Genomic DNA, 185,756 nt, shown 5'->3' on the forward strand with positions numbered 1-185,756 from the left:
CCGGTCACGCTTCGGGCGATGACTGTCGGCACGCAGCCAACCTGTCAGCTGTGCGGCCCAGTCGTCGATGACGCTCGTGCTGACGCGCTTCGGATACTTCGGCTCGACAGCATCAGTCTGCCGCAGCCAGCGGCGCACCGTGTTTCGGGACAGGCCCGTACGCCGCGCAATCTCGCGCAACGGGACCTTCTCGCGGAAATACATCCGCCTGATCTTGGCCAATATGCCCACCGTGATCACCTTTGTATCCCCTGCTCAAAGATTGAGCAGGGCATTCAATCACGTGGGTCAAAATTCGATGAAAATTTTCAGCTCTAGTGGGTCAGTTCTGTGCGGACATCAACAGAACATATCCGCAGGCGCTCTTCGTAGGCGGGGAAACGCCCAGTATCACGATGCTCAGCGACGGCCGACTCGTGGCAGTGGGAGGCAGCTACGCAAGCGGCGTGTCGCCTTGGTGTTACGTCTACACCCCGACGAGCGCAACAGCAGGATACTGGACGCGTCTGTGGGACCTGCCCGTGTCGTCAAGCCTAGGTGCTCTGGTTACGCTGTCGGCCACCAGGGTTATGTACATCGGAGGCTACCAAAGCCAGAACAGCTCTGTGAGCCTCTCCACCTGCTATATCCTCGACCTTGATACAGGCTGGACCCAAGCGGCGTCGCTTCCAACAGGTTTGCGTAACCCGTGTGCCGTTCCGCTATCCGGCGGCGCGCAGGTATGGGTCGCAGGCGGCTACAGCTCGCAGAGCGGCACCAACGTAAGCCAGTATCAAATCTATGACGTGGCGAGCAACACGTGGTCCGCAACAAAAGCGTTCCCGACCACTCCTGCACAGATTTGCGGTCCAACGAATACGGGCGCTTGGTCGGTGACGAATTCGCGCTCCATTACGCTGTACGACACTGCGAGCGATTCGGTAATTACGACGACCCACCAGTTTCCGTTCACAACTTCGCTCGCGAACAGCCTCATCTGCAACTCCAGATTGAGCGACGGCTCGTATTGCATCCCTAGAACGACCAACAACCTGTTCGGCGTGCGCTACGCGCCGAGCCCTGAGTCGCAAATCGTCTACGTCTACGCTACCAAAGACTGAAAATGGCCTACACATCAAAAACAATCACGGTCGCGAATGGCTATGGCTACGAGCTCTACGACGACAGCGGAAACCTGTACATCCACCAAGATGCAGACTACTCGGTGAATGGGCAGGCAAAGCCGTTTGCAACTGCTGATGCAGCATCTGCCGCCGCGAGCGCAGCAATTTCCGCTGCGCCGACGCCTACGACCACTACTTCCGCATCCTCGTAGCTACACAACTAAACCCGGCCGTCTCGACGCCGCCGGGCGATAACAATAAACGATAGCTGTAAAGAACGGCAAGATGACTACAAATAATAACAATAACGACGTAGCTCGTCTTGCTGTCGTCGAGAACCGCCTCGAGCGGATGGAAAAGACTCTCGAATCAATTGCAGAGAGTCTCCAACTGCTCACGCGCGTAGACATGCGCGTAGACCAGCTTGAAAAGAGCCAGTCTTTTCTAGACACCCGCGTCCGTGTGCTGGAACAAGCAGAGCCCAAACATCAGCTAGCTACCGACGGATTCCTAGGTATCGCCAAGCACCTACTGACTGGCCTTGTCAGCGCCGGCGTCGCCCTGCTCATCGCAAAACTAAAACCATAAAGAGCTATGAATGGCACTCACTATCTCCCAGCAGGGAATCTCCTTCATCAAGACTGAAGAGGGGTTCGTCGGTCACGTCTACCTCGACTCCTGCGGTATTCCCACAATCGGCTACGGCCATGCGCTGTTTCACATGACGCTCGCGCAAGCCCAAGAGCAGTACCCGAATGGCATCAGCGAACCTGCCGCCTGCACTTTGCTTGCGCAAGAACTGGTGCAATTCGAAAACAACGTGAACGGCGTCGTTCAAGTGCCCCTGACGCAAAACCAGTTCGATGCCTGCGTTTCGTTTTGCTACAACGCTGGCAATGGCGCGTTCAACGGTTCGACGCTTCTACGACTGCTCAACGCCGGCAACTATCAGGGCGCGGCTGACCAGTTCTTGGTTTGGGACAAGGGGCACGTCGACGGCCAGCTGGTGGTCATTCAGGGGCTCCTGAACCGGCGGACAGCGGAGCGCAACATCTTCCTGAACGATAACTACGGTAGCTAAACGATAGCTATAGAAAAGAAAAGGAGATTCAAATGTTCGACAATGTTAAACAAGCCCTATCCGCAGATGTGGCTAAGCTCAAAGCTGATGCGACCGCAGACGCCCAAAAAGTAGAGGGCTTCTTCCACCGCGCATATCACAGCGTGAAGCGCGCTATCGCCCTGCACCTGCAAGCAGCCGTAGGCATCGGCGCGAGCGTGGCGGCCGTGTTGGAGCCGCATTTCTCCGACATTCAGGCACAGCTCACCGGCACCCATGTGCTCTATTTCATTATCGGTTCGTCCATCATCGGCTGGTTGGCGACCGCGAGCCATGTGAAAGAAGCGCAGGACAAGCTGGCAAAAGTTGCTGCGGAAAACGCAGCTGCTGCGACGACAATCGTGAACGCTCAGCCTGTACTCGACGCACTGAGCCAGGCTCACGCGAACCTGGTGGCCCAGGCTACGGCAGCGATTGCCAACGTAGCCCCGGCAGTAGCTGCATCCGCGATTGCTTCGACAGCTGCACAAGCAACGGCCTCGGCAGCTACCGCTGACACGACCACGGTGACGCAATGAGCCTCACGGACCTGATTCCTGGTATTGCCCAGGCCAAGCTCGTAGGGCTGGGGCTGGTCGCGGCCTTGTGGATTGGGTCCGTGGCCTACCCGTACTATGAGTGGAAGCACACGGTCTCCGTGGACGCTGCGCAGCATGCCAAGGACGCGGCTGCTCTCGATGCCGCCCAACAGCAGATTGCCAGCGATAAAGCTGCTTTCACTCAAGCTGAAGCGCTTGGCGCTGCGCAGGCTGCGAGCATTCAAGCTGGCGTGGCTCAAGCCCAGACTATCCGTGTTGTGACCACCCAGAAAGCTGCGGCGGTCATGGCTGCGTCAACGCCCGACGTTGAAACGGCTCGCCAACTGGCAGTCTCTACGGCGCAGCAATTTTCGGGATGGGACAAGCAATGAAGCTCACCGAACCCATCCGCAACATTGGCTGGTTCAACGCAGGCCTCGCCGTAGCGCTCCTGCTGCTCGTAGCATTGTCTGGCTGCGCTTCCACGACGCCTCCCGCGCCAGTCGTCCAGTACGTTCCCGTAAAAGCTCACCCGATTCCGTTGCCCGGGCGTCCTCACTTGGCTGTTCAGGACCTGTCTTCTACAGAAGATGCGCCCACCGTCATGAAGGCCTACACCGCATCCCTCGTGCAGTGCACCGGCTATGCGAGCGAGCTGGAAACGCTGATTGTCAAAGCGAACGCTCAATAATATTTGTGTTTTTTAGCAATCGCTTGACGTTAACGGGGCGTGGGACGTAGTGTTCCGCCTATGCCTCCCATCAGAGAACTGTTCCTTGGCAGTAAGCGGCTTCAGATTGAACCGCCGATTGTCACCAATGCGCCACTAGCCGCCGAGCAACGGCGTAGTCATTTTGCTGAGCGCCTGCGCGACTACATCGACCGCAGCGGCCTCACGCAAGAACAGTTTGCTGAAGCGTTGACCACCACGCTTTCCGCGCCAATCTCACGCTCACGCCTCACTTCATGGCTGAACAGCAACGCGTCGCCGCGTCTGGAAGAACAGTCCATTTTAGAAGCCTGCGAGGCTATCGTTGGCCAGCAGGACGGAACACCGCAGACCATCCCCGGCTCGGAAGCGTCAATCGCAATCAAGAAGTACCTTGAGCTTGGGCTTACCAGAAAGGGGCTGACAGTGGCTGGCCAGGTACCCCAATCCACGTTGAGCCAGTGGGAAGCAGGGCAGGGAAACGTCAAAGCGCGCCAGTGGTTGCGCTTCGTAGCTCTAGTCGATGCATACATTGAAGCACTGAAAAAAGCGGGAACACTATGACCACCTCCGCACTGATGCAAGACGGTCGCAAGACGCGACACACTCGAGAAGTTTCGTCGCCGGAACGTCGCCAAGCGTGGGCGATGATGACCGAAGAAGAAATGCAACGCCCAGGGGCCGTGCTCATGGGCTGGCTGCTGCGCGCCGCGAACGACCGCGACATGAACCTGCAAGAGCTGGCGACTGCTCTCGGCGTCTCATACGCATACATCGGCCAGCTGCGCACGGGGATTCGTCAAGTCAAAAGCGCTGGCGGACAGTTTCTGACAGCGTGCTCGCGTTTCCTGGGCGTTCCACGCATCGCAGTGATGATTGCGGCGGACGTGGTGACGGTCGAGGACTTTTACGATAGTCCGCAGCAGCTGGTCGTCGAACTGTACGCAGCGCTGGACTATATCCGGAAGGACGAGACCTTCGGCGCGTTCATGCCCGTCGACATGCACGACATGAGCGTGAAGCACAAGGCGTTCGTTGTGTTGTTGTACCAACAAGCTACCGGCAAGAAGCTGCTGAACGCCGAGGTTGACCTTGCCTCGATTTTTACAACTGTTGAAGAGCACCGGAGTCTGGCGGCCGGCTAAAAGCCGGTTTCTAGATTCGGTGGAATCAACACCCTGCAGTTGCTAAACAAATCTTGGAGAGTGTCATGTTTCGATTTATAGCGGATTGTATGCTCGGGGCCGTGTCGGACAGTGCGGTGCGCGAATGCTGGGCGAGTAGTGTGACGGTCGACCATTCGCGCGACAGCTTGAGCCCGCCGATGTATGCCCAGCCGTGGGAAGCGATGGGCTCGACTCACTACGGAACTAGCCCTGCGTGGTTTGACCCGAGTCAGGGGATGCTGAATAACACTGGTGCTTTTGAGTCGTCTCGCTGGGAACCGTCGCAGCCGACCTACGACTGGCACAACCACCACAACAACGGCTGTTAAGTAAAAAGCCCGCTGCGTGCGGGCTTAGTCGTTATTGGCTGAACTTGTCGGCGGCCGGGTCGGGGAGCTCTTTGCTCTCGTCGTACTCGAAAACAATTTGGGCGAACGTATGTTGCTGTTTGTGCCAGTTCGCCACGCTCTCCCATCCTTCGCTGAGTACCAGAACGAGCGGCTCGTACATGCGAGGGCTCTGCTTCTTGATGAACGAAACACCGTTTTGCGGGATGTGCGCGTATCCGACGCGGACGGTGTCCAGCGCATCAGTCAATTCTGCGATGTACTTTTGCCCAGCTCGATACTCGGCCCACGTCTGCGGCATCGGGAATCCCACGCGCGTGAACCACTCGTGCACTTCCGCTCGGGTCTCGTTGATGATGACCGGGTCCGTTTTACGAGCCACTTCATCATCGTCTGTAACACGAATCACGCCCTCATCCCACACATCGGGGGTTACGAGCATCGCGTTGTTTTCGCTCTTGAGACGAGCCGCGACGTTCTTCCAGAACGCGTAGCCTTCCAGGTCGATGACGGTTGCTGTTGTGTCTGCCACGAGAAGCGTTGAAGAGTCGGGGAGTCTCCATGTTAACGGCGCGGTGCGCGAAACATGAAGCCAAAAAAAGAGCCCCCTGGAAACCAATAACCAGGGGGCGGGGGGCTAGGTGGGCCCGGCACAACATTAGGAACAGCAACCAACGGACTGGAGAAGAGCGTTGTACTACGTATAGCAACTGCCAGCGCCAGATTTAGCCTCCGGACAGAAAAAAACCGCTCCTCGGCAGAGGAACGGTCTCGAAATTAGTCACCGCGTGCGATGCGAAGCATCTCGTGTGTAGTTTCCTCAGCACTGCCCCGAACGTTCGAGGGAACATCCTCATCGTCAACAGGGAACATCCAAACCAACCGCGAGTCCGGGTAGAGCAGCTGGGCTGCCTGTTGAGCGACATGAAACGCGGGAGCGACGAGAAAAACAGATTCGCTGACAACGTCGTCGTGAGCGAGAAGAGCCTTGAAGTACATGTTGTTGTGTCCTGGGTTGCTATTGGCCAATGAGCAATTGCTCAATACGTATAGCAACCGTCGGGACACGCGTGGCACAAAAAGCCACAAATACTGATATTACTTTTTCGTAGTCGGTTTCCCTGTGCTCGAGGCGACAGTGGTCGTCGAGGAAGGTAGGCCGTTCTGCTTGATTTGCTTGTCGACGGCCTTGATTTGCTCCCTTGCCTGCCGGAGCGCATCAGGTCGGAGATGGCGGATACCTTCAGCACTGTCACCTACGCCAGCCCAAGTTGTCGAGTGTTTGCCAGGCTTTTTGGTATCCGTCATTTCACTTCCCCTTTGAATTCGAGTTGTTTGCTTGAGCGGTCGGCGCTTGTGTTGATGACGCCACGGGTTGTGTCTGCGACGCGTTAGAGGTTACACCACCTACGTTCGGTCGCAGGGAGTTGATACCAACAAGCGACTTTTGCAGAGAAACAGGATGAAGCTTGCCGATTCCATCGAGGCTTTCTTGAACCAGAGTCAGGCCCGATACGTTTGGCGTGTTAGCGTTGTTGTCGTTGTTGGACATGTCACTTACCTTTACCAGATGGATTGGATGTTGCGTTACTGGCCGGGGCGGCTGGCGCTGGCGAAGCCGGTCTTGAAGAGGTTGCCACGGGTGCGGCCGACTGAGCGCTTTTCGAAGCCGACGCAGCTGCACTGGCGGCCGCCGCTTTACTCGCTCGTGAGGCGGAGGCCTGAAGCGCATCCGGCCGCATCTGCTTGATACCGTTGACGCTGTCACTCCGGACAATCGGAGTAGCGGGAGGGTTGGGTTTGTTGTCAACCACTTCCGTCACCTTTTTGAACGAGTCTACAGCTGTGCAGACGCCGACGAACACTGTGAAAGCGACGCCGACGAGGAAGAAGCACACAACTGCAAAATCAATGCGCCTCAGTTTCTTGCTGCTCAGTTCTTCTTGCTGCAAAACCACATGAAGGATGTGGTCTTTGTTCAAGCGGAAAATCCAAAGCAACAAAAGCAAATCGACCGAAAAAGCAGCGATGCCGCCGAGGTAGCCGAAAAGCTCTGGAACCGTCTTAAGAGTAGACGTTGTCAGCAATGTCACGAGTAAGCCGAGGCCCCCAGCCGCCAACGTGAAGACACCCTTATCGTACTCAAACGACGTTGTGTAATATCCGTCGAGCGCGGCTGCGTAAAACTCAATGTCGCGCGCTTGCTCATGTTCGACCGCGCTCTGCTCGGCTTCCTCTTGCGCCCGGCTGAGCTCTTCCGCTCGCCGCTGCTTTTCCAGCTGCCGTCGCTTGTTCGGTGTCGGTGTCGCTGTCCGCAAACTTGCCTCGAGTGACTGGACGCAAAAAAGCCGCGCATCTCAAGATACGCGGCTCATCGCTAAAACAGTGGTGCCCGGGGCCGGAATCGAACCGGCACGCCTTGCGGCGGGGGATTTTCGTACCACTTCGGCTTTCGCCGCCAGCCGAAGCTGTTCGTGGTCTGGAGCACGCCTTCACCATGGCAGTTTTTATTCTGCTGTAGGTGCCCGCCGTCTGCTCTCTACACCTTCCTTGGCGCTTTCGCCTCCAAGGCTTGGCTCGGTATTAGCTCAGGATATAATCCTAGGGCCTTCGCCGAGTTTGACGGGCTTCACCTCAAGAATTTCTTCAAGAGGGCTCAAATTTGGTCTGAGTCCCCTGCGTCTACCAATTTCACCACCCGGGCGACGCAAACTTTCAAAATCGCTTCAACTTTACTTCAACTGCCCGACAAAGCCTCAAAATTTACTCCCCTGCGTTAAAGCGGGTGGTATAAAAAATGAGGCAAAATCGAGGCAAAAATTTCTAAGCCCCACTACAACACTTCCAGCAAACCCTTACCCAATAAGGCTCTCCGGGAGGGTGGTTTCTTTAACGCAAGGACTTTTGAGTCCCCTGCGTCTACCAATTTCACCACCTGGGCTTGATCCTGGCCGCGCATGCGATTGTGCGCGGCGAAACGCGGATTATGTCCGAAATCCCGACGCCGGGCAAGCTGCCCGGTTGCCGGTCGTGCACGTCACTGGCTCAGGTAGACGAACCGGCCCTGTTTGACGATCCCCATCACGCTCGCGCGCTGGTCGAGCCCCACATGATCCTTGTCGCTCGTGTTGACGACGCCGTTCGGCACGACGAGCTCGTGCGCGCGTTCCAGCTCGCGCCGCAGCGCCGCGCGGAACGCGGGTGTGCCAGGCTGGGCCGCCTTCAATGCGCGGCCGACCGCGTCGGCGAGGCGCGGGTAGACGCCCGCCGCGTCGCCCGCGAACTGCGTGACCGTGCCGGCGCCGTACTTCGCCTCGTACGCGTCGACGAACGCGAGCGCGGCCTTGCGGGCCGGATGATCGGCCGGCAGCGTGCGCGCGACGACCACCGGCTGGGTCGGGAACAGCGTCCCGTCGACGTCCTTGCCGCCGAGCTTGATGAATTCCGGCGTCGCGATCCCGTGCGTCTGGTAGATCGGGCCCTTGTAGCCGCGCTCGATCAGCGTGCGCTGCGGCAGCACGGCCGGCGTGCCCGAGCCTGCGATCAGGATTGCGTCGGGCTTCGCGGCGATCAGCTTCAGTGCCTGGCCCGTGACGCTCGCGTCGGTGCGGTTGAAGCGCTCGGTCGCGATGACGCGGATCTTGCGCAGGTCCGCGAAGCGCGTGAACTCGTTCAGCCAGCTGTCGCCATAGCTGTCCGCGAAGCCGATGAAGCCGACCGTCTTCACGCCGTGGTTGGCCATGTAGCGCGTCATCACGTCGGCCATCGCGCTGTCGCTTTGCGCCATCTTGAACGCCCAGGTCCGCGCGCCTTCCTGCGGCTCGACGATCGCGCCGGAACCGACCAGCGTGATCATCGGTGTCTGCCCGGTGGCCACCGCATCGAGCGCCGCGAGCGCGGCCGGCGTGATGTTCGGCCCGACCACGACGTCGACGTGATCTTCGTCCACCAGCTTGCGGATGTTGCGCACCGCGGTGCCGGGGTCGGACGCGTCGTCGAGCACCGTCACCTGCACGGGCTGCCCGGCGATCGTCTTCGGCCACATCAGGATCGCGTTCTTGCTCGTGATGCCGATCGCGGCGGCCGGGCCGGTCGACGACAGGTCGACACCCACTTTGAGGTCGGCATGTGCGACAGCGCAGGCCAGTACGAGGGTGCCGGCAGCGGCGTGGCGCAACAGGGCGGGAAGCGTCATGCGGAATTCTCCGTCGGACAGCAAAAAGGGGCGCGATGTGCGCCCCCGTGTTTATACACGCCGCTCAGAGTTCGTACGATTCGGATTCGCCCTTGAGCGCCTGTTCGATCAGCTTGCGGTTCAGCGTCGGCGACAGCAGTTCGACGAGCGTATACACATAGCTGCGCAGGTAGGCACCCTGCTTGAGCGCGACGCGCGTGACGTTGCTGCCGAACAGGTGGCCGACCGGGATCAGCCGCAGGTTGCGGTCGCGCTCGGGATTGAACGCGATGTCGGCCATGATGCCGACGCCCAGGCCGAGTTCGACATAGGTCTTGATCACGTCGGCGTCGATCGCCTCGAGCACGATGTCCGGCGACAGCCCGCGCAGCGCGAACGCATGGTTGATCTTCTTGCGGCCCGCGAACGCGCCTTCGTACGTGATCAGCGGGTACTGCGCGAGATCGTCGAGCGTGACCGGCTTGCGTTCGAGCAGCGGATGGTCGGCCGGCACGACGGCCGCGTGGTGCCACTGGAAGCAGGGCAGCGACACGAGCTCCTTGTAGTCGGAAATCGCCTCGGTCGCGATCGCGAGATCGGCCTGGTCGTGGATCACCATCTCGGCGACCTGCGTCGGGCTGCCCTGCAGGATCGACAGGTGCACCTTCGGGAAGCGCTTCTTGAATTCGGCGATCGCGGCCGGCAGCGAGTAGCGGGCCTGCGTGTGGGTCGCGGCGATGGTCAGGTTGCCCTGATCCTGTGCCGCATAATCTTTCCCGACCCTTTTGAGGCTCTCAACTTCCTGGAGAATCCGCTCGACCGACGCGAGGATGATCCTGCCCGGCTCGGTGAGCGAGCGCACGCGCTTGCCGTGCCGCGTGAAGATCTCCACGCCCAGCTCGTCCTCGAGCTCGATGATCGCCTTCGATACCCCCGGTTGCGACGTGTAGAGCGCCTTGGCGGCCTCGGTGAGATTGAAATTCTGCCGGACGGCTTCGCGCACGAAGCGAAATTGGTGCAGGTTCATTTATAACCCTTCCGCATATCAACAGAATTTTTTAGTCGTTTGAAATATAAGGCGAGTTTATTACGATTCACCGGAGTTTTTCAAATATGGATATCTGTTTTCGTCATTAGCAATCCACCCGGCAGCGGATGGCGGTGGTGACGGCGGAACGGAGATTCGGGCGCGACGTGGCTAGGACGTCGCGCGGTCACCACGAAAACCCTGGGGTCCCCGAATGTATCAGTACGACCAATACGACCAGACGATCGTCGACGAACGTGTCGCGCAGTACCGCGATCAGGTGCGCCGCCGGCTGTCGGGCGAGTTGAGCGAAGACGAGTTCCGTCCGCTGCGCCTGCAGAACGGCCTGTACATGCAGCGCCACGCGTACATGCACCGCATCGCGATTCCGTACGGCAACCTGCGCAGCGACCAGCTCCGGATGCTGGCGCGCATCGCCCGCGAACACGACCGCGGCTACGGCCACTTCTCGACCCGCTCGAACATCCAGTTCAACTGGGTCGAGCTGGAAGACACGCCCGAAATCCTCGCGAAGCTCGCATCGGTGCAGATGCACGCGATCCAGACGTCGGGCAACTGCATCCGCAACATCACGGCCGACCAGTTCGCCGGTGTCGCGCAGGACGAAGAGATCGATCCGCGTCCGTGGTCGGAAATCCTGCGTCAATGGTCGACGTTCCATCCCGAATTCGCGTGGCTGCCGCGCAAGTTCAAGATCGCGGTGTCGGGCTCGAAGGACGACCGCGCGGCCGTGCAGATCCACGACCTCGGCGTGTACCTGAAGAAGAACGCGCAGGGCGAAGTGGTCGCGAGCATCCTCGCGGGCGGCGGCCTCGGCCGGACGCCGATCATCGGCGCGGTGATCAAGGAAGACCTGCCGTGGCAGCACCTGCTCACCTACTGCGAAGCCGTGCTGCGCGTATACAACCGCTACGGCCGCCGCGACAACCTGTACAAGGCGCGTATCAAGATCCTCGTGAAGGCGCTGTCGCCCGCGAAGTTCGCGCAGCAGGTCGAGGAAGAGTGGCAGCACCTGAAGGACGGCCCGTCGACGCTCACGCAGGCGGAAGTCGATCGCGTGTCGCAGTACTTCCTGCCGCCGGTCTACGAGAAGCTGGCCGACACCGACGCATCGTTCGAACAGCACCTGCTCGAGAACAAGGCGTTCGCGCGCTGGGTCGAGCGTAACGTCGCGCCGCACAAGGTGGCCGGCTATGCAGCCGTCACGCTGTCGCTGAAGGATCACCGTGTTGCGCCGGGCGATGCGACCGACCAGCAGATGGATCTGGTGGCCGACTGGGCCGACGCGTACTCGTTCGGCGAGCTGCGCGTGTCGCACGAGCAGAACCTGATTCTCGCGAACGTGAAGAAGCGCGACCTGTTCGCGGTGTGGGAAAAGGCGAAGGCGGCCGGTTTCGCGACGCCGAACATCGGCCTGCTGACCGACATCATCGCGTGCCCGGGCGGCGATTTCTGCTCGCTCGCGAACGCGAAGTCGATCCCGATCGCGCTGGCGATCCAGCAGCGTTTCGACGATCTCGACTATGTGTACGACCTCGGCGACCTGTCGCTGAACATTTCCGGTTGCATGAACTCGTGCGGTCACCACCACGTCGGCAACATCGGCATCCTCGGCGTCGACAAGGACGGCGCCGAGTGGTACCAGGTGTCGCTCGGCGGCGAGCAGGGCACGGGCCAGAACGGCGCGCGCCTCGGCCGCGTGATCGGGCCGTCGTTCTCGGCGGAAGAAGTGCCCGACGTGATCGCGAAGCTGATCGACACGTTCGTCGAATCGCGCGTCGACGGCGAGCGCTTCGTCGAAACGTACGACCGCATCGGCATCGCGCCGTTCAAGGAGCGCGTGTATGCGGCGCGCCAGGCAGTGAACGCGTAACCAACCGGGTAGAAGGAATTAGCAGATGGCTTCGATTATCAAGAACCGCGCAGTGATCGACGATGCATGGCAGGTCGTGCGCGCGGCGGAAGACGGTGCACTGCCCGCGGTCGACGCGTTGCCGGCGGGCAAGGTGCTGGTGCCGTTCGCGTTGTGGCAGGCCGAGCGCGCGGCGCTCGTCGCCGCGAAGACGAAGGACGAGCTCGGCGTGTGGCTCGCACCGGACAGCGAACCGGCCGATCTCGTGGCCGATTTCGGCACGATTTCGCTGATCGCCGTCGAGTTCCCGCGCTTCGCGGACGGCCGCGGCTACAGCATCGGGCGCCTGCTGCGCGAGCGCCACGGCTGGACGGGCGAACTGCGCGCGATCGGCGACGTGCTACGCGACCAGTTGCTGTACATGTCGCGTTGCGGCTTCGACGCATACGCGGTGCGCGCCGACAAGGACATCCACGACGCGCTGAATGCGTTCACGGAATTCACGCAGCGTTACCAGGGCGCGTTCGACCAGCCCGAACCGCTGTTCCGTCGCCGCGCCGCGTCGGCTGAAGCAAAGGTGGGCGCATGAGCACCGCGACCGCCACCGCGCTGACACCGGAACTCGCCGCGAAGGTCGAGCGCCTCGACGCGCTGCTCGCGCAGATCGGTGCCCGCCACGAGAAGGTGAAGTTCGCGAGCAGCCTCGCGGCGGAAGACATGCTGCTGACGCACGCGATCCTGTCGAAGGGCGTGTCGATCGGCATCTTCTCGCTGAACACCGGCCGCCTGCACGCGGAAACGCTCGGCATGATCGACCGCGTGCGCGAGCGCTACGGCTACGAGATCGAGCAGTTCCATCCGCAGCAGGACGCGGTCGACCAGTACGTTGCCGAGCACGGCCTGAACGCGTTCTACGAGAGCGTCGAGCTGCGCAAGTCGTGCTGCCACATCCGCAAGGTCGAGCCGCTGAATCGCGCGCTGTCGGACGTCGGCGCGTGGGTCACGGGCCAGCGCCGCGAGCAGTCGGTCACGCGTGCCGAGCTGCACGAGGAAGAACAGGACGATGCGCGCGGGATCGCGAAGTACAACCCGCTCGCCGACTGGACGGAAGCCGACGTGTGGGCGTACCTCAAGGCGTTTGACGTACCGGTGAACCCGTTGCATGCGCGCGGCTACCCGAGTATCGGCTGCGAGCCCTGTACGCGGGCGATCCGCCCCGGCGAGGACAGCCGTGCGGGCCGCTGGTGGTGGGAGTCGCGCGATACGAAGGAATGCGGCTTGCACATCACGACGATCACGCCGATTCCCGCGGAAGCCGTTGCCGGCACCACGCACTGAAAGCCTGACAAGAAACTGAATATTGCGCCGCCTGCGACAGCGGGCGGCACGAACCCAGAAGAGAAGGACTGAAATCATGAGCACGACGCTCGAGCAATCCGCCTTTGCCCCGCCCACCGGTGCCGACAACCGCATGGGCCACCTCGACTGGCTCGAAGCCGAGTCGATCCACATCCTGCGCGAACTGGTCGCCGAATGCAGCAAGCCGGCGCTGTTGTTCTCGGGCGGCAAGGACTCGGTCGTCGTGCTGCATCTGGCGCTGAAAGCATTCGGCCTCGGCGCGAACCGCAAGACGACGCTGCCGTTCCCGCTCGTGCACATCGACACGGGCCACAACTACGAAGAAGTGATCGACTTCCGCGATCGCCGCGCGAAAGAACTCGGCGCCGAGCTGATCGTCGGCCATGTCGAGGATTCGATCAAGCGCGGCACGGTCGTGCTGCGCCGCGAAACCGATTCGCGCAATGCCGCACAAGCCGTCACGCTGCTCGAGACGATCGAGCAGTACGGTTACACGGCGCTGATCGGCGGTGCGCGCCGCGACGAAGAGAAGGCGCGTGCGAAGGAACGGATCTTCTCGTTCCGCGACGAATTCGGCCAGTGGGACCCGAAGGCGCAGCGCCCGGAACTGTGGAGCCTGTATAACGCCCGCCTGCACAAGGGCGAGCATCTGCGCGTGTTCCCGATCTCGAACTGGACCGAACTCGACGTGTGGCAGTACATCGCGCGCGAGAATCTCGAACTGCCGTCGATCTATTACGCACATGAGCGCGAGATCGTGCGCCGCAACGGGCTGCTCGTGCCCGTCACGCCGCTCACGCCGATGCGTGACGGCGAGACGAGCGAGCTCGCGCAGGTGCGCTTCCGCACGGTCGGCGACATTTCCTGCACGTGCCCGGTCGAAAGCGATGCGGACGACGTCGAGAAGATCATCGCCGAGACGGCGGTGACCGAGATCACCGAGCGCGGCGCGACCCGGATGGACGACCAGGCCTCCGAAGCCGCGATGGAACAGCGCAAGAAGCAAGGTTATTTCTGAAGCACACGAGGACATTCACATCATGAGCATCATCGAGAACAACGAAGACCTCGGCGTGCTGCGCTTCATCACCGCGGGCAGCGTCGACGATGGCAAGAGCACACTGATTGGCCGCCTGCTGTACGACAGCAAGGCCGTGCTGTCCGACCAGCTGTCCGCGCTGTCGCGTGCGAAGAACAAGCGCACGGTCGGCGACGAGCTTGACCTCGCGCTGCTGACCGACGGCCTCGAAGCCGAGCGTGAGCAGGGCATCACGATCGACGTCGCGTACCGCTACTTCGCGACCGCGAAGCGCAAGTTCATCATCGCCGATACGCCGGGCCACGAGCAGTACACGCGCAACATGGTGACGGGCGCATCGACCGCGCACGCAGCGATCATCCTGATCGACGCGACGCGCGTGACGATCGAGAACGGTGTAGCCGACCTGCTGCCGCAGACCAAGCGCCACAGCGCGATCGTCAAGCTGCTCGCGCTGCAGCACGTGATCGTCGCGATCAACAAGATGGACCTCGTCGACTACAGCGAAGCGCGCTTCAACGAGATCCGCGATGCGTACGTCACGCTCGCGAAGCAGCTCGGCCTGAGCGACGTGCGCTTCGTGCCGGTGTCGGCGCTGAAGGGCGACAACATCGTCGGCGCGAGCGAGCGCATGCCGTGGTACGCGGGCGAGCCGCTGCTCGACGTGCTCGAATCGCTGCCGGTCGAGACGCAGGCGCATGACGCGCTGCGCTTCCCGGTGCAGTGGGTGGCGCGCCAGGACGGCAGCTCGGCCGACGATTTCCGCGGCTACATGGGTCGTATCGAGTCGGGTGAAGTGAAGGTCGGCGACGAGATCGTCGTGCTGCCGTCGAACCGCGCGGCAACGGTCGCCGAGATCGTCGCGCCGGTGCCGGGCGGCACCGCGTCCGTCCCGCACGCGTTCGCGGGCCAGACCGTGACGATCCGCCTCGCGGAAGACGTCGACGTGTCGCGCGGCGACATGTTCGTCACGTCCGGCGAGCCGGTCGAGCCGGCGAAGAAGCTCGAAGCCGATCTGTGCTGGTTCGACGAGACGCCGCTGTCGCCGCAGCGCAAGTACCTGCTGAAGCAGACCACCAGCACGGTGTTCGCGAAGGTCGGCGGCGTCAAGCAGGTGCTCGACGTGCACACGCTGTCGCACGCGACCGACCGTCACGAGCTGAAGATGAACGACATCGGCCGCGTCGCGCTGACGCTGCAGAAGCCGATCGTCTGCGACACGTACGACGCGCATCCGGGTACCGGTGCGTTCGTGCTGATCGACGAGGCGACCCACCACACGGTCGCCGCAGGGATGATCCGGGCGTTCTCGGCGTAACCGGGAAACCGCGCCGCTTCGCGGCGGCGCGGGCCGGAGCCGACGCCCGCTGGAAGGCGAAGCGACAAACATGGGCAAGGTGTATCTGATCGGAGCAGGGCCGGGCGCGGCCGACCTCATCACGGTGCGCGGCGCGCGCTTGCTCGAGCAGGCGGACGTCGTGCTGCACGACGCGCTCGTCGAGCCCGCGATGCTCGACTACGCGCCGAATGCGCGCCGGATCGCGGTCGGCAAGCGCTGCGGGCAGCGCTCGACCGCGCAGCATTTCATCAACAAGCAGATCGTCGATGCGGCGCGCGAGCATGCGTGCGTCGTGCGGCTGAAGGGCGGCGACCCGATGCTGTTCGGTCGCGCCGAAGAGGAGATGCGCGCGCTGGAAGCGGCCGGCATCGACTACGAGGTCGTGCCGGGCATCACCGCGGCGCTGGCCGGTGCGGCGACGCTGAAGCGTTCGCTGACGTTGCGCGGCGTGTCGCGCAGTGTCGCGTTCGCGACGCACAGCCGCGCGCCGGGTAGCGACGAGATCCGCGAAGCCGCGCGCGCCGATTCGATGGTGTACTACATGGGCCGCGACAGCGCGCCCGGTATCGCGCAGGAACTGATCGACGCGGGCCGTGCGCCGGCGACGCCGGTGGCGATCGTCGAGGCATGCAGTACCGCGCGCGAGCGCACGCTGACGCTGACGCTCGCGCAGATGGCGGCGGGCGACGCGCAGGCGTGGCTCGATCCCGCAGAACCGAGCCTGCTGATGATCGGCGATGCGTTCGCCGAGCGCGCCGGGCAGGCAAAGGCGGGCGATTCGCTGCGCAATGCGGCCTGAGCGGATTCCGGCTGGAGTCCGAAACGAAAAAAGCGCCGGCGGAAGCCGGCGCTTTTTCTTTGTGGGCCGCGACTGCGTGACTTACGCGTCGTCGCCGATCTGGTCGATGCAGTAGCGCGCGATCGCGTCGAGCACGCCATCGTCTTCGCCGACGGCGGTCGCGCAGCGGATCTCGACACCGGGATGCGCTGCGCGGCATGCGTCGACGAGCTGCGGCAGGTCGCGGCGGACATGGCCGCCCTGGCCGAAGAACACCGGCACCACGGTGATGTGCGAGCAGCCGGCTGCGACCTGCGCGGCGACTGCGTCACCGAGCGACGGCGTCATCAGTTCGAGGAACGCGAGCGACACGTGCGCGGCGGGGGAGGCGCCGCCGCGCAGCCGTGCGGCGAGCCGCTCGAACGGCTCGGCCCAGCGTGGGTCGCGGGCGCCGTGGCCGAACAGGACGATGCCGTGCGAACTCATGTCGAAGCCTCCGTCGTGACGCGGCACTCAGTGCCGGTCGACCCACTTGAGTGCAAACAGGCCGAGCGCGAGATAGATCAGGCCCGGGGTCGCCGCGGTGAGCGGCGCGGGCCACGTGTTCAGCGTGCCGATGTGCGAGAACAGCGTATTGAGGAGCTGGAAGCTCATGCCGAGCATGATGCCGCCGAACACCTTCACGCCGACCACACCCGCACGCGTGTGCAGGTACGCGAACGGCAGCGACAGCACGAGCATCACGAACACCGCGAACGGATACAGCAGCTTGCGCCACAGCGCGATGTCGTAGCGCTGCGTGTCCTGCTGGTTCTCGCGCAAGTGCTGGATGTAGCGGAACAGGTTGATGATCGACATGCGCTCCGGCGACACGAGCAGCACCGACAGGATCTGCGGCGTCAGGTCCGAGCGCAGCCGGTATTCGGGCAGCGATACCTGCTGCGAGCGGTACACGGGGTTCAGCGCGTCGGCCGGCTGGCCGCTGATCGGCTTGATCGGCGTCAGCTCCGTTTCGGTGACACCCTTCAACAGCCAGTGGCCGGGCGGCTCGTAGCGGCCCGTCTGCGCGATCCGCACGTTGCGCAGCTGGAATTTCGAATCGAATTCGTAGATGCGCACGTTGCTGATCGTCGAGTCGGGCGACAGGCTGCCGACGTTGACGAAGCGCGTGACCTGCTCGCCGTTTTCACGGGCCGCAAGCGTGTCCTTTACCCACACGCCGGACTGGAAGTTCGACGACACCGACGCGCCGAGCGCCTGCAGCCGCACGCGCTCGGACAGCTGGTCGGCGTACGGGCCGACGAATTCGCCGATCAGGTAGGTGACGATCACGAGCGGCACGCCGATCTTCAGGAGCGAGCGCAGCGCCTGGTTGGTCGCGAGGCCCGACACGCGGAAGATCGTGAATTCCGAGTTCGCGGCCATCTGCGCGAACACGTAGATCGCGCTGATCAGCGCGGCGACCGGGATGATCTCGTAAAAGCGCGACGGGGTCTGCAGCGCGACGCGCAGCACCGCGTAGCCAAACTTGTAGTTGCCGTGCCCGACCGAGTTCAGTTCGCTGATCAGGTCGAAGAAGAAGAACAGGCCCGAGAACGCGAACAGGATGAAGACGAACGTGACGTAGATCTGCCGCGCGAAGTACTTTTCATAGAGCCGCATCGATCATGCTCCCGAGCGGCCGAACAGCGCGCGTGTAAACAGCGGACGATTGCGCACGCGCAACCAGAAGATCACGGCGACGATTACCGCGACGAGCGCGTGCAGGCCGACCAAGCCGACGCCGAACGACATCTTGCCCTGCTCGATCTGCGACTGCACCACGTTCAGCAGGTTCGAGTACGTGAGGTAGATCAGCACGGCCATCACGAGGTTGATCGTGCGGCTGCGGCGCGGGTTCTGGTACGACAGCGGAATGCCGAGCACGATCAGGTTGATCGCGATCAGCGGCAGCCCCGCGCGCCACGCGAATTCCGCGAGGTTGTCGCGCGTCGGGTTGCGCAGCAGGTCCAGGGTGGGTGTGCTGTTGGTGGTCGGCACGTTGGTGACCGGCGTGCTCGTGATCTTCACGCCGTAGCGCTCGAACTCCATGATCTTGAAGTTCGGCTGGCCGGGCGTGCCGTCGTAGCGGCGGCCGTCCTCCAGGACGACGAAGCGGCTGCCGTCGTGCGTTTCCGTATGGCCCGTCTGCGACACGACCACGTTGACCTTGCCGTTCTCCGTCGAGGTCACGAACACGTTCTGCACCTTGCTCTGGTCGGGCGTCATCTTCTCGATGAAGAACACGCGGTGGTTCGCGACCGACTCGCGGAACTGGCCCGGCGCGAGCAGCGAAATCTCGTCGCGCTGTTGAAAGCGCGCCTTGATCATCTTGCTCTGCTGGTTCGACCACGGCCAGCCGACGAACGCGAAGAAGGCGATCAGCAGCACGATCGGCGTGGCGAACACGCCAATCGGCTTGATGAGGCGCGTGAGGCTCACGCCGGACGCGAGCCACACGACCATTTCGGAGTCCCGATACCACCGGGTCAGCACGAACAGGATCGACACGAACAGCGTGACGACGAGCATCACGGCGAGGTAGCCGATCACGGTGAGGCCGATCAGCACGAGAACGTCCCGCGGATCGATTTCACCGGACGCGGCGTAGCCGACGATGCGGATCATCATCGTCGTGAGCATGATCGTGAGCAGCACCATGAACACGGCGCCAGCCGTATACGCAAGCTCGCGCTGGAGGGAGCGTTCGAAGATCATTCTTGATGAGAAGAGGGCGGGAGGCTGCGCACGCGTGGTGGAGCGCTCGCGCCGCCACGGGAAAAATAGCGGATAATTGCGGCTTTCATCCTTAGCCCAGATTTTATCCGAGGACAAGCGCGATGGACTTTAGCATAAAAGGCTGTGATTGGAGTAAAGGCGAGGCGAAGGGGTTCCTGACCGGGAAGTCCGACTGCATCGTGCTCGGCATCTTCGAGGCGCAGACCCTTTCGGGCGCGGCGCTCGACATCGACACGGCCACCAACGGGCTGATTTCGCGCGTGATCAAGGCCGGCGACATGGACGGCAAGCGCGGCAAGACGCTGTTCCTGCACGAAGTATCGGGCATCGGCGCGTCGCGCGTGCTGCTCGTCGGCCTCGGCAAGCAGGATGCTTTCAATCAGAAAGCCTATAACGATGCGGTGACGGCCGCATGGCGCGCGCTGCTGGCGACCAAGGTCGTCCAGGTCACGTTCACGCTCGCGCAACTGCCGGTCGACGAGCGCAGCTCCGACTGGGGCGTGCGCGCGGCGATTCTCGCGCTGCGCAACGAGACCTACCGCTTCACGCAGATGAAGAGCAAGCCGGAACCGGTGTCGCACACGCTCAAGCGCGTCGTGTTCAGCGTCGATCCGTCCGACGAAAAGGCCGCGAAGGTCGCGGTCAAGCAGGCCGTCGCGCTCGCGAACGGGATGGATCTCACCCGCGACCTCGGCAACCTACCCGGCAACGTCTGCACGCCGACTTACCTCGGCAACACCGCAAAGAAGATCGCGAAGGATTGGGGCCTGAAGGCCGAAGTGCTCGGCCTCAAGCAGATCCAGGCGCTGAAGATGGGCTCGTTCCTGTCGGTCGCGCGCGCATCGGTCGAGCCGCCGCAGTTCATCGTGCTGCATTACCAGGGCGCCGCTGCGAAGGTCGCGCCGGTCGTGCTGGTCGGCAAGGGCATCACGTTCGACACGGGCGGCATCTCGCTGAAGCCGGGTGAGGGCATGGACGAGATGAAGTACGACATGTGCGGCGCCGGTTCGGTGCTGGGCACGATGCGTGCGGTCGCCGAGATGGGCCTGAAGATCAACGTCGTCGCGATCGTGCCGACCTGCGAGAACATGCCGGGCGGCAACGCGACGAAGCCGGGCGACATCGTCACCAGCATGAAGGGCCTGACGATCGAGGTGCTGAACACCGACGCCGAAGGCCGTCTGATCCTGTGCGACGCGCTCACGTACGCCGAGCGCTTCAAGCCGGCTGCGGTGATCGACGTCGCAACGCTGACGGGCGCGTGCGTGATCGCGCTGGGCGGCCACAACAGCGGCCTGTTCTCGACCGACGACGCACTCGCCGGCGAACTGCTCGACGCGTCGCGCGAGGCGAACGACCCGGCATGGCGCATGCCGCTCGACGACGAATACCAGGATCAGCTGAAGTCGAACTTCGCGGATCTCGCGAACATCGGCGGACGCCCGGCCGGCGCCGTGACGGCCGCGTGTTTCCTGTCGCGCTTCACCGACAGCTACCCGTGGGCCCACCTCGACATCGCGGGCACCGCATGGAAGGGTGGTGCGGCGAAGGGCGCGACGGGCCGTCCGGTGCCGTTGCTCGCGCAGTTCCTGATCGACCGCGCCGGCCAGTGATGGCGGTGTTGACGACGCTGCGGGTACGCGGGCAATGACGCGAATCGATTTCCACTCGAACGTCGGCGATTCGCTCGCGTACGCGTGCCGGCTGCTGCGCAAGGCCTACCTGGCCGGGCAGCCGGTCGTCGTGCTCGCCGAGCCCGCGCGCTTGCGCGCGCTCGACGAGCGGCTCTGGACGTTCTCGCCGCTCGATTTCATCCCGCATTGCGGTGTCGACAGCGAGCACGCAGCCGGCACGCCGATCGTGCTGGCCGCGGATCTCGACCGCGCACCGCATCATCACGTGCTGCTGAACCTCGGTGCGGCCGTGCCCGCGCAGTTCGCCCGCTTCGAGCGCCTGCTCGAAGTGGTCGGCAATGCGCCGGACGAGCTGGCCGCGGGCCGCGACCGCTACCGGTTCTACCGCGACCGAGGCTACGCGCTGAACAACTACAAGCAGGGCAGCTAGCCGCAACCGTCAACGGAGTGTTCCCGTGACAGAAGCCGATTCATCCTCGATCCCGACGCTGACCGACGTGCTGGTGCCGGGCAAGCCGGTGCCGGCGCGCACGCCCGCGCCCGACGCACCGCAGCCGCCCGCCGGTGCGGCGATTCCGGTGCTCACCGACGTGGTCGCACCGCACACCGCAGATGTGGCACCGGCCGATCCCGTGTCAAGCGAACTTGACCCCGATTCTGTCGTAGTCGAACCCGTACCGACGCCGCACGTCCCGGCGGTCGAACTGCCGGGCGACGTGGCGACGGCTGCCGGGGCGGCGATGGGCGAGACCGATGCGCCGGCCGAGCCCGGCGCCGCGGAGCATGTGTTCGCCGAAGATTCGGCGGCAATGAGTGCGCCGCTGCAATCGTCGCTGGCCGACGACGCTGTGCCGCAACACGCGTTCGCCGCGGTGGCACATGAGGCGGTCGGGCACGCGCGTGAAGCGCACATGCCGGAGGCCGTCGTACCGGTCGCTGCGCCGCAGCCGGAGACCCGGGCAGCAGCCGGGCTGACGCCGGAAGATGCGCAGCATATCGCCGAGCGTCTGCGCAATCGCCTGACGAACTACCTGACCGGGGACGGGCGCGACGCGATCGAGGCCCGCTGTCGCGACGCGCTGCATGAGCATTCGGCCTGGCTGGTCGGCCAGATCACGCGCGAAGTGGCGCTGGCGCTGGAAACCGAGGTCATGGATTGGGTTCGCGATGCGGTCGACGAAGAGATCGCACGCCGCCGCGCCGGTCACGCCGGTTGAGCGCGCGGACGTTCCGATGAGAAACGGGGTGCGATTACGCTAGAAGCCGGTGAAGCTGCCGGCGAAGTGCGGGTCAGTCGGGGCATCCGCCGGTCGGCGGAATCCGGCAGGATGGCTATTCCCGCCCGGGTGTCCGGTTCAGTGCACCGACAGTACCCATTGCGCGAGCGTATGGGCTTCGGCGGTCGTCAGTTGGGTATTGGCGGGCATCGGCACGCTGCCCCATACGCCGACGCTGCCTTTCACGATCGACTGGGCAAGGTAATCGACGGCGTCGCCGCGCGCCGCATACTTGCCGGCGATGTCGCGGAACGACGGGCCCATCAGCGGCTTGCCGATCGCGTGGCAGGCCATGCAGTTCTTGCGCTGGGCAAGCGCGAGCCCGTCGGCCTGGTCGGCGCGCGCCGCCGCCGCGCTGCCGATCAGCAGCGTGGCGAGCAGGACGCGCAATATCGAGTGTTTCATGCGGTTCTCCGCCGGCGGGGACAGCCGGCTACATGGTCCGCGCATTATAAAAGCAAAGGGAAAGCGCGTTTTGCGCGTTCCCCCGGCGGCCATGTTTATCGGGGTCGCATGTTTTGACGCGCCCGCATCACCCCGTGACGGCGCCTTTGTTCGCCGGGCGGGCGAGTGCCGCGAATTTCGCGAGCACGCCGCGCGTGTAGCGTGGCGCCGGCTGTTGCCATGCGGCGCGGCGGCGCGCGAGTTCCGCGTCGTCGACATTCAGCTGCAGCAGCAGCTGGAGCGCGTCGATCGTGATCGAGTCGCCTTCCTGCACGAGCGCGATCGTGCCGCCGACGAACGCCTCGGGCGCGACGTGGCCGACCACCATCCCCCAGGTCCCGCCCGAGAAGCGGCCATCCGTGATGAAGCCGACCGATTCGCCGAGCCCCTTGCCGATGATCGCGGACGTCGGCGCGAGCATTTCCGGCATGCCGGGGCCCCCCTTCGGGCCGAGGTAGCGCAGCACGAGGATGTCGCCTGCGCGGATCCGGTCGCCGAGGATCGCATCCATCGCGCTCTGTTCGTCGTCGAACACACGTGCCGGGCCCGTGATCACCGGGTTCTTCAGGCCGGTGATCTTCGCGACCGCACCGTCTTCGGCGAGATTGCCCTTCAGGATGGCAAGGTGGCCTTCCTTGTACAGCGCACGACTGATCGGGAAGATCACGTCCTGGTCCGCGCGCGGCACGCTCGGCACATCCTTCAGTTCGTCGGCGATCGTGCGGCCGGTGATCGTCATGCAGTCGCCGTGCAGCAGGCCCGCGTCGAGCAGGATCTTCAGCACCTGCGGAATCCCGCCGGCCCGATGCAGATCGGTTGCGACGTACTTCCCCGACGGCTTCAGGTCGCAGATCACGGGCACGCGTTTGCGGATGCGCTCGAAGTCCTCGATCGTCCAGTCGACCTCGGCCGCGTGCGCGATCGCGAGATAGTGCAGCACCGCGTTGGTCGAGCCGCCCGTCGCCATGATCACCGCCACGGCGTTCTCGATCGATTCCTTCGTGATGATGTCGCGCGGCTTCAGGTCGCGCTTCACCGCTTCGACGAGCACGCGCGCCGATTCGGCGGCCGAATCGACCTTCTCCTGGTCGGGGTTCGCCATCGTCGACGAGTACAGCAGCGACATCCCGAGCGCCTCGAACGACGAACTCATCGTGTTCGCGGTGTACATCCCGCCGCACGAACCCGACGTCGGGCATGCGTTCCGCTCGACGCCTTCGAAATCTTCCTGCGACATCCGGCCCGCGGTGAATTCGCCGACGGCCTCGAACGACGAGACGATCGTCAGGTCCCGGCCTTTCCAGTTGCCGGGGCGGATCGTGCCGCCGTACACGTAGATGCCCGGCACGTTCAGGCGCGCGAGCGCGATCATCCCGCCCGGCATGTTCTTGTCGCAGCCGCCGACGACGACCACGCCGTCCATCCATTGCCCCTGCACGCAGGTCTCGATGCAGTCGGCGATCACTTCGCGCGACACGAGCGAGTACTTCATGCCTTCGGTACCCATCGACATGCCGTCCGAAATCGTCGGCGTGCCGAAGATCTGCGGGTTCGCGTCGGCGGCCTTCACGGCCGCGACGGCCGCGTCCGACAGGCGCTGCAGGCCGGAATTGCAAGGCGTGATCGTCGAATGGCCGTTCGCGATGCCGACCATCGGCTTGTCGAAATCGTCCTTCTGGTAGCCGAGTGCGTAATACATCGAGCGGTTCGGCGATCGTGCCACGCCTTGCGTGATGTGCTTCGAGCGACGGTTGTAAGCCATGGGGGACTCCATCGTTGTCTGGGCAGCGCCGGTGAGCGGCGCGCCGGTTCGGATCAATCAAGAATGGAGTTTCCGGATTGGGATGTCCAATATATTATTTGTCGCTTATTAAGTCGCTTTGCGAATGAGAGAAACATGGCCGATCCGACTCCCGACCTGCGCCAGTGGCGCTATTTCGCGACCGTCGCCGACGAGCGCCATTTCGGCCGCGCGGCCGAACGCCTGTCGATGACGCAGCCGCCGCTGTCGCAGGCGATCCGCGCGCTCGAGGATGCGCTCGGCGTCGCGCTGTTCGTGCGCACCAAGCGCTCGGTGGCGCTGACGGCGGTCGGGGCGGCGCTGCTGCCCGACGTGCGCCGGCTGCTTGCGTCAGCCGATGCGTTGCCGCCGCTCGCGCGACGGCTCGCGCGCGGGGAGGCCGGCTCGCTGTCGCTCGCATTCGTGTCGACCGCCGATTACGGGCTGCTGCCGGCGCTGCTGCGGGCATTCGGCGCGCGCTATCCGCAGGTGCGGCTGCAACTCGCGGAGGCGACGAGCGACGTACAGATCGACGAACTCGTCGCCGGCCGCATCGATGCGGGGCTCGTCATTCCGCCCGTGCCGCCGCGCCACGCGGCCGGGCTGTCGTACCTGCCCGTCGTGCGCGAGCCGCTGGTGGTGGCGATGCCGGCGGCAGCGAGCGACGCGCCTGAAGACGAGCCCGTCCATCTTGCGGAAGTCGCCGCAATACCGCTCGTGATCTTTCCGCGTCGTTTGGCGCCCGGCTTTTATGACATCATTACGGGCTGCTACGGCGCGGCGGGGGAAACTCCGCGCATCGGCCAGGAGGCGATCCAGATGCAGACGATCGTCAGCCTCGTGTCGGCCGGCATGGGCGTCGCACTGGTGCCGCAATCGCTGCGTAACCTGCGGCGCACCGGCGTGGTCTACCGGCCGCTCGCCGGTCACGCGCCGGTCGTCGAGACGGGCCTCGTGTGGCGCACCGGCGACGTGAGCCCCGTGCTGGCCGGCTTCATCGACGTCGTGCGCGCGCAGGGTCTCGCCACGTGACGTGAACGATGGCGCGCCGGTGCCGTCCAAAGCGCGGTGCTGCGCGTGTGCGACGGCCGCACCGCATTCGAAAACTTCTTCGCTAACCCATGATCATTCACCCGAATTTCGACCCCGTTGCGATCCATCTCGGGCCGCTGGCCGTGCGCTGGTACGGGCTCATGTATCTCGTCGGCTTCATCGCGGCGATCGTCGTCGGCCGGATCCGCCTGAAGCTGCCGCACGTCGCGGCGCAGGGCTGGACCGCGAAGGACATCGACGACATGATGTTCTACGGCGTGCTCGGCACCGTGCTCGGTGGCCGGCTCGGCTATGTGCTGTTCTACAAGGCCGATTTCTACTTCTCGCATCCGCTCGACGTATTCAAGGTGTGGGAAGGCGGCATGTCGTTTCACGGCGGCTTCCTCGGCGTGACGCTCGCGATGATGCTGTTCGCGTGGCAGCGCAAGCGTCACTGGCTGCAGGTCACCGATTTCGTCGCGCCGATGGTGCCGACGGGGCTCGCGGCCGGGCGGCTCGGCAACTTCATCAACGGCGAACTGTGGGGCCGCGTGACCGATCCTTCGGCACCGTGGGCGATGCTGTTCCCGGGCGCGATGCGCGACGATGCGGCATGGCTGCCGAAGCATCCGGAGCTCGTCGAGAAGTGGCATCTCGCCGACGTGTTCATGCAATACCAGATGCTGCCGCGCCATCCGTCGCAACTCTATGAAATCGCGCTCGAGGGCATCGTACTGTTCTTCGCGCTGTTCTTGTTCGCGCGCAAGTCGCGGCCGATGGGCGCCGTGTCCGCGCTGTTCCTGATCGGCTACGGCCTTGCGCGCTTCACGGTCGAATTCGCGCGTGAGCCCGACGACTTCCTCGGCCTGCTCGCACTCGGCCTGTCGATGGGGCAGTGGCTGTCGCTGCCGATGATCCTCGTGGGCATCGCGCTGATGGTCTGGGCCTATCGCCGTCGCGCGGCGAATGTCGCTGCGTGATGCGACGTCGATGCACGCGCGATCGGCGCGTGCATCGGCAACATGCAGGTAAACGAAAAACGCCGGCCTTCGGGCCGGCGTTTTTCATTTCGGACTGCCGTGCGCTGCGCGTTACTTCATCTGCACGGAGCCGTTGACCGTGACCGACACCGTAGCCTTGCCGCCTTCGACCGCGATCGGTGCGCTCATCTTTGCGCTGTCCATCGGCGCCGCGGCCATCGCCATCATGCGCGGGTACGGCTGCACGTTGCGGCCGCCGCCGACGTTCACGTCGCGGATCGTGTAGCTGCTGTAACCGAATGCCTTCGCGGCTTCGTCCGCGCGGGCGCGGAACGACTTGATCGCCTCGGTCGTCAGCTTCTGCTCGGCCGCGCGCTGTGCTTCGGGCGACAGCGAGAACTCGACGTTCGCGACCTGCATCAGGTTCGACAACTGGCCTGCAAGCTTCGACGCTGCAGCGAAATCGCGCGATTCGAGCGCGACCTCGGTGCGGCCACGCCATGCGGAGATCTTGCCGTCGCGATCGGTGCTCGGGTACACGGAGAACGCACCCGTGTGTGCGGTGACGCCCGATACGCCCTTCGCCTGCGACAGGGCTGCGTCGGCGCGCTGGTTCAATTGCGCGGTGAGGCTGCCCGGATCCTTGGCCTGCTGCTCGTAGAACAGCGTGATGTGGATGATGTCCTGCGGCACGTCGGCGCTGGCCTGCGACGACAGCGACAGCACGCCCGCCGGCTCCGGAAAGTGCGGGTTCGCGGTTTGCGCGTGCGCGGTGGTCGACGCGAGCGTCAGCGCGACGGGAACGGCGGCGGCAAGGGCAAGCGACAGCGCGAGTGCGGATTTCTTGGTCATTGTTGGACTCCTTGTGCGAGGGCGTGCACGCGGATTGCGCGCGCACGACGCGGGCGGGCCGCGCGACGAAAAAAACGACAGCCGGCCCGATCGGCCGGCAGCGGTTGCTTAGGCTGCGCGAAAGTACCTCGAGTTCCGTGGCAGCGGCGCGTACTGACCAGATTTGACCTTTGGCGTGCGCCTACTTCATCAGCTTTTCGGTGATGAAGCGCCATTCGGTGCGCGTGACCGGCGTGATCGACAGCCGGTTGCCGCGCGCGAGCACGCGCATGTCGGCGAGTTCGTCGTGCTCGCGCAGCGCGGCGAGCGGCACGAGCGGCGATTTTTTCACGTAGCGCACGTCGACGAGCAGCCAGCGCGGCGCTTCCTGGGTCGACTTCGGGTCGTAATAGGGGCTTTTCGGATCGAACTGCGTGGGGTCGGGGTAGGGCGTCGACGACACTTCGGCGAGGCCCGCGATGCCCGGCTCGGGGCAGCTCGAGTGATAGAACAGCACGCCGTCGCCGATCTTCATCGTGTCGCGCATGAAATTGCGCGCCTGATAGTTGCGCACGCCGGTCCACGGCAGCGAGCGCTGCGGTGCGTTGGCGAGATCGTCGATGCTTGCTTCGTCCGGTTCGGACTTCATCAGCCAGTATTGCATGGATCGTGATCGACGCAGAAAGAGGCTGCTACAAAAGAAAACGGCACCGGGCTTCGCCCGATGCCGTTGGATAGGCCCCCGCCTTGGCCGCTAGGCCGGCATCCTGAACCTGGGGTTCAGAATTGGTCGCAGTTAGCAGCACTTCGGGTACATCAGACAGAGTGACGCGCGCGCCCGTGCTACAAATTTCCGCAACCGTGCACATGGCATTGGTTCAAGGAATATATGACCTTGGCGAACCAGGCAGGGAAGCTGACTGAACTGTGTTTCGTTGCGCCAATTTGACCACCGTTGATCGCCGAGATCAAGGGGAATCGACGCATCGATCAAACGTTACTGCGTCTCGTGCTGTGCGAGCACCGCGCCGAGCTGTTCGTTCATCTGGTGCATTGTACGACGGATTTCCTCCGCCGGAAATGCTTCACCGTGCCGCACGCTCGTTTGCAGCCGCAGCAATTCGGACGCGAGCGACAGCGCCGCCATCACGGCGATGCGATCGGTGCCGCGTACCGAGCTGTTCGAGCGGATTTTCGACATTTCGGCGTCGACACGCGCGACCGCTTCGAGCAGCGCCGCTTCGGTCTCGGCCGAGCAGGCGAGCCGATAGGCCTGACCGAGAATCGAGACTTCGATCTGCTTGGTGCTCATGCATGTTCTCCGTGGCTGGCCGCGTCATCGCCATCCGCACGCGCCTGCGCATCCAGCAGGTCGAGCTGGTTGTCGGCTTGCTCCGCACTTTTCGAGCGCGGCAGCTTTTCGAGAATCGCGTTCAGTTTCACCTGGGCGTCGTCGATCTTTGCCGACAGCGTGTCACGCTCGGCCGCAAGTGCATTGCGTTCGTCGCGCAGTTGCGCGAGTTCCGCGCGGACAGCGTCCGCATCCGCGCGCAATTGCGCGACCTGCTCCTCGAGCGCGAGCCGTTCCGAGTGATAGCGCTTGTTAAGCGAAATCAGACGGCCAATATTTTGAGATAGGGTTTCGAGTTCGTTGAGCATTTGCTGCGTCCTCTAAAGACCCAGCATTTTAGCGCGGAATAACGCGCAATCCGACATCTGTAACGTTTCCAGTCGTAACACCCCTGCTTCTTGTCGTGAATCAGCGCGTCCCGTGCGGGTCCGGACGCTTCCTTGACGCTCGCGCGACCCGCTCCTAAACTGGCGCCGCCTCGGTGCTCGCGCGTGGAACGCGCGGTTAAACGGGAAGCAGGGTGCGGTCGCCAGAAGCCCGCCAACCTGCGCTGCCCCCGCAACGGTAAGCGGCCGCGTCCGATGACGCAGGCCGGCTCGGGCGCGTTTCGCGTGCAAGTCCTGCATGCGGACGCGGGCCACTGCGCGTCACGCGCGGGAAGGCGAGCCGGACCGCCGCCAGCCCGGATACCGGCCGAGACGGGGAGCCCGCACGGGCTTCGTGACGCGCGGCCTGCGGGGAGGCGGGGCGCGTAATGCTTCACGGAATCTTCTTCGATGCTGACCCCAATCGTCCGCGCGGTGCCCATGTCACGACCCGTTGGCAACTGCAAGCGGGTGCGCCGCACATCGTGTGCGGCGCCGTGCGCGGCATGAGCGCCGCGCGCGCCACCGCGATCTGGGCTGCGCTGGCCGCCGTGGTTGCGCTGCTGTTCGTCGCGTCACTGTCGATCGGCAGCGTGTCGATGTCGCCATGGCAGGCACTCGCGTCGCTCGTGCCGCATGGCGGCGACGCGCTGTTCGCCGACATCGTCCGCACGCTGCGCCTGCCGCGCGCGCTGGCGGGCTTCGCGTGCGGCGCGCTGCTCGCACTGGCCGGTGCGCTGCTGCAGGTGCTGTTGCGCAATCCGCTCGCGGAGCCGTACGTGCTCGGCGTGTCCGGTGGCGCGGCCGGCTTCGCGCTCGTCGCGATGATCGCGGGTGGCGCGTGGTGGCTCGTCGATGCATCGGCGTTCGCCGGCTCGCTCGTGTCGGTCGCGCTCGTGCTCGGTCTCGCGCGCCGCGAGCTGTGGCGCGGCGAGTCGCGCGACGCGTCGCCGCGACTGCTGCTCACGGGCGTCGTGATTGCCGCGGGGTGGGGGGCGCTCGTCACGCTGCTGCTGTCGCTCGCGCCCGACGCACGGCTGCGCGGGATCATCTTCTGGCTGACCGGCGACCTGAACGGCGTGAGCGCGCCGTGGTTCGCGTGGGGCGCGCTGTTGCTGGCCGCCTGCGTTGCGCTGCCGGCCGCGCCGCAACTGAACGTGCTGCTGCGCGGCGATGCGACCGCGCTCGCGCTCGGCGTGCCCGTTGCGCGGCTGCGCGTGCGGATCTATCTCGTTGCGTCGCTGGCCGCCGCGGCCGCGGTGACGACGGCCGGCACGATCGGCTTCGTCGGCCTCGTCGTGCCGCACGCGCTGCGGCTCGCCTTCGGCAACGACCAGCGGATGCTGCTGCCGGCCGCGATGCTCGCGGGCGGTGGCGGCGTGATGGCGGCCGACCTGCTGGCGCGCACGGCGATCGCACCCGCGCAACTGCCGGTCGGCGTGATGACCGCGTTGATCGGCGTGCCGGTGTTCCTGTGGATGTTGTTGAGGAGGCCGATGCGATGACCGGGGCCGCGCTGCACGCCACTGCCGGCGACATGAACTACGTGGCCGTTGACCTGACGCTGAAGGCCGGCGCACGCACGCTGCTCGACGGCTTCACCCGGGCGTTCCGTCCCGGCGAGATCTGGTGCGTCGCCGGGCCGAACGGTGCGGGCAAGACGACGCTGCTTGCGACCCTCGCGGGGCTGCAGCCGCCGGCTGGCGGACACGTCGAGATCGACGGCCGGCCGCTTGCCGCGTGGCCGCCCGAGCAACTCGCGCAGCGCCGCGCGCTGATGCCGCAGCAACTGCACGACGCATTCAGCGCGACCGTGTTCGACACGGTGCTGCTCAACCGCTTTCCTTATCTCGGCGGCTGGGGCTGGGAGCGCGATGGCGACCGCGCGGCCGCGCACGACGCGCTGGCGACGTTCGACCTCACTGCGCTGGCGTCGCGCGACGTGCTGTCGCTGTCGGGCGGCGAGCGGCAGCGCGTCGCGCTGGCCGCGACGCTGTGCCAGGACGCGCCGCTGATGCTGCTCGACGAGCCGCTCGCGCATCTCGACCTGCATCACCAGATCGATTGCCTGACGGCGCTGGCCGCATGGCTCGACGCGGGCCCGCGCACGGTGCTGTTCTCGTGCCATGATCTGAATCTCGCGCGGCGTTTCGCGACCCATGCGCTGTTGCTCGACGGCCGCGGCCACGCGTGGGCCGGCCCCGTGGGCGACGTGCTGACGCCCGAGCGCGCGAGCGACGCGTTCGGTTATCCGCTCGTGCTGATCCGCGAGAACGGCCGCGATGCGTTGCTGCCGGCGTGGCCCGAGCGACCATGATCTTTCCTTTTCCGATGCGCGGCGCAACCCGCGCCAACGACACGGCTTTTCGATGACGACCCCGACCCACTTCCCGCCGGCAATCGCGCCGCTCGACGACGCGCTGCGCAAGCGCCTGCAGCACGTGATCGACCACAAGACCAAGCCGCCCGGCAGCCTCGGCCAGCTCGAGGCGATCGCGCTGCAGATCGGCCTGATCCAGCACACCGAGCGGCCGGTCGTGCGGCGTCCCGTGATGATCGTGTTTGCCGGCGATCACGGGATTGCCGCCGAGGGCGTGAGTCCTTATCCGCAAGCGGTGACCGCACAGATGGTCGCGAATTTCCTCGCGGGCGGCGCGGCGATCAACGCATTCTCGGGCGTGGCGCAAAGCACGCTCGAAATCGTCGATGCGGGCGTCGCGTCACCGCTGCCGCTGTCCGACCGGCTGGTGTCGCTGCCGGTCGCGCGCGGCACGCGTAATTTCGCGGCGGAGCCCGCGATGACGCGCGACGAGGCGATGACGGCGCTCGCCGCCGGCGCGGCGCGCGTGCGCCTGCATGCATCGCTCGGCACGAACGTGATCGGTTTCGGCGAGATGGGGATCGCGAACACGTCGTCGGCCGCGTGCCTGATGAGCCGCCTGCTCAGCGTGCCGATCGACGCGTGCGTCGGGCGCGGCACGGGCCTCGACGACCAGGGCCTCGCGCACAAGCGCGCGGTGCTTGGCCGCGCGCTCGTCAAGCACTCGCATGCGATTGCGCCGCTCGACGTGCTCGCGACGTTCGGCGGCTTCGAGATCGCAATGATGACGGGCGCGTATCTCGCGGCCGCGAGCGAGCGGATGACGATTCTCGTCGATGGCTTCATTGCGACGGCCGCGCTGCTGGTTGCCGAGCGCATCGTGCCCGGCGTGCGCGACTACTGCGTGTTCTCGCATACGTCGCACGAGGCCGGGCACCGGCGCATGCTCGAGCATTTCGGCGCGAAGCCGCTGCTCGCGCTCGACCTGCGGCTCGGCGAAGGCACGGGCGCGGCGCTCGCGCTGCCGCTCGTGCGTGCGGCGGCTGCGTTCCTCACGGAAATGGCGAGCTTCGAATCCGCCGGCGTCGACAATCGTGACGCCTGATCGCGCGCGCGGCGTGCGTGCCGAACTGCGCTATTTCTTCGTCGCACTCGGCTACTTCACGCGCGTACCCGTACCGCGCTCGATCGGCTACGCGGCCGGCGATCTCGACCAGGCCGCGCGCTATTTTCCGCTCGTCGGCGCTTGCGTGGGCGCGTGGGGTGCGCTGGTCTACCTCGTCGCGCTGCGCGCGCTGCCCCCGTCGATCGCGGTCGGGTTGTCGATGGCCGCGACGCTGCTCGCAACAGGCGCCTTTCACGAGGATGGCCTGGCCGACAGTTGCGATGCGTTCGGCGGTGGCTATACGCGCGACGACGTGCTGCGCATCATGCACGACTCGCGGATCGGTACGTTCGGCGCGGTCGCACTCGTGATCTCGCTCGGCGTGAAATGGCAGGCGCTTGCGTCCATGCTGCCGTTGCGTGCCGCGTGGACGATGGTCGCCGCGCACGCGGCGAGCCGCGCGGCGGCCGTGAGCTTGCTGATGACGCTCGACTACGTGCGGCCCGAAGGCAAGGCGAAACCGGTCGCGCAACGGATGGGCGCACGCGCGGCGTGCGTCACGGCGCTATTCGGATTGCCCTGGCTGTTCTGGCCCGACTGGCGCATGGGCGTCGCCGCATGCGTTGCGCTCGTGCTCGTGCGCGCGTGGGCTGCCCGCTATTTCGTGAAGCGGATCGGCGGTTATACGGGCGACTGTCTCGGCTTCGCGCAGCAACTGTGCGAACTGGCGATCTATCTCGTGGTGCTCGGATGGACGTCGTCCTGATCCGTCATCCGGCCGTCGGCGTCGAGCCGGGCATCTGCTACGGACGCAGCGACGTGCCGCTCGCCGCGCCGGCCGACGCCGGCGCGCAGGCCGTGCGCGCGCATCTGTCGGCACTCTGCGCGCCGCTTCCCGAACAGGTCTGGACGAGCCCGCTGACGCGCTGCGCGTCGGTTGCCGAACGGCTCGCGCAGGCATGCGACGCGCCGCTGCGGTGCGATGCGGACTGGCAGGAAATGGATTTCGGTGCGTGGGAAATGCAACGCTGGGACGATATCGATCGCGCGGCGCTCGATGCGTGGGCGGCCGACCTGATGCATGCGTGCGCGCATGGCGGCGAAAGCGTGGCGCAGTTCGCCGCGCGCGTGGCGCGGCGGGCCGACGCGGTTGCGCAGTTCGATGGCCCGCAATGGGCGGTGACGCATGCGGGTGTGATCCGCGCCTTCGCATCGCATGTGCTGGGCGTGCCGCTCGATACGCTGTTGTCGCGACCGGTGCCGACAGGGGGTGTCGTCTGGCTGCGGGCGGATGCTTCCACGCGAACGTGGGACGTGGTGCACTGGGACGAATAGGCGCGCGGGCGTCTGCGGGTGTACGACGCAGCGCGCGGTCAATCCGTCTCCTCAGATAGCGGCCACTAGCGGCCACATCGTGCGCAGGTGCGCGATGAGCGGGCAAGTCGCCGGCAATCAGCGTGCCGACCGCCGCGCACGCGCGGTATCGAGAGCCTCGCACAGCGCCGCCGCACCCTGTGCGATTCGCGGTGACGGCCGTGTCAGCAGATCGCCGTCGATCGCAAACAGGTTGTTGCGCGCCACGGCCGTCAGTGCGGGCCACGAGCGCCAGCGCGCCAGGCTCGGCAACGGTTCGTCGGAGCGCGTCGTACCCGCGCTGGTCGTCACGATCGCCTCCGGATTCGCCGCGAGCACGGCCTCGTCGGTGACGGTCGGCACGAGCGGCTTGAGCGATGCGAACACGTTGCGGCCGCCGCACAGCTCGATCACGTCGTTGATCAGGTGCGCACCGTTGAGCGTCATCAGCGGCCGGTCCCAGACCTGGAAGAACATCGTGACGGGCGCTCGCGCGGCGTAACGCGTGCGCAGCGCCGCGATGTCGCGCGTGTAGGCGGCTGCGGCCGCATCGGCAGCCGGTTGCGTGCCGAGCAGCGTGCCGAGCCGGTGCAGCGACGACGATACGTCGTCGAGATGCTTCGGCTCACTGAAGAACAGCGGGATGTGCAGCGCGCGCAGCGCATCGGTCTGCCGCTCGGCGTTGCCGTGCCGCCAGACGACAATCAGGTCGGGTTTCAGCGCGGCGATCCGCTCGAGGTCGAGCGCCTTGTTGTCGCCGACGCGCGGTATCGCTTGCGCGGCGGGCGGATAGTCGCTGTACGTGACGGTGCCGACGAGCTTCGCGCCGCCGCCGGCCGCGTAGACGAGTTCGGTCGCGTGCGGAGCGAGACTGATCACGCGCTGCGCGGGCGCGGGCAGTGTGACGGTGTTGCCTGCGTCGTCGCGCGTCGAGACATCCGCGTGGACGACCGGCGCGTAAGCGAGCGCGGCCAGCAACGCGACCGGCGCGAGCCGGCGAAACATGAGCGGATTCATGCGGATTCCTGTTGCAGCATCGGCACGCAGTGCGCGAGCGCGTCGCCGAGGCGCTGCCATTCCGCTTCGCTCCCCGGCAAGCCGACGCGTACGCTCGACGGTGTCGGGAAGTGCCGCGTCCAGATCCCGCGTGCCGCGAGTGCCGCATGCAGTGCCGCGGCGCGTGGATCGTCGGTCCAGCTGAAGAGGGGCGTCGCGCGCACTGCGAAGCCGTGCGCGCGCAGCAGGGCGGCAAGCCGCTCGCCGTCGGCCGCGAGCCGTTCGCGCGCGGCGGCCTGCCATGCGCGATCGGCGAACGCCGCGGCGACCGCGTGGCGCGCGGGGCCGCCGACCGTCCATGCACCGAGCATGTCGCGCAGCGCGACGATCTGGTCGGGGCACGCGAGCACGAAGCCTGCGCGGATACCGGCGAGCCCGAAGAACTTGCCGACCGAGCGCAGCACGACAAGCCCGGGGCGACCGACCTGCGGCGCGAGCGACTGCGTTGCGCCCGTATCGGCGAATGCCTCGTCGACGACCAGCGTGCCGCCGCGCGCCGCCAGTTGCGCGTGCCAGCCGAGCAGGCGCTCGGGCGGCACGCACTCGGCGGTCGGATTGTTCGGATTCCCGACGATGACGTGGCGCAGCGTCGCGGGCAGCGCATCCGTGCCGACGTCGAGCGCGACGACACGATGGCCGTGGCGCACGAAGGCAGGCGCGTATTCGCCGTACGCAAGCGATGCGACGCCGGCGTCGCCGGTCGGCAGCAGCGCGGGCAACGCGCGGATCGCGGTCTGGCTGCCGGCAACCGGCAGCACGTGTGCGGGATCGGGTGCGTGGTAGTACTGCGCGGCGCAGGCCGCGAGGCCGTCGCCGTCATCGGGCAGCCGGCGCCACGCGTCGGCCGGGACGGGCGGCACCGGATAGCCGACCGGATTGATGCCGGTCGACAGGTCGAGCCACGCGTCGTACGGAATGCCATGGCGGCGTGCGGCTTCATGCAGGTTGCCGCCGTGCACGATACGGGTGTCAGACATGATGGGTGGCCATGGCGAGTGCGCCGCTCGCGACCAGCAGCGCGAGCCACAGGGCCAGCGTGCGTGTGACGAGCGACAGCGCGGCGACGATGTGGATGGCGGTCGCCGTTGCGCCGGTGCCGAGCGCGGGGCGATCCTCGATCTCGCCGTGATAGACGGCCGGGCCGCCGAGCTGCACGTTCAGGCTGCCGGCGCCGGCGGCCATCACCGGGCCTGCGTTCGGACTGTCCCACAGGCGCGCCTGCGTGCGCCAGCAGCGCCATGCGGCGGCCGTGTCGCCAAGCAGCGCGTAGCTGGCGGCCGTGAGGCGCGCGGGAATCCAGTTCAGCGCGTCGTCGAGGCGCGCGGCGGCCCAGCCGAAGGTCAGGAAGCGCGGCGTGCGGTAGCCCCACATCGCGTCGAGCGTGTTCGCGAGCCGGAACAGCAGCGCGCCGGGGCCGCCCGCGACGACGAACCAGAACAGCGCGCCGAAGATCGCGTCGTTGCCATTCTCGAGCGCCGATTCGACGGCCGCGCGCGACAGCGCGCCTTCGTCCGCGTCGCTCGTGTCGCGCGACACGATGCGCGCGGTCAGCGTGCGGGCGGCGCCGAGGTCATGCCTCAGCAGCGCCGCAGCGATCGGCGCGACGTGGTCGGTGAGGCTTTTCGCGCCGAGCGCGAACCACAACAGCGCGATGTGCAGCGCGGCTGCGAGCGGCCACGGCAGCACGGTCGTGAGCCAAGCTGAGACGGCGACCGGCGGCACGACCGCCGCGATCCATGCGGCGACGCCGACCACACGGCCGCGCCGGCCGGTGTTCAGCGCGCCTTCGATGCGCGCGGCGAGGCGGCCGAACGCGACGAGCGGGTGCCAGCCGGCCGGTTCGCCGATCGCGCGGTCGATGATCGCGGCTGCGACCGCGAACATCGCGACGACGGGCAGCGACAGCATCAGCATGACGGCGCTCCGGTCTTGAGGTCGAGCGGCAGCCCGGCGACGAGCAGCGTCACGCGCGTCGCGAGCGCGGCGACGCGCTGGTTCAGGCGCCCGAGTTCGTCGACGTAGCGGCGCGTGACCGACCCGAGCGGCACGACGCCGAGCCCGATTTCGTTACTGACGACAATCACCTTCGCGCGCGCGCCGCGCAACGCATGCTCGAGCCGATCGACCTGCGCCGCGTACTGCGCATCGTCGAGCGGTTCGCCGTCGGCCGGACACAGCAGGTTCGTGAGCCACAGCGTCAGGCAATCGACGAGCAGGCATGCGTGCGGATCGTCGAGCCGCGCGAGCGTGCCGGCGAGGTCGACCGGCGCGTCGGCGAAACCCCAGTCGGCCGGCCGGCGCGCGCGATGGTGCGCGATGCGCTGCGCGAATTCGGCATCGGCGGCAGTCGCGGTCGCGATGTAGGTGACGGGGCGACCGCTGTCGGCGGCGAGCCGCTCGGCATGCGCGCTCTTGCCCGAGCGTGCGCCGCCGAGGACGAAGGTGAGGTCGTGCGGAATCATCGCGTGATTGTAACGGCGCGGGCATGGCGGCGCGGGGGATAATGCGGCCTTTGCTTCGCGACGACCTTTACACGATGAATGCACCCGAGCCGCGGCCGCGCGGCACGCTGATGATCCAGGGCACGACGTCCGACGCGGGCAAGAGCACGCTGGTCGCGGGCCTGTGCCGGCTCGCCCGCCGCGTCGGCGCGCGCGTTGCGCCGTTCAAGCCGCAGAACATGGCGCTCAACAGCGCGGTGACGGCCGACGGCGGCGAGATCGGCCGCGCGCAGGCGCTGCAGGCACTGGCCGCGGGCGTCGCGCCGCATACGGATTTCAACCCCGTGCTGCTGAAGCCGACGAGCGACCGCGGCGCGCAGGTGATCATTCACGGCAAGGCGCGCATGAACCTCAACGCGCGCGCTTACCACGACTACAAGCCGGTGGCGTTCGACGCGGTGCTCGAGTCGTACGCGCGCCTGCGCGCCGGCTACGACACGGTGATCGTCGAAGGCGCCGGCAGTCCGGCCGAGATCAACCTCCGCGACGGCGACATCGCGAACATGGGTTTTGCCGAACGCGTCGACTGTCCGGTCGTGCTCGTCGCCGACATCGACCGCGGCGGCGTGTTCGCGCACCTGGTCGGCACGCTCGCGTGCCTGTCGGACAGCGAGCGCGCGCGCGTGCGCGGCTTCGTGATCAACCGCTTCCGCGGCGATCTCAAATTGCTCGAACCGGGGCTCGACTGGCTGCGCGCGCAGACGGGCAAGCCGGTGTTCGGCGTGTTGCCGTACCTGCACGGGCTGCTGCTCGACGCCGAGGACATGCTGCCCGCACAGGCACGCAGCGCTGCTGCACGGGGCGACGCCGGCGTGCTGCGCGTGGTCGTGCCGGCGCTGCCGCGCATCAGCAACCACACCGATTTCGATCCGCTGCGCGCGCATCCGCAGGTGGAATTCACGTACTGGAAGAGCGGCCCCGTGCCGGACGCCGACCTGCTGATCCTGCCCGGCTCGAAGAGCGTGCAGCGCGACCTCGCCTGGCTGCGCGACGCGGGCTGGGACACGCTGATCCGTCGCCATCTGCGCTACGGCGGCAAGGTGATCGGCATCTGCGGCGGGATGCAGATGCTCGGCCGCACGCTCGACGATCCGCTCGGCCTCGAAGGCGCGCCCGGCAGCGTGCCGGGGCTCGGGCTGCTCGATTTCGACACGACGCTGCAGCCGGACAAGACGCTGAAGAACGTGACGGGGCACCTCGCGCTGCCGGGCGGGGCGGCCGTGCACGGCTACGAGATCCACATGGGTGATACGCACGGACCCGCGCTCGCGTCGCCCGCGTTGGCGCTGGCAGCCGATGCCGCGCAGGACGGTGCACGCCCGGACGGCGCGGTGTCCGACGACGGCCGGATCCTCGCGACCTACGTGCACGGGCTGTTCGACTCGCCCGACGCCTGCACGGCGCTACTCGCGTGGGCCGGGCTCGACGGCGCGGAACGGATCGACTATCCGGCATTGCGCGAGGCATCGCTCGAGCGGCTCGCCGACACGTTCGCCGACCATCTCGACCTCGACGCGCTGTACGCCGAATTTCGTTGATGCGCCGGCTCTCGGCCCTCGCTTTTTCCGCCTGATCGCGTACAACAGAGGAGGGCGGATGTCCGCCCGGAGGAGTGCGGCGATGAAGGCTCGATGGTGGTTGAGCGTGCTGCTCGCGGCGCTGCTGGGCGCGTCGGCGGTTGCGCACGCGTGCGATTCGTACGGATCGAGCGGCAGCCAGCCCGGTTCCGGCGACGCCACACAAGGGAAGAGCGGTTACGGTTACTGATGCATGGTGAGGGGCGCGATCGGTCGTGCCCCTTTTTACATCTCAATTAACTCCATACAGGAATCAGTTAAAGCGAATTGGCGCGTTTATCGGTTGAATCGATTCGAATAGAGTGCAGTCCATTCACATCACTCACGAAGGAATTCGCCATGAATCCCAATCGCCTCAACGATTTCGCCGCGACGCTGCTGCGCGTCGCGCTCGGCGTGCTGTACCTCGCGCACGTCGCACAGAAGGTGTTCGTCTTCACGCTGCCCGGCACCGCGCAGTTCTTTGCATCGATCGGCCTGCCGGGCTGGCTCGCATACCTGACGACGTTCGTCGAACTGGCCGGCGGTCTTGCGCTGCTCGTGGGCTTCCGTGTGCGCGTGGCCGCGCTCGTGCTGCTGCCGTTCATGCTCGGCGCGACCGCCGCGCATCTGCCGAACGGCTGGAGCTTCGCGTCGCCGAACGGCGGCTGGGAATATCCGGCGTTCTGGGCCGTCACGCTTGCCGTGCAGGCGCTACTGGGCGGCGGCGCGTTCGCGCTCGGCGCGCGGGACGCCGCGATTGAGCGTGCGTAAGGGGTAAGTAAGCGTTCCCGGGGCGGCGCAACCCGTTCCGGTGATACCCCGTTTGCCGATATCATCGCTCCCTGTATCCGCAATCGAGCGGCGCCTGCCATGCGGCGGGCGCCGCGCGGCTTTTTCGGGGGAATTCATGACGGTGATCGTGGTGGCGAATCCGAAGGGCGGCGTGGGGAAGAGCACGCTGTCCACCAATCTTGCCGGCTTTTTCGCGGCGCAGGGCGCGTGGGTCGCGCTCGCCGACCTGGACCGGCAGCAGTCCGCGCATGCGTGGCTCGACCTGCGGCCGGCCGGATTGCCGCCGATCGAGGCATGGGAGCTCGATCCGGACGCGCCGACGAAGCCGCCGCGCGGCCTCGAATATGCGGTGATCGATACGCCGGCCGGCCTGCACGGCAACCGGCTCAACGTCGCGCTGCAGCTGGCCGACAAGGTGATCGTGCCGCTGCAGCCGTCGATGTTCGATATTCTGGCCACGCAGCAGTTTCTGGAGCGCCTCGCCGGCGAGAAGGCCGTGCGCAAGGGCAACGTCGAGGTCGGGATCGTCGGGATGCGGGTCGATGCGCGCACGCGCTCGTCCGACCAGCTTCACCGGTTCGTCGAAGGGCTCGGCCTGCCGGTGCTCGGCTACGTGCGCGACACGCAGAATTACGTGCAGATCGCCGCGCACGGGCTCACGCTGTGGGACGTTGCGAAGAGCCGGGTCGAGAAGGATCTCGAACAGTGGCGGCCGATCGTCGAATGGGCCGAACGCCGGGCGCCGAAGGCGGAAAAAACGGAGAAGGCCGCCAAGGCGTCCTGATCGCGCGGCCGCCGGGGCGGCGCACGATGAAATGAGAAAGGGCCGGATGCCGTCGAGTACGGAATCCGGCCCTTCGACCGCAAGCGGCTACGCCCGCGCGCCACGGCACGCGGGGCGCCGTTCAGGTCAGGTCCAGTTTTGCGTCGGCACGTGATCGCGGTGGCCCTTGATCTTGTTGCCGTCGTCGATGAACACGAGCTTCGGTTTCCAGCCGGCCTGCAGTTCGGCTTCGTCGACCATCGCGAAGGCCGCGATGATCACGAGGTCGCCGAGCTGCGCGCGACGCGCGGCCGAGCCGTTCAGCGAGATCATCCCGCTGCCGCGCTCGCCCTTGATCGCGTACGTCGAGAAGCGCTCGCCGTTGTTGATGTTCCAGATGTCGATCCGTTCGTTCTCGATGATGCCCGATGCTTCGAGCAGGTCTTCGTCGATCGCGCACGAGCCTTCGTAGTGCAGCTCGCAGTGCGTGACGGCCGCGCGGTGGATCTTCGATTTGAGCATGTGGCGCTGCATGGTGTCTCCGTGATGCGTGAGAGGCGCGGGCGGGGCGGCCCGTCAGATTTCCAGGTTATCGATGAGGCGCGTCGCACCGAGCTTCGCGGCCGCGACGACGACGAGCGGTTCGCCGGCTTCGAGCTCGGCTGCATTCGGCGCGATCAGGTTCGCGCGGCGGCGGATCGAGATGTAGTCGGGCGCCCAGCCGCGGCCGGCCAGGTGCGTGCGGGCCATTTCCTCGAGCTTGCCGAGGTCGCGCTCGCCGCCGAGCACGCCTTCGCGCATGCGCTGCAGCGTCTTCGCGAGTTCGGGCGCTTCCTTCCGCTGGTCGGCCGACAGGTAGCGATTGCGCGACGACAACGCGAGGCCGTCCTCGTCGCGCACGGTTTCGGCGGCGACGATGTCGACCGGCAGCGCGAGCTGCTGGCACATGCGGCGCACGATCATCAGCTGCTGGTAGTCCTTCTTGCCGAACACGGCGACGCGCGGCTGCACGCAGGCCATCAGCTTCGCCACGACCGTGCACACGCCGGTGAAGAAGCCGGGCCGGAATTCACCTTCGAGGATCCCGCCGAGATCGTCCGGCGGCAGCACGCGGTATTCCTGCGGTTCCGGGTACATGTCGCGCTCGGTCGGCGCGAACAGCACGTAGACGTTTTCCTTCTGCAGCTTCTCGATATCGTCCTGGAGCGTGCGCGGATACTTGTCGAAATCCTCGTTCGGGCCGAATTGCAGCCGGTTGACGAAGATGCTCGCCACGACCGGGTCGCCGTGCTGGCGCGCGAGGCGCATCAGCGACAGGTGCCCTTCGTGCAGGTTGCCCATCGTCGGCACGAACGCCGTGCGGTTCTGTCCGCGCAGCTGGTCGCGCAGTTCATGGATCGAGCTGATGACTTTCATGATCGGGTAGCGGGTTCCTCGCGCTGGCGCGCGTTGGCGCCGCAGCAGCGGCGTCGGGGTCGAAGCGGAGAACGCCGGCGCGCGGGCGGCGCATCGGGCGTCGGCGGATTGTAGAGGATTTGGCTGCCAAACGCATCGAAAAAAGTACGATCGTTCACTTTTTAACCGGGCGTGCCGGCAACGGCTCGCCCGGCCGCGCGGGGGCGCGGTGAAGCGGCGAGTGTGCCGGGATGAATCGGGAGAACGGAAAGGGCGGGCGCTGGGGTTACGCGGGCAGGTACGCGAGGCGCACGTAGATCGGCGCGAACGGCTCGGCCTGTGTGATCTCGAGGAGCGATTCGCGCGCGAGTTCGAGCATCGCGATGAAATTCACGACGACGACCGGCACGCCGCGCGACGTGTCGAACAGCTCGGCGAATTCCATGAAGCGCGCGTTCTGCAGCCGGCGCAGGATCAGGCTCATGTGTTCGCGCACCGACAACTCCTCGCGGGAGATCTTGTGGTGTTGCACGAGCTTCGCACGCTTGAGCACGTCGGCCCATGCGGCGCGCAGGTCGTCCGAATTCACGTCAGGGAAGCGCGGCGTGACGCTCTGCTCGATGTAGACCTCGGCGCGCAGGAAGTCGCGGCCGAGCTGCGGCAACTGGTCGAGCCGTTGCGCGGCGAGTTTCATCTGCTCGTACTCGAGCAGGCGGCGTACGAGTTCGGCGCGCGGATCCTCGGCTTCCTCGCCGGTGTCGGCCTTCTTGACCGGCAGCAGCATCCGCGACTTGATCTCGATCAGCATCGCGGCCATCAGCAGGTACTCGGCCGCGAGCTCGAGGTTCGACGTGCGGATCTGGTCGACGTAGCCCAGATATTGCGCGGTGACCTGCGCCATCGGGATATCGAGCACGTTGAAGTTCTGCTTGCGGATCAGGTAGAGCAGCAGGTCGAGCGGGCCTTCGAAGGTCTCGAGGAAGATCTCGAGCGCATCGGGCGGGATGTAGAGATCCTGCGGCAGCTTGAAGAGCGGCTCGCCGTACAGGCGAGCGAATGCCGCGACACCGTCGACCGTGTCGGGCGTCGAATCGGCGCCCGCGGGCGCGGCGATCGCGTCGTCCTGCCGGGCGGCGCTGGCCTCGTCAGCGGCGCTCACGTCGTCAGAAGTTCTGGTAGTAGACGTACGACGTTTGCTTCACGCGCGATTCCTGTTGGTCGGCGCGCTCTTCGAGGTCGATCGGCTGCTTGTCCCACAGCAGGGAACGGCCCTTGCGCTGCTCTTCCTCGAGCGTCGGCTTCTGCTGCTTGAGCTGGTTCAGGAACTGCGTGACATCGGACTGGTACGGCATGGCTGGATTTTCCGTTTCGGGCGGCGCACGATGCGCCGGATTCACGATGGCGGGATTTTACCGCATCGCGGGAACGGCCGGCGGCAATCGCGCGTCGAATCCGCGGGCTGGCGTGCAGCCGGCACCCGGGAGCGCGCCGTCAGGCATGACGTTGCGGCCACGCTCGCTCGCGCCGCGGTTTACAAACATTAAGATTTGACGCCGGCGCCCTGTGGTCAAATACAGGGTTTTCCACAAAACCGTGACAACCGAGGGCGAGGTCATATTTGGCGGGGCAGTCGAACCAGCAAGCACACACGGCACATGACGCGGGCCCGCGCGTGGAACGCAATCGCGCCGGCGCCGCGGCCCGCGCCGCGCGGGTGACGCTCGCGGGCTGCCTGGCCGCGTGCTTCGCGTTGCCGGCCCACGCGAAGTACGACGTCGACATCGACGCGCCGCGCTCGGTTCGCAAGCTGCTCAAGTCGCATCTCGATATCGCGCGCTTCGCGAAGCGCGACGACATCAGCGACGACCAGTTCGACTTCCTCGTCACCGCCACGCCGCAGCAGGTGCGCGACTTGACCGCGACGGCCGGCTATTTCTCGCCGGTCGTGCGCACCGACGTGCGCACGCGCGACGGCAAGCGCGACGTGCGCATCGCGGTCGATCCGGGGAAGCAGACGATCGTGTCGAGCGTCGATCTGACGTTTAAGGGGCCCATCGACACCGAGGATCCGAAGCAGGAAGCCGCGACCCGTTTCGCGTTTTCGCTGAAGCCGGGTGACCCGTTCACGCAGTCCGACTGGGACGGCGCGAAGGGCGCGGCGCTCAAGCAGCTGCAGGCGCGCCGCTATCTCGGCGGGAAGATCGCGTCGTCGGAAGCGCGCATCGACCCGCGCACGCAGCGCGCGATGCTCGCGGTCACGTTCGATAGCGGCCCGACGTTCACGATCGGCAAGGTCGATGTCGACGGCGTGCGGCGCTATCCGGAAAAGATCGTCACGAACGTCAATCCGCTGTCGGAAGGCGAGATCTACGACGTGCAGCGGATCACCGAATTGCAGCGGCAGTTGCAGAACACGCCGTACTACGCGAGCGTCGCGATCGACGTCGGCGACGATACGGCGAAGCCCGAGCGCACGCCCGTGCACGTGAAGGTCAGCGAGTTCCCGTACAACAACATCCGTGGCGGCGTCGGCTTTGCCACCGATACCGGGCCGCACGTGCAGGGCTCCTATACGTATCTCGACACGTTCGGCGCCGCGTGGCCGCTGACCGTGTCGGGCCGGCTCGACCAGATCCAGCAATACGGACAGGTCCAGCTGTCGATGCCGCCGGGCGAGAAGGGCTGGACCAACAGCGTGCTCGCGTCGTATACAAACACCAACGTGTCGGACACGCGCATCTACAGCGCGCGGATCGGCGCGCAGCGCACACGCACCGGCCAGTTCATCGACTATTCGTATTCGCTGATGTTCTACCAGGACCGGCTCGACCAGAACGGCGCCGGACCGACCACGAGCCGCGCGCTCGTGCCGCAATGGGCATGGACGCGCCGCAACGTCGACGATCCGCTGTTCCCGCGCTCGGGCAACCTGATCCACGCGGAGGCCGGCTTCGCGGTCAAGGGCGTGCTGACCGACCAATCGTTCGTCCGCGGCTACGCGCGCGGCCAGCAGTACCTGCCGATCGGCAAGCGCGACCTGTTCGTGTTTCGCGCGGAGCTCGGCGGCGTGTTCACGAGCGGCAGCTCGACCGGCGTGCCGGCGTCGCTGCTGTTCCGCGCGGGCGGCTCGAACTCGGTGCGTGGCTACGGCTACCAGAGCATCGGTAACAGCGTCGACGGCTCCGTGCTGCCGACCAAGTACCTGATGACGGGCACCGCCGAATACCAGCACTGGTTCAACCGCGACTGGGGTGCCGCGACGTTCTTCGACATCGGCACCGCCACCGATGCGTGGGGCGAGCGCGTGTTCTACCCGGGTGTCGGCATCGGCGCGCGCTGGCGCAGCCCCGTCGGCCCGATCAACGTCGACGTCGCGTACGGGTTGCGCAACCATAGCGTGCGCCCGTACCTGACGCTCGGCATCGCTTTCTGACCGTACCGCTTCATCGACAAACCGCATGACGAAGGACCCGAACGACACGCCGCCGCCTCACGATCCGGACTCGCCCGACGGCGCGCCCGACGCGCCGCCGCGCGCGCCGCGCCGCGGGCCCGTCGCGCGCATCGGGCGGTTCGTCGCGTGGACGCTCGCGACGGTCGTGCTGCTCGTCGTGCTGGCGGTCGGGCTCGTGCTGGCCGCGGTGACGACCGAGCACGGCACGCGGCTTGCGTGGCAGGTGGCCGAGCGCGTGCTCGGCGCGCGGCTCGCAGGCACGCTCGACGGCGGCTCGCTCGCGACCGGCGTGCGGTTGCGCGGGTTCGCGTGGACGAGCCCCGACGGCACCGGCACCGAAATCCGTATCGACCGGCTCGACGGCCGCTGGGCGCTGACCCGCGCGCCGTGGCGGCTGTCCATCGCGTATCTTCGCGCCGGCACGATCGACGTGCGGATCCCGCCGGGGCCGTCGACGCCGAGTACGACGCCGCAGGACCTGAGCCTGCCGCTGCAGTTGCGGATCGACGACCTGCGCGTGGATCGCCTCGCGATCCACGACGGCGGCTCGACGACCCAGCTCGACCATCTCGCGCTGAACGGCCGCAGCGACGGCCGCCACCATGAACTCGTGCTCGACGGCGTCGATACACCGTACGGCGCGCTGACCGCACGCGCGAAGCTCGACGGCGTGAAGCCGTTCGCGCTGACGGGTGAAGCCACTTATGCGGGCAAGCTGTCCGACGAGCCGGTCGACGCGCGTGCTCGCGTGTCGGGCTCGCTCGAGGCGCTCGTCGCGGAAGTCGACGCAAGCGGGATGAAGCTGAACGGGCGCGCGCACGTCGAGGCCGCACCGTTCGGCGCGGTGCCGCTCACGCGCGCGTCGCTCGCGTTCGATCACGTGAACCCGCAGGCGCTCGCGCCCGGCGCGCCGGCCGCCGATCTCGCGGTGCGCGCGGAACTCGCGCCCGTGACCGCGCCGGCCGGGGTCGAGCCCGCGAAGGGGTTCGCGGTGACGGGCCCGGTGTCGATCGTCAACGCGAAGCCCGGCACGCTCGGCGACCACCTGCTGCCGGTGATCGACGCGCACGCGAATGTGCATCTCGACGCGCACGCGCAGCGGATCGACGATCTTGCGCTGAAGCTGATCCGCGACGGCAGCGTGACGGGCAACGGCACGCTGGCGGGCGGCAAGGGCCGTTTCGACCTGAAGGTCGCGAACCTCGACCTGAACGCGTTCGTCGCCGAGCTGCGGCCGATGCGCCTCGGTGGCCCGCTCGGCGTGACGCTCGCGGGTGACGTCACGACCGTCGATTTCAACCTGAACGATCCGAAGCTCGCGCTTGGCGCACGCGCGAAGGTTGCGCTGACGTCGCAGCAGACCGTGCTGACCGACACGCGCGTGACGGCGGGCAAGGGCCGCATCGACCTGACCGGCGTGTTCCGCCACGATGCGCATTCGAGCTACGACGCGAAGGCGACGCTGACCGCATTCGATCCGTTGCTGCTCGCCGCGATGAGCGCGCCGAAGGCGGGAGGCGGCAAGGCGCCCGCCAAGGCCGTGAAAGCGTCGGCCCCGCGCGGCGAGACGCGCGTGTCGGGCACGCTGACGGCGTCGGGCGCGTTTGCGCCGCAGGTGTCGACGAAGGCGACCTTCAAGCTCGGCGACAGTTTGTACGACGGCGTGCCGCTGACCGGCGCCGGCGTCGTGCAGCTCGCCGGCTCGCGCATTTTGCCGAGCAACGCGACCCTGTCGATCGCGGGCAATCATGTCGACCTGCGCGGCAGCTTCGGCGCGCCGGGCGACCGGCTGCGCTTCGTCGTCGACGCGCCGCAGCTCGACCGGCTCGGTTTCGGCGTGGAAGGGCTCGTGCAGGCACAGGGCGACCTGACCGGCAGCTTCGCGCACCCGAACGTGACGGCCACCTACAAGGCCGAGCACGTCGTCGTCGGCTCGAACCGGATCGGTACTGCACAGGGCCGCGCGGACATCCGCGACGGCGCGCACGGCGCGCTCGTGTTCACGGCCGACGCGTCCGACATCGCGCTCGGCTCGCTGAAACTGAAATCGCTGCGCGCGAACCTCGACGGCACGCGCGCGAAGCACACGCTCGACGCATCGGCGCTCGGGATGGCCGGCGGCCGCGTGATCGACGTGACGCTCGCGGCGAACGGCGGCGTGGTCGAGAACCGCGACGGGATGCGCTGGGACGGCACCGTCACGCGTCTCGCGAACCGCGGCACCCCGGCCATCGCGCTGCAGTCGCCGTTGACCGTGTCGGCCGGTGCCGGCCGCGTGACGCTCGGCGCGACGCGGCTCACGCTCGAAGGCGCGGCGATCGACCTGAAATCGTTCGTGTTCGATCACGGCCAGATGCGCTCGGCGGGCTCCGTGAGCGGTGCGTCGGTCGCGCGTTTCCTGGAGGTTCGCCAGGAGCTGACGGGCCAGAGGCCGCCGGTACGGACCGACGTCGTGCTCGATGCCGACTGGGATTTCTCGCTCGGCGCGAACGCGACAGGCTACGTGCAGGTGAAGCGCCGCGGCGGCGACGTGACGATCGAAAGCGGGCGCGGCATCGCCTCGCTGGGGCTGACCGACCTGTCCGCGCGCGCGAACTTCACGCCCGGCAACCGGCTCAACGTGACGGCAGTCGCGAAGGCGAACCGGATCGGCACGCTCGATGCGAACGTCATCGTGCCGTTCGCGCTGCGCGACGGCATGTTCGGCGTGGTCGACGATGGCCCGCTGTCGGGCCGCATCGACGCCGACATCCCGGCGCTGAAGACGACCGGCAACCTGTTCGGGCCGAGCTACCTGCTCGGCGGGCGGGCGGCGCTGAAGCTGACGGTCGCGGGCACGCCGGTGAAGCCGAAGCTGTCGGGGATGCTGACGGGCGATGACCTGTCCGCGACGCTCATCGACCAGGGCGTGCAGCTGAAGGACGGCATCGTGCGCATCAAGCTGTCGGAAAACCTCGTCGAATTCCAGCAGGTCGAGTTCCACGGCGGCGACGGTACGCTGCGCATGCTCGGCCGCGTGCGTCTCGATGGCGAGGCGCCCGACCTGACCGCGAGCATTGTCGCGGACAAGCTCGAACTGTTCGCGGCGCCGGATCGCAAGCTGTCGCTGTCGGGCAAGGCGACGGTCGCGAACGACGGGCCGCGCGGCGCGCTGTCCATCGACGGCAAGTTCGTCGTCGACCGCGCCTTGTTCGACCTGCCCGAGGAATCGGCACCGCACCTGTCGGACGATGTGGTGATCGTGGAGCCGGGCGGCACGGTGCGCGGCGAGACGCCGACCGGCACCGCGGTCGCGAAGCCGAAGCCGGCCGAGGACAAGCCGGCGCCGTCGCTCGCGCCGCGCGCGAACATCGACATCGGCCTCGGCAACAACTTCCGCTTCAAGGGCCACGGCGCGGATCTCGGGCTGCGCGGCACGATCACCGTGATGAGCGCGCCGGGCGTGCCGCTGCGCGCGGTCGGCAACGTGCGCGTGACCGAAGGATCGACGTACACGTCGTTCGGCCGCAAGCTCGCGATCGAGAACGGCTTCTTCACGTTCAACGGCCCCGTGTCGAACCCGGGCGTCAACATCCTCGCGATGCGGCGCAACCAGGAGGTCGAGGCCGGCGTGCAGGTGACGGGCACGATCCAGTCGCTGACGGTCAAGCTCGTGTCGGAGCCGAACGTCACGGACAACGAAAAGCTGTCGTGGCTGCTGTTCGGGCACGGCACCGACCAGGGCAACAACGTCGGCCAGCAGGGGGCGATGACGGCAGCGCTCGGGCTGCTCGGCAGCGTAACCGGCAAGCGCGTCGCGCAGACCTTCGGTCTCGACGAGGTCTCGGTCGGCCGCAGCGAAGTCGGCCTGACCGATCCGCAGGTCGTGCTCGTGTCGAAGGCGATCAACGAGCGGTTCGTGCTCGGCTTCGAGCAGGGGCTGCAGTCGGCGAGCAACGCGTTCAAGGCGACGATCAACCTGACGCGCTTCTGGTCGGTGTCCGCGTACGGCGGCACGTTCCAGGGCGTCGACCTGAACTACACGCGGCGCTTCGACCGGTGGTTCAGCAGTGACGGCGGGCGGGCGCGGCGCGCCGAGCAGCCATGAAAAAAGCCCCGCACGAATCGAGCGGGGCTTTTTTTCGCAAGCGGCGGGGCGCCTGGCTTACTTCACGCGCATGCCGGGCTTCGCGCCGCTGTGCGGCTCAAGGATGTAGAGGCCCGGTTCGGCCTTCTCGTCGGTGGCCGATGCGGCGAGCACCATCCCTTCGGACAGGCCGAACTTCATCTTGCGCGGCGCGAGGTTCGCGACCATCACGGTCAGCTTGCCGACGAGCTGCTCGGGCTGATACGCGGACTTGATGCCCGAGAACACGTTGCGGGTCTTCTCCTCGCCGACGTCGAGCGTGAGCTGCAGCAGCTTGTCCGAACCCTCGACGGCCTGGCACGCGACGATCTTCGCGATGCGCAGGTCGATCTTCGCGAAATCGTCGATCGAGATCGGTGCGTCGTCCGCGCCGTTCACGACCGCCTGCTTCGCGTTCGCCTTCGCGTTGTTCTTCGCATCCTTCGCGGCGTTCGCGCTCGCGACAGCCGCGCCGGTGGCTTCGGCCTGCAGCGAATCGCGGTTCGCGGCGAGCAGCGCTTCGATCTGCTTCGGGTCGACACGCGTCATCAGGTGCTGGTACGCCTTGATCGGCTGTTCCGACGACAGCGGCTTCGCGGCATCGGCCCAGGCGAGCGGCGCGATCCCGAAGAACGACTCGACGGCTTCGGCGACACGCGGCATCACCGGCTTCAGCGCGAGCGACAGCAGGCGGAACGATTCGAGGCTCACGCTGCAGGTTTCGTGCAGCGCGACCGCGTTGGCCGGATCCTTCGCGAGATCCCACGGCTTCGCGCCGTCGACGTACGCGTTCACTTCGTCCGCGAGCTCCATCGTGTGGCGCAGCGCACGGCTGTATTCGCGCGCTTCGTAGTTCGCGGCGATCTGCGGAATCGCGTCACGCAGCTTCGCGACGAGCGGATGGTTCATCGCGCTGTCCTGCACGCGGCCGTCGAAGCGCTTGATCAGGAAGCCCGCGGCGCGGCTCGCGATGTTCACGTACTTGCCGACGAGGTCGCTGTTCACGCGCGCCTGGAAGTCGTCGAGGTTCAGGTCGATGTCTTCCATCGTCGCGTTCAGCTTCGCGGCGAAGTAGTAGCGCAGCCATTCGGGGTTCAGGCCCGTGTCGATGTAGCTCTGCGCGGTGATGAACGTGCCGCGCGACTTCGACATCTTCGCGCCGTCGACCGTCAGGAACCCGTGCGCGAACACGTTGGTCGGCGTGCGGTGGCCCGAGAACTCGAGCATCGCGGGCCAGAACAGCGTGTGGAAGTACAGGATGTCCTTGCCGATGAAGTGATACTGCTCGGTGGTCGAGCCCGGGCGGACCCACGCATCGAAGTCGATGCCGTTGCGCTCGCACAGGTTCTTGAAGCTCGCGTAGTAGCCGACCGGCGCGTCGAGCCACACGTAGAAATACTTGCCGGGCGCGCCCGGAATCTCGAAGCCGAAATACGGCGCGTCACGCGAGATGTCCCAGTCGGCGAGCTTGGCCTCGCCGGCGTCGCCGAGCCATTCGCGCATCTTGTTGGTCGCTTCGGGCTGCGCGAGGCCGCTCACCCATTCGCGCAGGAACGTTTCGCAGCGCGGGTCGGACAGGCGGAAGAAGTAGTGCTTCGACGTCTTGCGCACCGGCGTCGCGCCCGACACGACCGAGTACGGGTTCAGCAGTTCGGTCGGCAGGTAGGTCGAGCCGCACACTTCGCAGTTGTCGCCGTACTGGTCCTTCGCGTGGCACTTCGGGCATTCGCCCTTGATGAAGCGGTCCGGCAGGAACATTTCCTTGACGGGATCGTACGCCTGCTCGATCTCGCGCTCGGCGATGAAGCCGGCGTCCTGCAGCGCGACGTAGATCTTCTCGCTCAGTACGCGGTTCTCGTCCGAATCGGTCGAATAGAAGTTGTCGAACGACACGCCGAAGCTGTCGAAGTCGCGCTTGTGCTCGATCCACACGCGATCGATCAGCTGCTTCGGGGTCAGGCCTTCCTTCTCCGCGCGCAGCATGATCGGCGTGCCGTGCGTATCGTCGGCACCGATGTAGTAGACCTCATGGCCATGCATTCGCAGCGTCCGCACCCAGATGTCGGTCTGGATGTACTCGACCAGGTGGCCGATGTGGATCTGCCCGTTGGCATAGGGCAGTGCGGACGTAACGAGGATCTGGCGGCCACCTTGCGGCGCCGCAGCCTGCACGGAAGTGAGGTCGGATGCGGACATAGGGTCTGTAGAGGACGGCGGAAAAACGACGGGAAACTGCGATTCTAGCAGGGGCGCGCGCCAGCGACGCGGGCAGGCGCCGTCGACCGGGCGCCGAAACGGGCGGAGCCGCGCAAGCGGCGTGCCCGACGGTGATGTGCTGCGACGCAGCACGAATTCTGCGGGCAAAAAAAACCGGGGCGGATACGGCCCCGGAGCAACAACGACAAGAGGAGAATGGTGACGCGCCGGCAACACCAGCCGCGTACCGTAAATACTGACCACGGCCTGCGACAGAAGTTCGAAAATATTTTCGATTTGTTACCGGCTCCGCCGGCAACCTTGCCCGGCGGGGCTGCGCGGGCAGCGTGCCCGCGCCTTCCCCTCGTCGTGCGCTTACTGCGCCTGCGCTGCGCGCAGGTAGATTTCGACGCGGCGGTTCTGTGCGCGGCCGGCTTCGGTCGCGTTGTCCGCGATCGGGTTCGATGCGCCCATACCTTGCGCCGACAGGCGGCCGGCGTTCACGCCGCGCTGCGCGAGTGCGTTCACGACGCTCTGCGCGCGGTTCTGCGACAGCGTCTGGTTCAGCTGCGCCGAGCCCGTGCTGTCCGTGTAGCCGACGATCGATGCCGTCACTTGCGGGTTCTGGCTCAGCGTCGAGGCCAGGTCGTTCAGCAGCGGCGTGAAGGCCGGCGTGATCGCGTACTGGTTCGTCGCGAAGGTCACTGCGCTCGGCACGTTCAGCTTCAGCGAGCCGTCCGGCTGCTCGGTCACTTGCGTACCCGTCTGCGCTGCCGACGGCGCGAGCTTGTTCTTGATCGCCTGCCAGTTGTAACCCGTCACGCCGCCGACCAGTGCGCCGACGCCCGCGCCGATCGCCGCGCCCTTGCCGCCGCCTGCCAGCGCGCCGATGCCCGCGCCCAGCGCCGCACCCGTGCCGGTACCGACGGCCGTGTTGTTGCCTTGCTGCGTGGCGCAGCCTGCCAGCAGTGCGCCGGCCAATGCGAAGACGGACAAGCGGGTCGCGATTTTCATGTTCATCTTGGATTCCTCTCTTGGTTGAACGAGTCGACAACGACGACAACAACAGTTACGGCTCCCTGCGCGGGCCGCCCGAACAAGAGGGGCAGGCCTGCGCTCGCGGCAGCCGCCGAGGTGGCCGCATGCCCTGTCCGTCAGCGTGGCTGTTGGGACAGTGCGACGCGTCAGCCTCTACAATATAGGCGGTAAGTGGCCGATTTGGCCCCATAGCATGCCGCACGCGAAGAGTGCGCCGGGTCGCGCGTTCGCGCAATGGCGTGCAACAGATTCTTTCACTTTTCCCGATTTTCGCAGCGTAATTTGATATTTTTTGACGTTTGCGCGCGAGAAAAACGTTTTCACGGAGTTTCGATGAGCATTGACCGGGCACAAGTCGACGCCGCTTTGGCGGCTGTCGTCGACCCCAATACCGGCCGTCCGTATGCGGCGAACAAGGGCGTGCGCAACGTCGCGATCGACGGCGACGTCGTGGCGCTCGACGTGGTGCTCGGTTATCCCGCGCGCAGCCAGCACGACGACGTGCGCGCGCGCATCACCGCAGCGCTGCAGGCGGTGGCCGGCGTGCGCGACGCGCGCGTCGCCGTGTCGCAGGACATCGTCGCGCACACGGTGCAGCGTGGCGTGAAACTGCTGCCGAACGTGAAGAACATCGTGGCGGTCGCGTCGGGCAAGGGCGGTGTCGGCAAGAGCACGACGGCCGTCAACCTCGCGCTCGCACTGGCCGCGGAAGGCGCGTCGGTCGGGATCCTCGACGCCGACATCTACGGTCCGTCGCTGCCGACGATGCTCGGCATCCACGGCCAGCGTCCCGAGTCGCCCGACAACCAGTCGATGAACCCGCTCGTCGGCCACGGACTGCAGGCGAACTCGATCGGCTTCCTGATCGAGGAAGACAACCCGATGGTGTGGCGCGGCCCGATGGCGACCTCCGCGCTCGAGCAGTTGCTGCGCCAGACCAACTGGCGCGAGCTCGACTACCTGATCGTCGACATGCCGCCCGGCACCGGCGACATCCAGCTGACGCTCGCGCAGCGCGTGCCCGTCACGGGTGCGGTGATCGTCACGACGCCGCAGGACATCGCGCTGCTCGACGCGAAGAAGGGCCTGAAGATGTTCGAGAAGGTCGGGATCCCGATCCTCGGCATCGTCGAGAACATGAGCATCCATATCTGCTCGAACTGCGGCCACGAAGAGCACATCTTCGGCGCCGGCGGGGCCGAGCGGATGGCGAAGGACTACGGCGTGAACGTGCTCGGCAGCCTGCCGCTCGACATCGCGATCCGCGAGCGGGCCGACAGCGGCACGCCGACGGTCGCGGCGGATCCGGACGGCGCGCTGGCGCGTCGCTACCGCGAGATCGCGCGCGGCGTGGCGCTGGCAATTGCCGAGCGATCGCGCGACATGACGTCGAAGTTCCCGTCGATCGTTGTTCAAAATACGTAAAACCCTTGCGGGGCGGGGCCTCACGCTGTTTACGGCGCCGCGAGGCGCGGTATCATGGCGACTTTTCCCGGGTCCCTTTACCCGCCCGGCGCGGCCGTCGTGTCAAACGGCCGCCAGCCGGCATGAGGATCGAATGAAACAACGACATCACGGCGTGCGCGCCGGCCGCGTGCGGTGCGCGCTGCTGGCCGCCGCCGCGCTGGGCCTGCTGGCCGGCTGCACCTCCTTTTCCTCGTCGCACGAAAAACGGGCCGATGCACAACTGCAGCCGACGGTCGGCTCGCAGGCGCGCGGCGCGGTGACGTTCGTCGAGCGTCCGGACGGCGTGCAGGTCACCTACAACCTGGCCGGCCTGCCGCCGAACAGCGATCACGCCTTGCAGGTACACGAACGCGGCGACTGCAACGCGGGCGACGGCTCGAGCGCCGGCCAGGTGTTCGCGCCGGCGGCCGACCGGTTGCGCGCGGGCGCCCGCGTCGCCGGCGATCTCGGCAACATCCATGCGGATGCGAACGGCGTCGCGGCCGGCTTCATCGTCGCGCCCGATCTGGCCCTCGACGGTGTGCGCTCGGCGATGAACCGCGCGGTGCTGGTGCACCGCGAACCGAGCGATCCCGCGTTTCCGCAGCATGGCGCGGGCCCCGCGCTCGCCTGCGGCGTGATCCGTTGACGGCCGTCGCGTGCGTAGGCCGATGATCGCGTAAAATGTCGGCCTTTCCCCGGCCGCCGTCCTGAATGGCGGCCTTCGTTTCCCGTCACGCAGCGTTTCCTGGCGCCCCGATATGAGTATCAAGTCCGACAAATGGATTCGGCGCATGGCCGAAGAGCACAAGATGATCGAGCCGTTCGTGCCCGATCAGGTTCGCGCGTCCGAGGACGGCCGCCGGATCGTCAGCTACGGCACGTCGAGCTACGGCTACGACATCCGCTGCGCGGACGAATTCAAGATCTTCACGAACATCAACTCGACGATCGTCGATCCGAAGAACTTCGACGAGGGTTCGTTTGTCGATTTCAAGGGCGACGTGTGCATCATCCCGCCGAACTCGTTCGCGCTGGCCCGCACCGTCGAATATTTCCGCATCCCGCGCACCGTGCTGACCGTCTGCCTCGGCAAGTCGACCTATGCGCGCTGCGGGATCATCGTCAACGTGACGCCGTTCGAACCCGAGTGGGAAGGCTACGTCACGCTGGAATTCTCGAACACCACGCCGCTGCCCGCGAAGATCTACGCGAACGAAGGCGTCGCGCAGGTGCTCTTCTTCGAGAGCGACGAAGTGTGCGACGTGTCGTATGCCGATCGCGGCGGCAAGTATCAGGGGCAGCGTGGTGTCACGCTGCCGAAAACCTGATCTGGTTGCATAACGTCTCACCAGTTTCCGGGTGACCGCTGCGCGTGACGCGCCGCGGTCGTTCTTTTTGGAGAATCGCCCATGAAGTTTCGTTTCCCCGTCGTCATCATCGACGAAGATTTCCGCTCCGAGAACATTTCGGGCTCCGGCATCCGGGCGTTGGCCGAAGCGATCGAGAAGGAGGGCGTCGAAGTCCTCGGCCTCACGAGCTACGGTGATCTGACGTCGTTCGCGCAGCAGTCGAGCCGCGCGTCGTGCTTCATCCTGTCGATCGACGACGACGAACTCATGCTCGGCGAAACCGGCCAGGACGGCGAACTGCCCGAGCTGGCGACCGCGATCATCGAGTTGCGCGCGTTCGTCACCGAAGTGCGCCGCCGCAACGCGGACATCCCGATCTTCCTGTACGGCGAGACGCGCACGTCGCGCCACCTGCCGAACGACATCCTGCGCGAGCTGCACGGCTTCATCCACATGTTCGAGGACACACCGGAGTTCGTCGCGCGCCACATCATCCGCGAGGCGAAGGTCTATCTCGACTCGCTCGCGCCGCCGTTCTTCAAGGAACTCGTCAAGTACGCGGACGAAGGCTCGTACTCGTGGCACTGCCCGGGCCACTCGGGCGGCGTCGCGTTCCTGAAGAACCCGCTCGGCCAGATGTTCCACCAGTTCTTCGGCGAGAACATGCTGCGCGCGGACGTCTGCAACGCAGTGGACGAACTCGGCCAGCTGCTCGACCACACGGGCCCGGTCGCGGCGTCCGAGCGCAACGCGGCGCGCATCTTCAGCGCGGACCACCTGTTCTTCGTGACCAACGGCACGTCGACGTCGAACAAGATCGTCTGGCATGCGACGGTCGCGCCGGGCGACATCGTGCTGGTCGACCGCAACTGCCACAAGTCGATCCTGCACGCGATCACGATGACGGGCGCGATTCCCGTGTTCCTGACGCCGACGCGCAACCATTTCGGCATCATCGGGCCGATCCCGCGCGACGAATTCAAGCCGGAGAACATCCGCAAGAAGATCGAGGCGAACCCGTTCGCGCGCGAAGCGATGCGCGAGAACCCGGACCTGAAGCCGCGGATCCTGACGATCACGCAGAGCACGTACGACGGCGTCGTCTACAACGTCGAGATGATCAAGGACCTGCTCGGCGACCTGCTCGACACGCTGCATTTCGACGAAGCGTGGCTGCCGCACGCGACGTTCCACGACTTCTACCGCGACATGCACGCAATCGGCGACGGCCGTCCGCGCACGGGCGCGCTGGTGTTCGCGACGCACTCGACGCACAAGCTGCTCGCAGGCATCTCGCAGGCATCGCAGATCGTCGTGCAGGATTCGGAGAACCGCACGTTCGACAAGCACCGCTTCAACGAGGCGTACCTGATGCACACGTCGACGAGCCCGCAGTACGCGATCATCGCGTCGTGCGACGTCGCGGCGGCAATGATGGAGCCGCCGGGCGGCACCGCGCTCGTCGAGGAATCGATCGCCGAGGCGATCGACTTCCGCCGCGCGATGCGCAAGGTCGACGCCGAATACGGCGACGACTGGTTCTTCAGCGTGTGGGGCCCGGACAACCTGTCCGAAGAAGGCATCGGTTCGCGCGAAGACTGGATGCTGAAGCCGAACGACCACTGGCACGGCTTCGGCCCGCTGGCGGAAGGCTTCAACATGCTCGACCCGATCAAGGCGACGATCATCACGCCGGGGCTCGACGTCGACGGCGAGTTCGGCGAGACCGGCATTCCGGCCGCGATCGTCACGAAGTACCTGGCCGAGCACGGGATCATCGTCGAGAAGACCGGCCTGTACTCGTTCTTCATCATGTTCACGATCGGCATCACGAAGGGCCGCTGGAACTCGATGGTCACCGAGCTGCAGCAGTTCAAGGACGACTACGACAACAACCAGCCGCTGTGGCGCGTGCTGCCGGAATTCGTCGCGCAGCATCCGCGCTACGAGCGTGTCGGCCTGCGCGACCTGTGCACGCAGATCCACGACGTGTACCGCGCGAACGACATCGCCCGCCTGACGACGGAGATGTACCTGTCGGACATGGAACCGGCGATGAAGCCGTCGGACGCGTTCGCGAAGCTCGCGCACCGCAAGATCGACCGCGTGCCGCTCGACGAGCTCGAAGGCCGCGTGACGAGCATCCTGCTCACGCCGTACCCGCCGGGCATTCCGCTGCTGATCCCGGGCGAGCGTTTCAACAAGACGATCGTGAACTACCTGCGGTTCGCGCGCGACTTCAACGAACGCTTCCCGGGCTTCCACACCGACATCCACGGCCTCGTCGCGGAAGAGGTGAACGGCCGCGTCGAGTACTTCGTCGACTGCGTGCGCGACTGATGGCGACGCACGGACGAATCCAGGCGATGCGCGCGGCGGTGGCCGCGCTCGTCGTCTGGGCGGCAGGGTCGGCAGGGCTGGCGGGAGTCGGGGTCGCGCACGCGGAAGTCGCGGCGGCCGACCCGATCGACGTCGCGATGCGGCAATGCCTCGCGCGGCGCGACCGGTCCTCGCCGGCCGGCCAGATCCAGTGCATGGGCGAAGCGCAGCAGCAGTGGCAGGCCGTGATGGACGGCGCGTACCAGCGCCTGTTGAAGGATGCGCCCGCCGACGCGAAGCGCGGCTGGCAGGACAGCCAGCGCCATTGGCTCACGTGGCGCAAGGACGAAGTGCATCTGCTGAAGGCCGTGTACGACACCACGCGCGGCACGTCGTACGCGATGTCGAGTGCCGACCTGCAGCTGCAGCCCGTGCGCGATCGCGCGCTGGCGTTGCGCAGCGCGGCCGATCGCTATGCGCCGCCGCCCGCCGCGGTGCCGGTCGCGGCCACGAGCGGCGCGCAGGGTGGCCCGAGTGATGCCCCGAGCGCGGCCCAGGGGGCGGCCAAACCGAACGGCAAGCCGGCGAACGCGCCGCGCGATCCGGCCGTGCGCCGCGTGCGGCCGTGCGAACAGGACGCCGCGTGCGAACACGCGCTGTTCGACCTGAACCGCTATTACCAGAAGCTGCGCCGCAAGATGCCCGCGCATTCGGCCGCGACGCTCGTCCGCGCCCAGCGCGCGTGGGTCGGGTTCCGCGATGCGACGGCGCCGCTCGTCGGCGAAGACGGCCGTGTCGACCTGATCGGCGCGCGCATCGCGACGATGAAGCGGCTGTCGGAAACGGCCGGCAACAAGTAAGCGCAATTGCGATGCCGATGGTTCGGCGACACGGCAAAAAGCAAAACGGGCACCCGAAGGTGCCCGTTTTTCATTTGGCGGCAGCGATTCATGCGGGCCGTTGCGTATCGTGCCCGCCGAACCAGGACGGCACGAGCGCGACCGCATCGTCGAGCGAGGCGAGCACGTGCAGGCTCAGCGCGACGATTTCGGGCGTCGGCGCCTTCAGGTCGGGCACGGTGACGACCGATGCGCCCGCGCCGGCGGCCGATTGCGCCCCGAAGTCGCTGTCCTCGAACGCGACGCATGCGTGGGCCGGCACGCCGAGGCGCTCGGCCGCGAGCCGGTACACGGCCGGGTCGGGCTTGCCGCGTGCGACTTCGTCGCCGCCCGCGATCGCGCGGAAGAACGGCAGCACGCCGACCGCGTCGAGGCGCGCGCGGATCACGTCGCACGCGGACGACGATGCGACCGCGCACGGAATGCCGGCCTGCGCGAGCGCATCGAGCAGCGCGAACGCGCCGGGCTTCAGCGGAAACTTCGGATGCGGTTCGGGCGCCGCGAGCTGCTCGCGCACGCGGGTGCGCACCGCGTCGAACGTATCGGGGTTGCCGATCAGACGTGTGAGGATGACCTGGCCTTCGGCGAACGAGCGGCCGACGATCTGCAGGTAGTCGGTGGGCGTCAGCGTGACGCCGTGCGCATTCGACACGTCGATCCACGTGTTCATGATGGTCCGCTCGGAATCGACGAGCAGGCCGTCCATGTCGAAGAGTGCGGCGGAAAAGGTCATCGGCGGCATTCGGGAAGCAGGGGAGGCGATGGGCGGCGCGACGGCCGCCCGAATAAAAAACGGACGCCGAAGGCGTCCGTCCGGAACAGCGGGCTTACTGGCCGAGCGCGGCGCGCGCAGCCTTGACCGCCGCACGCACCTGGTCGGGCGCGGTACCGCCCGGGTGGTTGCGGCTCGCGACCGAGCCTTCGAGCGTCAGGTAGCCGAACACGTCGTCGCCGATCAGGTGCGCGACGTTCGGCAGTTCCTGCTTCATCTCGTCGAGCGTCAGGTCGGCCAGGTCGATGCCGCGGTCGTCGCAGATCTTCACGGCGTGCGCGACCGCTTCGTGCGCATCGCGGAACGGCAGGCCGCGCTTCACCAGGTAGTCGGCGAGGTCGGTGGCGGTCGAGAAGCCCTGCAGCGCGGCCGCGCGCATCGCGTCCGGCTTTACGGTGATGCCGGCCACCATTTCGGCGAAGATCCGCAGCGTGTCGGCGACGGTGTCGACCGTGTCGAACAGCGGTTCCTTGTCTTCCTGGTTGTCCTTGTTGTACGCGAGCGGCTGGCCCTTCATCAGCGTCAGCAGCGCCATCAGGTGGCCGTTTACGCGGCCCGTCTTGCCGCGCGCGAGCTCGGGCACGTCCGGATTCTTCTTCTGCGGCATGATCGAGCTGCCGGTGCAGAAGCGGTCGGCGATGTCGATGAAGCCGACGCGCGGGCTCATCCACAGCACGAGTTCTTCGGAGAAGCGCGATACGTGCGTCATCACGAGTGCCGAAGCCGCCGTGAATTCGATCGCGAAGTCGCGATCCGACACCGCGTCGAGCGAATTCGCGCAGATGCCTTCGAAGCCGAGCGTCTTCGCGACGGCGTGACGGTCGATCGGGTAGCTCGTGCCCGCGAGCGCGGCTGCGCCGAGCGGCAGGCGGTTCACGCGGGTGCGGCAGTCGCGCATGCGCTCCGCGTCACGCGAGAACATCTCGACGTACGCGAGCAGGTGGTGGCCGAACGTGACGGGCTGCGCGACCTGCAGGTGCGTGAAACCCGGCATGATCGTGTCGGCGTTCTGTTCCGCGAGGTCGAGCAGCGCGCCGCGCAGGTCGTTCAGCAGGCCGCCGATGCGGTCGATCTCGCCGCGCAGCCACAGGCGGATGTCGGTCGCGACCTGGTCGTTGCGCGAGCGGCCCGTGTGCAGGCGCTTGCCGGCATCGCCGATCAGCGCGGTCAGGCGCGCCTCGATGTTCAGGTGGACGTCTTCCAGGTCGAGCTGCCATTCGAATTCGCCGCGCTCGATTTCACCCTTGATCTGCGTCATCCCGCGTTCGATCGCGGCCAGGTCGTCGGCGCTGATGATCTTCTGCGCGGCGAGCATGTTCGCGTGCGCGAGCGAGCCGGCGATGTCGACGAGCGCGAGGCGCTTGTCGAAAAATACCGACGACGTGTAGCGCTTGACCAGCTCGGACATCGGTTCCGAGAAGCGGGCCGACCAGGCCTCGCCCTTTTTGTGCAGTTGGGACGTCATGGCGAATCTTCGAAGGATGTTGGGCGGCGTGCGCCGCGAGGGAATCGGGCGATTTTAGCACTCGCCGGCCCGCCGCCCGGCGCACGGCGCTCATTTCAGGTCGCAGGTCAGCGGCCCGATGGTCGGCAGCGTGCCGTCGGCCGGGTGGACATACGGGAACGCGACGCCGCAGCGCCGGCCGCCGCCGTCGATCTCCAGATGATTGAGCGGGCCGAGGTCGGTGACGAACGTGAGGCCGTCATAGCCGACGATCGTCGTGCCGCCGGTCTCGACCTGACGCACCCGCAGGCCGGCCGGCAGCGGTGCGCCTGCCGCGTCGCGCAGCAGTACCGATGCGGCGGCCTCGCGGGTGATCGAGAAGTGCGCGAGCACGCCCGAGCGGGCCTGCGGGACGACGTTCTGTACGGTATCGGAGAGGCGCGTGTCGATCGGCAGCGTCATGCTGTCGATGCCGATCCGGTTGTTCTGGTACGCATTGAGATCCGGAATCAGGAAATGGCCGCTGCGATCGGTGGCGCCGATCGGGCGGTTTTCGTGCAGCACCGGCACGCCGGGCGTGGCGTCGGTCGACACGAGTGCGAAGCCGTCGTCGATGCGACGCGACAGCAGCGCGCGACCGTCCATCAGCACGAGCGCGCCGGTGACGTCGAGCGACGCGGCGCGCTGCCCGCCGATCGTCTGCGCGAGCGCGGTGACCTGGCCCGCGCGGCCGAGGTACTGCGCCTGCGCCTGCGCGTAGCGCAGGTCGCCCGCGTGCCCCGCCTGGACGGCCCATCCGGCGCCGCCGTCGTAGTCGGGCGGGCGGTTTGCGTTGACGCTGTAGATCGTCTCGCCGTTCTGCCGGCCGACGTTCGCATTCAGCGATACGTTGTGGCCGAGCCCGACGTTAAGGCTCACGAACGCACCGCGCGTACCGTGCCGGCGGAAATCCTGGAACGCGTTGACGGTGAGCGACGCGAGGCCGCCCAGGCTCAGCGAGTAGGCGATCGAGCCGATCTGTGACGGCGGCGCGCCAGGATAGCGCAGGCCGATGTAGTTGAGCGCGAGCGACTGCGCGCGGATGAACGGCAGCGTCAGCGTCACGCGGTCGCTGACCGTCGGAACGGGCGTGCCGTCGCGCGCGGCGAGGTCGCCGTAGCGGCCGGCCGTGCGCAGCGTTTGCGCGTCGATCGAGAAGCGCGGCGAAATCAGCTGATAGCCGAGCCCGACCTGGGTGCCCGCGAGCCGTCCGGCGCTGCCCGCGAGCGACGCGCTCACGACGCCCGCCATGCCGAGCCGCGCGAACGCGCCGGCGCCTGCGTTGTAAAGGCCGCCTGTCGCCTCTGCGTGTGCCTCGACGGTCAGCGCGTCGCTGACACCGTAGCGCGCGGTCGCGCTCGCGGCGGCGCGCGGATCGTAGTCGAACGAGCTCAGCCCGTACGCGCGCCGCAGGAAGCCGGCCTCGACCGAATAGGCGGCGAGCCCTGGCGCGAGCAGCCGGGTGTCGATATAGAGCGGCAGCGACGTCGCGATCGTTCGGCCGAGCGCGTCGCGCGTGACGACGGTCGCGCTGCCGGCGCCGGTGATGCCCGGAACGCTGTTGATCACGAACGGCCCGCTCGGCACGTCGCCGCTGAACTGGCGCACGCTGTTCACGTACACGTCGACCGATGTCGGCACGACGGCGGAACCGGGCAGCGCGGGCACCGGGAACGTCACGAGATCGGGGCGCAGCGCGAAGTTGCTGCGCCATTGCACGCCGCCGATCCGTAGCGAACGGGTCCACGCGAGCGACGTCGAGATCGTGTCGCCGAGCTGGGTCGTCGTGAGCGTATTCGGGTCAGACCGGCTCCACGACGTGTCGTAGCGCAGGTAGCGATGCTGGTCGCGGTAGAACGACGCGACGCCCGTGGTGCTGAACACGCCCGTGGGGTCGAAGTAGCGTACCTCACTCCACAGCGAGATGGGGGTGTGTTCGGTCGACTGCGCATAGAGGTCGTAGTTCAGCACGAAGCCGCGCCCGGCGGTCGCGGGCGGGGTCGGCGGGAGGGCGCGGGTGTCGAGCCGGTGCGGCGTGAGCAGCGCATCCGGCACACGCAGGTCGACCGTCTGGCGCGTGACGTCGTACCGGTATGTGACGCCCGGCAGCGTGTCCAGTGCGACGCGTGCAGGATTGGCCGTGGGGGCGTTCGATGCCGCGATGCCGAGATCGCGGAGATCCGCCGGACTCGCGAGCAGCCTGCCGTCGCGTTCGATGAAATGCGCGATCAGGTGCAGCGGCGCGCCATTCAGTGTGACGTCGAGGTACAGGTCGGCCGCCGCGCCGGGGGCCCGCGCAGCCGTGAGGACGCGCGCAGGCGCATCCTGCGCGTGAGCGGGTGCGCCGCCCGCGAGCATGAGCAGCGCGGCCCAGGCAAGCGGCAACGCGACGACGCGTCCGGCGCGCCCGCGGCGCGTCGAGCGAGGCGCGGGACGGGGCGTCGGCACGGTCGGGCTGGGAAGCGGCGGAAGTTGGGTCAAGGCGCGGTGATGCCGGCCTCGACCCGTTGGGTATTGACGGTCGCCTGCACGCGCCGGATGCGCGGCGTCGCACCCGTCGCGTCGAGCTTGACCGGCCACTGCCGCGTACTGCCCGCGAGTGCGTAGCCGAGCAGCCCGCCGGTGACCTCGTGGCGTTTGCCCGCGTCGTCGATCAGTTGCACGGCGGCAATCTGCGCATGCCGGCCGCCGTCGTTCTCGACGCGCAGCAGCCAGCCCGCGTCGCCGCGCACGAGGCTCCAGGTCAGCCGCGGCGGCGCGGCGGCGGCGTCGGGCGTGACGAACACCGGGATCGAGTAGCGCAGCCGGATCGTGATGCCGCTCGTCACCGGCGCGTCGGGCGTCGGCAACTCGTCAATGAGGATGCGGTAGCTCAGCTCGCGCGGTGGCTTGTCGCGCGCGACGCGAACCAGCCGGACCAGCTGGTCCGCTTGCGCGGCGATCTGCAGCAACGGCGGGCTCGCGACCAGCTCCGGCGACGGCGTCAACACGTCGTCGCCGCTTTCCTGCGTCCAGCGATAGGTGCGGACCTGGCCGTAGATCGGCCGCGCGCCCGGATTGCGCAGCGTGACGCCCGCCGCCGGCGCATCGGGCGCGAGTTCGAGCGTGACGGGCGAGATCTGCAGCGTCGCCGCGCGGGCCGGGCTGCCTGTCGCAGCGGCCCATGCGAGCAGCAGTGGCGTGGCGATGCGTTCGGCGAAGCGGGCGAGCGTCACGGGCACGTCAGAAGTAGACGGTGGCAGTGACGGTCGACTGGTAGGTGTCCGGCTGCGGCGTCGCCTGGGCGGCGACCTGACCGTACACGTTGATGCTCTGCGCGGAGCCGGATCCCGTGCCGCCGACCGTATTGGTGCCCTGCGTGTTGCCCCATACCGTCGTATGTCCGGCGTCCTGATAGAGCTGGAAGCCGACGGTAGTGCCGGTATTGCCGGTCGCGGTGCCGGCCAGCAGCCGGCTCGCGACGGTCGAGCCGGACACGGTGCCTGCGTCGAGGCCGACGTTGTACGGTGTGGTGTTCGAGCAGGTGACGCTGAGCGTCGTCTGCTGGTTGAGCGCGGATGCGAGGACGCCGGTCGAGCCGAAGGCAAGCGGGTTGGCGGCGATCGTGCAGTTTGTCTGGATCGTCAGCGTGACGGTGAAGGTCGCCGTCGCCGTGCCGTTCGAATAGACGGCGGCGGTGGCGGGATGCAGCGCGGGGGCCAGCATCAGGGCCGCAGCGATGAGCGAGGTCAGGGCGAACAGTAGGTTGGGACGCAAGACGACACTCCTCGAGTTCGGGCGACAGACGTGGTGTCCGTCTGCGCCAGGACTCAGAAATAGACGGTGGCGGTGACGGTCGACTGGTAGGTGTCCGGCTTTGGCGTCGTCTGGGCGGCGACCTGACCGTACACGTTGATGCTCTGCGCGGAGCCGGTGCCGGTGCCGCCGACCGTGTTGGTGCCCTGCGTGTTGCCCCATATCGTCGTATGCCCGGCGTCCTGGTAGAGCTGGAAGCCGACGGTGGTGCCGGTATTGCCGGTCGCAGTGCCGGCCAGCAGCCGGCTCGCGACGGTCGAGCCGGACACGGTGCCGGCATCGAGACCGACGTTGTATGGCGTCGTGTTCGAGCAGGTGACGCTGAGTGTCGTCTGCTGGTTGAGCGCGGATGCGAGGACGCCGGTCGAGCCGAAGGCAAGCGGGTTGGCGGCGATCGTGCAGTTCGCCTGGATCGTCAGCGTGACGGTGAAGGTCGCGGTCGCCGTGCCGTTCGAATAGACGGCCGCGTCGACCGGATGCAGGGCCGGCATGGCGGAGAGACCGACGGCAACGGCGGCCGACCGAAGCCGGCGGAGTGACACGTTCATCGCGGAGCGCTCCTGCGGTTCTGATTGTGCGCTGGAAGTCGCCTGGCCTTGGCGACAGGATCGCGCGGCCAATTGTGCGCCGCATCGCGATCCATTTTCAAAAAAACATTCGAATCCCTTTTTTGCAAGATTAGCGCACGTATTATCGGCATGCAACGTCGCCCCGATGGTTGCGATCGACGCGGTGCAATAAAACATTATTTCGGCAATTAAGGCCGTAATCGAAAATGGCCGGTTGGCGGCGAAGGGATTGCGTGTGGAGGCTTGGCGGGGTACGGTCTCGAGGGGCGACCGTCCGGGCCGGTGCGTCGCAAAAGATCCGGATGATTGGCCGATCGAATTAGAAAATAGATGGGCTGAATGGTTATTGATTCGAATTATTGAATGGTAATTGAATTTGTTGATTGAATAATCGGGGCGAGTCGGAAAATGAAACGCTGGATAATCGCGTTGCTGACCGTCGTGTGGCTCGCGGCGCCCTGGACGGGCGCACATGCCGAGACCTGCAGCGTGACGGCGCCCGCGCCGAATTTCGGCTCGGTGAGCCCGGTCGCGCTGGCGGCGGTCACGACGACATCGACGATGACGGTCACCTGTACGTGGTCCACGGTCTCGCTGGTGCCGAACGTGACCGTGTGCCTGAATCTCGGCGGCACGAGTCCCCGGTACCTGACCAACGGCAGCAACCAGATGCAGTACGACCTGTACCAGGATTCCGGCTACACGCAGAGCTGGGGCTCGACCTATTCGGGCACGACGCCGATTTCGGTCAGCCTGTCGAAGCCGCTCACCGGCACGACCGCGAACACGACCGTGACGATCTACGGCAAGATCGCCGCGAACCAGCCGACCGTGCCGACGGTCGGCGACGCGAGCACCGTGTACGCCCAGACCTTCGGCGGCAGCCAGACGTCGCTCAACTACGGGTTCTACCTGCTTGGCGCGCCGACGTGCGCGTCACTCGCGACGAACGGTACGTTCGCTTTCAGCGCGACGGCGACCGTCGTCAACGATTGCAACATCACCGCGACGAACATCGCGTTCGCGCCGGTCGGCGTGCTCGCGAGCGCGCTTACCGCGACCGGCACCATCAATGCGCAGTGCACGAACGGCGACGCGTTCGAGATCGCGCTGAACGGCGGCGCGAGCGGCAACGTCACTGCGCGCACGATGCTGCGTTCGGGCGGCGGCGGCTCGGTCGGCTACCAGCTTTACCTGGATTCGGGGATGTCGACGATCTGGGGCGACGGCACCGGCGGCACGACGATGGCGACCGGCACCGGCAGCGGGGTCACGCAGGCGTTGACCGTCTACGGCCAGGTGCCCGCGCAGACCACGCCCGCACCCGGCAGCTACAGCGACACGATCACCGCGACGATCAGCTTCTGAGCCGGGTCAGTCGCGCACCAGCACCACCAGCTTCAGATCCTCGCGGTGCGCGGGCTTCAGCGTGATCTGCTGGTACACGAGGCGGCCGTCGGCCGGATGGTCGAATTCGCGCAGCCCGCCTTCGCGCTCGAACACGTCCTGCGATGCCCAGTACTGCGCGAACGCGTCGCTGCCGGCGGTCAGTGCGTCGATCAGTGCACGCGTGGGCGCGTCGGTCAGGTGACGGATCGAATCGGCACGGAATTCGGCCGCGAGCCGCCGTGCGCGGGTTTCCCAGTCGACGATCAGCGTGCGTGCAGCCGGCGACATGAACGTGAAGCGCAGCAGGTTGCGGTCGTGCTCGCCGTCGAGCCAGCCGGAAAAGAGCGCGGCGGCCGGTGCGTTCCAGGCGAGGGCGTTCCATTGCCGGTCGAGCACGTACGCGGGCGTCGCGATTGCCGCGACGGTCGCGGCGAGCGTTGGCGGCAGGTCGCCGCCCGCGACATCTGGCTCGGCCGGGTCGCGCTGCGCGGCCAGCTCGAACAGGTATGCGCGCTCGGCCTTCGACAGTTGCAGCGCGACGGCGATCCGCGCGAGCGCGTCGGCCGATGCCGACACCGGGCGGCCCTGTTCGATCCACGTGTACCAGGTCGGGCTGACGCCGCACAACTGCGCGACTTCCTCGCGCCGCAGCCCCGGCGTGCGGCGGCGAGGGCCGGGCGGCAGGCCGACGGCCTGCGGCGACAGCCGCTCGCGGTGGGCGCGGATGAATTCGCCGAGCGCACGGGCGGGCGTGGCGTCGAGCGGCGGGACGGGGGCGGAGGACGGGTGGTTCATGCGGAAACGGCGAAATGGAAGCGGGGACGCGGCAACGATCAGACAGGTGTATCGAATACCAGAATAACTGCTTAACTTGTACTGGTACAAACGCAGGCCTATTGTAGCGGCTCGCGCGCTGGCAGGGCAGCGGGCGTCCCACAAAACGCGTTGCATGGGGCCGGAACAGGCGCTGAAGTGCTTGTGGAGCCGGCAACGGTACAAAGGAGCGAACGATGAAACACCACGACCAGGTCGCCGACGCATTCGGCACGACGGCCGCCGCCTATCTGACGAGCACGGTCCACGCGACGGGCGCCGATCTGCAGACGCTCGCCGACGCGGTGCGCGCGACACCCGACGCCGCGGTGCTCGATCTCGGCTGCGGCGCCGGCCATGCGAGCTTCGCGGTCGCGCCGCACGTGCGCGACGTGGTCGCCTACGATCTCGCCGCGCCGATGCTCGCGACCGTCGACGCCGCCGCGCGCGAGCGCGGGCTCGCGAACATCCGTACCCAGCAGGGCCCGGCCGAGCAACTGCCGTTCGACACGGCGACGTTCGACTGGGTCGTGAGCCGGATGAGCGCGCACCACTGGCACGACATGCGCGCGGCACTCGCCGAGGTGCGTCGCGTGCTGAAACCGGGCGGACGCGTGCTGATGATCGACATCGCGGGCAACGACCATCCGCTCCTCGACACGTACCTGCAGGCCGCGGAAGTGCTGCGCGACGCGTCGCACGTGCGCGACTACCGTGCGGACGAATGGCTCGCGATGTTCCGCGAAGCCGGCTTCGACGCGCACGTGCACAGCCGCTGGCGCCTGCCGATCGATTTCGATACGTGGGTCGCGCGCATCCGCACGCCGGCCGACAGCGTCACCGGCATTCGCGCGCTGTGGGCGCATGCGCCCGACGAGGTGCGCGGCTACTACGCGGTGCAGCCCGACGGTTCGTTCGAACACGACGCACTGCTGATCGACGCGCACTGAGCGCGAGGTGTGCCGCTGCTGTTTCACCGACGCATGAAAAAAGCCGCGATACGCACCGTGAACACGGTGGCGTATCGCGGCTTTCACGATACCGGTTGGCGCGGAATCACACCGCGCCGCATGCGGATCAGCCCGTGTTGCGCAGGCCGGCCGCGATCCCGTTGATCGTCAGGTGAATCCCGCGGCGCAGCCGCGCGTTCGTGTCGCCCGCGCGGTGGCGCTTGATCAGCTCGACCTGCAGGTGGTTCAGCGGATCGAGATACGGGAAGCGGTTCTTGATCGAGCGCGCGAGCAGCGGGTTGGTCGCTAGGCGGCCTTCGTGCCCGGTGATTTCCGCCAGCGCCTGCGACGTGCGCTCCCATTCCGCGACGATCCGCTCGAACACGTGCTTGCGCAGCTTGCGGTCGGAAACGAGCTGCGCATAGCGCGACGCGACTGCGAGATCGGTCTTCGCGAGCACCATGTCCATGTTCGACAGCAGGTTCGCGAAGAACGGCCAGGTCTTGTTCATCTTCTTCAGCAGCGCGACGCGCTTCGTGCGTTCGGCTTCGTCCTGCGCGCCGTCGAGATACGCACTCACCGCGCTGCCGAAGCCGTACCAGCCCGTCAGCAGCAGCCGGCACTGGCCCCACGAGAAGCCCCACGGAATCGCGCGCAGATCTTCGATCTTGCGCTGCTTCGGATCCTGCAGTTTGCGCGAAGCGGGGCGGCTGCCAATGTTCAGCTCGGCGATCTCGGTGATCGGCGTCGACGAGAAGAAGTAGTCGGTGAAGCCCGGGGTTTCATAGACGAGTGCGCGGTACGCGGCCATCGCCGAATCGGACAGCGTCTGCATCACGGTTTCGAATGCCGGCAGCTGCGCGGGCGCATTGTTCTGCGGCAGGAGCGTCGCCTCGAGCGTCGCCGCGACGACCGTCTCCAGGTTCCGGCGGCCGATCTCGGGGTTCGCGAACTTGCTCGCGATCACCTCGCCCTGTTCGGTCAGGCGGATCTGGCCGTTCACGGTGCCCGGCGGCTGCGACAGGATGGCCTGGTAGGTCGGGCCGCCGCCGCGGCCGACCGTGCCGCCGCGGCCGTGGAACAGGCGCAGCGTGATCTTGCGGTCGCGGAACAGGTCGACGAGCGCGAGCTCCGCGCGATACAGCTCCCAGTTCGACGTGAGGAAGCCGCCGTCCTTGTTGCTGTCCGAATAGCCCAGCATCACTTCCTGCTCGGCGCCCTGGTGCGCGATCAGCGCGTCGATGCCCGGCAGTGCGAAGTATTCGCGCATGATGCGCGCGGCGTCGCGCAGGTCGGGAATCGTCTCGAACAGCGGGATCACCATCAGGCTGTTCTTCGCATCGCCGCCCGGTACGCCGAGCGCGCCTTCGAGCAGGCCCGTCTCCTTCTGCAGCAGCAGCACCTCGACGAGGTCGCTGACGGTTTCCGTATGCGAAATGATGTAGTTGCGCACCGCGCGTGCGCCGAATTGCGCGCGGACTTCGCGCGCCTTCTCGAACACGCCGAGCTCGCTCTGCGCGAGCGCCGAGTATTCGATGTACGGCGAGCGCAGCGGACGCGGGTCGGCGAGCGCGGCGAGCAGCACGCGCAGCTTGTCTTCCTCGGCAAGCGCCGCGTAGTCGGCCTCGACGCCCGCGCGCGCGAACAGTTCGGCGACCACGGCTTCGTGGATGTCGGAGCTCTGGCGCAGGTCGATGCTCGCGAGGTGGAAGCCGAACACTTCGGCCGCGCGTACGAGCGGCGCGAGGCGCGGCGCGGCGAGCGACGTGCCGTGGTGCTCGTCGAGCGACGCGGTCAGCACCTTCAGGTCGGCGACGAACGCTTCGGAATCCGCATATGGGACCGCACGCACGGGCGCCGCGCCGCGGCCCGCGCTGCGCACCGGCACCGTGCCTTCGCCGAGACGCACGCGCGCGCTGGCGGCGAGCCGCGTGTAGATGCCGATCAGCGCACGACGATACGGTTCGTCGACGCGGTGCGGCGACTGGTCGGGGGAGGCTGCCGCGAGCGCCTTCACGGCGTCGTTCGCGCCGACGAGCAGGTTCGACACCGACAGTTCGGCGCCGAGCTTGTGCACCTGTTCCAGATAGTGCTCGAGGATCACCGCGGCCTGGCGGTTGATCGCTTCGTCGAGCGTCGGCGCGGTGACGTTCGGGTTGCCGTCGCGGTCGCCGCCGATCCAGCTGCCCATCTGGAAGAACGCGGGTACGCGCGCGGACAGGCCGTGCTCGGCGAGCGCGGCCTCGATGTCGCCGTACAGCGCGGGCAGTTCGTCGAGGAACGTCGCGCGGTAGTACGACAGCGCGTTCTCGATTTCGTCGCCGACCGTCAGGCGCGCATCGCGCAGCATGCGGGTCTGCCACAGCGTGGTGACGCGTGCGCGCAGCATCGATTCGTTGTACTGGCGCTCGCGGCCGGTCAGCTCCTGGTCGCGCTCGGCGAGCAGGCGTGCGATGTCGTGCTGTGCGTCGAGGATGCTCTTGCGCTGCACTTCGGTCGGGTGCGCGGTCAGTACCGGCACGATCAGCGCATCGTCGAAGAAGCGTTGCAGCAGGCGCTTCGACGCGTTGCCGGTCGTCTTCAACTGTTCGAGCGCGTACGCGACCGTGCCGGGCTGCGACGCGGAGCCGGCCAGCGCGTGGATGCGGCGGCGGCGATTGTGGTGGCGGTCTTCCGCGATGTTCGCGAGATGCGAGAAATAGCTGAATGCGCGCACGACGCTCACCGTCTGCTCCGGCGTCAGCTTGCGCAGCTTCTTCTCGAGCGTCTGCGCGGCTTCGCTGTCGTCCTCGCGGCGGAACTTGACCGCGGTCTGGCGGATCGTCTCGACGACGTCGAACACGGTGTCGCCTTCCTGTTCGCGCACGACGTCGCCGAGCAGGCGGCCGAGGAAGCGGATGTCTTCGAACAGCGGGCCGTCCTTGTCCTCGCGCGTGCGCGTGCCGGACTTCGGCGCACCGGCCTTGCGGGCCGCGGTGCGGGCAGCCGGGCCGGCGGCTTTCGTCGTGCGTTTTGTCTGACGTATCGGGTCTTTCGGTTTCGTTGCCGTTTTCGCACGGCCGTTCGCGGCGGTGGCGACGGTGTCCGTCGAGGCGTCGGAGGAGGACAGGGCAGCATTGCGGCGCGCCGTACGCGCCGATCCGGAAGACTTCACGATGGGTTTCCTTGGGAAAGCTCGAGTCAAAAGGAACTGCGGAAACTGCGAAACTGCGGTCAAGCAACCAGCTACGTGCGGCACATCCGCGCATCGGCGCCGCGACCCGCTCGGCGGCAGGCCGGGCGCAGGCTCCGGGCCCGGGCGGGCAGGGGCGTGCGTGCTACCATTGTTCGATCTTCAATCCCGTCCTTCGATGTTCCAGCAATGAATTCCGAGACCCCTGCGGCCGGGCCGCAACAGGCACAGTCGCCCGCGACGTTGACGATTGCTTCGCGCGAAAGCCGCCTGGCGATGTGGCAAGCCGAACATGTGCGTGATGCGCTGCGCAAATTATATCCAGCTTGTGACGTGAAAATCCTCGGGATGACGACGCGCGGCGACCAGATTCTCGATCGCACGCTGTCGAAGGTCGGCGGCAAGGGCCTGTTCGTGAAGGAACTGGAGGCCGCGCTGGCCGACGGCCGCGCCGATCTCGCCGTGCATTCGCTGAAGGACGTGCCGATGGCGCTGCCCGACGGCTTCTCGCTCGCCGCGATCATGGAGCGTGAGGACCCGCGCGATGCCTTCGTGTCGAACGACTACGCGTCGCTCGACGCGCTGCCGGCCGGCGCCGTGGTCGGCACGTCGAGCCTGCGCCGCGAGGCGATGCTGCGCTCGCGCTACCCGCACCTGGACGTGCTGCCGCTGCGCGGCAACCTCGACACGCGCCTGTCGAAGCTCGACCGCGGCGATTACGCGGCGATCATCCTCGCGGCCGCCGGCCTGAAGCGCCTCGGCCTCGAAGCGCGGATCCGCGCGCTGCTCGACGTCGAGGCGAGCCCGCCCGCTGCGGGCCAGGGCGCGCTCGGCATCGAGATCGCATCGCACCGCAACGACGTCGCCGCGTGGCTCGCACCGCTGCACGACCCGCAGACCGCGCTCGCGGTCGAGGCCGAGCGGATGGTGTCGCGTGCGCTCGGTGGCAGCTGCGAAGTGCCGCTCGCCGCGTACGCGGTGTGGCGCGCGGGCGAACTGTACCTGACGGGCCGCGTGTCGACGACCGACGGCAAGCGCGTGCTGACGGCCGAGGAGTGCGGGGCCGTCGTGACCGTCGCCGATGCGCTCGCGCTCGGCCGCGCCGTGTCCGACGAGCTCGAGGCGCAAGGCGCGCTCGACATCGTCCAGGCGCTGCTCGCAGGCTCGCAGGCCACCGGCAAGGGCGACGCCTGATGGCGGGCGGCGCGCGCGCGTTCACCGCTGTCCTGACGCGCCCGGACGGCCAGTCCGGTGCGCTCGCGTCGCAACTGGCCGAGGCCGGCTGCGACGTGCTCGAATTCCCGTTGATCGACATTGCGCCGGTCGACGATCCGGCGCCGCTCGACGCGGCGTTCGCGGCGCTCGCCGACTACGCGCTGGTGATTTTCGTGTCGCCGAACGCGATCGACCGCGCGCTCGCGCGGTACGGCGCGATCTGGCCGAATGCGTTGCCGGTCGGAGTGGTCGGGCCCGGCAGCGTCGCGGCGCTCGAGCGTCACGGCATCGCGGCGCCCGCGTATCGCGTGATCGCGCCGCAGGCGCCGGCCGACGGCGGCGTACCTCATTACGATTCGGAAAGCCTGTTCGCCTGCATCGAGGCCGCATTCGGCGGCGCGCAGGCGCTCGCAGGCAAGCGCGTGCTGATCGTGCGCGGCGACGGCGGCCGCGAATGGCTCGCCGACCGGCTGCGTGAGGTTGGCGCGGACGTCACGCTCGTCGCCGCGTACCGGCGCGTCGTGCCCGAGCCGCGCGTCGGCGCGTGGGAGCGCGTGCATGCGCTGCTCGACGGCGAACCGCATGCGTGGCTCGTCACGAGCTCGGAAGGCGTGCGCAACCTGCACGAACTCGCGCGGGCGCACCTGAACGATGCCGAGATCGACGCATTGAAGCACGCGCCGCTCGTGACGCCGCATCCGCGGATCGAGCAGACCGCGCGTGCATTGGGTTTTGATAGGATTACGCTGACCGGCGCGGGCGATGAGCGCATCGTCCGCGCGTTTCGAACGATGGCCGACGAGGCCGTCCAACCGGCGACAGCCGCACCGGTGACTAAACGCATGACAGATACCAACGATTCCAAAAGCGTCGCTTCCCAGCCGGCCGCTGCATCCGCACCGCCGTCCCGTCCCGCCTATATGGGCGCCGAACCGCCCGCGCGCCGCGGCGGCAGCGCGGTGCTGTGGTTCGTGGTCGTCGTGCTCGGTTGCGCGGCGGGCGTCGGTGGCTACGCACTGAACCGCAAGATCGACCGGCTCGACGGCACGTTCGTCACGCGCCAGAAGGCGCTCGATGCGCAGACGGCCGAGACGCGCATGAAGACCGAGCAGGCGCTCGCGAGCACGCACCAGGTCGACACGCAGCTTGCGCAGCTCGACGGCAAGCTCGCCGACGCGCAGAGCGCGCAGCAGGCGCTGCAGCAGCAATACCAGGACCTGTCGCGCAACCGCGATGCGTGGATGCTCGAGGAAGTCGACCAGATGCTGTCGAGCGCGAGCCAGCAGCTTCAGCTGACCGGCAATACGCAGCTTGCACTGATCGCGCTGCAGAACGCCGACGCGCGCCTCGCAACGTCGCAGAGCGCGCAGGCCGTCACGGTGCGCAAGGCGCTCGCGCTGGACATCGAGAAGCTGAAGGCCGCACCGGCGGCCGATCTCACGGGCCTCGCGATCAAGCTCGACGACGCGATCGCGAAGATCGACGCGCTGCCGCTGTCCGGCGAGGCGATCGTCCCGCACGAGGCGCCGAAGGCCGCACCGGCCGACGCCGCATCGTCGGCCGTGGCCGGCGAGCCGCGCTGGAAGGTGTGGTGGCACGACTTCTCGGCCGGCCTCGGCCAGCAGCTGAAGGGGCTCGTGCAGGTGCGCCGCATCGACAACGCGGACGCGATGCTCGCGTCGCCCGACCAGGGCTACTTCGTGCGCGAGAACCTGAAGCTGCGCCTGCTGACCGCGCGCCTGTCGCTGCTCGCGCGCAACGACAGCGCGATGAAGGCCGACTTGCACGCCGCACAGGCGTCGCTCGGGAAGTATTTCGACCAGGCATCGAAGGACACGCAGACCGTCGAGGATCTGCTCAAGCAGGTTGACGGCGCATCGCTGACGGTCGCGGTGCCGAACCTGAACACGAGCCTGAACGCCGTTCAGCAGTTCAAGAGCCGGGGGTAACGATGACGCTTCGAGGAATCGTCTGGCTCGCGGTCCTGTTCGCGATCGCCGCTGCGCTCGCCACCGTCGGCCGTTTCGACGCGGGTCAGGTGCTGCTCGTCTATCCGCCGTACCGGATCGACGTGTCGCTGAACCTGTTCGTGATCGCCATCGTCGTGCTGTTCATCGTCGTGTATGCGCTGCTGCGTATCGTGCGCAACATCTGGCGCATGCCGCATCGGGTCGCCGCGTATCGGGCGCGCTCGCGCAACGAGAAGGCGCAGGCATCGCTGCGCGATGCGATCGCGAACCTGTACGCGGGCCGCTTCTCGCGCGCCGAGAAGGCCGCGCGTGAAGCGCTGTCGGTCGACGCGAACCAGGGCGCGGCGAGTCTCGTCGCGGCCACCGCCGCGCACCGGATGCACGAGTACACGCGTCGCGACGACTGGCTGTCGAAGGTCGACGCGCCCGAATGGCAGGATGCACGGCTGCTCGCCGCGGCCGACATGCGCGCGGATGCACGCGATGCCGACGGCGCGCTCGCGGCGCTGGCCGACCTGCAGGCGGGCGGCAAGCGCATCCATGCGCAGCAGGTCGCCCTGCGCGCGCAGCAGCAGCTGAAGAACTGGGCCGAAGTGCTGAAGCTCGCGAAGGCGCTCGAGAAGCGCGAGGCGCTGCATCCGGCCGCGGCCGTGCGGCTGCGCCAGCAGGCTGCGGAGAACCTGCTGCGCGAACGCCGGCATGACCCGGACGCGCTGCTCGAGGTGTGGCAGTCGCTGTCGCCGGTCGAGCGCCAGTCGCCGCGGCTTGCCGATCTCGCGGCCGATCTGCTCGTGCCGCTCGAGCGCCGCAACGAAGCGCGCCGCATCGTCGAGGACGCGCTCGCCCACAACTGGGACGCCCGCCTGCTGCGCCGTTACCCGGATACGGCCGGCGCCGATGCGCTGCCGCTGATCCAGAAGGCGGAAGGGTGGAAGAAGGATCACCCGGAGGATGCCGACCTGCTGTTCGCGCTCGGCCGCCTGTGCCAGCAACAGCAACTGTGGGGCAAGGCGCAGTCGTTCCTCGAATCGGCATTGAAGCTGGCCGACAACGAGGCGCTGAAGGTGCGTGCGCATCGCGCGCTCGCGCGCCTGTTCGAGCATCTCGGCGAAACCGACAAGGCCGCGAAGCATTACCGCGAAAGCGCGCTCGCGATCACGGTGGTCTGACGCGAGTCGATGCCGCCCGCTGCATGCGGGTGGCCTGAGGCGCCGCGCAATCTGCCCCGAACGCCAATTGGCCTTCGGGGCATTTTTTTGTTCGTTGCGGGCCGCGCTACGCGCCGAGCTTGCGCAGCAGGCCCTCCTCGTTCCCGACGAACCACACCGATGTGCCGCGATTGGACTCGCGAACGAACGCGCGAAGCGCTTCGCTGCGAGCGAGCCAGCGGTCGATATCACCGACTACGCCGAGCCGGACGCCATAGTTGACGAGCTTCTGCAGCACGGCGCCCGCGAGGCCGCTTTCGAGCCGGTAGAAGTCGTCGTGCAGCGCGTCGGCGGGGACCGCGATCCAGTCGGCCTCATGTTCGTGTGCGAGCGCGACGAGGTCGAGCGCATCGCTTTCACGCTGGACGAGGCCGGCGGCGGGATCGCGGACCAGCACGCGGTGGGCGGCTGCCTGGACGATTCGGTGATGCATGCGGGTTGCCTCCGTCGACATGAGAAATGCGAGCACGGTGTCGCGCTGCCCGCGGATGAAGTGGTATTGATCCGGAAGGAACCGGACCTGCGCGTGCGGCACGAGACGGGTCAGGCGATCGCACGTATCACGCGAATCGAGCATGACGTCGCGACCGCCGACGATCGCCAGCGTGGGCGTCGACAGCGTGCGCAGCGCGCCGTCGCCGAACACCGGGATCGTTTCGACGCGCGGCCGCAAGCCGCGATCCACGGCGCGCATGAGCGTGAAGGTGTCGCGCTCGGCGGGTGTCGATGCGGGCGGAAAACGGCCGAGCACGCGCCGCCGCACGCATGTGCGCCCCACATCGCCGAGCAGCAGCAGCGGCAGCGCCCACCACAGAAACGGTTTCTGCCTGCCGATGCCGGACGGGCAGAGCAGCGCGAGCCGCGTGACGCGCGCCGGCCGGCGCAACGCGAAATCGAGTGAGGTTCGTGCACCCAGCGAGATGCCGACGAACGCGGCGCGCGCCACCCCCAGGCCGTCGAGCACGTCGTCGAGCCACTGCGCGTACGCGTCGCTTGCGAGCGGTGGCCGCGACGGGGCGCTGGGTCCCGCTTCGCCGATCACGTCGATTGCGTAGAGCCGGCAATGCTTCGACCATTCGGTCGCGTAGTGTTGCCAGCTCGCCGCCGTCGTCTGCGCGCCGTGGATCAGTACGACCGGCGGCGCGTGTTCCGGGCCGCAGGCGATCACATGGGTGGTGCCATGGCGCGTCTGCACCGTGATGCGCCGATGTCCGGCCGGCCAGTGCGACAGCGCAGCGTCGTAAGCCGCGCGAATCGCGCGGGCGTGGCGGGGCGACCTGAAGATCGCGCTCATGTCCCGCTTTGCTGCAGCAGCGCCTCGAGCGACGCCATCAGCGCGGCCGTGTCGGCCGGTGTCGCGGCGACGATGATCTTGACCTGGCTCGCGGCGGGATCGAACGTGACGTCGATTCGCACCGGGTCGACATACGACGTGCGGCCGGACGCCATCGCATGCAGCGACCGCGACAGGTACTGGTGCAGCGACTGCGACGCGTCCGGAATGTCGACGATGCTGGTGACGCGCACCGCACGCGGCACGGGGGCGGCCGGCTTGGTTTGCGCGAACGCGGCGAGATCGACGTCGAGGATGCGGTATGCCCGGCCGACCCGCGTTGCGGGCAGCTTGCCCTCGCGGATGAAGCGCAGGACGGTTTTCGGGTGGAGGCGCAGACGTGTGGCGGATTCTTCGACGGTATGGAACATGATCGGCCAGTGGCTCTAAAATGTTCCTTATTGTTCCATGATAAATGGATCAATAGGGAATATTCTGGGAGTCCATGCACCAGCGTTGGTACGCTACCGAACCCGCACCGTCCGGGCTGTGCGTGTGCAAAAGCAGAAACGCCCCGCCGACCGGGGCGGTTCCGGCCAGCGGGGCGTTTCGAGTGTCGGTCGGCTATCGGCCGGCGGGCGCCCGTGCGCCCCGCGTCACTTGTCGACCAGCCGCTTCGGCACCGACAGCGCCAGCAATCCGCCGAGCACGAGGAACCCGGCGAGCATGTACATGCCCGAATCGTTGGCGCCCGTCGCCTGCTTGAGCCAGCCCATCATGTACGGGCTCAGGAAGCCGGCGAGGTTGCCGATCGAGTTGATCATCGCAATGCCGGCCGCGGCCGCCGTGCCGCCGAGGAACGCGGTCGGCAGGCTCCAGAACAGCGGCAGCGTCGTCAGGATGCCGATCGTCGCGAGCGTGAGGCCGAGCATCGCGAGCGCGGTCTGGTGCGCCCAGATCACCGACAGCACGAGCCCGAGCGCGCCGATCGCGGCCGGAATCGCAACGTGCCAGCGGCGTTCGCGGTGCCGGTCCGCGCTGCGTGCGATCAGGATCATCGCGACCACCGCGGCCGCATACGGAATCGCCGACAGCAGGCCGATCATGAACGTGTCGGTCACGCCTGTCGCCTTGATGATCGTCGGCAGCCAGAAGCCGACGCCGTAGAGCCCCATCACGAACGAGAAGTAGATCAGCGCCATCAGCCACACGCGCGGGCTCGACATCACGGCGCCGAGCGGCAGGTCTTCCTTGGTCGCCTCTTCAGCATCGACGTTGCGCGTGAGCAGCGCCTTTTCGTCGTCGGTCAGCCAGTTCGCCTTCGCGATACGCTCGTCCAGCTTGAGGAACACGACCACGCCGACCAGCACCGACGGGATACCCTCGAGCAGGAACAGCCATTGCCAGCCGTGCCAGCCGCTCATACCGTCGAACGCCTTCAGGATGAAGCCCGAGAGCGGCCCGCCGATCACGCCGGACAGTGCGACGGCCGTCATGAAGAACGTCGTCATCCGGCCGCGCCGGTGCGCGGGATACCAGTAGGTGAGGTAGAGGATCACGCCGGGGAAGAAGCCCGCTTCGGCGACGCCGAGCAGGAAGCGCATCACGTAGAACATCGTGGGCGTCGTGACGAACATCGTCAGGATCGAGATCACGCCCCACGTCGCCATGATCCGCGCGATCCATACGCGCGCGCCGACCTTGTGCAGGATGATGTTGCTCGGTACTTCGAAGAGGAAATAGCCGAAGAAGAAGATCCCGGCGCCAAGCCCGTAGACGGTGTCGCTGAGGTTCAGGTCGCTCGCCATCTGCAGCTTCGCGAACCCGACGTTCACGCGGTCGAGATACGCAACCACGTAGCACAGCAGCAGGAGCGGCACGAGCCGCCACGACACCTTGCGGTAGGTTGCTTCCTCAAATGCGCCGGACGAGCCCGGCAGCGACTGCGTCGATGTTGCCATGTTGTCTCCTGTCCTTATAGTTGGCCGGGGCCGGCGTATCGGTGGCAGGCCCGGTTTCGTACGAAGCAGTGCGTGGATGCCGTGCTGGCCGAAGAATCCCGGCTCGGCGCGCGAACAACACGATGCGGCTAGATGCAGCGCCCGCCGTCGACTTCGAGACAGACGCCCGTGATGAATTCAGCTTCGTCGGATGCGAGGTAAAGCGCCGCGTTCGCGATGTCCTGCGGCGTCGAGAAGCGGCCGAGCGGGATCGTCGCGAGGAACCGGCTGCGGTTCTCGGGGGTATCCTCGCAGCCCATGAACTCCGTCATCAGCGCCGTTTCGCCGAGCACGGGGTTGATGCAGTTCACGCGGATGCGGTCGGCGCCGAGCTCGGCTGCGAGCGACTTGCTCGCGGTGATCATCGCGCCCTTCGTGCTGTTGTACCAGACGAGACCAGGGCGCGGCCGCACGCCGGCGGTCGACGCGACATTCACGAACACGCCGCCGCCCTGTTCGCGGAAGTACGGCACGAAGGTCTGCACGCACCAGAACAGGCTCTTCATGTTGACCGCGTACACGCGGTCGAATTCGGCTTCCGTCACGTCGAGCACCGGCTTGTTGCGGTGCGTGGTGCCCGCGTTGTTCACGACGATCTGCACCGCGTGGAAATCGTCGAGCGCGGCCTGCAGCAACGCGTGCCAGTCGTCCTGCTTCGACACGTCGCCGGCCACTGCGATGGCTTTGCCGCCCGCGAGCGCGATCTCGCTCGCAACGCGCTCGGCTGCCGCGCCGTTCAGGTCGTTGACGACGACGTTCGCGCCTTCGCGCGCGTAGGTCTTCGCGATGCCTTCGCCGAACCCCGAGCCGCCGCCCGTGACGATTGCCGTCTTGCCGCTCAACCGCATGGTGTGTCTCCTGTGCTGGATATGAGTGTCGTCGTGCTTCGATATGCGGCCGGGCGCTGCCGGCCGCGTGCCGTTTGCCGATTTCCGCGCGTTCAGCCGTGCCGGATCGCGATCGTCTTCAGCGCGGTGAAGCCATACAGTGCCTCGAAGCCTTTCTCGCGGCCATGCCCCGAGTGGCCGACGCCGCCGAACGGCAGCTCGACGCCGCCGCCCGCGCCATAGTTGTTGATGAACACCTGGCCTGCCCGCAGGCGCCGGGCGAGACGCATCTGGCGTGCGCCGTCGCGCGTCCAGATGCCCGCGACGAGGCCGTACGGCGTGCCGTTCGCCAGCGCGACGGCTTCGTCTTCGTCGACGAAACGCATCGCGGCGAGCACGGGGCCGAACACTTCTTCCTGCGCGAGCCGGTGCGACGGCGGCACGTCGCGCAGCAGCGCGGGCGCCTGGTAGAAGCCGCTTTCGGGCGCGTCGGCGACGACCTGCCCGTGCGCGGCCATCGGAATGCCGTCGTGCTGCGCGTCGGACAGGAAATCCCACACGCGCTGCTGCTGCTTCGCGTTGATCAGCGGGCCGCAGTCGAGGTCGGCGCGGCTCGGGCCGACGCGCAGCCCGTTGAACGCGGTGGCGAGCCGCTCGACGAGCGGCTCGTACACCGCGCGCTCGATCAGCACGCGGCTGCCGGCCGAGCAGGTCTGCCCGCCGTTTTGCACGATTGCGGACACGAGCACGGGCAGCGCCGCTTCGAGATCGGCGTCGGCGAATACGATCTGCGGCGACTTGCCGCCGAGTTCGAGCGTGACGGGTACGTGGTTCTCGGCCGCCATCTGCGTGACCAGCTTGCCGGTGGCCGGCGAACCCGTGAACGAGATGTGGTCGATGCCGGGATGACGTGCGAGCGCGGCACCGGCTTCATGGCCGTAGCCGGTGACGATGTTGAGCGCGCCGGCCGGCAGCCCGGCCTCGGCGGCCAGCTCGGCGACGCGCAGCAACGACAGGCACGCATCCTCGGCCGGCTTGACGACGCAGGCGTTGCCGGCCGCGAGCGCTGCGCCGACGCTGCGCCCGAAGATCTGCATCGGGTAGTTCCACGGCACGATGTGGCCCGTGACGCCGTGCGGCTCGCGCACCGTCAGCACCGTGTAGCCTGCTTGATAGGGGAGGGTTTCGCCGTGCAGCTTGTCGGCGGCGCCTGCGTAGAACTCGAAGTAGCGCGCGAGCGCGGCTGCGTCGGCGCGTGCCTGCTTCAGCGGCTTGCCGGTGTCGCGCGCCTCGATCGCGGCGAGCTCCTCGAGGGAGTCGGCCACGCGCGCCGATAGCCGCATCAGCACACGGCCGCGCTCGGCGGCGCTGGCGGCGCCCCATGGGCCCGCGAATGCGTCGCGGGCCGCGGCGACTGCGCGCTCGATGTCGGGCGCCGTACCGCGGGCGATCGACGCGAACGGCTGGCCGTCGGATGGATCGACGACCGCGATGGTTTCCAGTTGCGCGGGCAACGTCCATTCGCCCGCGATGAAGTGCTTCGCCTCTTCCATGCCAGCTCCTGTCGACCCGAGTTGGCGCTTTAGCGCTTACTCGGGTCCCATGCTTTGCGGTCGACCCGAGTTAGCGCTTTAGCGCTTGCTCGGGTCCCATGCTTTGCGGTCGACCCGGGTTGGCGCTTCAGCGCTTACTCGAGTCCCATGCTTCGCGGTCGACCCGAGTTGGCGCTTTAGCGCTTGCTCGGGTCCCATGCTTTGCGGTCGACCCGGGTTAGCGCCATAGCGCTAACTCGGGCCCCATGCTTCGCAGTCGACCCGGGTTAGCACCTTAACGCTTACCCGATTCCATGTAACACGGCCGGTGGTTGACCGGCCAGGCATCCGGAACGATTATCGGCCGATCGTCATCCGGACGCCACCGGTCGATTGGCTATAATGGCGCATTCCCTTGCGGGACGCCTGCGGCGATGCATCGGCCGCGGCGCCCTGTCCCGAATTCCCATCGACCTACAGAGAGTGCTCATGAGCTTCAATCATGTTCCGGCCGGCAAGGACCTGCCGCAAGATTTCAACGTGATCATCGAGATTCCCGCGCAAAGCGATCCGGTGAAGTACGAGGCGGACAAGGAACTGGGCCTTCTCGTCGTCGACCGTTTCATCGGCACGGGCATGCGCTATCCGGTGAACTACGGTTACATCCCGCAGACGCTGTCGGGCGACGGCGATCCGGTCGACGTGCTGGTGATCACGCCGTTCCCGCTGCTGGCCGGCTCGATCGTGCGTTCGCGCGTGCTCGGCATGCTGCAGATGACCGACGAGTCGGGCGTCGATGCAAAGCTGGTCGCGGTGCCGCACGACAAGGTCTGCCCGATGACGGCAAACCTGAAGTCGATCGACGACGTGCCCGAGTACCTGAAGGATCAGATCAAGCACTTCTTCGAGCAATACAAGGCGCTCGAGAAGGGCAAGTGGGTGAAGGTCGAGGGCTGGGCCGGCATCGAAGCCGCGCACAAGGAAATCACCGACGGCGCAGCGAACTACAAGAAGTAAGCGGCGTACCGGCCCACGGCCGGTTCGTGCGAAACGCAAACCGCGCGTGTCTCCTCAGGAGGCCGCGCGGTTTTGTTTTGTGCGCGGGGTTTGCTTGCGTGCGGAGGCGGACACCGGCGGTGCGATGGCGGACGGTGTGTCCTTCGGGCGCTTCGCACGACGAGGGGCAACGAAGGCCTCGGGGGCCTGGGTTGCAGCCGCGCGTCGGCGGACCGGTGCGGGAGCGGTGTCTTTGCGTCCGTTCGTGACGAGTTTGCCGCCGGCTGCAGGCGTTTTTCCTTTCGACGAAGCGGGTGCGGCCGGCTTGTCCTTTTTTACCGGTGTGTCGCGCGATGAAGTCTTTCTTGCGACCGCATCGCTGTCGGGCTTCTTGCGCTTCGCGACCGGTGCGGCTTTTGTCGCCTTGGGAGACCTGGAGGCTTTTGCAGGCTTGCCGACCTTTTCAGCTTTCCCGGTCTTTCCGGCCTTCTTCGTGCTCTTACCGGTCTCAGTCGTCTTCGCCGCGCTATCGACGTTCTCCACCTTCGACTTCTTTCGCCCGCGTGCACCGGTCTTCACCCCGGCCGTATCATCACTCGCGTCGACAGCCACCACGACAGGCATCACCGATTCCAGCGTCCGCAACCCGGCCGCCAGCTCACGCTTTTGCGCAGCCGTAAGCCGCTTCACCCAGTACTCGGCGCGCGACGCGCTCGACCGGTCGGGCAGCGGAAACGACGCGAGCACCGCACGCGGCTTGCGCGAGCGCGTATAGCGTGCGCCCTTGCCGGATGCGTGCTCGTCGAAGCGCGCGGCAACGTCGGTCGTGATGCCCGTATAGATGCTGTCGTCGGCGCATTCGATCAGATACAGAAACCAGGACATGGCAGGGCGGCGGGATACGAAGCCGCCAGTGTCTCAGAAAAAGCGCGCGTCAACGCCATCGATCGCCGTGTCCGTCGCGAAAGCGGCTCGGCGCCGCGCCGAGTTCGCGCGTGAAGAAGCGCGTGAACGCGCTCGTCGAACGGAAACCGACCCGCACGCCGATCTCGCCGATCGGCAACTGCGTGTTCAGCAGCAGGTCGCGCGCTTCGCCGAGCCGCGCCTGCGCGACGAGTGCATGAAACCCGACCGCTTCGCGATGCAGCCGCCGGCGCAGCGTCCAGCGCGACATCGCAAAGCGCGTGCAGACGTGCTCCATCAGCGTGTCGGATGGCACGTCGGCGTCGTCGGACGTGCGCAGCCAGTCGCGCACGCATTGCTCGACCGACGAGCCGAACGTCGAGCGGGCGCGCACGCGCTCGCGCGCGGCGTCGGCCGCGTGACGCTGGATGTCTGCGAGCGGTGCGTTGTAGCGCTCGAACGGCGTGTCGAAGTGCGCGGAGCGCAGCACGACGCGGTTGTGCGCGGCATCGAACGACACCGCCGCGCCGAGGAGGTCGCGCAGCGCGCCCGTCGGCGCGAATGCGCGACCGGCGAACGCGGCTTCGTCGACCTGCGCGTGCGGATCGTACAGGCGCGCGAGCGCGGCAAGGATCGCGAAATTCGCGAACGCGCTGCTGGCGGGCCGGCCGTCGCCCTCGTTCACGTACTCGAGCGCGATCGCGCCGCCGGATTCGTGTGCGAACATCCAGTCGACGTTGCCGATCAGTTCGCGGTAGCGCAGGTAGCCGTGCAGCGCGTCGCGCAGCGTCGCGGCGTTGCAGGTGATGCCCGCGAGCTCCGGAAACGGCGCGAGCCACGGCACGACCTGCGGCGGCGGCCGATGCCAGGACAACGGCCATTCGCTCATCAGCCGCATCGCGGCGACGTGCCGGTCGCCGGGGATGCGCCGCGCGTCGTCGGCGAGATCGGCCGCGCCGATACCGAGCGTCGCATACAGCGGCGCGACGTCGAAGCCGTTGCGGCGCATGTCGTCGAGCACCAGTCGGTAGACCCGGATGGATACCGATTTCTGTCGTAACTCCATGTCTCTCTCCATGACCTTCGGGTTTGCCCCCGCTGCGAGAGGTCAAGTGCTGCTCCTGCCGGTCAAGCATGGTGACCGGTCGATTTTTTTAGGCTCGGACGCTGGAGTGCGATGACAAGTACAACAGATCGATTCAGGCGGATCAACGAAAACTTCGCTGTTCCGGGGGGCGACGATTGCGTCCGCGCGGGCGATCGCGGTACTGCCCGCGTCGCTCGGCGAGCCGCCGAAGCGGCTCGTCGGCTGGACCGAGGTCGCACTGCAGCCGGGTGACGCGCGTACTGTCAGCGTCGCAGTGCCGGCGCAGCGCTTCGCGTCCCGGGATGCGGGCACGCACGCATGGCGGATCGCCGCGGGCAGCGACGGGCTATCGGCGGCAGCTTCGTCGCGTGACCGGCAGGCGCTGTAGACGACGGTGACGCTCGCCGCGCACTGAGCCGGGCGGCCATGCGGCAAGCGGCGAGGCCGGTCGGGGTCTCGCCGCATTTCGGCGTGCAGTCGTTACTCGGGGCTGCGCCGGAACGGATCGTGTTCGCGCAATTCGTCGACGTACGCGTGGATATGCTCGGTCTCGCGTTCGAGAAAGCGCGCGACCGCGTCCGAGAACGCCGGGTGCGCGAGCCAGTGCGCGGAGTGCGTGACGGTCGGCAGGAAGCCGCGCGCGAGCTTGTGTTCGCCCTGCGCGCCGCCTTCGAACGTGTCGAGCCCGGCCTCGATGCAGAATTCGAGCAACTGGTAGTAGGCCGTTTCGAAATGCAGGCACGGCACGTGTTCGAGTGCGCCCCAGTAGCGGCCGTACAGCGTGCCGCCGCCGTTTTCACCGCGCCGGTAGACGGCGAGCGCACTCGCGATCGGCTGGCCGCCGGCCTCCGCGATCACGAGCAGCAGGTTCTCGGGCATCGTCGCGCCGATCGTGCGGAAGAAGTCGAGGTTCAGGTACGGGCTCGAATAGTGTTCGCGATAGGTCTGCCGGTAGCAGCGCGAGAAGAAGCGCCAGTCCGCGTCGGTGATCCGGTCGCCGGTGAGCCGCCGGAACGTCACGCCCGCGTCGTGCACCTTGCGCCGCTCCGCGCGAATGTTCTTGCGCTTCTTCTGCTCGAGCGTGGCGAGGAAATCGTCGAAGTGACGGTAGCCGTCGTTGATCCAGTGGAACTGCACGCCTTCGCGCAGCATCATCCCCATCGATTCGAGGAGCGCCGCTTCGTCGCCCGTCGGGAACAGCACGTGCAGCGACGACACGTCGCTCTGCTCGGCGAACGCGAGTAGCGTGGCCGCTAGCCGGCGGCGCGCGTCGTCGTCGGCCGCGAGCAGGCGCGTGCCCTGCACGGGCGTGAACGGCACCGCGCACAGCAGCTTCGGGTAGTAGGGCAGGTTGTTGCGCTGGTATGCGTCGGCCCACGCCCAGTCGAACACGTATTCGCCGTACGAATGCTGCTTCGCGTAGACGGGCGCGGCGGCCGCGAGGCGGCCGGTGCGCTCGTCGGTCAGCGTGACGAAGTGCGGCGACCAGCCGGTATCGTCGACCGCGCAGCGCGCGACGTGCAGCGCGTCGAGGAATTCGTGGCGCAGGAAGGGCGTCGGCTGCGCGTCGCGGGCAAGCAGCGCGTTCCATTCGTCGGCCGGCACCTCCGCGGGGGACGACAGGATGCCCGTGCGATAATCGATGCGTTCGTGTTTCAAGCGTGAATCCGTACCGTTCTGTGTCGCCGGATGCGAAGGCCTGCGCGGCCCGCACCGGGACGATTTCGTCAGCCGTTCAGGGCGCGCCGCCGGGCTGCGCCGATCCCGCCATGAAGACCCGACTCGCACTCGCCCAGATCAACGTTACCGTCGGCGACTTCGCCGGCAACGTCGCGCGGATCGTCGCGGCCGCACGCGCCGCGCACAACGATGGTGCGCAGCTGATGGTCGCGCCGGAACTCGCGCTGTCCGGCTATCCGCCGGAAGACCTGCTGCTGCGGCCCGCGTTCTACGCGGCGGCGGCCTCGGCACTCGACGCGCTCGCCGACGCGTTGAAGGCATTCGACGGGCTCGCGGTGCTGGTCGGCCATCCGCTGCGCGGCGCGGGCGACGGCGTGCACGCGCCAGCCGTCGATGGTAATGCAAACCGCCCGATCGAGCGCGGCGTGCCGCCCGTCGATACCTACAACGCGGTATCGCTGATCGTCGGCGGCGAGATCGCCGGCACCTACCGCAAGCAGGATCTGCCGAACGCGGAAGTGTTCGACGAGAAGCGCTACTTCGCGACGGACGCCGAGCCGCTCGTGTTCGAGCTGAACGGCGTGAAATACGGCGTGATCATCTGCGAGGATGCGTGGCACGCCTCGGCCGCGCAGATCGCGAAGGCGGCCGGCGCGCAGGTGTTGCTGATCCCGAACGGCTCGCCGTACCACATGAACAAGGAAGCGGTGCGCTTCGACATCCTGCGCGCGCGGATCCGCGAAACCGGGTTGCCGATGGTGTACGTGAACCTCGTCGGCGGCCAGGACGAGCTCGTGTTCGACGGCGGTTCATTTGTGCTCGACGCGCAGGGCGCGCTCGTCGCGAAGATGCCGCAGTTCGACGAAGGGCATGCGATCGTCGAATTCGACGGTGCGCGGCCGCTGCCGGGCGCGATCGCGCCCGAGCTGTCGACGGACGCGCAGGTGTACCGCGCGCTCGTGACCGGCGTGCGCGACTACATCGGCAAGAACGGGTTTCCGGGCGCACTGATCGGGCTGTCGGGCGGCGTCGATTCGGCGCTGGTGCTGGCCGTCGCATGCGATGCGCTCGGGCCCGAGCGCGTGCGCGCGGTGATGATGCCGTCGCGCTTCACGGCCGACATCTCGACCACCGACGCGGCGGAAATGGCGCGGCGCGTCGGCGTGCGCTACGACGAGATCGCGATCGCGCCGATGTTCGATGCGTTCCGCGCATCGCTCGCGGGCGAGTTCGCGGGCCGTGCGGAAGACGCGACGGAGGAGAACATCCAGGCGCGCATCCGCGGCACGCTGCTGATGGCGCTGTCGAACAAGTTCGGCTCGATCGTGCTGACGACCGGCAACAAGAGCGAGATGGCGGTCGGCTACTGCACGCTGTACGGCGACATGGCCGGCGGGTTCGCGGTGATCAAGGACATCGCGAAGACGCTCGTGTACCGGCTCTGCCGCTATCGCAACGATACGGCCGACTATCCGCTGCGCGACGTGATCCCCGAGCGGATCCTGACGCGCGCACCGTCGGCCGAGCTGCGCGAGAACCAGACCGACCAGGACAGCCTGCCGCCGTACGACGTGCTCGACGCGATCATGCGGATGTACATGGAAGAGGACCGGCCGCTCGCCGAGATCGTCGCGGCCGGTTACGCGCAGGCCGACGTCGAACGCGTGACGCGGCTCATCAAGATCAACGAATACAAGCGCCGCCAGGCGCCGATCGGCATTCGCGTCACGCATCGCGCCTTCGGGCGCGACTGGCGCTACCCGATCACGTCACGTTTTACCGAACGTCTCGATTGAACCGTGCTGGGCCGCATGCGGCCCGCAGGCTTACAATCGGGGTCGCGATTTTTCATCCAAACGAGCATTGGGGGACAACCACCATGAAACGCATCACTGCCATCATCAAGCCGTTCAAGCTGGACGAAGTCCGCGAAGCGCTCGCCGAAGTGGGTCTCACGGGCCTGACCGTGACGGAAGTGAAGGGCTTTGGCCGCCAGAAGGGCCATACCGAGCTGTATCGCGGCGCCGAATACGTCGTCGACTTCCTGCCGAAGATGAAGATCGAAGTGGTCGTCGCGGAAGCGCAGGTCGACCAGGTGATCGATGCGGTGATCGGCGCGGCGCGCACCGGCAAGATCGGCGACGGCAAGATCTTCGTGTCGGACGTCGAGCGCGTGATCCGCATCCGCACCGGCGAAGAGAACGAAGCGGCCGTCTGAGCGCCGCATTTGTTGGTGGGCCGCACAAAACCGTCCCGCCAATAAAAAACGGTGCGATACCCGGTTGGGTACCGCACCGATACGCGCCTCTCGCAGCAGCGTGGAAAGCGTTGTCGAATCGATTCTTTGAGAACGGCGCCTGATCAGAACAGGTGCTGGATACCGGCGTAGACGCCGGTCTGGCTGCCGCCCGGATTCGGGTTGCCCGTCGACACGGCCGTACCGGCGCCGTTCGCGTTCAGGCCGAAGTTGGCGTTCTTGCTGTTGCGCACCGTCGCGACCTGCAGGTCGAACAGCGTGCGCTTCGAGATGTTGTACGAGCCGCCGACCGTGTAGATGTTCGCGTTGCCGCCGCCGTGGTTCGCGTTCACGTGATACGCGGCTGCGATCAGCGCTGCCGCCGGCGTTGCTTGCCACGTCACGCCACCCCAGACTTGCTGGGTGCCGGTGATGCCGGCGTTGACTGCCGGGCCGCCGCTGCCGTCCGCGCGCGAAGCCTGGTAGGCCGCTTGCACCTTGAACTGGCCGAGGAACACGTTCACGCCCGCGAAGTATTCACGCGAGTAGTTGAACACGTCCGAGAAGCGGCCGCTGCTGTCGCGCGTTTCGTCGTAGATGCCGCGCAACTGGAACAGCGAGTTCGTATAGGTGACCTGACCGCCCATTGCACGGCCCGGTTGGCCGGCCGTCGTGTTGCCGTTGAAGCTGGTCGAGTTCGAGAACGAGAACTGGCCGTAGAAGTCGAGGCCGTAGAACTGCGGCGACTGGTACGACACGTTGTTGCTGGTCTTGTTCCAGTTGCGGCCGCGCACCAGCGATGCCGTCGACCAGGCCGACTGGCCGAACGGGTCGAAGTCCCACACGCCGTTGGCGATCGCGAGCTCGCGACCCATCAGCAGCGTACCGTAGCGGTCGTTCGAAATACCGACGGTCGCAAAACGATCCCAGATCGAGCCGCTGAAGCCGCCCGTCATCGTGTTGAACGCGCCTTCGAGGTGGAACAGGATCTTGTTGCCGCCGCCGATGTCCTCGGTGCCCTTCAAGCCCCAGAGGCTCGTGCCCCAGTCGCCGCTTTCCGCGCGCACTTGGTGGCCGTTTTGCAGGCCGTTCATGTACTCGAGGCCGGCATCCAGGCGGCCATACAGCGTAACGCTGCTCTGCGCGTGCGCCGTCACCACCCCAGCAGCCATCAGCGCGGCCGCGACCAAAGCTTTCTTCATCGTCTCCTCCATACCCTGTCAAAAAGTCAACCCAGAACTGCACGAGATGCCCGGAGCGACGAGCGCCGGGCAAAAGCGGGATAACCAGGGAGACCTCGTGCAGGGCCGGTAAGCGTGGCACGCGGGCAAGCAGACGGAAAGACCGTTGAGCGGTCCCGCGCAGCCGGGTCGGCCTGCGGGTCTCCTTGTAGTGTCGTGAAGCTAAACTACATTTCACGAACTTCGTTTTGCTACTTTGGTTACTAATTTAGCAAAAATACAATTTTGTGGCGATGGAAATCGTTGTTTGACTAACACCTGTCGTCAAATTGCCATGCAACACGGTGGGCAACAGGTGCGCCAAGGGTTTGCAATTAACGGAAAACCCTTGTCCCGCAAGGGAGACACGAATTTCGCAAACAGGGATCAAGGATTGCCACTATTGACGCTGTGAGGGCGCGAGCGTAGGCGTCAAATGCGAAAAATTGGTAAGTATTTCGTAATGAATGGGCGGCTGCCGGATCTGGCCGGCCGCTGCCTGAAACGCTTGTCCGGCAACGCGCAGCGCGGTGTACCAACGTGCGTCGGTCAGGTCGCGGCCGGCCTCGCGTCGAGCAACTGTGCGCGAATCCAGCGATGCGCATCGGTGCGCGCATGCTTCGCGTGCGAGTAGACCTTCACGGTGTAGCGCGGGATGTCGAACGGCGCAGGAAAGATGCGGATCGGCGCCGCGTGCCGCAGCGCCTGCGCGGCGCGGTTCGGCACGGTCATCAGCAGCGCGGATTCCGCGATCACGAACGGCGCGGCCAGCACCGTCGGCAACTGCACGGCGACCTGCCGCGCGAGGCCGAGCCGGTCGAGCACATGGTCGACGACACCGCGCGACTCGTTCCACGGCGTGACGACCACGTGGCGTGCCGCCAGGTACTGGTCGAGCGTCAACCGCCGGCGGATGTCCGGATGCGTGGCGCTCGCGATCACGACGTAGTCGTCGGAGAACCAGTCGAAGTCCTCGATGCCCGGAGCGTCGGCCGCCGATTCCTCGTGGTAGCCCAGCGCGAAATCGATGCGGCCGGCCGCCAGTTCGTCGACGGAGATCTTCCGGTCGGAATGCACGACGCGGATCCGCAACCGCGGCGCGACATGCTGGATGCGCGCGAGAAACGCCGGCAGTACGGCGAAGGCCGTGTAGTCGGTCGCCGCGAACACGAACGTGCGGTCGCTTTGCGCGGGATCGAAGCGGCGCGCGCGGGCGAGCCCCTTCGACATCGCGTCGAGCGCGTCGCCGGCCCAGGTGGCGATGTCGTCGGCGCGCACGGTCGGCTGCATCTCGTTGCCGAGGCGCACGAACAGCGCGTCGCCGATCGCGTCGCGCAGCCGCGCGAGCGCGTGGCTCAGCGCGGACGGGCTCAACGCGAGTTCGTGCGCGGCCGCGGCGACGGAGCGGTGGCGGTACAGCGCATCGAACACGAGCAGCAGGTTCAGGTCGAGGCGACGTAGATCGGGATGCATCATGTTCAGGTCCGGATGAAGAAACTGCACTTCCTGCAGGAGCAGCATGAACGTAGCATGACGGTCTGATTGGCGCCAGCGCGGCTGCGCGACGCCGTTTCCCGTTTCAAGCCAGGGCCGGAGGAGGGCTCAACCCGTGCAAATCGACATCCGTTCCGCCACCGTCGCCGACGTGCCGCAGATCCTGCGTTTCATTACCGAGCTGGCCATCTACGAGAAGGCGGAACACGAAGTGGTCGCGACGCCCGTGTCGCTCGAGCGCAGCCTGTTCGGCGAGGGCTCGCCGGCGCGCGCGCTGATCTGCGAGGTCGACGGCGAGCCGGCCGGCTTCGCCGTGTATTTCTTCTCGTATTCGACGTGGCTCGCCCGGCAGGGGCTGTATCTGGAGGATCTGTACGTGTCGCCGCGCTTTCGCGGCGCGGGCGCCGGGCTGCGGCTCTTGAAGGGGCTCGCGCGGATCGCGGTCGAGTCGGGCTGCGGGCGTTTCGAGTGGAGCGTGCTCGACTGGAACGAGCCGGCGATCCGCTTCTACGAGAGCGTCGGCGCCGCACCGCAGAGCGAATGGGTGCGTTACCGCCTCGCGGGCGACGAACTGCGCGCGTTTGCCGACAGCGCGCCGGTGAGCGCCGCGTAAACGCAAAACGGGCGCCGCGCGGCGAACCGCGGGCGCCCGTTCGGGCGGCGTGCGTTACTTGAGGCTGCCCGACAGGAACCCGCGCAGGCGTTCGCTCTTCGGATTGGCAAACACCTCGGACGGTACGCCTTCTTCCTCGACGCGGCCCTGGTGCAGGAACATCACGTGGTTCGACACGTTGCGCGCAAAGCCCATCTCGTGCGTGACGACGATCATCGTGCGGCCTTCTTCGGCGAGCTTCTGCATCACCTTCAGCACTTCGCCCACCAGCTCGGGGTCGAGTGCCGACGTCGGTTCGTCGAACAGCATCACGTCCGGATGCATCGCGAGCGCGCGGGCAATGGCGACGCGCTGCTGCTGGCCGCCCGACAGGTGCGACGGATATTGCTTCTCGACACGCGGCGCGAGGCCGACTTTCTCGAGATACGCGCGCGCACGCTCCTCGGCTTCCTTCTTCGGGAGGCCGAGCACGTTCACCGGCGCTTCCATCACGTTCTCGATCACGTTCATGTGCGACCAGAGATTGAAGTGCTGGAACACCATCGACAGCTTGGTGCGCACGCGCTGCAGCTGCTTCGTATCGGCCGCGCGCAGCGCGCCCGACTTGTCGGGCGTCGTGCGCACTTCCTCACCGTCGACGACGATGCGGCCCGCATTCGGCTGCTCGAGGAAGTTGATGCAGCGGAGCATCGTGCTCTTGCCGGAGCCGGACGAGCCGATCACGCTGATCACGTCGCCCGAGTTCGCCTTCAGCGACACGCCCTTGAGCACCTCGTTGTCGCCGTACCGCTTGTGCAGATCGTCGACGAAAAGCTTCTGAGTCTGGGAATTCATCAATAGTCCTGCGAAAACTTACTTGCCTTGCGGGCGCAGATACGCGAGCCAGCGGCGCTCGGCCTGACGGAACAGCCAGACGAGCGTGAACGAGATCACGAGATAGAGCAGGGCGGCGATGCCGAACGCATGGAACGACATGTAGGTCGCCGAGTTCACGTCGCGGGCGATCTTCAGGATGTCCGGCACGGTCGCGGTGAAGGCGACGGTGGTTGCGTGCAGCATCAGGATCACTTCGTTGCTGTACAGCGGCAGCGCGCGGCGCAGCGCCGACGGCAGGATCACGCGGCGGTACATCGTGAACGGGGACATCCCGTACGCACGCGCGGCTTCGATCTCGCCGTAGGAGGTCGCCTTGATCGCGCCCGCGAAGATCTCGGTGGTGTACGCGCAGGTGTTCAGCGTGAACGCGAGCAGCGTGCAGTGCATCCCGTCGCGGAAGAACGCGTCGAGCATCGGCGTGCCGCGCACGGCCTGCAGGCTGTAGAGGCCCGTGTAGCAGAGCAGCAGCTGCACGTAGAGCGGCGTGCCGCGGAACACGTACGTGTAGAGCCACACGGCGCCCGCCAGCCACTTCTTCTTCGACACGCGCGCGACCGCGAGCGGTATCGACAGGCAGAAGCCGAGGCCGATCGACACGACCAGCAGCCACAGCGTGATCGCGACACCGGTGATGCGATAGCCGTCGGTGTAGAGATAGTTGCGCCAGTATTCTTGGATGAGTTCGATCATAGGTCAGCCTTGCGGACGCCGGTCGAGTAGCGCTTTTCGAGCCACATCAGCACGAAGTTCGAGATCGTCGTGATCGCGAGGTAGACGGCACCCGCGATCAGCGTGAAGAAGAAGAACCGCAGCGTGCCCTTGCCGGCGTCCTGCGACGCCTTCACGACGTCGGCGAGGCCGATGATCGACACGAGCGCGGTCGACTTCACGAGCACCTGCCAGTTGTTGCCGATGCCGGGCAGCGCGAAGCGCATCATCTGCGGGAACATGATCCGCGTGAACACCTGCCAGTTCGTCATCCCGTACGCGCTGCCGGCCTCGAGCTGGCCACGCGGCACCGACAGGAACGCGCCGCGGAACGTCTCGGTGAAGTACGCGCCGTAGATGAAGCCGAGCACGAGCACGCCGGCGAGGAACGGGTCGATGTCGATCTGGTCCCAGCCGAGCGCGTCGGTCGCCATGTTCAGCCAGATCTGCAGGCTGTAGAACAGCAGCAGCATCAGCACGAGGTCGGGCACGCCGCGGATCAGCGTCGTGTAGACGGTGCCGACGCCGTTCGTGAAGCGGTTGCGCGACAGCTTCGCGCCCGCGCCGAGCAGGCCCAGCAGGAACGACAGCGCAAGCGAAAGCACCGCCAGTTTGACGGTTTGCCAGGTGCCAGCGAGGATCAGCGGGCCGTAACCTTGTAGAAACATATGTGGTCCCTGGTGTGGTCCCTTAGGGCGCACGCGGTGCGCCGCGAAAGACGCGCCCGCCAAGCTGCGCGGAACGCCCCGTGCGTATCATGACCGTCCGCCCCGGCATCGGTGCCGGGCCAGCCCGTCGCGCGAACGGCGGGCAAGGGGGCGGGCGGCGCGTGGTTGACTGCCTGTACTGCCCGGATACGGGGCCGCCCCCGCATCCGTTGTTTCTTCTTTCAGGCGCTCAGCGAGCGGAGGCCGAATAGACGCTGAACGCGAAATACTTGTGCGACAGCCGGTCGTACGTGCCGTCCTTGTGCATGTCGGCCAGCGCCTTGTTGATCTTGAGCTTCAGGTCCGTATCTTCCTTGCGCAGGCCGATCGCGGTGCCGTCGCCGATCGTCTTCGGATCCTTCACTTCCGGCCCGGCGAACGCGAAGCCCTTGCCGCGCGGCGTGCGCAGGAAGCCGTAGTCGGCCTGCAGCTCGTCCTGCAGCGTCGCGTCGAGACGGCCCGATCCGAGATCGGCATAGACCTGGTCCTGGTTCTGGTAAGGAATGATCGTCACGCCCTGCGGCTCCCAGTACGCCTTCGCGTAGGTTTCCTGCGTCGAGCCCTGCTCGACGCCCACGCGCTTGCCCTTCAGCGACGCGATCGTCGGCAGCAGCGGCGAGCCGGTCTTCGCGATCATCCGCGCCGGCGCGTCGTAAACCTTGTCGGAGAAGTCGATCTGTTCGCGGCGCTTGTCCGTGACGGTCAGCGACGACACGATGACGTCGTACTTCTTCGCCTTCAGCGCCGGGATGATCCCGTCGAGATCCTGCGCGACCCACACGCATTTCACGTTGATCCGCTTGCAGATTTCCTTGGTGAGATCGACGTCGAAACCGACGATCTCGCCGCTCGGCGCGGTCGACTCGAACGGCGGGTAGCTGGCGTCGACGCCGATCCGCACGGTCTTCCACTCCTTCGCGAAGGCGCTGCCCGCCATGAGGGCGAGGGCGGCGCACAGGGCGGCCTTCTTCATTTCGATCCTTCTGTTGCTGACTTTCCGGGAGCGCTCGCGGCCGGTCGGACCGGGCGCCGCGGCGTATTCTAGACGGCCAAAAATCGCCGATCGGCGCTCTGGCGATGGCGGCCGCCGGAAGGGCGAACGCCAAAAGGGCGGTATTTTACCCGAACGCGATACCCGGAAACCGGCAATCCGGGCCGACCGATCGATTCTTCGACGCATTGATCCGGCTGTTGCGATAATCGGCGTATTCGCAATGGACATTGCATCGATTGCATCTGCGGGTGCAACGATGCAGTGCGCGGGCAGCGGATTGTGGCGCGATTGGCACACTCATACAGTGACGGCATGCCAGAACAACACATCCCACGGAGTGTCCGTCCCATGTTCCAGATCCGCCGCGCGGCCGATCGCGACCAGCGCAGCCATGGCTGGCATGAATTCCTTCACAGCTTTCCTTGTGCGTCCGGCCGGAGCGGGCCGCCGGCGTTTGGCGCGTTGCGTGAACTGAACGAGGAATGCATCGCGCCGACCCGCGGCTACGGGATGCGGCCGTACCGTGATGCGGAAATCGTCACCTACGTGCTCGGCGGGGCGCTCGCGCATCGCGACAGCCTTGGCAACGGGGCGATCGTGCGCGCGGGCGGCGTGCAGCGCATGAGCGCCGGCACGGGCGTCATGCTGAGTGAAACCAACGCGTCGCGTGACGAGCCGTTGCGCCTGCTGCGGATCTGGCTCGCGCCGGCCGGGGCGGGCGGCCGGCCCGGCTACGTGCAGACACACTTTGCCGACGAAGAAAAACGCGGCCGGTTGCGGCTCGTCGCGGCGCCGGACGGTGGCGACGGTGCGCTGCCGATGGGGGCGGACGCACGCATCTTCGCGGGGCTGATCGACGGCGACGAGGCGGCGGCGTTCGATGTGCCGGCCGGCCGCCGCGCGTACGTGCACGTGGTGCGCGGCGACGTCGAGGTGAACGGCTGCGCGCTGGCCGCGGGCGACGGCGCGCGGATCGGCGGCGTGGACGCGGTGGCGTTCGCGCGCGGCCGGGCGGCCGAAGTGCTGCTGTTCGACGTCGCCTGAAACGCAAAAAGGGGACGCGGGCCGGTGCCCGCGTCCCCCTCGGTGCCGCTCCGCGGAGCGGCCCGCCGGCTTACTGCGCCGGCGCCGACGCGGCCTTGGCCGCGCGATGCTGCTCCCAGCGCTCCTTCATCTTCTCGTGGCGCTGCTCCATCTTCGCGAACTGCTGCTTGAGCGCCGTGCTGACCATCGTCTTCTGCTGGTCGTTCAGCCCGTTGTAGAACGTGAGCCACGCGGCCGACGACTGCTCGCGCAGTTGTGCGTTCTGCGCCTCGGCCTGCTGGCGTGCCGAGTGCATCGCGCTCAGGTCGAGGATCGGCTGGTTCTGCTGCGCCTTGAACTGCTCGCGCATCTGCTCGTGGCTCTTGCGCATCGCGGCACGGTTCTGCTTCATCGTGTTGACGGCCGCCTGCCATTGCTGTTCCTGCGACGCGTTGAGCTTCAGCTGGTCATGCAGTTTCATGATCGCGCCGAACGGGCCGCCTTCGTGCCCGCCGTGCATCTGGTGGGCGCCGGGGCCGCCCGGCGGCGGCGCATCGGCCGATTGGGCATGCGCGGTGCCGAATGCGAGAGCGAGCACGGTGGCGGCAGCGATGGCCACGCGGGAAGTCTTCTTATACATTTCAGAAACTCCTTGTATCCAAAGGGTCCGGCGATGCGGTACGGGGAAAGCCGAGTACCGCATCCGGTAAGACGCAGGTTAGCGATGCAGGCCGCAGCCGGTGTTACGTGGGGCGGTGGCCGGGTTACCGCGCATTACAGTTCCCTTGCGCGGTAACCCGCAGTAACCCTTTCGTCCCTTTGTTTCGTTCTTTGACTCCGCCCTCGCGCGGTAAACTTCGAGCCATGACTACCCAGATCCTCATCGTCGACGACGACCAAGAACTCCGAGACCTGCTGCGCGACTACCTCGTGCGCCAGGGGATGGAAGTGTCCGTGCTGCACGACGCGGCGACGCTCGAGAAGCGCCTCGAGCGCGAGCGGCCCGACCTGATCGTGCTGGACCTGATGATGCCGGGCGTCGACGGCCTGACCGCGCTGCGCCAGCTGCGCGCGGCCGGCGACGACATCCCCGTGATCATGCTGACCGCGCGTGCGGACGACGTCGACCGCATCGTCGGGCTCGAGCTCGGCGCGGACGACTACCTCGGCAAGCCGTTCAACCCGCGCGAGCTGCTCGCGCGCGTGCAGGCCGTGCTGCGCCGCCGCCGCGCGACGCCGTCGGCCGCGGCACCCGAACAGCGCGAGCCGTTCGCGTTCGGTCGCTTCGTGCTCGACTTCCAGGCGCGCACGCTGTCGGTCGACGGCAAGCCGGCCACGCTGTCGAGCAGCGAATTCGCGCTGCTGAAGATCTTCGTGAACCATGCGCTGCGCACGCTCACGCGCGAGCGGCTGCTCGAGCTGCTGCACGGGCCCGAGTACGACGGCACCGACCGCGGCATCGACGTCCAGGTGTGGCGCCTGCGCCGCATCCTCGAAACGGATCCGTCGACGCCGCGCTTCATCCAGACGGTCCGCGGGCGCGGCTACGTGTTCGTGCCCGACGGCGAGGCCCATGCGCAAACCCATTGATTCACTGTTCGGGCGGCTGGCGCTGCTCGTCATCGGTGTCCTGCTCCTGTCGCACTTCGCGTGGTTTTTCGCGATGCGGCTCGAGCGCAGCCAGATGCAGACGCGCTACGCGGTCGAAGAGGCCGCGTTCCTGGTCGACGCCGTGCGCCAGCACGTCGAGCGCACGCCTGACCAGCCGTTGCCGTCGCGTGTGCGGCTCGTGACGCCGGACAGCGCCGACGTGCCGAATGGCGACCCGTCGAGCCTGCCGGCGGCGCTCAAGCGGTTCCGCGACGACGTGAGCGAGCGGATGCCGCCCGGCACGCGCGTCGAGATCGGCGCACCCGGCCATCCGCCGGTGCTGTGGGTGAAGGAGCCGACCGACCGCAACTGGATCGTGGTGCCGGTGCAGCCGCTGCGGCCGCCGCGCTCGCTAGACCGGATGCTGCTGTGGCTCGGCACGATCTTCTCGGCCGGCGTGATCGCCGCGCTGTTCGCCGCCTGGCAGCTGCAGCAGCCGCTGCGTTCGCTGGCACGCGCGGTTGCGCGCTTCGGCCGCGGCCAGCCGGTGCCGCCGCTGCGCGAGCGCGGCCCGCGCGAGCTGCGTCAGCTCACGCATGGCTTCAACCAGATGGTGGAACAGGTGTCGCAGGCCGAAAGCGACCGGGCGGTGATGCTGGCGGGCGTGGCGCACGACCTGCGCACGCCGCTGGCGCGGATGCGGCTGCGGGCGGAAATGATGGACGACGTCCGGTTGCGCGACGGCGTCGTGCGCGACGTCGATTCGATGTCGCACATCGTCGATCAATTCCTGGTGTTTGCACACGGCGGATCCGATCGCAGCGAACCGGTGCCGGTCGATCAGGCGTGCGAGCGGATCGCACGCAGCTATCGCGCGGTCGCGCCGAACGCGCCGACGGTCCAGACCCGGCTCGACGCCGATCCGGGCTTCCGGCTGCCGACGGCGACGCTCGACCGGATCCTGTCGAACCTGCTGGACAACGCGCATGCGTACGGTGCGCCGCCGGTACTCGTCGAGACGGCACGCACGCCGGCCGGCTACGTGCTGTCGGTCAGCGACAGCGGCGGCGGGATCGCGCCGCGCGATCTCGCGGCAGCCACGCGGCCGTTCGTGCGGCTCGACCCCGCGCGCGGCGGGAACGGGCACAGCGGGCTCGGGCTTGCGATCGTCGAGCGGCTCGTACTCAGGCTGGGCGGGGCGTGCGACATCGGCAACCGCCCCGAAGGCGGCCTGCGCGTGTCGATGACGTTCCCGTTCGAGGTCGTGCCGAAGGACGAACCCCACGCACAGGCCGCATAAGCGGCTGCGGCGCCAACCCGGCCGGGCTGGCGCCGCGCGGCATCATTCGAACAGCGTGCCGAGCGTCTCGGCCGCGTTGCTGTCGATGGTGTTGTAGGTCACGGTGGTGGCCTCGAAGATGTAGACGGTCGTATACCGGCCGAGGCGCTCCAGGATTTCCTCCTGCAGCGATTCCGGCACGACGTTCATGTTCAGGTACCACGCCGTCGACGACAGCCGCGTCTGGAACGACCCGTACTCCTGCATCAGTTCGTAGAACGCGTCGGCATCCTGATCGCGGCAGACGATCACCAAGTTTCCTGCCATTCCCTTTCCTCCCACTCGTCGATCGATCCCCAGGGCCTGCTGACAGAGGGCACGCGCATGCGTGGCCATCAAAACGGCCGCAACAGACCCCAAGGGCCAGCCCTGATCATACCCGCTTAGTCGTATCCGGCTGGTGACGCCCGACATGGTTTGCGTGCGCATGCGGCTGGCGGGTTCCCGGCCGGGCCGGATCACGGCATAATTCGGGCCTGCATGCCGGCCGAAAGACTGCGGCCGGGCTGCTCGACCCGCGTACCCGCCATCCGCCCACGCGCCAGGCACGATCCGTGCGCCGCCTGCGCCGTTCCCGGACGGTTGTACCTGAAATACAGGTTGGTGTAGTGTCGTGCCGTCGCGGGCCGACTTGCCCGGGGCGCGGCGGCGCATGCACGCACGGCGCATCGCGCTCGCGCGCGATCGTCAGTCAATCGAATTACCGCACCCGTGCGCTTTGCCATGAATCAACATCGACTGCCGGCTTCGTTCGGCCTTACCGGGGAGGGCGCCTGATGGACGTCGGATTCTTCAATCCGAACCGGACCGCTAACGCGTCCGCGTGGCGCGTCCTGCCGAACCGGTGGGACTTCATCGCGTTTCCGCTGATCATCTGCCTGATCGCGATGGCGGTCGTCGGTTTCCACGAAACGATGGCGCCGATCGGCACCCTGCAGACGCAGAAGATCTCGCTCGACCCGTCGAACCTGCCCGAATACGCGTTGCGCACCACGCTGCGGATGCTCGCCGCGATGGTTGCGTCGCTCGTGTTCACGCTCGTTTACGGCACGCTCGCCGCGAAAAGCCGGCGTGCCGGCATGGTGCTGATCCCGATCCTCGACATCCTGCAGTCGGTGCCGGTGCTCGGCTTCATCTCGTTTACGGTCACGTTCTTCCTCGCGCTGTTCCCGAGCCGCGTGCTCGGCGCCGAACTCGCGGCGATCTTCGCGATCTTCACGAGCCAGGCGTGGAACATGACGTTCAGCTTCTACCAGTCGCTGCGCACCGTGCCGCGCGACCTCGACGAAGTGTCGCGGGGCTTCCACCTGACGTCCTGGCAGCGCTTCTGGAAGCTCGAGGTGCCGTTCTCGATGCCGGGCCTGATCTGGAACATGATGATGTCGATGTCGGGCGGCTGGTTCTTCGTCGTCGCGTCGGAGGCCATCACGGTCGGCAACCAGACCATTACGTTGCCGGGCGTAGGCGCGTATCTCGCGCAGGCGATCGCGGACAAGAACCTCGGCGCGGTCGGCTGGGTGATCCTCACGATGTCGGTCGTGATCCTCGCGTACGACCAGTTCCTGTTCCGCCCGCTCGTCGCGTGGGCCGACAAGTTCCGGATGGAGAACACCAGCTCGGGCAACGCGCCGGAGTCGTGGCTACTGGACCTCGTGCGTCGCACGCGCCTGATTCATCAACTGCTGGTACCGGCGGGCTGGTTCTTCGCGAAGGCCGCGCGGATTCCGCTGCGCCTGCCGCTGTCGGGCGCGATGCGTTTTTCGCTGCCGCGTGTCGAGAAGAAGGCGTCACGCACGGTTGACATTGCGTGGGCGATTCTCGTGTTGATCGGCACGGCCTATGTCGTGTGGCGCGTGGTCAGCTTCGTGTCGACCGGCGTGACGCTGGCCGAGGTCGGCCACGTGCTCGTGCTCGGGCTCATCACGCTGCTGCGCGTGGCTGTGCTGATCGCGATCGCGTCGGTGATCTGGGTGCCGATCGGCGTGTGGATCGGGCTGCGCCCGAAGCTGGCGGAGAAGCTGCAGCCGCTTGCGCAGTTCCTCGCCGCGTTCCCGGCCAACCTGCTGTTCCCGGCGTTCGTGATCGTGATCGCGCGCTTCCACCTGAACGCCGATATCTGGCTGTCGCCGCTGATCGTGCTCGGCACGCAGTGGTATATCCTGTTCAACGTGATCGCCGGCGCAACGTCCTACCCGAACGACTATCGCGAAGCGGCGACGAACTTCCGCATCCGCGGCTGGCAGTGGTGGCGGCAGGCGATCCTGCCGGGCATCTTCCCGTACTACGTGACCGGTGCGATCACCGCATCGGGCGGTGCGTGGAACGCGAGCATCGTGTCGGAAGCGGTGCAGTGGGGCAATACCAAGATCGAGGCGCACGGCCTCGGCGCCTATATCGCGCAGACCACCGCCGCCGGCGACTTTCCGAAGATCATCCTGGGCATCGCCGTGATGTCCCTGTTCGTCACCCTGTTCAACCGCCTGCTGTGGCGCCCGCTGTATGCCTTCGCCGAAGCGAAGCTGCGGCTCGACTGAGACCGATTGAGAGCGAAACGCGATGCACAATCCGAATGCTGTAAACGCCCCCGTCCAGACGAACCAGCCGCCGCGCCTCGGTGAGGAAATCCTGCGCGTCGATCACGTCTGTCGCGGCTTCAACAAGACGCAGGGCGAATTGCTCGTGCTCGACGATGCGAACCTGTCGCTGCGCGAAGGCGAGATCGTCGGGTTGCTCGGCCGTTCCGGCTCGGGCAAGTCGACGCTGCTGCGCATCATCGCCGGGCTGATCGAACCGACCGGCGGGGAAGTGAGCTATCTCGGCAAGCCGCTGACCGGCCCGGCCGAAGGCGTCGCGATGGTGTTCCAGACCTTCGCGCTGTTCCCGTGGCTCACCGTGCTGCAGAACGTGGAAGCCGGCCTCGAGGCGCTCGGCGTCGCTGCGCGCGAGCGGCGCGAGCGTGCGCTGGCCGCGATCGACCTGATCGGTCTCGACGGCTTCGAGAACGCGTATCCGCGCGAGCTGTCGGGCGGCATGCGCCAGCGCGTGGGCTTTGCGCGCGCGCTCGTCGTCGATCCGACGATCCTGCTGATGGACGAGCCGTTCTCCGCGCTCGACGTGCTGACCGCCGAGACGCTGCGTACCGACCTGCTCGACCTGTGGACGCAGGGCCGGATGCCGATCAAGTCGGTGCTGATCGTCACGCACAACATCGAGGAAGCGGTGTTCATGTGCGACCGGATCCTGGTGCTGTCGTCGAACCCGGGCCGCGTGATCGCCGAGATCAAGGTGCCGTTCAAGCATCCGCGCAACCGGCTCGACCCGGCGTTCCGCAAGCTGGTCGACGACATCTACGCGAAGATGACGGCCCGCCAGACCGGCGAGGCGACGAAGAAGGGGCTCGAGCTGGGCAGCTGGCTGCCGCAGGTGTCGACCAACCTGATGGCCGGCCTGATCGAAACGCTCGCGATGGCGCCGTATCACGGCCGCGCCGACATGCCGGAAATCGCGCGCACGCTGCACCTCGAGGTCGACGACCTGTTCCCGATCGCCGAAGTGCTGCAGTACCTCGGGTTCGCGGACGTGCGGGAAGGCGACGTGTTCCTGACGCCGCCGGGGCGCGTGTTCGCGGAATTCGGCACGCAGGAGCGCAAGCTGATGTTCGCGGATCACCTGCTGAAGCACGTGCCGCTCGCCGCACGGATCAAGAAAGTGCTGAACGAGCGCCCGGGCCATCGGGCGCCGCGCGTGCGCTTCGAGCAGGAGCTGGAGGATTTCCTGTCGGACGGTGCCGCCGAGGAGACGCTCGACGCGGTGATCGACTGGGGCCGTTACGGCGAGATCTTCTCGTACAACGACCAGACCGAGATCTTCAGTCTCGAGGACGTCGAGTCCTGAAGTCGGCGGGGCATTCGGGCGCATATCGCCTGAATGCCGGTTTCTCGGGTTCGTTCGATCGCTTCGAATCGACGTTCACGTGGCTTTTCCCTGGCGCCCGCAACGGGTGCCGGGTTCGTTGACGTAGCAGAGCGCATTGTCTGTTGCGGCCGGGACATCTGCCGGCGATGCGCATCGCCGATGCGCTGACGGGCAAGGCGCCGGAGGCGAGTGCAACGCATTCCTGCGATTGCGACGCTGATTCGATGCCTTCAGGCCTCGTCAGCGATCCAAAGGGTGCCCATGAGCGAGAAGAAGGGGCTGTATGCCGTTGCGGCGGAACAGTACGATCTGGTGCTCGTATCGGTTATCGATTCGCCACGGCCGCATGTTTTTCGTGCGAAGGTCGAACACATCTATTCCACCGGAAAGTGCATCGCACCGGATCATCTCGGGGCGGAGATCGAGTTTTACAGTGGTCCGCCGACTTGGGGCAACGTGCCGCTGGAGGTCGGGGAGCGTGCTCTCGTGTTCGTCAGAACGCTATCCGGGTTGTTCCACGAACATGCGTGGCGCGGACACATGGTTCTGGAGGACATCGCGGGCGGAACGTATGCCAGGTTGCACATTCCGGAGATGTGGCTGAGGGATGATTTGCCGGTCGATGTCAGGGCCGCGTCGAGTCCCCATCCGACGAGGCGGAATGCGTCGATCGTCAGGTTCAGTGTGCTGGAGCGCTACCTGAGCGATCTGATCGAGAACGCCGTCCGCTGAGCCGGATCGATTTTCCGGAATCCGGACGATGCATTGTCTGCCGCGATCAAGGGCAGGGTGATGCAGCGTCCCGCTCGTATGTGACGACGATCAATCGTCGAAGTCCGGGGCGGCAGCGGCATGCATGATGCACACCGCCTCCTTACTGCAGATTCCCCCACCGGTCGACCGCCGGTTCCACCGACGCCCACTTCCAGTGCGTGCCTTGCTGGCAGGCGTTCGCGAAATACCAGTCGGCCTTGTCGCCGTCCTTCACCGAGAACGCGAATTCCTTGCACAGCGCGAGCGGTGTCGAATAAGCGCGCGCGACGCGCACCTCGCCTTCGCCGTTTTCCAGCGGCAGCGTGTTCTTCACCTTCCACGGCTTCACTTCGCCGACGGCCAGGCTGCCGACCACCTTCGCGATCGCGTCCTGCTGGTTCTGATGGAGCTGCTTCATCGTCCGGTTGACGGCTTCGTCGGTCGCGGCCTGCACGGCAATCCCGACGCCGACACCGACCGCCGGGTTCGCGGTGACGAGGCCCGTCGCCGCGCCGGCGAGTGCGCCGCTCGCCGCGCCGACCGACCCGCAGCCCGACAGCGTGGCCGCCGCTGCGCACAACGCGCCGATGGCCGCGATACGGAGCGCAACGCTCATTGCAGCGCGCCCCAGCGTTCGGTCGCCGGCTCGGCCGACGCCCATTTCCATACGGGGCCGTCGCGGCAGATCGTGGCGACGTAGAACGCCGATTGCGCGGGCTTGTCGGGCTTGGCGGCCGTGTCGACCGCGAACACGATTTCCTTGCAGTCGAGCGGGCCGACACTGATCATGCGGCTGACCGTCACGCGACCCTGCTCGTCGTCCTCGATCGGGAACGAGTGGTGCGTCGACCACGGTGCGACGCCGCCCACGTCGAGCGGGCCGGCGGCCTTCGCGATCTGGTCCTGGGTGTAACGGTGTGCAACGCGCTGCGTGTACTGGACACCCGCCCGCGCGCCGGCGACGGCGCCGAGGCCGATGCCCGTCGCGACCGCTGCGTTGTTGGTGACCTTGGAGGCGATCGCGGCGCCCGCGATACCGGCGCCGGCTGTCGCGCCCTCGCTGTACAGCGAGTTGCAGCCGGACAGCAGTGCGGCCGTGGCGATCGCGGCCAGCACGACGCGCGCCGGCATGGCCCGGCGCGGCGATTCGATACGAATGTTCATCCCTGAGTGCAAGTCCTGTCTGGGTGAGCGGCGTCGCATGCACGCCGTCATGCCGCGTCATTGTTTCGCAATTGTCATAGGAAAACTGCAAAGCTTTGACAAATCGCCGGACGGCAGGCCGCGCGCGTGCGCGCGGCGCCATTGTCGGACAGATGAATCGAGAGGGGTCGAATCGTTACAAATTGAAGGCAATTGTTACCGTGGGGTGCAAGGAAGCGACCTAGACTTTTGAGTTATGGAAGGTTTCTACGACGGCCTCGGGCCGCGCCGCACATGAGACACCCAGCCATGCGCCGTTCGAAACGGTTTTCGCCCCGGCCGCCTGATGCAGGGGCCGGCCAACCGCGTCCGCAGACCGACGCGCCACCGGCACCCCCTGCCGGCGCGCTCGGCGAGACGCCGTCCGATGGCGATCACAACCAGGGCGGCGCCCGCCCGGAAGGGCTCGACTATCAGCGGGATCTCGGCCAGGAGCAGGACGCCTGATGCCGTTGCCGTCGTACTCCACCGCTGTCTTTCACACCTGCATTGCTCACGTCTGAATCGCCGCACGGCCGCCTTCGGGGCGCCGTGTCCGCCTTGGCGCGCGTCGCGCGCCAGCCAATCGAATCGAGGAGGGGAAGCCGCATGAGCAGATTGATCGTGGTATCGAACCGTGTCGCCGCCGGCGAAGACGCGCGCCCGAGCGCGGGTGGCCTGGCGGTCGGCGTGATGGACGCGCTGAAGGAAACGGGGGGCGTCTGGTTCGGCTGGAACGGCGAGATCGTCGGCGCACCCGACACCGAGCCCGCGATCCAGCGGGACGGCAACGTCACCTACGCGACGGTCGGGCTGACCCGGCGCGACTACGACCAGTATTACCGCGGCTTCTCGAACGCGACGCTGTGGCCGGTGTTCCATTACCGCGGCGATCTCGCGCGCTTCGACCGCCAGGAGTACGCGGGCTATCTGCGCGTGAACGCGATGCTTGCGAAGCAGCTCGCCGCGTTGCTGCGCCCCGACGACCTGATCTGGGTGCACGACTATCACCTGTTGCCGTTCGCGCATTACTTGCGCGAACTCGGCGTGAAGAACCCGATCGGCTTCTTCCTGCACATTCCGTTTCCGTCGCCCGACATGCTGCGTCTCGTACCGCCGCACGAGGAGCTCGTGAAGTTCATGTGCGCGTACGACGTCGCGGGCTTCCAGACCGACGCCGACAAGCAGGCGTTCACCGACTACATCGAGCGGCGCGGAATCGGCGCGGCGAGCGACGACGGGATGCTGCACGCGCATGGCCGCGTCGTGAAGGTCGCCGCCTATCCGATCGGCGTGCATCCCGACGCGATCGCGCAGGCGGCCGTCCAGTACAGCACGCGCAAGCCGGTGAAGATGCTGCGCGAGGCACTCGACGGCCGCAAGCTGGTGATGAGCGTCGACCGCCTCGATTATTCGAAGGGGCTCGTCGAGCGCTTCCAGTCGTTCGAGCGGATGCTCGCGAACGCGCCGGGCTGGCAGGGGCGCGTGTCGCTGCTGCAGATCGCGCCACCGACGCGTTCCGACGTGAAGACCTATCAGGACATTCGAGAAACGCTCGAAGGCGAGGCCGGCCGCATCAACGGCCGCTTCTCGCAGCTCGACTGGACGCCGATCCAGTACCTGAACCGCAAGTACGAGCGCAACCTGCTGATGGCGTTCTTCCGGATGTCGCAGGTGGGCTACGTGACGCCGTTGCGCGACGGGATGAATCTCGTCGCGAAAGAGTACGTCGCGTCGCAGGATCCGGCCGATCCGGGCGTGCTCGTGCTGTCGGAGTTCGCGGGCGCGGCGGCCGAGCTGACCGGCGCGCTCCTCGTCAATCCGTACGACCTGTCGCAGATGGCCGAGGCGCTCGAGCGCGCGCTGTCGATGCCGCTCGCGGAGCGGCAGGCGCGCCACGAGGAGAACCGCGCGCGGCTGCGCGGGAACGACCTGTCGGTCTGGCGCGATACGTTCGTCGCCGACTTGCGCAGTGTCGCGGCCGCCGCGTCGGTCACGCGGCGCGCAGGCCGGCGGGTTGCGCATGCGTGAGTCTGGACCGGCGCCCGGCGTGGAAGACGACGCCACCCGCCGCTTCTTCGTCGTGACCGGTGGCCCGGGTTCGGGCAAGAGCACGTTGCTCGATGCGCTCGAGCACGCCGGTTTCGCGCGCTCGCAGGAAGCCGGGCGCGGCGTGATCCGCGACCAGATGGCGATCGACGGTCACGCGTTGCCGTGGCGCGACCCGGCTGCGTTCGCCGAGCTGATGCTGAGCTGGGAGATGCGCTCGTACGATCTCGCGCGCCACGCGCGCGGGCCCGTGTTCTTCGATCGCGGCGTGCCGGACGTGGTCGGCTATCTGCGGCTGACGGGGCTGGCGGTACCCGCGCATGCGGAAGCCGCGGCCCGCCGTTTCCGCTATCACGGGCGCGTGTTCATCGCGCCGCCGTGGCCGGACATCTATGCGCAGGACACCGAGCGCCGGCAGGATTTCGCGGAAGCCGTGCGCACCTACGATGCGATGGTCGAGTGCTACACGTCGTATGGCTACCGGCTGATCGAATTGCCGCGCGAGGGCGTGCAGGCGCGCGTGCGTTTCGTGATGGGCGCGCTCGACGCTGAATGACGCGCGAGGCGGTGCGCGCGCCGTGCGACGGTGTCAGGTCGCCGCGTCCGGTCGAGGCGACGCGATGCGCAGCATGCTGACGACCGCGGCCACCGCCGCGAATGCCGCGGCGACGTAGAGCGCAATCGTCGGCCCGCGATCGGGCACGAGCCCGAAAATCAGTGCGACGAGCGCAGCGCCGAGCGTCTGCCCGGTCAGCCGTGCGGTGCTCAGCATGCCGCCCGCGCCGCCGCTGCGTTCGCGCGGCGCCGACGACAGCATCGCGCGGTTGTTCGGCGACTGGAACAATCCGAAGCCCGCACCGCACAGCGCCATCCGCCACACGATGTCGACGGTGCCCGGGTGCGCGCCGATCGTCGCGAGCGACAGCAGCCCGGCCGCGAACAGCGCGAGCCCGATCCCGCCGAGGATGCCGGCCGAATAGCGATCCGACAGCACACCCGCGAGCGGCGCAGCGAACACGATGACGAGCGGCCACGGCGTCATGTAGAGGCCCGTTTCGACCTGCGAGAAGCCGAGCGAATTCTGCAGCCAGAACGGCAGCGCGACGAACGCGAGCATCTGCGACGTGAACGACGCCGTCGACGTGTAGACCGACAGTGCGAACATCGGGATGCGCATCAGGTCGACCGGCAGCAGCGGCGCCGGCTGCGACAGCTGGCGCTTCACGAAGAAGTAGCCGACGACGAGCGCGACGGCCAGCTCGGCCGCCACGTACGCATGGCCTTCACCATGACCGAGCCCGTCCACGGCCGTGATCAGCAGGCCGAACACGCACGCGTTCATCAGCGCGCTCGCGAAATCGTACGGCGCATCGTGCAGCGGGTTGGCCGGCAGCGCGCGCAGGCTGCCGAATACCGCGGCGATGCCGATCGGCACGTTGACCGCGAACAGCCATGGCCACGAGGCGAACGACAGGATCGCGGACGCGACCGTCGGCCCGATCGCCGACGACAGCGCCACCACCATCGCATTGATCGACAGCCCGCGCCCGAGCATCGACGACGGGTAGATCATCCGCACGAGCGCCGCGTTGACGCTCATGATGCCGGCCGCGCCGAACCCCTGGATCACGCGCATCACGGCCAGCATCGGCAGCGAGCCGGCGAGCGCGCAGCCGAGCGACGCCGCGGTGAACAGCGCGAGCCCGGCGATGTAGATGCGCCGATAGCCGATGCGCTCGCCGAGCGACGCGAGCGGCAGCAGCGTGATCGTGACCGCGAGCTGGTACGCGTTGACGATCCAGATCGATGCGGCGTCGGATGCGTGCAGGTCGCGCGCGATCGTCGGCAGCGCGACGTTCGCGATGGCGCCGTCGAGCACGGCGAGCGTGATGCCCAGGGCGACGCAGACGATCGCCCAGTAGCGTTGCGGAAGCGGCAGGCCGGTATCGGCGTTCATGGCGGGAGCAGATGCGTGGTTGTCCGCGCGCCCGGTTGCCGGTTGCGTGCGCAACCATGCGAAAGGGTGGAGGCGGCGATGAGCGGCCCGGCCGGCGCAACTGCACCGGCGCGGGGCCGGTCGAGTGTATCACCGGGCCGCATGGCGCGACGCCGGCGCTCAGCCTTCGAAGTCGAGGCCGCCGAGCCGCACGAGCGGGTCGGCCTGCGTGCGCGACAGGAGATCGATGTCGCGCGCGCCCTGCCATGCGCCCAGCTTTTTCGGCAGCGCGGCCAGGTAGTGCTCGAAGCGCTGCGGGCCGTCCGGCTCCATCAGCCGCTCGATTTCGTCGGTGTCCCAGGTCAGCTCGAGGTTCAGCGGATGGTCGAAGCCGCTCACGTGCTCGTGCGGCGCGCTGCGGATCTGCACGCGCGTCGGATGCCCGTGGCCGCCATACGGGACGACGTCGGTCAGCACATGTTCGGCGAAGAAGGCGGCGATTGCCTGCGCGATGCGCGGGGCGAATTCGGTATCGAAACGGCGGGCGGTTTCGGGCTGCATGACGGCGTCTCCTGTATGCCGAAAATCGTAGCATGGCGGCGCCGCATTTCGGTGTGCGTGATAGCGGTAATCGCGCGTTACCACTTGCTGCATCTATTACGGCCGGGTGCCGCCACAATGCATCGCATCCAGTACCACTTCGCGTGGGAGTCCATCATGAAAAAAATTGCCGCAGTGTGTGTCCTCGCCGGTTCGCTTGCCGTGGCAGGGCCGGCGTCCGCGCATGGCCGCGACGGTGGCGCCGTCATCGGCGCGTTGATCGGCGGCGCGGTGCTGGGCGCGATCGTGACGTCCGCGATGAATCCGCCCGTCGCGTATCAGGCGCCCGCGTACCAGGCACCGGCCTATCAGCCGCCGACGTACTACCAGGCCCCCGCGTACCAGCAGCCGGCCTATCCGACCTACCAGCAGGCGCAGTACCAGGACGACGGCCCGAACTATTGCTACGATCGCTATCAGCGCGCGTATGTGTGCGGCGCGCCCGTGTCGGGTGGCTACGCGCAACCGGCCGGCTGGTAAGCGGGCAGACACGCGACGCGTGAACGGCCGGCGCCGCCGCCGTTCGCTTCACCGCACCGAACGACAAAAGGCCCTCGCTTCATGCGAGGGCCTTTGTTATTTGCGCGGCCGTCCGTTCAACTGCGTGACGCGTCGGCCATCGGCGGGCCGTGCGCGGATACAAACGGTTGCAAATGCGCGTCAGTGGCGATGGCCGCCGCCTCCGCCGCCGTCGTTCCAGTCGCCACCACGGTGTCCGCCGCCGCGCCCCCAGCCGTTGCCGCGGTTGCCACGGTCGCCGTCCCAGCGGTGGTAGTCGCGCCGGCCGCGATCCCAGTCGCGTCCGCCGCCACCGCCCCAGATATTGACCGTGCCGTACACGGGCGACGGGCTGTACGCGTAGCCCGGCGCGGAATAGTAGGGCTGCCCGTAGCCGTATCCGGCGTCCGGGGCGACGACGCAGCCGGCCAGCAGGGTGGCGACGCCGGCGGCAGCAATGAGCTTCAGCATGATGTTCTCCGTTGGTTCCCCTATAAGTACCGCGCAAGGGGATTGCCAGCTGTTTGCAATTGTGTCGTCAAATTACAGCGCCGTAAGGTCGTGCGACGAAAGTGTTAGCATCCGGGGCTCATTTTGTTTTTCAGGAGTACATCGATGAAATTCACGATCCGGGCCGCGCTGGCCGCCTTCTGCGTGACGACTGCCGCCGCCTGCGTGGCCGGGCCTGCTTCTGCGCCCGCCGTGCCGGCCGAGTCGATCAAGATGTTTCCGCAGGCAGCGGCCGGCCAGCAGCGCGTCGTGATCGCGCTGCCCGCGCTCGAGAACGAAGGCGATGCGCGCGTCGAGCTGATGGTCGGCAAGACGCTGCAGACCGACTGCAACCAGCAGTGGTTCGGCGGCGAGCTGACCGCCGAGGACGTGAAGGGCTGGGGCTATACGTACTACCAGCTCACCGACGTGAAGGGGCCGGCGTCGACGCTGATGGCGTGCCCGGGCCAGGAGCCGCAGCAACGGTTCGTGCAGGTGCGCGGCGACGGCCAGCTGCTGCGCTACAACAGCCGCCTGCCGCTCGTCGTCTATGTGCCGGAAGGCTTCGAGGTGCGCTATCGCGTGTGGCATGCGTCGAAGGACGTGCAGCACGCGGCAAAGCAGTAACGTTACGGCGCGGCGGCGTCCTGCCGCTATGCGCCGCTCGCGGCACCCTTGCCGACGAGTGCTGGCCACGCGGCCAGCGCGGCTTGCGCGACGGCCTCCAGATCGCGACGGCTCGCACCGTCGCGTGCCTGGATCGACATCCCCTGCTGAACCGTCACGTAGTACCGCGCGATCGCGTCGAGGTTCGCTTGTGCTGCGATCTCGCCGGTCGCGACACCTTGCCTGAGGCGTTCGCGCAGGTTTTCGACCGTGCGCTCGCGCATCGCGATCAGCGTTTGCCGGACCGTATCGGAACGTTCGGCCGGATGCAGTGCCGACAGCACGATCAGGCAGCCTGCCGGCTTCGATCGCCGCGTGAACACGCGTGCGGTGTCCATCAGGTAGTTCCGCACGGCGTCGTGCGCGCTGGCGGCCTGCTCGACGCCACCCCAGATTTCCCGTCCTTCCGTTGCGCCGTAGTGATCGAGCGCCTGCCGGAACAACGCTTCCTTGCTGCCGAACGCCGCATACAGGCTTGGCGACGCAATGCCCATCGCGGCCGTCAGGTCGGCCATCGACGCGCCTTCGTAGCCGAGGCGCCAGAACACCTCCATCGCGCGCTCCAGCGCCGCTTCCTTGTCGAAGCTTCTCGGTCGGCCTCGCTCAGCCATTGCATCCGTTCCTTCGTCGATTTCTGTATCGATCGATAAATTAAATCAATTGACTGTGTCGCGCAACTTGCCACATTCTGTGTCGGTCGTTACATAAATGAAGAAAGGAACCGACATGAACCGACTTCAGGGCAAGCGTGCACTCATCACGGGCGGCAGCCGCGGCATCGGTGCGGCGATCGCGCAACGGCTGGCGGCCGATGGCGCGGACGTTGCGATCACCTACGAGAAATCGGCTGAACGGGCGCAGGCCGTCGTGGCCGGCATCGAGGCGCTGGGCCGTCGCGCCGTAGCGATCCAGGCCGACAGCGCCGATCCGGTGGCCGTGCGCGACGCGGTCGATCGTGCGGCGGAGGCGTTCGGCGGTCTCGACATTCTCGTCAACAACGCGGGGATTTTCCGGGCCGGTGCGCTGGGCGATCTCACGCTCGACGATATCGACGCGACGCTGAACGTCAACGTGCGCGCGGTGATCGTCGCGTCGCAGGCGGCGGCGCGGCATCTCGGGGAGGGCGGACGCATCGTGTCGACCGGCAGTTGCCTCGCCACGCGCGTGCCCGATGCGGGGATGAGCCTCTATGCGGCGAGCAAGGCCGCGCTGATCGGCTGGACGCAGGGGCTCGCGCGCGATCTCGGCCCGCGCGGCATCACGGTCAATATCGTGCATCCGGGGTCGACGGATACCGACATGAATCCGGCCGACGGCGAGCATGCCAGTGCGCAGCGTTCGCGGATGGCGATCCCGCAGTACGGCAAGGCCGACGACGTGGCGGCGCTCGTGGCGTTCGTGGTCGGGCCGGAAGGGCGGTCAATCAACGGGACCGGATTGACGATCGACGGCGGTGCGAACGCGTGAGTGCGTGAATGCCGACGCCCGGCGTGATTTTTCGACCGGGCGGTGTTGCGTTCGTTATCGGCAGCCGAGCCGGTGATGCTCGGATTCGAGATCGGCCCGCTTGTCGTAGGCGCGCAGTTCGTTGCGCGGCTTGCCGTCCGGGCCCATCCCGCGCACGACCTTCTGGCCGCGGTCGGGTGTGTGCGTGACGGCGTCGATGCCGGCGGCCAGTTCACGGCAGCGCGCGTCGGCGGAGGTGGTTTCAGGGTGCGGTGCCGCTGCGTTCGTGATATTGGCGATGCCGGGGCTGACATAGCGCTGCGTTGCGGGCGCGGTGAGGGTGTCGGCGGCGGTAGCCGTGCCGGTCATCGCTGAAAGGGCGGCGAGTGCCGCGATCGCTCGAATCATTGCGGGAGTCCGGATGCTGAAGAAGGTTCGGAATTCTACGCAATATGTGGCGCAGGGCCATGGCGATTGGGCAGGATGCGATCGTGTGTCGCAGGTAGTGCCGGCGGCTGAATGTTCGTTGATCCGTATGCGCTGCTGGCAGTCAGTGCGCACGCAGCCGTGCGTGTGGAAAGCAAGAAGCCCGCTTGCTTTCGCAGAGCGGGCTTCGGTATTGGTTGCGGGGGTAGGATTTGAACCTACGACCTTCGGGTTATGAGCCCGACGAGCTGCCAGACTGCTCCACCCCGCAGCGCGAAGTGTACTAGGGCTGATGTGGGGAGTCAATCGATCTGTGATCGCGAGTCGAATGGAGCCCGCGGTTCACCGGCAGGCTCGGCACGCTCCGTGAAGGCCTCACAGAGAGGTGAACTGTCCGCGAAAGGCCAGACTTGGCCGATCGACAACGGCTGGTAGATCGTCAACAATCACGATTCGCTCCGCACGCCGTGAAGAGCCAGTGTTTGAATGAGAAAAATAACGGAGTAAGTTCGAATGAGCTTTCACACTCAGGTTTCGGTTCATCCGTTCGATGGTGAGCCGTTGAATATTGCGAGTGTCCGTGAGGAACTCTTGAAGTATCTTGACGAATATTCGCTGAGCCACGACGTATTGACCAACCTCGCCGAAGCATGTGATTCGGCTCTACCAACTTCAACCCTCTTCTTTCTGAACAGCCCGGCGATCGTCATGCTGTTCGACAAGTTGGCTGCATGTCTGCCGAATGTGTCGTTCGCGGTAAAGGGCTCTGGCGAGGATCACCGCGATATATGGGTGCGGGAGTATGCCGACGGAGTGGCCACCTTTGAAGCCGGGCCGTTCGACGAGTAAGCTGGCGGCAGTCCGACATCGTCGCGCCCGGTCCGTCGCCGGCGGTGTGGCGGAAACGGCGAGTTGGCGGGGCCAATGTTGATGCGTTATCGAGCTGATGCGTTCTCTGCATGTCAGTGAGACGCATTGTTGGTATCTGCCGGTACCAACAAAAGTATCAACACCTTCTCCGACCGTTACTAAAGTCTCGGGCAAGGCGGGGAGCTAGAGAGTCACCAGGCGGGGCGAAGCGGGGAGTTTCTTGCGAATCTTGGGGATGGTTTGACGCTTGGCTGGTCCCCCCGACAGGAATCGAACCTGTATCTAGCGCTTAGGAGGCGCTTGTTCTATCCATTGAACTACGGGGAGAGCCATGTCCGGGGGAAACGCGCGAAAAAACGCGAACCGGACGGCGGTGTGGACAGCGCGCAGAGTATAGCAAACGCGCGGCGCATCGGCGGGGCGGAATGCACGCCGACGCGCGTGATCGCGCAATCAGCCGCGATCGGAAAACCAGGGAATCGGCGAATCAGAAATCGACGACGACGAAATCTTCCTTGCCCACGTCGCACAGCGGGCAGCGCCAGTCGGCAGGAATGTCGGCGAAACGGGTGCCGGGTGCGATGCCTTCGTCGGGCAGTCCTTCCGCTTCGTTGTAGACCCACCCGCAAATCAGGCAGACCCAGCTCTGGTATTCGGTTACTTCGCTCATGTAGCGCTCGGGAAAATGGAAATTCGGTGATGCCGTCCGCGGCCTGGCCGGCGGACGAAAGGCGCAATGGTACCGGAATTTCGCCGAACGGCTCCGCAACGTCGTTTTAAACGTACGCATCGCGAACAACGCAACTGAAACACGCCCGCCGTGCGTGCGGTGTATGCTTCCGAGGCTGTCCAATCATAAGGAGAATGCGATGCTGAACAGAAAGTGGATCGCAGGTGCGGTATGCGTGGCGGCAATGGCCGTGTCGACGATGGCGCGGGCCGAGGCGCGCGTGTATTTCGAAGCGCCGAGCGATGGCGCGACGGTGTCGAACCCGGTGCACGTGAAGTTCGGGCTCGAAGGGATGGAGCTTCGGCCCGCCGGCGACATGACGCCGAACACCGGCCATCATCACCTGCTGATCGACGGCCGACCGATTCCGAAGGGCGACGTGATTCCGGCGAGCGAGCGCTCGCTGCACTTCGGCAAGGCGCAGACCGAAACCGAAATCAAGCTGCCGCCCGGCCAGCATACGCTGACGCTGCAGTTCGGCGACGGCATCCACCGGTCGTACGGCCCCGAAATGAGCTCGACGATCTCGGTCAACGTGAAGTAATCACGCGTGCCGCGTACGGGCGCCCGAGGCGCCCGGCGCGGAATGGTCGATCGGCCGGACGCCGGCATCCGGCGGAATTGGACCTTTCGCCGATCACCTGCGGCCGCTGTCCGCTACCGGAAGCCGGCCGCACCCGGTGTGCCTTCGGATCGCGCCGATGCGCATCGATGAACACCGTCCGCCCCCCGTCAAACGCGCGTTCCAACCCGCTCCCAACCCGTTTGCCGGCCTTATCCGTCCGGCCATGCCGGTGGCGCAGCCCGCGACCGGTACAATGGGCGCTTCCGATTTCTCTCTTCGCCGTCTCCCCATGTCGCTCTATTCCATTTCCGGCGCGCAGCTCGCGTTCGGTCACGTCGCGTTGCTCGATCACGCGGATTTCTCGCTGGAAGCCGGCGAGCGCGTCGGCCTGATCGGCCGCAACGGCGCGGGCAAGTCGTCGCTGCTGAAGATCGTCGCCGGGCTCGCGAAGCCCGACGACGGGCTGGTCACGCGCCAGCAGGAACTCGTGACCGTCTATGTGCCGCAGGAGCCCGAATTCGAGCCGGGCGCGACGGTGTTCGATGCGGTCGCGTCGGGCCTCGCGCACACGCGCGAACTGCTCGAAGAATTCGATTCGATCGCGCACCGCCTCGCGGATATCCCCGAAGGCGCCGAACACGATGCGCTGCTCGCGCGGATGAACGCGCTGCAGTCGTCGCTCGATGCGCACGACGCGTGGAGCTGGCGCACGCGCGTGTCGATGACGCTCGCGCAGATCGGCCTGGCGGACGTCGATGCACCCGTCGACGCGCTGTCGGGCGGGATGCAGAAGCGTGTCGCGCTGGCGCGCGCGCTGGTGCTGCAGCCCGACGTGCTGCTGCTCGACGAACCGACCAACCACCTCGACTTCGACGGCATTCGCTGGCTGGAAGAGCTGCTCGTCGCGCAGCGCGCGGGCCTGCTGTTCATCACGCACGATCGCGCGTTCCTCGACCGCGTCGCAACACGCATCGTCGACCTCGATCGCGGCCGACTGCTGTCGTACCCGGGCAATTTCTCCGCGTACCAGACGCGCAAGGCACAGCAGCTCGAAATCGAGCGCGTGGAAAACGAGAAGTTCGACAAGCTGCTCGCGCAGGAAGAAGTGTGGATCCGCAAGGGCGTCGAAGCGCGCCGTACGCGCAGCGTCGGCCGCATCGCGCGGCTGGTGCAGATGCGCAACGAGCGCGCGGAGCGCCGCAACACGCTGGGCAACGTGAAGCTGGATGTCGCGCAGGGCGAGAAGTCCGGCAAGATCGTCGCGGAGCTGACCGACGTGACGAAGCGCTACGGCGGCCGCGCGGTCGTCGATCGCTTCTCGACGACGGTGATGCGCGGCGACAAGATCGGCTTCATCGGCCCGAACGGCGCCGGCAAGACGACGCTGCTTAAGCTGATTCTCGGCGAACTGAAGCCCGACGAAGGCACGGTGCGCATCGGCACCAACCTGCAGGTCGCGTATTTCGACCAGATGCGTGCGCAGCTCGACCAGGAAAAGAGCCTCGCGGATACCATCAGCCCCGGCAGCGAATGGGTCGAGATCGGCGGCGTGCGCAAGCACGTGATGAGCTATCTCGGCGATTTCCTGTTCGCGCCGGAACGCGCGCGTTCGCCGGTGAAGTCGCTGTCGGGCGGCGAGCGCAACCGGCTGCTGCTCGCGCGCCTGTTCGCGCGTCCGGCCAACGTGCTGGTGCTCGACGAACCGACCAACGACCTCGACATCCAGACGCTCGAACTGCTCGAGGAGCTGCTGGCCGACTATGACGGCACGGTGCTGCTCGTCAGCCACGATCGCGCGTTCCTCGACAACGTCGTGACGTCGGTGATCGCGGCCGAGGGCGACGGCAAGTGGCGAGAATATGTTGGCGGCTTCAGCGACTGGCAGATCCAGAGCGCGCGCGCCGATCAGCTCGCGCAGCAGGAAGCCGCGAAGCGCGCGGTCAAGGATGCGGCGCCCGTCAAGGACGAGCCGGCGAAAAGCGCCGCGGGCCGCAACACGCAACGCACGGTGAAGCTGTCGTTCAACGAGCAGCGCGAGCTCGATTCGCTGCCGGAGAAAATCGCCGCGCTCGAAGAGGAGCAGAAGGCGATCAATGCCCAACTCGAGGACGGCTCGATTTTCGCGAAGGATCCGCAGGAAGGCACGCGCCTGACCGAGCGGTTCGCGGCGATCGACGACGAATTGCTCGAAGCGCTCGAACGGTGGGAAACGCTCGAGGCGAAGCGCAGGCCCGCGTAATCCGCGGACGCGTCGCGCGGCCGGCGGCCGCCGCGCGCGATTCCGCGATTGGCGTGCCACGCGGAACCAGTAAAATACCGCGCGTCCCGGGCAGCGCAGCGCACGCCGCGCGCCCGCTTTCGGAGCAGTCCAAGCACACCGTTGTTTCGATTCGCTTTTTTACGGAACTCAACGTTTTGTCCACGACGTTATCCACACGAGGTGTGGACATCGTCCCGATGAATGACGAAATTCAGCGCCTATGTCAACGAAGAAACCCAGCGCGGCCTATAGCGAAGCATCGATCAAGGTGCTCAAGGGTCTCGAGCCGGTCAAGCAGCGGCCCGGCATGTACACCCGTACCGAGAATCCGCTGCACATCATCCAGGAAGTCATCGACAACGCGTCCGACGAGGCGCTCGGCGGCTACGGCAAGCAGATCACGGTCACGCTGCACGCCGACCAGTCGATCTCGGTCGAGGACGACGGCCGCGGCATCCCGTTCGGCATGCACCCGGAAGAGGGTGTGCCGGTCGTCGAGATCGTATTCACGCGCCTGCACGCGGGCGGCAAGTTCGACAAGGCCGCGGGCGGCGCCTACACGTTCTCCGGCGGCCTGCACGGTGTCGGCGTGTCAGTGACGAACGCACTGGCGACGCGCCTCGACGTGACGGTCTGGCGCGACGGCAAGATCGCGGAGCTCGGCTTCGCCGAAGGCGATGTCGTGAAGCCGCTCGCGACGCAAGGCGCGGGCCGTGGCGAGAAGAAATCCGGCACGCGCGTGCAGGTGTGGCCGAATCCGAAGTATTTCGATTCTCCGAACCTGCCGCTCGGCGAGCTGCAGCGCCTCTTGCGCTCGAAGGCCGTGCTGCTGCCGGGCGTCGAGGTCGTGCTCGTCAACGAGAAGTCGGGCGAGCGCCAGACGTGGAAGTATGAAGACGGTCTGCGCGGCTACCTGCTCGACGAAATGAACGGCAGCGAGCTGCTGATCCCGCTGTTCGAAGGCGAGCGCTTTGCCGATTCGCGTTCGGGCGACGACACCTTCGCCGAAGGCGAGGGCGCGTCGTGGGTCGTCGCATGGAGCGAGGAAGGCTCGCTCGTGCGCGAGTCGTACGTGAACCTGATCCCGACGCCGGCCGGCGGCACGCATGAATCCGGCCTGCGCGACGGTCTCTACCAGGCGGTGAAAAGCTTCGTCGAACTGCACAACCTGCAGCCGAAGGGCGTGAAGCTGCTCGCGGAAGACGTGTTCGCGCGCGTGTCGTTCGTGCTGTCCGCGAAGGTGCTCGATCCGCAGTTCCAGGGGCAGATCAAGGAACGCCTGAACAGCCGCGACGCGGTGAAGCTCGTGTCGTCGTTCTCGCGTCCCGCGCTGGAGCTGTGGCTGAACCAGCACGTCGAGCACGGCAAGAAGCTCGCCGAACTCGTGATCAAGCAGGCGCAGGCGCGTACGCGCGCGGGCCAGAAGGTCGAGAAGCGCAAGAGCTCGGGCGTCGCGGTGCTGCCCGGCAAGCTGACCGACTGCGAGACGGAAGATATCGCACGCAACGAACTGTTCCTCGTCGAGGGCGATTCGGCAGGCGGCTCCGCGAAGATGGGTCGCGACAAGGAATACCAGGCGATCCTGCCGCTGCGCGGCAAGGTGCTGAACACGTGGGAAACCGAGCGCGACCGCCTGTTCGCGAACAACGAGGTGCACGACATCTCGGTCGCGATCGGCGTCGATCCGCACAGCCCCGATGACAGCGTCGACCTGTCGAACCTGCGCTACGGCAAGATCTGCATCCTGTCGGACGCGGACGTCGACGGCTCGCACATCCAGGTGCTGCTGCTCACGCTGTTCTTCAAGCATTTCCCGCAACTGATCGAGCGCGGCCATGTGTGCGTCGCGCGCCCGCCGCTGTTCCGCGTCGACGCGCCCGCGCGCGGCAAGAAGGCCGCGCAGAAGCTCTATGCGCTCGACGACGGCGAACTCGAGGCGATCCTCGACAAGCTGCGCAAGGACGGCGTGCGCGAGTCGCAATGGAGCATCAGCCGCTTCAAGGGTCTCGGCGAAATGAGCGCCGAGCAGCTGTGGGACACCACGATGAACCCCGACACGCGCCGCCTGATGCCGGTGAAGCTCGGCGAGCTCGACTACGAGGCGACCGTCGCACGCATGACGATGCTGATGGGCAAGGGCGAGGCAGCCGCGCGGCGCGGCTGGCTCGAGGAAAAGGGCAACGACGTCGAAGCGGACATCTAAGCCGAACACCTGCGCGGCCGGGCATGACCCCCGGCCCGGCCTCACGCCACTTACGAATACGGAATTCAGATGGACGACAACACTTCCGATCTCTTCGCCGGCCCCGATGCACCGGACGCCGAAGCGCTGACGCTCGGCAACTACGCGGAGCAGGCGTATCTCAGCTACGCGGTCAGCGTCGTGAAGAGCCGCGCGCTGCCCGACGTGTGCGACGGCCAGAAGCCGGTGCAGCGCCGGATCCTGTTCGCGATGAACGAAATGGGCCTCGGCCCGGACGCGAAGCCGGTGAAATCGGCGCGCGTGGTCGGCGACGTGCTCGGTAAATACCACCCGCACGGTGACCAGTCGGCGTATGACGCACTGGTGCGTCTCGCGCAGGACTTCTCGCTGCGCTATCCGCTGATCGACGGGCAGGGCAACTTCGGCTCGCGCGACGGCGACGGCGCGGCGGCGATGCGATACACCGAAGCCCGTCTCACGCCGATCGCGAAGCTGCTGCTCGACGAGATCGACCAGGGCACGGTCGACTTCATGCCGAACTACGACGGCTCGTTCGAGGAGCCGAAGACGCTGCCGAGCCGCATGCCGTTCGTGCTGCTGAACGGCGCGTCGGGCATCGCGGTCGGTCTCGCCACCGAAATCCCGTCGCACAACCTGCGCGAAGTCGCAGCGGCGGCGGTCGCGCTGATCCGCAACCCGAAGCTCACGCACGCGGAGCTGATGAACCTGATCCCGGGTCCGGATTTCCCGGGCGGCGGCCAGATCATCTCGAGCGACACCGAAATCTCGGCGGCCTATGAAACCGGCCGCGGCAGCCTGAAGGTGCGCGCGAAATGGAAGATCGAGGATCTCGCGCGCGGCCAGTGGCAACTGGTCGTCACCGAGCTGCCGCCGAGCACGTCGGGCCAGAAGGTGCTCGAGGAAATCGAGGAGCTGACGAACCCGAAGCTCAAGCTCGGCAAGAAGACGCTGACGCCCGAGCAGCTCAACACGAAGAAGGCGATGCTCGACCTGCTCGACGCGGTGCGCGACGAGTCGGGCAAGGAAGCGGCGGTGCGGCTCGTGTTCGAGCCGAAGTCGCGCACGATCGACCAGACGGAATTCGTGAATACGCTGCTCGCGTACACGAGCCTCGAATCGAACGCGACGCTGAACCTCGTGATGATCGGCGCCGACGGCCGGCCGGGCCAGAAGGGCCTGCTGACGATCCTCGACGAATGGGTGAAGTTCCGCCAGCTGACGATGACACGCCGGTGCCGCCATCGTCTCGCGAAGGTCGACGACCGCATCCACATCCTCGAAGGGCGGATGATCGTCTTCCTGAACATCGACGAGGTGATCCGCATCATCCGCGAGTCGGACGAGCCGAAGGCCGCGCTGATGAGTGCGTTCGGGCTCAGCGAACGGCAGGCGGAAGACATTCTCGAAATCCGCCTGCGCCAGCTCGCGCGGCTCGAGAAGATCAAGATCGAGAAGGAACTCGAAGCGCTGCGCGACGAAAAGGCGAAGCTCGAGGAGCTGCTCGCGAATGAAAGCGCGATGAAGCGGCTGATGATCAAGGAGATCGAGGCCGACGCGAAGCAGTACGGCGACGAGCGCCGCACGCTGATCCAGCAGGAAAAGCGCGCGACGTTCGAGGCGAAGGTGGTCGACGAGCCGGTGACGGTCGTCGTGTCGCAGAAGGGCTGGGTGCGTGCGCTGAAGGGCCACGGGCTCGACCCGGCCAGCTTCTCGTTCAAGGCCGGCGACCATCTGTACGCAGCGTTCCAGTGCCGCACGCCTGACCGCCTGATCGCGTGGGGCAGCAGCGGCCGCGTGTACTCGGTCGACGTGTCGGTGTTGCCGGGCGGGCGCGGCGACGGCGTGCCGGTCACGTCGCTGATCGAGCTCGAATCGGGCTCGCACCTGATGCACTACTTCGCGGCGCCGGCCGACCAGCAACTGCTGCTCGCGTCGAGCAACGGCTTCGGCTTCCTCGCGAAGGTCGGCGACATGGTGAGCCGCGTGAAGGCCGGCAAGGCGTTCATGACGATCGATGCGGGCGCGGTGCCGCTCGCGCCGATGCCCGTGCTGCCGAACGCGAAGCAGGTTGCCTGCCTGTCGAGCGGCGGCCGCCTGCTGGTGTTCGGCATGGACGAGATGAAGACGCTGTCCGGCGGCGGTCGCGGCGTGATCCTGATGGCGCTCGACGACAAGGAAACGCTCGTGCAGGCGCTCGCGATCGATCCGGCCGGCGTCGTGCTGATCGGCACGGGCCGCGGCGGCAAGGCGATGGACGAGACGCTGTCGTACGCGGCGCTCGCACCACACGTCGGCAAGCGCGCACGCAAGGGCCGCGCGCCGGACACGAAGCTCAAGGTCGTCAGCGAACTGCGTCCGCTGCTCGGCTGACGCGACGCACGATCGATCGTCCGGTTCGGCCGCGATCGAAGGCCGCACCTCCGCTTCGGCGGACGTGCGGCCTTGTCTTTTTTGGAGGGGGGATTCGGGTAAGCAAGCGTGGCGCTGTCACGCGGAACTTGCAAAATAATGTGAAATCGCGCCTGGGGTCTGAACCGCGCAGCGACAATCCGGTCGAACGTCGCTTGATGCCGCGTGCGACGCGGCCGTTCGCCGCACCCAACTCCTCACAGGATTGCCGTCATGTCCCATGCTGTCTCCGTCGCGCTGTTTCTTCATCTGCTGGCCGTCGCCGTGTGGGTGGGCGGGATGGTCTTCGCCAACTTCTGCCTGCGTCCGGCGCTGTCCGACCTGTCGCCGCAGCTTCGGTTGCCGCTGATCGAAGGCGTGTTCGGCCGCTTCTTCAACTGGGTATCGGGTTCCGTGATCGTGATCCTGCTGACCGGCGGCTTCCTGCTCATGGAGTTCGGTGGCGCGCACGCGACGTGGTCGCTGCACGCGATGGCCGGGCTCGGCGTCGTGATGATGCTGATCTTCGGGCATATCCGGTTCGCGCTGTTCCCGCGGATCCGCCGCGCGGTGCAGGCGCAGAAGTGGCCGGACGGTGCGCGCGCGGTGAATACGGTACGCCTGCTCGTCCTCGTGAACCTCGTGCTCGGCGTCGTCACGATCGGCGCAGCGGTGCTTTCGCGCGGTTTCTGATTGACCGGAGCTGGCCGGCCCGCGCTGGCCGCCGATGCGGCGGCCAGCGCCGCTACGCGGCCAGCATCGCATCGAGCAGCCATGAGCCGACCGGGCCGAGCGGCCGGTTGCGCGACCAGACCGCATCGACCCGCACACGGCGCGGCCAGCCGCGTGCACGCAACTCGCACAGGCGATCGCGCGCGAAGTGGTCGACCATCCAGCGCGGCAGTTCGGCCCAGCCGAACCCCAGCACGGCCATCTCCAGCAGCATCAGGTAGCTCGGTGCCAGCCAGTGCTGCGTGCCGACGACGATCCGGTCGTCGGCGCCGCGGCCTTCCGTTTTCACATAGGTATTGAGGCGCAGTTCGCGCACGTCGCGCAGCGCGGCGTGCGGCACGTCGGCGTCGCCGTATTCGGCGAGCGCGTGCGTGCGGCCGACGAACAGCCCGATCTCCGATTCCTCCGCGATCGTCGCCGCGCCGATATCGGCCGGGTAGGCCGCCCGTGCGGCCATCAGCCCCAGTTGCGCGCGCCCCTGCTGGATCAGGTCGAGCACGTCCTCGTGCTCGGCGATCTGGCATTCGAGTTCGAGCGCCGGAAAGCGCTGTTCGAGCGCCATCAACGTTTCCTCGTAGCGCTTCGACTGGTACGTGTCGGATACGACGAGCGTCAGCCGTGCTTCCTCGCCACGTGCGAGCCGCGCGGCCGTGCGGTCGATCGCCGCGCCGGCTTCGAGCGCGCGCTGGACTTGCGGCAGCAGCGCGCGCCCGGCGTCGGTCAGGGTCGGCGCCCGCGTCGAGCGGTCGAACAACTGCACGCCGAGATCGATCTCGAGGTTCGCGATCGCCTCCGACACGGTCGACTGGCGCTTGCCCAGCTTGCGCGCGGCGGCCGTGAACGAGCCGAGCAGCGCGGCTTCGGCGAAGGCGAGCAGGGCTTCGGGGGCGTGGCGCATGCAGTGCTCCTGACGGCGTTATATCGGTAAAACCGATGATATCAAACTGGATTCATACGGTTACGCCGATCAAAATGGCGGCCATGAACGAAGTAGACGAATCGGAGGGAATCATGAAACAGATCAACAAAACGGTGACGGAACGGCTGCTGCATGCACTGACGTTCGAGCTGGTCGCGATTGCGCTGTGCGCGCCGATCGGCGCGTGGCTGCTCGACATGCCGGTGTCGCACGTCGGCGTGCTGACGGTGATGGTGTCGCTGATCGCGATGGCGTGGAACATGGCGTTCAACACGCTGTTCGACCGCTTCGAACGCCGCATGGGGCTGACGCGCACGCTCGGCATGCGGATCGCGCATGCGGTCATGTTCGAGCTCGGCCTCGTCGCGATGGTGGTGCCGGTTGCCGCGTGGTGGCTGAACGTGGGCCTCGTCGAGGCGCTGGTGCTCGACCTCGGCATCGTGCTGTTCTTCCTGCCTTACACGTTCTGCTTCAACCTCGCGTACGACGCGCTGCGCGCCCGCTGGATGGCACGCCGGGTCGCAGTGCAGGCAGGTTGAAAACGGGCTGGACGGGCGAGACGGGCGAATGCCGGTAGCACCCGGCGGGGCGGAGGCGGCCGCCCGTCAGCGCGCGGCGGCCAACAGCCACACGCCGCAAGCCACCGCGACCGTGCCGTAGACGGCATAGACGGGCACCTTGAAGCGCGCGAAGCACAGCGTTGCGAAGGCGCCCGTCAGCCAGTAAACGGGATCGGCCGGCTCGCGATACAGGATCCTCACGACGGCGACGACGAGAAAACCCGTGGTCGCCGCACGCAGCAGACGCATCCCGTGCTCGAAGCGCGAATGGCGCTTGAGCCGGGACAGGTGGTTCTGCGCAAACACGACGAGAAAGCCCGACGGAATGAACAGCGCGGCGGTCGCGAGCAGCGCACCGACCCAGCCGTCGGTCAGGTAGCCGAGAAACGGCACGACGTTCAGCAGTGGCCCCGGCGCGACCGGTGACAGCGCGAACGCCAGCGTGAAGTCGTGATCGGAGATGCCCGTTGCCGGCGTGACGAACAGCGTCTTGAGCACGGGCAGCGCGGAAAAGCCGCCGCCGAACAGCGTCATGCCGGCGCCGGCGAGACGCGGCCACAGCAGCGTCGCCTGGTAGTCGCCGGGCAGCGGCACCGCGAACAGCGTGACGAGCACGCCGAGCAACACGAGCAGGTTGCGGTCGCGGGTCGACAGCGTGAAATCGACCGCGTCGCGTTGCGGCGGTCCCGTCAGCCACCCCGCCGCGAATGCCGCGAACAGAATCCCGACGAAGGCGGCCGGATTATGTGCGAAACCGAGCAGAATCGTCGACAACGCGGCGATCAACTGCTCGCGCCGCGTTTGCGCGAGCGAGCGCAACTGCTTGATCCACGTGACGCCGATCAGCGCGGCGAGCACCATCCCGAAGTGATTGATCAGCATCGGCGCGGCGAGCGAGCGCACGAGCGGCGTGCGATAGAAGATCGCGAACAGCGTCATCAGCAGGGAGAAGGGCAGCACGCTCGCGATGCCGGCGACCCATGCGCCGACGCGGCCGTGCAGTATCTGGCCGACCTGTACCGCGACATTGCAGCCGACGGGGCCCGGCACGAGCCAGGCAAGCGCGACGAGATCGCCGAATACGTTGGGCTCGATGCGCTTCAGCCGTTCCACGTAGTGGCGCTCGAGCTGCGCCATCATCGACAGCCCGCCCCACGAGACCGCTGAAATGCTGGCGACGACCTTGAACAGGTCCCACAGGGACGCCTGCGCCTGTTCGACGTCAGCGGTCGCTTCGATTTCGACGGTTGTCATGTTGGTAGTGTGGGCGCAGGGCCCGATCTCTCGCGTGTTGCCATGCCGGCGGCCCGCCGACACGTTGGCCCACCCGATTGTCCGCCACGCAACGTGACACTGCCATGCGCGAAAACGCTAGTTCATGAACTAAACAATAAGATCGGAAAACGAAACAATGACGGTGCGCGCAACACCCACCACGGCCGCGGCCGCGGTGCGCTTACGCGCCCGTGCTGCCGGTCGCGCGGTGCGCGATCACGTGCGGCGCGTCGCCGCGCACGCCGAAGCGTGCGATCAGCGCGGGAATCGCGTCGGCCGGCACCGGTCGCGAGAACAGGAAGCCCTGCGCCTCGATCTCGCCGAGTGCGGCCAGCCACGTGATCTGCTCCTCGGTTTCCGTGCCTTCGACGACGACGGTCAGGCCGAGCGAGCGTGCGAGATGCACGATCGACGACACCATCACGCACACGCTGCGATCGTTCGGGATTGCCTGCACGAACGAGCGGTCGACCTTCAGCGTGTCGACGGAGAAGCGGTGCAGGTACGACAGCGACGAATAGCCGGTGCCGAAATCGTCGAGTGCGATCCGGATGCCGAGCTTCTTCAGCGCGACGATCTTCTCGGACACGAGTTCCGGATACTCCATCATCGCGGTTTCGGTGATCTCGATTTCGAGCCGGTTCGCGTCGATGCCGGTTTCCTGCAGCGTGCGCGAGATCGTCTCGATCAGGTCGCCGCGCCAGAACTGCACCGGCGAGATGTTGACCGCGAGCGTCAGCGTGTCGTGGCCCTCGACGCGCCAGCGCGCGATCTGCTCGCAAGCCGTGCGGATCACGAAGTCGCCGATCGGCACGATCAGGCCGGTCGATTCGGCGATCGAAATGAATTCGTTCGCGGAGATGATCCCGTGCTCGGGATGATCCCAGCGCGCGAGCGCCTCGAAGCCGGTGATGTGGCGGTGCGTGAGGTCGATCTTCGGCTGGTATGCGAGGAACAGCTGCCCTTCGGCAAGCGCGACGCGCAGTTGCTGTTCCCAGCGCATCAGGTGGTCGGCGCGGTGCGACAAGTGCGGCGCATAGAACTGGTAGCAGTTCTTGCCGGCGTCCTTCGCGCTGTACATCGCGAGATCGGCCTTCTTCAGCAGGTCGATCTCGCTTTCGTTCGCCACCGTGTGCAGCGCGATCCCGATGCTCGCATGCAGCACGAACGAGCTGCCGCGCACGTCGAACGGTTCGCCGAACATCCGGATGATCGCTTCCGCGAGCCGCACCGCGCGCCGCTCGACGTCGTCGCCCTTCATCACCACGACGAACTCGTCGCCGCCGATGCGCGCGAGCGAGCCTTCGTCGCCGACCGCATCGGACAGGCGCGACGCGGTCATCTGCAGCACGATGTCGCCGGCGTTGTGGCCGAGCGTGTCGTTGACGGTCTTGAAGTTGTCGAGGTCGATGAACAGCAGCCCGAGCCGCGACAGGCTCGCGGGCATCGACACGTCGTTGCGCAGCCCGCGCAGCGTCGCATAGCGATTCGCGAGGCCCGTGAGCAGGTCGTATTCGGCGAGCTGCGTCATTTCGCGCTCACGGCCGAGCAGCTTGCCGATCAGGCCCGTTGCGACGCCGAAGAACGCGAGCATCGCGAGCGTGATGAAGCTCGTCATCAGCAGGTAGACGTTGCGCGTGTGGGAGTAATCCGCGAATTCCTCGGTTTGCGACAGCCCGACCATCACCGCGAGCGGGTAACCGTCGAGATGGCGGTACGACACGATGCGCGTTACGCCGTCGATCGGGTCGATGATCGTGCCCGTCACGCGCTCGGCGATCGGGTAGACGCCCGACGCCGAAAACGCGCCGGGCGCGTTGCTGACCGAACCGGTGCGCCGCGCGAGCACGGCGCCCGTATCGGACACGACCGCGATCACGCCTTCCTTGCCGATTGCCGCGTTGTTGTAGAAGTCGTTCGTGAAGTAGCTCGGGTCTTCCGACACGACGACGATGCCCGCGAAGCTGCCGTCCGGGTTGTTCAGGCGCCGCGTCATCTGCAGCGTCCAGTGGCTCGACACGCGGCCGAGTACCGGCTTGCTGATGAACAGGCGGTCGTCGTTGTGCGCGAGGTGGACCTTGAAGTGCTCGCGGTCGGACAGGTTGATCGGCTGCGGATGCAGCTCGGCCGTGTTCGCGAACAGGATGCCCTTCGCGTTGACGAGCGACACCTGGATCAGCGTGTCGCTCGGCACGACGCCTTTCTCGACGGCGCTGGCGAGGTTGAAGCGCGCGGGCGACTTCTCGAATTCGAACTTGACGAAGCGGGTGATCTGGTCGACCTGGTGGATCGCCTTGACCGTATGCTGCTCGAGCGCGGAGGACAGGATCGCCGCGGAAGCCGCTGCTTCCTTGTACGCGCTGTCCTTTTCCACCGACAGACGCGCGATGATCACGGCCCACAGCAGCGCAAGCGCCAGCATCCCGAGCAGCGGGATCGCAAATAGCGCACGCCGGCGCGATTTGCGCGGCGCGCGTAGCGGCCGGGTCGGCGGCGTGTGGTTGGACCGGGCGGAGCTCATCGAAGAGGGCGGCGTCCTGCTCGCGTGCGCCATCCGTCTGGATGGCTGACTATGATGGGGGTTGTCCCGACGTCTGTTCGTTCGCGGGAAACGCAACCATGGACAGACCTCCGAAACAACGGATTAGGCCCGATATTACTGGCTGGAACGTTTTTGCGATAGTTGGGCGAATCGTAGGGGGCGCCGGACGGGCCGGCGCCATCGCACATCGCGAAATGTCAGGCGGGTGACAGGAAGGTGCCGTCGACGACCGTGACGACATGGCCGCCGATCCACGTGGTGCCGTCTTCGTCATAGCTGACGAAGATGCGGCCGTCGCGGCCGATCGCCGTACCCTGGCGGGCCGTATACGACTGGCCGGGGCGGCGTTCCTGCCGCGTCAGCAGCCCGGCGAGCGCGGCGTTTGCGCTGCCGGTGACGGGATCCTCGCCGAAACCGAAGTTACCGCCCGTCATCAGGCAGCGGATTTCGAACGTCGCGGGGCCGCCTTCGGCGTGCGGCGCGTAGACGGCGACGCCGTCCGTGCCGTAGCGGCGCGTGAGCGCCTCGAGCGCAGCCGGATCGGGTGTCAGGCCAATGCAAGCATCGGCCGACTTCAGCCGCACGACCAGCCACGGTGCGCCGTTGTCGACCGCGCACGGCTCGACATCCAGGTCGACCGCGTCACTGCGCAACGCGGCAGCCAGCGCCGCGTAGTCCGAACGGTCGAGCGGCGTGACGCGTGCCGGCGGCGCGGCGAACGCCCAGCCGTCGGCCTGCTCGCGCAGCGCGACCCGGCCGACCCCGCACTGCTGGATCAGCCGGCCCGGTGTGCGCGGCTGCGCGCCGCTTTCCAGGAACGCATGCGCGGTGCCCAGCGTCGGGTGGCCGGCGAACGGCAGTTCGCCCTCCGTCGTGAAGATCCGGACGCGGTAGTCGGCTTCCGGATCGGTCGGCGTGCAGAGGAACGTCGTTTCCGACAGGTTCGTCCAGCGGGCGATCGCGAGCATGTCGTCGTCGCCGAGCGAATCGGCGTCGAACACCACGGCGAGCGCGTTGCCCTTGAACGGCACCGACGTGAACACGTCGACCTGCTTGAAACGGACGTGATGACCGGACATCGCGGTGCGCCCGTTACGCCACTTCGGCGATCAGCTCGATCTCGACGCACGCGCCGAGCGGGATCTGCGCGACGCCGAATGCCGAGCGCGCGTGCTTGCCTGCGTCGCCGAACACTTCCGCGATCAGTTCCGACGCGCCGTTCGTCACGACGTGCTGTTCGGTGAAGTCGAGCGTCGAGTTGACGAGGCTCATCAGCTTGACGATGCGCGTGACCTTGTTCAGGTCGCCGGTGTGCGCGTGCAGCGTCGCGAGCAGGTCGATCGCGATCGAGCGGGCGGCGGCCTTGCCGTCTTCCGTCTGCAGATCCGCGCCGAGCTTGCCGGCCCAGACCTTGCCGTCCTTCTTCGCGATGTGGCCCGACAGGTAGACCGTGTTGCCGCTTTGCGCGCTCATCACGTAGGCGGCAGCCGGTGCGCCGGCGGTCGGGAGCTCGATGCCGAGCGACTTCAGTTTGTCGTAGACGTTAGCCATGGATTCGATTCCTCGTAGAGAGTCGTGACAGGAAAAAGGGGATCAGAGGCGCTCGCGCAGCAGCTTGCCGAGACGCGCGACGCCTTCCTCGATCTTCTCGGGCGGCACGGTCACGAACGACAGGCGCAGCGTGTTCTGCTGCGCGTTGTCCGCGAAGAACGGCGCGCCCGGCACGAAGGCGACGTGGTTGTCGACGGCCGTGGCGAGCAGCTTCATGCTGTCGATCTGCGCGGGCAGGTTCACCCAGATGAACATCCCGCCTTCCGGGCGGTTCCACGTGACGCCTTCCGGCATGTGGCGCTCGAGCGCACCGAGCATCGCGTCGCACTGCGCGCTGTACAGCTCGCGGATCGACGGGATGTGCTCGTCGAGGAAACCATCCTTGATCACTTCGTGCGCGATGCGCTGCGTGAGCGTCGGCGTGTGCAGGTCGGTGGCCTGCTTCGCCTGCACGAGCTTGAAGTGGAGTTCCTCGGGCGCAATGATGTAGCCGATCCGCAGGCCAGGCGCGAGCACCTTCGAGAACGTGCCGAGGTGCACGATGTGATCGGGTGCCATCGACAGCATCGTCGGCAGCGGCTCGCCGCGGTAGTTCAGCGCGCCGTACGGATCGTCTTCCAGCACCGGGAACGGGCTCGACTGCGCGAACGCGGCGAGCGCGCGGCGGCGCTCGACGGGCAGGCGGCGGCCGGTCGGGTTCTGGAAGTTCGGCTGCGCGTACAGCAGGCGCGCGCCTTGCGTGAGTTCGGGCGTGAGGCCGTCCGGCAGCAGGCCCTGCTCGTCGGTCGGCACCTGCACGTAGCGCGGCTCGTACAGCGAGAACGATTGCAGCGCGCCGAGGTAGGTCGGGGTTTCGACGAGGATCGGGCTGCCCGGATCGACGAGCGCCTTGCCGAGCAGGTCGAGCGCCTGCTGCGAGCCGGTCGTGATCAGCACCTGCGACACGCGCACGCTGTAGCGCTCGGCGATCCATTCGCGCAGCGGCAGGTAGCCTTCGGTCGCGCTGTACTGGAGCGCGGCGGCCGGCGCGTCGCGCAGCACGCGATCGGCGGCGGCGCGCATGCGCTCGGCCGGGAACGTGGCAGGGGCGGGCAGGCCGCCGGCGAACGAGATGACCTCGGGGCGTTCCGTGACCTTCAGGATTTCGCGGATTGCAGAGCTCGTCAGCTTGCGTGCGCGTTCGGAAAGCTGCCAGTGCGGCGGATGCAGGTCGCTCGGATTCATAGTCTCCTCGTTCGGATATCGTGGTCAGTCAAGAAAGGTCGTTCGGGCAAATCGCTTCGACGCTGCCGGGTGGGCAGGCACGAGCGCGATCGAGCCTTCGCGGCCGGGTGGGCAAAACCGATCAGGCAAAACGTCCATTATGGCGCAGCTGTTCAGCCGGCGCGAGCCGGTCGCGCGGCGGTGGCGACCGCCGAGCGGCGCCCGAGCATCACGGTGGCGATCACCGCGGCCGCGAACAGCCACGTCGACGGCGTCACCGTTTCGCCGAACAGCAGCGCGGAAAAGGCAATCGTGAAGAAAATCTGCAGCAGTTGCACCTGGCCGACGCGCGCGATGCCGCCCATCGCGAGCCCCGCGTACCACGCGAAAAAGCCGATGAATTGCGAAAAGAGGGTCACGTAGCCGAACGCGAGCCACGTGCGCAGTGCGAGCGGGCCCGGATGCGCGGCATGCTGCATCCACGCGAGCCAGCCGACCGGCAGCACGAGGAACGGTGCCGACACGACGAGCGCCCAGCAGATCACCTGCCAGCCGCCGATCTGGCGCGCGAGGCGCGCGCCTTCCGCATAGCCGAGCGCGCCGATGCCGACCGCGACGAGCATCAGCGCGTCGCCGGCCTGCACGGTGCCGCCGCCGTCGCGCAGCGCGAACGCGATCACGAGCGCGCTGCCGGCCACCGCGCTGGCCCAGAACGCCTTCGACGGCCGCTCGTGCGACAGCCATGCCGCGTACAGCGCGACGAACAGCGGCTGCAGGCCGTTGACCACCGCGCCGTGCGACGCCGGTACCGATTTCATCGCCCACGCGGAGAACACCGGGTACGCGATGATCACGCCGAGCGACGTGATCGCGAGGCTTTTCAGTTGCGCGCGAGTCGGCAGCGGTTCGCGGCGCCACCACAGCAGCAGCCCGGCCGGCACCGCGGCGGCGAGCGCGCGGCCGAGCCCGTTGAGCAGCGGATGGAGTTCGGAGACGACGATACGCGTCATCGGCAGCGTCAGGCTGAAGATCATCACGCCGATGAGGCCGAGCAGCATGCCCCGGGTTTCGCGCGAATTCATGTGAGGGGTGTCTCCGTGTTGCAAGTATTGGTGTAGTTCAGGGGGCGGCAGGGCGCTCAGCGCAGCGTGCGCGGGCCTTGCGGCGTGTCGAATTCGGCGACGAGCGCGGGCGGGCCGTCGGCGGCTTCGAGGTCGAGCAGGTGGGCGGCGCCGAGCCAGTCGAGCTGCTCGCGGAGCGCATCCGCGCGAGGGTGGGCGCCCTTGAGCGCCTTCAGCGCGACGCCGTCGCCCGGCAGCGATTCGGCCGGGTGGCGCGCGCTGTCCCACTGGATCAGCGACGGCAGCAGGCCGTCGCCCGCGCCTTGCCACGCGGGGAATGCGCCGTCGTCGGGCACCGTGAGGCCCCAGCTCAGGTCGCCGCGCCGCATCGCGACGACCGGCGGGATGCGCGCCGGATACTGGCTCTGCCACAGCGCGAGCTGGCGCGGGCGGTCGACCCGCGCGACCCAGTGCGCGAGAAACGGGCCTTGCGCGAGCCGTGCGTGCATGGCCGGATCGTCGAGCCCGAACAGCCGCGCACGCGGCGGCTCTGCGCCGTCGTGCGGCGCCGGCGCGTCGGGGTCGATCGCGATCACTTCGAGGTAGAGCCCGCCCCACGCGCCGAACAGCGCATTGTGGGTCCGCATCAACGGGTGGCGGCCGCCGCCGGCCGGTTCGATGCCGAGCGCGTCGGCGACGTGGCGTACGCCTTCGTCGAGCGTGCGCGCGGCGATCACGAGATGGTCGAGTGTCAGGGAGCGGGCTGGCATGAACGTCGGTCGGGAAGCGAAAGTGTCATGGTGGGCAGGCGATGCGCCGGGCGGTGGCCGGACCGGCCGGCGTACCGGCCGCGATGCGGGCCGGTGGGCGCGGCGCCAGGTGCGGCGGGGCCGGAACGGCGGCCGCACGGTCGCCATTCCGGTCAACTGTAATCGTCGCTACCGGCACAGTAACGGTACAATCGGCGCGATAGCCTTCGGTACAGTTGGAGCTGCCGCCCATGTCCACCGTTCCACTCGCCCAGATTCCCGCGCCGCACGACACGGCCACGCTCACGCTCGTCGACCAGCTTGTCCAGTGGGCGCGACGGCGCATCGACGAGCGCGTGTTCCGGCCCGGCATGCGGATGCCGTCGATCCGCAAGCTCGCGCTCGACAAGAGCGTGTCGCGCTTCACCGTCGTCGAGGCCTACGAGCGGTTGGTCGCGCAGGGCTACCTCGACTCGCGGCGCGGCTCGGGTTTCTACGTGCGCGAGCGCACGGCCGCCGGCCCACAGCCGGCCGACAGTGTCGCCCGCGTGGCCGAGGCCGCGCCGGTGCACAACACGATCGACGTCGTCTGGCTGCTGCGCAACATGCTGCACACCGTCAGCCCGGAAAAGGGGCCGGGTCTCGGCTATCTGCCGGGCCGCTGGCTCGACGGCGAACTGATCACCGGTGCGCTGCGCGCGCTCGGGCGCCAGTCCGGCGCGCAGATGCTCGGCTTCGGCACCGCGCAGGGCTTCCTGCCGCTGCGCCAGCAACTGCAGACGCGCCTCGCCGAAGTGGAGATCGGTGCGAAGCCCGAACAGATCGTGCTGGTGTCGGGGATCACGCAGGCGATCGACCTGATCTCGCGGATCTACGTGAAGCCCGGCGATGCGGTGATCGTCGGCGATCCGGCCTGGTTCCAGATGTTCGGCCGCTTCGCGGCGCAGGGCGCGCAGCTCGTCGGGATGCCGTACACGCCGGACGGCCCCGATCTCGACGCGCTCGAAACGCTCGTGCAGATGTGGCGGCCGAAGATGCTCGTGATCAATTCGGTGCTGCAGAACCCGACCGGCACGTCGCTGTCGGCTGCGCAGGCGTTCCGGATCCTGAAGCTCGCGGAGGCGTACGACTTCCTCGTCGTCGAGGACGACGTGTACGGCGACCTGTGCCCGCCGAGCTATCCGGCCACGCGCCTCGCGAGCCTCGATCAACTCAAGCGCGTGATCTACCTCGGCAGTTATTCGAAGACGCTCGCGGCGAACCTGCGGGTCGGCTACGTCGCGTGCGCGCCGGAGATCGCCAAGGCGGTCACCGACCAGAAGATGCTGGTCGGGATGACGACACCCGAGCTCAACGAGCGCGTGCTTTACAAGATTCTGACCGAAGGGCACTACCGGCGCCACGTCGAGCGGCTGCGCGCGCGGCTCGACGGCGTGCGCGACAAGACCGCGCGGATGCTCGAGCGCACGGGGCTCGGCCTCTTCACGATGCCGGCGGCCGGGATGTTCCTGTGGGCCGACACGGGCGTCGATTCGGACGCGCTCGCGGCGGTCGCGCACGAGGCCGGCTTCTTGCTGACGCCGGGCAGCCTGTTCTCGCCGCAGCAATCCCCGTCGACGTGGATGCGCTTCAATGTCGCGAACTGCGGCGATCCGGCGCTGCCGGGGCTGCTGTCGCGCTATATCGATTCGGCCGTGCGCCGCGCGTCGTGACCCGGCGCGGCATGCCCGCCCTTGAAATCGGGCGTGCCGTCCCCAGATACGCGCGCAAACCGCCAGCGCGAGGCGATCGCCTTTCACGGCCCGGCCGGCATCGCGCGCCGGGCGCCTGCGCCACACCATTCAAGTTCAAGTAAGAGGAAACAGCATCCATGGCACACGAAACGATGAGCTTTCAGGCAGAGGTCAAGCAACTCCTCCACCTGATGATCCATTCGCTCTACAGCAACAAGGAAATCTTCCTGCGCGAACTGGTGTCGAACGCGTCCGACGCGGCCGACAAGCTGCGTTTCGAAGGGCTCGCGGACAGCGCGCTGTACGAGAACGATCCGAACCTGCGCATCCGCATCGGCTACGACAAGGCCGCGCGCACGATCACGATCGACGACAACGGCATCGGCATGAGCCGCGATGAAGCGATCGCGAACCTCGGCACGATCGCACGTTCGGGCACCAAGGAATTCTTCACGAAGCTGTCCGGCGACCAGCAGAAGGACGCGGCGCTGATCGGCCAGTTCGGCGTCGGTTTCTACTCGGGCTTCATCGTCGCCGACAAGATCACGGTCGAAACGCGTCGCGCGGGCCTGCCGGCGAGCGAGGCCGTGCGCTGGGAAAGCGCGGGCGAGGGCGATTTCACGATCGACGCGATCGAGCGCGCGCAGCGCGGCACGACGATCACGCTGCACCTGCGCGAAGGCGAGGACGAACTGCTGTCGTCGCACCGCCTGCAGTCGATCATCCAGAAGTATTCCGACCACATCGCGCTGCCGATCCTGATGCAGAAGGAAGAATGGGATCAGGAAAAGGGCGAGATGGTCCTGAAGGACGAGGACGAGACCGTCAACCAGGCGAGCGCGCTGTGGACGCGTTCGAAGAGCGACGTCACCGACGAGCAGTACACGCAGTTCTACCAGCACATCGCGCACGATCACCAGGATCCGCTCACGTGGACGCATAACCGCGTCGAGGGCCGCAGCGAATACACGCAACTGCTGTTCGTGCCGTCGCACGCGCCGTTCGATATGTGGAACCGCGACTATCGCGGCGGCCTGAAGCTGTACGTGAAGCGCGTGTTCATCATGGACGACGCCGAGCAACTGCTGCCGCAATACCTGCGTTTCGTGAAGGGCGTCGTCGATTCGGCCGACCTGCCGCTGAACGTGTCGCGCGAGATCCTGCAGGAAAGCCGTGACGTGAAGGCGATCCGCGAAGGCGTGACGAAGCGCACGCTGTCGATGCTCGAAGAGCTCGCGAACGCGGAAGAGGATGCCGGCAAGGAGAAGTACAAGACGTTCTGGAGCGCGTTCGGCCAGGTGCTGAAGGAAGGCCTCGGCGAGGATCACGCGAACCGTGAGCGCATCGCGAAGCTGCTGCGCTTCGCGTCGACGCACGGCGACACCGACGCGCAGGACGTGTCGCTCGCCGACTACGTGTCGCGCATGAAGCCCGAGCAGAGCAAGATCTACTACGTGACGGCCGACGCATGGCAGGCCGCGAAGAACAGCCCGCACCTCGAAGTGTTCCGCAAGAAGGGCGTCGAGGTGCTGCTGCTGACCGATCGCGTCGACGAATGGATGCTGTCGTTCCTGCAGGAATTCGACGGCAAGCCGCTCGCGAGCGTGGCGCGCGGCGACCTCGATCTCGGCGAGCTGAACGACGAGGAGAAGAAGGCGCAGGAACAGGCGGGCGAAGCGATCAAGCCCGTCGTCGAGAAGATGAAGGAAGCGCTCGGCGACAAGGTGAAGGAAGTGCGCGTCACGTTCCGTTTGACCGATTCGCCGTCGTGCCTCGTCGCGGACGACAACGACATGAGCGGCTACCTGCAGCGGATGCTGAAGGCGGCCGGCCAGAACGCGCCGGCGATGCAGCCGATCCTCGAGATCAATCCGGATCACGCGCTCGTGAAGCAGCTGAACGCCGACAGCGCTGATTTCGGCGACTGGTGCCATCTGCTGTTCGATCAGGCGCTGCTGGCCGAAGGCGGCATGCTCGACGATCCGGCAAGCTTCGTGAAGCGGACCAACGCGCTGCTGCTGTCGCGCGCCGCGTGAACGCGCGCATGCGATTCGACGGCGGTCAGGCCGGCTGGCGCGAGACGCCGCGGCCTGGCTGCACGCTCGACCAGCGCGACTGGCTGACGCGCGGCGGATCGCTGACCGCGCACCTCGCAAGGCTTGGCCGCGTGAATGTGCGCGTGACGCGCGAGGCCGTCGACTGCCCGTGGTTCGACGAACCGGACGCGGTCGCCAGTGCCCCGCGCGCGCCGATGTGGGTGCGCGAGGTGATCCTGTCGGTCGACGGCACGCCGTACGTCGCTGCGCACAGCATCGCGCCGCTTTCCGCCAGCAAGGGCGTGTGGCAGGCGATGCGGCGGCTGCGCACGCGGCCGCTCGCGGAGCTGCTGTACAGCGATCCGCAGGTCGAGCGTTCGGCGCTCGTCAGCCGGCGCGTGATCGCCGGCCATCCGCTGTTTGCGCTGGCGAGCCACGCGCTTGACGGGGCGCGAGCCCCGCATTCGTTCGCCGCGCGGCGCTCGGTGTTCCAGCGTCACGGCAAGCCGTTGATGGTCACCGAATGCATGCTGCCGGCACTGTGGCGCCATCTCGATGCGCACGGCGACGGGCCGCGTTCGGGCGGCCCGGGCGGAGGCGCGTGATGCTGCGGGGTTTCCCGCCGGTCGTCGCGGCGAATACGCATACGATGATACTCGGCAGTTTTCCGGGCGAGGCTTCGCTCGATGCCGCGCAGTATTACGCGCATCCGCGCAACCAGTTCTGGCGGCTGCTTGGCACGGTGCTCGGCGAGCATGGGCTGCACGAGCTCGCGTACGACGCGCGGCTCGAGCGCGTGCTGTCGCACGGGATCGGTATCTGGGACGTGCTGGCCGCGTGCCATCGCGAGGGCAGCCTCGATTCGGCGATCCGGCATGCGAAGCCGAACGATTTCGATGCGTTGAGGGAACATGCGCCGTTGCTGAAGCGCGTGTGTTTCAACGGCAAGACGGCGGGGCGGTTTGCGGAGGTGATCGGTGCAGCGGGGTACGACACGCTCGTGCTGCCATCGTCGAGCCCGGCGAATGCGATGCTGTCGTTCGAGCAGAAGCTCGCGCAGTGGCACGGGATTCGTGCCTGACGATTTGTCGGATCGTCGCTTATTCGTCCTTGCCCCAGCGCCATTTCGGCTTTTCGCCTTTGAGCCAGCACACGACCGTGAGCGTGGCCACCAGCGCCACGATGCATGCCGCGAACGCCAGCGGTGATTGGGCGGGCGAGACATGCGTCGCCACCACCACGATCCCGATCACGAAGAGCAGCAGGACCACCCAGCCTTGCCACGCGACCGGCAACCCCCATCCCCAGCCGTAGCGTTTCGCCGGAAACCAGATCTTCTTGTCGGTCGACTCCATGGGACCTCCTCGACGCCAGGCGCGCACCTGATCGTATTGTGCGCCGCTATCCGATCCCGGTACGGCGCCCCAGCGGCCATGCCCACGCCCCGTCATGCGAACGGCGGCGAGTCGTCCGCCGCTGTTCGCATCGACGCACGCGCGCCGGGAATACGACGCTGCGTCAGAACGTGATCGCGGCCTTCACGGACTGGACCGCCGCGCCGTTCAGCAGGATGTAGAAGTTCTGCGGCGTCGTGCTGCCGGCGGGCGCGATCGCGAGCATCGTGCCGTCGCGGATCACGGTCCCGATGTCGATCTGCCCGTTGTTCTGATAGAAGACCCGATACTCGGTCGTCGGCGCATCGAGTGCCGCGTGGGCGACCCATGCACGGACGCCCGCGAGCGTGACGATCTGGCCGTCGCTCAGGTTGTAGGTCTTGTTGTCCGCCGTGCTCGTGTACGGGAAGAACGCTTCCAGCGTCGATGCCGTCGTGCTGCACGGCGTCGGGGTCGTGCCGGTCGTTTGCGGTGCGGCGCAGTCGCCGGTCAGCACCGTGTCGCCAACCACCTGGCGCGTGACCTTCATGTAGGCGGCGCCCGATTGCCACGTCGCCTGCTTGTTGTACAGCGACGTGCCGTTGATCGTGTTCGTGATGACGCCCAGCGCGCTGTCGTCGAACAGTTCGGCCGGCGAGCCGGCGATCGTGCCGGACAGCGGCACGATCGTGTAATTCGTGCCAAGCATCGTCATCGCAGCGGTATGGCCGTCCGCAGCGAGGTCCGTGAGCTGGACGTTCGCGCCGCTGTAGCTGACCTGTTCCTGCGTGCTCGTCACGACCGCACCGTTGACGACATAACGCGGGTCGGCCAGCGTCGGCACGGGCAGCGACGCAGAGACCGATGACAGGCCTTTCGTCAACGGCTGCGGTCCGCCGGACGGACTTTGCGCGAGGCTTTGATCTTCCGCATAGAAATAGCTGCCCTGACCGATGCTCACCGCTCCGCTGCTCGACGTGGAGATCGACAGTTGCGCGTGCAGGTAGTGCAGCCCGCCGTTCGCGGCCAGCGCGAAGCTTTCGTAGTTCTGCTGGTTGGCGCTGAGATTGCTGGCGGGCGTACTCGACGCGTTGCTGTCGCCGCCGCCACCGCCGCCGCATGCGGTGAGCAGCAGGGTGCCGCTCAATGCGGCTGCGTAGCCGGCGTGTGCCAGGCGTGTTTTCTGTGTCATGGGGTCTCTCGTTTTTTTGTTTGTAATCCGTAAGATTTAAAGCGTCGCGGCGTGTGGCCGACGCCGGAGCATAGCGTGTCGCGGGCGCAGTGACGAGCGACAGGCGGGCCGTTTGACGCGGCTGCCGGCATGCGTGGATTACCGAATATTTCCGGAGCGGTGCGAGCGTGTCCGTGCGTTGGCGCGACGAACGGGGCGTGCGACAGAATCGGCCAGGCGGCGAGGTCTTGCTTTCGCGCCATCGAGCAGCGCAATTCCGGCGAAGTGACACGACGGCAATTGCACCGAAGCGCGGGACGCGTGTCCATCCGGCGGCAGAATCCCCGCCAATGCTATCCTCTCGTCCGCTAAAACCAGCTTCACCCAGCGAGATTCACACATGACCCGACTGATCAAGCGCGCGTCCGCCGAGGCGCGCGCGTCCAAGCGCAGCAAGCCGTCCGCGTACAACGGCTCCGAAAAACTCCAGCCGCCGCGCGTGAAGCGCCGTCCGGAAATCGACGAACACGACGATGTGCCGGTGCTGGAAGCACCGCGCAAGCCGCGCTTCGCCCCCGTCACGTTCTCGGAAGAGGGCGGCGTGCGTTTCCTGCATTTCGGCACCGAATGGGTGCAGGGTGCGATGCGGATCTCGAAGCCGCTGCATATCGAGCTCGAATACGCACAGCAGATGATGGCGTGGCTGCTGTTCCTCGAAACGCCCGAGCGGATCGTCCAGCTCGGGCTCGGCACCGGTGCGCTGACCAAGTTCTCGCACCGCTTCCTGCCGCAAGCGAAGGTCGAGGCCGTCGAGCTGAACCCGGCGGTGATCGTCGCCGCGCGCACGATGTTCGCGCTGCCCGCCGACGATGCACGCCTTGCCGTGCACGAAGCCGACGCATGGGATTTCGTCAACGATCCGGCCAACCGCGGCACGACGGGCGCGATCCAGGTCGACCTGTACGACGCGACCGCGCGCGGCCCGGTGCTCGACAGCGTTGCGTTCTACCGCGCGGTGCGCGGCTGCCTCGCCGACGCGGGCATCGCGACGATCAACCTGTTCGGCGATCATCCGAGCTTCGTGCGCAACATGAAGCACCTGAACGCGGCGTTCGATCACCGCGTGATCGCACTGCCGGAAGTGCACGACGGCAACCGGATCGCGATCGCGTTCTCGGGCCCCGCGCTCGACGTGTCGTTTGCCCAACTCGACGAGCGTGCGAAGCTGATCGAGGACACGCTGAAGCTGCCCGCACGCAAGTGGGTGAAAGCCTTGAAAGAAACGACCGGCGCACGCGACACCGCGTTCGCGATCTGACGCTTCATGCACCGGCGGCATGCCGGTGCAACCACGCGACAAGGGGCGGATCACCTCGGGTTCGCCCCCGCTTGACCGCGTGCTCGCGGCTCCTATACTGGCGCGAAGCCAGGGGAGCCGCAGCCTACCCGTTTTGCGCTCCTCTCGGCGCCGTACCCGCTCAACAAGATCGATAACCGGGAAAGATGAGGAGACGTCATGGCTCACGATGCCGACGCCAACCGGGCCGCCAAGCGCTGGCTCTGGCTGCTGGTACTGCCGCTGATCGCGATGGTCTGGGTACCGTCGTACAGCAAGATCGAACCGCAGTTGTTCGGTTTTCCGTTTTTCTACTGGTACCAGCTGCTGTGGGTCTTCATTAGCGCGGTGATTACCGCGTTCGTGTACTTCAAGACCAAGAACGCGTGGAAGGCGAGCGGCCCGCAGGGAGGTGCACGATGAATCTCGGCGCAACCTTCGTCTTCGTGCTGCTGTTCATCGGCGTCACGATCATCGGTTTCCTGGCCGCGAACTGGCGGCGCGGCGATCTCGCCCATCTCGACGAATGGGGCCTCGGCGGCCGCCGCTTCGGCACGATCGTCACGTGGTTCCTGCTCGGCGGCGACCTCTACACGGCCTACACGTTCGTCGCGGTGCCCGCGCTCGTGTTCGGTGCCGGCGCGATGGGCTTCTTCGCGCTGCCTTATACGATCCTGATCTACCCGTTCGCGTTCGTCGTGTTCCCGAAGCTGTGGAGCATCGCGAAGCGGCACGGCTACGTGACGGCCGCCGACTTCGTCAACGCGCGCTACGGCAGCCGGATGCTCGCGCTCGCGATCGCGGTGACGGGCATCCTCGCGACGATGCCGTACATCGCACTGCAACTCGTCGGCATCGAAGTGGTGATCGGCGCGCTCGGCTTCGACACGACCGGCTTCGTCGGCGACCTGCCGCTGATCATCGCGTTCGCGATCCTCGCCGCCTACACGTACACGTCGGGGCTGCGCGCGCCCGCGATGATCGCGATCGTCAAGGACATCCTGATCTACATCACGATCGCCGCGGCGGTCATCGTGATCCCGGCGAAGCTCGGCGGCTTCGGGCACATCTTCGCCAGCGTGCCGCCCGCGAAGCTGCTGCTGAAGGCGCCCGACGCGATGAGCCTGAACGGCTACAGCGCGTATGCGACGCTCGCGATCGGCTCGGCGCTCGCGCTGTTCCTGTATCCGCACTCGGTGACGGCGATCCTGTCGTCGTCGTCCGGCAACTCGATCCGCCGCAACATGGCGATGCTGCCCGCGTATTCGTTCGTGCTCGGCCTGCTCGCGCTGCTCGGCTACATGGCGCTGGCCTCGGGTGTGAAGGACATGCCGCAGTACGCGCCGTACTTCAAGGCATTCGGCCCGAACTTCGCGGTGCCCGCGCTGTTCCTCGAGTACTTCCCGTCGTGGTTCGTCGGCGTCGCGTTCGCGGCGATCGGCATCGGCGCGCTGGTGCCGGCGGCGATCATGTCGATCGCGGCCGCGAACCTGTACACGCGCAACATCCACCGCGAGTTCGTGAACCGCAACATGTCGCACGAGCAGGAGACGCACGTCGCGAAGCTCGTGTCGCTGATCGTGAAGGTCGGCGCGGTGGCGTTCATCCTCGGGCTGCCGCTGACCTACGCGATCCAGCTGCAGCTGCTCGGCGGGATCTGGATCATCCAGACGCTGCCCGCGATCGTGCTCGGCCTCTATACGCGCGTGCTCGACCATCGGGGCCTGCTGGCCGGCTGGGCGGCCGGCATCGTGTGCGGCACGTGGATGGCGATTTCGCTGAAGCTCGCCAGCTCGATCTTCACGATCCACCTGTTCGGTCTCGCGATTCCCGGCTACGCGGCCGTGTGGTCGCTGGTCGTGAACCTGGTGGTGGCGGTGGTGGTGAGCGTGCTGGTGCGCGTGATGGGCATGGCGCATGCGGAGGATCGCACGCGGCCGGAGGACTATCTCGACGTCGTCGAGGGCTGATTCCCCCATCTTCTGTTGCAGTTTCGACACGACGCCCGCGACGCAAGTCGCGGGCGTTTTGCATGGTGCGCCGCGAACACCGCGTGTGGCCGTGCGCCCGTTTGCGCCGATCTCCAAGCGATTCTAGGGCGGCCGCGCCGTGGCGAAAATCGGTGCAAGACCGATTGGATGGCGTGTGGCCCGCTTGCCAATAATGCGTCCCGCCCGGCTGTACCGGGCGATTCGATCTCCACACGATCCGATTATATGAGGGATGCAATGACGAAGATTTGGGTTTGGGTAATGGCCATGTGCTGCGTGGCGCTGGCCGGCTGTGTCAACGCGTACTACAGGTGAGGCGCACGATGAGAATCCTGTTGATGTGGGCGCTCGTCGCACCGATCCTGCTCGCCGGTTGCGCGAACATGTACTACCGTTGACGGCGGGCCGCGATGAAAACGATCTTGTCGGCCGCCGTGCTGTGCGCGGCGCTCGCCGGCTGCATTTCGGTGTACGGCCCCGGGCAGCGATATGCGGCGCGCGATGCGCCGCAAGAAAAACACGATGCCGCCGACGATGCGTCCGGTGCGTCCGACGCGTCAAAGGGTGACGCCGCATCGCGCATCGTGATCGGCAATCGCAAGTATGACGAAGTGTGGGCGGCGGTTGCGCAGTTCTATGCGGACCACAAGCTCGCGGTGCGCGTCAGCGATCGCGACGCGGGGCTCGTTGCCGCCGCGTATGCCGATTACCCGAACGCGGGCAACTTTCTGGATTGTTCCGAACTGAAGCAGACGTCGAACGTGACGCACACGCTGAAGGTCGTCACGCGCGTCGACGAGGCGACGCAGGGCGTGACCGTGTCGATCGACGTTGCGGGCATGGCCGGCGTGGTCGCGGCCGGCAAGCAGAAGGGCGCGCGCGTCGCGTGCCGCTCGAACGGCACGCTCGAGCAGGCGCTGGCGGAGGTGCTGCGCAAATGACGAGCCCGCCCGGGCACCGCGGCGGCGCGGTGTCCGGGCGGCTGACGCGTGCGTTACTGGCCCGCGCGCTCCGCGAGGTTCTCGCGCTGCGACAGGTCTTCGACGTTGACCATCCAGTGCACGCCGAAGCGATCCTTCGCCATCCCGAAGCCGAGCGCCCAGAACGTCTTGCCGAACGGCATCGTCACTTCGCCGCCGTCGGCGAGCGCATTGAACAGCTTCTGGCCTTCCTCGACCGTCGCCGGGTTCAGCGACAGCGAATAGCCGGCGTGCATGCCGCCGCCGGGCTGGCTGCAGTCGCCGTCCGAGCACATGATCATCGAGTCGCCGATCGTGAAGCTCGCGTGCATCACCTTGTCGGCCATCTCCGGCGTCATCGGGTAGTCGGGATTCGGCGGCGCGTCCTTGAAGTGCATCTTGAACATCGTCTTTGCACCGAGCGCCTTTTCGTAGAACTGAAGGGCTTCGTCGGCACGACCGTAAAACGTCAGGTACGGTTGAACTTGCATCGTTGTCTCCTGTAATGGGCCGGCCTGCGCATCCGCGCGGGTTCGGCACCGTGCAAGACTGACTGGGAAGGGGTGTATCGGGAGGCGGCCGGCGCACCCGTGACGTGGATTGTAGTGCGCGTGCTTGACGATGGAATGAAAAATAAAACGGCCGCGAACATGACGTTCGCGGCCGTGTGCGGCTGCTTGCTGACGGCTGTTGTCAGTGTTGCTGACAGCCGCTGACGCGTGCTGCGACTTAGCGCAGCGAGTCGATCAGCTTCTCGAGCTTCACCGCATCGGCGGCGAATACGCGGATGCCTTCGGCGAGCTTTTCGGTCGCCATCGCGTCGTCGTTCAGCTGGAAGCGGAACGCTGCCTCGTCGATCGCGACGCGTGCGGCAGGCTTGTCCTGCAGCGCTTCCGGCGACAGCTTGCGCGTGACCGTGTCGTTGCTGTCCTGCAGCTTCTGCAGCAAATCGGGACTGATCGTCAGCAGATCGCAGCCGGCGAGTTCGGTTATCTGGCTGGTCGTGCGGAAGCTCGCGCCCATCACTTCGGTCGTGTAGCCGAACGTCTTGTAGTACGTGTAGATGCGGCGCACCGACTGCACGCCCGGATCGTTCGCACCACCGTCCTTCTCTTCATTCCACTCTGCGCCGGCCTGCTTCTTGTACCAGTCGTAGATGCGGCCGACGAACGGCGAGATCAGCTGCGCGCCGGCTTCCGCGCAGGCGGCGGCCTGCACGAGCGAGAAAAGCAGGGTCATGTTGCACTTGATCCCTTCCTTCTGCAGCACTTCGGCCGCGCGGATGCCTTCCCACGTCGACGCGAGCTTGATCAGGATGCGCTCGCGGCCGATGCCGGCTGCTTCGTACAGCTTGATGAGCTCGCGGCCCTTGTCGATCGAGCGCTGCGTGTCGAACGACAGGCGCGCGTCGACCTCGGTCGACACGCGGCCCGGGATCAGCTTCAGGATCTCGGTGCCGAATGCGATCAGCAGGCGGTCGATGATGAAATCGGTGCTTTCGTTGCGGTGATCGCGGACGGTTTTCTCGAGGATCGGCTTGTACGCATCCTTCTGGACGGCCTTCAGGATCAGCGACGGGTTCGTGGTCGCGTCCTGCGGCTGGTATTGCGCAAGCTGCTGGAAATCGCCCGTGTCGGCGACGACGGTCGTGTACTGCTTCAGCTGGTCGAGTGCGGTAGTCATGGCGATTCGGAAGAAGGGCGCAAGGCGCCGGGTTCTCACGGGCCGCGCGAGCGCGGCGGCGAAGCGAGGCGGCGCCGGGCACCGCCTCCGATCCGCTATTCTAGGCCCGATTCGTGTCGCGCACGTTCTGGCGTGTCCGATGGCCGCAGTGGCGGGCGCCGTGCCGCGTCATGCCGGGCGGCGCGCGTTCAGGATCACCTGCGTGACGATCCCCGCGACGAGCCCCCAGAACGCCGAGCCGATCGACAGCAGCGTGAGGCCCGACGCGGTGACCATGAACGTGACGAGCGCGGCTTCGCGCTGCTTCACGTCCTGCATCGCGCTCGCGAGGCCGCTCATGATCGAGCCGAACAGCGCGAGCGCGGCGACCGACACGACGAGCGCCTTCGGCAGCGCCGCGAACAGCGCGGCGATCGTCGCGCCGAAGATCCCCGCGATCAGGTAGAACGTGCCGCACCACACGGCGGCCGTATAGCGCTTCGCGCGATCCTCGTGCGCTTCCGGGCCCGTGCAGATCGCGGCCGTGATCGCCGCGAGGTTGACGCCGTGCGAGCCGAACGGTGCGAGCAGCAGCGACGCGAGGCCGGTGGTCGCGATCAGCGGCGACGACGGGGTCTGATAGCCGTCCGCGCGCAGCACCGCGATGCCCGGCACGTTCTGCGATGCCATCGCGACGACGAACAGCGGGATGCCGATGCTGACGATCGCCGCGATCGAGAAGGCCGGCATCGTGAACACGGGCTTCGCGAACGCGATATGAAAGCCGCTGAAGTCGAGCAGGCCGAGGCCGCCGGCGACCGCCGTGCCGACGATCAATGTCGTCACGATCGCGTACCGCGGCGCGAGCCGCTTGACGATCAGGTACGTGAAGAACATCGCGAGCACGAGCGCGGTCTGGAACTGCGCGGCGCGGAAGATCTCGATGCCGATCTCGAACAGGATGCCCGCGAGCAGGGCGGCGGCGATGCCGGCAGGAATCTTGCGCATCAGCGTGTCGAACAGCCCGCTCACGCCGACGGCCGTCAGCAGCACCGCGCAGACGACGAACGCACCGATCGCCTCGGGGTAGGGCACGCCGGGCAGCGACGCGATCAGCAGCGCGGCGCCGGGCGTCGACCACGCGACGACGACGGGCGCGCGAAAGCGCAGCGACAGGCCGATCGTCGTCAGCGCCATGCCGATCGACAGCGCCCAGATCCACGACGAGATCTGCGCATCGGTGAGGTGGGCGGCGCGGCCGGCCTGGAACATCAGTACGAGCGAACTCGTGTAGCCCGTCATCATCGCGACGAAGCCGGCGACGAGGGCCGAGACGGAGGTATCGGCGAAAAAGCGGCGGCCGCCGGCGCGGCTGGCGCTCGCGGTGGGCGAGGGGTTCATGCTATCTCCGGGGGGAGGCCGCTCGGACGCGGCCTTCGTGTCTTGGTGGGTGTCGTTACTTGCTGAGTGCGCGCATCGCGGTTTCGAGGCCAGCGAGCGTGAGCGGATACATGCGATGGCCGAGCAGGTCGCGGATCACCGCGACCGACTGCCGGTATTCCCATAGCCGCTCGGGCTCCGGGTTCAGCCATGCATGATGGGGGAACTGGTCGGCGAGGCGGCGCAGCCATACGGCGCCGGCTTCCGGGTTGTTGTATTCGACCGAGCCGCCGGGCTGCAGCACTTCATACGGGCTCATCGTCGCGTCGCCGACGAAGATCAGCTTGTAGTCGGGCGTGAACTTGTGCAGCACGTCCCACGTCGCGGTGCGCTCCGAGTGGCGGCGGCGGTTGTTCTTCCACAGGTGGTCGTACACGCAGTTGTGGAAGTAGAAGAATTCGAGGTGCTTGAATTCGGCCTTCGCGGCCGAGAACAGCTCTTCGGTGCGCTTGATGTGGTCGTCCATCGAGCCGCCGACGTCGAGCAGCATCAGCACCTTCACGTTGTTGTGGCGCTCGGGCACCATCCGCAGGTCGAGCCAGCCCGCGTTCGCGGCGGTGCTGCGGATCGTGCCGGGCAGGTCGAGCTCCTCGGCGGCGCCTTCGCGCGCGAAGCGGCGCAGCCGCCGCAGCGCGACCTTGATGTTGCGCGTGCCGATCTCGACGGAATCGTCGTAGTCGCGGTACGCGCGCGCTTCCCACACCTTCACCGCGGTGCGGTTGCCGTTCGACGGGCCGCCGATGCGCACGCCTTCCGGGTTGTAGCCGCCGTGCCCGAACGGCGACGTGCCGCCGGTGCCGATCCACTTGTTGCCGCCTTCGTGGCGCTCCTTCTGCTCGTCGAGCAGTGCCTTCAAACGCTCCATCAGCTTGTCGAGCCCGCCCATCGCGTCGATCTGCGCCTTTTCCTCAGGCGACAGCTCGCGCTCGAGGCGCTTTTCGAGCCAGTCGAGCGGAATGTCGAACGCTTCGGACGGCAGGGTGGACACGCCGTGGAAATACGCGCCGAACGCCTGGTCGAACTTGTCGAAGTACTGCTCGTCCTTGACGAGCGTCATCCGTGCGAGGAAGTAGAACGCGTCGATCGACGGCGAGATCAGCCCGGCCTTCAGCGATTCGAGCAGCGTCAGGTATTCCTTCACCGAGACGGGCAGCTTGGCTGCGCGCAGCGCGTAGAAGAAATTGAGCAGCATGGCCGGGCCTTCGCGGGTGGGGGAGGATTACCGGTTGTGCCGGTTCATGTAGACGAGCCGTTCGAGCAGGCTCAGGTCCTGCTCGTTCTTCAGCAGCGCGCCCGCGAGCGGCGGCACGATCTGCTTCGCGTCCACACCGCGCAACTGGTCGGCCGGGATGTTCTCGGCGAGCAGCAGCTTCAGCCAGTCGAGCAGCTCGGACGTCGACGGCTTCTTCTTCAGGCCCGACACGCCGCGCAATTCGAAGAAGCTCTCGAGGGCCGCGCGCAGCAGCTCCTCGCGGATGTCCGGGAAGTGGACCGCGACGATCTTCTGCATCGTCGCCGGGTCGGGAAACTGGATGTAGTGGAAGAAGCAGCGGCGCAGGAACGCGTCGGGCAGCTCCTTCTCGTTGTTCGACGTGATGATGACGAGCGGGCGGTGCTTCGCGCGGACCGTTTCGCGCGTCTCGTACACGTGGAATTCCATCCGGTCGAGTTCGCGCAGCAGGTCGTTCGGGAATTCGATGTCGGCCTTGTCGATCTCGTCGATCAGCAGCACGCTCGGGTGGTCGGCATCGAACGCCTGCCACAGCACGCCCTTGACGATGTAGTTCGAGATGTCCTTCACGCGCGCGTCGCCGAGCTGCGAATCGCGCAGCCGCGACACCGCGTCGTATTCGTACAGGCCCTGCTGCGCCTTGGTGGTCGACTTGATGTGCCACTGCAGCAGCGGCATGTCGAGCGCGGCGGCCACTTCCTCGGCGAGCATCGTCTTGCCGGTGCCGGGCTCGCCCTTGATCAGCAGCGGGCGTTGCAGCGTCAGTGCGGCATTGACCGCGAGCTTCAGATCGTCGGTGGCGACGTAGTGCGAGGACCCTTCGAAACGCATGGCGGCGCTCTTCTCAATCGGGGAAAAAAACCCAGTATAAGTCAGAAGGGCTGTCCGGTTGGGCCGCGCCCGCGTATCGTTGCGGGACTGTGGCGGGGCGAACCGGGGGCGCCGTATGGACGCGTTCCCCGCCGACGCGGTACAATCTGGCCGTTTTTTTTGGCCTGCGTGGCGACCTGATAAGCAAAACGGCGCGGGCCGTTGCCGCTTCGGCGCCAGTTTCCCCTCAAGCTAGGTTACAAGAGCTATGAACAAATTCGTCGGCAAACACGTCGTTGTCGCAGCGCTCGTGGCGCTCGCGGGCAGCGCGCAGGCGGCCGGTGTGGTCGGCAACCCGAAGGACGGGGCGAGCAAGGCCGCCATGTGCATCGGTTGCCACGGCATCCAGGACTACCGCGCGGCGTACCCGGAGGTCTACCGGGTGCCTGTCCTCGGCGGCCAGAACCAGCAATACCTCGAGAACGCGCTGAAGGCCTATCGCAAGAAGGATCGTCACTTCCCGTCGATGAATGCGGTCGCCGGTTCGCTGACGGACCAGGACATCGCGGATCTGGCGGCGTACTACGCTGCCCAGAAGGCCGACTCGAAGGACAACCCCTACAAGTAAGCGCGCGCCGCCGATCTCTCCGGCGGGACAGGAGCATTCATGAACAACGCATTCAAGACGGCGGCGGTTGCACTGGCGGCCGGCCTCGCGATCGGTACCGCGCACGCGGCGGACACCACGAAGGGCAAGGAACTGGTCGAATCGCACAACTGTGCCGCCTGCCACGGCGCGCAGATGAACAAGCCGATCAACGCCGAATATCCGCGCCTCGCCGGCCAGCATGCCGACTACCTCGTGTGGGCGATGCGACAGTACCAGATGGGCCTGACGAATCCGCTGCTCGGTCGCAACAACGCGATCATGCAGGCACAGGTGCAGAGCCTGTCGGTCAGCGACATGAAGGACATCGCGGCCTACATCGAGTCGCTGAAAGAAACCGACCTCGTGTTCAAGAAGTAAGCGCGACGGGCCCGACGGGCTCGCGCAGCAAAAATACCCCGCCTCGGCGGGGTATTTTTTTGTCCGCGACCCGGCGCCCGTGGGCCGGTGTCGTGGCGCTCAGTCGCGCGATGCGCGGCGCAGGATGCGCTGCAGGTACGCGTCGGTATCGGGCGGCGTGCCGGTGCGCTGTGCTTCCCAGATCGTCTCGCCGAGGCATTCCATGATCGAATGCTGCGCTTCGTGGGTCGAGTCGAGCTTTGCCGCCAGCTTGTCGTGCGCGGCGCGGATGCCGGGCGGCTGGTCGATCGACAGCTGCTCGCTGATCGCGAGGTGCATCGACAGGTGCAGGAACGGGTTCGTGCGGCCTTCCTCGGGCGTGTACTCGCGTGCGGTCGCGCCATCGGCGTCGGCGAGTTCGTCGTGGTATTCGGGATGCTCGACGATCCAGTCGGCTGCGATCGCTTCCAGCGGCGTCAGGATCTCGCCGGCGCGCTGCTTGCGCCAGGTCTCGGTGAAAAAGCGACGCACTTCGTCGCGGCTTGGATTGAACATGGTGGGGAAACGTCGTGATTCGGACGGCGTGATGCCGCGTCGCGCATTGTACGCCGGGTCGGCGGACGGCGCTGGCGGCGGGCGGGAGCGGGGCGCGCGGTGGCAGCGGCGGTCGCCCGCGGGCCGCGCAGGTAATGCCGCGCCGGCCGGTTGCCACGGCGCGCTGCCGGCGCCACGGAACGGGTAAGCGCGGGCTAGGCTCGCCGCCGCCGCACCGTTACACTCCGACGATTTCCGCCGCCACGCCGTTCGCGCCCGTTCCTTCATGACCGCCACCGCCCACCCGTCGTCCGCCGCCCTGCAGGGCACGCTCTACGTCGCGCTGTCCGCCGCCGCGTTCGGCGCGATGGCGATCTTCGGCCGCTATGCGTACGCGGCCGGCGTGGACGTGCTCGGGCTGTTGATCGTGCGTTTCGCGATCGGCGGCGCGGTGCTTGCCGCGATCGCACGGCATCGCCGCGTCGCATGGCCGCGCGGGCGCGCGCTCGCGCCGCTCGTGGCGATGGGCGCGCTCGGCTACGTCGGGCAGTCGTTCTGCTATTTCAGCGCGTTGCAGCACGCGCAGGCGAGCCTCGTCGCGCTGCTGCTGTACCTGTATCCGGCCTTCGTCACGCTGCTGGCCGCGTGGTGGCTCGGCGAGCGCCTCACGCGCGCAAAGGCCGTCGCGCTCGTGCTGTGCGTCGCGGGTTCGGCGCTGATGGTCGGCGGCGGGCACGGCGAGCCGCTCGGGATCGCGCTCGCGCTGGCCGCCGCGGTGATCTATTCGCTGTACATCGTCGGCGGCACGAAGGCGACACGCGGCGTCGATCCGCTCGCGACCACCGCGGTCATCTGCCTGTCGGCCACCGCGACGCTCGTGGCGATCGCCGTCGTGCGGACCGCGGCGTTCGGCGCGCCGCCGCGCTGGCCCGCGACGGCCGGCGGCTGGGCATCGATGCTGGCGATCGCGCTCGTGTCGACGGTCGCGGCGATGCTCGCGTTCTTTGCCGGGCTCGAACGGCTCGGGGCCGCGCGCACGTCGATGCTGTCGACGCTCGAACCGGTCGTGACGGTCGCGCTGGCGGCGCTGCTGTTCGGCGAAGCGCTGTCGCCGTTGCAGTGGGCGGGCGGCGTCGCGATTCTGGCGGCCGTGCTGGCGCTCGTGCGCGCGGGCGGTGCGGCGGCCGACGACGCGACCGCGACGTCCAATGCGTAGTCTGGAAGCGGAAAGCGAGGGCGATGGCGCAGGTGGCTACGCATTGTCGCGGCTGCGGTTTGCCGGCGGAGCCGCGGCCGATGGGGCGTGCATCGAGCGTCCGGCCGCCTGGCGCCGGGCGGTCTGCGGCACGTCAGCCGCGCTGGCGCGTCACTCGTTCGGCGGCGGCGTCTTCGGCCTGAATTCGCACAGCGGCTCGATCGCGCAGTGCCAGCATTCGGGCTTGCGGGCCTTGCACACGTAGCGCCCGTGCAGGATCAGCCAGTGGTGCGCGTCCTGCAGGAATTCCTTCGGCGTGAACTTCTCGAGCGCGGCCTCGACGGCGCGCACGTCCTTGCCCGGCGCGAGCCCCGTGCGGTTCGCGACGCGAAAGATATGCGTGTCGACCGCGATCGTCGGTTGGCCGAACGCGGTGTTCAGCACGACGTTCGCGGTCTTGCGGCCGACGCCCGGCAGCCCTTCGAGCGCTTCGCGATCGGCCGGCACCTCACCGTCGTAGCGGTCGAGCAGGATCCGGCACGTCGCGACCACGTTCTTCGCCTTGGTGCGGTACAGGCCGATCGTCTTGATGTACTCGGTGACACCTTCTTCACCGAGTGCGACGATTTGTCGCGGGGTGTTCGCGACCGGAAACATCTTCCGCATCGCCTTGTTGACCGATACGTCGGTCGCCTGCGCGGACAGCATCACGGCGATCAGCAGCTCGAACGGCGTCGAGTATTCGAGCTCGGTGGTCGGATGCGGATTGAGGCTCTGCAGCGTTTCGTAGATCGCGTGTCGTTTGCTGGCGTTCATGGAGCGTTCTGGTCGGGCGGTGCGGACGGGCCGCCCGGGCCGTCGTTGCCTGCGTCGTTCTCTTCGTCGTTGCCGCTCGCGGCCGCCGCTTCGGCGTCGCGCTGGGCCTGCTGTTCGGCGAGCCGCTTGCGGCGCGCCTCGGCCGCGTCGATCTGCGCCTGGACGGCCGCGCTCACGCCTTCGGTGTTCTTCGGCCCGGTGTCTTGCCCGGACAGTTCTTCCTTCTTCTTGCGCGCCCGTTCGAGCGCGGCGGCGATGATCGCGCGCTTCTTCGCTTCGGCGTCGTCCGCGGCCGGTGCGGCGGCCGGCGCGCTGGATTGCGCTTCCGCCGGTGCCGCTGCCGGCTTCGCGGCACTGGCCGCGCGGCGGGCCGCGGCGCGCGCTTCGGCGGCCTCGCGTTCGCGGCGCTGGCGGGCGAGCCGCAGGTCATGGTGCTCGCGCGCGGCATCGGCCTGTTCCTGCGACCACGCGTCCCAGCCGGTGCGATCGCCGGTCACCGGCAGCATCGCGATGCAGTCGACGGGGCAGGGCGGCACGCACAGGTCGCAACCCGTGCACTGCGACTCGATGATCGTGTGCATCTGCTTCGGCGCGCCGACGATCGCGTCGACCGGGCACGCCTGCATGCACAGCGTGCAGCCGATGCACAGGCTTTCGTCGATGAAGGCGACCGCGCGCGGATGCTCGCTGCCGTTGACGGGGTTCAGCGGAATCACCGGCTTGCCGAGCAGGCTCGACAGGCGCGCGATGCCTTCGGCGCCGCCGGGCGGGCACTGGTTGTAGTTCGCGTCGCCGGCGGCGATGGCCTCGGCGTACGGGCGGCAGCCGTTATAGCCGCACTTCGTGCATTGCGTCTGGGGAAGCAGATCTTCGATGCGATCTGCGAGTGTTTTGGAATCGGTCACGGTGACAACGGGCGCAGCGGCGCCGAATGGCTCTCGGCCGTGTCGGGCGCGGCCGGAAAGGTTTGCCAAAGCTCGATTATCGCCGATTTCCCGCATTGCGCTGGACGCCGTCTGTGCGCATAATCGAACCGCTTTTTTGCAGGGGCTCAGCAGGAGGGCGGCCGCCCGCGGCGCGCCCGTTCCAGGGCGGCCGGCGCCAAGGCGGTGGGGGTGCCGGTCCGGATCAAGCGGCTCACATAGCAAAACGCCACCATGAATCAGCCAAAAATCAAAAGAGATCCTGAAGGTACGCGCCGCCGCATCCTGATGGCGGCAGCCGAAGAGTTCGCGAGTGGAGGGCTGTTCGGCGCGCGCGTCGACCAGATCGCGCGCCGGGCCGAAACCAACGAGCGCATGCTCTATTACTATTTCGGCAGCAAGGAGCAGCTGTTCACGGCCGTGCTCGAACACGCGTTCTCCGCGCTGACCGAGGCCGAGCGCGAGCTCGACCTCGACGGCGTCGCGCCGGTCGAAGCCGTCACGCGGCTCGCGCATTTCGTTTGGGACTACTACCGCGACCATCCGGAACTGCTCAGGCTCATCAACAACGAGAACCTGCACGAAGCGCGCTACCTGCACAAGTCGACGCGGATCCGCGAGATGATGTCGCCGATCGTCGCGAAGCTCGGCAACGTGCTGACGCGCGGCCAGAAGGCCGGGCTGTTCCGCACCGACGTCGATCCGCTGCGCTTCTACGTGACGCTGTCGGGGCTCGGCTACTACATCGTGTCGAACCGCTTCACGCTCGCCGCGACGCTCGGCCGCGATTTCACCGACACCGACGAGCGCGCCGAGATGGTCAGGATGAACACCGAGGTGCTGCTCGCGTATTTGCTGCGGCGCTGATGCACCGACCGCGCTGAAGCGGCCGCCAGATGTAAAAACGCCGCCGTGCGCAGGCAACGGCGGCGTTTTTGCGTCGGAACGCGGTGCGTCAGGCGGCCTTGCGTGCGCGCACGGTCTTTGCGCGCGTGCCGCTGCCGGCGGCGCGTTTCGCGGCCGGTGCAGCCTTCGCGGGAGCCGGTGCGGCGGCCTTGGCCGGCGCTTTCGCGCGCGTGCGCTTCGCCGCGGTGGCGCGCGTCGCTTCGGCCGGTGCGTCGCCGGCCGGCACGGCGGAGAGCGTCGTGGCAGCCGGTGCCTCCGGGACATCCTTCGTCACGCCGTGCTTCGGCTCCGGCGCATGCTCGCGGATGAAGTCGCGCAGTTGCGGATAGATGATCGTGCGCCAGCGGCGGCCCGAGAAAATCCCGTAGTGACCGCATTTCTCGGCAGTCAGGCTGCGGCGATCGTCCTGCGGGATGCCCGTGCACAGCTCGTGCGCGACGTGCGTCTGGCCGCTGCCGGAGATGTCGTCGAGTTCGCCCTCGATCGTCATCAGCGCGGTGTGCTTGATGTCCTGCGGACGCACGCGCTCGCCTTCGACATCCCACGTGCCTTCCGCCAGCCGGAATTCCTGGAATACGACACGGATCGTCTCGAGGTAATACTCGGCGGCCATGTCGAGCACCGCGTTGTATTCGTCGTAGAAACGGCGGTGCGCTTCGGCGTCGTCCTCGTCGCCGCGCAGCAGGCTCTGGTAGAAATCCCAATGCGATTGCGCATGCCGCTCCGGGTTCATCGCAACGAAGCCCGTGTGCTGCAGGAAGCCCGGATACACCTGGCGGCCTTCGCCCGGATAGTTCGCGGGCACCGTGTGGATCACGTTGTTCTCGAACCACGCGGTCGAGTGCTGCGTCGCGAGCGAATTCACCGACGTCGGGCTGCGGCGCGCATCGATCGGGCCGCCCATCATCGTCATCGTGAGCGGCGTGTCCTCGCCGCGGCTCGCCATCAGCGAGATCGCCGCGAGCACCGGCACCGTCGGCTGGCACACCGAGATCACGTGCAGGTTGCGCGCGCCGATGTGACGGATGAACTCCTGGATATACGCGATGTAGTCGTGCAGGTGGAACGGGCCGGTCTCGACCGGCACCATGCGCGCATCGATCCAGTCGGTGATGTAGACCTTGTGATCCTGCAGCAGCGTGCGCACGGTGTCGCGCAGCAGCGTCGAGTGGTGGCCCGACAGCGGTGCGCAGACCAGCACGACCGGCTCGTCTTTCAGTTGGGTGACGGCGTCGGCGTCGTCCGAATAGCGCTTGAAGCGCAGCAGCCGGCAGAACGGCTTCTCGACGATCGTCTGCTCGACGATCGGGATGTTGTGGCCGTCCTTGACGATCTGGTGAATATTGAATTCAGGCTTCTCGTAATCCTTGCCGAGCCGGTACATCAGCTCGTACGCGGCGGCCATCCGCGTCGCACCCGGCATCAGCGAGAACGGGCTGGACGGATTGGCGAACGATTTGGACGCGGCCTGGGCCCAGGCCGTCAGCGGGCTCAGCATGGCGCGCTGGAATTCATGCAGTTGGTAAAGCATGCAGACTACTCCCGCGTGGGGGACGGTGCGCAAGGGCGGCGTGGGGCGTCGCGGCGTGCCGTGTGGGTCAGCGACCGGCCATGTTGCACTGCAGCCGGACAATCGCGTCGATCATATCGGACAACGATGGGTGGTGCAATGCAACATTTCCCCGATTTTTCATCAAAGTTTTGCGATTTGACGTTCTCTGACCAAGCCGCTCGCGCCGCCGTTCAGCGCCCCGTGGCGACGGCCGGCGCGGGCTGGCCGGCTGCGCGCGCCATCGCGTCTTCGTGGTGCATCAGGTTCATCGCGGTATGCACGAGCGCCACGTGCGAGAACGCCTGCGGGAAGTTGCCGACCAGCCGCCCGGCCACCGGGTCGTACTCCTCCGCGAGCAGCCCGAGGTCGTTCGACAGTGCGAGCAGCCGGCTGAACAGGCGGTGCGCGTCGTCGATCCGGCCGAGCAGCGCATAGTTGTCGACCAGCCAGAAGCTGCATGCGAGAAACGTGCCTTCGCCGGGCGGCAGGCCGTCGTCGTAGTCGGTCGTGCGGTAGCGCATCACGAGCCCGTCGTGCAGCAATTCCCGCTCGACTGCCTCGACCGTGCCGACGATGCGCGGATCTTCCGGCGGCAGGAAGCCGAGCAGCGGCATCAGCAGCACGCTGGCGTCGAGTTCGTCGCTGCCGTAGCTCTGCGCAAACGCCCGTTTGCTTTCGTGCCACGCGTTGTTGCACACGTCGGCATGGATCTGGTCGCGCAGTGCACGCCAGCGGTCGAGCGAGCCGGGCAGCCGGAACATTTCCGCCGACTTGATCGCGCGGTCGAACGCGACCCACGCCATCACCTTCGAGAACGTGAAATGGCGGCGGCCGCCGCGCGTTTCCCAGATGCCCTCGTCGGGTTCCTGCCAGATCTTCTCGAGATGATCGAGCAGCGCGCACTGCACCGACCAGACCGTGTCGTCGGCCTGCAGGCCGCCCACCCGTGCGAGGTGCAGCGCGGCCATCACCTCGCCGAACACGTCGAGCTGGAGCTGGTTCGCGGCGCCGTTGCCGACGCGCACCGGCTTCGACTCCTGGTAGCCGGGCAGCCAGTCGAGCTCCATTTCCGGCAGCCGGCGTTCGCCGGCGATCCCGTACATGATCTGGATCTGTTCGGGCGAGCCGGCCATCACACGGCCGAGCCACGTGCGCCACGCGCGCGCCTCGTCATAGTAGCCGCCGCGCATCAGCGCGAGCAGCGTGATGGTCGCGTCGCGCAGCCAGCAGTAGCGGTAGTCCCAGTTGCGGTTGCCGCCGATCTTCTCGGGCAGCGATGTGGTCGGCGCGGCGACGATGCCGCCGGTCGGCTCGTACGCGAGCGCCTTCAGCGTGATCAGCGACCGGCGCACGGCGGCCGCATAGCGGCCCTGCACCTGGCAGCGGCCCGACCATTCGAGCCAGTAGTTCTCGGTGCGTGCGAGCATCGACAGCGGATCGCGCGCGGGCGGCAGCCGCAGGTGCGACGCCGCATAGCTGAGCGAGAACGGCACGCGCTCGTCGGCGCTCACCGTGAATTCCGCGAGCGTATGGAGGTTTTCGCCGGTGAGCGGCACCGGCGTGCGCAGCACGACGGTGTCGGGGCCCGCGATCGCCTTCATGCCGTCCTCGCGGGTCAGTTGCGTGACCCACGGGATCGAGAAGCCGTAGTCGAAGCGCAGCACGAGCTCCATGCGCATCTTCATCGTGCCGTGGCGGCCGACGACGATCCGCACCAGTTCGGACCAGCCGTTGCCGGGCGGCATGAAGTCGATCACGGTGACGGCACCGTCGGCGCTTTCGTAGTCGGTTTCGAGAATCAGCGTGTCGCCGCGATAGCGGCGCGTCGTGTGCGTGATCGCGGCGTCGGCGGCCGGCGCGAGCAGCCAGCGGCCGTGCTCGGGGGTGCCGAGAAGCGCCGCGAAGCAGGCGCCCGAATCGAAGCGGGGCCAGCACAGCCAGTCGACGGAGCCGTCTTTTGCGATCAGCGCGGCGGTGTGGCCGTCGCCGACGAGGGCGTAGTCTTCGATCAGGGCAGGCATGGGCAGCGATCCTTGGGTATTCGAGTTCACAATGCGGACGGCGGCAGCCGGGGCTTCACGCCCTGGCGCCGCGCCCCGTATACTCGGCCGGGCGGCGGAGCGCATGAACGGCCGGCGTTTCGTCCTATCTCAACACTTGAAGCGACTCGATGCAAGGAGGATTCAATGCCCAACCGTTTACGCGAGCGTGACGCACGCGCTTCGACACGAGGGTTCCCGCTTAGGCTCGCTCACTGGATGAAAGGTTTCGCGATCGTGCTCTCCTTGTCCGCGACCCACGCATTTGCGCAGCAATCGCCCGCCCCGGCCGACGGCGTCTACAACCTGCTCGTCGGCACCTATACGGGCGGCGGCAGCGACGGAATCTATGTTTACCGCTTCGATACGAAAACCGGCAGCGTCGCGCCGGTGTCGTCGGCGAAGACTGTGAATCCGTCGTACCTGTTGCCGAGCCGCGACGGTCGCACCGTCTACGCGGTCAACGAACTGCCCGGCGACGACGGGCCGGCGACGCAGCGCGGCGGCGTCAGCGCATTCCGCTTCGACGCGAAGACGGGCGCACTGAGCTTCATCGACCGCGTGTCGTCGGAAGGGAACGATCCTTGCTATCTCGCGCTGTCGCCGGACGGCAAGTACCTCGTGACCGCCAATTACTCGGTCGCGAAGGATCCGGGCGGCAGTTTCGCGGTGTTTCCGCTGCGCGACGACGGCGCGGTCGGCGAGGCCGTGCTGAGCGTGCACCACGAAGGTACGGGGCCGGTGAAGGGCCGCCAGGACGGCGCGCATGTGCATTCGACGGTGTTTTCGCCGGACGGCCGTTACCTGTTCGTGCAGGATCTCGGCGCGGACAAGATCTACGGCTACCGCTACACGGTGGACGGCAGCCGCGGGCTGATCGGCCCGACCGACACGCGCTACACGCCGGTGAAGGCGGGCTCGGGCCCGCGTCACATGGTGTTCAGCGCCGACGGCCGGTACGCGTACGTGACGAGCGAGCTCAATGCGTCGGTCGAGGTGTTCGGCTACCACGACGGCAAGCTGACGCCGGTCGAGACCGTGTCGATGACCGCGCCGGGCTTCAAGGGCAAGGTCGGCGGCGGTGCGATCCACCTGTCGCCGGACGGCCGCTTCCTGTACGTGAGCAACCGTGGCGACGCGAACGACCTGGTGATCTACGCGGTGAACCAGGCCGACGGCCGGCTGAAGCTGGTCGGCCGCCAGTCGAGCCTCGGCAAGACGCCGCGCGAGTTCCTGATCGATCCGACCGGCAAGTGGCTGATCGTCGGCAACCAGGACAGCGATACGTTCTACGTGTTCAGCCGCAATGTCGAAACGGGACAACTTGGCCCGAATCCGCAGAAGGTGGCGGTCGGCAAGCCGGTCGACTTCAAGCTGGTGCCGGTGCAGCAGTAAATGAAAAAGGGCGCTGCCGATGCAGCGCCCTTTGTTTTTCGGGGCGGCCGGTTTCCCGGTGCGCCCGTATCGGTTGACGGCGGCCGCCCGGCCGCCGCGCTCAGTCGGCCGCGGCCGGTACGAGCACCTCGCGGCTGCCGTTGATGCCCATCGGCGACACGAGCCCGGCCGCCTCCATCTGTTCGACGAGGCGCGCGGCGCGGTTGTAGCCGATGCGCAATTGCCGCTGCACCGACGAGATCGACGCGCGCCGCGTGCGCACGACGAACGCGACGGCTTCGTCGTACAGCGGATCGGCTTCCGCGTCCGGCGCATCGCCGAACAGGTCCTGCGTTGCACCGTCGGTGGCCGGGCCGTCGAGGATGCCTTCCTCGTACTGCGGCTCGCCGAACTGCTTCAGGTACTCGACAACCCGGTGCACTTCCTCGTCGGCGACGAACGCGCCGTGCACGCGCTGCGGATAACCGGTGCCCGGCGGCAGGAACAGCATGTCGCCCATCCCGAGCAGCGATTCGGCGCCCATCTGGTCGAGAATCGTGCGCGAGTCGATCTTCGACGACACCTGGAACGCGACGCGCGTCGGGATGTTCGCCTTGATCAGGCCCGTGATCACGTCGACGGACGGACGCTGCGTCGCGAGGATCAGGTGGATGCCGGCCGCGCGCGCCTTCTGCGCGAGGCGCGCGATCAGCTCTTCGATCTTCTTGCCGGCGACCATCATCAGGTCGGCCAGTTCGTCGATCACGACGACGATCAGCGGCAGCGTCGACAGCGGCTCCGGATCCTCGGGCGTCAGCGAGAACGGGTTGCCGATCTTCTTTTCCTTCGCTTCCGCGTCGCGGATCTTCTGGTTGAAGCCCGCGAGGTTGCGCACGCCGACGGCCGACATCAGCCGGTAGCGCTTCTCCATCTCGCCGACGCACCAGTTCAGCGCGTTCGCCGCGAGCTTCATGTCGGTGACGACCGGCGCGAGCAGGTGCGGGATGCCTTCGTAGACCGACAGCTCGAGCATCTTCGGGTCGATCATGATGAGCCGCACGTCCTCGGGCGTCGCCTTGTACAGCAGCGACAGGATCATCGCGTTGATCGCGACCGACTTGCCCGAGCCCGTCGTGCCCGCGACGAGCATGTGCGGCGCCTTCGCGAGATCGGTGACGACCGGATGGCCGGTGATGTCCTTGCCCATCGCGATCGTCAGCTGCGAGGCCGAGTGCTGGTACTGGCGCGACTCGAGAATTTCCGACAGGCGGATCATCTGGCGCTTCGCGTTCGGCAGTTCGAGGCCCATGCAGGTCTTGCCGGGAATCGTCTCGACGACACGGATCGACGTGAGGCCGAGGCCGCGCGACAGGTCCTTCATCAGCCCGACGATCTGGCTGCCGCGCACGCCGAGCGCGGGTTCGATCTCGAAGCGCGTGATCACGGGGCCGGCCGACGCGCCGACCACCGTCACCGGCACCTTGAATTCCTGCAGCCGCTGTTCGATCACCTGCGCCGTCTGCGCGAGGTGTTCGTCGGTGATCGTTTCGATGTCGCCGGATGGAGGCTCGAGCAGGTCGAGCGTCGGCAGTTCGACGCTGAACGACGCGGGTGCGTGGAATTCGAACGCGTTCGGGCGCGGCGGGCGTGCGGGGCTGTCGGGGGCCGGTGTGCCGGCTGCGGCAGGTGCGACGGGTTCGGTTGCCGTGACGGCGGTTGCTTCGGCCGGCGGGGCAACGGGAATCGTCGGTTCGGTCGTGACAGTCGCCGGTGTGGACAGGCTCGCGCCGGGGAGTGTCGCGGCGGATTGCGGTGCCGCGGCCGACGGGGCTGCCGGTGTTGCGGGGACATTCGACACGGACCAGCTCGTCGGCGACGAGGCCGGGGCGGGCGGGGGCGCGAACGTCGTGGTTTCGATTGCCGCAGGTGCGGCAGCGATCGACGGAGCCGGTGTCGTGGCGGTTGCGCCGAAGTACGCCAGCGAGCCGAGCGGCGCGACGGGCGAGCCGGCGATCGGTTGCGCCGAAGTCGCGGCGGCGGCGATCGGTGCGGCTGCGCCGGAGGACGTTGCTGCCGTGGCGGTCGGCGCCGGCGGCACGGGCAGGCTTGCGGCCGGCTGCGATGCGATTGCGCCGGAGGGTCCGAATGTGCCGAATGTCGTACCCGTCGACGAGGTTGCCGGGGTGGCCGGATGCGTCGGGGCGTGCGCGGAAGACGGAGCAGCGATCGAGCCGGACACAGCGTTCACGGGCGTCGAGGGAGCGATCGCCGGCGTGGCGGCTGGTGCGGGCGCGGTCGAATCGGATGTCGAAGCCGACGGGCTGGCCGTCGACGCCGTCACGACGGGCGCGACGGGCGATGCGGGCGTCGATGCACGGGGGAACGACCCGTAAGTCGAGTCCGCAACGCTAACCGGCGCGGCCGAGGTAACGGACGCAACGGTCGATGCCGAAGCGGCTGGCTGCGAAAGCGGAGCCGACGCAGCGCCGGTCACGCCGATCGGGGATGTCGATGCGACGGATGAGACGGTCGATCCCGATGCGGCCGGTTGAGCAAGCGAACCAGATGCAGAAGAGGTCACGCGATCCGATGAAGCGGTAGCGGTGACCGGTGCATTGCGCGATGCGAGTGCGGATGCTGGCGTGGTCAAACCGTCGGCGGCGCCGACGAGCGGCGACGCAGGGGCAGCCGAAGCCGTTTGCGCGGCGGCAAACGGTTGAGCTGCAACCGGCGATTTCGGCAATGCCGAGGTGACTGGCGTATTCGTCGCGGCAGGCTGCGCCGTAGAAGGCGTCCACGTCCATGCCGCCGCCGGTGCCGCGCCTTGAGCGATTGCCGACAGCGGTGCGGCAGGATCCAGCGTGTCCGGCTTGGCTGTTTCCGGTGCCGGCGCCGCCGCGAACGGCCTGGTTTCGGCACTTGCGCGCGGCGTCGTCTCGGCGACCGGCGAAGAGGGGAGGGCCGCGAACGGCGTGATGTTCCCGGCAGGCTTCACGTCGGCGACGCCCTGCAGCTCGCGGGACACTGCCGCGCGATCGATGGCGGGGGCCGGTTGCGCCGTGTACGTGTCGTCGGTATCGATGGATGCCGGCGGGTTGCTTCCGGCGATGTCGCGAACCGCGTCGAGCCCGGGTTGCGTGGAAGCAGCGTCGGCCGGTTCCATTTGCGTCACGTCCGTCGATGACTCGGTAACCGGGTTCCAGGCGGATGCGTCGAACGCGGAAACCGGCTGGCTGGCGAGGTCTTCCCACGGCGCGAGGTCGATGGGTGCGTCGAACGACGGTACGGGCGTGACTCCCGGGGCCGGCGACGCGAATGCATCATCGGTGTGCCGGATCTCGTCATCGGCGTGATGCGAGAACGCGGCATCGCCGATGCCGGGATTCGAAAGCGGGTGCGGCGCGGCGGCGGCGAACGGCACGGCGCCCACATCGGCAATCGGTACGTGGACAGCGGGTGCTGCCGGCATGAACGCGTCGAGCACGATCGGCGCGTTGTCGTCGTACGCAGGCGCCGCATCGTGAGTGAGCGGAGCACCGGCGTCATGCGCCGAGAGGCCGTGGGTCGCGGCGGCGATCCCGGTCGACACTGCTGCCGATGCCGGCGCTGTAACGCCGGCTGCTGCCGCGGCTACACCGGCGACGGTTGCGGCTGCGGCCGCCGCGTGCGCCGCGTCACCCGACTGCGGACCACCCATCGTCGCCCATTGTGCGGTGCTGGCCTCGATCGAGCGCAGCGTATCGTGCACGCTCGGCGCCGGCGTGATCGGCGCGGCGGGCTTCTCCGTCCATGCATAGAGCGGCGCACGCGTCGGTGTTTGCGGCGCCGGGCGACGTCGTGCCGCATCCGGCGGCAGGCCGGCCGAACCGGCTCCTGCAGCGGGGCGTACCGGCGGGCGCTGCGGCTGCGTGCTGGCCGGCCGCGGCGTGACCGTGGTACGCGGCGGGGTGGGCTTCAACGCGGCGGTGGCCGGTCGCGCGGCAGTCGGCCGCGGGCGGACGGGTTCGAATCCGGCAGGAAGCGGGGCCGGATCGGGGCGCGGGACTTGCGAGTTCGCGGCTGCACGCGCGAGGCTGGCAGTGCTGCCGGTCGTCGGCGGCGGCATCGCGCTGGCCGGGGGGATCGGCGCGGGCGGTGTCGGCATGCTGCGCTGGGTCGCGCTCGGCTTCAACCAGCCCGACGGTGCGACAGGTTCCACGTGGGGGCGCGGGGGCGTGCTGCTGCGCGGCTTCGGCCGCGCCTGCGGGTCGGGTTTCCACAGCGTCGGACGCGAGTACCGGCCGTTCTGGCGCGGCGCCATCGAATTGACGGTATGCGCGGTAGTCGGCTGGACGACGTCGTCGTCGCGATGCAGTGCGCTGCGCGGCAGGTCCGCGATGCCGCGCGCGTCGTCGTCGCCACCGTCGCGTGCGAGCTTGACGCCGAACGACGTGTCGACCCACGCGGCGAACTGCCGCCAGCCGATGCCGGTCAGCCAGGGCAGCCCGGCGAAGAACAGCACGACCATCGCGACCGGCGTGCCGATCGGGCCGAGCACGTGGGCGAAGCCTGCCGAGAACGCATGGCCGAGCGCATTCGTGTCGGGGCCCGACAGCGGGCTCGTCAGCGTGCAGCTCGCCACGAACACCGCGGCGAAGCCGAGCCATAGACGGATCGAGCCGCGTCCGGCGAGCCCGACGCCGCCAGGCAGCACCGCCTGCACGAGACGCCAGAAGAGAAGGAGGAACCAGACGGCGGAGATGCCGAACCAGCCGAAGACAACCGTGTGCATGCTTTGAAACAGGAGTGGGGAGGGGCGCGCGGGGCGCGACCCGCCGAGTTTAACCGGCCGGCGAACAAGACTCTAACGCGGCGTGCATCCGATTCACGCCGCGCGACGCGTGTGCCTGGCACACGCGCATGGCGCGCCACGCGAAGGCGGTCGGTCGGCCTTCGCGCGCGCCGTGCATCAGGGGCTCCGGTGCGTGAAGGTCAGCGTTGCGCCGGACGTGGTCACGATCTGCAATTGCTGCGGCTCGCGCATCTGCACGCCGGTCTTGTCGATGTGCGCGAGTGCGTCGAGGTACGCGGTTTCGAGCTGGCCGCCGAGCGTATTCGGGCAGGCCATCCGCGTGCCGGCGAGCGGCCCGAAACTCAACAGGCCGTTCTTGATCGCGTAGGTACCCATATAGCGGTTGCAGCCCGAGAAACCGCTGGCGCGCCGGATACCCGAATCGGTCGACAGTGCGAGCTTGATCGGCTCGCCGTTGTCGCCGTGCGGGATCGTGCGCGGCGTGCCGTCGGCGTTCAGCCAGCTGGTGAGCTCCCAGCTCGTGTCGTCGAGCAGCTGGACGGCGGCGGGGTTGTACGGGTCGGGCGCGGGGGCGGCGGAATCGGGGTTGGTCGGCATCGCGCAGGCGGCGAGAAGCGTGGCAAGCGTCAACGCGCAGAGCGGCGCGCGCAACGGGCGAAGCAGGCCGGTGCGTGCGCGTGCGGCGGCGGACAGGTGGGACATGAGCCTCGTTCCTCATCGGATTCTGATCAAGGCGTAAGAGTAACGCACCCGCCCCGCGACAGGCGAGCCGACACTTCACGCGTGAAAACGTTCGCAGCCCGCTCGCGGGCGGCCCGCGGCCGGTTGCCGGCACGGCGAAACGCGCCAAACCGGTGTCGTGGCGCGTGTTAACATCGGAGCCGTTTTCGTCCTCCACCAGAAGCGGGTAATCACATGCAGATCGGTCAGCGGCTCGGTACGCCGCTCTCACCCTCGGCCACGCGCGTCATGCTGCTCGGCGCCGGCGAACTCGGCAAGGAAGTCATCATCGCGTTGCAGCGGCTCGGCGTCGAAGTCGTCGCGGTCGACCGCTATCCGGACGCACCGGGCCATCAGGTCGCGCATCGCGCGCACGTGATCGACATGACGGATGCCGCCGCGCTGCGGGCGCTCGTCGAGGCAGAACGTCCGCACCTGATCGTGCCCGAGATCGAGGCGATCGCGACCGACGCGCTCGCGGCGATCGAGGCGGCCGGCCTTGCCGAGGTGATCCCGACCGCGCGCGCGACGCAGCTCACGATGAACCGTGAGGGGATCCGCCGGCTCGCGGCCGAGGAGCTCGGCCTGCCGACGTCGCCGTATGCGTTCGCGGATTCGTTCGAAGCATTCAGCGCGGCGATCGCGAAGATCGGCATGCCGTGCGTCGTGAAGCCCGTGATGTCGTCGTCGGGCAAGGGGCAGTCGGTCGTGAAGACCGAAGCCGACGTGAAGCCGGCGTGGGACTACGCGATGGCGGGCGGCCGCGTGAACCACGGCCGCGTGATCGTCGAAGGCTTTGTCGATTTCGACTACGAGATCACGCAGCTCACCGTGCGCGCGATCGATCCGGCAACGAATGCCACGCACACCTACTTCTGCGAGCCGGTCGGCCACGTGCAGGTCGCGGGCGACTACGTCGAGTCGTGGCAGCCGCAGCCGATGAGCGCGGCGGCGCTCGAGAAGTCGCGCGAGATCGCGCACAAGGTCACCGAGGCGCTCGGCGGGCGCGGGATGTTCGGCGTCGAGCTGTTCGTGCGCGGCGACGACGTGTGGTTCTCCGAGGTGAGCCCGCGGCCGCACGACACGGGCCTCGTCACGCTCGCGTCGCAGCGCCAGTCGGAATTCGAGCTGCACGCGCGCGCGATTCTCGGGCTGCCGGTCGATCCGGCGCTCGGTACGCCGGCTGCGTCGGCCGTGATCTACGGCGGGCTCGACGAGCGCGGGATCGCGTTCGAGGGCGTGCGTGAAGCGCTCGCGGTGCCGGGCGCCGACCTGCGCCTGTTCGGCAAGCCGGAAAGTTTTGCGAAGCGGCGCATGGGCGTCGCGCTGGCAACCGGCGCGACCGTCGACGAAGCCCGCGAACGCGCGAAGCGCGCCGCCGCGGCCGTCCGGCCCGTGTCGGCCCGCTGACGTAACCAGGAGAGGACGATGACGCCGAACTGGTTGCGTATTGGAAAACTGGCCGCCGCGCTGGCGCTTGTCGCGAGTCTCGCGGGTTGCGGCGTCGCGGCCGCACCCTGCCGGGTGGCCTCGGCCGGGCTCAAGATCGTGCCGCTCGTCGGCCACCTCGCGGCCGCGCCGACCGACGCGTGTGCCGACGTCATCGATCCCTGATCACGATACCCGGCACGATCACCAACAATAATCGCGCGCCCCTGCGAGGGCGCGTTTCCACCCGTCTCGTGAGAGGACCTGCATGATTCGCCAAACCCTCGCCGCGCTCGTGCTCGCCGGCACTGCCGTTTCCGTCGTGCATGCCGCGCAACTGACCGTCGAAGAGATCGACGCGGACTCGCGCCAGTTCACCGTCTACCAGTGCGCGAACCAGAAGCAGCCCGTGCGCGTGTCGTACTGGCTCGCGGGCAACGGCCAGAGCTTCGCGCTCGTGCCGGTCAACGGGAAGCAGATGCTGTTCGTCGACACCGTGTCGGCGTCGGGCGCGCGCTATCAGGCCGGCCGCTATACGTGGTGGACGAAGGGCAAGGAAGCGACGCTGCGCGACGAGATCGCCGACCAGAATTCGCCGCCGCTGCTGGGCGACTGCGTACAGGTCGAGAAGAAAAAGAAGAAGGGCTGAGCGCCCGGCACGAACGTGGGTCGTGCACCGCCGGTGCCTGCCGGCGGCTGGCTCCCGGGCCTGACGGCCCGGCACGCGGGCGGGCAGCAGGCGATCGGGCAGGACGATCCGGGAACAGACCCCTGAAATCGCCCACTGGCCGATCGAGATGCCCCGATCGGGTCTGTCTCCCGACCGCGCGGGCCTGCCCCGGCCCGCCGCGCGAACCGGCGTGACGGCCATTCGTGGCGTTGTCACGGACAGATGCCGCGCAGTGCTACAATACGCCCCTTTCCGCCGGCATTCGCGCCGAACGGAGTCCGCACGGACTGGCGTCCAGCGTTCACATTGAACCGGTCCCAAGCGCCAGAGCGGCGCCGCGCGGCGCGCCGCGGCTCCGTCTATTTCCGAATTGTGATGAGCGCAGGCCCGGCTGGCCTGACGCACGATGTCCCCGCCGCGCCTTTTGAGCGAAACGCCACCATGTCCGATTCTGTCGCCAAGCCCGTCGACGCAACCTTCGATCAATTCGGCCTTGCCGCCGATATCCTGAAAGCCATTGCGGAGCAGGGCTATACGACGCCGACGCCGATCCAGGCGCAGGCCATTCCGGTCGTGCTCGCCGGCCGCGACGTCATGGGCGCCGCGCAAACGGGTACCGGCAAGACCGCGAGTTTCTCGCTGCCGATCATCCAGCGCCTGCTGCCGCAGGCCAACACGAGCGCGTCACCGGCGCGCCACCCGGTGCGTGCGCTGATCCTCACGCCGACCCGCGAACTCGCCGATCAGGTCGCCGCGAACGTGCACGCGTATGCGAAGCACACGCCGCTGCGCAGCGCGGTCGTGTTCGGCGGCGTCGACATGAACCCGCAGATGGCCGAACTGCGCCGCGGCGTCGAGGTCCTGATCGCGACGCCGGGCCGCCTGCTCGACCACGTCCAGCAGAAGACGGCGAACCTCGGCCAGGTGCAGATCCTGGTGCTCGACGAAGCCGACCGGATGCTCGACATGGGCTTCCTGCCCGACCTGCAGCGCATCCTGAACCTGCTGCCGAAGGAGCGCCAGACGCTGCTGTTCTCGGCCACCTTCTCGGGCGAAATCAAGAAGCTCGCGTCGACCTACCTGCGCAACCCGCAGACGATCGAAGTCGCGCGCAGCAACTCGACGAACGCGAACGTCACGCAGATCGTCTACGACGTCGCCGAAGGCGACAAGCAGGCGGCCGTCGTGCAGTTGCTGCGCGATCGCGGGCTCAAGCAGGTGATCGTGTTCTGCAACAGCAAGATCGGCGCGAGCCGGCTTGCGCGCAATCTCGAGCGCGACGGCGTGGTCGCGTCGGCGATCCACGGCGACAAGACACAGATCGAGCGGATGCAGGCACTCGACGCGTTCAAGCGCGGCGAGATCGAAGCGCTGGTCGCGACCGACGTGGCCGCGCGCGGCCTCGACATCGCCGAGCTGCCGGCCGTGATCAACTTCGACCTGCCGTTCAGCGCGGAAGACTACGTGCACCGGATCGGCCGTACCGGCCGCGCGGGTGCGACGGGCGACGCGCTGTCGCTGTGCAGCCCGAACGAGCGCAAGCAGCTCGCCGATATCGAGAAGCTGATCAAGCGTCCGCTCGAAATGCAGACGCTCGCGCTCGACAAGCCGGCGCGCCATCGTCACGACGAGCGCGGCAACGACCGCGGCGGCGAGCGCAACAGCGAGCGCGGTGGCGAACGGGGCGGTGAGCGCGGCGGCGAACGAGGCGGCCGTCGCGATCGCGACGAGCATCGTGGTGCGGCGGGGCGCCGGCCGGGCGGCTCCGAGCGCGGTCATCACCGTCGCCATGAAGCGCCGGTCGACGATTTCTTCCTGAAGCCGTACGAGCCGTCGGCACCGGCGAAGCAGCAGGACGACGCGCAGCCTGCGCAGCAGCCCGAGAAGAAGGGGCCGAAGCGTCAGGTCGCCGCGCTGCTCGGCGGGTTCGGTATGCCGCGCAAGCCATCGGCGTAAGCCGGGCGGATGTGACGGTGCGGCGCGTGAGCGCCGCAGGAGAAGCGGGTGCATGCGATGAGCATGTGCCCGTTTTCTATTGGGGCCGCGGCTTGATGGGTGAGTGGAAGAGGGCGCGGGGCGCTGGCGGCGGGCAATGCAGTCTGCACCCGGCTTGCGTCTGGTCGCAGCGAACCCGGTGCGCTGCGCGCGTTAGCCGGCCTGCGGCCCGAAGCGCGTCGCCCACGCGGCCGTTGCGGCTGCGTAGAACGTGTCGAGCGTCGTGCCTGCGAGCGCGCCGTCGGGCGCGAGGCCCAGGTGCGCGGCCGCGGCCTGCAGCGCCGGCAGCGGATCGTCGCGTTCGAGCGCGGTCGCGCCCGTCTGCTTGCTGAGCTTTTCGCCGTTCACGTCGACGACGACGGGCACGTGCAGGTACCGCGGCGTCGGCACGCCGAGGCAGTGTTGCAGGTGGATCTGGCGCGCGGTCGAGTCGAGCAGGTCGGCGCCGCGCACGACGTGCGTGATGTGCGCATCGGCATCGTCGACGACGACCGCGAGCTGATAGGCCCATTGGCCGTCCGCGCGCTTCAGCACGAAATCGCCGACTTCGGTCGCGAGGTTCTGCGATTGCGTGTGCTGCCAGCGATCGTCGAACGTGACGATCGCGTCGTCGCCGTCCGGCACGCGCAGCCGCCAGGCACGCGCGGGCTTGCCGTGCAGGCCGCTGCGGCAGGTGCCGGGGTAGGCGAGCGTCGTGTGGCGCTCGTGGGCGGCGCGCAGCGAGTCGGCGATTTCCTTGCGCGTACAGCCGCACGGATAGACGCGCCCGGCCGCGACGAGCCGTTCGAGCGCAGCCGTATAGGCCGCATCGCGCGTGCTTTGCCAGACGGGCGGCTCGTCGGGTGTCATGCCGAAATGCGCGAGCGTCGCGAGGATGTCTTCGGCCGCGCCGGGCACCGTGCGCGGGCCGTCGAGATCCTCGATGCGCACGAGCCATGCGCCGCCGTGTGCGCGTGCGTCGAGCCAGCTCGCGAGCGCGCCGACCAGCGAGCCGAAGTGCAGCGGGCCGGTGGGCGACGGCGCGAAGCGGCCGCGATAGGCAGTCATCGGGGCGCGGGGCACCGCGCGCTTACGCGGCGCTGGCTGCCGGTGCGCAGGCCGGGCACGACTGGCCGGGCACGTAGCTCGGCGACTGTTGCGCGTCCGGCGTGACGACGGCGCGGCACGCGAAGCACGTGACGTTCTCGGTGGGCTGGAGTTGCGGGTTCAGCGCGGTGCGGTAGTCGAACACGAAGCAGTCGCCGTGATAGTGCGCGCCGCCGACTTCCTCGAAGTACTTCAGGATCCCGCCTTCGAGCTGGTACACGTTCTCGATGCCGATTTCCTTCATGTGGATCGCGGCTTTCTCGCAGCGGATCCCGCCCGTGCAGAACGACACGACCGTCTTGCCTTCGAGGTCGGCGCGGTTCGCGTCGATCACTTCCGGGAATTCGCTGAACTTGTCGATCCGGTAGTCGAGCGCGTCGTCGAACGTGCCGACGTCGACTTCGAATGCGTTGCGCGTGTCGAGCATCACGACCGGGCGGCCCGTGTCGTCGTGGCCGCGGTCGAGCCACGTCTTCAGCGTCTGCGCATCGACGAACGGCGCGCGGCCGAGTTCCGGCTTGATCGCCGGCTTCTTCATCGTGATGATCTCGCGCTTCAGGCGCACGAGCATGCGGCGGAACGGCTGCGAGTCGGACAGGCTTTCCTTGAACTGCAGCGACGCGAACTTGCCTTCGAACAGCGGATCGTGGCGCAGGTACGCGATGAACGCGTCGGCAGCTTCGCGCGTGCCGGCGATGAACAGGTTGATGCCTTCCGGCGCGAGCAGGATCGTGCCGCGCAGGCCGAGTTCGTTGCAGCGGGCGGTGACGAGCGGGCGCCATTGCTCGTTCGCGTCGAGCGACACGAAGTGGTAGGCGGCGAGGTTGACGATGGTCATGATGGTCCGACGGGAAAACGGCCGCACGGCGGCCCGCAAAAAAGGGTGCGAAGCCGGGGCGCTGATTCGAAAAACCGTATTATCCCGCAAACCGCGCCCAGGCCGGCATCCTGCCGTTTGGCCGGCCGCGCGACGTGCGGTCGCGCGCATCGGCCGAACGGCCGGCGCGGGGATTTTTTGGGCAGGCTGCGCGGCGGGGCGGCTACAATAGCGCCCATGTCAGATCCCCGCTTCGTCCATCTTCGCGTTCACTCCGAATTCTCGATTGCCGACGGCATCGTGCGCATTGACGACATCGTCAAGGCGGCGGCCGCAGACGGCCAGGGCGCGCTCGCGCTCACCGATCTCGGCAACGCATTCGGCCTCGTCCGTTTCTACCAGGAAGCCCGTGGCAAGGGCATCAAGCCGATCGCCGGCTGCGACGTCTGGATCGCGAATCCGGACGATCGCGACAAGCCGTCGCGGCTGCTGCTGCTCGTCAAGGACAAGGTCGGCTACCTGAATCTCTGCGAACTGCTGTCGAAGGCGTGGCTCACGAACCAGTACCGCGGCCGTGCGGAACTCGATGCGAGCTGGCTCGACGGCGAGCTCTCGCAAGGGCTGCTCGCGCTGTCGGGCGCACAACAGGGCGACATCGGGCTCGCGCTTGCCGCGGGCAACGAAGAAGCCGCGCGCCGTCACGCCGAGCGCTGGGCGAAGGTGTTCCCGGGCGGCTTCTACATCGAGCTGCAACGTTACGGCCAGCCGGGCGCCGAGGCGTACATCCAGCAGGCCGCGACGCTCGCCGCGGCGCTGAAGCTGCCGGTGGTCGCGACGCACCCGACGCAGTTCATGACCGACGACGATTTCACCGCGCACGAAGCGCGCGTGTGTATCTCGGAAGGCGACATCCTCGCGAACCCGCGGCGCCAGAAGCGTTTCACGACCGACCAGTATTTCCGCACGCAGGACGACATGGCCGCGCTGTTCGCCGACCTGCCGTCGGCGATCGCGAACACGGTCGAGGTCGCGAAGCGCTGCAACCTGAAACTCGAGCTCGGCAAGCCGAAACTGCCGCTGTTCCCGACGCCCGACGGCATGTCGCTCGACGACTACCTCGTTCAGCTGTCGAAGGAAGGGCTCGAGACCCGTCTCGCGCAGCTGTATCCGGCCGAAGCCGAGCGCGACGCGCAGCGCGACACGTACTACAAGCGGCTCGAATTCGAGTGCGGGACCATCACGAAGATGGGCTTCCCGGGCTACTTCCTGATCGTCGCGGACTTCATCAACTGGGCGAAGAACAACGGCGTGCCGGTCGGCCCGGGCCGCGGCTCGGGCGCCGGTTCGCTGGTCGCGTACGCGCTCGGCATTACCGACCTCGATCCGCTGCGCTACAACCTGCTGTTCGAGCGCTTCCTGAACCCGGAACGCGTGTCGATGCCCGACTTCGACATCGACTTCTGCCAGCACGGCCGCGACCGCGTGATCCAGTACGTGAAGGAGAAGTACGGCGCGGACGCCGTGTCGCAGATCGCCACGTTCGGCACGATGGCCGCGAAGGCGGCCGTGCGCGACATCGGCCGCGTGCTCGACCTCGGCTACATGTTCACCGATGGCATCGCGAAGCTGATCCCGTTCAAGCCGGGCAAGCACGTGACGATCGCCGACGCGATGAAGGAAGAGCCGCAGCTGCAGGAGCGCTACGACCACGAGGACGAAGTGCACCAGCTGCTCGATCTCGCGCAGCGTGTCGAAGGCCTCACGCGTAACGTCGGGATGCACGCGGGCGGCGTGCTGATCGCGCCCGGCAAGCTGACCGATTTCTGCCCGCTGTACACGCAGGGCGACGACGGCGGCGTGGTCAGCCAGTACGACAAGGACGACGTCGAAGCCGTCGGCCTCGTGAAGTTCGACTTTCTGGGTCTCACGACGCTGACGATCCTCGACTGGGCCGAGCGCTACATCCGCCGCCTCGATCCGTCGAAGGCCGACTGGTCGCTCGCGCAGGTGCCGCTCGACGATCCCACCTCGTTCCAGATCCTGAAGAAGGCCAACACGGTCGCGGTGTTCCAGCTGGAAAGCCGCGGGATGCAGGGCATGCTGAAGGATGCGCAGCCCGACCGCTTCGAGGACATCATCGCGCTCGTGTCGTTGTACCGTCCGGGCCCGATGGACCTGATCCCGAGCTTCTGCGCACGGAAGCACGGCCGCGAGAAGGTCGACTATCCGGATCCGCGCGTCGAACCCGTCCTGAAAGAGACCTACGGCATCATGGTCTATCAGGAGCAGGTGATGCAGATGGCGCAGATCATCGGCGGCTACTCGCTCGGCGGCGCGGACTTGCTGCGTCGCGCGATGGGCAAGAAGAAGCCCGAGGAGATGGCCAAGCACCGCGAAATCTTTGCCGAGGGTGCGGCGAAGAACGGCCTCACGCGCGAGAAGTCCGACGAGATCTTCGACCTGATGGAGAAGTTCGCGGGCTACGGCTTCAACAAGTCGCACGCGGCTGCCTATGCGCTGCTCGCGTACTACACCGCGTGGCTGAAGGCGCACCATCCGGCCGAATTCATGGCGGCCAACATGACGCTCGCGATGGACGACACCGACAAGGTGAAGATCCTGTTCGACGATTGCGTCGTGAACAACCTCGCCGTGCTGCCGCCGGACATCAACCAGTCGCATTACCGCTTCGAGCCGGTCGCCGAAGCCGACGGCAAGCGCTCGCGCACGATCCGCTACGGCCTCGGCGCGGTGAAGGGCAGCGGCCAGAACGCGATCGAGGAAATCCTGCGTGCCCGCGAGGAAAAGCTGTTCACCGACCTGTTCGACTTCTGCGAGCGGATCGACCGACGCGTCGTCAACCGCCGCACGGTCGAGGCACTGATCCGCGCCGGCGCGTTCGATTCGCTGAATACGAACCGTGCGCAGCTGATCGCGTCGGTGCCGCTGGCGATGGAAGCGGCCGACCAGGCCGCGGCGAACGCGATGCAGGCCGGCCTGTTCGACATGGGCGCCGAGTCGCCGCACGCGCATGCGCTCGTCGACGAGCCCGCGTGGGACGACAAGCGCCGCCTGCAGGAAGAGAAGGGCGCGCTGGGCTTCTACCTGTCCGGCCACCTGTTCGACGCGTATCGCGACGAGGTGCGCCGCTTCGTGCGGCAAAAGGTCGGCGACCTGAAGGAAGGGCGCGACAAGCTCGTGGCCGGCATCATCGCGTCGTTGCGCACGCAGATGACCCAGCGCGGCAAGATGCTGATCGCGCTGCTCGACGATGGCTCGGGCCAGTGCGAGATCACGATCTTCAACGAGCAGTTCGAGGCGAACAAGGCGCTGTTCAAGGAAGACGAGCTGCTGATCGTGCAGGGGCAGGCGCGCAACGATGCGTTCACGGGCGGCATCCGCTTTACGACCGATACCGTGATGGATCTCGAACGCGCGCGCAGCCGTTATGCGCAGGCCGTGCGGCTGACGATGAACGGCAACGCCGACGCGGCCGCGCTGCGCCGCGTGCTCGAGCCGCACGTGTCGAAGGACGATCCGGCGGCGAACGTGGTCGAAGCGCCTGCGCCGCGCGGCGGCGGGCGCGATGGCGGTCGTCGGCCGCAGGCGCCGCTGCCGAACGGGCTCGCGGTGCAGGTCCACTACAGCAACGCGCGGGCGCAGGGTGAAATGCGCCTCGGCGACGCATGGCGCGTGAAGCCGAGCGACGTGCTGCTCGCGGAGCTGCGGGCCACGTTCGACGGCAGCGTCGTCGAAATCACGTACTGACCGCGCCTCCACGGGGGCGGCTGTCGCTGCGGCCCGTCGCATCGCCATCGTGCGGTGCGGCGGGCCGTTTTTGCATGTGCACGCAAGCAGGTCTTGGGCTGGCCATCCGGACGCTATACAATCCGGCGCTAGCCGCACGAACGCGGCGTTGACCGCCGCTCGTCCGGCGGATGGCGCCGGTATCGCGCACATAAACGGGGGCGGATCCGTGCGGCGAGCGGCGACATGCGACAAGGCCGTCCCGGAACCGGACACTGTGGAATGGCCCATCGCGACGACAAAAAACTGACAGTCTCCACATGACCATGGCCAATGTGAACCCGACGCAGCGGATCCTCGTGATCCGGATCGATTTTCTGGGCGACATGCTGTGCACAACGGCGTTTCTCCGCGCGCTGAAGGAGCGCTGGCCCGGCGCCGAACTGCATGTGGTCGGGAACCGCTACAACGCGGCTGCGCTGGCCGGAAACCCTGACGTGGACATGATCCACACCTACGTCTATAGCCGCCAATGCGAGCGCAACGACCGTCCCGGGCGGATGCGCGCATTCTTCGACCGGCTGCGGCTCGTGCGGCGCCTGCGTCGCTTGCGGTTCGACCTCGTGGTCGTGCCGAACGGCGGCATGCATCGCAGCAGCATGCAGTTCGCGCGTCAGATCGGCGCGAAGGATTGCCGCTGGCACGATGCCGAGACCGAATTCGACGATCGCAAGCCCGAGCATGTCGCGCAGCGGCCGATGTGCCACGAGGCGCTGTCGGGTTTCCGGCTCGTGCCCGAACTCGGTCGCGCCGATCTTGACCGTCTCGAGTTGTCGGTTCACCCCGACCGCGCGCTGCAGGACGCGTGGTATCGGCTGCTCGGCGCGCGCACGAAGCCGCGCGTCGGGTTGTTCGTGACGAACAAGGCGGCCGAGCGCCGCTGGTCCGCGGATCGCTGGCGCGACCTCGCCGAGCGGCTGGCGCCGCACGCCGACGTGATCGTGTTCCGCGATCCGGCTATCGGACATGCCCCCGAGGACGATTCGTGGCGCGACGTGAGCGCGCGCCATGTTGCGCCGTCGTCGGTCGGCGAGCTGGTGGCCGCCGCGAGCCTGCTCGATGCGATTGTCTCGGCCGACAGCGCTCCCGTGCATCTCGCGTCGGCGCTCGGCGTGCCCGTCGCCGCGCTGTTCGAGGACCGTCCGGAGAAATATTTGCGCTGGCATCCGCTTGGTGTGCCCCACGTGATCCTGCGCGCCGGCACGACCGTCGACGCGATCGGCGTCGACGAGGTCGAGCGCGCGGTGAATCACCTGCTGCCGCAGGCTACCCATCGTGACGAGCCGTTGGCCGGCGCGGCATACGCGCGGCCGGCTGCTGCCGCCACGCCGGCGATCATGACGGTTGCGTCGTAGCACCGCGGGCACATCGCAAGCCCCGCGTACGGCACCGAGGCGGGCACACGGTGCGCCTGCCCCGCCGCACTGCGCGCGGGGCCGCATCAGGCCAGCCGCACGGCCGATTCGCCACGCCGCGCCGGGTGCTGCAAAATCCTGTACATTGCCAGCCTTGTTCAGCCAGTCAGACACACCCGCCGTGGCCCTGTTTTCTTCCGCCCGCCCGCCCAGAACCATCCTCGTTGCCGCGCCGCGCCGTATCGGCGACGTGCTGTTGACGACGCCGCTCGTCCGTTCGCTGAAGGCCCGCTGGCCTGATGCGCAGATCGACATGCTGGTGTTTCGCGGCACCGAGGGCGTGCTCGAGCACAATCCGGACGTACGGCGCGTGATCGTCGTCGCGCAGCGCGCGGGATTCCGCGAGCGGCTGCGCGACGCGCTGTCGATGTGGCGCCGCTACGATCTCGCGTGCGCGGCGCTGAGCTCCGACCGGCCGCGCTTCTACAGCTGGTTTGCGGGCCGCAAGCGGGTGGGCCTCGTCGATCCGAACCGCGTGACGTGGCTCACGCGGATGATGCTGAACGGGATCGCGATCAATCACCACGAATCCGCGCATACGGTCGTCAGTACGCTCGCGCTTGCCCCCGTGATCGGTATCGAGCCGGTGTCCGAGGTCGTTGCGCCCGGCATCGGCGACGATCCGGCGCGGCGCGCGCGCTTCGACGCGTGGCTCGCCGAGTCGCCGGCGATCCGCGACGGCAAGCCGCTGGTCGTGCTGCATCCGTATCCGATGTTCCGTTACAAGCAATGGCGGCTCGACGGCTGGGTCGAGATGATCGGCTGGCTGCGCGGGCACGGCTTCGCGGTCGCGCTGTCCGGCGGCCCGGCCGACAGCGAGCGCGAGTATGCGGAGCAGGTCGCGGCCGAAGCGGGCGGCGATGTGCTGAACCTGGTCGGACGCCTGACGTTTGGCGAAAGCGCCGAACTCGTGCGGCGCGCGCGGCTTTTCATCGGACCCGACACCGGCGCGACGCACGTCGCGGCCGCGACCGGCACCGACACGATCGCGCTGTTCGGCCCGTCCGACCCCGTGCGTTGGGGGCCGTGGCCGCAGCACTGGCCCGCGACCGAGAATCCGTGGCCGCTGCGCGGCTCGGGGCGGCACGGGAACGTGTGGCTGCTGCAGGGGGAGGGCGATTGCGTGCCATGCCGGCACGAGGGTTGCGAGCGCAAGGTCGACAGCCGCAGCGATTGCCTCGTCAATCTCAGTGCGCAGCGCGTGAAAGCCGCGGCGGCCGAGATGCTCGGGCTGAATCCGCCGGGCCCGGCCGAAACCGTCGTCGATACGTCGCGACTGCATCGCACCGGATCCGACTGACGCACGGGCGATGCGCGCTTCCCGCCGGTTGCAGGCGGCGTGTTTCGCGACGAGCCGGCCGCCCGGCCCGTTTCCTTCGAAGAGGGGAGACTCCGCTGCGGTCGAAGCCGGCCGACAGCGGAGCGTATGCCGTTGCGCGTTACGCGCTGCGCCGGATCGCCGACGTCTCGCGCGGTAGCGCCTCGCTGCGCTCGCCGCAGCCGAGCAGGATGCCGGCCAGCAGCACGATCAGGTGCCCTTCGGCGAAATCGAGCAGCAGTGAATTCGCGAGACTGCCGATTGCGAAGATCGCGAGCCAGGCGAGCAGCAGGTGCCGCGAGCGCGGATCGAGCGCGCGGCTGCCGCGCGCAATCTGCACGATCAGGTTGACGAACAGCACCAGGCCGAGCGTGCCGAGCTGCACGGCCATCAGCAGGTATTCATTGTGCGGGTTCGACGTGAGCTGGCCCTCGGCGGCCGTCTTGCCGGCCGTCAGCCGCTCGAACTCCGACTCCAGGCCGCCCGCGCCATAGCCGATCGCGGGGCGCTGGCGATACAGCTCGAGCCCCTTCTTGTACCACTCGAGGCGCAGCCCGGTGGACGTGGCCGCATCGCTCTGCCGGTACTGCTGCACTTCCGTCACGACCTTCGTGAGCCGGCCGTTGTGAACCGTACACGCGGCGACCACGAGCGCGATGCCGGCCAGCACGAGCACGCCGGCGGCAAGCCCCGCACGCAGCGCCGATTGCCGGCGCAGCAACAGCACGAAACGCACGGCGACGACGAGGATCAGCAGCAGCGCGATGACCTGCCCGGTGCGTCCCTGCAGCATCACGAACACGTTGACGAGCGACCACGCGGCAATGCCCGCATACGCGATGCGCGACAGCGTCGTGCGGGCCGCCAGCGCGAGATCGGCCGCCTGGTAGAACAGCAGCGCGCCGAACATGCCGGCAGCGATGTGGTTCTTGAACACCCAGGCGCGCGACAGCGGCAGCTCGGTCGCGTGCGCGGGCCCGATCGCAGTCAGGCCGAGATAGTTGGTCGTCGACAGCAGCAGGATCACGCACAGCGTGCCGAACCAGCAGCGCCGCACGATCGGCGCCCAGTTCGAATGGCGGAACGCGAGGACGGCGAATGGCAGCAGCAGCAGCTTGTCGTACTTGGCGACCCAGTTCCACGCCTTGTTGTGCGGCGCGACCGTATAGGTGACGCTGGCGGCCAGCGCGGCCAGGATCAGCAGTGCCGCGAGCGAGGCCGGGTCGGTGACGAACGAGCGCAGGTCGCGCCAGAATTCGGGAGAAATCACGAGCGCGGCGGCAAACAGCCCGCAGAACACGTTGGTCAGCGCGGTCGAGACGGGCACCATGCAGAGCGCGGCGACAGCGAATGCGCGGGCGGCGGTCAGGCGCCGCGAGGCGGGAGCGGAAAACGAAAGCATCGGAACCTGTCGAATGAACGAATGCGGCTTGCGGACATCGTGCTGCGCGCCGCGCGCCCCGGCGGGAGATCCGGGACGAACGGCGCAGAGTATACGCGATGCAGGGGGCGTTTCCGTGCTGTTTTCGGGGTCCGATCAGCTGAACGCGCGCTTGATCCGCGAGCGCAGCAGCGCGCGCTTCAGGCGGCCAGCGACTGCCGGCGTGTCGAGCGTGACGCGCGTGCCGGCCGGCTCGCCGCGATGCAGGAAGTAGCGGTCGAACGTCGCCTGGGTCATGCCCCATTTGTTCAGGAACTGGCGGCGACCGTCGTTCTTGACGATCTTGCCCGTGCTCTTCTGCTGGAAGTGGTAGACGAGGCTGTCGCCGACGCCGACGAAGATCCGGCAGCCGGCATCCCAGAATTTCATCGAGAAGTCGTTGTCGCTGCTCATGCCGGGCGACAGTTCGCTGCTGTAGCCGCCGATCCGGTTCCACCAGTCGCGGTGCACGAGCGTCGGCGGCCAGGTCGAGCCGAGCCAGTCCGCGCGCACGAGCTTCGGGGCTGCGGCGACGAGGCCCGCCGCGTCGAACTGTTCGGCGTCGCGGCCGAAATTGCTGACCACGACGCACGGGTTGCGCGTGTCGACCGGCTCGACCATCGTGCCCGACAGCATGAAGAGGTCGGTCGGCATCTGTTCGATGCGGCGCACGAGCGCCGTGTCCCAGCCGGGGCAGCAGAACATGTCGTCGTTCATGTAGACGACGTAGTCGCGCGTGGCGCGCGCGGCGGCCCAGTTCACCGCGTGGCAGATGCCGATGTTGGTCGGCGACGCGGTGTGTTCGATGCCTTCGCTGCGCACCCAGTCGAGCGTGCCGTCCGAGCCGTCGTTCACGTGCACGATGATCTGGTGGTCGTACGCGGAATGGCGGCGCAGGCTGTCGACGACGAGCTTGAGGTACGGCAGGTTGTTCCAGGTCGGAATGATGATGGAGAACATGGCGGTCGGATTCGGTAGTCGTCGTGGCGGGCGGCGTGTGGCGCCGCCGGTCGGGCAGGCACGCGCGGCGCGGGCAGCCCGGCATTGTAACGCCGGGCCGGCTGCATGCCGGGTGGGCGCTCAGCGCGCCCGTTCGTGGCCGAGCTTCAGGAAGCGGTAGTACACGGTTTCCGCGTTGAACACGGCGATCATGAAGCCGGCGCGGCCGTCGAGGAAGCCGCGCCGCAGCAGGTAAGTGCGCACGAACGCCCAGGCACCGCGCGCGAGCGCCTTGCCGAAGCCGCCGCGCTGGCCGGCCGCGCGGCGCTGGCGTGCGCCGGCCGTCGAATACGCGTCGAGCTTGCGCACGACGGCTTCGAAATCCTCGTACGAGTAGTGCATCAGCTTGCCGGACAGGCGCTGCGCGGCGCCATCGAACACGAGCCGTTCGTGCACGAGATCGTCCGAGAAGCGCGCCGCGCCGCGCCGGAACAGGCGCGGGATCCAGTCCGGATACCAGCCGCTGTGGTGGATCCACTGGCCGCAGAAGCTCGACAGCCGGTCGACCGCATAGACTTGCGCGGCCGGCGCGCGGATCGTGTCGCGGATCGACTGCGCGAGTGCCGGGGTGACGACTTCGTCGGTATCGAGGGACAGGATCCAGTCGGTGTCGAGCGCGTCGAGCGCGCGGTTCTTCTGCGGGCCGAAGCCCGGCCAGTCGCGCTCGACGATCACGCGCGCACCGTGCGCCTGCGCGATCGCGACGGTATCGTCGGTGCTGCCGCCGTCGATGACGACGACGTCGTCGGCGAACGACAGCGCTGTCAGGCACTGCGCAAGCCGCGCGGACGCGTTGAGGGCGATGAGGGCGACGCCGAGGGAGGGTTCTGCCATGAAATCGTCGAAAAGGCGGAGAAAACAGTGAGCGGCAGTATACCCGCGGGCCGGCCGCCCTTCCGCATCGGCCATGACCGTGCCGGCCGGAGCGGTGCGGCTATAATGTTGAGCCCTTTTCGGCACCCGCCCGACAGGGCGAAATCCCGGGCAGCCGCGCCCGGGCGCCGCTTCGCGGCTCAAGAAGGATTGCCTTGGAAACCCAGAACACTCTTCGCAAACCGATGGACGGCACGGGCACCTCGCCCGTGACGGTCCTCAAGCGCCTGTGGCCGTACATCCGGCCGCTGATCGGCATCGTGGTGTTCGCCGTGATGACGATGGGCGTCGTCGCGGCCACCGAGGCCGGTATCCCGGCGCTGCTCAAGCCGCTCCTCGACCACGGCTTCGGCGCGCATGGCAGCGACAGCGCGAAATGGTACGTGCCGGTCGCGGTGATCGGCCTCGCGCTCGTGCGCGGCGTGTCGCAGTACACGTCGAATTACCTGCTCAACTATGTATCGAACCGCATCCTGCTGCAGTTGCGGCTCGAAATGTTCCAGCGGATGCTCCACACGAGCGCGTCGTTCTTCCAGCGCGAGACCGCGAGCACGGTGATCAACGCGATCGTGTTCGAGGTCAACCAGATCCTGTCGGTGCTGACGGGCGTGATGGTCACGCTCGTGCGCGACTCGCTGACGGTGATCTTCCTGCTCGGCTACCTGTTCTACCTGAACTGGCGGCTCACGCTGATCGTCGCGGTGATCCTGCCCGGCATCGGCTGGCTTGTCAGCAAGATCAACCGCCGCCTGCGCCGCCTGAACCGCGAGCACCAGACGCTGACCAACGAACTGTCGTACATCGTCGAGGAGACGGTCGGCGGCTACAAGGTCGTCAAGGTGCACAACGGCGAAGCGTACGAGATGGACCGCTTCACGCAGATGAGCAAGCGCCTGCGCGGCTACGCGATGCGCATGACGGTCTCCGGCGGCCTCGCTCAGCCGCTCACGCAGTTCCTCGCGTCGATCGCGCTCGCGGTCGTGATCACGATCGCGGTCGTGCAGTCGTCGAACGACCAGACGACGGTCGGTGGCTTCGTTGCGTTCGTCACGTCGATGCTGCTGGTGATCTCGCCGCTCAAGCACCTGATCGACGTCAACCAGCCGCTGCAGCGCGGGATGACGGCCGCCGAACTGATCTTCGGGCTGATCGACGAACCGGCCGAGCCGCAGGGCGGCGGCCGGCCGCTGGCCCATGCGCGCGGCGACATCGAGTTCCGCAACGTGTCGTTCGACTACGGCGCGGCCGAGCGGCCGACGCTCGACCGCATCTCGTTCAAGGTCGCGCCCGGTGAAATGATCGCGCTCGCGGGCCCCTCCGGCAGCGGCAAGACGACGCTCGTCAACTTGCTGCCGCGCTTCTTCGACCCGACCGACGGTGCGATCCTGGTCGACGGCGTGCCGGTTGCCGACTACGACCTCCATGCGTTGCGCGGCCAGATGGCGATGGTCAGCCAGGATGTCGTGCTGTTCAACGACACGATCGCCGCGAACGTCGCGTACGGGCAGACGCCCGACCGCGCGCGCGTGCAGGCCGCGCTCGAGGCCGCGAACCTCGCCGATGCGGTCGCCGCGATGCCCGACGGGCTCGACACGCTCGTCGGCGGCAACGGGATGCGTTTGTCCGGCGGCCAGCGCCAGCGGCTCGCGATCGCGCGCGCGATCTACAAGGACGCGCCGATCCTGATCCTCGACGAAGCGACGTCGGCGCTCGACTCGGAATCGGAGCGCCACGTGCAGGCCGCGCTCGAACGGCTGATGGAAGGCCGCACGACGCTCGTGATCGCGCACCGGCTGTCGACGATCGAGCGCGCGGACCGCATCCTCGTGCTCGAGGCCGGCAAGATCGTCGAAGAGGGCAGCCACGACGAATTGCTGCGCCACGGCGGCCTCTACGCGCACCTGCACCGGATCCAGTACCAGCAGCAGGCCGCGTAACGCGCGGTCATGCGCGCAGTCATGTGGCCCCGCGATGCCATGTGCTAGTCTTCATCGGGTAGTCCGAGTGGTTTCGTTCGACGTGACAACACGGAGGGAAGGCACGATGAAGAAGATGCACGGGATGATGCTGGCCGCGGTGATCGCGGCGGGTTTCGCCGCGCCGGCCGCGATGGCGCAGGACCACGACAACCGCAACGACCAGGGCGACCATGGCATGCAGCACGGCCATGGCCCGAAACGCATGCCGCCCGGCCAGATGCGCCATGAGGAGGACGTGCCGCCGCGCTGGGCTGACCAGCCGCGCCGCGAGTGGCACAAGGGCGACCGGCTTCCCCCCGAGTTCCGCGATCGCCAGTACGTGATCGACGACTGGCGCGGCTATCACCTGAGCCAGCCGCCGCGCGGCTATCAATGGGTGGGCGTCGGCGGGGATCACCTGCTGGTGCAGATCGGTTCCGGCATCGTGCTGCGGATCGGCGACTGACCTGGCCGATGGCCCGGCACGGATCGCGATGCCGCGATGCGCGCCGGGCAACCGGTTCATCGCATCACTTTGCCGCTGCGTGGCGGAACCAGCGGCGCTCGATTTTCGACATCACCCAGCACACGCCCAGCGCACACACGGTGCCGAGCGTCACCTCGCCGAGCCGCATCAGCGGAATGTCCCACAGCGGGCCGTTGCCCGGAAACAGCAGCACGATCGTCGCGGTCACGCCGCCGAGCCGTGCCGCGCTGCCGACGTTCAGGCACCAGCAGCTGACGATCACGACCGCGACGGTAATCGCATACGCGACGAGGCGGTCGCCGCCGAGCGCCGCGCCGGCGAAGCCGAGCACGCCGCCGACCATCGCGCCGATGAACTGGTCGCGCGACAGCGACATCGTGTCCGAGTAGTTGTGCTGCGTGACGGCGATCGCGGTGATCGCGGCCCATACGGCCTGCTCGGTGTGCAGCGCGCGGCCGATCACATACGCGAGGCATGCGCCGCACACGGCCTGCAGTGCCATCAGCCCGCCTTGCGCGAGCCGTTCGCTGAATGACAGCCCCTTGAACAGATCGAAGATCGACTGCTGGATCTGCTGGCGGGCTTCGTTGAGTGTCCTGATCGTATCCATCATGCGTTGGCCAAGAAGCGGGTAACGGCGGCGTGCCGGCTCAGTGCGCTTGTTCGGGCGATGCGGCGGCCGCTTCGTCGGCGGCCGCGTCGCCGTTGTCGACGCGCGTTTCGGGCATCACGAGCCAGACCAGCAGCACCGCGAGCGCACCGGCGCCCGCGAGCCCGAAGAAGCTCACGGCGTTGCCGAAGTGATCGGCAACGTAGCCGGCCGCAGCCGTGCTGAGCGTCGCGCCGATTCCGGCCGCGAGCCCGAACAGCCCGATGCACAGGTTGTAGCGGCCCTTGCCGCCCGCGACGTCGGCCGCGATCAGCGGCAGCATCACGCCGAACACGGCCGCGCTGATGCCGTCGAGCATCTGCACGGGCACCAGCAGGTACGGGCTGCTCACGCCCGCGAACAGCAGCGCGCGCACCGGCAGTGCCGAGAAGCCGAGCAGCAGGATCGGCCGGCGCCCCCAGCGTTGTGCGGAGCGCCCGACCCACGGCGACAGCATCGCGACGATCGCCTGCGGCACGATGATGCATGCGGCGATCACGAGTTGCACGTTCTCGCCCATCCCGGCCGTCACTTCGCCGGCGGCGAGGTTCAGCATCGCCGCGTTCGACAAGTGGAATAGCACGACGCACGCCGCGAAGATCAGCATCCGGCGGTCGCGCAGCAGTTCGAGCAGCGTTTCGCGTTCGCCGGCTTCGTCGCGATCGTCGGGCTTCGACGACTGCGGGATCACCTCGTGCGTCGGCTGGATCATCGCGAGCGCGAACAGCGCGGGCAGCGCCAGCACGGCGGTCAGCCAGAACACCGCGCGCGCGGAGAAGTATTCGCCGGTGAGCCCCATCAGGCCCGCCGCGACTGCACTGCCGATCGACGCCCAGCGTGCGTTGCGGCCGAGCCGGTCGCCGAGATCGGCGCGGCCGACGAGCGAGAACGAAATTGCGGCCATGGCCGGCACGAGCATGCAGCTCGCGAAACCGTGGAACACCTCGGCGGCGATCACCGGCACGATGGTCGGGCTGGACGCGAGCAGCACCGCGGACAGGATGATGGCCACGATGGCCCACGCGGCCGCGCCTTTCTTGTTCTTCAGCGCATCGACGGCCGCGCCGCCGGGCACCTGGCTGACCATTGCGCTGATCGTGCCGATCGACAGCACCATGCCGATCTCGCCCTGCGTCCACTTGTGCGACGCGAGGTAGGACGCGATGAACGGACCGAACCCTGTTTGAACGTTTGCAACGAAGAAGTTGAGCCAGTCGAGGGACCGGAGACTGCGTACGCTGACGGAATGCTTGATCGTCATCGGGTCGCGCTCGCAGACGAAGCCGGTGCCGGGGCAACGGGCGGGAAGACCGCGACGATCGGCTTGTCGGCCGCGTAGGGCGGCGACGCCTTGATCTGTGCGTCGTTCAGGTCGAGCTGCGGATGCAGCGCCTTGTCGCGCGTGACGAAGCGCAGCGCGCCCCAGCTTGCGGCGATCGAACGGCGATCCGTATTGACGAGGCCGCCGAGGTCGAGCACGACAGCCTGCGGCTGCGATGCGCGGTCGATCAGCACGTCGACGATGCGGCCGATCTTCGTGCCGTTCGGGCGCTCGACGTCGCTGTCGAGCATCGGCAGTCGCGTCGCGGGCGAAGCGGCGGCCGAACCCGACAGCGGCACGGCCTTGGGCCGCGCGGCCGGCGGCAGGTCGCCCGACGGCACGTCGAGCACGATCGGCTCCTGTTTGCCGCCCGGCGTGAAGCGGAACACGTTCCACGGGAAGATGACCTTGCGGTCGCCCACGCCCATGAAGCCCTGCAGGTTGACGATCATCTCGCGCGGCTTGCCGCTCGCGTCGGTCACCATGTCGACCGCGCGGCCGATCACCTTGCCGTTGCGGCGCGCGACTTCGCTGTCGAGCAGCGCATGGATCTGGGTGCGGTCGAGCGGGCGCGTCGCGACGATCGGCGGGGGCGGAGGCGGCGGCGGTGTCGGCGATTCGGGGCGCTGCACGGGCTTCGGCCGCGTGACCTCGCGGTGCGGCTTCTTCGGCGCTTCCGGTTCCTCCGGGTGCGTCGGCGCCGGCACGGGCGGCATCGTCAGCGGTTCGCCGGCGGTTTCCTCGATGGGCTCGACGAGGGCTTCGCTGATCGGCGCGGGCGGATTCCGGACCGGCAGCAGCCCGCAGCCGGACAGCAGCGCGGTGGCGGCGAGAACCAGGAAGACCGTCGAGGACGGCAACGACTTGCTGCGGGATGCGGGAAACGGAAGTCCGCCGCTCATTGACACTCACTCCATGGGTCGGGGGCGGCCCGAGGGCACGCGGCTGGCGATGGATGGCGGGTGCGGGCGGCGCACCACGCGAGGTGAGATTTTAACGTGTCTTGCTTTCAGGACCGATTTCGATGGCTTGCTGGAGGCCGACTGTCGGGAAAAGGAAGGGATCGCGGGGTGGGGGAGAGGGGGCAGAATCCGGCTGCGGCTGCGTAAGGTGAAGGTGAAGGTGAAGGTGAAGGTGAAGGCCAAGGCCAAGGCCAAGGCCAAGGCCAAGGCCAAGGCCAAGGCCAAGGCCAAGGCCAAGGCCAAGGCCAAGGC

At 67.2% G+C, this 185,756-nt stretch carries 176 protein-coding genes, 2 tRNA genes, 1 other RNA gene and 1 riboswitch; of the genes, 88 read left to right on the top strand and 91 right to left on the bottom strand.

Translation table 11 applies throughout. From position 1 onward, the window contains the following. Positions 1-231, bottom strand: a 231-nt coding sequence (locus BDI24065_RS16610; RefSeq protein WP_175032329.1) for a helix-turn-helix domain-containing protein, incomplete at its 3' end; no start/stop codon positions are given. A 374-nt stretch (positions 232-605) separates the two neighbouring features. Between BDI24065_RS16610 and BDI24065_RS16615 the strand changes: the two genes are divergently transcribed. The 9 genes from BDI24065_RS16615 (at position 606) to BDI24065_RS16655 (ending at position 4,595) form a co-directional block, all read left to right on the top strand. Continuing rightward, a complete protein-coding gene (locus BDI24065_RS16615) occupies positions 606-1,100 on the top strand; it encodes a hypothetical protein (protein WP_175032200.1) in 495 nt (164 codons plus the stop codon). Positions 1,101-1,102: 2 nt separating this feature from the next. Further along, positions 1,103-1,315, top strand: a complete 213-nt coding sequence (locus BDI24065_RS16620; RefSeq protein ID WP_175032201.1) for a hypothetical protein — start codon at positions 1,103-1,105, stop codon at positions 1,313-1,315. Positions 1,316-1,388: 73 nt separating this feature from the next. Next, positions 1,389-1,691: a hypothetical protein gene (locus BDI24065_RS16625; RefSeq protein WP_175032202.1), complete on the top strand. Its 303-nt coding sequence runs from the start codon at positions 1,389-1,391 to the stop codon at positions 1,689-1,691. A gap of 10 nt (positions 1,692-1,701) precedes the next feature. Continuing rightward, on the top strand, positions 1,702-2,184 hold the full coding sequence (locus BDI24065_RS16630) for a lysozyme (protein ID WP_175032203.1): 483 nt from the start codon (positions 1,702-1,704) through the stop codon (positions 2,182-2,184). A 32-nt stretch (positions 2,185-2,216) separates the two neighbouring features. Beyond that, positions 2,217-2,741: a hypothetical protein gene (locus BDI24065_RS16635; protein WP_175032204.1), complete on the top strand. Its 525-nt coding sequence runs from the start codon at positions 2,217-2,219 to the stop codon at positions 2,739-2,741. Next, positions 2,738-3,133 (top strand): hypothetical protein, encoded by a 396-nt coding sequence (locus BDI24065_RS16640; RefSeq protein ID WP_175032205.1) that lies wholly within the window; start codon positions 2,738-2,740, stop codon positions 3,131-3,133. The genes BDI24065_RS16635 and BDI24065_RS16640 overlap by 4 nt, the downstream gene beginning before the upstream one ends. Then, the gene (locus BDI24065_RS16645) at positions 3,130-3,432 is read left to right on the top strand and encodes a hypothetical protein (protein ID WP_175032206.1); all 303 of its coding nucleotides are present in this window, start codon (positions 3,130-3,132) and stop codon (positions 3,430-3,432) included. Before BDI24065_RS16640 ends, BDI24065_RS16645 begins: the two co-directional genes overlap by 4 nt. Positions 3,433-3,492: 60 nt before the next feature. Continuing rightward, on the top strand, positions 3,493-4,014 hold the full coding sequence (locus tag BDI24065_RS16650) for a hypothetical protein (RefSeq protein WP_175032207.1): 522 nt from the start codon (positions 3,493-3,495) through the stop codon (positions 4,012-4,014). Beyond that, a complete protein-coding gene (locus BDI24065_RS16655; protein ID WP_217481822.1) occupies positions 4,011-4,595 on the top strand; it encodes a helix-turn-helix domain-containing protein in 585 nt (194 codons plus the stop codon). Before BDI24065_RS16650 ends, BDI24065_RS16655 begins: the two co-directional genes overlap by 4 nt. A gap of 381 nt (positions 4,596-4,976) precedes the next feature. Here BDI24065_RS16655 and BDI24065_RS16660 read toward each other — a convergent pair whose 3' ends face one another. The 6 genes from BDI24065_RS16660 to BDI24065_RS16685 all read right to left on the bottom strand — a co-directional run bounded on the left by BDI24065_RS16660 (position 4,977) and on the right by BDI24065_RS16685 (position 10,164). Further along, on the bottom strand, positions 4,977-5,495 hold the full coding sequence (locus BDI24065_RS16660) for a hypothetical protein (RefSeq protein WP_175032209.1): 519 nt from the start codon (positions 5,493-5,495) through the stop codon (positions 4,977-4,979). Between the two features lie 245 nt (positions 5,496-5,740). Next, on the bottom strand, positions 5,741-5,962 hold the full coding sequence (locus BDI24065_RS16665; protein ID WP_175032210.1) for a hypothetical protein: 222 nt from the start codon (positions 5,960-5,962) through the stop codon (positions 5,741-5,743). Between the two features lie 310 nt (positions 5,963-6,272). After that, complete coding sequence (locus BDI24065_RS16670; protein ID WP_175032211.1) at positions 6,273-6,515, bottom strand: hypothetical protein; 243 nt, start codon at positions 6,513-6,515, stop codon at positions 6,273-6,275. A gap of 1 nt (position 6,516) precedes the next feature. Beyond that, the gene (locus tag BDI24065_RS16675) at positions 6,517-7,281 is read right to left on the bottom strand and encodes a hypothetical protein (RefSeq protein WP_175032212.1); all 765 of its coding nucleotides are present in this window, start codon (positions 7,279-7,281) and stop codon (positions 6,517-6,519) included. A gap of 719 nt (positions 7,282-8,000) precedes the next feature. Next, the gene (locus BDI24065_RS16680; RefSeq protein ID WP_175032213.1) at positions 8,001-9,158 is read right to left on the bottom strand and encodes an ABC transporter substrate-binding protein; all 1,158 of its coding nucleotides are present in this window, start codon (positions 9,156-9,158) and stop codon (positions 8,001-8,003) included. A 64-nt stretch (positions 9,159-9,222) separates the two neighbouring features. After that, a complete protein-coding gene (locus BDI24065_RS16685) occupies positions 9,223-10,164 on the bottom strand; it encodes a CysB family HTH-type transcriptional regulator (protein WP_174931661.1) in 942 nt (313 codons plus the stop codon). Between the two features lie 214 nt (positions 10,165-10,378). Here BDI24065_RS16685 and BDI24065_RS16690 point away from each other — a divergent pair, with 214 nt between their 5' ends. The 6 genes from BDI24065_RS16690 (at position 10,379) to cobA (ending at position 16,573) form a co-directional block, all read left to right on the top strand. Next, a complete protein-coding gene (locus BDI24065_RS16690) occupies positions 10,379-12,058 on the top strand; it encodes a nitrite/sulfite reductase (protein ID WP_175032214.1) in 1,680 nt (559 codons plus the stop codon). A 25-nt stretch (positions 12,059-12,083) separates the two neighbouring features. After that, on the top strand, positions 12,084-12,626 hold the full coding sequence (locus BDI24065_RS16695; protein WP_175032215.1) for a DUF934 domain-containing protein: 543 nt from the start codon (positions 12,084-12,086) through the stop codon (positions 12,624-12,626). Beyond that, on the top strand, positions 12,623-13,375 hold the full coding sequence (locus BDI24065_RS16700; protein WP_175032216.1) for a phosphoadenylyl-sulfate reductase: 753 nt from the start codon (positions 12,623-12,625) through the stop codon (positions 13,373-13,375). Before BDI24065_RS16695 ends, BDI24065_RS16700 begins: the two co-directional genes overlap by 4 nt. A gap of 76 nt (positions 13,376-13,451) precedes the next feature. Beyond that, the gene (gene cysD / locus BDI24065_RS16705; RefSeq protein WP_175032217.1) at positions 13,452-14,414 is read left to right on the top strand and encodes a sulfate adenylyltransferase subunit CysD; all 963 of its coding nucleotides are present in this window, start codon (positions 13,452-13,454) and stop codon (positions 14,412-14,414) included. A 22-nt stretch (positions 14,415-14,436) separates the two neighbouring features. Then, the gene (locus BDI24065_RS16710) at positions 14,437-15,753 is read left to right on the top strand and encodes a sulfate adenylyltransferase subunit 1 (RefSeq protein ID WP_175032218.1); all 1,317 of its coding nucleotides are present in this window, start codon (positions 14,437-14,439) and stop codon (positions 15,751-15,753) included. 70 nt (positions 15,754-15,823) lie between these two features. Then, positions 15,824-16,573 (top strand): uroporphyrinogen-III C-methyltransferase, encoded by a 750-nt coding sequence (gene cobA, locus BDI24065_RS16715; RefSeq protein WP_175032219.1) that lies wholly within the window; start codon positions 15,824-15,826, stop codon positions 16,571-16,573. 81 nt (positions 16,574-16,654) lie between these two features. Here the strand turns inward: cobA and BDI24065_RS16720 are convergent, their stop codons facing one another. The 3 genes from BDI24065_RS16720 to lptF are packed head-to-tail and all read right to left on the bottom strand — an operon-like array spanning position 16,655 to position 19,309. After that, entirely contained in the window at positions 16,655-17,038 is a 384-nt protein-coding gene (locus tag BDI24065_RS16720; RefSeq protein ID WP_175032220.1) for a sirohydrochlorin chelatase, read from the bottom strand. Between the two features lie 27 nt (positions 17,039-17,065). Beyond that, entirely contained in the window at positions 17,066-18,214 is a 1,149-nt protein-coding gene (gene lptG / locus BDI24065_RS16725) for an LPS export ABC transporter permease LptG (RefSeq protein ID WP_069257350.1), read from the bottom strand. A gap of 3 nt (positions 18,215-18,217) precedes the next feature. Beyond that, the gene (gene lptF / locus BDI24065_RS16730) at positions 18,218-19,309 is read right to left on the bottom strand and encodes an LPS export ABC transporter permease LptF (protein ID WP_175032221.1); all 1,092 of its coding nucleotides are present in this window, start codon (positions 19,307-19,309) and stop codon (positions 18,218-18,220) included. A 122-nt stretch (positions 19,310-19,431) separates the two neighbouring features. Here lptF and BDI24065_RS16735 point away from each other — a divergent pair, with 122 nt between their 5' ends. The 3 genes from BDI24065_RS16735 to BDI24065_RS16745 are packed head-to-tail and all read left to right on the top strand — an operon-like array spanning position 19,432 to position 22,181. Continuing rightward, on the top strand, positions 19,432-20,943 hold the full coding sequence (locus tag BDI24065_RS16735; protein ID WP_175032222.1) for a leucyl aminopeptidase: 1,512 nt from the start codon (positions 19,432-19,434) through the stop codon (positions 20,941-20,943). Positions 20,944-20,977: 34 nt separating this feature from the next. After that, positions 20,978-21,394, top strand: coding sequence for a DNA polymerase III subunit chi (locus tag BDI24065_RS16740; protein WP_039368072.1), 417 nt, complete (start codon positions 20,978-20,980; stop codon positions 21,392-21,394). Positions 21,395-21,419: 25 nt separating this feature from the next. Then, entirely contained in the window at positions 21,420-22,181 is a 762-nt protein-coding gene (locus tag BDI24065_RS16745; RefSeq protein ID WP_175032223.1) for a DUF2486 family protein, read from the top strand. 138 nt (positions 22,182-22,319) lie between these two features. Here the strand turns inward: BDI24065_RS16745 and BDI24065_RS16750 are convergent, their stop codons facing one another. Together BDI24065_RS16750 and ilvD are read right to left on the bottom strand one after the other, a co-directional pair. After that, a complete protein-coding gene (locus tag BDI24065_RS16750; protein ID WP_175032224.1) occupies positions 22,320-22,646 on the bottom strand; it encodes a c-type cytochrome in 327 nt (108 codons plus the stop codon). A gap of 127 nt (positions 22,647-22,773) precedes the next feature. Continuing rightward, a complete protein-coding gene (gene ilvD, locus BDI24065_RS16755) occupies positions 22,774-24,447 on the bottom strand; it encodes a dihydroxy-acid dehydratase (RefSeq protein ID WP_175032225.1) in 1,674 nt (557 codons plus the stop codon). A gap of 135 nt (positions 24,448-24,582) precedes the next feature. On the opposite strand from ilvD, the gene BDI24065_RS16760 reads away from it, so the two are divergent. Together BDI24065_RS16760 and lgt are read left to right on the top strand one after the other, a co-directional pair. Next, a complete protein-coding gene (locus BDI24065_RS16760) occupies positions 24,583-25,497 on the top strand; it encodes a LysR substrate-binding domain-containing protein (RefSeq protein ID WP_175032226.1) in 915 nt (304 codons plus the stop codon). A gap of 89 nt (positions 25,498-25,586) precedes the next feature. Further along, entirely contained in the window at positions 25,587-26,477 is an 891-nt protein-coding gene (lgt, locus tag BDI24065_RS16765; protein ID WP_175032227.1) for a prolipoprotein diacylglyceryl transferase, read from the top strand. Positions 26,478-26,588: 111 nt separating this feature from the next. On the opposite strand, the gene BDI24065_RS16770 is transcribed toward lgt, so the two are convergent. The 5 genes from BDI24065_RS16770 to BDI24065_RS16790 all read right to left on the bottom strand — a co-directional run bounded on the left by BDI24065_RS16770 (position 26,589) and on the right by BDI24065_RS16790 (position 28,967). Continuing rightward, complete coding sequence (locus tag BDI24065_RS16770) at positions 26,589-27,329, bottom strand: SIMPL domain-containing protein (protein WP_174941592.1); 741 nt, start codon at positions 27,327-27,329, stop codon at positions 26,589-26,591. A gap of 181 nt (positions 27,330-27,510) precedes the next feature. Beyond that, positions 27,511-27,972 (bottom strand): EVE domain-containing protein, encoded by a 462-nt coding sequence (locus BDI24065_RS16775; RefSeq protein WP_122946043.1) that lies wholly within the window; start codon positions 27,970-27,972, stop codon positions 27,511-27,513. 71 nt (positions 27,973-28,043) lie between these two features. Further along, positions 28,044-28,225, bottom strand: a non-coding RNA gene (gene ssrS, locus BDI24065_RS16780) — 6S RNA. A gap of 80 nt (positions 28,226-28,305) precedes the next feature. Next, a complete protein-coding gene (locus tag BDI24065_RS16785) occupies positions 28,306-28,620 on the bottom strand; it encodes a cell division protein ZapA (RefSeq protein WP_011352906.1) in 315 nt (104 codons plus the stop codon). After that, positions 28,617-28,967, bottom strand: coding sequence for an ATPase (locus BDI24065_RS16790; RefSeq protein ID WP_175032228.1), 351 nt, complete (start codon positions 28,965-28,967; stop codon positions 28,617-28,619). Before BDI24065_RS16790 ends, BDI24065_RS16785 begins: the two co-directional genes overlap by 4 nt. A gap of 154 nt (positions 28,968-29,121) precedes the next feature. Next, positions 29,122-29,371, top strand: a riboswitch (cobalamin riboswitch). A 42-nt stretch (positions 29,372-29,413) separates the two neighbouring features. Here BDI24065_RS16790 and BDI24065_RS16795 point away from each other — a divergent pair. Genes BDI24065_RS16795 through cobC form a run of 5 tightly spaced genes read left to right on the top strand, consistent with a single transcriptional unit; the run spans position 29,414 to position 33,784 of the window. Continuing rightward, positions 29,414-30,529 (top strand): FecCD family ABC transporter permease, encoded by a 1,116-nt coding sequence (locus tag BDI24065_RS16795; RefSeq protein WP_254609778.1) that lies wholly within the window; start codon positions 29,414-29,416, stop codon positions 30,527-30,529. After that, entirely contained in the window at positions 30,526-31,341 is an 816-nt protein-coding gene (locus BDI24065_RS16800; RefSeq protein ID WP_175032229.1) for an ABC transporter ATP-binding protein, read from the top strand. Before BDI24065_RS16795 ends, BDI24065_RS16800 begins: the two co-directional genes overlap by 4 nt. Before the next feature lie 52 nt (positions 31,342-31,393). Then, entirely contained in the window at positions 31,394-32,449 is a 1,056-nt protein-coding gene (gene cobT, locus BDI24065_RS16805) for a nicotinate-nucleotide--dimethylbenzimidazole phosphoribosyltransferase (RefSeq protein WP_175032230.1), read from the top strand. Next, complete coding sequence (locus BDI24065_RS16810) at positions 32,439-33,215, top strand: adenosylcobinamide-GDP ribazoletransferase (RefSeq protein WP_175032231.1); 777 nt, start codon at positions 32,439-32,441, stop codon at positions 33,213-33,215. Before cobT ends, BDI24065_RS16810 begins: the two co-directional genes overlap by 11 nt. Continuing rightward, complete coding sequence (gene cobC / locus BDI24065_RS16815) at positions 33,200-33,784, top strand: alpha-ribazole phosphatase (RefSeq protein WP_175032232.1); 585 nt, start codon at positions 33,200-33,202, stop codon at positions 33,782-33,784. Before BDI24065_RS16810 ends, cobC begins: the two co-directional genes overlap by 16 nt. A gap of 117 nt (positions 33,785-33,901) precedes the next feature. On the opposite strand, the gene BDI24065_RS16820 is transcribed toward cobC, so the two are convergent. Genes BDI24065_RS16820 through cobU form a run of 4 tightly spaced genes read right to left on the bottom strand, consistent with a single transcriptional unit; the run spans position 33,902 to position 37,320 of the window. Continuing rightward, on the bottom strand, positions 33,902-34,819 hold the full coding sequence (locus BDI24065_RS16820) for a cobalamin-binding protein (protein WP_175032233.1): 918 nt from the start codon (positions 34,817-34,819) through the stop codon (positions 33,902-33,904). Next, entirely contained in the window at positions 34,816-35,835 is a 1,020-nt protein-coding gene (gene cobD / locus BDI24065_RS16825; protein WP_175032234.1) for a threonine-phosphate decarboxylase CobD, read from the bottom strand. The genes BDI24065_RS16820 and cobD overlap by 4 nt, the downstream gene beginning before the upstream one ends. Further along, positions 35,828-36,772 carry an adenosylcobinamide-phosphate synthase CbiB gene (gene cbiB / locus BDI24065_RS16830; protein ID WP_175032235.1) on the bottom strand — a complete coding sequence of 315 codons (945 nt, stop codon included), beginning with the start codon at positions 36,770-36,772 and terminating at the stop codon, positions 35,828-35,830. Before cbiB ends, cobD begins: the two co-directional genes overlap by 8 nt. Continuing rightward, on the bottom strand, positions 36,766-37,320 hold the full coding sequence (gene cobU / locus BDI24065_RS16835; protein ID WP_175032236.1) for a bifunctional adenosylcobinamide kinase/adenosylcobinamide-phosphate guanylyltransferase: 555 nt from the start codon (positions 37,318-37,320) through the stop codon (positions 36,766-36,768). Before cobU ends, cbiB begins: the two co-directional genes overlap by 7 nt. Before the next feature lie 74 nt (positions 37,321-37,394). Between cobU and BDI24065_RS16840 the strand changes: the two genes are divergently transcribed. The 4 genes from BDI24065_RS16840 to BDI24065_RS16855 all read left to right on the top strand — a co-directional run bounded on the left by BDI24065_RS16840 (position 37,395) and on the right by BDI24065_RS16855 (position 40,494). Further along, positions 37,395-38,897 (top strand): cobyric acid synthase, encoded by a 1,503-nt coding sequence (locus BDI24065_RS16840; protein WP_175032237.1) that lies wholly within the window; start codon positions 37,395-37,397, stop codon positions 38,895-38,897. 82 nt (positions 38,898-38,979) lie between these two features. Continuing rightward, entirely contained in the window at positions 38,980-39,126 is a 147-nt protein-coding gene (locus BDI24065_RS16845; protein WP_164462617.1) for a hypothetical protein, read from the top strand. Positions 39,127-39,275: 149 nt separating this feature from the next. Beyond that, positions 39,276-39,689 (top strand): DoxX family protein, encoded by a 414-nt coding sequence (locus tag BDI24065_RS16850; RefSeq protein ID WP_175032238.1) that lies wholly within the window; start codon positions 39,276-39,278, stop codon positions 39,687-39,689. 136 nt (positions 39,690-39,825) lie between these two features. Then, complete coding sequence (locus BDI24065_RS16855) at positions 39,826-40,494, top strand: ParA family protein (protein WP_175032239.1); 669 nt, start codon at positions 39,826-39,828, stop codon at positions 40,492-40,494. Between the two features lie 126 nt (positions 40,495-40,620). Here the strand turns inward: BDI24065_RS16855 and panD are convergent, their stop codons facing one another. From panD to BDI24065_RS16875, 4 genes are all read right to left on the bottom strand, one after another. Continuing rightward, on the bottom strand, positions 40,621-41,007 hold the full coding sequence (gene panD, locus BDI24065_RS16860) for an aspartate 1-decarboxylase (protein WP_039368025.1): 387 nt from the start codon (positions 41,005-41,007) through the stop codon (positions 40,621-40,623). A 42-nt stretch (positions 41,008-41,049) separates the two neighbouring features. Further along, entirely contained in the window at positions 41,050-41,889 is an 840-nt protein-coding gene (gene panC, locus BDI24065_RS16865) for a pantoate--beta-alanine ligase (RefSeq protein WP_175032240.1), read from the bottom strand. Positions 41,890-42,154: 265 nt separating this feature from the next. Then, positions 42,155-43,027, bottom strand: coding sequence for a segregation and condensation protein A (locus BDI24065_RS16870; protein ID WP_011352890.1), 873 nt, complete (start codon positions 43,025-43,027; stop codon positions 42,155-42,157). Positions 43,028-43,031: 4 nt separating this feature from the next. Beyond that, the gene (locus tag BDI24065_RS16875; protein ID WP_034178757.1) at positions 43,032-43,220 is read right to left on the bottom strand and encodes a DUF3460 family protein; all 189 of its coding nucleotides are present in this window, start codon (positions 43,218-43,220) and stop codon (positions 43,032-43,034) included. Between the two features lie 266 nt (positions 43,221-43,486). Between BDI24065_RS16875 and BDI24065_RS16880 the strand changes: the two genes are divergently transcribed. Continuing rightward, positions 43,487-45,301: an autotransporter assembly complex protein TamA gene (locus tag BDI24065_RS16880; RefSeq protein WP_175032241.1), complete on the top strand. Its 1,815-nt coding sequence runs from the start codon at positions 43,487-43,489 to the stop codon at positions 45,299-45,301. 25 nt (positions 45,302-45,326) lie between these two features. Next, on the top strand, positions 45,327-49,409 hold the full coding sequence (locus BDI24065_RS16885; RefSeq protein ID WP_175032242.1) for a translocation/assembly module TamB domain-containing protein: 4,083 nt from the start codon (positions 45,327-45,329) through the stop codon (positions 49,407-49,409). 57 nt (positions 49,410-49,466) lie between these two features. Here BDI24065_RS16885 and metG read toward each other — a convergent pair whose 3' ends face one another. Then, positions 49,467-51,623, bottom strand: coding sequence for a methionine--tRNA ligase (gene metG, locus BDI24065_RS16890; RefSeq protein WP_175032243.1), 2,157 nt, complete (start codon positions 51,621-51,623; stop codon positions 49,467-49,469). Positions 51,624-51,998: 375 nt separating this feature from the next. Beyond that, positions 51,999-52,643, bottom strand: coding sequence for an OmpA family protein (locus BDI24065_RS16895; RefSeq protein ID WP_174967717.1), 645 nt, complete (start codon positions 52,641-52,643; stop codon positions 51,999-52,001). Between the two features lie 351 nt (positions 52,644-52,994). Between BDI24065_RS16895 and apbC the strand changes: the two genes are divergently transcribed. From apbC to BDI24065_RS16920, 5 genes are all read left to right on the top strand, one after another. After that, entirely contained in the window at positions 52,995-54,086 is a 1,092-nt protein-coding gene (apbC, locus tag BDI24065_RS16900; RefSeq protein WP_175032244.1) for an iron-sulfur cluster carrier protein ApbC, read from the top strand. 133 nt (positions 54,087-54,219) lie between these two features. Further along, complete coding sequence (gene sodC, locus BDI24065_RS16905) at positions 54,220-54,756, top strand: superoxide dismutase [Cu-Zn] (protein ID WP_175032245.1); 537 nt, start codon at positions 54,220-54,222, stop codon at positions 54,754-54,756. Between the two features lie 112 nt (positions 54,757-54,868). After that, on the top strand, positions 54,869-55,438 hold the full coding sequence (gene dcd / locus BDI24065_RS16910) for a dCTP deaminase (RefSeq protein WP_006398615.1): 570 nt from the start codon (positions 54,869-54,871) through the stop codon (positions 55,436-55,438). Between the two features lie 81 nt (positions 55,439-55,519). Further along, positions 55,520-57,799: an arginine/lysine/ornithine decarboxylase gene (locus tag BDI24065_RS16915; protein ID WP_046544643.1), complete on the top strand. Its 2,280-nt coding sequence runs from the start codon at positions 55,520-55,522 to the stop codon at positions 57,797-57,799. Beyond that, on the top strand, positions 57,799-58,638 hold the full coding sequence (locus BDI24065_RS16920; RefSeq protein WP_175032246.1) for a lysozyme inhibitor LprI family protein: 840 nt from the start codon (positions 57,799-57,801) through the stop codon (positions 58,636-58,638). Before BDI24065_RS16915 ends, BDI24065_RS16920 begins: the two co-directional genes overlap by 1 nt. An 88-nt stretch (positions 58,639-58,726) precedes the next feature. Here BDI24065_RS16920 and BDI24065_RS16925 read toward each other — a convergent pair whose 3' ends face one another. From BDI24065_RS16925 to BDI24065_RS16950, 6 genes are all read right to left on the bottom strand, one after another. Beyond that, positions 58,727-59,410, bottom strand: coding sequence for an HAD family hydrolase (locus tag BDI24065_RS16925; RefSeq protein ID WP_175032247.1), 684 nt, complete (start codon positions 59,408-59,410; stop codon positions 58,727-58,729). Between the two features lie 94 nt (positions 59,411-59,504). Continuing rightward, positions 59,505-60,914, bottom strand: a complete 1,410-nt coding sequence (gene argH, locus BDI24065_RS16930) for an argininosuccinate lyase (RefSeq protein ID WP_175032248.1) — start codon at positions 60,912-60,914, stop codon at positions 59,505-59,507. 90 nt (positions 60,915-61,004) lie between these two features. Beyond that, the gene (locus tag BDI24065_RS16935; protein ID WP_175032332.1) at positions 61,005-63,290 is read right to left on the bottom strand and encodes a fimbria/pilus outer membrane usher protein; all 2,286 of its coding nucleotides are present in this window, start codon (positions 63,288-63,290) and stop codon (positions 61,005-61,007) included. A gap of 119 nt (positions 63,291-63,409) precedes the next feature. Beyond that, positions 63,410-64,147, bottom strand: a complete 738-nt coding sequence (locus BDI24065_RS16940; RefSeq protein WP_438820016.1) for a fimbrial biogenesis chaperone — start codon at positions 64,145-64,147, stop codon at positions 63,410-63,412. 7 nt (positions 64,148-64,154) lie between these two features. Then, positions 64,155-64,637, bottom strand: coding sequence for a Csu type fimbrial protein (locus BDI24065_RS16945; protein WP_175032333.1), 483 nt, complete (start codon positions 64,635-64,637; stop codon positions 64,155-64,157). Positions 64,638-64,741: 104 nt separating this feature from the next. After that, positions 64,742-65,275, bottom strand: a complete 534-nt coding sequence (locus tag BDI24065_RS16950; RefSeq protein WP_175032249.1) for a Csu type fimbrial protein — start codon at positions 65,273-65,275, stop codon at positions 64,742-64,744. A 429-nt stretch (positions 65,276-65,704) separates the two neighbouring features. On the opposite strand from BDI24065_RS16950, the gene BDI24065_RS16955 reads away from it, so the two are divergent. Beyond that, positions 65,705-66,664 (top strand): Csu type fimbrial protein, encoded by a 960-nt coding sequence (locus BDI24065_RS16955; protein ID WP_175032250.1) that lies wholly within the window; start codon positions 65,705-65,707, stop codon positions 66,662-66,664. Positions 66,665-66,670: 6 nt separating this feature from the next. Here BDI24065_RS16955 and BDI24065_RS16960 read toward each other — a convergent pair whose 3' ends face one another. Next, positions 66,671-67,480, bottom strand: coding sequence for a helix-turn-helix transcriptional regulator (locus tag BDI24065_RS16960; protein ID WP_039368575.1), 810 nt, complete (start codon positions 67,478-67,480; stop codon positions 66,671-66,673). Between the two features lie 215 nt (positions 67,481-67,695). On the opposite strand from BDI24065_RS16960, the gene BDI24065_RS16965 reads away from it, so the two are divergent. Continuing rightward, a complete protein-coding gene (locus BDI24065_RS16965) occupies positions 67,696-68,448 on the top strand; it encodes a class I SAM-dependent methyltransferase (RefSeq protein ID WP_175032251.1) in 753 nt (250 codons plus the stop codon). A 127-nt stretch (positions 68,449-68,575) separates the two neighbouring features. Here the strand turns inward: BDI24065_RS16965 and ppc are convergent, their stop codons facing one another. After that, positions 68,576-71,602 carry a phosphoenolpyruvate carboxylase gene (gene ppc, locus BDI24065_RS16970; RefSeq protein WP_175032252.1) on the bottom strand — a complete coding sequence of 1,009 codons (3,027 nt, stop codon included), beginning with the start codon at positions 71,600-71,602 and terminating at the stop codon, positions 68,576-68,578. 207 nt (positions 71,603-71,809) lie between these two features. On the opposite strand from ppc, the gene hemC reads away from it, so the two are divergent. From hemC to BDI24065_RS16985, 3 genes are read left to right on the top strand one after another with little or no spacing between them, the layout of a single operon-like run. Continuing rightward, entirely contained in the window at positions 71,810-72,814 is a 1,005-nt protein-coding gene (gene hemC, locus BDI24065_RS16975; RefSeq protein ID WP_175032253.1) for a hydroxymethylbilane synthase, read from the top strand. Further along, a complete protein-coding gene (gene hemDX, locus BDI24065_RS16980; protein ID WP_175032254.1) occupies positions 72,814-74,784 on the top strand; it encodes a fused uroporphyrinogen-III synthase HemD/membrane protein HemX in 1,971 nt (656 codons plus the stop codon). The genes hemC and hemDX overlap by 1 nt, the downstream gene beginning before the upstream one ends. A gap of 2 nt (positions 74,785-74,786) precedes the next feature. After that, positions 74,787-75,974, top strand: coding sequence for a heme biosynthesis protein HemY (locus BDI24065_RS16985; protein ID WP_175032255.1), 1,188 nt, complete (start codon positions 74,787-74,789; stop codon positions 75,972-75,974). A 106-nt stretch (positions 75,975-76,080) separates the two neighbouring features. Here BDI24065_RS16985 and BDI24065_RS16990 read toward each other — a convergent pair whose 3' ends face one another. The 5 genes from BDI24065_RS16990 to BDI24065_RS17010 all read right to left on the bottom strand — a co-directional run bounded on the left by BDI24065_RS16990 (position 76,081) and on the right by BDI24065_RS17010 (position 81,666). Further along, entirely contained in the window at positions 76,081-77,307 is a 1,227-nt protein-coding gene (locus BDI24065_RS16990; protein ID WP_175032256.1) for an alpha/beta fold hydrolase, read from the bottom strand. Beyond that, a complete protein-coding gene (locus BDI24065_RS16995) occupies positions 77,304-77,717 on the bottom strand; it encodes a helix-turn-helix domain-containing protein (RefSeq protein ID WP_175032257.1) in 414 nt (137 codons plus the stop codon). The genes BDI24065_RS16990 and BDI24065_RS16995 overlap by 4 nt, the downstream gene beginning before the upstream one ends. Positions 77,718-77,942: 225 nt before the next feature. Beyond that, on the bottom strand, positions 77,943-79,247 hold the full coding sequence (locus BDI24065_RS17000; RefSeq protein ID WP_175032258.1) for an MFS transporter: 1,305 nt from the start codon (positions 79,245-79,247) through the stop codon (positions 77,943-77,945). Positions 79,248-79,375: 128 nt separating this feature from the next. Continuing rightward, positions 79,376-80,134: an SDR family oxidoreductase gene (locus BDI24065_RS17005; RefSeq protein ID WP_174941665.1), complete on the bottom strand. Its 759-nt coding sequence runs from the start codon at positions 80,132-80,134 to the stop codon at positions 79,376-79,378. Positions 80,135-80,226: 92 nt separating this feature from the next. Next, positions 80,227-81,666 carry an aldehyde dehydrogenase family protein gene (locus BDI24065_RS17010; protein ID WP_175032259.1) on the bottom strand — a complete coding sequence of 480 codons (1,440 nt, stop codon included), beginning with the start codon at positions 81,664-81,666 and terminating at the stop codon, positions 80,227-80,229. A gap of 468 nt (positions 81,667-82,134) precedes the next feature. Here BDI24065_RS17010 and ppa point away from each other — a divergent pair, with 468 nt between their 5' ends. Beyond that, positions 82,135-82,662: an inorganic diphosphatase gene (gene ppa / locus BDI24065_RS17015; protein ID WP_011352863.1), complete on the top strand. Its 528-nt coding sequence runs from the start codon at positions 82,135-82,137 to the stop codon at positions 82,660-82,662. Positions 82,663-82,716: 54 nt separating this feature from the next. Here the strand turns inward: ppa and BDI24065_RS17020 are convergent, their stop codons facing one another. Both BDI24065_RS17020 and BDI24065_RS17025 read right to left on the bottom strand, forming a co-directional pair. Next, positions 82,717-83,526: a GIY-YIG nuclease family protein gene (locus BDI24065_RS17020; protein ID WP_175032260.1), complete on the bottom strand. Its 810-nt coding sequence runs from the start codon at positions 83,524-83,526 to the stop codon at positions 82,717-82,719. 49 nt (positions 83,527-83,575) lie between these two features. Beyond that, positions 83,576-84,610: a helix-turn-helix transcriptional regulator gene (locus tag BDI24065_RS17025; protein ID WP_175032261.1), complete on the bottom strand. Its 1,035-nt coding sequence runs from the start codon at positions 84,608-84,610 to the stop codon at positions 83,576-83,578. Positions 84,611-84,812: 202 nt separating this feature from the next. Here BDI24065_RS17025 and BDI24065_RS41045 point away from each other — a divergent pair, with 202 nt between their 5' ends. Further along, positions 84,813-85,019 (top strand): fibronectin type III-like domain-contianing protein, encoded by a 207-nt coding sequence (locus tag BDI24065_RS41045; RefSeq protein WP_302479462.1) that lies wholly within the window; start codon positions 84,813-84,815, stop codon positions 85,017-85,019. A gap of 92 nt (positions 85,020-85,111) precedes the next feature. On the opposite strand, the gene BDI24065_RS17035 is transcribed toward BDI24065_RS41045, so the two are convergent. Beyond that, positions 85,112-86,290: a GNAT family N-acetyltransferase gene (locus tag BDI24065_RS17035; protein ID WP_175032262.1), complete on the bottom strand. Its 1,179-nt coding sequence runs from the start codon at positions 86,288-86,290 to the stop codon at positions 85,112-85,114. 110 nt (positions 86,291-86,400) lie between these two features. Here BDI24065_RS17035 and BDI24065_RS17040 point away from each other — a divergent pair, with 110 nt between their 5' ends. Together BDI24065_RS17040 and BDI24065_RS17045 are read left to right on the top strand one after the other, a co-directional pair. After that, positions 86,401-88,107, top strand: coding sequence for an NAD+ synthase (locus tag BDI24065_RS17040; protein ID WP_175032263.1), 1,707 nt, complete (start codon positions 86,401-86,403; stop codon positions 88,105-88,107). Between the two features lie 83 nt (positions 88,108-88,190). Beyond that, positions 88,191-88,529, top strand: coding sequence for a P-II family nitrogen regulator (locus BDI24065_RS17045; RefSeq protein ID WP_006398637.1), 339 nt, complete (start codon positions 88,191-88,193; stop codon positions 88,527-88,529). 143 nt (positions 88,530-88,672) lie between these two features. Here the strand turns inward: BDI24065_RS17045 and BDI24065_RS17050 are convergent, their stop codons facing one another. Both BDI24065_RS17050 and BDI24065_RS17055 read right to left on the bottom strand, forming a co-directional pair. Beyond that, the gene (locus tag BDI24065_RS17050; RefSeq protein ID WP_175032264.1) at positions 88,673-89,749 is read right to left on the bottom strand and encodes a porin; all 1,077 of its coding nucleotides are present in this window, start codon (positions 89,747-89,749) and stop codon (positions 88,673-88,675) included. 567 nt (positions 89,750-90,316) lie between these two features. Next, positions 90,317-91,288 carry a LysR family transcriptional regulator gene (locus tag BDI24065_RS17055; protein ID WP_438820017.1) on the bottom strand — a complete coding sequence of 324 codons (972 nt, stop codon included), beginning with the start codon at positions 91,286-91,288 and terminating at the stop codon, positions 90,317-90,319. An 88-nt stretch (positions 91,289-91,376) separates the two neighbouring features. Here BDI24065_RS17055 and BDI24065_RS17060 point away from each other — a divergent pair, with 88 nt between their 5' ends. After that, positions 91,377-91,874 (top strand): GNAT family N-acetyltransferase, encoded by a 498-nt coding sequence (locus tag BDI24065_RS17060; RefSeq protein ID WP_175032265.1) that lies wholly within the window; start codon positions 91,377-91,379, stop codon positions 91,872-91,874. Positions 91,875-91,928: 54 nt separating this feature from the next. Here the strand turns inward: BDI24065_RS17060 and BDI24065_RS17065 are convergent, their stop codons facing one another. From BDI24065_RS17065 to BDI24065_RS17080, 4 genes are all read right to left on the bottom strand, one after another. Next, on the bottom strand, positions 91,929-92,708 hold the full coding sequence (locus BDI24065_RS17065; protein WP_175032266.1) for an ABC transporter ATP-binding protein: 780 nt from the start codon (positions 92,706-92,708) through the stop codon (positions 91,929-91,931). Between the two features lie 18 nt (positions 92,709-92,726). Beyond that, a complete protein-coding gene (locus BDI24065_RS17070) occupies positions 92,727-93,440 on the bottom strand; it encodes an ABC transporter permease (RefSeq protein ID WP_175032267.1) in 714 nt (237 codons plus the stop codon). After that, complete coding sequence (locus tag BDI24065_RS17075) at positions 93,437-94,126, bottom strand: ABC transporter permease (RefSeq protein ID WP_021158491.1); 690 nt, start codon at positions 94,124-94,126, stop codon at positions 93,437-93,439. Before BDI24065_RS17075 ends, BDI24065_RS17070 begins: the two co-directional genes overlap by 4 nt. A 229-nt stretch (positions 94,127-94,355) precedes the next feature. After that, a complete protein-coding gene (locus BDI24065_RS17080) occupies positions 94,356-95,138 on the bottom strand; it encodes an ABC transporter substrate-binding protein (protein WP_069249346.1) in 783 nt (260 codons plus the stop codon). A gap of 369 nt (positions 95,139-95,507) precedes the next feature. On the opposite strand from BDI24065_RS17080, the gene BDI24065_RS17085 reads away from it, so the two are divergent. Further along, on the top strand, positions 95,508-96,203 hold the full coding sequence (locus tag BDI24065_RS17085; protein ID WP_175032268.1) for a pirin family protein: 696 nt from the start codon (positions 95,508-95,510) through the stop codon (positions 96,201-96,203). A 70-nt stretch (positions 96,204-96,273) separates the two neighbouring features. On the opposite strand, the gene BDI24065_RS17090 is transcribed toward BDI24065_RS17085, so the two are convergent. Next, entirely contained in the window at positions 96,274-96,822 is a 549-nt protein-coding gene (locus BDI24065_RS17090; RefSeq protein ID WP_175032269.1) for a periplasmic heavy metal sensor, read from the bottom strand. Positions 96,823-97,046: 224 nt separating this feature from the next. Between BDI24065_RS17090 and BDI24065_RS17095 the strand changes: the two genes are divergently transcribed. Both BDI24065_RS17095 and BDI24065_RS17100 read left to right on the top strand, forming a co-directional pair. Then, on the top strand, positions 97,047-97,772 hold the full coding sequence (locus BDI24065_RS17095; protein WP_009693256.1) for a response regulator: 726 nt from the start codon (positions 97,047-97,049) through the stop codon (positions 97,770-97,772). Continuing rightward, on the top strand, positions 97,756-99,072 hold the full coding sequence (locus BDI24065_RS17100; RefSeq protein WP_175032270.1) for an ATP-binding protein: 1,317 nt from the start codon (positions 97,756-97,758) through the stop codon (positions 99,070-99,072). Before BDI24065_RS17095 ends, BDI24065_RS17100 begins: the two co-directional genes overlap by 17 nt. A 42-nt stretch (positions 99,073-99,114) precedes the next feature. Here the strand turns inward: BDI24065_RS17100 and BDI24065_RS17105 are convergent, their stop codons facing one another. Next, on the bottom strand, positions 99,115-99,378 hold the full coding sequence (locus tag BDI24065_RS17105; protein ID WP_011352846.1) for a double-stranded DNA-specific endonuclease: 264 nt from the start codon (positions 99,376-99,378) through the stop codon (positions 99,115-99,117). A gap of 509 nt (positions 99,379-99,887) precedes the next feature. On the opposite strand from BDI24065_RS17105, the gene BDI24065_RS17110 reads away from it, so the two are divergent. From BDI24065_RS17110 to BDI24065_RS17120, 3 genes are all read left to right on the top strand, one after another. Beyond that, the gene (locus BDI24065_RS17110) at positions 99,888-101,645 is read left to right on the top strand and encodes an ABC transporter permease (protein ID WP_175032271.1); all 1,758 of its coding nucleotides are present in this window, start codon (positions 99,888-99,890) and stop codon (positions 101,643-101,645) included. Positions 101,646-101,667: 22 nt separating this feature from the next. Then, positions 101,668-103,005, top strand: a complete 1,338-nt coding sequence (locus BDI24065_RS17115; protein ID WP_175032272.1) for an ABC transporter ATP-binding protein — start codon at positions 101,668-101,670, stop codon at positions 103,003-103,005. Between the two features lie 282 nt (positions 103,006-103,287). Next, positions 103,288-103,758: a hypothetical protein gene (locus BDI24065_RS17120; protein WP_175032273.1), complete on the top strand. Its 471-nt coding sequence runs from the start codon at positions 103,288-103,290 to the stop codon at positions 103,756-103,758. A 142-nt stretch (positions 103,759-103,900) separates the two neighbouring features. On the opposite strand, the gene BDI24065_RS17125 is transcribed toward BDI24065_RS17120, so the two are convergent. Further along, positions 103,901-104,395, bottom strand: coding sequence for a hypothetical protein (locus tag BDI24065_RS17125; protein ID WP_175032274.1), 495 nt, complete (start codon positions 104,393-104,395; stop codon positions 103,901-103,903). Then, a complete protein-coding gene (locus tag BDI24065_RS17130) occupies positions 104,392-104,943 on the bottom strand; it encodes a hypothetical protein (RefSeq protein WP_175032275.1) in 552 nt (183 codons plus the stop codon). Before BDI24065_RS17130 ends, BDI24065_RS17125 begins: the two co-directional genes overlap by 4 nt. A gap of 288 nt (positions 104,944-105,231) precedes the next feature. Here BDI24065_RS17130 and BDI24065_RS17135 point away from each other — a divergent pair, with 288 nt between their 5' ends. The 3 genes from BDI24065_RS17135 to BDI24065_RS17145 all read left to right on the top strand — a co-directional run bounded on the left by BDI24065_RS17135 (position 105,232) and on the right by BDI24065_RS17145 (position 107,566). After that, positions 105,232-105,429 (top strand): hypothetical protein, encoded by a 198-nt coding sequence (locus BDI24065_RS17135; RefSeq protein WP_175032276.1) that lies wholly within the window; start codon positions 105,232-105,234, stop codon positions 105,427-105,429. Between the two features lie 141 nt (positions 105,430-105,570). Further along, positions 105,571-106,992: an alpha,alpha-trehalose-phosphate synthase (UDP-forming) gene (gene otsA / locus BDI24065_RS17140; RefSeq protein WP_175032277.1), complete on the top strand. Its 1,422-nt coding sequence runs from the start codon at positions 105,571-105,573 to the stop codon at positions 106,990-106,992. Then, on the top strand, positions 106,985-107,566 hold the full coding sequence (locus BDI24065_RS17145; protein WP_175032278.1) for an AAA family ATPase: 582 nt from the start codon (positions 106,985-106,987) through the stop codon (positions 107,564-107,566). Before otsA ends, BDI24065_RS17145 begins: the two co-directional genes overlap by 8 nt. Positions 107,567-107,599: 33 nt before the next feature. On the opposite strand, the gene BDI24065_RS17150 is transcribed toward BDI24065_RS17145, so the two are convergent. Then, positions 107,600-108,967, bottom strand: a complete 1,368-nt coding sequence (locus BDI24065_RS17150) for an MFS transporter (RefSeq protein WP_175032279.1) — start codon at positions 108,965-108,967, stop codon at positions 107,600-107,602. 159 nt (positions 108,968-109,126) lie between these two features. Further along, positions 109,127-109,507: a DUF5594 family protein gene (locus BDI24065_RS17155; protein WP_043189678.1), complete on the bottom strand. Its 381-nt coding sequence runs from the start codon at positions 109,505-109,507 to the stop codon at positions 109,127-109,129. 117 nt (positions 109,508-109,624) lie between these two features. Here BDI24065_RS17155 and BDI24065_RS17160 point away from each other — a divergent pair, with 117 nt between their 5' ends. Then, on the top strand, positions 109,625-110,026 hold the full coding sequence (locus BDI24065_RS17160; protein WP_011352835.1) for a hypothetical protein: 402 nt from the start codon (positions 109,625-109,627) through the stop codon (positions 110,024-110,026). Positions 110,027-110,206: 180 nt separating this feature from the next. On the opposite strand, the gene BDI24065_RS17165 is transcribed toward BDI24065_RS17160, so the two are convergent. Beyond that, complete coding sequence (locus tag BDI24065_RS17165; RefSeq protein WP_175032280.1) at positions 110,207-110,515, bottom strand: hypothetical protein; 309 nt, start codon at positions 110,513-110,515, stop codon at positions 110,207-110,209. Between the two features lie 144 nt (positions 110,516-110,659). Here BDI24065_RS17165 and eco point away from each other — a divergent pair, with 144 nt between their 5' ends. Continuing rightward, positions 110,660-111,160 carry a serine protease inhibitor ecotin gene (eco, locus tag BDI24065_RS17170; protein ID WP_175032281.1) on the top strand — a complete coding sequence of 167 codons (501 nt, stop codon included), beginning with the start codon at positions 110,660-110,662 and terminating at the stop codon, positions 111,158-111,160. 26 nt (positions 111,161-111,186) lie between these two features. Here eco and BDI24065_RS17175 read toward each other — a convergent pair whose 3' ends face one another. Continuing rightward, complete coding sequence (locus BDI24065_RS17175; protein ID WP_175032282.1) at positions 111,187-111,810, bottom strand: TetR/AcrR family transcriptional regulator; 624 nt, start codon at positions 111,808-111,810, stop codon at positions 111,187-111,189. Positions 111,811-111,925: 115 nt separating this feature from the next. Here BDI24065_RS17175 and BDI24065_RS17180 point away from each other — a divergent pair, with 115 nt between their 5' ends. Continuing rightward, entirely contained in the window at positions 111,926-112,666 is a 741-nt protein-coding gene (locus BDI24065_RS17180; RefSeq protein ID WP_175032283.1) for an SDR family NAD(P)-dependent oxidoreductase, read from the top strand. Between the two features lie 54 nt (positions 112,667-112,720). Here BDI24065_RS17180 and BDI24065_RS17185 read toward each other — a convergent pair whose 3' ends face one another. Together BDI24065_RS17185 and BDI24065_RS17190 are read right to left on the bottom strand one after the other, a co-directional pair. Next, on the bottom strand, positions 112,721-113,053 hold the full coding sequence (locus BDI24065_RS17185) for a hypothetical protein (protein WP_175032284.1): 333 nt from the start codon (positions 113,051-113,053) through the stop codon (positions 112,721-112,723). 212 nt (positions 113,054-113,265) lie between these two features. After that, positions 113,266-113,342: transfer RNA gene (locus tag BDI24065_RS17190), tRNA-Met, on the bottom strand. Between the two features lie 242 nt (positions 113,343-113,584). Between BDI24065_RS17190 and BDI24065_RS17195 the strand changes: the two genes are divergently transcribed. Beyond that, positions 113,585-113,920 carry a hypothetical protein gene (locus BDI24065_RS17195; RefSeq protein ID WP_254609780.1) on the top strand — a complete coding sequence of 112 codons (336 nt, stop codon included), beginning with the start codon at positions 113,585-113,587 and terminating at the stop codon, positions 113,918-113,920. A 273-nt stretch (positions 113,921-114,193) separates the two neighbouring features. Here BDI24065_RS17195 and BDI24065_RS17200 read toward each other — a convergent pair. Both BDI24065_RS17200 and BDI24065_RS17205 read right to left on the bottom strand, forming a co-directional pair. Continuing rightward, positions 114,194-114,268 (bottom strand) — tRNA-Arg (locus tag BDI24065_RS17200). Positions 114,269-114,428: 160 nt separating this feature from the next. Next, positions 114,429-114,611, bottom strand: coding sequence for a rubredoxin (locus BDI24065_RS17205; RefSeq protein ID WP_006398668.1), 183 nt, complete (start codon positions 114,609-114,611; stop codon positions 114,429-114,431). A gap of 199 nt (positions 114,612-114,810) precedes the next feature. On the opposite strand from BDI24065_RS17205, the gene BDI24065_RS17210 reads away from it, so the two are divergent. The 5 genes from BDI24065_RS17210 to BDI24065_RS17230 all read left to right on the top strand — a co-directional run bounded on the left by BDI24065_RS17210 (position 114,811) and on the right by BDI24065_RS17230 (position 122,801). Continuing rightward, a complete protein-coding gene (locus BDI24065_RS17210; protein WP_175032285.1) occupies positions 114,811-115,215 on the top strand; it encodes a DUF4399 domain-containing protein in 405 nt (134 codons plus the stop codon). Positions 115,216-115,525: 310 nt separating this feature from the next. Then, positions 115,526-117,475 carry an ATP-binding cassette domain-containing protein gene (locus tag BDI24065_RS17215; protein ID WP_438820018.1) on the top strand — a complete coding sequence of 650 codons (1,950 nt, stop codon included), beginning with the start codon at positions 115,526-115,528 and terminating at the stop codon, positions 117,473-117,475. 241 nt (positions 117,476-117,716) lie between these two features. Next, the gene (gene parE / locus BDI24065_RS17220; protein WP_175032287.1) at positions 117,717-119,699 is read left to right on the top strand and encodes a DNA topoisomerase IV subunit B; all 1,983 of its coding nucleotides are present in this window, start codon (positions 117,717-117,719) and stop codon (positions 119,697-119,699) included. A gap of 69 nt (positions 119,700-119,768) precedes the next feature. Continuing rightward, entirely contained in the window at positions 119,769-122,090 is a 2,322-nt protein-coding gene (gene parC, locus BDI24065_RS17225; RefSeq protein ID WP_175032288.1) for a DNA topoisomerase IV subunit A, read from the top strand. Positions 122,091-122,342: 252 nt separating this feature from the next. Beyond that, positions 122,343-122,801: a CopD family protein gene (locus BDI24065_RS17230; protein WP_175032289.1), complete on the top strand. Its 459-nt coding sequence runs from the start codon at positions 122,343-122,345 to the stop codon at positions 122,799-122,801. Positions 122,802-122,853: 52 nt separating this feature from the next. Here the strand turns inward: BDI24065_RS17230 and BDI24065_RS17235 are convergent, their stop codons facing one another. Continuing rightward, positions 122,854-123,738, bottom strand: coding sequence for a LysR family transcriptional regulator (locus tag BDI24065_RS17235; protein WP_175032290.1), 885 nt, complete (start codon positions 123,736-123,738; stop codon positions 122,854-122,856). Between the two features lie 113 nt (positions 123,739-123,851). Between BDI24065_RS17235 and BDI24065_RS17240 the strand changes: the two genes are divergently transcribed. Beyond that, positions 123,852-124,298: a multidrug/biocide efflux PACE transporter gene (locus BDI24065_RS17240; RefSeq protein ID WP_175032291.1), complete on the top strand. Its 447-nt coding sequence runs from the start codon at positions 123,852-123,854 to the stop codon at positions 124,296-124,298. A 66-nt stretch (positions 124,299-124,364) separates the two neighbouring features. Here BDI24065_RS17240 and BDI24065_RS17245 read toward each other — a convergent pair whose 3' ends face one another. The 7 genes from BDI24065_RS17245 to BDI24065_RS17275 all read right to left on the bottom strand — a co-directional run bounded on the left by BDI24065_RS17245 (position 124,365) and on the right by BDI24065_RS17275 (position 132,721). Then, entirely contained in the window at positions 124,365-125,573 is a 1,209-nt protein-coding gene (locus BDI24065_RS17245) for a chromate transporter (RefSeq protein WP_175032292.1), read from the bottom strand. 202 nt (positions 125,574-125,775) lie between these two features. Next, positions 125,776-128,115 carry a bifunctional diguanylate cyclase/phosphodiesterase gene (locus BDI24065_RS17250; protein WP_175032293.1) on the bottom strand — a complete coding sequence of 780 codons (2,340 nt, stop codon included), beginning with the start codon at positions 128,113-128,115 and terminating at the stop codon, positions 125,776-125,778. A 218-nt stretch (positions 128,116-128,333) separates the two neighbouring features. Further along, the gene (locus BDI24065_RS17255) at positions 128,334-129,215 is read right to left on the bottom strand and encodes a PhzF family phenazine biosynthesis protein (RefSeq protein ID WP_175032294.1); all 882 of its coding nucleotides are present in this window, start codon (positions 129,213-129,215) and stop codon (positions 128,334-128,336) included. Between the two features lie 13 nt (positions 129,216-129,228). Further along, positions 129,229-129,687, bottom strand: coding sequence for a RidA family protein (locus BDI24065_RS17260; protein WP_006478174.1), 459 nt, complete (start codon positions 129,685-129,687; stop codon positions 129,229-129,231). 42 nt (positions 129,688-129,729) lie between these two features. Next, positions 129,730-130,911 (bottom strand): PLP-dependent aminotransferase family protein, encoded by a 1,182-nt coding sequence (locus BDI24065_RS17265; RefSeq protein ID WP_175032295.1) that lies wholly within the window; start codon positions 130,909-130,911, stop codon positions 129,730-129,732. Positions 130,912-131,063: 152 nt separating this feature from the next. Beyond that, positions 131,064-131,972 (bottom strand): DMT family transporter, encoded by a 909-nt coding sequence (locus BDI24065_RS17270; RefSeq protein WP_175011627.1) that lies wholly within the window; start codon positions 131,970-131,972, stop codon positions 131,064-131,066. Between the two features lie 56 nt (positions 131,973-132,028). Further along, positions 132,029-132,721, bottom strand: coding sequence for a VOC family protein (locus tag BDI24065_RS17275; protein WP_175032296.1), 693 nt, complete (start codon positions 132,719-132,721; stop codon positions 132,029-132,031). 230 nt (positions 132,722-132,951) lie between these two features. Between BDI24065_RS17275 and BDI24065_RS17280 the strand changes: the two genes are divergently transcribed. From BDI24065_RS17280 to BDI24065_RS17295, 4 genes are all read left to right on the top strand, one after another. Then, the gene (locus tag BDI24065_RS17280; RefSeq protein WP_175011629.1) at positions 132,952-134,412 is read left to right on the top strand and encodes a PLP-dependent aminotransferase family protein; all 1,461 of its coding nucleotides are present in this window, start codon (positions 132,952-132,954) and stop codon (positions 134,410-134,412) included. A gap of 158 nt (positions 134,413-134,570) precedes the next feature. Then, a complete protein-coding gene (htpG, locus tag BDI24065_RS17285) occupies positions 134,571-136,469 on the top strand; it encodes a molecular chaperone HtpG (RefSeq protein WP_175032297.1) in 1,899 nt (632 codons plus the stop codon). An 8-nt stretch (positions 136,470-136,477) separates the two neighbouring features. Beyond that, a complete protein-coding gene (locus BDI24065_RS17290) occupies positions 136,478-137,074 on the top strand; it encodes a chorismate--pyruvate lyase family protein (protein ID WP_175032298.1) in 597 nt (198 codons plus the stop codon). Beyond that, positions 137,074-137,550, top strand: coding sequence for a DNA-deoxyinosine glycosylase (locus BDI24065_RS17295; protein ID WP_174931739.1), 477 nt, complete (start codon positions 137,074-137,076; stop codon positions 137,548-137,550). The genes BDI24065_RS17290 and BDI24065_RS17295 overlap by 1 nt, the downstream gene beginning before the upstream one ends. Positions 137,551-137,569: 19 nt before the next feature. Here BDI24065_RS17295 and BDI24065_RS17300 read toward each other — a convergent pair whose 3' ends face one another. Together BDI24065_RS17300 and BDI24065_RS17305 are read right to left on the bottom strand one after the other, a co-directional pair. Then, positions 137,570-137,824 carry a hypothetical protein gene (locus BDI24065_RS17300; RefSeq protein WP_175032299.1) on the bottom strand — a complete coding sequence of 85 codons (255 nt, stop codon included), beginning with the start codon at positions 137,822-137,824 and terminating at the stop codon, positions 137,570-137,572. A 163-nt stretch (positions 137,825-137,987) separates the two neighbouring features. Then, complete coding sequence (locus tag BDI24065_RS17305) at positions 137,988-139,034, bottom strand: hypothetical protein (RefSeq protein ID WP_175032300.1); 1,047 nt, start codon at positions 139,032-139,034, stop codon at positions 137,988-137,990. A 379-nt stretch (positions 139,035-139,413) separates the two neighbouring features. On the opposite strand from BDI24065_RS17305, the gene BDI24065_RS17310 reads away from it, so the two are divergent. From BDI24065_RS17310 to BDI24065_RS17325, 4 genes are all read left to right on the top strand, one after another. After that, entirely contained in the window at positions 139,414-140,331 is a 918-nt protein-coding gene (locus tag BDI24065_RS17310) for a spermidine synthase (RefSeq protein ID WP_175032301.1), read from the top strand. A 198-nt stretch (positions 140,332-140,529) separates the two neighbouring features. Next, positions 140,530-140,772, top strand: coding sequence for a DUF3311 domain-containing protein (locus tag BDI24065_RS17315; protein WP_059530978.1), 243 nt, complete (start codon positions 140,530-140,532; stop codon positions 140,770-140,772). Continuing rightward, the gene (mctP, locus tag BDI24065_RS17320) at positions 140,769-142,319 is read left to right on the top strand and encodes a monocarboxylate uptake permease MctP (RefSeq protein ID WP_174955361.1); all 1,551 of its coding nucleotides are present in this window, start codon (positions 140,769-140,771) and stop codon (positions 142,317-142,319) included. The genes BDI24065_RS17315 and mctP overlap by 4 nt, the downstream gene beginning before the upstream one ends. 431 nt (positions 142,320-142,750) lie before the next feature. Next, on the top strand, positions 142,751-143,281 hold the full coding sequence (locus BDI24065_RS17325) for a hypothetical protein (RefSeq protein ID WP_175032302.1): 531 nt from the start codon (positions 142,751-142,753) through the stop codon (positions 143,279-143,281). 53 nt (positions 143,282-143,334) lie between these two features. Here BDI24065_RS17325 and BDI24065_RS17330 read toward each other — a convergent pair whose 3' ends face one another. From BDI24065_RS17330 to BDI24065_RS17350, 5 genes are all read right to left on the bottom strand, one after another. Continuing rightward, complete coding sequence (locus tag BDI24065_RS17330; protein ID WP_175011638.1) at positions 143,335-143,790, bottom strand: VOC family protein; 456 nt, start codon at positions 143,788-143,790, stop codon at positions 143,335-143,337. A 238-nt stretch (positions 143,791-144,028) separates the two neighbouring features. Continuing rightward, positions 144,029-144,982 (bottom strand): transaldolase, encoded by a 954-nt coding sequence (gene tal, locus BDI24065_RS17335; protein WP_175032303.1) that lies wholly within the window; start codon positions 144,980-144,982, stop codon positions 144,029-144,031. A gap of 168 nt (positions 144,983-145,150) precedes the next feature. Next, positions 145,151-146,362, bottom strand: a complete 1,212-nt coding sequence (locus BDI24065_RS17340) for a benzoate/H(+) symporter BenE family transporter (protein ID WP_175032304.1) — start codon at positions 146,360-146,362, stop codon at positions 145,151-145,153. A gap of 55 nt (positions 146,363-146,417) precedes the next feature. Continuing rightward, entirely contained in the window at positions 146,418-147,593 is a 1,176-nt protein-coding gene (locus BDI24065_RS17345; protein WP_175032305.1) for a vWA domain-containing protein, read from the bottom strand. 27 nt (positions 147,594-147,620) lie between these two features. Then, entirely contained in the window at positions 147,621-148,463 is an 843-nt protein-coding gene (locus BDI24065_RS17350) for an AAA family ATPase (RefSeq protein WP_175032306.1), read from the bottom strand. 247 nt (positions 148,464-148,710) lie between these two features. On the opposite strand from BDI24065_RS17350, the gene BDI24065_RS17355 reads away from it, so the two are divergent. After that, positions 148,711-149,070 (top strand): c-type cytochrome, encoded by a 360-nt coding sequence (locus BDI24065_RS17355; RefSeq protein WP_114177661.1) that lies wholly within the window; start codon positions 148,711-148,713, stop codon positions 149,068-149,070. A gap of 39 nt (positions 149,071-149,109) precedes the next feature. Beyond that, a complete protein-coding gene (locus tag BDI24065_RS17360; RefSeq protein ID WP_011352792.1) occupies positions 149,110-149,469 on the top strand; it encodes a c-type cytochrome in 360 nt (119 codons plus the stop codon). A gap of 99 nt (positions 149,470-149,568) precedes the next feature. Here the strand turns inward: BDI24065_RS17360 and BDI24065_RS17365 are convergent, their stop codons facing one another. Further along, positions 149,569-150,003 (bottom strand): DUF1841 family protein, encoded by a 435-nt coding sequence (locus tag BDI24065_RS17365; protein ID WP_175011641.1) that lies wholly within the window; start codon positions 150,001-150,003, stop codon positions 149,569-149,571. Positions 150,004-150,268: 265 nt separating this feature from the next. Between BDI24065_RS17365 and BDI24065_RS17370 the strand changes: the two genes are divergently transcribed. Then, entirely contained in the window at positions 150,269-151,198 is a 930-nt protein-coding gene (locus tag BDI24065_RS17370) for a DMT family transporter (RefSeq protein ID WP_175032307.1), read from the top strand. Positions 151,199-151,348: 150 nt separating this feature from the next. Here the strand turns inward: BDI24065_RS17370 and nth are convergent, their stop codons facing one another. Together nth and rsxB are read right to left on the bottom strand one after the other, a co-directional pair. Beyond that, positions 151,349-151,993 carry an endonuclease III gene (gene nth, locus BDI24065_RS17375; RefSeq protein WP_175005501.1) on the bottom strand — a complete coding sequence of 215 codons (645 nt, stop codon included), beginning with the start codon at positions 151,991-151,993 and terminating at the stop codon, positions 151,349-151,351. Beyond that, positions 151,990-152,994, bottom strand: coding sequence for an electron transport complex subunit RsxB (rsxB, locus tag BDI24065_RS17380; protein ID WP_175032308.1), 1,005 nt, complete (start codon positions 152,992-152,994; stop codon positions 151,990-151,992). Before rsxB ends, nth begins: the two co-directional genes overlap by 4 nt. Positions 152,995-153,150: 156 nt before the next feature. On the opposite strand from rsxB, the gene BDI24065_RS17385 reads away from it, so the two are divergent. Beyond that, entirely contained in the window at positions 153,151-153,783 is a 633-nt protein-coding gene (locus tag BDI24065_RS17385) for a TetR family transcriptional regulator (protein ID WP_043189021.1), read from the top strand. 88 nt (positions 153,784-153,871) lie between these two features. Here the strand turns inward: BDI24065_RS17385 and BDI24065_RS17390 are convergent, their stop codons facing one another. Next, entirely contained in the window at positions 153,872-155,353 is a 1,482-nt protein-coding gene (locus BDI24065_RS17390) for a polyhydroxyalkanoate depolymerase (RefSeq protein ID WP_175032309.1), read from the bottom strand. A 212-nt stretch (positions 155,354-155,565) separates the two neighbouring features. Then, the gene (locus BDI24065_RS17395; protein WP_175032310.1) at positions 155,566-157,395 is read right to left on the bottom strand and encodes a glycoside hydrolase family 15 protein; all 1,830 of its coding nucleotides are present in this window, start codon (positions 157,393-157,395) and stop codon (positions 155,566-155,568) included. Positions 157,396-157,560: 165 nt separating this feature from the next. Here BDI24065_RS17395 and BDI24065_RS17400 point away from each other — a divergent pair, with 165 nt between their 5' ends. Then, complete coding sequence (locus BDI24065_RS17400) at positions 157,561-158,808, top strand: lactonase family protein (RefSeq protein ID WP_175032311.1); 1,248 nt, start codon at positions 157,561-157,563, stop codon at positions 158,806-158,808. Positions 158,809-158,908: 100 nt separating this feature from the next. Here BDI24065_RS17400 and BDI24065_RS17405 read toward each other — a convergent pair whose 3' ends face one another. Continuing rightward, complete coding sequence (locus BDI24065_RS17405) at positions 158,909-163,558, bottom strand: DNA translocase FtsK (RefSeq protein ID WP_175032312.1); 4,650 nt, start codon at positions 163,556-163,558, stop codon at positions 158,909-158,911. A 177-nt stretch (positions 163,559-163,735) separates the two neighbouring features. Next, positions 163,736-164,281: an META domain-containing protein gene (locus BDI24065_RS17410; protein ID WP_175032313.1), complete on the bottom strand. Its 546-nt coding sequence runs from the start codon at positions 164,279-164,281 to the stop codon at positions 163,736-163,738. 213 nt (positions 164,282-164,494) lie between these two features. Between BDI24065_RS17410 and purT the strand changes: the two genes are divergently transcribed. From purT to BDI24065_RS17430, 4 genes are all read left to right on the top strand, one after another. Then, positions 164,495-165,709, top strand: a complete 1,215-nt coding sequence (gene purT / locus BDI24065_RS17415; RefSeq protein ID WP_175032314.1) for a formate-dependent phosphoribosylglycinamide formyltransferase — start codon at positions 164,495-164,497, stop codon at positions 165,707-165,709. 18 nt (positions 165,710-165,727) lie between these two features. Continuing rightward, a complete protein-coding gene (locus BDI24065_RS17420; protein ID WP_174915828.1) occupies positions 165,728-165,913 on the top strand; it encodes a DUF6726 family protein in 186 nt (61 codons plus the stop codon). 82 nt (positions 165,914-165,995) lie between these two features. Then, positions 165,996-166,376 (top strand): MliC family protein, encoded by a 381-nt coding sequence (locus BDI24065_RS17425; protein WP_175032315.1) that lies wholly within the window; start codon positions 165,996-165,998, stop codon positions 166,374-166,376. A gap of 396 nt (positions 166,377-166,772) precedes the next feature. Next, positions 166,773-168,353 carry a DEAD/DEAH box helicase gene (locus tag BDI24065_RS17430; protein WP_175032316.1) on the top strand — a complete coding sequence of 527 codons (1,581 nt, stop codon included), beginning with the start codon at positions 166,773-166,775 and terminating at the stop codon, positions 168,351-168,353. A gap of 192 nt (positions 168,354-168,545) precedes the next feature. Here the strand turns inward: BDI24065_RS17430 and gluQRS are convergent, their stop codons facing one another. Both gluQRS and BDI24065_RS17440 read right to left on the bottom strand, forming a co-directional pair. Then, entirely contained in the window at positions 168,546-169,439 is an 894-nt protein-coding gene (gene gluQRS, locus BDI24065_RS17435; protein ID WP_175032317.1) for a tRNA glutamyl-Q(34) synthetase GluQRS, read from the bottom strand. A gap of 22 nt (positions 169,440-169,461) precedes the next feature. Beyond that, a complete protein-coding gene (locus tag BDI24065_RS17440) occupies positions 169,462-170,316 on the bottom strand; it encodes a sulfurtransferase (RefSeq protein ID WP_175032318.1) in 855 nt (284 codons plus the stop codon). A 216-nt stretch (positions 170,317-170,532) separates the two neighbouring features. On the opposite strand from BDI24065_RS17440, the gene dnaE reads away from it, so the two are divergent. The 3 genes from dnaE (at position 170,533) to BDI24065_RS17455 (ending at position 176,817) form a co-directional block, all read left to right on the top strand. Next, positions 170,533-174,063 (top strand): DNA polymerase III subunit alpha, encoded by a 3,531-nt coding sequence (gene dnaE / locus BDI24065_RS17445; RefSeq protein ID WP_175032319.1) that lies wholly within the window; start codon positions 170,533-170,535, stop codon positions 174,061-174,063. Positions 174,064-174,368: 305 nt separating this feature from the next. After that, the gene (locus BDI24065_RS17450) at positions 174,369-175,457 is read left to right on the top strand and encodes a glycosyltransferase family 9 protein (protein ID WP_175032337.1); all 1,089 of its coding nucleotides are present in this window, start codon (positions 174,369-174,371) and stop codon (positions 175,455-175,457) included. Between the two features lie 181 nt (positions 175,458-175,638). Then, positions 175,639-176,817, top strand: coding sequence for a glycosyltransferase family 9 protein (locus BDI24065_RS17455; protein ID WP_175032320.1), 1,179 nt, complete (start codon positions 175,639-175,641; stop codon positions 176,815-176,817). A gap of 139 nt (positions 176,818-176,956) precedes the next feature. On the opposite strand, the gene BDI24065_RS17460 is transcribed toward BDI24065_RS17455, so the two are convergent. From BDI24065_RS17460 to BDI24065_RS17470, 3 genes are all read right to left on the bottom strand, one after another. Continuing rightward, a complete protein-coding gene (locus BDI24065_RS17460) occupies positions 176,957-178,237 on the bottom strand; it encodes an O-antigen ligase family protein (RefSeq protein WP_175032321.1) in 1,281 nt (426 codons plus the stop codon). A gap of 135 nt (positions 178,238-178,372) precedes the next feature. After that, on the bottom strand, positions 178,373-179,215 hold the full coding sequence (locus tag BDI24065_RS17465; protein ID WP_175032322.1) for a glycosyltransferase family 2 protein: 843 nt from the start codon (positions 179,213-179,215) through the stop codon (positions 178,373-178,375). 120 nt (positions 179,216-179,335) lie between these two features. Beyond that, positions 179,336-180,088: a glycosyltransferase family 2 protein gene (locus tag BDI24065_RS17470; RefSeq protein ID WP_175032323.1), complete on the bottom strand. Its 753-nt coding sequence runs from the start codon at positions 180,086-180,088 to the stop codon at positions 179,336-179,338. 224 nt (positions 180,089-180,312) lie between these two features. Here BDI24065_RS17470 and msbA point away from each other — a divergent pair, with 224 nt between their 5' ends. Both msbA and BDI24065_RS17480 read left to right on the top strand, forming a co-directional pair. Beyond that, on the top strand, positions 180,313-182,064 hold the full coding sequence (gene msbA, locus BDI24065_RS17475) for a lipid A export permease/ATP-binding protein MsbA (RefSeq protein ID WP_254609783.1): 1,752 nt from the start codon (positions 180,313-180,315) through the stop codon (positions 182,062-182,064). A 106-nt stretch (positions 182,065-182,170) separates the two neighbouring features. Next, positions 182,171-182,551 carry an RcnB family protein gene (locus BDI24065_RS17480; protein ID WP_175032325.1) on the top strand — a complete coding sequence of 127 codons (381 nt, stop codon included), beginning with the start codon at positions 182,171-182,173 and terminating at the stop codon, positions 182,549-182,551. A gap of 64 nt (positions 182,552-182,615) precedes the next feature. On the opposite strand, the gene BDI24065_RS17485 is transcribed toward BDI24065_RS17480, so the two are convergent. From BDI24065_RS17485 to BDI24065_RS17495, 3 genes are read right to left on the bottom strand one after another with little or no spacing between them, the layout of a single operon-like run. Beyond that, positions 182,616-183,182, bottom strand: coding sequence for an FUSC family protein (locus BDI24065_RS17485; protein ID WP_175032338.1), 567 nt, complete (start codon positions 183,180-183,182; stop codon positions 182,616-182,618). A 40-nt stretch (positions 183,183-183,222) separates the two neighbouring features. Further along, positions 183,223-184,482, bottom strand: coding sequence for an MFS transporter (locus BDI24065_RS17490; RefSeq protein ID WP_175032326.1), 1,260 nt, complete (start codon positions 184,480-184,482; stop codon positions 183,223-183,225). Beyond that, positions 184,479-185,444: a PRC-barrel domain-containing protein gene (locus BDI24065_RS17495; RefSeq protein ID WP_175032327.1), complete on the bottom strand. Its 966-nt coding sequence runs from the start codon at positions 185,442-185,444 to the stop codon at positions 184,479-184,481. Before BDI24065_RS17495 ends, BDI24065_RS17490 begins: the two co-directional genes overlap by 4 nt. A 127-nt stretch (positions 185,445-185,571) precedes the next feature. Between BDI24065_RS17495 and BDI24065_RS17500 the strand changes: the two genes are divergently transcribed. After that, on the top strand, positions 185,572-185,756 hold a 185-nt coding region (locus BDI24065_RS17500; protein WP_175032328.1), incomplete at its 3' end, for a hypothetical protein.

Source organism: Burkholderia lata (assembly GCF_902499025.1).
GTDB lineage: Bacteria > Pseudomonadota > Gammaproteobacteria > Burkholderiales > Burkholderiaceae > Burkholderia > Burkholderia lata_C.

What these genes read in the sequence shown, in the direction of transcription:
- BDI24065_RS17240 (WP_175032291.1), top strand. Translation starts at nt 123,852, where the DNA reads ATGAAACAGATCAACAAAACGGTGACGGAACGGCTGCTGCATGCACTG.
- BDI24065_RS17300 (WP_175032299.1), bottom strand. Translation starts at nt 137,824, where the DNA reads ATGGAGTCGACCGACAAGAAGATCTGGTTTCCGGCGAAACGCTACGGC.
- BDI24065_RS17095 (WP_009693256.1), top strand. Translation starts at nt 97,047, where the DNA reads ATGACTACCCAGATCCTCATCGTCGACGACGACCAAGAACTCCGAGAC.
- BDI24065_RS16665 (WP_175032210.1), bottom strand. Translation starts at nt 5,962, where the DNA reads ATGTACTTCAAGGCTCTTCTCGCTCACGACGACGTTGTCAGCGAATCT.
- cobA (WP_175032219.1), top strand. Translation starts at nt 15,824, where the DNA reads ATGGGCAAGGTGTATCTGATCGGAGCAGGGCCGGGCGCGGCCGACCTC.
- BDI24065_RS17280 (WP_175011629.1), top strand. Translation starts at nt 132,952, where the DNA reads ATGTCCACCGTTCCACTCGCCCAGATTCCCGCGCCGCACGACACGGCC.
- cysD (WP_175032217.1), top strand. Translation starts at nt 13,452, where the DNA reads ATGAGCACGACGCTCGAGCAATCCGCCTTTGCCCCGCCCACCGGTGCC.
- dnaE (WP_175032319.1), top strand. Translation starts at nt 170,533, where the DNA reads ATGTCAGATCCCCGCTTCGTCCATCTTCGCGTTCACTCCGAATTCTCG.
- BDI24065_RS16785 (WP_011352906.1), bottom strand. Translation starts at nt 28,620, where the DNA reads ATGAGCACCAAGCAGATCGAAGTCTCGATTCTCGGTCAGGCCTATCGG.
- BDI24065_RS16710 (WP_175032218.1), top strand. Translation starts at nt 14,437, where the DNA reads ATGAGCATCATCGAGAACAACGAAGACCTCGGCGTGCTGCGCTTCATC.
- BDI24065_RS16740 (WP_039368072.1), top strand. Translation starts at nt 20,978, where the DNA reads ATGACGCGAATCGATTTCCACTCGAACGTCGGCGATTCGCTCGCGTAC.
- BDI24065_RS17440 (WP_175032318.1), bottom strand. Translation starts at nt 170,316, where the DNA reads ATGACCATCGTCAACCTCGCCGCCTACCACTTCGTGTCGCTCGACGCG.
- hemC (WP_175032253.1), top strand. Translation starts at nt 71,810, where the DNA reads ATGAATTCCGAGACCCCTGCGGCCGGGCCGCAACAGGCACAGTCGCCC.
- BDI24065_RS16850 (WP_175032238.1), top strand. Translation starts at nt 39,276, where the DNA reads ATGAATCCCAATCGCCTCAACGATTTCGCCGCGACGCTGCTGCGCGTC.
- BDI24065_RS16625 (WP_175032202.1), top strand. Translation starts at nt 1,389, where the DNA reads ATGACTACAAATAATAACAATAACGACGTAGCTCGTCTTGCTGTCGTC.
- BDI24065_RS16695 (WP_175032215.1), top strand. Translation starts at nt 12,084, where the DNA reads ATGGCTTCGATTATCAAGAACCGCGCAGTGATCGACGATGCATGGCAG.
- BDI24065_RS16820 (WP_175032233.1), bottom strand. Translation starts at nt 34,819, where the DNA reads ATGAATCCGCTCATGTTTCGCCGGCTCGCGCCGGTCGCGTTGCTGGCC.
- BDI24065_RS17250 (WP_175032293.1), bottom strand. Translation starts at nt 128,115, where the DNA reads ATGAGCTCCGCCCGGTCCAACCACACGCCGCCGACCCGGCCGCTACGC.
- hemDX (WP_175032254.1), top strand. Translation starts at nt 72,814, where the DNA reads ATGGCGGGCGGCGCGCGCGCGTTCACCGCTGTCCTGACGCGCCCGGAC.
- BDI24065_RS17055 (WP_438820017.1), bottom strand. Translation starts at nt 91,288, where the DNA reads ATGCTGCTCCTGCAGGAAGTGCAGTTTCTTCATCCGGACCTGAACATG.
- BDI24065_RS16995 (WP_175032257.1), bottom strand. Translation starts at nt 77,717, where the DNA reads ATGTTCCATACCGTCGAAGAATCCGCCACACGTCTGCGCCTCCACCCG.
- cbiB (WP_175032235.1), bottom strand. Translation starts at nt 36,772, where the DNA reads ATGCTGATGCTGTCGCTGCCCGTCGTCGCGATGTTCGCGGTCGCAGCC.
- BDI24065_RS17125 (WP_175032274.1), bottom strand. Translation starts at nt 104,395, where the DNA reads ATGAGCGTTGCGCTCCGTATCGCGGCCATCGGCGCGTTGTGCGCAGCG.
- BDI24065_RS17350 (WP_175032306.1), bottom strand. Translation starts at nt 148,463, where the DNA reads ATGCGTTTCGAAGGGTCCTCGCACTACGTCGCCACCGACGATCTGAAG.
- BDI24065_RS17490 (WP_175032326.1), bottom strand. Translation starts at nt 184,482, where the DNA reads ATGACGATCAAGCATTCCGTCAGCGTACGCAGTCTCCGGTCCCTCGAC.
- BDI24065_RS17330 (WP_175011638.1), bottom strand. Translation starts at nt 143,790, where the DNA reads ATGCAAGTTCAACCGTACCTGACGTTTTACGGTCGTGCCGACGAAGCC.
- ilvD (WP_175032225.1), bottom strand. Translation starts at nt 24,447, where the DNA reads ATGGCTTACAACCGTCGCTCGAAGCACATCACGCAAGGCGTGGCACGA.
- BDI24065_RS17010 (WP_175032259.1), bottom strand. Translation starts at nt 81,666, where the DNA reads ATGGAAGAGGCGAAGCACTTCATCGCGGGCGAATGGACGTTGCCCGCG.
- BDI24065_RS17090 (WP_175032269.1), bottom strand. Translation starts at nt 96,822, where the DNA reads ATGTATAAGAAGACTTCCCGCGTGGCCATCGCTGCCGCCACCGTGCTC.
- mctP (WP_174955361.1), top strand. Translation starts at nt 140,769, where the DNA reads ATGAATCTCGGCGCAACCTTCGTCTTCGTGCTGCTGTTCATCGGCGTC.
- msbA (WP_254609783.1), top strand. Translation starts at nt 180,313, where the DNA reads ATGGACGGCACGGGCACCTCGCCCGTGACGGTCCTCAAGCGCCTGTGG.
- BDI24065_RS17045 (WP_006398637.1), top strand. Translation starts at nt 88,191, where the DNA reads ATGAAACGCATCACTGCCATCATCAAGCCGTTCAAGCTGGACGAAGTC.
- BDI24065_RS17470 (WP_175032323.1), bottom strand. Translation starts at nt 180,088, where the DNA reads ATGGCAGAACCCTCCCTCGGCGTCGCCCTCATCGCCCTCAACGCGTCC.
- BDI24065_RS16955 (WP_175032250.1), top strand. Translation starts at nt 65,705, where the DNA reads ATGAAACGCTGGATAATCGCGTTGCTGACCGTCGTGTGGCTCGCGGCG.
- BDI24065_RS17310 (WP_175032301.1), top strand. Translation starts at nt 139,414, where the DNA reads ATGACCCGACTGATCAAGCGCGCGTCCGCCGAGGCGCGCGCGTCCAAG.
- BDI24065_RS17260 (WP_006478174.1), bottom strand. Translation starts at nt 129,687, where the DNA reads ATGGCTAACGTCTACGACAAACTGAAGTCGCTCGGCATCGAGCTCCCG.
- cobU (WP_175032236.1), bottom strand. Translation starts at nt 37,320, where the DNA reads ATGATTCCGCACGACCTCACCTTCGTCCTCGGCGGCGCACGCTCGGGC.
- BDI24065_RS17465 (WP_175032322.1), bottom strand. Translation starts at nt 179,215, where the DNA reads ATGTTCTCCATCATCATTCCGACCTGGAACAACCTGCCGTACCTCAAG.
- BDI24065_RS17450 (WP_175032337.1), top strand. Translation starts at nt 174,369, where the DNA reads ATGGCCAATGTGAACCCGACGCAGCGGATCCTCGTGATCCGGATCGAT.
- BDI24065_RS17070 (WP_175032267.1), bottom strand. Translation starts at nt 93,440, where the DNA reads ATGATCGAACTCATCCAAGAATACTGGCGCAACTATCTCTACACCGAC.
- BDI24065_RS16700 (WP_175032216.1), top strand. Translation starts at nt 12,623, where the DNA reads ATGAGCACCGCGACCGCCACCGCGCTGACACCGGAACTCGCCGCGAAG.
- BDI24065_RS17105 (WP_011352846.1), bottom strand. Translation starts at nt 99,378, where the DNA reads ATGGCAGGAAACTTGGTGATCGTCTGCCGCGATCAGGATGCCGACGCG.
- lptG (WP_069257350.1), bottom strand. Translation starts at nt 18,214, where the DNA reads ATGCGGCTCTATGAAAAGTACTTCGCGCGGCAGATCTACGTCACGTTC.
- BDI24065_RS16640 (WP_175032205.1), top strand. Translation starts at nt 2,738, where the DNA reads ATGAGCCTCACGGACCTGATTCCTGGTATTGCCCAGGCCAAGCTCGTA.
- BDI24065_RS17400 (WP_175032311.1), top strand. Translation starts at nt 157,561, where the DNA reads ATGCCCAACCGTTTACGCGAGCGTGACGCACGCGCTTCGACACGAGGG.
- BDI24065_RS17480 (WP_175032325.1), top strand. Translation starts at nt 182,171, where the DNA reads ATGAAGAAGATGCACGGGATGATGCTGGCCGCGGTGATCGCGGCGGGT.
- BDI24065_RS17110 (WP_175032271.1), top strand. Translation starts at nt 99,888, where the DNA reads ATGGACGTCGGATTCTTCAATCCGAACCGGACCGCTAACGCGTCCGCG.
- BDI24065_RS17065 (WP_175032266.1), bottom strand. Translation starts at nt 92,708, where the DNA reads ATGAATTCCCAGACTCAGAAGCTTTTCGTCGACGATCTGCACAAGCGG.
- BDI24065_RS17115 (WP_175032272.1), top strand. Translation starts at nt 101,668, where the DNA reads ATGCACAATCCGAATGCTGTAAACGCCCCCGTCCAGACGAACCAGCCG.
- BDI24065_RS16855 (WP_175032239.1), top strand. Translation starts at nt 39,826, where the DNA reads ATGACGGTGATCGTGGTGGCGAATCCGAAGGGCGGCGTGGGGAAGAGC.
- BDI24065_RS17050 (WP_175032264.1), bottom strand. Translation starts at nt 89,749, where the DNA reads ATGAAGAAAGCTTTGGTCGCGGCCGCGCTGATGGCTGCTGGGGTGGTG.
- BDI24065_RS17080 (WP_069249346.1), bottom strand. Translation starts at nt 95,138, where the DNA reads ATGAAGAAGGCCGCCCTGTGCGCCGCCCTCGCCCTCATGGCGGGCAGC.
- BDI24065_RS17420 (WP_174915828.1), top strand. Translation starts at nt 165,728, where the DNA reads ATGACGCCGAACTGGTTGCGTATTGGAAAACTGGCCGCCGCGCTGGCG.
- BDI24065_RS17425 (WP_175032315.1), top strand. Translation starts at nt 165,996, where the DNA reads ATGATTCGCCAAACCCTCGCCGCGCTCGTGCTCGCCGGCACTGCCGTT.
- BDI24065_RS17325 (WP_175032302.1), top strand. Translation starts at nt 142,751, where the DNA reads ATGAAAACGATCTTGTCGGCCGCCGTGCTGTGCGCGGCGCTCGCCGGC.
- BDI24065_RS16655 (WP_217481822.1), top strand. Translation starts at nt 4,011, where the DNA reads ATGACCACCTCCGCACTGATGCAAGACGGTCGCAAGACGCGACACACT.
- BDI24065_RS16885 (WP_175032242.1), top strand. Translation starts at nt 45,327, where the DNA reads ATGACGAAGGACCCGAACGACACGCCGCCGCCTCACGATCCGGACTCG.
- BDI24065_RS16800 (WP_175032229.1), top strand. Translation starts at nt 30,526, where the DNA reads ATGACCGGGGCCGCGCTGCACGCCACTGCCGGCGACATGAACTACGTG.
- BDI24065_RS17360 (WP_011352792.1), top strand. Translation starts at nt 149,110, where the DNA reads ATGAACAACGCATTCAAGACGGCGGCGGTTGCACTGGCGGCCGGCCTC.
- BDI24065_RS17160 (WP_011352835.1), top strand. Translation starts at nt 109,625, where the DNA reads ATGCATCGCATCCAGTACCACTTCGCGTGGGAGTCCATCATGAAAAAA.
- BDI24065_RS17210 (WP_175032285.1), top strand. Translation starts at nt 114,811, where the DNA reads ATGCTGAACAGAAAGTGGATCGCAGGTGCGGTATGCGTGGCGGCAATG.
- BDI24065_RS17390 (WP_175032309.1), bottom strand. Translation starts at nt 155,353, where the DNA reads ATGCTTTACCAACTGCATGAATTCCAGCGCGCCATGCTGAGCCCGCTG.
- BDI24065_RS16950 (WP_175032249.1), bottom strand. Translation starts at nt 65,275, where the DNA reads ATGAACGTGTCACTCCGCCGGCTTCGGTCGGCCGCCGTTGCCGTCGGT.
- BDI24065_RS17135 (WP_175032276.1), top strand. Translation starts at nt 105,232, where the DNA reads ATGCGCCGTTCGAAACGGTTTTCGCCCCGGCCGCCTGATGCAGGGGCC.
- BDI24065_RS17165 (WP_175032280.1), bottom strand. Translation starts at nt 110,515, where the DNA reads ATGCTGAAGCTCATTGCTGCCGCCGGCGTCGCCACCCTGCTGGCCGGC.
- BDI24065_RS17025 (WP_175032261.1), bottom strand. Translation starts at nt 84,610, where the DNA reads ATGGAGTTACGACAGAAATCGGTATCCATCCGGGTCTACCGACTGGTG.
- BDI24065_RS16795 (WP_254609778.1), top strand. Translation starts at nt 29,414, where the DNA reads ATGCTTCACGGAATCTTCTTCGATGCTGACCCCAATCGTCCGCGCGGT.
- lgt (WP_175032227.1), top strand. Translation starts at nt 25,587, where the DNA reads ATGATCATTCACCCGAATTTCGACCCCGTTGCGATCCATCTCGGGCCG.
- BDI24065_RS16690 (WP_175032214.1), top strand. Translation starts at nt 10,379, where the DNA reads ATGTATCAGTACGACCAATACGACCAGACGATCGTCGACGAACGTGTC.
- ppa (WP_011352863.1), top strand. Translation starts at nt 82,135, where the DNA reads ATGAGCTTCAATCATGTTCCGGCCGGCAAGGACCTGCCGCAAGATTTC.
- BDI24065_RS17005 (WP_174941665.1), bottom strand. Translation starts at nt 80,134, where the DNA reads ATGCGGTTGAGCGGCAAGACGGCAATCGTCACGGGCGGCGGCTCGGGG.
- BDI24065_RS17340 (WP_175032304.1), bottom strand. Translation starts at nt 146,362, where the DNA reads ATGAACCCCTCGCCCACCGCGAGCGCCAGCCGCGCCGGCGGCCGCCGC.
- BDI24065_RS16935 (WP_175032332.1), bottom strand. Translation starts at nt 63,290, where the DNA reads ATGCTCGCGGGCGGCGCACCCGCTCACGCGCAGGATGCGCCTGCGCGC.
- purT (WP_175032314.1), top strand. Translation starts at nt 164,495, where the DNA reads ATGCAGATCGGTCAGCGGCTCGGTACGCCGCTCTCACCCTCGGCCACG.
- BDI24065_RS17270 (WP_175011627.1), bottom strand. Translation starts at nt 131,972, where the DNA reads ATGAATTCGCGCGAAACCCGGGGCATGCTGCTCGGCCTCATCGGCGTG.
- BDI24065_RS16945 (WP_175032333.1), bottom strand. Translation starts at nt 64,637, where the DNA reads ATGCTGGCCCCCGCGCTGCATCCCGCCACCGCCGCCGTCTATTCGAAC.
- BDI24065_RS17410 (WP_175032313.1), bottom strand. Translation starts at nt 164,281, where the DNA reads ATGTCCCACCTGTCCGCCGCCGCACGCGCACGCACCGGCCTGCTTCGC.
- BDI24065_RS16990 (WP_175032256.1), bottom strand. Translation starts at nt 77,307, where the DNA reads ATGAGCGCGATCTTCAGGTCGCCCCGCCACGCCCGCGCGATTCGCGCG.
- cobD (WP_175032234.1), bottom strand. Translation starts at nt 35,835, where the DNA reads ATGTCTGACACCCGTATCGTGCACGGCGGCAACCTGCATGAAGCCGCA.
- BDI24065_RS17180 (WP_175032283.1), top strand. Translation starts at nt 111,926, where the DNA reads ATGAACCGACTTCAGGGCAAGCGTGCACTCATCACGGGCGGCAGCCGC.
- BDI24065_RS17195 (WP_254609780.1), top strand. Translation starts at nt 113,585, where the DNA reads ATGAGCTTTCACACTCAGGTTTCGGTTCATCCGTTCGATGGTGAGCCG.
- BDI24065_RS16915 (WP_046544643.1), top strand. Translation starts at nt 55,520, where the DNA reads ATGAAGTTTCGTTTCCCCGTCGTCATCATCGACGAAGATTTCCGCTCC.
- BDI24065_RS17215 (WP_438820018.1), top strand. Translation starts at nt 115,526, where the DNA reads ATGTCGCTCTATTCCATTTCCGGCGCGCAGCTCGCGTTCGGTCACGTC.
- parC (WP_175032288.1), top strand. Translation starts at nt 119,769, where the DNA reads ATGGACGACAACACTTCCGATCTCTTCGCCGGCCCCGATGCACCGGAC.
- BDI24065_RS17085 (WP_175032268.1), top strand. Translation starts at nt 95,508, where the DNA reads ATGTTCCAGATCCGCCGCGCGGCCGATCGCGACCAGCGCAGCCATGGC.
- BDI24065_RS17155 (WP_043189678.1), bottom strand. Translation starts at nt 109,507, where the DNA reads ATGCAGCCCGAAACCGCCCGCCGTTTCGATACCGAATTCGCCCCGCGC.
- BDI24065_RS17205 (WP_006398668.1), bottom strand. Translation starts at nt 114,611, where the DNA reads ATGAGCGAAGTAACCGAATACCAGAGCTGGGTCTGCCTGATTTGCGGG.
- BDI24065_RS17245 (WP_175032292.1), bottom strand. Translation starts at nt 125,573, where the DNA reads ATGACAACCGTCGAAATCGAAGCGACCGCTGACGTCGAACAGGCGCAG.
- BDI24065_RS17315 (WP_059530978.1), top strand. Translation starts at nt 140,530, where the DNA reads ATGGCTCACGATGCCGACGCCAACCGGGCCGCCAAGCGCTGGCTCTGG.
- BDI24065_RS17230 (WP_175032289.1), top strand. Translation starts at nt 122,343, where the DNA reads ATGTCCCATGCTGTCTCCGTCGCGCTGTTTCTTCATCTGCTGGCCGTC.
- BDI24065_RS17365 (WP_175011641.1), bottom strand. Translation starts at nt 150,003, where the DNA reads ATGTTCAATCCAAGCCGCGACGAAGTGCGTCGCTTTTTCACCGAGACC.
- panC (WP_175032240.1), bottom strand. Translation starts at nt 41,889, where the DNA reads ATGAAAGTCATCAGCTCGATCCATGAACTGCGCGACCAGCTGCGCGGA.
- BDI24065_RS17395 (WP_175032310.1), bottom strand. Translation starts at nt 157,395, where the DNA reads ATGCCTGCCCTGATCGAAGACTACGCCCTCGTCGGCGACGGCCACACC.
- BDI24065_RS16635 (WP_175032204.1), top strand. Translation starts at nt 2,217, where the DNA reads ATGTTCGACAATGTTAAACAAGCCCTATCCGCAGATGTGGCTAAGCTC.
- BDI24065_RS16645 (WP_175032206.1), top strand. Translation starts at nt 3,130, where the DNA reads ATGAAGCTCACCGAACCCATCCGCAACATTGGCTGGTTCAACGCAGGC.
- BDI24065_RS17370 (WP_175032307.1), top strand. Translation starts at nt 150,269, where the DNA reads ATGACCGCCACCGCCCACCCGTCGTCCGCCGCCCTGCAGGGCACGCTC.
- sodC (WP_175032245.1), top strand. Translation starts at nt 54,220, where the DNA reads ATGAAACAACGACATCACGGCGTGCGCGCCGGCCGCGTGCGGTGCGCG.
- BDI24065_RS16845 (WP_164462617.1), top strand. Translation starts at nt 38,980, where the DNA reads ATGAAGGCTCGATGGTGGTTGAGCGTGCTGCTCGCGGCGCTGCTGGGC.
- BDI24065_RS17145 (WP_175032278.1), top strand. Translation starts at nt 106,985, where the DNA reads ATGCGTGAGTCTGGACCGGCGCCCGGCGTGGAAGACGACGCCACCCGC.
- BDI24065_RS17000 (WP_175032258.1), bottom strand. Translation starts at nt 79,247, where the DNA reads ATGGCAACATCGACGCAGTCGCTGCCGGGCTCGTCCGGCGCATTTGAG.
- BDI24065_RS17185 (WP_175032284.1), bottom strand. Translation starts at nt 113,053, where the DNA reads ATGATTCGAGCGATCGCGGCACTCGCCGCCCTTTCAGCGATGACCGGC.
- BDI24065_RS16790 (WP_175032228.1), bottom strand. Translation starts at nt 28,967, where the DNA reads ATGCTCAACGAACTCGAAACCCTATCTCAAAATATTGGCCGTCTGATT.
- BDI24065_RS16720 (WP_175032220.1), bottom strand. Translation starts at nt 17,038, where the DNA reads ATGAGTTCGCACGGCATCGTCCTGTTCGGCCACGGCGCCCGCGACCCA.
- cobC (WP_175032232.1), top strand. Translation starts at nt 33,200, where the DNA reads ATGGACGTCGTCCTGATCCGTCATCCGGCCGTCGGCGTCGAGCCGGGC.
- BDI24065_RS17275 (WP_175032296.1), bottom strand. Translation starts at nt 132,721, where the DNA reads ATGCCAGCCCGCTCCCTGACACTCGACCATCTCGTGATCGCCGCGCGC.
- BDI24065_RS17235 (WP_175032290.1), bottom strand. Translation starts at nt 123,738, where the DNA reads ATGCGCCACGCCCCCGAAGCCCTGCTCGCCTTCGCCGAAGCCGCGCTG.
- BDI24065_RS17405 (WP_175032312.1), bottom strand. Translation starts at nt 163,558, where the DNA reads ATGCACACGGTTGTCTTCGGCTGGTTCGGCATCTCCGCCGTCTGGTTC.
- nth (WP_175005501.1), bottom strand. Translation starts at nt 151,993, where the DNA reads ATGAACGCCAGCAAACGACACGCGATCTACGAAACGCTGCAGAGCCTC.
- BDI24065_RS17295 (WP_174931739.1), top strand. Translation starts at nt 137,074, where the DNA reads ATGCTGCGGGGTTTCCCGCCGGTCGTCGCGGCGAATACGCATACGATG.
- tal (WP_175032303.1), bottom strand. Translation starts at nt 144,982, where the DNA reads ATGACTACCGCACTCGACCAGCTGAAGCAGTACACGACCGTCGTCGCC.
- BDI24065_RS16650 (WP_175032207.1), top strand. Translation starts at nt 3,493, where the DNA reads ATGCCTCCCATCAGAGAACTGTTCCTTGGCAGTAAGCGGCTTCAGATT.
- otsA (WP_175032277.1), top strand. Translation starts at nt 105,571, where the DNA reads ATGAGCAGATTGATCGTGGTATCGAACCGTGTCGCCGCCGGCGAAGAC.
- BDI24065_RS16925 (WP_175032247.1), bottom strand. Translation starts at nt 59,410, where the DNA reads ATGACCTTTTCCGCCGCACTCTTCGACATGGACGGCCTGCTCGTCGAT.
- BDI24065_RS16630 (WP_175032203.1), top strand. Translation starts at nt 1,702, where the DNA reads ATGGCACTCACTATCTCCCAGCAGGGAATCTCCTTCATCAAGACTGAA.
- BDI24065_RS16620 (WP_175032201.1), top strand. Translation starts at nt 1,103, where the DNA reads ATGGCCTACACATCAAAAACAATCACGGTCGCGAATGGCTATGGCTAC.
- apbC (WP_175032244.1), top strand. Translation starts at nt 52,995, where the DNA reads ATGAGCATTGACCGGGCACAAGTCGACGCCGCTTTGGCGGCTGTCGTC.
- BDI24065_RS17460 (WP_175032321.1), bottom strand. Translation starts at nt 178,237, where the DNA reads ATGCTTTCGTTTTCCGCTCCCGCCTCGCGGCGCCTGACCGCCGCCCGC.
- BDI24065_RS17130 (WP_175032275.1), bottom strand. Translation starts at nt 104,943, where the DNA reads ATGAACATTCGTATCGAATCGCCGCGCCGGGCCATGCCGGCGCGCGTC.
- BDI24065_RS17290 (WP_175032298.1), top strand. Translation starts at nt 136,478, where the DNA reads ATGCGATTCGACGGCGGTCAGGCCGGCTGGCGCGAGACGCCGCGGCCT.
- BDI24065_RS17430 (WP_175032316.1), top strand. Translation starts at nt 166,773, where the DNA reads ATGAGCGCAGGCCCGGCTGGCCTGACGCACGATGTCCCCGCCGCGCCT.
- BDI24065_RS17305 (WP_175032300.1), bottom strand. Translation starts at nt 139,034, where the DNA reads ATGACACAGAAAACACGCCTGGCACACGCCGGCTACGCAGCCGCATTG.
- BDI24065_RS16680 (WP_175032213.1), bottom strand. Translation starts at nt 9,158, where the DNA reads ATGACGCTTCCCGCCCTGTTGCGCCACGCCGCTGCCGGCACCCTCGTA.
- BDI24065_RS16670 (WP_175032211.1), bottom strand. Translation starts at nt 6,515, where the DNA reads ATGTCCAACAACGACAACAACGCTAACACGCCAAACGTATCGGGCCTG.
- BDI24065_RS17020 (WP_175032260.1), bottom strand. Translation starts at nt 83,526, where the DNA reads ATGTCCTGGTTTCTGTATCTGATCGAATGCGCCGACGACAGCATCTAT.
- argH (WP_175032248.1), bottom strand. Translation starts at nt 60,914, where the DNA reads ATGACGTCCCAACTGCACAAAAAGGGCGAGGCCTGGTCGGCCCGCTTC.
- BDI24065_RS17040 (WP_175032263.1), top strand. Translation starts at nt 86,401, where the DNA reads ATGAAGACCCGACTCGCACTCGCCCAGATCAACGTTACCGTCGGCGAC.
- BDI24065_RS16685 (WP_174931661.1), bottom strand. Translation starts at nt 10,164, where the DNA reads ATGAACCTGCACCAATTTCGCTTCGTGCGCGAAGCCGTCCGGCAGAAT.
- metG (WP_175032243.1), bottom strand. Translation starts at nt 51,623, where the DNA reads ATGTCCGCATCCGACCTCACTTCCGTGCAGGCTGCGGCGCCGCAAGGT.
- panD (WP_039368025.1), bottom strand. Translation starts at nt 41,007, where the DNA reads ATGCAGCGCCACATGCTCAAATCGAAGATCCACCGCGCGGCCGTCACG.
- BDI24065_RS17150 (WP_175032279.1), bottom strand. Translation starts at nt 108,967, where the DNA reads ATGAACGCCGATACCGGCCTGCCGCTTCCGCAACGCTACTGGGCGATC.
- BDI24065_RS17355 (WP_114177661.1), top strand. Translation starts at nt 148,711, where the DNA reads ATGAACAAATTCGTCGGCAAACACGTCGTTGTCGCAGCGCTCGTGGCG.
- cobT (WP_175032230.1), top strand. Translation starts at nt 31,394, where the DNA reads ATGACGACCCCGACCCACTTCCCGCCGGCAATCGCGCCGCTCGACGAC.
- lptF (WP_175032221.1), bottom strand. Translation starts at nt 19,309, where the DNA reads ATGATCTTCGAACGCTCCCTCCAGCGCGAGCTTGCGTATACGGCTGGC.
- BDI24065_RS16920 (WP_175032246.1), top strand. Translation starts at nt 57,799, where the DNA reads ATGGCGACGCACGGACGAATCCAGGCGATGCGCGCGGCGGTGGCCGCG.
- BDI24065_RS17385 (WP_043189021.1), top strand. Translation starts at nt 153,151, where the DNA reads ATGAATCAGCCAAAAATCAAAAGAGATCCTGAAGGTACGCGCCGCCGC.
- BDI24065_RS17075 (WP_021158491.1), bottom strand. Translation starts at nt 94,126, where the DNA reads ATGTTTCTACAAGGTTACGGCCCGCTGATCCTCGCTGGCACCTGGCAA.
- BDI24065_RS16775 (WP_122946043.1), bottom strand. Translation starts at nt 27,972, where the DNA reads ATGCAATACTGGCTGATGAAGTCCGAACCGGACGAAGCAAGCATCGAC.
- BDI24065_RS17265 (WP_175032295.1), bottom strand. Translation starts at nt 130,911, where the DNA reads ATGAATCCGAGCGACCTGCATCCGCCGCACTGGCAGCTTTCCGAACGC.
- BDI24065_RS16965 (WP_175032251.1), top strand. Translation starts at nt 67,696, where the DNA reads ATGAAACACCACGACCAGGTCGCCGACGCATTCGGCACGACGGCCGCC.
- BDI24065_RS17255 (WP_175032294.1), bottom strand. Translation starts at nt 129,215, where the DNA reads ATGTCCGGTCATCACGTCCGTTTCAAGCAGGTCGACGTGTTCACGTCG.
- htpG (WP_175032297.1), top strand. Translation starts at nt 134,571, where the DNA reads ATGGCACACGAAACGATGAGCTTTCAGGCAGAGGTCAAGCAACTCCTC.
- BDI24065_RS16735 (WP_175032222.1), top strand. Translation starts at nt 19,432, where the DNA reads ATGGACTTTAGCATAAAAGGCTGTGATTGGAGTAAAGGCGAGGCGAAG.
- BDI24065_RS16960 (WP_039368575.1), bottom strand. Translation starts at nt 67,480, where the DNA reads ATGAACCACCCGTCCTCCGCCCCCGTCCCGCCGCTCGACGCCACGCCC.
- BDI24065_RS17495 (WP_175032327.1), bottom strand. Translation starts at nt 185,444, where the DNA reads ATGAGCGGCGGACTTCCGTTTCCCGCATCCCGCAGCAAGTCGTTGCCG.
- eco (WP_175032281.1), top strand. Translation starts at nt 110,660, where the DNA reads ATGAAATTCACGATCCGGGCCGCGCTGGCCGCCTTCTGCGTGACGACT.
- BDI24065_RS16895 (WP_174967717.1), bottom strand. Translation starts at nt 52,643, where the DNA reads ATGAACATGAAAATCGCGACCCGCTTGTCCGTCTTCGCATTGGCCGGC.
- parE (WP_175032287.1), top strand. Translation starts at nt 117,717, where the DNA reads ATGTCAACGAAGAAACCCAGCGCGGCCTATAGCGAAGCATCGATCAAG.
- BDI24065_RS16750 (WP_175032224.1), bottom strand. Translation starts at nt 22,646, where the DNA reads ATGAAACACTCGATATTGCGCGTCCTGCTCGCCACGCTGCTGATCGGC.
- BDI24065_RS16985 (WP_175032255.1), top strand. Translation starts at nt 74,787, where the DNA reads ATGACGCTTCGAGGAATCGTCTGGCTCGCGGTCCTGTTCGCGATCGCC.
- BDI24065_RS16875 (WP_034178757.1), bottom strand. Translation starts at nt 43,220, where the DNA reads ATGCCGTACCAGTCCGATGTCACGCAGTTCCTGAACCAGCTCAAGCAG.
- BDI24065_RS17345 (WP_175032305.1), bottom strand. Translation starts at nt 147,593, where the DNA reads ATGCTGCTCAATTTCTTCTACGCGCTGCGCGCAGCCAAGCTGCCCGTC.
- rsxB (WP_175032308.1), bottom strand. Translation starts at nt 152,994, where the DNA reads ATGCGGGAAATCGGCGATAATCGAGCTTTGGCAAACCTTTCCGGCCGC.
- BDI24065_RS17120 (WP_175032273.1), top strand. Translation starts at nt 103,288, where the DNA reads ATGAGCGAGAAGAAGGGGCTGTATGCCGTTGCGGCGGAACAGTACGAT.
- BDI24065_RS16760 (WP_175032226.1), top strand. Translation starts at nt 24,583, where the DNA reads ATGGCCGATCCGACTCCCGACCTGCGCCAGTGGCGCTATTTCGCGACC.
- BDI24065_RS17485 (WP_175032338.1), bottom strand. Translation starts at nt 183,182, where the DNA reads ATGGATACGATCAGGACACTCAACGAAGCCCGCCAGCAGATCCAGCAG.
- gluQRS (WP_175032317.1), bottom strand. Translation starts at nt 169,439, where the DNA reads ATGACTGCCTATCGCGGCCGCTTCGCGCCGTCGCCCACCGGCCCGCTG.
- dcd (WP_006398615.1), top strand. Translation starts at nt 54,869, where the DNA reads ATGAGTATCAAGTCCGACAAATGGATTCGGCGCATGGCCGAAGAGCAC.
- BDI24065_RS17100 (WP_175032270.1), top strand. Translation starts at nt 97,756, where the DNA reads ATGCGCAAACCCATTGATTCACTGTTCGGGCGGCTGGCGCTGCTCGTC.
- BDI24065_RS16770 (WP_174941592.1), bottom strand. Translation starts at nt 27,329, where the DNA reads ATGACCAAGAAATCCGCACTCGCGCTGTCGCTTGCCCTTGCCGCCGCC.
- BDI24065_RS16840 (WP_175032237.1), top strand. Translation starts at nt 37,395, where the DNA reads ATGAATGCACCCGAGCCGCGGCCGCGCGGCACGCTGATGATCCAGGGC.
- BDI24065_RS17175 (WP_175032282.1), bottom strand. Translation starts at nt 111,810, where the DNA reads ATGGCTGAGCGAGGCCGACCGAGAAGCTTCGACAAGGAAGCGGCGCTG.